Genomic DNA, 226,747 nt, shown 5'->3' on the forward strand with positions numbered 1-226,747 from the left:
CCGGCGGACGGCTTAGTCTTTTCGGATGGTCACCGTCGTTCTGCCCTGGCGTCCCCAGCCCTCCCGCCTCGAGGCCTTCGAGGCCGTCAGCGCGTGGTACCGCGAGGCGCTGCCCGACGCCGAGGTCGTGACGGTCGACTCCGACGACGACGTCTTCAACCTGGCGCGCTGCCGCAACCTGGGGATCCGGCGGATCGACGACCCGTCGGAGGTCGTGGTCATCGGCGACGCCGACACCGTGCCCCAGCGCGCGGCCCTCGTCGAGGCGATCGACGCGGCCCGCGACTCCGACCTGGTGCACCTGCCGTACACGCGGTACCACTGGCTCGGCCGGGAGGGCACGGCGTCCTACCTCGCCGGGGTCGCCCCGGAGGAGTGCGCGTACGAGCTCGTCCGCGGCGCCTGCTCGGGCGTCTACGTGACGACTCCCCGCACCTGGTGGAAGCACGGCGGCCAGGACGAGCGCTTCCGAGGCTGGGGCTTCGAGGACGCCGCCTGGTACGTCGCCCACGAGACGCTGCTCGGCGAGCCGCCGAGGCGCCACGAGGGGATCGTCTTCGCGCTCCACCACGAGACGCAGCTCCGCGAGGGGCCGCAGTACGACGCGAACGCCGCGCTGATGCAGCGCTACCGCGACGCGTCGGTCGACCGCGACGCCATGGAACGCTTCGTGTTCGGCGACGACTCAGCGGCGCGGAACGACGTCACCGCCTCGTAGGCGCGCTCCCGGCCCGGGACCCTCCGTAACGACTCCCCCAGGGCGTCGAGCCGACGGGTCGACTCCGGGTCGCGGTCGAGCACGCGCCGGAGGGCGTCGGCGAGGTCGTCGACGGTCGCCTCGTTCGGCGCGAGGGCGATGCCCGTGCCCGCGCTCTCGAGCGCCGCGGCTCCGGCGAACTGGTCGGTCGAGAACGGCAGGACGACGACGGGCACTCCGTACGTCGTCGCCTCGGTGACGCTGTTGTTGCCGCCGTGGGTGACCGCGGCTGCGGCGGAGCCGAGCAGGCGCACCTGCGGCAGGAACTCCCGCACGAGCCACGACTCCGGGATCTCGCCCAGGTCGGCGCGGTCGGCGGAGCCCGAGGCGATGGCGGCGCGCACGCCCACGAGGCGCAGGGCTTCCACGACCTTCGCCACGACGTCGGAGCGGACGGACAGGAAGCTGCCGAAGCTGACGTAGACGAACGGGGCGTCGGACGACCGGAGCCAGGCGTCGACCTCGGGGTCGGCGGGCTCGTCGCGCGCGGCCGAGCCGAGGAAGGCGTGCGGCGGGAGCAGCGCGACCCGGGCCGGGTCGGCGAGCTCCCCGGGGTAGTTGAGCAGGAGGAGGTCGCCGTGCTCCTCGAACGCGGACGTCGACGGCGGGGCATCGGGCGCCAGCTCGGCGAGCGCCGCGTTCCACTCGGCCGTGAAGGACGCGCTCACCCGGTCGCAGAGCTCGCGGAGGGCGTCGAGCTCGGCGGGATCGGGACGGAAGGCCTCGGGCCACGCCGGCGGGTAGCCGTAGACCTCGTCGCCCACGGGCAGCGCCGTCGGGTGCCCGAGGACCACGTCGGCGTAGGGGATGCGGGCGGCGGTGAGCGCGAGCCGGGCGCTGAAGGCGAGGTGGTCGACGATCACGTGGTCGGCCCCGACCTCCTCCACGACCCGGAGGACGGCCCGCGCGGTCTCGACCGGCTGCCACATCAGGTCGGTGAGCCGCTCGGCCGCCTGGTAGGCGAGCGTCGGCACCATCCCGCGCCGGGTCGCGTCGAAGAAGCCGCGCAGCGAGTCGTCCTCCCCCTCGGGCTGCTCCTCGGCGCGGATGACGCCGGGGTTCGACCCTCGGGCGAGCTGCAGGTGCGCCCGCTCGAAGCCGAACGAGCGGACGATCGAGTCGGTCGCCTCGCCCGTGGCCACGACCACGCGCTCCCCGCGGTCGCGCCAGGCCGTGCCCAGGGTGGCGAGCGGCAGGAGGTGCGAGGCGTAGTCCGGGCTGATGATGAGCAGCGTCATCGCTGGGCCACGCTCCGGTCGAGGTGCTCGACCTCGTCGCGGTGGACGCCCGCGTAGACGCCGGCCAGGGCCCCCGCCATCGCCTGGATCGTGAAGCTGCGCTCGACGGTGGCGCGGGAGCGTGCGGCACGGTCGTCGGACTCCTCCGACTGGGCCCGGTCGAACGCCTCCGCCATGGCGTCGCGCAGGGACTCGAGATCCCAGGTGCGCGTGGTGAAGCCGGTGTCGCCGTTCTCGACGTAGGTGGCCGGGCCGCCGCCGTCGGGGGCGACCACGATGAGCCCGGTGCCCATCGCCTCGAGGAGCGCGATGCCGAACTCCTCCTTGAGGCTGCCGCAGACGTAGATCCCGCGCGGGGCGTTGAGCCCCGGCATGCCGAAGCGGGCCGCTGCGACCCAGCGGGCGACGGTGTCGTTGGGCCGGTGGCCGGGCAGCAGGAGCCCCGCCTCGCGCTGTCCCGTCGCCCCGACGACCTCGGCCATCAGGTCGAGCTGCTCGCGCTCGTCGGTCGACGGGTGCCGGAGGTTGCCGCCGATCAGGAGGAGGTTCGCGCGGTCGCGGAGCGGGCCGCGGCCCCAGGCCTCGACGATGGTCGCCATGCCCTTCACGCGGTGGAACCGGCCGACGCTGACCACGAGCGGCAGCGACCGACGCTCCGCGGGGAGGGTCTCGAGCATCCTGCGGAGTTCGTCGAGGGGCTCGGTCGCCGGCCGGCCCGCCGCGTGGTCGGCCGCTTCGGTGACGGATCGGTCGACGACGCCGAGGTCGATCCCCTCGGGGACGATCGAGTGCCGTTCCGGGTGGGCCGTGATGTCGATGCCGACGAGCTCGCGCATGTCGGTCTCGAGGGTCGGGCGCGGGAACAGCACCGTGTGGGACGCGTTCGAGGCGAGCTGCTGCACCAGACGGGAGCGGAACCAGAAGTGCTCCTGCTCGTCGGTCTCGCCGAAGTTCCAGCGGGTGAGACGGCCCGAGAGGTCGAGGGACTGGATGACGGCGTGGGGGTCCGGAGCGACGGTGAAGACGACGGGGATGTCGAGCTCGCGCGCGACGTCGGCCGCGGCGAGGCTCCCGACGTCGGCCATGCGCAGGTGCAGGAGGTCGACGCCTCCGGCCGCCCGGAGCATCCGGCGGATGCCGCGGCGCGCCGCGACGCGGAGCGGCCAGGCGTTGGCGGACTGGACGGGCTCCGAGAGGAGCGGGATGCGGCCGTAGACGTGGCCGGCGTCGGCGGAGGCGATCTCCGCGACGCTCTCGAGCGCGCCCGCGACCGACCCGCGCGACATCGTGATGACCCGCTGGACGGTCGCGCCGTCGACGCCGGGCGTCCGCGCGAGCGCGTCGCCGAGGCGGACGAGGAGGGTGGCGATGCCGCCGTTGTCGCCCGATCCCGCCTGCGAGAGCTCCGCGTCGATGTCGGCGTGGAGGAAGAGCTGGGCGATCGTGAGGGCGTCCCCGCGGCGGACCGGGATGTCCTGCCGGGCCGAGAGGTCGACCACGGCGAGGCGGGCCACGTCGGCGAGGTGCGAGTCGCCCGCGGCGAGCTGCTCGAGGACCGCTGCGATCTCGGCGTCGCCCCGCCGCTGGCCGAGCGCCGAGACGGCGGCGATGCGGACCCGCTCGTCCTCCGCGCGGTCGCGGGCCACGGCGAGGAGCGGCCGGGTGGCGATCGCGCTGCGGACGAGACCGAGCGTCTCGACCAGGCGGTAGCGCGCGTCCGGGTCGAGGATCCCGAGGAGGGCCCCCTCGATGCCGACGGCGACGTGGCCGGGAGCGGAAGCCGACCACTGCTCGAGGGTGCGCTGGGCGACCATCGAGGCGAAGCCGCCGCTCGAGACGAGACCGATGAGGCGTCCCATCGTGTCGAAGCGCGGGAGCCGGGCGCCGAGCGCCTCGGCGGCGTGCTCGCGGAGGAACCCGCGGTCGCTGGAGAGCAGGTCGGAGAGCGCGACGTCGGCCTGGACGTCGAAGACCTCCGCGAGCGCGTGGGTGGCGGCGATGGCGGAGAGCTGGTCGTCGCCGGCGAACGCGGACTTGAGGACCCGGATCGTGCGCGCGCCGCCGTTCCGCCCCGCGTCGAAGGCGAGGTCGTCGGCGAGGCGCATCGAATCGACGAGACGATCGGCCTGCTGGACCGCATCGAGAGAGGTCTGGATTCCCATGGCGAGCGCCTTTCCGAACGGCCCGAAACGAGGCCTCGACGAAGCGCTCGGCCTCCGACTATAACCGGCCCCGGTGTCGACCGGCAGGGACGCCGGATCCGGTGTTCATCGGGGGTCTCCCGGGTCGGCTAACGTCGAGTGGTCCGGCGGAGCGTCGGCTCCATCCCACCCTCCCGGAGACCCCTGTGCGCGTAGTGACCATCGGCGACGTCGGCGTGCTCGACGACATGATCCACATCGGCGACGAAGCCATGTTCGAGGAGTTCGTCCGGCAGGTCCGCGAGCGCGGAGCGACCGCCGTCACGGGCGTCTCCGCGAACCCCGGGGAGACCGCCCGGCGCTACGGGATCGACGCGGTCCCGACCATCGGTTTCGCCCCGAAGCCGCTCGGCGATCGTCCCGGCCAGGAGGACCGGCTGCGCCGCGTCCTCGACGCGGCGGCCGGCGACCGCACGCGGCTCGGAGACGACGACCCGGCCTGGCGGGTCATCGACGCGATCCGCGACGCCGACGCGGTCGCCGTCTCGGGCGGCGGCAACATGGCTTCCAACTGGTCCCTCCACATCTTCGAGCGCGCGGCGATCGGCGCTCTGGCGTCTCTCTTCGGAAAGCCCCTCGTCGTCAGCGGCCAGACCATCGGCCCCGAGCTGTCGAGCGAGGACCGCGTCCTCGTCGGCGGCCTCCTCCGATCGGCGGCGCTCGTCGGCGTGCGCGAGCGCGCCTCGCTGGCCCTCGTGCAGGGTCTCGGCATCGACGCCGAGCGTCTGAGCGCGACCATCGACGACGCGAGCTTCCTGGGGCAGGAGCCGGCGGGCGCGGCCCGAGACGAGCATCCTGCGCGCCCCTACTGCGCCGTGTCGCTCTCCACGCACGTCGGCGACGCCGACCGCGACGCCTACGTCACGGGGGTCGCCGCCCTGCTCGACGCGATCGTCCGGGAGACCGGGCTCGAGATCGTCTTCCACGCGCACTTCGCCTCGCTCGACGCCTCGCTCGAACGCGGCGACTCCGTGATCCACCGCGACGTCGCGAGCAGGATGCAGAGCGCGGCCCCGCGCGTCGCCCCCACGTCGACGTCGCACGACTCCGCCCGGCTGGCGAAGAACGCCGACCTCGTCGTGTCGAGCCGCTACCACCCGGCCGTCTTCGCCGTCGCCGCCGGCGTCCCCACCGTCGGCATCGCCGTCGACGAGTACACGACCGTGAAACTCACCGGCGCTCTCGGCAACCTCGGCCAGAGCGGGGTGGTGTCGGGGGCCCAGGTCGTCGACGGTTCGGCGATCGTCCCGGCCCTCGCGGTGTGGCGGGAGCACGACGGCATCCGCGGGAGCCACGCGGCCGCGATCGACGGCATCCGCGCGGCCTCCGACGCGTGGTGGGGCCGCGTCGGGGCGGCGCTCCGGGGCTGACCCGAGCCGCCCGGCGTCAGCCGTTCTTCTTGGAGCAGGTCTGCTGCGCGGCCGTCTGACCCGTCACCGACGGCGGCAGCGTCGCCGTGGGCGCGCTGCCGGTGGTGGCCGGCGTCGTGGGAGCACCGGACGACGGGGTGGCCGGACTCGTCGCCGGAGTCGCGGGGGTCGTGGCGGGGGTCGACGGTGAGGCATCCTGCGCGCCGTCGCCGGTCGTCCCCGTGAGCTGCAGCGGCGTGTCCTGCACGAGGGCCTGGTTGAGCTGCTGCGCGGCGTAGGTGTTCGGGACGACCCGGTTGACGTTCTCGGGATCGGTGCCGACCGGGTACTGGAGGAACACCATGTTGGACAGGCCCACCGTCTGGACCGCCTGGAACATGCCGAGGAGCGACTGGGCGTTCAGCGTGTCGGACGTCGTCATGTTCTCGGTCGCGGCCTTGGCGATCCCGTAGAGCTTGAAGGGGTTGGCGAGGGTCTTCGACGAGACGAGCTGACGAGCCAGCGACGACATGAAGACCTGCTGGTTGCTGATCCGGCCGAGGTCGCTGCCGTCGCCGACGCCGTGGCGGCTCCGCAGGAACGAGAGCGCCGTCGGGCCGACCAGGGTCTGCTCCCCGGCCTGGAGGTCGAGGGCCGGGATGACGTTGTCGTCGACGATCGGGGTCGCCAGGCAGACGGTGACGCCGCCGACCGCGGTCGAGATCGCCGAGGTGCCGGAGAAGGTCACGGCGGCGGCGTAGGGGATTGTGAGGCCGGTGAGCTGCTCGATCGTCAGGACCGCGCAGGAGAGGCCGTGCGCCTCGTCGCCGCCGCGGCTGAGGGCCGTGTTGAGCATCGCCTTGCTGCTGGAGTACGACTGCCCGCCGGAGGCGGTGGGGCACGACGGGATCGGGATCTCGAGGTCGCGCGGGAAGCTCACGACCGAGATGCTCTTATGGTCGCGCGAGATGTGGAGCAGGATGTTGACGTCGTTGTTGCCGGAGCCCGCGCTCGCGGCGGTCTCGCCCGGGTTCGCGTAGACGCCCTGGCCGCTCCGGGTGTCGGTGCCGATGACGAGCATGTTGACCTCGCCGACCGACTGGCCCTCCGGGGCCTTGGGGACCGGGACGGCCGTGCGACCGGGCAGGACCGCGAGGTGGACCTGCGGCTTCGAGCTCGCGAGGACGTCGGCCGTGGCGTAGGCGCCCACGCACGCGGTGCTGAGGACGCCGACGGCGACCACGACGCCGACGAGGCGGAGGAAGGCGGCGACCGGGTGCGACTTCTTGAGTCGACCGTGCCGCACCTGGGCGGACCGCCCGCTGACCCTGCTACCGCCGTCTGTCATCGAGTCTCCCCGGAAGTCGTGAACATACTTCTTCTCACACTACGGGGTCGGCTGCGCAGGATGCGGTCGATCACGCCCCCGGTTCGGGGGTCGCGGCCGGGTCACGGCCGGGTCGCGGCCGGGTCGCGGCCGGGTCACGGCCGGGTCGCGGCCGGGCCGCAGCCCGGCCGGCAACCCGGCCGCAGCCCGGCCGGCGCCGCTCAGTGGCAGCCGGGCATCGTGCGCTGCACCGTGTCTCCGCAGACGGTGCCGCCGGAGGGCGCCGAGTCGACGACCCGCGTCGTGACGGACGTCGACTCCATCGCCGTGCCGACGGGCAGCTCCGCCGCCGCCGCGTCGGTGACGATCGTCCGCTCGCCGATGAGGAGGCCCGTCGACGGGTCGACGATGATCTCCTGCCGCGTCCCGTTGTTCTCGGCGCGGCCGATGGCCACGCCGGTCCGGCCGTCGAGGTTCGCCTGCCCCTCGGTCAGGGTCACCCCGGGGATCATCGCCGCCGCCCGGTAGAGCGCCGCCCGCAGATCGGCGGGGACGATCCCGGAGCGGAGGGTGTCCGCGATGTACACCAGGGCCTCGCCGTCCGGCGAGTTGCCGGAGCCCAGCGTCGTCCGGTAGATCCTGTTCAGCAGGAGCCGCGGGTCGCGCGGCAGCGCTGCGAGACCTTCCGGCGAGACCGCCGCGGGGCTGTCGTAGAAGGCGCCCGCCGGAGCGCGCAGCGTCGTCGGGCCCGGATCCGTCTCCGCGAGCGAGGCCGCCCTCGCCGAGAGCGCACCGAAGGTCTTGTCGACGCGCGACGGCCCCCGCACCCACACCCAGTCGTCAGCGGTGTCGGCCGGCACGTAGAGGGTGTCGTCCGCGGCCGCGAGATAGACGCCGTGCTGCCCGCCTCCGGCGTCGGCGTCGGCGCTGTTCACGGACCGCGTGGAGATCTCGAGGTACTGCCCCGGGCCGACGACGGGATCGCTGTTCGAGATCGACGCTCGGGCGGCCTCGTCCAGGGTGGCCGCCGCCGCGGCGTCGGCGCCGCCGCGCCAGCCGGCGAGGCCGACGACGTTGCCGACGACCAGCAGGGTCACCAGCCCGGCCGCGACCACCGAGCCGCCGGTGATCCAGCCGGCCGTGCGGATCCTGCGGGCGACCGGCCTCGTCGTTGTCCGGGCCTCGATCTCCGCGAGCAGGACGCGGCGGCGGGCCGCCTGCTCGACGGCGTCGAACTCCTCCACGTCGTCACGGATAGTTCGGAGCGATGTCAGTTCGTCCATGGTCCACCTCCTCGGCCGGAAACCGGCCAGCCGCGATGCGCAGCGTGCGCCGCGCTCGATTCAAGCGTGAGCGGACGGTCCCGACGGGAACGCCCAGAGCGACCGCGACGCCCTCGTAGTCGAGGTCGCCCCAGGCGTAGAGGAGGAGGGCGTCGCGATCCCCCGCCGCCATCCCCCGCAGCGCACCGCGGAGCCGGGCGACGACGAGCGCGGCCTCGAGCGAGTCGTCGCCCGGCTGGTCGACCGCCTCCCGGGTCCGCGACGACAGGCCAGCGCGCCACTCGCGCGCCTCGAGTCGCCGGTGCTTCTTGAGAAGCGTGGTGACGATGCCGTACAGCCAGGGCAGGGCGTCCTCGCGGGACTCGTCGAACGTCCTCCGGCGCTCGAACGCCACCAGGAAGGTCTCCGACACCAGGTCGTCGGCCACCTGCGTGGTGAGACGGCGGGCGACGAACCGGTGGATCGCCTTCGCGTGCCGGTCGTACAGCTCGGCGAAGACCGCGGGGTTCTCCCGCGACCTCCGGATGACGTCTCTATCGGTGCTCACACTGGCTATTGCGCAATCGAAGCAGTTAAGTTCGAAATCCGCCACGGCGACCACGTCTCGCCGACGGTGGGAGCGTCAGCCGGTGGGCGTCAGACGACCGGCGATGCGCCCGGCGCCGAGCCGGATCTCGGGCGAGGCCACCGTCTCCCAGAGCGCGCCCTTCAGGGCGGCACCGACCGTGAAGACGCGGTCGGACGAGCGCCCGGAGGCGTCGAGCAGCGCGCCGTCCGCGTCGGCGTCGATGCCCAGCCCGGTCGGATCGGCGCGCAGGATGCCCCGGCCGATCAGCGCGTCGACGAGAGGGCTCCAGCCTTCGGAGGCGACCGCGTGCGGCCCCGTGCAGAGGACGGCCACGTCGAAGGCGGCGTGATCGACCCGGGCTTCGAGCGTCAGGGTGCCGGCGTCGAGGAGGCCGGAGAGCTCGTCGGCCACGGGGACGGCCATCCGGTGCCGGGCGACGTCCCAGGGGCGGGCGACGTGGACGAGGAAACGCTGCCGGTCGGCGAGGGAGAGGCGCCGCCAGAGGGTCTGGACCTGCGGGCGGACGCCGTCGAGGACGCCCTGCCACGGGGCTCCTGCGCGGGAGGCCGCGCGGAGCTGATCGCGGAACGCCCGCATCATGGCGGGGAGGGTCTGCGGATCGTCGCCGAGCCCCGGCCCGCGCTCGGCGGGGGTCGCAGGATGCACGGCCGGCAGCAGCAGGTGACGGCTCGTCGCCACCATCCGGATGCCCGGGTGCCGGCGCGCCAGGGAGGTCGCGACGTCGACCATGGTGAGCCCGGTGCCCACGAGGAGCACGCGGTCCGACTCGTCGATCGCGTCGAGGGCCCCCGCGGCCCACGGGTCGACGACGACCCGCTCGGCGGCGCTCGGGACCTCGACGGGCGGCGGGTTCCCGAGTGCGAGGACCACCGCGCTCGCCTCCAGCGTCTCGCCGGTGGCGAGGGTGACCGCGACGGGCGCCGTGTCGGGGACGACGATGTCGGGGACGTCGATGTCGACGACCTCCCCCTGCCGGAACGCCACGCGCCCGTCGCTGCCGGCGACGAGGTCGCCGAAGGACTCGGCCAGGTAGTCACCGAAGACCACGCGGGGGGCGAACGACCAGGCCCGCGGCTCCTGCCCGTCCGTGTCTCGCCAGCCGCTCTCGCCGAGCCAGCGGACGAAGCCGTCGGGGTCTCCGGCGGACACGCTCATCGACCCGGCCGGGCTGTTCAGCCGGTGGTGCGCCTCGGCGGCGCCGTAGGCGAGGCCGCGACCGACGTCGGGGCGATCACCGACCACGACGACGCGGGGTGCAGGATGCCCGGCCGACCGCGCCTCGTCGACGAGGGCCCGCACGACGAACACCGCCGCCGCTCCCCCGCCGACGACGACGACGGGGGCGTCGATCCCCGTCACGCGCGAGCCGCGATCTTCGTGGAGCAGGCCTCGAGCGCGACCCACGAGAGCATGGCGCACTTCACGCGCATGACGAACTTCGAGACGCCCTGGAAGACGACGGCGTCGCCGAGGACCTCCTCGTCGGGCTCGCCCTGCCCCTTCGAGCGCATCATGGCGCGGAACGTCTCCGTCACCTCGCCCATCTCCGCGAGCGTGCGACCCGTGGCGAGGTCGGTCAGGACGGACGCCGACGCCATCGAGATGCTGCAGCCGTCGCCCTCCCAGGCGAGCGCCTCGATCCGGTCGGAGCCGGAGGCGAGCCGGATGCGGACCGTGATCTCGTCCCCGCAGGTGGGGTTGCGCTCGAAGTGCTCGGCGGCGGCGTCCGGGAGCGGCCCCTCGCCGGTGCGGGCGCGCGAGTGGTCGAGGATGACCTGCTGGTACAGGCCGGCGAGAGCGTCGGGCATCAGGCGACTCCGAAGTAGGGGCGGACGCCGGCGACGCCCGCGAGCAGGCGGTCGATCTCGTCGTCGGTCGTGTAGAGGTAGGTGGAGGCGCGCGTCGTCGCCGTGACGCCGAGGCGGCGATGGAGCGGCTGCGCGCAGTGGTGGCCGACGCGGACGGCGATGCCCTCGGCGTCGAGGAACTGCCCGACGTCGTGCGCGTGCACCCCGTCGACGACGAAGCTCGCGAGGCCCGATCGGGCCACTCCGGTGGGCGGCCCCACCACGCGGATCCCCGGGAGGCGCCGCAGGCCCTCGACGAGGCGCTCGGCGAGGCGCTCCTCGTGCTGCTGGACCCAGGGCATGCCCGCCGCCTCGAGATAGCGGACCGCCTCGGCGAGGGCGACCGCCTGGGAGACGGGCTGCGTTCCCGCCTCGAATCGCTGGGGAGAGGGGAGGAACTCGGCGCTCTCCATCGTGACCGTGGTGATCACGGAGCCGCCCGTGCGGAACGGAGGAAGGGCGTCGAGCAGTTCCCGGCGCCCCCACAGCACGCCGATCCCCGTCGAGCCGAGCATCTTGTGCGCGGAGAACGCCGCGAAGTCGACGTCCAGGGCCGTGAGGTCGAGGGGCCGGTGCGGGGCGGACTGGCACGCGTCGAGCACGACGAGGGCACCCACCCGGTGCGCGAGCTCGACGAGGTCGGCCACGGGAGCGATGAGGCCCGTCACGTTCGACACGTGGGCGAAGGCCAGGATGCGGGTGCGCTCGGTGATGACGGCGGCCGCGTCGTCGACGGTCCAGGTGCCGTCGTCGCGCACCGGGACGTAGCGGAACGTCGCCCCCGTGCGGGCCGCGAGCTCTTGCCAGGGCACGATGTTCGCGTGGTGCTCGGCCTCCGTGACGACGATCTCGTCGCCCGGCGCCAGGGCGAACCGCGCGGCCTCTGGGCCACCGCGACCGAGGGTCGCAGTGCCGATGCCGTAGGCCACGAGGTTGAGGGCGTCGGTCGCGTTGGAGGTCCAGACGATCTCCTCGACCGAGGCCGCCCCCACGAAGCGGGCGACGGTCTCGCGCGCCCCCTCGTACTCCTCGGTCGCCAGGGCGGCCAGCGTGTGGGCACCGCGGTGGACGGCCGCGTTGGAGGTCTCGAGGAAGCGCCGCTCGGCGTCGAGCACCTGGACGGGCCGCTGAGAGGTGGCCCCGGAGTCGAGGTAGGCGAGCGGGTGACCGTTCACCTCCTGAGCGAGCCCGGGGAAGTCGGCGCGGAGCGAAGTCGTGGTGATCACGACGACAACGAAACCACAGTCACCTGATTTGTCGAGGCGAACGGGACGGGGTGACGCGCGGAAGGCACGACGTCGAACTACCTCGCGGCCCCGGCGGACTCCAGCCGGCGCGACTCGGCGGCCTCGGCCGATCGGGCGTCGTCGGCGGCTTCGGAGCGTGCGACCGGCTTCGACCACTCGGCCGGCTCGAAGCGCTTCTTGATCTTCAGGAACGGACGCTCGATGGCGAAGTGGCTGCCGATGGCCACGGCCGTCGAGGCGGCCACGAGGAGGAGGTTGCCGGCGAGGCCGGAGACGAACGGCTCGAGCAGAGTGACGACGAGCATGTGCCAGAGGTAGAGCGAGTACGAGACGTTGCGTCCGAACCACGCCAGCGGGGCGAGCGACAGGAAGCGGCTGAGGAGGGTCACGCGCGAGGAGATCCCGGCGATCATGAGCGCCGTCGCGAGACCGACCGCGGGCAGGACGATGCCGAAGAAGTGCGCCTCCTGCTTCCAGTCGGACCCGATCGAGAACATGATCGCGAAGATGCCGGCGAAGCCGACCCACGACGACACGGCCCCGACCCGGCCGGCGAACAGCTTCTTCGCCCTCTCGTGCGTGAGCGCCAGGGCGACGACGCACCCCATGAGGAGCGGCGCGATGCTCGACACCGGGCTGAAGTAGATGTCGGGTGTCCCGGCGCCGGTGGACGGCGTGAAGAGGACGGCCGCGAGGACGGCGGAGGCGACGATCAGGCCGCCGAGCATCCAGGCCACGATCTTGCGGCGGAAGCCGATCGCGAGGAGGAGAAGCAGGAGCGGCGGCCAGACGGCATAGAACTGCTCCTCCATGGCGAGGCTCCAGCTCGGAGCGAAGACGCCCTGCGAGACGTGGCCGTAGGCGCGGAAGAAGTTGCCGGTGTAGGTGAGGGCGATCAGGGCCGCTCCACCGGCGGAGAGGTCCTTCGTGGTCCCGACGTCGCCGACGAGGAACCACAGGCCAGCGCCGACCGCCACGACGGCGATGAGCGTCGGGTAGAGACGCAGGACGCGGCGCACCCAGAACCGACCGAGCTTAATCGTCGCGGTCTGCTGGTGCTCCTTCAGCAGGAGCGACGTGATGAGGTAGCCGGACAGGACGAAGAACACGTTGACGCCGACGAAACCGCCCTGGAAGTGCGGGATGTGCACGTGATAGAGCACGACGGCGATGATCGCGATCGCGCGGATCCCGTCGAGAGGGAGGACGCGACCGGCGGTTTTCCGGGTCGTGACCTGGTCGTTTCGAGTCGAGGCCATTCGAGCAGTCAACTCTCCGACCCTTGGATTTTCCGCAACGGGGTCGGATTGCGCAGTCCGGAGGCGTTCTCCCGGCGGATGCCGAGGCTCAGAGCGGCTGCGCGGGAACCCCCACCACGGTCGTCCCGGGAGCGACGTCGTGCGTCACGACCGCATTGGCGCCGACCTGCGCGCCGTCGCCCACCGTGACGGCCCCGAGCACCTTCGCCCCGGCGCCCACGAGCACGCCGTCGCCGAGGTGCGGGTGGCGCCGGCCGGCCTGGCCGGTCCCCCGACCTCCGAGAGTGACGCCGTGGTAGATCAGGACGTCGTCGCCGATCACGGCGGTCTCGCCGATGACGACGCCCATGCCGTGGTCGATGAACAGACGCCGACCGATGCGGGCTCCGGGGTGGATCTCGACCCCCGTCAACCAGCGCACGAGCTGCGACACGAACCGGGCGGCGAAACGCGCCCCCGGGAAGGGGCGCGTCCGCCAGAGTCGGCTGGTGAGACGGTAGGCCCAGACGGCGTGGAGCCCGGAGTACACGAGGACGATCTCGAGGGTGCCGCGGGCGGCCGGGTCGCTGCGGCGGACCGCCGCGACATCGTCTCGCAGGCGCGCGAGGAGTGGCACCTCTTAGTCGAGGAGGTCGTTGAAGAGCACCGTCGAGAGGTACCGCTCACCGGTGTCGCAGACGATGGCGACGATGCGCTTGCCCGCCATCTCCGGACGCTTCCCGATCTCGAGGGCCGCGTGGATGATCGCGCCGGTCGAGATGCCGCTCAGGATGCCCTCGTCGGTCGCGAGCGCCCGGGCGACGCGGAGTGCGTCGTCGAGCTCGACCGGGAAGACCTCGTCGTAGACGGTCGTGTCGAGGATGTCGGGGACGAAGTTCGCGCCGATGCCCTGGATCTTGTGCGGGCCGGCCTTGCCCTCGGAGAGGAGCGGCGAGTCGGCGGGCTCGACGGCGACGATGTGGACGCCGGGAACCTCCTCCTTCAGCACCTGGCCCACGCCGGTGATCGTGCCACCCGTGCCGACGCCGGCGATGAACACGTCGACCTTCCCGTCGGTGTCGCGCAGGATCTCGCGGGCCGTCGTCGCCCGGTGCACCTCGGCGTTGGCCTCGTTCTCGAACTGCTTGGCCCAGATGGCGCCGGGGGTCTCCTCGACGAGGGACTTCGCTCGCTCGACGGCGCCGCGCATGCCCTCGCTGCCCGGGGTGAGGACGATCTCGGCCCCGTAGGCGCGGATGACGGCGCGGCGCTCGACGCTCATCGTCTCGGGCATCGTCAGGATGACGCGGTAGCCGCGGGCCGCCCCGACGAAGGCCAGCGCGATGCCGGTGTTGCCGCTCGTCCCCTCGACGATCGTGCCGCCCGGGAGCAGGGCGCCGGACTTCTCGGCGGCGTCGATGATCGCGATGCCGAGGCGGTCCTTGACACTGGCGGCCGGGTTGTAGAACTCGAGCTTCGCCAGGATCTCCGCCGTGCCCTCCTCGGGCAGGGTCGTGAGCCTCACCAGGGGCGTGTTGCCGAACGCCTCGGTGATGTTGCCGTAGATGTGGCCGGGGATCTCGCGCACGGCCGGGGTGCCCAGGGTTTCGCTCATTCGATCTTCTCGTTCCGTCGTCGTCGAGGTGCGATGTGCCCGATGTCGGTCTCGGGGTCGAGCGGGATGCGCTCGGCGAGGTCGATTCTAGGCGGCTGTCCCGGCGAGGACGCCGCGTGTTACGGCTCCTCCCGGCCAACTCCTGGTCGACGGGGAGGGTGAGTCACGGGCCGGACCGATCCACCCCCTTCGGGGGATTCCGGCGGTCGGGCGGGGCCTCTAGAGTGACGTCCGGTCGCCGCTCCTCGGGGGATGACGGCACCGGACCACAAGGGGGATTCCATGAGACCGCGCAGGATGCTCGCCTATCTGCTCCTCGTCGGGGCGGCCGTCGCGCTGACCGCCGACGGGATCCGACGCCTCGTGGTGGCGGACTACCTCGGCTGGACCATCGAGATCGTCGCCGCCGTCGCACTGGGTGTGCTCGCGTACCGCGTGCGACGCGGTCGCGACGACCGGTCCGAGGCCTGAGCGGGCCGATCCGCGAGCACCGGCCCGATCCACGAGCATCGGCCGGGCCTGTGCGACCCGTCGGGGGCGAGGGTCAGAGGACCGCGAGCGACGCGATCTGGATGTCGAGGTCGATGACGAGCGAGAGCTGACGGCCCTCCACGAGGGTCCGGAACTCGTACTGCCGGTCGCCGATCTCCTGCGGCTCGCTCCATGCCAGGGCGAGGCGGCTGCGGTGGTCGAGGCCCGAGTGGATGGCGAGCCAGCGGATGATCGCGGCGCGCTCGTCGCGGATGGCCCGGCTTCGGATCGATCGCCGACGGCTCACCAGAGCCGCGACGACGACGAACGCCAGACCGACGGCCACGGCGACGGCCTTCAGGCTGCCCTCGAGGGGCAGGAGGGCTGCGATGACGACGGACTGCACCGCGGTGATGAGGAGGGTCGAGTCGATCATCGAGTGGCGGCGCACCGGCACTCCTCGACCGTTGCCGCTCCGGAGGGCGAAGCACGGCAATTCGATCTCGCGCAGCGCGTCGGTCGACGGATTGGCAATGGTCACGATGAGACTCCCCTGGCCCGCCCGTCGGGCCTTCCACCATGCTGGCCGCTGCTCCGGTGGCCCGGGAGGCCCCCGTCCGGGGCAGGGGTACCCCAGTTCGCGGGGTGGAGGGGACGAACCACGACCGTGGGGCTCATGCGTCGAGCCTACGACGTGCCGGGGAGCGGGGGCGACCGCGGTGGAGGGCGACGGTGCGGGCCCGGTCGACCCGGGCATCCTGCGCTCGGCCCGGCTTGATAGCCTTCCGCGATGGCTACCCCCGACTTCGTCCTGGCCCTGCGCGAGAAGATCGGCCACGACCCGCTGTGGCTGGCCGGTGTGACGGCCGTGGTCGTCCGCGCAGGAGCCGCGGGAGACGAACTCCTGCTGGTGCGCCGGGCCGACAACGGCGCGTGGACGCCCGTGACGGGGATCATCGACCCCGGCGAGGAGCCCGCGGTGGCCGCCGCCCGCGAGGTCGCGGAGGAGGCGGACGTGACCGCCGTGCCGGAGCGGCTCGCGCGGGTCGGCGTCACCGCCGTGGCCGTCTACCCGAACGGCGACCGTTCGCAGTACCTCGACCTCACGTTCCGCTTCCGCTACGTCTCGGGAGAGCCGTTCCCCGCGGACGGCGAGAACACCGAGGCCGCGTGGTTCGCCCTCGACACGCTCCCGCCCCTCTCGGACGACATGCGGGAGCGCATCGACGCGGCCCTCGACGAGCGCCCCGAGGCGCGATTCGCCGTCTGATCGGGCGTCGCCCCTCAGCCTCGCGCGCCGGCCGGCGCACGCGCGGGGGACGATGCGATCGGGTCGGTCTCGAAGAGCATCCGGTGGACGAGGCCGGCCGCGATGCCACCGAGAGTCGGTGCCAGGAGGAAGACCCACACCTGGGCGATCCAGTCGCCACCGGCGAAGAGCGCCGTCGCCAGGGAGCGGGCCGGGTTGAGAGAGGCGTTGTCGACCGGGATCGTGACGAGGAGGAGGACGGTCAGGGTCGCCCCGATCGCGAGCGGCGCGAAGCCCTGCGCCGCCCGAGCGTGCGTGACCCCGAGGATGACGGTGACGAAGATCGCGGTCGCGACGACCTCCACGGCGAGTGCGGAACCGAGCCCGAAGCCCGAGGGCGACAGATCGCCGAAGCCGTTCGACACGAATCCGCCCTCGACGGCGCCGGCGTGGGACTCCGGGCTCCCGCCGCGCGAGACCAGGAAGACGGTCGCGGCGCCGGCCGCCGCCCCGACCAGCTGCGCGACGACGTACGGGACCACGTCCCGCCCCGCGAAGCGCCCCGCCGCGGCGAGGCCCAGCGAGACGGCCGGGTTGAAGTGACCGCCGGAGATCGGACCGAAGGCGTACGCACCGATCATGACGGCGGCACCGAGAGCGATGGCGACGCCCAGCAGACCGACGCCGAGAGGGTTCCCCGCGTCGTCGCCCGGGAAGGCGGCGGTGAACGTCGCGGTCCCCACGACGGCGAACACGAGGAGGAACGTGCCTGCCGCCTCCGCGGTGAGGCGCCCCCTCAGGGTGGGCAGGCTCGGGCTCGGGGGCGCTGTGGATGACATGGTCGTGCTCCTCTTGGTACGGTGGGATCGAAACCGATACGTGACATACCGGTACAGATCACACTAGGTATCGCTACCTGGGAGAGACGTCCGAGAGGTGGTGGATCGGATCGTGCACGAAGTAGAGCGCGAGCGTCTCGACCGTGAAGACGCTCCCGTCGGAGCGCGACCCCGCCCGGTCGAGCTGCGAGACGTCGACCGCCGCGAACGCGTCGGCGACCGACTCCGCCGAGGCGACGAGCTCGCGGGCGACGACGCGCGGATCCTGCGAGCCGTAGTCGTCCTCGACGGCCGTGGCGTCCTGATCCCAGTTCGCGAAGCGCGGGGCGTCCTCGGCGAGCATCAGCGCGAGCCGCCCCTCGAAGACGCGGAAGACGTCGCGGACGTGGGCGCCGTACTCGAGCGGGGACCACGTCGAGTCGTCCGGGCGGTCGTCGGCTCCGGGCTCCTGCAGCCTCTCGGCGAAGGCGCGGGCCGTCGTGCGGACGAGGTCGGGCACCTCCCGGAAGGCGACCCGGGAGGCGTCGAAGAGGCACTCGGGGCACGGAGCCTCGAGGACGAAGGTCCAGTTCTTGGTGTCGGGCACGATCGGCATGCTCGACGGTACGACGGAGCCCCCGCCCGGCGCCGCGCGCGCGACTGCCAGACGGGGGCTCGGAACCGCCAGATCAGGGCTTGGCGGGGAGGACGGTGTTCGCGTCCCCCGTCAGCTTCTGGTCGTGGTGGAACATCGGCCAGGCGCCCTTCTTGTTGACGTTGGCGCCGCTCACGCCGGCTCCGGAGAGCTGGTAATGCAGGATGATGCCGCTGTTCCGCGCGTTGTAGCCGGCGACCGTGATGCCGATCGAGCCGTTCGGGTCGTTCGTGATGAGCGCCGAGTTCTGGAACCCGTAGCCCTGGCCGAGGCGCGCGATCTGGTGCCCCGTCTTGCCGTCCAGGACGAAGACGCCGCCCGGCGTCGGCACGACGACGTCCTGGTAGCCCTTGCCGGTCAGGTCGGCGGTGACGATGCCGCCGTAGACGCCGCCGGCGATCGCCGTCTGCCAGATGACGTGGCCGTTCGACCCGTCGACCGAGTAGACGCGCCCGGACGAGGCGTTGATGAGCGTTCCCTGCACGATCGTCGGGTGGCCGTTGCCGCGGGTGTCCGCGAGGGCCGGGCTCGACTGCGTGCTTCCCGAGAGCGAGGCCTTCCAGGCGAGCTTGCAGTTCTGGTCGATCGCGATGAGCTTGTTGGTGTCGGAGGCGCCCTTCCAGAAGGTGCCGGTGCCGACGACGGCCGCCCAGGCGTTCTTGCTGAGGACGTTCCCGACGGCGGGCGACGACTGGACGACCTGCGTGGTGTTGTACTGGCACTTGAGGCCGCCCGAGGGGCTGCCCGAGCCGTTGTTGCCGGTGCGGTAGAGCAGGCGGATGTGGCCGCCGTTGGCGTAGCGGGTGCCGAACGCGACGCCCGCCGTGGAGTCGCCGCCCTCGATGATGATGTCGTGGTCGGACTTCCCCGACGTGTCGGCGACGGCCGGCGTGCTGAAGTTCGAGTCGGCCTGGAACCAGGGGAACCCGACACCGGTGCGGCCGGTCTGCGCGTTCATGACGTGCTGCATCTGACCCATCGAGCCGCCGACGACGTCGTTGGCCGACTGCAGGGTCCCGATGGCCAGCGACGACATGACGCCGCGGGTGGCCGAGCCGGTCGGCTGCGCCTTGGGCTTGACGCTCCAGACGGTCTTGCCCGAGGAGCTGATCGAGCGGTAGCCGCCCGCGGCGGGCGCGCCGCTCGTGCCCTCGCCGAAGAAGAGCCGCGCGGAGGTGCCCGACCCGAGGACGGACGCGGTCGAGTCGACGGCGACGCCACCGGTGCTCGATTTGAAGACGACCGAGCCGTCGCTCAGGTGGAAGGCCGTCTCGTAGCCGCTGCGGTCGCCGATGACGACGGACGACCCCTTGCCGTCGAGCGTCGCGACCATCGGCGACGAGAGGGCGACCGGCTTGCCGGGCGACCCGAGCTCGTGCTGCCACTTGAGGGTGGCGGTGAAGGGGCTCGCCGCCTGGGCCGGAGCCGGGGTGGCGAGCGGGGCGGCGACGACGCCGCCCACGGCGATCAGCGAGCAGGCGACGAGGATGCCCCCGGCTCGCGTGCGATTCTTGACAGAGATGTTCTGTGAACTCATGGATCCCGACCCTTACGTTGTCCCGAATACGAGCACGCGCCCGAAATACGCGTCCCCCGACCCTGTGCCTGTCCCCCGGCTCGGGTAACCGTACGTGGTCGACAGCCCAGATTCCACCCCCTGATTGAGGTGTCGGTCGAAAGGGGGACACGTTCGGAGACGCGTCGCGAGAGGCGGGATCACCCTGCTCCGGCCGTCGCGATAGCCTCGTCGAGGGAGAGGTCGGCTTCGTCCACGCGGCCTCCGGAAACGCGAGAGGGAGGCATCAGACCTGTGAAATCGAAGCCGAAGCCCGTGCCCCTCACCCCCGAGACCGTCGACCCGGAGATCGTCCGACCGGCGGTCGTCGACGGCCTCCTCATCGCCCGCTCGGCGGCGAGCATCGGCGTCGCCAACCGCATCATCGTCCGCGCCCTGCGCGAGCACGCGGCCTTCGACCACGACGAGACGGCCGACGATGTGCGAAGCGAACTGCGGCACCTCGCCGACGAGCAGCGGGCCCTCGCGGAGCGCATGGTCACGACCCGGACGCGCGCCCTCAAGTCGCGCGGACGCTCCCGGCACCAGTTCGACTACCGGCCCGACGACAACGAGGCCCTGGCCCTCCGCGAGGCGATCTACACCACCATCGCCGACGAGCTCGCCCTCCTCGGCGACGACCCCGACTACGTGGACGCGATCGTGCTGAGCGCCCGCGACCGCGCCTGGAACGACATCGGCTCGGCCATCGTCAACCAGGTCCGCTCCGTCGTCGTCGAGGACGCCGACTACGCCGACGCCCGCGACGACCGCCTCCGACAGCTGGTCGAGGTCGACCTCGAGGGGCTCCGCACGGCCCGCTGACACGCGCTCCGCCGGCAGGATGCCCGTCCCGCCGACACGCGGGAGCGACCCCGCCGCACCACCCGGTCATGGGCGGTGCGACGGGGTCGCGGTCGTGCGAGGCGTCAGGCCTGGGCGAGCGTCTCCGCCTCGGCGGCGACGGCCGACGGGACGTGCTGCGAGGCCACCTCGACACCGTGGTAGGTGGCGAGGATGTGGAGGGTGTTCTCGATCTCCGCGTCGCGGGTCTCGTCGCTCCAGCCGAGCGAGGTCTGGAGGACCCCGGCCAGCTCGGTGAGCAGCTCGATGGTGACGCCGCCGACGAAGGCGATGTTCGTGCGGCGGAGCACGACGTCGACGAGGTGGACGGCGTCTTCGCGCTCGGCGAAGTAGGCGATCTCGGCGGTGGTGAAGGTCGGGTCGCTCTGGAGCGCCTCGGAGGGCTGGTCGATCAGCGTCTGGATGACGCTGTCGGCGCGGGTTCCGTAGCGGGTGAGGAGGCGGTCGACCTGGTCGCGCTCGAGGCCGTTCAGGTGCTCGGTGATCCAGCGGGCGCGGTCGCCGGGCAGCGTCGGGAAGTCCTTGCCGCCGCCGATCGCGAGCCCGGTCGTGTCGACCGTGCGCTGGACGCCGAGGCGCGTGGTGGCCTCGGTGGACAGGTGCGCGGCGAGGGCGCGGAACGTCGTCCACTTGCCACCGACGAGCGAGAGGACCTTGGACGACCCGAGGGCCGGGACCTGCGTCTCGACGATGCGGTAGTCGCGGGAGACGAAGCCGGCGGCGAGGTCGTCGTGCTTCGGCAGCGGGCGGACGCCCGAGTAGCGGTAGACGATGTGCTCGCGAGTCACCGTGATCGTCGGGAAGACGTGCTTGACGAGGTCGAAGAAGTAGTCGACCTCCTCCTCCGTGCAGATCGCGGGCTGCGACATGTCGGCCTCGAGGTCGGTCGTGCCGATGAGCACGCGCCCCTTCAGCGGGTAGATCAGGACGATGCGGCCGTCGTTGTTCTCGAAGAACAGCTCGCGACCGTTGGTGGCCTTGAGCAGCTCGGGACTGTCGACCACGATGTGCGAGCCCTTGGTGCCGCCCATGTACTGCGACTTCGAGCCGAAGGCCTCGTTGGTGAGGTCGGTCCACGGCCCGGAGGCGTTGATGACGACGTCGGCCTTCACGACGAACTCGGTGCCGGAGACGACGTCGCGGAGGAGCACCCCGCCGTCGCGCGAGCCGATCGCCTCGACGTAGTTGGCCGAGCGGGCGGTGCCCTTGTCGGCTCCTGCGGCCAGGCCGTCCTTCAGGACGTCGAGGGCGAGGCGCTCGGGCTCGTGAACTGAGGCGTCGTAGTAGGTGCCGGTGTACTTGAGGCTCTTGTTGAGCGACGGCATGTCGCGGAGAGCGGCCTTGCGCGTGAGGAAGCGGTGGCGCGGGACCGTGCCGCCGTCGCGCGAGAAGGAGTCGTACAGGGTCATGCCCACCTTGATCAGGACCGCACCGCGCTCCTTGGTGGAGCGCTGCTTGTGGGTGAGCATGCGGAGCGGCGCGTTCATCAGACCGGAGAACGTCGAGAAGATCGGCATCGTGGTCTGGAGCGGCTTGACGTAGTGGGGGGCGATCTTGAGGAGGCCGTTGCGCTCCTCGACCGACTCGCGGACGAGACGGAACTCGCCGTTCTCGAGGTAGCGGATGCCACCGTGGATCATGTGCGACGAGGCGGCGGAGGCCCCGGAGCCGTAGTCGTTCCGCTCGACGAGCACGACGTCGACGCCCTGCAGGGCGAGGTCGCGGAACGTGGCGATCCCGTTGATGCCACCACCGACGATGAGGACCTGAGCGCTCGGGCGCCCCTGGATCTTCTCGACGTTGGCGCGCATGTCGCTTGTCTTCTTCGACGTAGTCACTGGCTTGTCGCTTTCACTGCTCGGGGTGGATGCCGATGCGGAAGCCCCGGCCAACCGTTCACGGGTGGCGTGCTTCCGACGACACAGCCATACTTGACCCGTGCGCGCATACGGTCAAGTGCTGTGCACATATGTGCAGCAGCTTCCCGGCAGGAGACGGAACAGTGACGTTCGAGCAGACCCAGAACGACAAGACGCAGGATGCCCTGCGAGCGTCGCACCTCTACTACCTGCAGGACCTCACGATGGAGGCGATCGCCCGCGAGCTGGGCACCTCGCGCTCGTCCGTGTCGCGCCTGCTGAGTTTCGCGCGCGAAACCGGCCTCGTCGACATCCAGATCCGCTCGCCCCTCGACCAGGCCACCGTCACCGGCGAGGCGCTCCACCGCCGGTTCAACGTCGTGGCGCACGTCGTGCCCGTGCCCGACCAGACCACCGACGTCGACCGCCTCGACCGGGTGGCCCTCTCGGCTGCACGAATTCTCACGTCGTTCGTCGACTCGAACATGGTCATGGGCATCGCCTGGGGCTCGACGATGAGCGCCATCAGCCGGTACCTGGTGCCGAAGGCGACGCACAACAGCGTCATCGTCCAGCTCAACGGGGCCGCGAACCCGCGCACGACCGGCATCGTCTACGCGAGCGAGATCCTGCGGAGGTTCGGCGACGCGTTCGGCGCGACGGTGCAGCAGTTCCCGGTGCCGGCGTTCTTCGACGACCCGGAGACGAAGACGGCGCTCTGGCGGGAACGCAGCACGCGGCGCGTCCTCGAGCTGCAGGGGTCGATGGACCTCGTGCTGTTCGGGGTCGGCGCCCCGAACGCGCTCGTGCCGAGCCACGTCTACGCGGGCGGTTACCTCGAGGAGGCGGACTACGACGGGCTCGACCGCGACGGCGTGGTCGGCGACGTCGCGACCGTGTTCTTCCGGGCCGACGGCTCCTCCACCGACGTGGCTCTCAACGAGAGGTCGTCCGGCCCGTCGCTGTCGACCATCCGGCGCGCACCCCGGCGCATCTGCGTCGTCGCCGGCGACTCCAAGACGGAGAGCCTCCGCGGGGCCCTGGCCGCAGGCCTCATCACCGACCTCATCCTCGACGAGAGCACGGCCAGGGCGCTGCTGGCCGGCTGAGGACCGTCGGGCCCGGACGCTACAGGACGTGCCCGAGCGGGTCGGGTGCTCGGCGGTCCTCGAGGCTCTCGCCGCCGATCGGCTCGCCCATCCAGCTCTCGACCCGCCAGCCCGACTCCGGGGTGCCGACCACGACGATGAGCCCCGTGTTGTCGAGGCTGTGGCTCGAGGTGAACGCCGGATCGAGGTTCGTCGTGCGCCCCCCGATCCAGACCCGGATCGATCCGGCGTGACTCACGATCCCGACGGTCGACGCCTCGCCGTGGCGGGCCGCCACCTCGGCGACGGACCGGTCGAACCGCGACAGGAAGTGCTCCCCGTCGAAGGCCCCCGGCACGCGGGCACCGAGGTCGCCGGCGCCCCACTTCAGCACGGGGGTCAGATAAGCGCGGAGCGACTCCTCGTCGGCCGTGCCCTCGAGGTCGCCGGCCTCGATCTCGTGCACGCCGTCCAGGAGACCCAGCTCGAGGCCCCGCTCCCGGGCGAGGGGCGCGGCGGTCTGGTGTGTGCGGGCCAGGGTCGACGCGTAGAGGGCGTCCAGGGGCTCCTGCCGGAGCGCCTCGGCGAGGGCCTCGGCCTGCTCGCGGCCGAGGTCGGTGAGGTCGGGCCCGGGAGCCGCGGTCGACAGCTCCCCCGAGGCGTTGGCGTGGCTCTGGGCGTGACGGATGAGTAGGAGTCGCACGGCGACAGGGTACGCCCGACCCGGTGTCAGTCCACCGGGATCCACACGCGCATCGAGCCCGCCCCGCGGTTGGCCCAGGCGTAGTACGGCACGAGCGTCAGAGGCACCGGCGCAGGAGCCTCGGGGGCGCGTTCCGGATCCGCCCCGGCGTAGCCCACCCCCTCGTCCGTCCGCACCGCCGCCGCGTCGCCCGCCCGGACCCGGCGGTACGGCCACGCCGTCTCGGCGTGCGCCGACGGTACCCGTCCGGCGGCCTCGAGGGTGACGATCCCGTCCAGGAGGTCGGGGCGCTCCGTCTCGGTGATGGCTCCCGCCAGATCGATCGTTGCGTCGTCGATCGTGACGCCGGGCGAGTCGTGGGACTCGAGCGCGTAGACGAGCGGCCCGCGCTCGACGGCGACCGCACCGCGCGATGCGTCGATGCGGGCGTCGGCCGCGTAGACGCGCGGCGTCAGATCGAGGTCGAGCCGGATGATGTCGCCGACCCGGAAGTCGCGCGTGATCCGGGCGTACGTGCCCGGTGCGGCGTCGACCGCCTCGCCGTTCACGGCGAGGCGCGTCTCGTCCGACCAGGCGGGGATCCGCAGGTCGAGACTCCAGGCGCCCTCCGACCGCGTCACCTCGATGCCGACGGAGCCGCTCCACGGATAGTCGGTCTCGACCCGGACCGCGCCGCCCGCGAAGTCGAAGGTCCCCGGCGCGAACTGGTGCAGCTGGAGGCCGCCCTCGCGCGTCGTCGCGAGGTACGCGTCGAGGCTCGCGAAGGTCCGCATGATGTTGGGCGGGCAGCAGGCGCAGTCGAACCAGCCGCGGCGCCCGTGCGCGGGCGACCGGTTCTCGTCGGCGTGGGCTCCCTCGCGCAGCTGGAGCGGGTTGACGTAGAAGTACTCCGTGCCGCGCAGCGAGACTCCTGGGAGGAACGCGTTGAAGAGGAAGCGCTCGATCGCGTCGGCGTACACCGGCTTCCCGGTCGCCAGCAGGAGCCGCCAGGCCCACTGCACCCCGCCGATGGCCGCGCACGACTCGGCGTAGCCCCGGTCGCCCGGCAGCTCGTACGGGTCGCCGAACGCCTCGAAGTCCCAGCGGGCACCGAGACCGCCCGTGATGAACGCCTTCGACGACATCATCGCGGCGAACTGACCCTCGACGGCGCCCAGCAGGTCGGCGTCGCCCCGCTCGATCGCGACGTCCGTGGCTCCTGCGCCCAGGTAGACGGCGCGGACGGCGTGCCCCTCGACGGTCACGGCCTCGCGCACCGGGACACGATCGGAGAAGTACGTGGACTCCTTGCCGAGACCGGCCGTGTAGCCGCGTCCGCGCGCCTCGACGAAGTGCGCGGCGAGGTCTAGGTAGCGGCGCTCACCGGTCTCGCGGGCGAGCTCGACGAGGCCCATCTCGACGACGGGGTGACCGTCGACGTCCTGGCGCTTGCCCGGGCCGAACGTCGCGTCGAGGTGATCGGCCAGCCGGACGGCGACGTCGAGGAGCGCCGTGTCGGACGTGGCGCGGACCTGGGCGACGGCGGCCTGGAACAGGTGGCCCGCGCAGTACATCTCGTGGCTCCACGGCAGGTCGGTGTAGCGGCCCTCGACCCCGCCGAGGATCTGCTGCACGGAGTCGAGATAGCCGTCGTCGGCCTGTGCCCGGGCGACCAGGTCGGTCACCTCGCGCTGCAGGCGGAGGAGGTCGTCGGCGGGCACCCTGCCGTACTCGAACGCGACGGCCTCGAGCCACTTGTAGATGTCGGAGTCCATGAAGATCGGGCCGCGCGCCTGCCCCTCCTCGAGGCCGGCGGCGATGCGCAGATTGGCGAAGTTGCCGGCCTTCTCGAGCAGGTCGTAGGCCTCGCGGACGGCCGCGGCGCCGTTGCGCTCCTGGCGCAGCGCCCAGAAACCGCCGTCGATGCGGGCCGCTCCCGCGTCGAGGGGTCTGAGCGCGGTACGGGCGGTCCCGGTCGGGACGACCGGCTGAGCCCTGCGGGGCTCGCCCGGCGCGAGGATGGGGGCGGACGACGACGACGTGGTCAAGGCGACTCCTGAGCGACGGTGCGGGTGGAGGGCCGGCGGAAAGCCGGAATACGTTTTCTGTTGGTCAGAGTAGACCGTGGCTCCTGCGTCCGCAATGTCTTTCACCGGAGGCACTATCGGTGGCCCTACCATCGGGAGACAGCCAGAAAGGAGCTTGCCGTGACCGCAGAGCAGAACCCGCCGTCCGTCGTCAGGATCACCGACGTCGCCGCGCTGGCCGGCGTGTCGATCGGCACCGCCTCGAAGGCCCTGAACGACACCGGCCAGCTCCGCGACGAGACGCGGGCCCGGGTGCGGGCGGCGGCCGAGAAGCTCGGATTCGTCATGGACGCCCGGGGCCGCGCCCTCTCCTCCGGCCGGAGCTTCACCGTCGGGATGATCACCACGGACTCCTTCGGCCGCTTCAGCATCCCCGTGATGCTCGGGGCCGAGGACGTCCTGAGCGCCGGGCAGATGGCCGTCTTCCTCTGCGACACCCGCGACGACCCCGTGCGGGAGCACCACTACGTCCGGTCGCTGTCGTCGCGGCGGGTCGACGGCATCATCGTCACGGGAAGGAGCTCCGACCCACGGCCGCCGATCGACGTCGGGATCCCGGTCGTCTACGCCTTCACCCCCTCGACCGACGACTCGGACGTCTCGATGGTCCTCGACGACGCGCGCGGGGCGGAGATCCTGGCCGAGCACGTCCTGTCGCTCGGCCGACGGCGGGTCGCCTACGTCTCCGGGCCGGTGCGGCACGCGGCCGCGTCGCGCCGGGCCCTCGCCGCTGCGGCGCGCTTCGGCGGAGCCCTCGTCGCCGAGCCGCTCTACGGCGAGTGGTCGGAGCAGTGGGGGCGCCAGGCGGTCGACCTCCTCCTGCGGACGCACCCCGACCTCGACGCGATCGCCTGCGGGAGCGACCAGATCGCCCGCGGGGTCTGCGACCGCCTCCGCGAGGTCGGGCGGGCGGTGCCGACCGATGTCGCCGTGACGGGCTTCGACGACTGGGACGTCATGGCGCTCGCCAGCCGGCCGCCCCTCACCACGGTCGACCTCCGCCTCGAGGATCTGGGGCGGCTCGCCGGGCGGGCGCTTCTCGAGCTCATCGCCGGGCAGACGCCCGCGTCGGCCTCGCTCGAGCCGACGCTCGTCATCCGCGCGTCGACGATCGGCGACTGAGGCGCGGGCGGGCGCGGCCCGCGGGCGCCGCCCGCATGTGCCGCCCGCAGGTGCCGCCCGCGCGTGCCGTCCGCGGATACCGCCCACGGATACCGGCCCAGCATCACACCGCCTCCCGGCCCTTGCTCCCCCTCCTTCCCACCTTCCCTCCCCCGCCGGCAACTCAGGAGTTCTGTCGCCGGGCAGCGCGCGGAGGCGCTCGGCGCCGCCCGCGCGCGACAGAACGCCTGATGTGCCGACGCGGCGCGACCCACCGAGCCGACCCGGCAGGCGCGCCAGCCCGAATAGGCCGGCGGGCGCCGCCCGCACCTCCCCTCGCCTCCCCCGCCGGCAACTCAGGGGTTCTGTCGCCGGGCAGGCGCGAAGGCGCTCGACGCCGCCCGCGCGCGACAGAACGCCTGATGTGCCGACGCGGCGCGACCCACCGAGCCCACCCGGCAGGCGCGCCAGCCCGAACAGGCCGGCGGGCGCTGCCCGCGGGCAACTCAGGGGTTCTGTCGCCGGGCAGCGAGCGGAGGCGCTCGGCGCCGCCCGCGCGCGACAGGACGCATGACTTGCCGACACCGGGTGAAGGTAGTCGGGTCGGGCGGGGCAGGGTGTGGGCGGGGCCTGGGGCTGGGCGGCATGGCCGACGGGGCGACTGGCTCAGCGGGCGGGGCGGCGGCGAGTGGGGCGGGGCGGTTGGCTCAGCGGGGCGGCGGGGGCGAGTGGCGCGGGGCGGGCGGGGCCGCCGGGCGGCTCAGCGTGAGGCGGGCGGGGCCGCGCGCTTCCAGCGCGACCCCGACCGGCGGAGCGAGACGCGAGTGCGATCGGCGCGGAAGAAGTCGTGCGAGAACTCGAGCGGCCTGTCGCCGGCGTCGACGGTCACGCGCCAGATCTCGAAGAGCGGCGCCCCCTCGTCCACCCCGAGGATCGCCGCCTGCTCCGCCGTCGCCGCCGTCACGTCGATCGTCTCGTCGGCGTGGGCCGTCTCGAGGCGGTACTCCTCGGCCAGGAGCCGGTAGATCGACCCGGCGTGGTCGTGCCGCTCGAATCCCGGCACGAGTCGCATCGGCAGCACCATCGTGTCGAGCGACAGCGGGATGCCCGCGGCGTCGCGCCGTCTCCGCAGGCGGAACACGCTCTCGCCGTCGGCGAGCCCCAGATTCCTCTGCTCCGACGCCGTCGCGAGCCCGAGCTCCTCGTCGAGGACGACGGTCTCCGAGACGTAGCCCTGCTGACGCAGCATGTCGGGCACGCCCGTCACCGTGTTCAGCTGCCGCTCGATCTTGCCGTCGGCCACGAAGACGCCGCCCGTGCGGCCCATGGTCCGGCGGATCTCGTCGCGCGACTCCAGCTCCTCGAGCGCTTCGCGGAGGGCCGACCTCGGCACGTCGAGCTGCTCGGCCATACCGCGCTCCGAACCGATCCGGTCGCCGACGCGCAGCTCGGAGCGGGCGATGACTCGCCGGATTCGCTCGACGAGTTCGGAGGGGTCTCGGGCCACGGGTCCTCACTGCTTCGGGGGTCCCGCCATGCTACCGAGCGGACGGCGGCGGCCTACGCGCGAGACGCCTGCAGCAGGGCCCAGAGCTCGGCCCGCCCGGCGAACGTCTCCAGGTCGAGCCCGAGGAGCGTGCCGACGCGGCCGATCCGCGCCTTGAGCGTGTGGCGGTGGAGGCCCGCCTCCCGCGCCGCCGACTCCCAGTGGCCGTTGTGGTCGAGCCACAGGCGCGAGCACGCGACCAGGTCGCCCGTCTCGCCGTCGAGGGCGGCGAGCCTCCGTCGGGCGAGGCTCTCGGCCGCGGGTGACCAGAGATCGTCGAGGAGACCCCCGTCGGCGCCGCCGAACGCGCGCAGCCCGGGCTCGCGCGACTGCGAGAGCACGCGCGTCGCCTGCGCCAGCCCGGCACCGGCCTCCGACGGGGCCAGGGGCGCTGAGACGCCGACGCTCACGCCCTCGAGGACGGGGGCCGCGTCGACGAGCTCTCGCAGGCGGTCCGTGCCGGACGCCGCCAGGACGAGCACGAGCGTCTCGCCCCGGTCGTCGACGAAGGCCAGCCGGTCGCGGGTCACTGCGTCGACGAGGCGCGCGCGGTCCGTCGACGACAGGCCGTCGGGCAGGATCGCCAGCCCCACGCGGATCGTGTCGGGCAGCGGCACCGAGAACTCCTCGGCGAGCGCCGCGGCCGAGCGCACCTCCGACGCGAGGAGCAGCCGCACGATCACGCCGCCGAGCCGCTGCTCCAGGTGCCGCTCCGAGTCGCCGTACCCGAGGAGCACCTCCGCGATGGCGATCGCGCCGGTGACCACGGCCTGCGTGGCCACGTCGTGCGCTCCTTCGCCCACCACCCCGATGGCGCCGCGGAGCGACCCGCGCTGGCCCAGGGTCTGCACCGTGGCGAAGCCCGGCCAGGTGGGGAGGGCCACGTCGAGGCTGGCGCGCGACCCGCGGGCGAGCATCCTGCGCGCCTCGACCTCGAGCGGGGCGACGTCGACCGGCTCGGCGCTCTCGAGGAGCACCACGTCGCCGGTCGCGGAGAGCACCACGACGGCGCCGCGGACCTGCTCGGCCAGGGCTCGGGCGACGCTCGACAGGGTCCCGTGCGTCAGGGCGGCGATGGAGACGGCGCGCTGGGCGCGGAGGGTCCAGGAGTCGCGCTCCCGCTCGCGCGCGGAGATGCGGTCGGCGACCCAGCGGATGAGGGCGATGAAGGGGATCTCGTAGGGGACTTCCACGAGCGTGATCCCGCGCTCGGCGCAGGCCTCGACGAGCGGTGCGGGTGTCCCCTCGCGGATCACCTCGAGGCCGAATCCGACAGCGATGACTCCGGCGGCGGCGAGGCGGTCGACGTAGGCGGCGTAGTAGCCGTCGTCGTCGTCCTCGGCCGGGAACTGGGTCCCGGTGGTCAGCAGCATCGAGCCGCCGGTGAGGAACGGCGACGGGTCGTGGAGGTCGGAGCTGTGCACCCAGTCGATGGGCCGGGCGAGGCTCGCGCCGGTGAGGCGGGGCCGGAGCCGCAGGGCCGATTCGGCCAGCAGGCCGCCGACGGTGGGCGGTGACGTGGTCTGCACTCCCGAAGGCTATCCGGATCCTGCCGCTTCGGACAGCCGCCTCGGGTGAATTGCCGGAACGGCATCACCGCGGAGTCAGGCACTGCCTACATTGGCGGGTAACCGATCACGCAGCCCGTGACGAGACCCCAGGGAGGGCAACCGATGACCATCGTCGAATCGAACGCCACAGGACGCGCCGTCGGCGGGCCCGGCCTGCCGCAGCGCCGCCACCTCGTGACGGAGATCCCGGGGCCGAAGTCCCGCGCCCTCCTCGAGCGCAAGTCGAGCGCCGTGGCCCGCGGTGTGGGCATCACCCTGCCCGTCTTCACCGACGTCGCCGGGGGTGGCGTGCTGGTCGACGTGGACGGCAACAGCTTCATCGACTTCGGCACGGGCATCGCCGTCACGGGCATCGGCAACGCCGCGCCCGCCGTGGTCGCCGCCGTGCAGGAGCAGGTCGAGCGCTTCACGCACACCTGCTTCATGATCACCGGCTACGACTCCTACGTCGGCGTGGCGGAGGCCCTGAACCGTCTGACGCCCGGTGACCACGACAAGCGCACCGCCCTCTTCAACACCGGCGCCGAGGCCGTCGAGAACGCGGTCAAGATCGCGCGCTCCTACACGGGCCGCCAGGCCGTCATCGCGTTCGACCACGCCTACCACGGTCGCACGAACCTCACTATGGCCCTCACGGCCAAGGCCATGCCCTACAAGTCGGGCTTCGGGCCGTTCGCGCCCGAGATCTACCGCGCTCCCCTCTCCTACCCGTTCCGCGACGGACTCGACGGCCCCGCGGCCGCCAAGAAGGCCATCGCCGTGATCGAGAAGCAGGTCGGGGCCTCGTCGACGGCCGCGATCATCATCGAGCCGATCCAGGGCGAGGGCGGCTTCATCGTCCCCGCGCCTGGCTTCCTCACGACCCTGCAGGAGTGGGCGACCGCGAACGGCGTCGTGTTCATCGCCGACGAGGTGCAGACCGGCTTCGCGCGGACGGGGCGCATGTTCGCCTCCGAGCACGAGGGCCTCGTTCCCGACCTCGTCGTCACGGCGAAGGGCATCGCGGGCGGTCTCCCCCTCTCCGCGGTCACCGGCCGCGCCGAGATCATGGACGCCCCGCACGTCGGCGGACTCGGCGGCACCTACGGCGGCAACCCGCTCGCCTGCGCCGCCGCCCTCGCGGCCATCGACTCGTATGAGAACGACGGTCTGCTGGAGCGCGCCCGCGAGATCGAGACGCTCATGCTCTCCCGTCTCCGCGAGCTCCAGGCGTCCGACCCGCGCATCGGCGACGTCCGCGGGCGCGGCGCCATGATCGCCGTCGAGATCGTCGACCCGGTCACCGGCGAGCCCGACGCCGCCCTCACCTCGAAGATCGCCGCGGGCAGCCACGCGAACGGCGTCATCCTTCTCACCTGCGGCACCTACGGGAACGTCATCCGCTTCCTGCCGCCGCTCTCGATCAGCGACGACCTGCTCCACGACGGGCTCGACGTCGTGCGACAGGCTCTGGAGGCCGCATGACCGTCACCGCATCCCGCGAGCAGGAGCTGCTCGCCGACGTCCCGACGGGCCTCCTGATCGGCGACTCCTGGCGCGCGTCCTCGTCCTCGGCCACCTTCGCCGTGATCGACCCCGCCACGGGCGTCGAGCTCGCGCAGATCGCCGACGGCACGCCCGAGGACGGCATCAGCGCCCTCGACGCGGCCGTGGCGGCGGGCGACGAGTGGGCGGCGACCGCGCCGCGCGTGCGGGGCGAGATCCTGCGCCGCGCCTTCGACCTGGCCGTCGAGCACCGGGAGGATCTGGCGCTCCTCATGACCATGGAGATGGGGAAGTCCCTGCAGGAGGCCCGGGGCGAGGTCACCTACGGGGCCGAGTTCCTCCGCTGGTTCTCCGAGGAGGCCGTCCGGATCTCGGGTCGCTACGGCGCCAACCCCGAGGGCACCGGCACGACGATCGTGTCGCACCGCCCCGTTGGCCCGTGCCTGCTCATCACGCCCTGGAACTTCCCGCTGGCGATGGCCACCCGCAAGATCGCGCCGGCCCTGGCGGCGGGATGCACGATCGTGCTCAAGCCCGCGGAGCTCACGCCCCTGACGAGCCTCTACTTCGTCGAGCTGCTCCGCGAGGCCGGAGTGCCCGACGGCGTCGTCAACGTCGTGACGACGACCGACGCCAAGGGCTTCTCCTCGAAGGTCATGGCCGATCCCCGCCTCCGCAAGGTGAGCTTCACCGGATCCACCCCGGTCGGGCAGACGCTCCTCAAGCAGGCCGCCGAGAACGTGCTGCGGACCTCGATGGAACTCGGCGGGAACGCCCCGTTCCTGGTCTTCGAGGACGCCGACGTCGACGCCGCGGTGACGGGGGCCATGCTGGCCAAGTTCCGGAATATCGGCGAGGCCTGCACCGCGGCCAACCGCTTCTTCGTCCACTCCGCCGTCGCCGAGGAGTTCGGCCGCAAGCTGACCGAGAAGGTCCGGGAGCTCCGCGTGGGCCGCGGCACCGAGGACGGCGTGGCCATCGGCCCGCTGATCAACGCGGCCGCCGTCGACAAGAGCGCCGATCTCGTCGGCGACGCCCTCGAGCGCGGCGCGTCCGTCCTCACCGGCGGCTCGGCGATCGACGGGCCGGGCACGTTCTTCGAACCGACCGTCCTGACCGGGATCACGGCGGGGACGCGGCTCCTGCGGGAGGAGATCTTCGGACCGGTCGCCGCGATCGCGACCTTCGACACGGAGGACGAGGCCGTCGCCCTGGCGAACGACACGGAGTTCGGGCTGGTCGCCTACGCGTTCACGACCGATCTCGCTCGCGGCCACCGCCTCATGAACCGCCTGAAGTCGGGCATGCTGGGGCTGAACACGGGTGTCGTCTCGAACGCCTCGGCCCCCTTCGGCGGCGTGAAGTCGTCGGGCCTCGGCCGCGAGGGCGGTTCCGAGGGCATCCACGAGTACCTCGACACCATGTACACCCTGATCCCGGCGAGCTAGCCACCCCCACCGCACCCGGCCCCGCGCCGGCCCACCGAGGAGAGTTCGATGCCGAACCCGACCCTGAACAACTACATCGACGGGGAGTTCGTGCCCGCCCACGGCACCGGCACCCTCGACGTCGTCGACCCTCGCACGGAGCGGATCGTCGCGGTGTCCCCGGTGTCGGACGCCGCCGACGTCGACGCCGCCATGGCGGCGGCCGAGCGCGCCTTCCCGGCCTGGAAGCGCGCCACGCCCGGCGAGCGGCAGAAGGCGCTCCTCGCCCTCGCCGACGCGCTCGAGGCGGCGTCCGACCAGCTCGTCGAGGCGCAGCACCGCAACACCGGCCAGCCGATGGCGACCATCGCCTCCGAGGAGGTGGCTGTCGGCGCCGACCAGATCCGATTCTTCGCAGGAGCAGCCCGCCGCCTCGACGGGATCGCCTCCGGCGAGTACCTCGGGGGCCTCACGTCGAGCGTCCGCCGCGAGCCGATCGGGGTCGTCGCCCAGGTGACGCCGTGGAACTACCCGCTGATGATGGCCCTCTGGAAGATCGGCCCCGCACTCGCCGCGGGCAACACCATCGTGCTGAAGCCGAGCGACACGACACCCGAGTCGACGCTCGTCCTGGCGGAGGTGACCCGGGGCATCCTGCCCGACGGCGTCTTCAACGTGGTGCTCGGCGACGCGTCGACCGGCGCGCTGCTCACCGAGCACCCGGTGCCGGGTCTCGTCGCGATCACCGGCAGCGTCCGCGCCGGTCGTGCCGTGGCGCAGTCGGGGGCGAACGGCCTGAAGCGCGTCCACCTCGAGCTCGGCGGGAAGGCGCCCGTCGTCGTCTTCCCCGACGTCGACATCGACGCGACGGCCGCGGCCATCGCGGAGGCGGGCTTCTTCAACGCCGGCCAGGACTGCACTGCGGCGACGCGGGTCATCGTGCACGAGTCGATCCACGACGCCTTCGTCGACGCCCTGGTGAAGGCCGCCGAGGCGACGGTCACCGGTGACGTCGACGGCGCCTTCTACGGCCCCCTCAACAACGCCCGCCACTTCGCGGCGGTCACCGCCGCCGTCGAGGCGCTGCCGGAGCACGCCACGATCCGCACCGGCGGTTTCCGCGTGGGCGACAGCGGCTTCTACTACGCGCCGACCGTGATCGCCGACGTGCGCCAGGACGACCCGATCGTGCAGGACGAGGTCTTCGGGCCGGTCCTGACCGTCCAGTCGTTCTCGACCGCCGACGAGGCGCTCGAGCTCGCCAACGGGGTGCGCTACGCGCTCGCCTCGAGCGTCTGGACCGACAGCCACACGACGGCGGAGCGGTTCGCGCGCGACCTCGACTTCGGCTGCGTGTGGATCAACACGCACATCCCGCTCGCCGCCGAGATGCCCCACGGCGGCTTCAAGCAGTCCGGCTACGGCAAGGACCTCTCGGCCTACTCGATCGACGACTACACGCGTGTGAAGCACGTCATGAGCGCCCACGGGCGCTCATGACCAGCAAGCACCGATGAGCGCCCCCCTGAGCGCCTCCTCCCTCCCCCACCGCACCCCCCGAAGCAAAGGCTCGCACCCCATGTCCGAAACACTCACCGCCGACGTCGTCGTCATCGGCGCCGGCGCGACGGGTCTCACCGCCGCGTCCGACCTCGTCAAGGCCGGCCACTCCGTGATCGTCCTCGAGGCGCGCGACCGCGTCGGGGGGCGCCTCTGGACCAACGCCATCGAGGGTCAGATGTACGAGATCGGCGGCCAGTGGGTCTCGCCCGATCAGACGGCTCTGATCGCCACGCTCGACGAGCTGGGCCTCGAGACGTACTCGCGCTTCCGCGACGGCGAGAGCGTCTACGTCGGTCGCGACGGCGTCGCGAAGCGTTTCACGGGCGACATCTTCCCGGCGTCGAAGGAGACCGAGTCGGAGATCGAGCGGCTCATCGCCGTCATGGACGGACTCACGGCGGAGATCGACCCGGACGCACCCTGGAACCACCCGCGCGCCCAGGAGCTCGACGCGGTGTCGTTCAAGGAGTGGCTCGCCCGCGAGTCGGACGACGAGGAGGCCCGCGACAACATCGCCCTCTTCATCGCCGACGCGATGCTGACGAAGCCCGCCCACGCCTTCTCCACCCTCCAGGCTCTCCTCATGTCGGCGAGCGCCGGCAGCTTCTCGAACCTCGTGGAGGCCGACTTCATCCTCGACAAGCGCGTCGTCGGCGGCCTCCAGGGCGTCCCGGTGGCTCTCGCGGCGCAGCTCGGCGACCGCGTGCGTCTCGAGCAGGTCGTGCACACTCTCGCCTGGTCGGACGAGGGCGTCGTCGCCACCACGGACACCCTGCGGGTCGAGGCCAAGCGCGCGCTCGTCGCCGTGCCGCCGAACCTCTACGGCCGGATCACCTACGAGCCGCCGCTGCCCCGCAAGCGCCACCAGCTCCAGCAGCACCTGTCGCTCGGGCTCGTCATCAAGGTCCACGCGACCTACGAGACGCCGTTCTGGCGCGACAAGGGCCTGTCGGGGACGGCGTTCAGCCCGTACCAGCTCGTCCACGAGTCCTACGACAACAGCAACTTCGGCGAGTCCCGGGGCACGCTCGTCGGCTTCGTGTCGGACGAGAAGGCCGACCGCCTCCTCGCGCTCGACCCCGCGGAGCGGAAGGCGCGCATCCTGGCGTCGCTGGCGACGTACTACGGGGCCGAGGCCGAGCATCCTGCGGTCTACTACGAGAGCGACTGGGCCGCCGAGGAGTGGACGCAGGGCGCGTACGCGGCGAGCTACGACGTCGGCGGTCTGAGCCGCTACGGCGCCGATCAGAATCTGCCGGTCGGGGCGGTGCGGTTCGGCTCCAGCGACCTCGCGGGGCTGGGCTACCAGCACGTCGACGGGGCCATCCGCGTCGGGCACCGCATCGGCGCCGAGATCCTCACCGAGCTGATGGCGATGACTGTAACCGCGCCGTAACGCGACCCTGGGCTAACCTGCCGAGACCTGCACCGAATCCCCCTGATCGCTTCCCCGAAAGAGGCTCGGAATTCCATGGCACTCGACATCGACACCCCCCACCTCGCCCCGGCGGCTACGGAGAGCAGCAAGCTCAAACGCCACTTCGGACGCTTCGACATCCTGTTCTTCCTGATCTGCACGATCGTGGGGGTCGACACGATCTCCACGGTCGCGGCAGCCGGGGGCCAGGCATTCACCTTCATGGTGATCCTGGCGGTCGTCTTCTTCATCCCCCAGGCCCTGCTCTTCTCCGAGCTCGGCACCGCCTTCCCCCAGGAGGGCGGGCCGTACATCTGGACGCGCATGGCCTTCGGCCACCTCGCGGGAGCCGTCAACAACTTCCTCTACTGGGTCACGAACCCGGTGTGGCTGGGCGGCACCCTGGCCTTCTCGGGGGCCTACGCCCTGCAGGTCTTCTTCAACGACGGCAAGGCGTTCTCGACCCTGGTCTTCTACCTGATCACGATCCCGTTCATCTGGGTCGCCGTCCTGGCCGCGGTCCTCTCGTTCCGGATCGGCAAGTGGATCACGACCGTCGGGGCGTTCGCCCGATTCGTGCTCCTCGGGGTCTTCGTCGTCACGGTGGCGGTGTACGGCCTTCAGAACGGCGTGCACGGGCTGGGGGCCTCGTCGTTCACGCCGACGATCGGCGGGTTCGTCGCGCTGGTCGGCGTGCTCCTGTTCAACTACGTGGGCTTCGAACTGCCGAACAGCGCCGGCGAGGAGATGAAGGACTCCACCCGCGACGTGCCGTTCGCCATCGCCCGGTCGGCGGTCTTCTCGTTCCTCCTCTACGCCGTCCCGATCCTGGGCATCCTGCTGGTGCTCCCGACCGACGCCGTGACGAACTTCGGCGGCCTCGTCGACGCGATCAAGCAGGTCTTCGGCGTCTACGGCGGGCTCGCCCCGGTGATGGGCGGCCTCGCCGGCATCGTCTTCGTGCTCTGCGTGCTCACCTCGGGCGTCACCTGGATCATGGGCTCCGACCGGGCCCTCGCCGTCTCCGGCTACGACGGCGCGGCCCCGCGCTCGCTCGGCGTGATCAACGCGAAGCTCGGCACGCCCGTCCGGGTGAACATCTTCAGCGGCGTCGTCTCGACGATCGTCCTGGTGCTGGCGTACACGATCACCGAGGGCAGCGCGGCGAAGTTCTTCATCGCCGTCCTCGGCGTCACGATCTCGACGACGCTGATCAGCTACCTGCTGATCTTCCCGTCGCTCTGGAAGCTCCGCAGGAGCCACCCCGACGTCGCCCGGCCCTTCCGCATGCCCGCCTACCGCGTCCTCACGGTGGTGCTGATGCTCCTGCTCGCGTTCACGGTCGTGCAGCTCGTGGCGCCCGGCGCGTTCTTCGACTGGTTCGGCAGCGACTTCCGGCCCGACGGGTGGGACGCCTCGGAGAGCGTGACGTACCTCCTCACGGAGCTGGTCCCCGTCGTGGTGTTCATGCTGATCGGAGTCCTGTTCTGGGCTCTCGGCACGAAGACCCGGAGAGAGAACGCCGCCCTCGCCCGCGAGCTCGACGAAGCCGCCGCCTCGACGAGCGGACGATAGCGATCCCGGCGGGCGCGGCGCGGCCCGGGCGGCGACTGGACGAGGTCGCCCCCGGGGTCCTCGTCGCGACCGGTCGGCACGACGTCACCACGAGCACCGTCGTGCGCGCGGCCGCCGGCTCCGACCGGGTGCTGCTCGTCGACCCGGCGTGGGAGGTCGACGAGCTGGAGTCGCTGGCGGACGCCCTCGACGAGCGCTCGCTCCGGCCCGTCGCCGGCTTCTCCACGCACGCGCACCACGACCACCTGCTCTGGCACCCGCGGTTCGGCGACGTCCCGCGCTGGTCGTCGGCGGAGACGGCCCGCCTGGCCGCCGGGGAGCGGGCGGCGCTCCTGACGATGCTCGGGCCGTGGCCCGACGACCTCGTCCCCCTCGTCGGAGCCGTGACCGCGGTGGACGGCGACCTGATCCCCTGGGCGGGGCAGGAGGCCCGGCTGGTGGTGCACGACGCGCACGTGCCGGGCCACACGGCGGTCTGGCTGCCCGGGCCGCGGATCCTGCTGGCCGGCGACCTGCTCAGCGACGTCGAGCTCCCGCTGCCGGACGAGCCGCCGGGAGCCCTCGAGCGGTACGCCCTCGGCCTCGACGCGCTGGCCCCCTTCGTCGCCCGGGCGAGGCTCGTCGTGCCGGGGCACGGCTCCCCCGGTACCGACGCCCGGGCGCGGCTGGACCGGGACCGGCGGTACCTCGACGCGGTCTCGCGCGGCCTCGAACCCGACGACGAGCGTCTGGCCGACGAGGCGATGCGCCTGACGCACGCGGAGACCGTGCGGCTGCACGGCCGAGGCGCGGGCCGGACCCCCGCCTCGGACGACTAGAGAGCCGGCTGCTGCTGCGTGATGCAGTGGATGCCGCCGCCCCGGGCGAAGATCGCCCGGGCGTCGACCGTCACCACGCGCCGACCGGGGTAGACGTCGGCGAGGATCGACGCCGCCCGCTCGTCGGAGGCAGGATCGTCGAACCCGCACGCGATCACGCCGCCGTTCACGACGAGGTGGTTCACGTAGCTGTGGTCGACGAAGCCGACCTCGTCGCGCAGGGCGGACGGCGCCGGGAGGTCCACGATGCGCCACTCGCGTCCGGCGGCGTCGCGCGTCCCGGCGAGGAACTCCCTCAGCCCGCGGCTCACCTCGAAGTCGGGGTGCGCGGGGTCGGTCTGCGCATGCAGGAGCAGGACGCCGGGCGACGGGATGGACGCCACCATGTCGACGTGGCCGCGGGTGCCGAACTCCTCGTAGTCGCGCGTCAGCCCGCGCGGCAGCCAGATCACGTGCCGGGCCCCGATCGTGCGGGCCAGCTCCGCCTCGACCCGCGCGCGGTCGGCGTGCGGGTTGCGGCCGGCGTCGAGCTGCACCGTCTCCGTGACGAGGACCGTCCCCTCGCCGTCCACGTGGATCGCCCCGCCCTCGTTGACGAGGAGTGAGGGGACGACTTCCGCGCCGGCGCTCGTCGCCACGAAGCGCCCGATCTCCAGGTCGGCCTCCCACGACGCCCACTCCTGCGCGCCCCAGCCGTTGAAGATCCAGTCGACGGCGCCGAGGCGCGGCACGGGGCCGCTCCGGTCGACGACGAAGGTGGGGCCCGAGTCGCGGATCCAGGAGTCGTCGAGCGGCGCCTCGACGACGTCCACCGCCCCGCCGAGGTAGTCGGCCGCCTCCTGCCTCGCCGTCGGGTCGACCACCATCGTGACGGGTTCGAACTCGGCGGTCGCCCGGGCGACGGCCGACCAGGCCGAGCGCGCCTCGTGCGCCGAGGCGGCGTCGTCGCCGAGCGTGTAGCCGTCGCGCGGGAAGGCCATCCAGGTGCGCTCGTGCGGGGCCGTCTCCGACGGCATCAGCCAGGTCACGACAGCGACTCCGCGATCGCCTCGAACGCGCCGTAGGAGTCCCGCTCCCGGTCGACCGGCTCGACGAGCGACCCGTAGAGGTCGGGGCGCCTCGTCACGTAGAAGGGGAACAGCTTCAGCCACTCCTCCCGCTGCGCCAGGTCGAGATCGGCCACGAGGACAGCCGAGGCGTCGCGCGGGGCCTCCACGAGGATCCTGCCGAACGGGTCGGAGATGAACGACGAGCCGTAGAAGGTGATCGCCCCCTCGTCGCCCCAGCGGTTGGGGACCACCAGGAAGAGGCCGCTCGTGATCCCGTTCGCGACGATGACGTGCCGCCAGATGTCGCGGGTGTCGAAGTCGGGGAAGGTCGGTTCGGAGCCGATCGCGGTCGGGTAGGCGAGTATCTCCGCCCCGGCGAGGCCGTAGGCGCGGGCCAGCTCGGGGAACCACTCGTCCCAGCAGGTGGGGAGCCCGACGCGCGCCCCGAGGCCCGCGGGCGCGTAGACCGGATGGGCGTCCCCGGCCGGGCCGGGGCGGAAGAAGGTGTCCTCGTAGTAGCCGGCGCTGATCGGGATGTGCGTCTTGCGGGTCCGCCCGACGAGCTCTCCCTCGGGGCTCACGAGGATCGCGGTGTTGTAGCCGCGGGGGTCGTCGGGGGCGTCGTCCGCGGCCGGCCGCTCGAAGAGCGACGCGTGCACGAAGACGCCGTGCCGCCGGGCCGCCTCGCGGGCGAAGGTCGTCGTGGGGCCCGTCTCGAGATCCTCGGCGGTGTCCTTCACGCGGCCCGCCGCCGGGGTGTCGCCGGGGTAGCGGCCGAGCGTCAGCTCGGGGAGGAACACCACGCCGGCGCCGGCCTCGGCCGCGAGGCGCACGCCCTCGTCGAGCTCCGCTCGGTGGCGAGCAGGATCCTCGTGCCAGCGCATCTGGACCAGCGCGACGCGCACCGGCTCCCGTGTCGCGGGCGTGACCCGGAGCGGAGCGGTGGCGGCGGGAGCGACCAGGACCTGCATGACTGCCTCCTCGGCGTCGAGTTTTGTTGATCATACGATCAACGAGCGTCGAAAACCACCTACACTCGGCGCATGAGCACCGAGAGACCCCGCGCCGCCCGCAAGGCGCCCGCCGAGCGCCGCACCGAGATCGGCCTCGCCGCCCGGAACCTCGCCCTCGACGAGGGGCTCGGCGCGCTGACCCTGCGGGGCGTGGCCGCGAGGGTCGGCGTCGCCTCCGGGCTCGTGGCCCACTACGAACCGTCGATGGAGGTGCTCGTGGCGCGCACGTTCTCCGAGCTCGTGCACGCCGAGTTCGACGATGTCCGGGCCGCGGTCGGGGAGTCGGCCTCTCCGACGTCGCGCCTCACCGCACTCGTCGCGACGCTCCTCGACGGGACCCGCGACGACGTCTCCAGCCTCTGGGCCGACGCCTGGAGCCTCGGCCGATCGCTCCCGCTCCTCGCGGCGGCGGCCCGGGAGCACATGGACGAGTGGCACGCGTTCGCGGCGGGCATCCTGCGGGACGGCGTCGCCCGGGGCGAGTTCCGCGCGCCGGAGCCGGATGTCGTGGCGCTGCAGCTCTTCGCCCTCGTCGACAGCACGGCCGCCTACTCGCTCGTCGACTACCGCACCGGTCGGGAGCGCACGCACCTCGTCCGGCAGTCGCTCGAGTCGTCGCTCGCTCTCCCTCCGGGCCGCCTCACCCCCTGACCCCGCCCCTCCCCGCACCTCCCCCGTCCCCCGCCCCGCCCCGTCCCCCGCACCTCCCCCACCCCTCCCCCGTTTCCCCGAGTGGACAGCTGTCGACGCCGAGGGGCCGTTTTCCGTCGAGAAGTGTCCACTCACCGGCCCGGGTCGGCGTGCGAGCGGGCGTGCTCGAGCGCGAGGTCGAAGTCGTCGAAGAGGTGGTTCCGGTGCCGGAGCGCCGCGACGACGCCGACGCGGGTGGCGAGCCGGAGGTGCCGCGGCTGGATGCCCTTGAGGAGCACGGTGACACCCCGGCGCTCCAGGGTCGTGACCATCTCGCTGATGACCCGGGCGCCGGTGGCGTCGAGCACCTCCAGCTGCGAGAGGCGGACGATCACCACGGTGACGCCGGTGATGCGCGTGACGCGGTCGAGCATCCGGTCGGCCGCCCCGAAGATGAGCGCCCCGTCGAGACGGAACACGGCGATGTGGTCGTCTCCCTCGTGCGCTTCTCCGGGGATCTCCTCGCGGTGGACACCGCCCGACGACGCGAGCTGCCGGAGCGCGAAGAACGCGGCGACGGCGATGCCGACCCCGACCGCCACGATGAGGTCGAACGACACGGTCACGACGGCCGTGATGACGAACACCGCGGCATCGGAGCGGCTGGAGCCGGCGACGCTCCTCACGGTGGCGACGGAGATCATGCGCGCCGCGGTGACCATGAGCACCCCGGAGAGCGCTGCGAGCGGCACCTGCGAGACCACGGTCGCCGCGAGGGAGACGACCCCGAGGAGCACGGCCGCGTGGACGATCGCGGAGATCCGCGAGCGGCCGCCAGCCCGGACGTTGACGGCGGTCCGCGCGATGGCTCCGGTGGCCGGCATCCCCCCGAAGAGACCGGACGCGACGGATGCCAGCCCCTGCCCGACGAGCTCGCGGTCGGCGTCGTAGGGGCCGGTGTCGGCGAGCGACGACGCGACGCGCGCCGACAGCAGCGACTCGATCGCGGCGAGCGCGGCGACCGTGAGTGCGGGCCCGACGAGCTCCGAGACCGTGGCGACCGAGAACACCGGGAGCGACGGCGCCGGCAGGTGGCCGGGCAGGGCTCCGATCCGGGGGAGGTGGAGCCCGGTGAGCGCGACCACCGCCGACACGACGACGATCGCGAGGAGCGAGCCGGGCAGGTTCCGGTGGATCCGCGGCGCGACGAGCATGACCACGGCCACCGCCACGACCGCGACGAGGGGCCCGATGACGCTCGCGGGGGTCGTGGTCAGCGCGGCCTGCACGGCCGACACGACCGCGTTGCTGCTCGGTCCCGGCGACGTGCCGATCGCCGCGGGGACCTGCTGCAGGAAGATGATGACCGCGATGCCGAGGGTGAACCCCTCGATGACCGGCCACGGGATGAACGAGACGATCCTGCCGAGCCGCAGCGCGCCTCCTGCGAGCACCACCAGCCCCGCCATGACGCTGACGAGCGCGACGACACCCGGCCCGCGGGCGGCGACGATCGGACCGAGGACCACGACCATGGCCCCGGTCGGCCCCGAGACCTGCACGTTCGAGCCGCCGAAGACCGCCGCCACGACACCGGCGACGATGGCGGTGACGATGCCGCTCTCGGCGCCGGCCCCGGAGCTCACCCCGAAGGCCAGGGCGAGCGGGAGAGCGACGATCCCGACGGTGACACCCGCCACGACGTCGCCGCGCCAGGTGCGGCGGGCCGACCCGTAGTCGCGCCAGGAGGGCAGGAGCGACCGGAGACCCGCGAGGCGCGTCACGCGGTCACGGGAGAGGACGTGGCTCCTAGGTTCACTGCCGTGCCTCCCATCTGTCAACTTTACCTTTTCATCATATGCTCATGTCACCCTCGTCTCCCGAACGCCCGGCGAGTGGACAGGCATCGACATCAGGGGCGCGATTTCCGTCGAGAAGCGTCCATTCGAGGCCGGGCGGGCGGGGATACGACGTGTTACGAACGTGAAACATGTGACGGGTGGGACTCGTTCGGGGGGTGTACATCGACTCACCCGGTGATTAGCCTCATCAGGTCTGGCCGGGCGTACTAGGGGTGCGTCGGGGCTATCTCAGGGAGACCCATGACCTCACTCATCCGTTCGTCCATCGGCGCCGGGGCCACTCTGGCCCTCGTCGCCGGTCTGACCGTCGGCGTCGCGTCGGGTGCCGCACCGGCCGAGGCCGCGAGCGCCTCGCCGACGGCCACCGCGACGCCCACCGCACCCGCGACTCCTGCGGACTCCGCGACGGCCTCACCGACCGCCGCGCCCGCACCGACCACCGCGCCGGCACCGACCACCACCGGCACGCCGACCCCCGCCGCCAAGGCGCCCGCCGCCGCGAGCGCCGCGGGGTCGACGTCGGTCGCGACCGACCCGTCGCTCGCCGCCATGAACGCGAGCGGCAACCACTCGATGGGATCGACGATCCCCGATGCGGCGGCGGCCGCGGCCGCTCCCAAGAGCAGGATGCTCCTCCAGGCCCAGGCGGCGAGCACCGGCCCCGCGGGCCTCAAGGGGCTCGACGTCAGCGCTTACCAGCCGTCGGTGAACTGGCAGGCCGTCTACAACCAGGGCGCCCGCTTCGCGTACATCAAGTCGACCGAGGGCACCGGCTACAAGAGCTCGACGTTCGCCTCGCAGTACGCGGGCTCCTTCACCGTCGGCATGAGCCACGGCGCCTACCACTTCGCCACGCCCAACACGTCGTCCGGTGCCACCCAGGCCCGCTTCTTCGTCGCGAACGGCGGCGGCTGGAAGGCGGACGGCCGCACGCTCCCGCCGCTCCTCGACATCGAGTACGGCTACAACGGCACCTGCTGGGGGCTCAGCCAGCCGGCGATGGTCTCCTGGATCCGCGACTTCACCTCGACGGTCAAGGGCCTGACCGGCATCCAGCCCGCGATCTACACCACGACCGACTGGTGGACCCGCTGCACCGGCAACAGCAACGCGTTCTCCGCCAACCCGCTCTTCGTGGCCCGCTACACGGCCAATGCGACGCCGGGCACCCTCGGGGCGAGCTGGCGCACCTACAACTTCTGGCAGTGGTCGAGCACCGGCCCGTTCCCGGGCGACTCCGACGTCTTCAACGGGACCGCGGCCACGCTGCAGGCCCTGACGCTCGGCGGCCTCGGCACCCCGCTGAACACGCAGCCCGCGACTCCCGCGGCGATGGTCCGCGCAGGAGCCACGCTCAAGTCGGGCGCGACCGTCACGTCGTCGAACAAGCAGTACACCCTGACGCTCCAGACGGACGGGAACATGGTGCTCCGCGGCAACGGACGCATCCTGTGGCAGTCGAAGACGTCGCGGAACCCGGGAGCCTGGTTCAGCATGCAGACCGACGGCAACGCCGTGCTCTACTCGGCCGCGAACAAGCCGATCTGGAACACCGGCACCTCCGGGACCGGCTCGGCCGGCTCCTTCGTCGTCCAGTCGAACGGCGACCTGGCCCTGACCAACTCGTCGGGAGTCACCTGGAAGGCCCCGGTCACCGGGTTCGACCTGCTGATGCCGAACTCCACCCTCAAGGGCGGGCAGCTGCTCCACGACGTCTCCGGCCAGGTGCAGGCGATCATGCAGGGCGACGGCAACTTCGTCCTCTACATCGGCGGCCGCGCCCGCTGGAGCACCAAGACGTCGGGCTTCCCCGGGTCGGTCCTGAAGCTCCAGACCGACGGCAACCTCGTGGTCTACGACACCGCCGGCAAGGCCCGCTGGAACAGCCGCACCCCGAAGGTCGGAAACGGCACGCACCTCATCATGAGGGCCGACGGCAAGCTGGTCCTGTACAAGGGCGCCACGGGCGTCTGGGACAGCGGCACGTCGCTGACGCGCTAGGCGCGAGCGCAGCGCAGGAGATACGAGGAGGCCGGGCCGGCTACGGCCCGGCCTCTTCTCGCGTCAGGAGGCGGCGACCACCTCGAGGCGGTTCGCCCAGGGGTCGTCGAAGCCGAGGATCCGGCCGTCGTGGCGGGTCGCGACACCGAAGTGGTCGAGGCGCTCGGACAGGGCGCCGAGGTCGTCCGCCGTCGGGACCTCGATGCGGACGAGGCCGAGCCCGAGCGCGAGTCGGCGGCGACCGGCTCCGGCGCTGTTCCAGGTGTTCATCGCCATGTGGTGGTGGTAGCCGCCCGCGCTGACGAAGAGCGCCGACGGGCCGAAGTTCGCGGTCGCCTCGAAGCCGAGCCGGTCGACGTAGAAGCTGCGGGCGGTGGCGACGTCGCCCACGCTGAGGTGCACGTGACCGACCGTCGCGTTCGTCGAAGCGGCCCCGGCGACGGCGGCCTCGTCGAGGTTCTGCCGGAGGAAGTCGTTGGGGTCGAGCGCCAGGGTCGCCATCTCGACCTGGCCGTGGGCCCAGCTCCAGGCCGTGCGATCGCGGTCCCAGTAGAGCTCGATGCCGTTGCCCTCCGGGTCGGAGAAGTAGAAGGCCTTCGACACGAGGTGGTCGGCGCTCCCGGTGAACGAGGAGGGGTCCCGGCGCGCCACGGACCAGACGGCGGTGGCGAGGTCGGCCTCGGTCTCGAAGAGGATGGCCGTGTGGAAGAGGCCGGCCGCGCGGGGGGCCGCGTGCTTCAGCTCGGGGGCGTGCTCGAGGATCACGATCGGGGTCGCGCCCCGGCCGAGGATGCTGCGGCCCGGTTCCTGCGCCAGGAGGCTCAGAGTGACGGCGTCGCGGTAGTACGCGGTCATGCCGTCGAGGTCTCCGACGCGGAGCGTCACGGCTCCCATGTGCGTGTCGGCGGCGAGCAGGTCGCCCGGGGTGGTGGTCATGGGGCGAGCGTATCAGCCAATAGTTGTAGCGACAACCATTTCGCGCCCGGCGGAATTCGAGCGATCGGGAACGACGGCCGGGTGGGAGGCGTTAGGTGAAGTGTCCGCCAGACGCGCGGACGAGAGAAGGGACACCCCCACATGACTACAGAAGCCCTCCCGGCCCAGGCGGCCGGCACCTTCGCCCTCGGCGGCGACCTGACCGTCAATCGCCTCGGCTACGGGAGCATGCAGCTCACCGGCCCCGGGGTCTGGGGCCCGCCGAAGGACGAGCAGGAGGCCATCCGCGTCCTCCGCCGCTCCATCGAGCTCGGCGTCAACTTCATCGACACGGCCGACTCCTACGGCCCGGCCGTCGCCGAGCCCCTCATCGCCAAGGCCCTGAAGCCCTACGCCGACGACCTCGTCATCGCCACCAAGGGCGGTCTCACCCGCACCGGCCCGAACGAGTGGCCGCCGGTCGGACGCCCCGAGTACCTCCGCCAGGAGGCCGAGATGAGCCTCCGCTGGCTCGGCCTCGAGACCATCGACCTCTACCAGCTGCACCGCGTCGACCCGCAGGTGCCGCTGGAGGACCAGGTCGGCGAGCTCAAGAAGCTCCAGGACGAGGGCAAGATCCGCCACATCGGTCTGAGCGAGGTCACCATCCAGCAGGTCCAGCAGGCCCAGAAGGTCGCCGAGATCGTCTCCGTGCAGAATCTCTTCAACCTCACCGACCGCTCCGCCGAGAAGCTCCTCGACTGGTCGACCGAGCAGGGCATCGCGTTCATCCCGTGGTTCCCGCTCGCCACCGGCTCGCTCGCCAAGGAGGGCAGCCCGCTGACGGAGCTCTCGAAGAAGCACGACGCGACTCCGGCTCAGCTCGCCCTCGCGTGGCTCCTCAAGCGCTCGCCCGTCATGCTGCCGATCCCGGGCACGTCGACCGTCGCGCACCTCGAGGACAACATGCACGGTGCCGAGATCGAGCTGACCGACGCGGAGTTCGCCGACCTCTCGGCCATCGCGTAGTCGAGGCCTCTGATCACCGGGGGTTCCGGTCGCTCGCCTTCTCTAGACTGAGCGGCGAGCGATTGGAACCACCCGTGACAGACATGAGCCTCCGACTCCCGACGACGCGATTCCAGGCGGTGCTGGACCTCGGCCCGAAGAACGCCGCGGCCGTCCCGCCGCCCGCGAGCCTCGGGCACCCCGACCTCTACGCCGACTTCGACGACGAGACCGGTCAGTCGAGCCTGGCCGTCGAGTTCGCGAGCGGGCAGATCCACCTCGAGACCGTCGACGACGGGATCGACTACCACTTCCACCGCGGCAACGGCAGCGACACCGACAGGAGCCCCTGGCCGGCGTCGACGACGGACCCCGTCGTGACCTGGGCCTCGACCCTCCTGGCCGACTTCCACCTCCGGATGCCCGACCTCCTCGAAGACCTGGAGGACGCCGCCGCCTGGCACGACGAGGGCTACGACCTCTACATCTGCGAGGTCGAGGAGCCCACGAAGCTCGACCTCCTCACCGTCGACATCGAGGGCGAGCTGCTCACGCTGCCCTGGCTCGGCAGCGGCCACGTCGACCACGCGCACATCGACGGCGACAACCACCCCATCGCCCTGCTCTGGACCGCAGGAGACGGCGAACCCGACCTCCCCATCGCCGAGGCGCGCCTCGACCCGGTCACCGAACTCCCCGTCACCAGCGCCCTCCCGGGCATCGACTGGACCGCGGTGGGGCTGCCCGCCAACGAGGTCGTGTCGTGGCTGGAGGGCATCTACCTCAACCACCACGTCCTGCCGGACGCCGTGGGCACGCTCCTGACCGCCGTCCTGGAGCGACTCGGCGGGCTCGAGCCCGCCGAGTCGGTCTAGCGCCGGAGGGATCTACTGCTGCGCCGGCGGGGGCGTCTGCGGGTAGCCGCCACCGAGGGCGCCGCGCTTGCGATCGCGGACCGCGCGGAAGTACTCGGAGGAGGGGCGGAGGAACATGAGGATCGTCGCGACGACTCCCGCGATGACGCCGACGGCACCGACGCCGTAGCTTCCCGCGATGCCGAAGAGCGACAGGACCGTCAGGACCAGCAGGACGATGCGCGCCCAATTGGCACCTCGTCGCATGAACAGGTCGAAGATCACGAACGCGATCAGCGACACGACGCCGATGACGACGGCGAGGATGACTCCGGCTTGGACGACCGTGTCGATCTGCGACGCGCTGAGGGCGGAGCCGCCCTGGGACTCGGCCGCGCGCTTCGCCTGCTCGGTCGCCGCCGGAATGGACGCGATCGTGACGAAGATCCCCACGAGGTGCGTCAACGCGACAAGCAGGAACAGGTAGAACGCGTTGTTCACGAAGCGGGGCGGCGTGGTCGGCCCGCCACCGGTGTAGCCGGGCGGGTTCTGGCCGGGGCTCTGGGGGTAGGGCTCGGAATACGTCATGGTGATCCTCCTTCGGCGGGGGCGGTCCGCGCCACCGTGTGTGAGCACCTCTCCCCCTGTCGCGAGCGTACTGACGACCCGCCGGATTGTCCGTCGGACGCGCTAGGCGTGACGCTCGCACCGTGCCAAACTGTCCGCGGACGACTCCCCGCAGGGCGGGGCGACGACCCGGACCACAGCCGTTCCGTCCTCCTCCTTCTCTCCACCTCCGAAGGGATCCCCAGGCTCCGTGTCCCCTGACGCTCTTCGAGACGCCACGCGTCTCTCGTCGCTCCGTGCCCTGCTGTTCGACCTCGACGGAGTCCTGACTCCGACCGCCGAGGTGCACATGCGGGCCTGGTCGCGCCTCTTCACCGACTACCTGACCTCGCGCGACGCGGAGCCCTACTCGGAGGCCGACTACTTCCGGTACGTCGACGGCAAGCCGCGCTACGACGGGGTCCGCGACCTCCTCGCCTCGCGGGGGATCACGATCCCCGAGGGCACGCCCGACGACTCCCCCGACCTCGAGACCGTCTGCGGCCTCGGCAACCGGAAGAACAGCGTCTTCGCGGCGGAGCTCCGGGAGAACGGCGTCACCGCCTACCCCGGTTCGGTCGCGTTCCTCGAGCGGGCCGTCGAGGCGGGCATCCTGGTGGCCGTCGTGTCGAGCTCGCGCAACGCCGTTCCCGTCCTGGAGGCGGCCGGGCTCCGCGACCGCTTCGAGGTGATCGTCGACGGCGTGGTCGCCGCCGCCGAGCACCTGACCGGCAAGCCCGCGCCGGACACCTACATCGAGGGCGCGCGCCGCCTCGGGCTGACCCCCGCGGAGTGCGTCGTCGTCGAGGACGCCCAGTCCGGCGTCGAGGCCGGTCGACGGGGGGCGTTCGGCCTCGTCGTCGGCGTCGACCGCGGCGTCGGCCCCCAGGCCCTTCTCGACTTCGGGGCGGACTTCGTCGTCGACGATCTCGGCGACCTCGTCGGCTCCCTCCCCACCACCCCGTCTTCCCCCACCCCGGAGCTCGACTCATGACCGTCATCACCTCGGACCCCCTCGACCGGAACCGCTTCCCCGTCGACGAGTGGGCGCTCGTCGAGACCGAGTTCGCCCCCGACGACCAGGGCATGGCGGAGACGATCTTCGCGGTCGGGAACGGCTACCTCGGGATGCGCGGCAACCTCGACGAGGGCCGCGGCGGTGCCGCGTACGGCACGTTCATCAACGGCTTCCACGAGACCTGGCCGATCCGTCACGCCGAGGAGGCCTTCGGCTTCGCCCGCGTCGGCCAGACGATCGTCAACGTGCCCGACGCGAAGGTCATCCGCCTCTACATCGACGACGAGCCGTTCGTGGTGGCCGAGGCCGACATCCTCCGCTACTCGCGCCGCGTCGACTTCCGCGACGGCGTCCTCGTCCGCGAGCTGGAGTGGCGCACGCCCTCCGGCAAGCGCGTGCTCATCCGCAGCCGCCGCCTGGTCTCGTTCACCGACCGGCACCTCGCCGTCGTGGAGTACGAGGTGACCATGCTCGACGCCGACGCGTCCGTGCTCATCTCCAGCCAGATCCTGAACCGCCAGGACCTCGGCGACGAGTACCACGCGGGCATGCGCGCCGCGGCGACCTTCGACCCGCGCAAGGCGGAGTCGTTCGCCGACCGGGTGCTCCAGCCGGCCCTCAAGCGGGCCCACGGGACGCGCTACGTCCTCGGCTACCAGACCACCAACTCCGGCATGACGATCGCCGTGGGCGCCGAGCACGACCTCGAGACCGACAACGAGTGGCAGCAGTCCTCGCAGATCGAGGACGATCTCGCCAAGCACGTCTACCGCATTCAGGCGAAGGCGGGGCGCCGGATCCGGGTGGTCAAGACGATCACGTACCACACGTCCCGCGGCGTCCCCCCGCGCGAGCTCGCGGACCGCTGCGACCGCACGCTCGACCGCGCCCTCGAGATGGCGCCGGAGGAGATCTTCGACACCCAGCGCGACTGGCTCGACGACTTCTGGGAGCGCAGCGACGTCGAGCTGCCGGGGCACCCGATCCTGCAGCAGGCCATCCGCTGGAACATCTTCCAGCTCGCGCAGGCGACGGCCCGCACCGACGGCCAGGGCGTCGCGGCCAAGGGCGTCACCGGCTCGGGCTATGGCGGGCACTACTTCTGGGACACCGAGATCTACGTGCTCCCGTTCCTCTCGTACACGGCGCCCAACGTCGCCCGGAACGCCCTGCGCTTCCGCCAGGGCATGCTCGACGCCGCCCGCGAGCGCGCGACCGAGCTGAACCAGCGCGGCGCGCTCTTCCCGTGGCGCACCATCAACGGCCTGGAGTCGTCGGCCTACTACGCCGCCGGCACGGCGCAGTACCACATCGACGCCGACATCACCCACGCCCTGATGCAGTACGTCGCGGCCACCGGCGACGAGGACTTCCTCGCCCGCGGCGCGATCGACATCCTCGTCGAGACCGCGCGCCTCTGGGCCGACCTCGGATTCTGGCGCTCGAACGGCGACCAGAAGTTCCACATCGACGGCGTCACCGGCCCCGACGAATACACGACCGTCGTCGACGACAACCTCTACACGAACGTCATGGCGCGCGCGAACCTCTGGTCGGCCGTCCGGATGTGCGAAGAGCTCATGGTGAAGAACCCCACGGCCTACGCCCGGATGGTGACGCGCCTCGGCCTCGAGGAGCACGAGCTCCGCGGCTGGACCGCCGCCGCCGACGCGATGGAGATCCCCTTCGACGCGCACCGCGGGATCCACCCGCAGGACGCCCAGTTCCTCGACAAGGAGCTGTGGGACCTCGACTCGACGCCGGAGTCGAAGCGCCCGCTCCTGCTGCACTACCACCCGCTGGTGATCTACCGCTTCCAGGTGCTGAAGCAGGCCGACGTCGTGCTGGCGCTGTTCCTCCAGGGCGCCGAGTTCACGCCCGCCGAGAAGCGCCGCAACTTCGAGTACTACGACGCTCTGACGACCGGCGACTCCACGCTCTCCGCGGTGGTCCAGTCGATCATCGCGGCCGAGGTGGGCCACCACCGCCTGGCGCGGAGCTACTTCCTGTCGTCGCTCTTCGTCGACCTCGCCGACCTCCACCACAACACCGCCGACGGCGTGCACGTGGCGTCGACCGGCGGCATCTGGAGCTCGCTCGTCTCGGGCTTCGGCGGCATGCGCGACCACGACGGCCGCATCACGTTCAACCCGCGCCTCCCGGAGGACTGGGAGAAGCTCGTCTTCCGCATGACGATCAAGGGGTCGCGCGTCCGGGTCACGGTCGAGCAGGAGTCGATCACGTTCACCATCGAGGAGGGCGAGGGCGTGACCGTCCACGTCGGCCACGAGAAGTACGAGGTCGCCCGGAGCGCCCCCGTGGTCGTGCCGCTCTCGGATCAGGGTCCGCGGATCGAGACCCCGCCGCCCACGACGAGCGACCTGCGAGGGATGCTGCGGGCCGACGGCTCCGTCGTGACGGCGTCGATCCCGATGATCTCGCTCGATCGCACCGAGATCGACGTCGACGTGCAGGCGTAGCGCGGGGCCTCGTCGTCGGAGGCGCGGCGCGGGGGGTCAGCCCTCGGGCCCCGCGAACACCCCGGTGGTGAGCTTGCGACCCTGGGAGCCCTGGAGCCCGACGCTGTCGGGCACTCCATCCGCCACCAGCGCCGCGAACATGTCCTGGACGCCCACCGCCGCGGCGGCCGAGTCCTCCTGCGGGTTCTCGTCGACCGCGCAGCTCGTGGCGAGTCCGCCGTCATTCGCGACCACGAGGCACGCGTGCCCCCTCGTGTCCACGCCGACCCAGATCTTCGCCGCGCGGTAGGCACCGGCGTAGCGCACGGTCGAGGTGACGATCTGCGTGCCGGTGGATGCGTCCTCATCGAGTGACTTCGGCGGCGCATCCTGCGCAGTGCGGTCGCGCCGGAGGATCGCGAAGTCGGAGTACGGTTTCGCCCTGGGGAAGGCGGCCGGGTCGGAGAACGTGCTGCGCGCTACCGGCGCGGCTTTCGCCGACGTGTGCGGCTGGAGCCAGACGTTGGGGGCGATCTGCCGGTAGCCGGCCGGCACCGCACCGACTGCGGGGGTACCATCGGCCACGATCGCGAATCCGGCCTCGCCGAGCGCACCGTCGCCGATCGCGCTCCCGGGGGCCGCGCTCGTGACGCCGGAGCACAGCGATGCCGAACCTGTCTTGCCGGGCCCGATGGAGAGGATGCAGACCTCGTTCGTCGCGTCGACGGCGATCCAGAGGCCGTCCCCGCCGATCGTGCCCAGGCGGCGGGCCGACTCGGGCACGAGGCGCGTGTCGACCGAGAGGAACCCGGCGGGCAGCACGTCGTCCGACATCCGCTGCTGCCGCAGGACCGCCAGCTGCGAGTAGGGGAACCCCGACGGCGTGATGGGCTCGAGGACCGGCACCGGATGCGCCGCCTCCACCTCCGCCTGCCTCGGCCCGAAGAGCAGGATGCCCGTCACCGCGAGCACCCCGACGGCGATCGCCGCCCCCGCCACACGTTCGATCCTCACGGCTCCCCCTTCGTCGTCGAGCCGATCCTAGGGGCTCCGGCGCAACCGGCGCTCGCCCCCTCTCGGGTGACCGTCGGGTCGCGGCGCCGCGCGTCGACCCGGCAGAAAGTCTCTCGAATTGTCGGACAATCTGCTAGATTGCCGGTCAATGTCACTTCCTCTCGCGACCAGCAGCGGTGCCGAGATCTCGCGCGCCCCCGCCGAGGTCGCCCAGGTGCTGCGCGCCGACGTCGTGTCGGTCCGCATCGGCCCGGGCGAGGCCGTCACCGAGGCCGCCGTGGCGAGCCGCTTCGGGGTGTCGCGCTCGACCGCGCGGCTCGCCATCGACCAGCTCGTCGGGGCGGGGCTCCTGCGGCGCGAAGCGAACCGCGGTGCGCGGGTGCCGATCCTGAGCCGCGCCGACATCGTCGACCTCTACGACAATCGCGCCCTCGTCGAGGCCGCCGCCCTCCGGGCGCTGGCCGAGCGGGGCTCCGTCCCGCCCGACGCGGTGCGTCACAACCGCTCTCTCGCCACCGCGCCCGACTCCGCACCCTTCGCCGCCGACGACATCGCCTTCCACCGCGCCCTCGTCGCCAGCCAGTCGAGCCCGCGCCTGACGCGGATGCACGAGAGCCTCCTCGGCGAGATCGAGCTGTGCATCGGTCAGGTCGACGCGAACGCCCTCTGGCGCCCCGCCGACATCGCCCGGCAGCACGCCCATGTGCTCGACGCCGTCGTCGCCGCCGACGCCGACCTCGCCGCGCGCCTCGTCCGCGAGCACATCGTCACCTCGCGCGACCGGCTCCTCGAGCACGTCGACGCGGCCCGCCCCACGACTTCCACCCCCCGACCCCACCAGGAGACACAGCGATGACGCAGCGTCAGTTCCCCAAGCCGGCCGAGCTCCTCGAGTACATGCAGTTCAAGAAGCCGCAGCTCGACGGAAAGAAGCGGCGTCTCGACGCGGCGCTCACGATCGACGACCTCCGTTCGATCGCGAAGCGACGCACCCCGAAGGCCGCCTTCGACTACACCGACGGCTCGGCCGAGGGCGAGATCTCGATCACGAGGGCCCGCCAGGCCTTCCAGGACGTCGAGTTCCACCCGCAGGTGCTCCGCGACGTGGCGAACGTCGACACGACCGCGACCGTGTTCGGCGGCACGTCGGCGCTGCCGTTCGGCATCGCCCCGACGGGCTTCACTCGCCTGATGCAGACCGAGGGCGAGATCGCGGGGGCAGGAGCCGCCCGCGCGGCCGGCATCCCCTTCTCGCTCTCCACCCTCGGCACGACCTCCATCGAGGACGTCGCCCGGGCCAACTCCGGCGGCCGCAACTGGTTCCAGCTCTACGTCATGCGCGACCGCGAGGTCTCCTACGGCCTCGTGGAGCGGGCTGCTAAGGCCGGCTTCGACACGCTCCTCTTCACGGTCGACACCCCCGTGGCCGGAGCCCGGCTCCGCGACAAGCGCAACGGGTTCTCGATCCCGCCGCAGCTCACTCCGGGCACCGTGCTCAACGCGATCCCGCGACCGTGGTGGTGGATCGACTTCCTCACGACGCCCAAGCTCGAGTTCGCCTCGCTGGCCTCGACCGGCGGGACGGTGGGCGACCTCCTCGACTCGGCCATGGACCCGACCATCAGCTTCGACGACCTGCGGGTGATCCGCGACATGTGGCCGGGCAAGCTCGTCATCAAGGGCGTGCAGAACGTCGACGACGCCCGGAAGTTCGCCGACTTCGGGGTCGACGGCATCGTCCTGTCCAACCACGGCGGCCGCCAGCTCGACCGCGCGCCCATCCCGTTCCACCTGCTGCCGGAGGTCGTGCGCGAGGTCGGCTCCGACCTCGACGTCGTCGTCGACACGGGCATCATGAACGGCGCCGACATCGTCGCGTCGATCGCGCTCGGCGCGAGCTTCACCCTGGTCGGGCGCGCGTACCTCTACGGCCTCATGGCCGGCGGACGCGAGGGGGTCGACCGGATGATCGCGATCCTCTCCGACCAGATCGTCCGCACGATGAAGCTGCTCGGGGCGCACTCCCTCGAGGAGCTGACGCCCGCGCACGTGACGCAGCTCGAGCGCATGGCGCCGCGCGCTCGCTCGCGCAGCTAGCGCCGGGCGGGCGTCGCCCGCGGCTCGTACACGACGGGCGGGTGAGCCGCCCGGACGAGCGCGCGGAGCGACTCCAGGCTCCCCCGCACGAGGCCGGCGGCCCGCGCCTGCACGAGCACGTTCCCGATGGCCGTCGCCTCGACGGGGCCGGCGAGGACCGTGCGGCCGGAGCGGTCGGCCGTGAGGCGGCAGAGCAGCTCGTTGAGCGAGCCGCCGCCGACGACGTGGACCGTCGTGATCCGCCGTCCCGACAGCCGCTCGGCGGTGTCGAGCGTCGAGGCGTACGCGGCGGCCAGCGACTCCAGGATGCTGCGCACGACCTCGGCGCGCGTCTCGGGGGGCCGGACCGAGTGCTCGACGCACCACTCCCGGATCCTGCCGGGGATGTCGCCCGGGGGCGTGAACCGGTCGTCGGCCGCGTCGAAGACCGCCACGGGCCCGGCGACCTCGGCGGCGGCGGCCAGGAGCGAGGCGAGGTCGCTGCTGCGCGCGGAGTCGTTCGTCGCGGCGTCGTCCCAGAAGCGCATCGACTCGCTCAGGAGCCACAGCCCGGAGATGTTCTTGAGGAACCGCACGCGCCCGTCGACCCCGCCCTCGTTGGTGAAGTTCGCCGCCCGGGCGTCCTCCGTCACGATCGGGGCGTCGAGTTCGACGCCGACCAGCGACCAGGTGCCGCTCGAGATGTAAGCGGAGCCCTCGTCGACCAGCGGGACGCCGACGACCGCCGAGGCCGTGTCGTGCGACCCGACGGTCGTGACGGGGACGGCCCGGGCGACGCCGATCCTGCGTCCGAGCTCCGGCAGGAGTCCGCCGATCGTCGTCCCGGGGTCGACGAGCGGCGCGAAGAGGCTCGTGGGCAGGCCGAGTCGCTCGAACAGCACCGGGTCCCAGTCCCGCGTTACGGCCGACAGCAGCCCCGTGGTCGAGGCGTTCGTGCGCTCGGTCGCGTCGACGCCGGTCAGCCAGCGGCCGAGGAGATCCGGCACGAGGAGGGCGCGGTCGGCCAGCCCGAGGGTGCCCGCCTCCCGGTCGGCGACGAGCTGGAAGAGCGTGTTGAACGGCAGGTGCGCGAGCCCCGTCCGGCGGTACGCTTCCTTCGCCGACAGCGACTCCTGCGCGGCCCGCACGCCGAGGGCCGTCCGCTCGTCGCGGTAGTGGTACGGCATCCCGACGAGCCGCCCCGACCGCAGGAGCCCGTAGTCCACCGCCCACGAGTCGATCCCGATCGAGGCGAGCGCAGGAGCCGCCCGCACGGCCTCGCCGAGCCCGTCGCCGATCGCGGTCCACAGCCCGAGGAGGTCCCAGTGCAGCCCGAGGCGCCCGTCCTCCTCCGGCACCGCCACCGGGCGGTTCGGGAACCGGGCCACGTGCTGCAGCCGGAGCTCGTCCCGGCCGACGTGCCCGACGACGACCCGGCCGCTCGTGGCTCCGAGGTCGACGGCCGCGACGGATCCCGACGACCCGGGAGAGCGCGCGGTCACCGCAGGAAGGCCGCTGCGACCCCCGCGTCGACCGGGATGTGGAGCCCGGTCGTGTGCGACAGGTCGCCGGCGGTGAGGACGAAGACGGCGTTGGCGACGTTCTCGGGCAGCACCTCGCGCTTCAGCAGCGTGCGCTGCGCGTAGTAGGCGCCGAGCTCCTCCTCCGGCACCCCGTAGACGGCCGCGCGCTTGGCGCCCCAGCCGCCGGCGAAGATGCCGGAGCCGCGGACGACGCCGTCGGGGTTGATCCCGTTGACGCGCACGCCGTACTCCCCGAGCTCGGCCGCGAGCAGCCGCACCTGGTGCGCCTGGTCGGCCTTCGTCGCCGAGTAGGCGATGTTGTTGGGCCCGGCGAACACCGAGTTCTTCGACGAGATGTAGACGATGTCGCCGCCGAGGTCCTGATCGATGAGGACGCGCGCGGCGGCGCGGCTCACGAGGAACGACCCCTTCGCCATCACGTCGTGCTGGAGGTCCCAGTCGGCGACCGTCGTCTCGAGGAGCGACTTCGACAGGCTCAGCCCGGCGTTGTTGACGACGAGGTCGAGGCCGCCGAAGGCGAGGAGGGCCTCCTGGATCGCCGCGGCGATGTCGTCCTCGCTCGTCACGTTCGCTCTCACGCCGATCGCGACGTCCGAGGAGCCGAGCTCCGCAGCGGCGGCCCGCGCCTTCTCGAGGTCGAGGTCGGCGATGACGACGCAGGCGCCCTCCGCCGCGAGCCGGGTCGCGATGGCCTTGCCGATGCCCGAGGCGGCGCCCGTGACGAGGGCGATGCGCGTGGCGAGCGGCTTCGGCGCAGGACGCCGGGCGAGCTTCGCCTCCTCCAGAGCCCAGTACTCGATGCGGAACTTCTCGCTCTCGTCGATCGGTGCGTACGAGGAGATCGCCTCCGCACCGCGCATGACGTTGATGGCGTTGAGGTAGAACTCCCCCGCCACGCGCGCGGTCTGCTTGTCCGCCCCGTAGGAGAACATCCCCACGCCCGGGACGAGCACGATCGCGGGGTCGCCGCCGCGGATCGCGGGCGACTCGGGCGTCGCGTGCCGGTCGTAGTAGGCCTGGTAGTCGGCGCGGTACTCGCCGTGGAGCTCCCGGAGCCGAGCGATCGACTCCTCGACGGTGGCCGTCGGCGGCAGGTCGAGCAGGAGCGGCTTCACCTTCGTCCGCAGGAAGTGGTCGGGGCAGCTCGTCCCCAGGGCCGCGAGACGCGGGTGCTCGGCGCTCGACAGGAACTCGAGGACCTCGGGGGCGTCGGAGAAGTGCCCGACCTGAGCCCTGTCCGTGGAGACGAGGCCGCGCATCGCGGGGGCGAGGGCCGCCGCCCGCTCGCGCCGTGACTCCTGCGGGAGCGCGGCGAAGCCGTCGAGGGCCGGGCCGAACGGCTCCGGTCGACCGTGCTTCTCGATGTAGGCGGCGGCCGCGGCGATGATGGAGAGGGAGTTGGCCTCCGCCTCGTCGGAGGTGTCGCCCCAGGCGGTGATGCCGTGCCCGCCGAGGATCGTCCCGATCGCCTGCGGGTTCGCGGCCCGGATCGCGGCGATGTCCTCGCCGAGCTGCCAGCCGGGGCGCCGCCACGGCACCCAGACGACGCGGTCGCCGAAGATCGTCGACGTCAGCGCCTCCCCGTCGGCGCTCGTCGCGAGGGCGATGCCGGAGTCGGGGTGCAGGTGGTCGACGTGGCGCGCGTCGACGAGGCCGTGCATGGCCGTGTCGATCGACGGGGCCGCGCCTCCGGCGCCGTGGAGGACGTAGTCGAAAGCCGCGACCATCTCGTCCTCGCGCTCGACGCCGGGGTAGACGTCGCGGAGCGCGCGGAGGCGGTCGAGCCGCAGGACGGCCAGCCCCTTCTCGGTCAGCGTGCCGAGGTCGCCGCCGGAGCCCTTGACCCAGAGCAGCTCGACCTCCTCGCCGGTCACCGGGTCGATCCCCGGGCCCTTGGCGGACGTGTTGCCGCCGGCGTAGTTCGTGGTGCGCGGATCCGCGCCGAGGCGATTGGAGCGGGCGATCAGGTCGGCGCTGGCGGTGGTCGTGGTGGTGTCCGTCATCGCTCAGGCGCTCCAGCTCAGCTGCTTGCCACCGACGCGCTCCTCGGCCAGCTTCCGCTGGTGGCCCGAGGCGAGATAGGCGGCCATGGGGTCCGCGGGGAGGCCGCGGGCGGCACGCCACTCCGCGAGCGCCGGCCGGACGTCGGTGTAGAAGGCGTCCATCAGGATGCCGTTGGCGCCGAGGACGTCGTGCTGCTCCTGCGCGGCCGTCAGCGCGACCCGGTCGACGAGGAGCGCGCGGGCCGTCATCTCCTGCACGTTGAGGACCGAGCGGATCTGACCGGGGATCTTGTCCTCGACGTTGTGGCACTGGTCGAGCATGAAGGCGACCGGCGAGTCGGGATCGAGGCCGCCGCCGTTGACGACCTCGAACAGGATGCGGAAGAGCTGGAACGGGTCCGCCGCCCCCACGATGAGGTCGTCGTCGGCGTAGAAGCGCGAGTTGAAGTCGAACGAGCCGAGTTTGCCGAGGCGCAGGAGCTGCATGACGATGAACTCGATGTTGGTGCCCGGAGCGTGGTGACCGGTGTCGAGGCAGGTGTACGCCTTGGGGCCGAGGGCCGAGACCTGGGCAAAGCTCGTCCCCCAGTCGGGGACGTCGGTGTGATAGAACGCCGGCTCGAAGAACTTGTACTCGAGAACGAGTCGCTGGTCGTCGCCGAGGCGGTCGTAGATCGCGGCGAGGGACTCCGCGAGGTGGTCCTGCCTCGAGCGGAGCGAATCCTGCCCCGGGTAGTTCGAGCCGTCGGCCAGCCAGATCTTGAGGTCGCGGGAGCCCGTGGCGTCCATGACGTCGATGCAGCGGAAGTGGTGGTCGATCGCCTCCTGCCGGACGCTCCGGTCGGAATGCGCCAGGCTGCCGAACTTGTACCGGTCGTCCTGGAAGGTGTTGCTGTTGATCGTCCCGAGGCTGACGCCGAGGCCCTCCGCGTGGGAGCGGAGCTCCGAGAAGTCGTCGACCAGGTCCCACGGGATGTGGAGCGCGACCGACGGCGCGAGCCCGGTGTAGTCGTTCACGGTGGCGGCGTCGGCGATCTTCTCCTCCGCGGTGCGGGGCGTGCCCGCCGTGCCGAAGACCTTGAAGCGGGTCCCGGAGTTGCCGAAGGCCCAGCTGGGCAGCTCGATGGCCTGTCGCTCCAGCACGGGGGCGATGTCGGCGAAGGTGGTCATGCCTGGTTCTCCTCACAACTCTGTGATCGGCTCGTGTGTCGGTCGTCGTGGAACTGTTCCGTGAGCGGTGCTGATGAACAGCGCGCGTGAATCGTTTCAATGCGACGTGAGATCACAGTAGGGGCTGCGGGCGGGGCGCGCAAGCGACCCCGGCGCCGTCGGCGACTCTGGCATGATCGGCGTGGGTGGTCCGGGTCGGACGACCCGTGCCCCGGAGAGGAGCCGGCCGTGTCCACCATCAGCGTGCGCGACGTGGCGGCCCTCGCGGGCGTCTCGGTCGGGACCGTCTCCAACGTCCTCAACCGCCCCGACAAGGTGTCCGAGGGTACGGTCCGTCGCGTGCAGGACGCCATCGACTCGCTCGGCTTCATCCGCAACGACGCCGCGCGCCAGCTCCGTGCCGGCCGGAGCCACAGCTTCGGCCTCATCGTCCTCGACGCCGGCAACCCGTTCTTCTCCGATCTGGCGCGCGGCGCCGAGGATCGCGCCGCCGAGGAGGGCCTGAGCGTCCTCCTCGGGAACAGCGGCGACGACCTCGACCGCGAGGCCGCCTACATCGACCTGTTCGAGCAGCAGCGCGTCAGCGGCGTCCTCCTCTCCCCGATCGGCGACCGGGTCGGCCGACTGGAGCGGCTCCGCAGCCGCGGGATCGCGGCCGTCCTCGTCGACCGCGCCGTCGACGGGTCGGCGTTCTCGTCCGTGTCGGTCGACGACGTCGCGGGCGGCCGGATCGCCGCGACGCACCTCCTCGACATCGGCCGCCGCCGGCTGGCCTTCGTCGGCGGCCCGAGCACGACCGCCCAGGTCGCCGACCGGCTCGACGGCGCGCAGGATGCGGTGGGCCGCGTGACCGGGGCGACCCTCGAGATCCTGCCCACCGCCGCCCTCACCGTGCTCGAGGGCCGAAGCGCCGGAGAGGCGATCGCGGCCCGCCCCCGGTCCGACCGGCCCGACGCGATCTTCTGCGCCAACGACCTCGTGGCGGTGGGCGTGCTGCAGGGCCTCGGGATCCTCGGCGGCGTCGAGGTGCCGGGCGAGATCGCCCTGATCGGCTACGACGACATCGCCTTCGCGCAGGCGACGGTCGTGCCGCTGTCGTCGGTGCGGCAGCCGGCCGAGCTGATCGGTCGGACGGGGCTGGAGCTCCTGCTGGCCGAATCGGTCGAGGGGTGGGCGGGCGAGCCGCAGCGGGTGGTGTACCAGCCGGAGCTGGTCGTGCGGGGGTCGACCGTGTCCGACGCCGGGCGCTGACGCCCGTCGGGGGCTGTCCGCGGCCGCACGCGGCAGCCCGAGACTCCACGTTCGGCCACGTTTCCCGAAAGTGAGTGGCGTGTCGTGGAGTCTCGCCCGGGCGTGGCGCAACAGCGCCCGCGAGACTCCACGATTGGCCACGTTTCCCGAAAGTGAGTGGCGTGTTGTGGAGTCTCGCGGGGCGAGAGGCCGGGCCGGGCCGGGCCGGGCTACGGGAGCTGGTGACCCGCGGCGGTGAAGAGGCGGTACCACTCCGGGCGGGTCAGGGGCACGTCGGAGCCCGCCGCCGACGCCCGGAGGTGGTCGACGTTCGTGGTGCCGAGCACGACCTGCATGTTCGCGGGGTGGCGCGTGATCCACGCGACGGCGATGGCCGCCGGCTCGACGTCGTACTTCGCCGCGAGCTCGTCGAGCGCCGTGTTGAGGGCGCCGTAGTTCTCGCGGTCGCCGAGGAACACGCCGTCGAAGAAGCCCTTCTGGAACGGCGACCACGCCTGCAGCACGATGTCGTTGATCCGGGCGTACTCGACGAGCTGGTTGTCGCGGTCGATCGACTGGTCGAGACCGGCCATGTTCGCGGCGACGCCCTGCGCGAGGATCGGCGCGTGCGTGATGCTGAGCTGCACCTGGTTCACGATGAGCGGCTGTCGCACGGAGCGCTTCAGCAGCTCGACCTGGAGCGGCATCTGGTTGGAGACGCCGAAGTTCTTCACCTTGCCGGCCGATTCGAGGGCGTCGAACGCCGCGGCGACCTCGTCGGGCTCGACCAGGATGTCGGGGCGGTGGAGCAGCAGGATGTCGAGGTGGTCGGTCTTCAGCGCCTTCAGCGACTCGTCGACCGACTCCAGGATGTGCTCGGTCGAGAAGTCCCAGTAGCCGTCGCGGATCCCGACCTTCGACTGCAGAACGACGTCGTCGCGCTCGGACGACGTCAGGGTCACGGCGTCGCCGAAGCGGCGCTCGCACTCGTGCGGCGTGTCGCCGTAGACGTCGGCGTGGTCGAAGAAGTTGATCCCGAGGTCGCGGGCGCTCCCCCAGAGGGCGCGGATCTGGTCGTCCGTCAGCGGCGCGATGCGCATCAGGCCCAGGATGATGTTCGAGGAGTCGTGGGTGGAATTCGGCAACGTCATCGTCTTCATCCCCCAAGTCTGCTCCCTGTAGCGTGAGCGGTGTGACGGTCAACGGTGCGGTGTCGTTCTGGTTCCGGGGTGGCGGGCTGCCCGCCCAGCGCCCTCCGCTCGACGGCGACGAGACCTGCGATGTGGCGATCGTCGGAGCCGGGTTCACCGGCCTGTGGACCGCCTACTACCTGAGTGCGCTCGACCCGGCCCTGCGGATCCTGCTGCTCGAGAGCCGCTTCGCCGGCTACGGGGCGTCGGGCCGCAACGGCGGCTGGCTCACCAACAGCATCACGGGCGGGCGGGAGCACTACCTCCGCGAGCACGGCCGCGAGGCCGTCGGGCGCTTCCAGCTCGCGGCCAACGAGACGGTCGACGAGGTGATCCGGGTCGCCGCCGCCGAGGGGATCGACGCCGACATCGTCAAGGGCGGTGAGCTCACCGTGGCGCGGACCCCGGCGCAGCTCGCCCGGCTCCGCGCCTTCGCCGCGGCGGAGGCCGCCTGGCCGGAGGCGGGTGCGACGCTCCTCTCGGCCGACGAGTCGGCGAGCAGGATCCGCATCGCCGGCACCCTGGGCGGCCTCCACCACCCGCACGCCGCTCGCATCCAGCCGGCCAAGCTCGTCCGCGGTCTGGCCGAGGCCGTCGAGCGCCGCGGCGTCCGCATCGTCGAGGGCACGACGGTGCGCGAGATCCGGCCCGGAGCGGCGGTGACGGACAGGGGGACGGTCACGGCCCGCCACATCCTGCGCGCCACCGAGGGCTTCACGGCCGACCTCCGGGGGCACCACCGCGACTGGGTCCCGCTCAACTCGTCGATGATCGTGACCGAGCCGCTCCCCGCGAGTGCCTGGGCGGAGCTCGGCTGGCAGGGCCGCGACGTCGTCGGCGACCTGGCTCACGTCTACATGTACGCGCAGCGCACCGCGGACGACCGCATCGCGCTCGGCGGCCGCGGCGTGCCCTACCGCTTCGGGTCGCGGGTCGACGTCGACGGGGCGACGGCTCCGGCGACCGTCGACGCGCTCCGCAGGATTCTCGCCGAGATGTTCCCCGCCGCGAGCGCGGCCCGCATCGACCACGCCTGGTCGGGCGTGCTCGGCGTCCCCCGCGACTGGCGGGCGACCGTGACCCTCGATGCCCGGACCGGCCTCGGCTGGGCGGGTGGCTACGTCGGGACCGGCGTCACGTCGACGAACCTGGCGGGCCGGACGCTCGCCGACCTCGTCCTCGGCCGCGACACCGAGCTGACGCGCCTGCCCTGGGTCGGTCACCGCGTGAGGCCCTGGGAGGTCGAGCCGCTCCGCTTCGCCGGCGTCCGTGGCCTCTACGCGGCCTACCGGCTGGCCGATCGGCAGGAGGATCGGGGCGTCTCCGCCCGGACCTCGCCCCTCGCCCTCCTCGCCGATCGCGTGTCGGGCCACTGATGCGGAGCGCGACGCCAAGGCGCGCCGTGTAGCGTTCTCGACATGCTCTGGGCCGTCCTCCTCGTCGTCGTCGGGCTCGTCGCGCTCGTGACGGGCATGGTCGGCCTGCTGGTCGTCCAGGGGCGCCGCAAGTCGGAGGACCTCACCGTGCGGTTCCGCTACGCGGCGCTCGGCGGCGTGCTCGTCGGCCTGATCGGTCTCGGGATCTTCGCCGCGACCGGCGGTTTCACCGGGTCCTAGCTCGGCACGGGGCTCGACAGCGTCCCGCGCATGATCGACGCGCCCGAGTGCGTCGGATCGCCGTCGTCCGGCTCGGCCGAGACGTCCACGAGCGGGAAGCGCCGCACGTCGACGCCGACGGGGACCGTGAAGGTCCCGTGCGTGCCGTCCATCAGGCCCACGCTCACGAGCCCCGACAGGTCGGAGCGCATCAGCCAGACCTCCCGGAGCGGCTCGCCCGCGGGGGCGGTCCCGGTGCCGGGTCGCATGTCGACGACGAGGGTCAGAGCGCCGTCACGGGCCCTCTCGAGGGTCGCGGTGCCCTTCGCGCCCGGCCATCCGGGGAGGGCCTCGAGGCGGGCCTCGGAGACGACCTTCTGCCCGGGTGTGCCGACGGCGTCGCGCAGGAGCCCCGATCCGGCGATCCCGCCCAGAACGCCGAGCACGGCCGCCGCCGCCGTGATCGGCAGCCAGAGCGCCAGGCGGAGCGACCGGCGCCGTGGACGCAGCGCGGCGGCGCGCTCGGGCGCGGCGGGCAGCTCGGGCGCGGCGGCGCGCTCGGGCGCGGCGGGCAGCTCGGCGACCCCAGCAGTCTCGGCGGCGACGGGCGTCGTCGCGACGGGCTCGAAGCCGAGCTCGTCGCGGATCCTGCCCCAGACCTCGGGGCCGGGACGGTCGAGATCGACTCCGCGGGACGACCGTCCGAGCGCGACCGTGCGGCGCAGCTCGTCCAGATCGGCGGAGCACGTGGGGCAGGAGGACAGGTGCTCGCGCTGGGCGGGCAGAGCCGCCGCGTCGTCGAGCGCGACGATCGCGAGGGTCTCCTCGTCGATGTGTGTCATTCGGTCACCTCCAGTCGTGTTCGGAGCCGAGCCAGACTTCGACGGATGTGACTTTTCACGGTGCCGAGGGGCAAACCGAGAGTATCCGCGATCTGGGTGTGGGTGAGGTCGTCATAGAAGGCCAGGTGCATGACCCGGCGGGGCACCTCGTCGAGGCGGTCGAGCTCCGAGGCCACCATGAGGCGCTCGGCGACGTCGAGCCCGACGTCGGGGGCGGGGGGCGGCTCCTGCGCGACGGCCTCCTCGAGGCGGAGTCTCCTCGCCCGCTCGGCGTGGACGTCGGCGATGCAGTTCCTGGTGATCCCGACGAGCCAGGCCGACAGCGGACCTCGGTCGGCGTCGAACGTCGCCCGTCCGCGCCAGGCCCGGACGAAGACCTTCTGCGTGACGTCCTCCGCCTCGCCCACGTCGGCGAGGGCGCGGAGAGCGAGGGTGTAGACGAGGGGCGACCACCGCGTGTACGCCTCTTCCAGAGCGCGCTCGTCGCCGTCGCCGAAGGCGTCGAACAGGCGATTGTCGTCCGGGGAGGTCGTGGTCACGTCGTCGTGGGGCCTTTCCACGGCCGGTCGGGGCCGATCGATCGATGGTAGTGCGCGCACCGTCGTCACCGCTGGTCACACCGGGCTGGCCGTGATGACGAGGTTGCTCAGGTAGTGGTGCGTCCGGTAGTCGAACTCGCCGCCGCAGGTGACGAGGACGAGCCGCCGTGCCCCCGAGGTGTCGAAGATCGACTTCCACGGCACCGCCGTCTTCGTGATCATCGTCGCGGAGTCGACGGCGAAGACCTTCCGGGAGCCGTCGGTGTCCGTCAGCGTGATGCGCGTCCCCTTCGGCACGTCGACGAGGTGCGAGAACGGACCGATGCCGTAGCCGACGGCGTCGACGTGGGCCCCGAGGACGGTCGTGCCCGATGGGGCCGACGGTGCCGCGCTGAAGCGGTACCAGCCGGCGATCTTCGGATCGGCGGGAAGGTCCATCTCCCCCCTGGCGTCGACGCCCTTGGCCTCGACCGGCACGTCGATGCCGGCCCAGTCGACCGCGAGTCGCGCGGGCGACGCCGGTGCGGGGGCGATCGGGGGCACCGTCGCCACGACCTGCGGGATCTCCGGGTCGGTGGTGCCGCTCGAGGGGGTCGCCGTCGGGGAGGGCGTCGGCGTGGCCGACGGGACGGGGGCGGGAGCCACGGCGGCGGGCTGCGAGGTCACCGCCGTGCATCCTGCGAGCAGCACCAGGGCCGCCGCCGAGGCCGCGAGGCCCCGGGCGACGGCCGCGGTGAGGCGGGGCATGGTCAGCGCTTCTCCTCGAGCACCGACTCCTGCCGGAGGGCGGTGCGGCGACGCACCGTCAGGACGCCCGCGGCGCCGAGGGCGAGGAGCGCGGCGAGCGCGCCCGCGATCCACGGGGTGTCGGTCGGACGGTTCGTGGCGACGAGGCCCTCGTTACCCGCGGGCACACCGTTCGGGCCGGTGCCGAGGCCGCCGATCGTCTGCGTGGCGAGAGCGAGGGTCTTGTCGTTCAGGCTGCCCCACGCGTAGACGATCGTGTCGGCGCCTTCGGCCACCTTCACGTCGGCCGGGCCGATGACCGGCGCCGTCGTGCCGGCGGCGGCCACGGAGGCCGAGACCGTCCCGGCGGGAAGGGTGAGCGCCTTCTCGTTCGGGTTCGTGAGACCCGAGATCACGGCCTTGCCGCCCGCGAGGACGTCGACGGCCGGAGCCGCGGCGACGTGGCGGACGATCAGGCGACCCTGACCGGCCGGGATCGTCGAGGTGTCGTTCGTGAAGAGCGTGGCGGTCGGGCTCCCGTCGGTCTTGTCGTGGGCGACGGCGGTGTAGTTTCCGCCGGCCGCGAGGTCGACCGTGATGGGTCCGATGATCGGCTTCGAGGCGTCGGTGGCGTCGCCGGCCGTGATGGCGATCTCGTGGGATCCCGCGGGGACGTCGAGCGGGCCGGCCATCATTCCGGGCGTGAAGTCGTCGATGGCGCGCTTGCCGTCGAGGTAGACGTCGACGGTGACCTTCGGGACCGCGTGCAGCACGGTCAGGGTGGCGTCTCCGGTGGCCGCCGAGGCGGGAACGGCGCTCGCCAGCGCGACGAGTGCGCCGGCGGCGAGGCCGGCGATGAGGGTCTTTCGCATGGTGGGAATCCTCCTGATGGCCCGAGGGCCGGACGAGTGATGCGGCTGCCGGCTCTGGCAGTCGTGTGTACTACTCGTCGGAGGGTGCTCCCGGATGCACCCGGCCCGAAAAAAGTTCCGGAGCGGGTGCGGACGCCGCGATTCAGACCGGCACGGCCCGGAGCTCGCGCTGGATCGCGAGCGCGAAGTCGCGCAGGAGCCGCAGGTCGACCGAGTCGGCGTCCCGCGGCTCCCGGTCGAAGACGCAGAGGGCCCCGACCCGCGTGCCGTCAGCCGCCTCGACCGGGTACCCGGCGTAGAAGTGCCAGTCGGAGTCGAGGTGCGCGGCTCGCGGGTCGCTCCGGGCGTCGCCGACGACGAACGGCTCCGCGCGCGACACCGTCGTCGCGCAGAACGACCGGTCGAGCGGCACCTCCCGGATGTCCACTCCGGCGACGGCCTTGTTCCACTGGCGGTCCTCGTCGATCACGCTGAAAGCGGCTCCGCCGGTGCCGAAGAGCGTCCTGGCGCGCCCGACGATCTCGTCGAAGCGCCGCTCGGCCGGGGTGTCGACGAGCCGGAGCTCCCAGAGGGTGGCGAGCCGTCGCTCCTCGGCCTGCGGCCGGTTGCGGGCCGCTCGGGCGAGGCGGTCGCCCTCGGCGACGTCGTCGAGGAGCGGGGCCAGAGAGGTCGCCACGACGACACCCCACTCGAAGAAGCGGTGCGACGCGAGGGAGGCCTCGACCTCGACCGGCGGTGCGACGTAGCGGGCCCGGGCGTCGAGAGAGCAGATCCGGCGCGTCACCGCGTTGAGGCGCTCCGCCCAGGTGTCCGAGAGGGCGGCGGCGCGGGTCCGGTAGGCCGGGAGCGAGGACGGCGGCTGGATCCCGACGACGACGACGGGCGTGTGCGGCGCGGAGAGGCGGGAGACCCGGGCGAGGAGGCGGCGGAGCGACGCGGCCCAGCGCTGCTCGGGCAGGAACCGGAAGGCGTCGCTCCCGCCGACGGCGATCACGACGGCGTCGTAACCGCGGAGGTCGCGCTCCCCGAGGTGGCGCGCCACGGCGTCGATGTCCCAGGACGGGTCCGCGAGCACGTCGACGTCGGCACCCCGTGACGTCCGGCCGCTGACCGCTCGCGCGAGATGGCCGGCGACGGCGAGGTCCTGGCAGGTGACCCCGGCTCCGACGGCCGGATCTCCCCCGCCGATGACGAGCACCCGGTCGGGGTCGATCCCGGGTGCATGGGCCCGCGACGCCCCCGAGGGGTGAGGCGCGCGCGCGAGCGACGTCTCGATGAGGCGCGCGTGCTGCCGCCGGGGCAGCCGCAGGAGGGCAGGGAGGAGCGACGTCATGGTGATCTCCGAGTGGTGGGTTCGGCGCACCGGCGAGGTCGTGCAGCGTCGTCCTGATCCGTGGACGACCGACCGCGCAGTGCCTGATGCACCCACCCTAGGTGGGGCATTAGGAGGACACCACCCTCCCGAAGAGGGGCCGCGATCGGCCGCGGCGGCGGCCCGCCTAGAGCTCGATGCCCGTGCTGAAGACGCGCGTGACGGGCGGCTTCGCGAGGATCTGGCCGAGGCGGTTCGCGCCCTCCGGCGTGGCGCGCCAGGCGACGTAGGCGTCGTGCGCGGCCGTCGTCTCCCAGGTCTCGATGACGACGAGGCTCGTCGGGTCGGCGTCGTCGCGGACCACCCGGAGGGCCTCGCAGCCGTCGAACTCGATGGTCTGGGCGAGGGTCTCGCGGACGATCTCGTCGACTCCCTCGGCGTCGTCTTTCAGGGTGGTCTCGAGGAACACGATCGTCGACATGGTCGGCCTTTCGTCGGGGGGGGTGGTGGTGGGGTGCAGGATGCCCGGGGCGATGCCCCTCGCGTCAGCGCGCGAACAGCTCGGCGAGCCGGGCGAGGTCGTCCTCGTCGGAGAACTCGCCGCCGCCCTCGTGCCCGTTGTACGGCCAGACGCGGATGCTCTTCTCGCCCGCGTAGGCGTTGAACGCGCCGAACACGGTGGACGGCGGGCACACCGAATCCATCAGGGCCGTCGTGAACCACGCCGGGGCGGTGGCGCGTCGCGCGAAGTTGACCCCGTCGAAGTACGCCAGGGTCTCGTGCACTCTGTCCGCCTTGCCCCGGTGGACGGCGAGGTAGCGGCCGATCTCCTTGTAGGGGTCGCTGTCGGTGATGACCGTGGCGCGCGGGAAATCGCAGAGGAACGGCACCCGGGGGAAGACCCCGGCGAGCCCCTCGACGAGACCGGCCACGGCCAGCGAGATGCCGCCGCCCTGGCTTCCCCCGAGTACGGCGATGCGGCCTCCGTCGACGACGTCGAGCGAGCGCGCGAGGTCGACGGCGCGCACGGCGTCAGTGAACACGCGGCGGTAGTAGTAGGTGTCGCGGTCGTCGATGCCGCGGGTCATGAAGCCGGGGCCCTGGGGGCCGCTGCCGGCAGGATCCGGAGTGTCGCCACCGCCCCAGACCGAGCCCTGGCCGCGGGTGTCGACGAGCAGGTGGGCGTAGCCGGCCGAGGCCCAGAGGAGGTCGCTGATCGCTCGGCCTCGCCCGCCGCCGTAGCCCTGGTACTGGACGACCGTCGGCAGCGGTCCGGTGGCCCCGTGCGGGACCCGGAGCCAGGCGCGGACCCGGTCGCCGCGGTAGCCGGAGAACGTCACGTCGTGGACGTCGATCGTGGTGAGGCCGGTGTCGACGAGGACGATCTCGGGGTCGAGGTCGAATCCCCGGCTCTCGTCGAGGGTGGTCCGCCAGAACGAGTCGAAGTCGGCGGGATCGGTCTGCGAGCTCCGGTACGCACGGAGATCTTCTTCGGCCAGGTCGACGAACATGGTCCGAGCTTAGGAGCTAGCGGCCCGCACCGCCCGCGCGTCGCCGCGCCTGGGCCCACCCGGATCCGGCCCCCATGTGCTCGATGCCCGAGAGGTGGTCGAAGACGATGTTGGTCTGGGTCGACGCGACCGAGGTGTCCATGCTGAGCTGCTGCGCCACGAAGTCGCGGAGCTGCGCCGTCGACGAGCACGCGACGTGGATGAAGAAGTCGTCGGCCCCGCCGAGGAAGAAGACGTTGAGCACGTTCGGCAGTGTGATGACGCGCTGCGCGTAGGTCTCGATCTCGCCACGGGCCTGCGCCCGCAGGCGGACCGCGACGATCGCCTCGACCGAGAGCCCGAGGGCGGCCCAGTCGGGATGCGCGTGGTACGACCGGATGACCCGCGACTCCTGCAGGGCCCGGACTCGGACGAGGCAGGTCGACGGGGCGAGGCCGACCCGGTCGGCGAGCTCCTTGTTGCTGAGGCGGGCGTTGCGCGTCAGCTCCCAGACGATGCGCTCGTCGACGTCGTCGAGGGTGATCTCCACTGGTGCTCCCGGGGTCGAAGGACGTTCGACGGGCGCGCCTCCCTTAGGAGTCGACTCGAACGACGATGGTGATTTTCGGCCTCGTGCCGAATTCTCTTCGGATTTTACCCGTCGGAGACACATTCCCAGCACGATAGGGCTCATTCGACGTCGATTCGTCGAGACCAGTCCAGCAGCGAAGACGAGGAGAGCCGCCGTGATCGTCGGGGTACCGAAAGAGACCAAGAACCACGAGAACCGGGTCGGACTGACGCCGTCCGGCGTCTTCGAGCTCACCCGCCGCGGACACACCGTCCGCGTCGAGCGCGGTGCCGGCCTCGGGGCGGCCGTGCCCGACGAAGAGTATGTCCGGGCAGGAGCCGAGCTCGTCGACGTCGAGGCGGCCTGGGGCGCCGAGATGGTCGTCAAGGTCAAGGAGCCGGTCGCCTCGGAGTACCGCCACCTTCGACCCGGCCTCACCCTCTTCACCTATCTCCACCTCGCGGCCGACCGCGCGCTGACCGAGGCGCTCGTCGCCTCCGGCACCACGTCGATCGCCTACGAGACGGTCCAGCTCGCGGACGGCTCGCTGCCGCTCCTCGCTCCGATGAGCGAGGTCGCCGGGCGCATGTCCGTCATGGTGGGCAGCTACCACCTGATGGGCGCTCACGGCGGTCGAGGCGTCCTGCTCGGAGGCGTCCCCGGGGTGCGCCCCGCGAAGGTGACCATCATCGGTGCGGGCCAGGCCGGCACGAACGCTCTCGGGCAGGCCTACGCCTCGGGCGCCGACGTGACGATCCTCGACCTGTCGATCCCGCGGCTCCGGCACCTCGACGAGGTCTACGGCGGCAAGGTCAAGACCGTGGTCTCGAACGCCTTCGAGATCGAGCGGAGCGTGCTCGAGGCCGACCTGGTCATCGGCGCGGTGCTCCTGCCCGGCAAGAAGGCCCCGAAGCTCGTCTCTCACGACCTCGTCTCGCGGATGAAGCCGGGCTCCGTGCTGGTCGACATCGCGATCGACCAGGGCGGCTGCTTCGAGGACAGCCGGCCGACGACGCACGACGACCCCACCTACCCGGTCGAGCGGTCGACGTTCTACTGCGTGGCGAACATGCCGGGCGGCTTCGCGTCGACGTCGACGCTGGCGCTCACCAACGCGACGCTCCCCTACGTGGTCGAGCTGGCCGACCGCGGCTGGCAGGAGGCGGTCCGACGGACGCCGGCGCTCCTCCCCGCCGTTTCGAGCGTCGCGGGTCGCCTGACCCACGCAGGCACGGCGGAGGCGTTCCCGGACATCCCGTTCGCCCCGGCGCCCCTCCTGCCCTAGCCCCCTCACCCCTCCCCCACCCGCTAAACCCTCGCGCTCGGCTGCCGCACCCCGCCTAGGACCACCGCGACAGCCGAACACGAGGGTGCGACGTGGGGCTGCCAGACAACGGCGACCGACTGCCAGGGCGCCCCGCGGAGCCGCGGCTCCTGCCAGACTCGCGCCATGACCGCACGCCTCGTCGACCTCAGCCACCGGATCCGCGCCGGGCTCGTCACCTACCCGGGACTGCCCGCCCCCGTCATCACGCCGCACCTGACGCGCGAGGACTCCCGCGAGCGCTACGCCCCCGGCACCGAGTTCGCGATGGACGTCATCACGATGATCGGCAATACGGGCACCTACCTCGACAGCCCCTTCCACCGGTACGCGGACGGCGGCGATCTCGCCTCGCTGCCGCTCGAGGTGCTCGTCGGCCTGCCTGCGGAGGTGTTCAGCCTCACGGGTCTCTCGGAGCGGGGCATCCCCGCGTCGGCGCTGTCCGGGCGATCGCTCGAGGGCACGGCCGTCCTCCTGCACACCGGCTGGGACGCCCGGTTCGGGCAGGAGTCCTACGCGCACGGGGCGCCGTTCCTCACCGAGGAGGGCGTCCGCTTCCTGGTCGACGCCGGAGTCGCCCTGGTCGGGATCGACTCGCTCAACATCGACGACACCGAATCGGGCGGGGCCCGGCCGGCGCACTCGCTCCTGCTCGCCGCCGGGATCCCGGTGGTCGAGCACCTGACGCGGCTCGGAGACGTTCCCGCCTCGGGGGCGCGGTTCACCGCGGTTCCGCCCGCCGTCGAGGGGTTCGGCACCTTCCCCGTCCGCGCCTTCGCCGAGCTCCCCGGGGCTCCCGCCCCCACCCGCGCCGCCCCCGCGCCACCCTCGCGGCCCGCTAGACCCTCGCGCTCGGCTCCTGCACCCCACCTAGGACCACCGCGGCAGCCGAACACGCGGGTGCAGCGGACCGCCTGACGCAAAGAACGTGCGCCGTCACGCGCATTCTTTGCGTCTTCACACCGCCGAAACCTCCCGAGACGAAAGGATCGCTACTTTAGGCCTGACGGAATCCTCACGGAATCCTCACGCCGCCCGACCCGGGCGACGCTCCCCGCGACGACCTGATCGGAGGCTGCCATGTCCGACATCACCCAGACGAAGACCATCATCGGCGAACCCGAGGTCGTCGAGGACGTCGCGTCCTCGCCCGAGTGGCTCGACCTGAAGTCCGCGGCCGTCGAGCTGCAGGGGCTCCAGGCCCAGGACGGCAGGATCCCGGAGCCGGCCGACCACGCGCGCGCCGGCGAGCTGACGGCCCGGCTGGCCGCGAGCATCCTGCGGTTCCGCGCGGTGTTCCCGCACGACGCCGACTACCTGACCGCTCTGGCCCGGGACTTCGACCGCTGGGCCGCCGAGGGCTTCGGTGTGCCGGACTTCCTCGACTCGCTCACGGCCTTCCAGCCGCAGCGCGACCGCGTGGACGGGCTCGGCCACCTCGTCGTCTTCCCGATGTACACCCAGAACGGCAGCACCTCGCGACTCGTCGAGGCCGTCCTCGTCGAGGTCATCTGGCCGGAGTTCATCGCCGAGCTCGAGGCCGGGCCCTACTCGAACGCGCTCTTCGTGCCCATCCGCTTCGTGGACTTCACGCCCGGCTACGACACGAACTCGGCGGTGCTCTTCCCGGAGTCCGTGGCCATGCGGGCCGTCCCGACGTTCACCTGGGGCGCGATCTTCGCCGACCGCGAGGCCGCCCGGTTCCGGCGGGTGCTCCGCGCGGCCGCGGGCATCACGAAGCTCGACCTGCCGAGCGGCGCCGAGCGCCTCCTCGACGACCAGCGCCTGGCCGAGGAGACGTTCGTCCTCTGGGACCTCATCCACGACCGCACCCACATGCGCGGCGACCTCCCCTTCGACCCGTTCATGATCAAGCAGCGGATGCCGTTCTTCCTGTACAGCCTGGAGGAGCTGCGCTGCGACCTCACGGCCTACCGGGAGGCCGTCCGCCTGACCCGAGACGTCGAGACGGACGACGTCACCCGCGAGCGCGCGCAGCTCGTGCAGTACGCGGTGCTCTTCGATCGCATCTTCCGCTTCGCGATCACGGGCTCGCGCGTGCGCAACTACGACGGGCTCGGCGGGCAGCTCCTCTTCGCCTGGCTGCACCAGCACCACGTGCTCCACTGGACCGACACCTCCCTCGCGATCGACTGGGACGAGGTGCCCGACGTCGTGATCGCGCTGGGCCACGAGATCGACGACCTCTACTGGCGCTCGATCGACCGGCCCAAGGTCGCGCACTGGCTCGCCGCCTACGACCTCGTGTCGTCGACCCTCACGCCGCACCCCGCCTCGCGCTGGGCGGCTCGCGACCTGCCGCTCGCCGGGCCGCCGAAGGGCTACACCGACGCCGTCCTCGACGACGAGTTCCCGCTCTCGATGTTCTACGAGGCTCTCGCGAAGAAGATGGCGGCCGTGATCGAGTCGACGGCCGGCATCACCGGGACGACGCCCGACGTCGTCGACGCCCGCTGATGGGCGGCCCGCAGGAGCAGGCGCGATGAGCCGCGTGGTCGTCGTCACCGGCGCCACCGGTGTCGCGGGCCGTGCGGTCTGCACGGCACTCCGCGGCACGGGGGCGACGGTGGTCGCCGTCGGCACCGACGCCGGACGACTCGCCGGGGTCGACGCGGACGTGCGGCTCGTGGCCGACCTGGGCGACGCCGACGCGACCCGGGCGCTGGCCGAGACGGTCACGACGAACGTCGGACCCGTCGATTCGCTCGTCCACCTCGTGGGCGGCTGGCGCGGCGGCCGCGACGACGACGACTTCGCCTGGTTGGAGCGGCAGGTCCTCACGACCCTGCGGAACGCCTCCCGGGCGTTCCACGACGACCTGACGTCGTCGGCCTCCGGGCGCCTCGTCATCGTCAGCGCGGTCGCCGCCGGGAAGCCCACCTGGAGCAACGCGAACTACGCCACCCTCAAGGCCGCGGCGGAGACCTGGGTCTCGGCCGTCGCCTCCTCCTGGCGGAAGGCCGGTCGGGCGGCGGCCGTCTCCCTGGTCGTCTCGTCCATCGGCGAGGGCGGCACCGATCCGGCCCGCATCGCGGACGCCGTGCTGGAGGTCGAGCGGGGCGACCCGGCGACGCTCAACGGCGCGCGGATCGACCTGGTGGCTCCTGCCGCCGACATTCCCCCGGCGACACCTGGAAGACTGGACCCATGACACGTCTGCACGACCCCTCCTGGCGCGGTTTCGCCTCCGACAACTACGCCGGCACCCACCCCGAGATCCTCGAGGCGCTGGCCGAGGCCAACGGCGGCCACCAGGTCGCCTACGGCGAGGACGCCTACACGGCCCGCCTCCAGGAGGTGATGAGGGTGCACTTCGGCGATCAGGCCGAGGCGTTCCCCGTCTTCAACGGCACGGGCGCCAACGTGACGGCCCTCACAGCGATGCTGCCGCGGTGGGGCGCCGTCGTCGCGACGTCGACCGCGCACATCCACACCGACGAGAACGGTGCTCCGGAGCGGATCAGCGGGCTGAAGCTCCTGACGGTGCCCACCGACGACGGCAAGCTCACCCCCGACCTCATCGACGTGGAGGCCTGGGGGTGGGGCGACGAGCACCGGGCCCAGCCGCTCGCGGTGAGCATCACGCAGAGCACCGAGCTCGGCACCGTCTACACGGTCGACGAGGTCCGCGCCATCGCCGACCACGTGCACGCGAAGGGCATGACCCTCCACATGGACGGTGCCCGGATCGCCAACGCGGCCGCCTCGCTCGGCGTGCCCCTCCGCGACTTCACCACCGACGCCGGCGTCGACGTCCTGAGCTTCGGCGGCACGAAGAACGGGCTCCTCTACGGCGAGGCCGTGGTCGCCCTCACCCCGTCCGCCGTCGACGGCCTCGTCTTCCTGCGCAAGCTCAACATGCAGCTCGCCTCCAAGATGCGCTTCGTGTCCGCGCAGCTCATCGCGCTGCTCGAGGGCGACCTCTGGCTGCGCTCGGCGTCGCACGCCAACGCGATGGCCGCGCGCCTCCGCTCGCGCCTCGAGGAGGCGTCGCTCGACGGGCTCCGCTTCGGCTATCCGACCGACGCCAACGCCGTGTTCGGCATCATCGAGAACGACGTCGCCGACCGGATCCGGGAGCGCGTGCGCTTCTACGACTGGGATCGCGCCGCCGGATCGGTCCGCTGGATGGCCGCGTTCGACACGACCGAAGCCGATGTCGACCGCTTCGTGGAGGTCATCCGGGAGGAGCTCGCGCGGTGACCCCCGAGGAGCGTGCCCGAGCCCGGGAGGCGGATCGGCGTGCCGCGTGGCGGCGACGCCCCGTCGAGCCCGACACGGTCCTCTATGAGTCGTTCAACGGCAACGGCGCGCTCTGCAACCCGGAGGCGATCTTCCGCGGGCTCGTCGCCGACCCGCGATTCGCCCGCCTGACGCACGTCTGGTCGCTCTCCGACGAGAACGACAACACCGCGTTCCGCGACGAGTGGAGCGGCGACCGGCGGGTCCGCTTCGTCGAGCCGCTCTCGCCCGAGTACGACCGAGCCCTCCACACGGCGAAGTGGTTGATCAGCAACGCCACATTCGACCGCCAGTTCACGAAGCGCCCCGACCAGGTCCTCGTGAACACCTGGCACGGCACCCCGCTCAAGAAGATGGGCTTCGACATCGGCGACCCCGCTTCGCGCGTCGCCAACGTGCTGCGGAACTTCCTCCAGGCCGACGTCCTCCTCTCCCCCAATCCGTTCACCACCGACACGCTCTTCCTCGACGCGCACCGGCTCCACGGGCTCTTCGAGGGCAGGATCCTCGAGACCGGCTACCCGAGGATCGACCGCCAGCTCGGCGGCCCCGAGGTCGGGGCACGGGCCCGGGCGCTCCTCGCCGCGCGCGGGCTCGACGCGGGCGACCGGCGGATCGTGCTCTGGGCGCCGACCTGGAAGGGCACCTCGTTCGCGAAGCCGGAGGACGACGCCGAGAGCCTCTTCGCGGCCACCCGCGACCTGCAGCGGCTCCTCGATCCGGAGCGCCACCTCGTCCTCCTCAAGACCCATCAGGTCGTCCACCGGTTCGCCCTCGCGGCGAGCGGGCCGGCCGACGACGTCCGCTCGTTCCTCGTGCCGAACGACATTCCCGCCAACGTCGTCCTCGCGGCCTCCGACGCCCTCGTCACCGACTACTCGTCGATCTTCGTCGACTACCTCTCGCTCGACCGACCGATCGTGTTCTTCGCGCCCGACATCGACGACTACGCCGGCTATCGCGGCCTCTACCTCGAGCCGGGCGTGTGGCCCGGGCCTGTGACCCGCGACGTCGAGGCGACGGCTCGGGAGATCCTGCGACTCGGGGAGACCGACGACCTCGGCGACGCCTTCCGCGCGTTCCGCGCGCGCATGGCACCCCTCGACGACGGTCGGGCGACCGAGCGGGTGATCGAGGCCGTCTTCGCCGGTGGCGAGGCGGGGGCCGGCGACGGGGCCGGCCGGATCGGCGAGGTGCCGCGCGATCGGACGCCGCGCCCGCGCCTCCTGCTGGCAGTGCCCGCCGCCGCGACGCCCGAGCGCTTCGAGGAGGCGATGGCCCTGGCCAACGCCCTCGACCTCGACGCCCTCGACGTGTCGGTCGTCCTCTCCGATTCCCAGCGCCGCGCCTACCGGAGCGCGCAGGCGGGCTTCGACCGGCGCATCCGGCAGTTCGTGCGCCAGGGCGAGCTCGAGCGGCCGCGAGCCGCGCGGTTCGTCGAACGCCTCGACGCCCGACTCCGACGCACGAGCGACCACCGCGCGTCGGGGCCGCTCCGGCGGATGTGGGACCACGAGTGGCGTCGCGTCGTCGGGGGCGCCCGGTTCGACCTCGTCGTCGACCTGGTCGGCACGGAGCCGTTCTGGCTGACGCTGCTCCTCCACTCCGGCACGCGGACGGCCGTGTGGTGCCCGGCCGACGACTCCACGGCGCCGTCGACGCCGAAGCGCGTCCTCGCCCGAGCGCTGAGGGAGCAGACCGACGTTCGCTTCCCGGCCAGCCCCGCGCTCGATACGGCCCGCGCCCTGGAACGCGTCGGTATCCTTTCCTAGCCCTGCCGTTTCGGGGCGGAAGTGGGACGACCGGCAATGAACCTCAAGAGACTCGTGACGATCCCGCGACGCGCGGCGCGCTACGAGGTGCTGGCCTTCTGGCGGTCCCGACCCATCCGTCGCGACACCGTCTTCTACGAGGCCTTCGCAGGATCCGGCGTGCTCGACAACCCGGAGGCGATCTTCCGCGAGCTCCTCGCGGCCGGCGACCTGGCGCACCTGCGGCACGTCTGGGTCGTGAACGACCCCGACCCCGAGCATCCTGCGCGGGTCGAATTCCGGGGCGACGACCGGGTGACCTTCGTGCGCCGCGGCACCGTGGAGTACTACCGGGCCCTCGCGACGAGCGGCTACCTCGTCAACAACGCCACCTTCCCGCCCGAGTTCGGCAAGCGCCCGGGCCAGGTCTACCTCAACACGTGGCACGGCACTCCCCTCAAGACCATGGGCTACGACATGCCGAACGGCGGGCTCGAGGCGGGTAACACGCTCCGGAACTTCGTGTCGGCCGACTTCCTCCTGTCGCAGAACTCCTTCATGACCGAGCAGATGTACGGGCGGGCCTACAAGCTCGACGGGCATTTCCGCGGCGCCATCGTCGAGGAGGGCTACCCGCGGGTCGACCGCCAGAGCGTGTCGGCTCGCGAGCGCGCCGACGTCGTGAGGCGGCTGGAGGCGCGGGGGGCGACGATCGGCGACCGCTCGATCGTCCTCTACGCGCCCACCTGGAAGGGAACGACGTTCAACGACCCGAGCGACGACGTCGAGGCCCTCGGCCGGGACGTCGCCCGGCTGCAGCACCTCGTCGGGCCGGAGCACGTGGTCCTGCTGAAGACGCACCAGATCGTCGAGCGGTTCAGCCGCGACGATCCGGCGCTCCGCTCGGTCCTCGTGCCCAACGACCTCCCGACGAACGTCGTCCTCGGCCTGGCGGGGTCGCTCGTCACCGACTACTCGTCGATCTTCTTCGACTTCCTCGCGACCGGTCGGCCGATCGCCTTCTACACGCCCGACAAAGACGACTACGCCGCGAACCGCGGCACCTACTTCGGCGACGACGACCTCCCCGGCGTCGTCAGCGGCGACCTCGACGTGATCGCCCGGGCCCTCGTCGCGCCCGGCGAACTGCCCGACGCCGAGCGGCACGCGGCCGTCCGGGACGCCTGGCAGAAGCGCTTCGCCTCCGACGCGATCGACGACAGCTCGCGCCGCGTCGTCGACATCGTGTTCCGGGCGAAGCGCGAGGGCTACCGCGTCCTCGACCTGTCGCGGTCGGAGCGCACGAGCATCCTGATCCACCTGGGCGCCCTCTGGTCGAACGGGATCACGTCGTCCGCGCTCAACCTGCTGGAGGCGATCCCGAGCGACCGGTTCGACGTGTCCGTGGTCTTCAACCGCACCCGCTCCGAGCAGCTCCGGGTGAATCAGGCCCGGATCGCCCCGACCGTGCGGCAGTTCCCCCGCGACGGCGGCATGAACGGCAGCAAGGTCCTGACCCTCCGGCGTCGCCTCCACGACCGGCGCGGGCGAGCGGTCGCCCACCGTGAGAGCGCGCTGCAGGAGCAGCTCTGGGACGACGAGTGGACTCGCGTCTTCGGCGACTCGACCTTCGACCACGTGATCGACTTCAGCGGCTACAGCCCCTTCTGGGCCACCCTCCTCCTGCACGCCCCCGGCGCGCGCACCGCCATGTGGCTGCACAACGACCTGGTCAGCGAGGTCAACCGGGTCGTGAACGGCAAGCGCCGGATGCGCTTCTCGATGCCGGCGGTCTTCGCCCACTACGACCAGTACGACTCCCTCGTCGCGGTGTCCAGGAGCCTCGCGGAGATCAACCGCCGCCGCCTCGTCGAGTACACCGGTCGGCCGCTGGAGGTGGGCTACGCCCGCAACCTCCTCGATCCCGCCCGCGACGCGGAACGCGCCGCCGTCGACCTGCTCGACGTTCCCTTCCCCGTCACCGCCGCCGACCGCGAGGAGGGTCTCGACCGGCCACCGGTCGTCCCCGCGTGGGCACGGGAGCTCGCCGACAAGGGCGACTCGATCTGGTTCGTGACGGTCGGGCGCTTCTCCGAGGAGAAGAACCAGGCTCGCCTCCTGCGCGCGTTCGCCCGCGTGCACGCCGAGGACGCCCGCACGCGGCTGCTCCTGATCGGCCACGGCGCCCTCCGCAGCGAGCTGGAGGCGCAGGTCGACGAGCTGGGGCTCGCCGACGTCGCGCACGTCGTCGGCCCGCTCGAGAACCCGCTCCCGGCGGTCCGAGCCTCCGACTGCTTCGTGCTGTCCAGCCTCTACGAGGGGCAGCCGATGGTGCTCCTGGAGGCCGCGGCGCTCGATCTGCCGATCGTGTCGGTCGAGTTCGAGTCGGTGCGCGACGCGCTCCCCGCGGGCAGCATCCACGTCGTCGCGCAGGAGGACGACGCCCTCGCCGACGGGATGCGCGCCTTCCTCCGCGGCGAGGTGCCGCCCGCGCACCTCGACGAGGCCGCGTACAACGTCGAGGCGCTCGGAGAGTTCTTCCGGGCCACCGGCATCGCCGCCCCCTCCCCGGCCGCGGGGGAGTCCGACCGGTGACCGTCCGCCGCATCGCGCCCCTCGTCGGCGCCTTCGCCACGATCCTGTCGATGGTGGGCTCCTGGATCCCGTCGCTCTGGGGAGACGAGGCCGCCAGCGTCATGTCGGCGCAGCGCTCGATCCCGAGCCTGCTGACGATGCTCACGCACGTCGACGCCGTCCACGGCTCCTACTACCTCGGCCTCCACGCCTGGATCGACCTCTACGGAGCCTCCCCGTTCGTGGTGCGGATCCCGCCGGCGATCGCCGTGGGCGTCGCGGTCGCCGGGGTCGTGATGCTCGTGGGCGAGCTCGCGACGACGCGCCTGGCCGTCATCGCGGGGCTCGTGACGAGCATCCTGCCCCGCGTCACCTACATGGGCGAGGAGACCCGGGCGTACGCGTTCAGCGCCGCGTTCGTCGTCTGGGCGACCTGGCTGCTCGTGCGGCTGCTGCGTGCCGAGAGGCCCGGGCGGCGCTGGTGGATCGCCTACGCCGCGGTGTTCCTCCTGGGTGTCTACAGCTTCCTCTACGTCGGCCTCTTCGTCGTCGTGCACGGCGTCGTCGTCCTGACGACGCGGCGAGACGGACGGTTCGTCCGGCGCTGGGCGGCCGCCATCGTCGCCGTCGTCGTGCTGGCGTCGCCGCTCCTCGTCCTCGGCTATCTGGAGCGGGCGCAGATCGCCTTCCTCGAGCAGCAGGACAACATCACGTTCCAGTCGATGACCGTGGGCCTCTGGTTCGGCAACGCCTGGTTCGCCGCCCTGGCGTGGCTGCTCATCGTGGTGGCGGTGGTCGCCGCGGTCGTCCGCGTGCGCCGCGACGGGTGGCCCCGACGCGAGGAGCGTCCGTCGCTGACGTTCGTCGCCCTCCTGTGGCTGCTCGTGCCGGCCGTGATCCTCGTCGTCGCCTCGCTCGTGAAGGCGTCGTTCACCAGCCGCTACATGTCGTACTCGGCTCCGGCCGCGGGCATCCTGATGGCGATCGGCATCGAGACGCTGGCGCGGGCCGGCTGGCGCAGGATGCTCGGCGCGGTCGTCCTCGTCGCGGCCGCCGTCGCCCCCATCTACGTCTCGCAGCGCACCCCCTACTCGAAGAACGAGAGCGACTGGGCGGTCATCAGCTCGACGGTCGCCGCTCACGCGAAGCCGGGAGACGCCATCGTCTTCGACGACGACGCGCGGCCCTCGCGACGCCCCCGGCTCGCGCTCCACACCTATCCGGCCGGATTCGCGGGGCTGGACGACGTCACCCTGAAGACGCCGTTCACGCGCTCGGACACCTGGTACGACCGCACCTACTCGGTGGAGACGGCGCTCGCGCAGGGGAAGTTCGACGGCCACGACCGCGTCTTCGTCGTCGAGTACGTCCGCGGCGGCACCGTCGACACCTACGGCCTCGCCGACCTGAAGGCGGCCGGCTACGCCGTGCGCGCGACCTATCCGACCCACAGCAGCCGCATCCTGGAGCTGGTCCGCTCGGGGTCCTGACGCCGCGGGCTCCCGCCGCCCGCGTCCGCGCCCCGCTCAGGCGGGGAGGACGACGACCTTGCCGGCGACCGACCCCGCCGCAGCCTCCGCGTGAAGCGCCGGCAGCTCGCCGAGCGGGATGCGGCGCGAGACCTCGACGATGAGGGCACCGCTGTCGACGAGGGACACGATCTCGGCGAGGCGGGCGCGATTCGGGCGGACGAAGACGGTCGACGCGCTCACGCCGCGGGCCTCGTCGCCGGGGGTCGCCATGTAGGCCGTCGTGCTGACGACCCGGCCGCCGTCGCGGACGAGCACCACGAGGGCGGCGAAGCGCTCCGCCTCGAGCGGCGCGAGGTTCAGCAGGACGTCGACCGGGGCGGTCACGGCCGTCAGCAGGTCGGACCGGGTGTGGTCGACGATCTCGTCGGCACCGGCGGTCCGCACGGCCTCGAGGCTGCGCGGGCTCGCGGTCGCGACGACATGGGCACCCACCCGCTTCGCCAGCTGGATCGCGTACTTGCCGACGACGCCACCCGCTCCGACGACGAGGACCGTCTGACCCGCCTCGAGCCGGCCCTCGTCGAAGAGCGCCTGCCACGCCGTCAGCGCGACCGAGGGCAACGCCGCGGCGTCGGCCAGCGGAACGCTCGTCGGGGTCGCGACCACGGCCTCGGCCGGAACGACCACGTAGTCCGCCGCTCCCCCGTCGCGATCCATCGGCAGGAAGCCGACGACCCGGTCGCCCACGGAGAGACCCTCGACCGCTTCGCCGAGAGCGTCCACGGTGCCCGAGACGTCGTAGCCGGGGACGTGCGGCAGCACCACCGGGATCGGCAGGAGCCCCTGGCGCATCCCGTTGTCGGCGGCATTGAAGGCCGAGGCTGCCACGCGGAGCCGCACCTGGCCCGCGGACGGCGTCGGCACGTCGATCTCCTCGATCCGGAGCACCTCGGGACCGCCGACCTCGTGGTACCGCACTGCCTTCATGATGTTTCCCTTCGTCAAGAGCTTCGAATTCGAAGCAACTGACGCAACCGTAGCACTGCTTTGAATTCGAAGCAACGCTAGGATGGATCCATGACGGATGCGCCGACACCCCTGTCCTCGAAGCAGCTCGAGGCCTACTTCGCGCTCACCGAGGTCAGCAGCCTCCTGCGTCACTCCGTCGAGAAGCAGCTCCGCGACGACGGCGGGCTCAGCTACGTCCAGTTCCACGTCCTCGCACGCCTGGGTGATGACCCCGATGGACGGCAGCGCATGACCGACCTCGCCGATGGTGTGGTCTACAGCCGCAGCGGGCTGACGTACCAGGCGCAGGTGCTCGACGAGCGCGGCCTCGTCACCCGCGCGCCCTCCCCGGACGACGAACGGAGCACGATCGTCACGATCACCGATGCCGGCCGCGCCGTCCTCGCGACCGTCTTCCCCGGTCACGTCGAGGTCGTTCGGAGCCACCTGTTCGCGGCTCTGTCGGACGACGACGTCGACGATCTCGTGCGCATCCTCGGCCGGGCGGCGGGTCGCCTCCGCGCCGCTCCGCCGCGCTCGGCCGCAGGCCGTCGGCGAGTCTGACGCCCGCAGGAGTCGCGGGCCGAGCCGCCCCTACAGCTTCACCGTCACGAGGAACGCCCGCCCGACCCCGGCGATGAGCTCGCCCGTCCACGGCACCTCGAGGTGCCCGTCGTCGTGTTCGTCGAATCCGCGCAACGCAGCGCCCCCGGGGACGCGGGCGATAGGGAGCGACGACCCGTCGTCGAACACGGCGGCGAGGTCGGTGACTCTTCCGCGAGCGCGCGTCTCGACAGGCGTCTCGTGGAACGCCTCCAGGAGCCGTATCCGCCCGTCCGAATCCTGCCACCGGGTGCACGGGAGGTCGACGAGCTGACTGAGCTCGATGGCGTCACCGCAGCACTGGTGCTCCCCGACGTCGATCTCGACGACGACCTTCACGACGCGCTCCCCTCGGATCCTGCTCGCTCCCGCGGCCCCGACGCGTCCCGGAGGGAACGCCCGCCACCATCTTGGCCGAATCTCAGATCGGGCACGCGACCCTCGGGGCATGACCCGCCTCTCCCCCGCGACCGCGCGCGCCGCCGTCGGAACCGTCAGCACCGTGCCCGAGGTCACCGCCCTGTTCTGGATCGTCAAGGTCCTCACGACCGGCACGGGCGAGACGACGAGCGACTTCCTCGTGACCCACGTCGATCCGGTGGCCGGTGTCGGCCTGGGCTTCGTCGGATTCGTCGTCGCCATGGTGCTCCAGTTCCGCGCCCGACGGTACGTCCCGGCGGTCTACTGGTTCGCGGTCGTGATGGTCAGCGTCTTCGGCACCATGTGCGCCGACGTCCTGCACGTCGTGATCGGCGTGCCCTACGTCGCGTCGGCCGTCGGGTTCGCGGTCGTCCTCGCCGCGGTCTTCCTCGTCTGGCGCCGCACGGAGGGCACGCTCGCGATCCACAGCATCACGACGAGGCGCCGCGAGGTCTTCTACTGGCTCACCGTCCTGTCGACGTTCGCCCTCGGGACCGCGGTCGGCGATCTGACGGCGACGAGCCTCCATCTCGGCTACCTGGCGTCGGGCCTCCTGTTCGCCGTCGTCATGGCGATTCCCGCGGCTCTCCACCGGGGCAGGATGCTCGGGCCGATCGCCGCCTTCTGGTTCGCGTACGTCGTCACGCGGCCCCTCGGCGCGTCGTTCGCCGACTGGATGGGCGTCTCGCACGCGCGCGGCGGTCTCGCGTGGGGCACGGGCCCGGTGAGCCTGGCGCTCCTCGCCGTCATCGTCGTGCTCGTCGCCGTCCTCGCTCGCCGGGAGCGCAGCGTTCCGGGGCCGTCCGCCGTAGAGTGAGAGCGGTCGTCGACAGCGGAGTCGACGGCGAGGGATGCGGCGCAGAGAGGCGACGACGACCATGGATCACGACACGAGACGTTTCATTCGCGAGGCGCGACGCGAGAGCCGCCTGCTCATCGAGCAGTGCTCGTGGATCGACGAGCCGGCTCCGGGAGCCGACGGATGCGAGAAGAGCTCCGAGGAGCCCGAGGCCTTCGACAACGAGGTCGAGGTGATCATGCGTTCCAGCATGGGCGGCAGCGCGAACCTCGCCTTCTTCATCCCCTTCCTCTGGCGCCACCGCCGCTGACGAGGACGGCTCCGCACGCACGAAAGGCCCCGGCCGAGACGCTCCACGGTGCGGTGGTGCGCCCGGCCGGGGCCCTCGGGGCCCGACTACGCCGGGAGCTGCAGGACCTGACCCGGGAAGATCAGGTTCGGGTCGCTGACGGTCGACGTGTTGGCGTCGGCCAGCTTCTCCCACCCACCCGAGACGCCGAGCTTGCCGGCGATGGTGGCGAGCGTGTCGCCCGAGGCGACGGTGTAGGTCTTGCCGCTCGTCGCGACGGGCGCGGCACGACGGGCCGTCGGGGCCGGGGCGGCCTGCTGCCGCGCGGGTGCGGCCTGCGGCGCGGGCGCCGCGGGGGCAGCGGGCGCAGGAGCAGCGGGCGCGGCTCCTGCGGTCCCGCTGAGTCCCAGCTTGGCCGAGCACGCCGGCCAGGCGCCCCAGCCCTGCGAGGCGAGGACGCGCTCGGCGACGCTGATCTGCGTCGCGCGGCTGGCGGCCGCAGGCGAGCCGGTCCCGCCGTTGGCGGCCCAGGTGCTCTGCGTGAACTGGAGGCCGCCGGAGAAACCGTTGCCGGTGTCGATGGCCCAGTTGCCGCCGCTCTCGCACTGGGCGAGGGCGTCCCAGGTGGAGGCGGGAGCAGCGTTGGCGGGTGCCGCCGCGAGGGTGAGCCCTCCGGCGGTCAGGGCGACGAGAGCGGCGCCTCCGAAGAGGGCGCGCGAACGGGTGAATGACTTCATTGCGATGAATGCTCCACGGGGTCGCCAAAGCGACCCGGAGACGGGTCGCGATACGGCTGCCCACCCCTGCCGATAGAGGTCAGGTCGGCGTCTGCAGGCTGGGCAGCCGGAGGCGATGTGCAGCGCCGTGCATGCTGGTCCGCCTTCTGGCGGACACCGTCGTCCCCTCGGGGAGCGACTCGACCACGGTAGACACGTCTCGGCCGAGCCGCAAATCGTGCCGCTGGCAATCGTCCCGACGCCGAGCTGCCAGGATTCTCTCAGCCGCCGACGGAACATCGTGACGCCCTCGACCGTTGGCCCTCCCATGACAACAATCGGAATCATCGGAGCAGGCTTCATCGGAACCGCCGTCGCGAAGGCGGCCATCGCGAGCGGCTACGACGTCGTGATCAGCAATTCGCGCGGACCGGAGACGCTCGCCGACCTCATCGAGGAGCTCGGCCCCAAGGCCACCGCCGCCACCGCCGCGGGAGCCGCCGACGCCGGCGAGTTCGCCGTCGTCACCGTGCCGCTCAAGGCCGTCGACGCCGTCCCCGTCGAGCCCCTCGCCGGCAAGATCGTGATCGACACCAACAACTACTACTTCGAGCGCGACGGCCACATCCAGGCCCTCGACGACGGCCAGGACACGACGTCGGAGATGCTCCAGCGCCACCTGCCCACGAGCCGCGTCGCCAAGGGCTTCAACCACATCATGGCCGCCCAGATCCTCACCGACGGCAAGCCCGCCGGCACCGAGGGTCGTCGCGCCCTCGCCACGTCGAGCGACTTCGACGACGCCGCCCAGCTCGTCACGAAGCTCTACGACGAGTTCGGCTTCGACACCGTCAACGTCGGCCCGCTCCGCGACAGCTGGCGCGTCGAGCGCGACCAGCCGGCCTACGTCGTCCCGCAGACGAAGCAGGAGCTGATCGACAACCTGGCGAAGGCCGTCCGGGCGACCCCCGCATCCTGACCCACCCCGCGCCCTGACGAGAGTCGGGGCGAGCCGCGGCCGACGAGAGCGCTACGCCTCGTCGGCCGCTGTCAGGCCGCGGGCCAGTTCGACCAGGAGGCTCGGCTTGTCGTCCCGGGGCACGATCACCTCGACGAACACCAGCCGCTCCGTGACCGAGGAGGCCAGCGCCAGGGCGCCGCGCAGCTCCGCGACGGTCCGGACGGTGACGGTCTCCGACGGCACGTTCGGCGCGAGCGTCGCCGGGATCGCGGTCCAGTTCCACGTCGCGATGTCCTGGTAGGGCGCGTCCGGGCTCTGGATGGCCCGCTCGACCGTGTAGCCCTCGTTGTTGACGAGGAACACGATCGGTGCGAGGCCGCGCTGCAGCACCGTCCCCAGCTCCTGGATCGTGAGCTGGGCCGACCCATCGCCGATGAAGAGCACGGCGCGCTTGTCCGGAGCCGCGATCGCCGCCCCGAGCATCGCCGGCAGCGTGAATCCGATCGACGACCACACCGGCTGGCCGAGCAGGTCGCTGCCGTCCGGCATCGAGAGCTCGAGCGCCCCGTAGAAGGGCGTGCCGGCCTCGGCGATGGCGAGCGTGTCGCGCGGGAGCCAGGCCTGGATCTCGGCCCAAAAGGCGTCCTGCGAGAGCGGGCTCAGCGGATCCTGCCCCTCGACGCGAGGGACGCCGGAGACGACCTCCGCGTTCGGCGCCGCCTCGAGGGCCAGTTCGCGGGCGACGCGCTCGACGGCCGCCAGCGAGTCGGCCATCGTGACGCCGTAGTAGCTCGCGCCGCGGATCCGGGCCGTCGTGAAGTCGAGGTCGATCGAGTCGTCCGGGTCGAAGCCGTGCGAGAAGAAGCCGGTCAGGAAGTCGCTCATGACGACCCCGGCGAGGACGAGCGGCGTCGCGCCGTCGACGGCCTCCCGTGTTCCCGGCGTCTTCGTCATGGCGCCGTTGTACATGCCGAGGCTGCTCCGGTGCGACTCGTCGATGATCGCGCGCGACCCGGCCTGCGAGGCGATGCGCACTCCCGAGACCTCCGCGAGCGAGCGGATCGACGACTCGAGGTTCTTGCGGTGGACCCGCGGGCCCGCGAGCACCGTCAGGTCGGTCGCCCCGGCCAGAGCGACCCGGAGATCGGCCTCGAACGCGGCCAGGGAGTCCGGGTCGCTCCGACGGGGCCGGAGCGGCGTCGCCAGGCTGCCGGCCGGGATCCGGGCGACCGCCACGTCGGCCGGGATCGACAGGTAGCCCGGCTTCGACGCCTCCAGCGCGGCGACGAGAACGCGGTCGATCTCCTGGCCGGCGTTCTGACGGCGGAGCGTCGCGGAGGCCGTGGTGACCTCGTCGTAGGCGCGCGAGAAGTGGCCGTAGTCGCCGTCGATGAGCGTGTGGTGGACCTTGGCGCCGGCGGCGGCGACCGCCGTGCGCGGTGCCCCGGTGATCTGGATGACCGGGACGTCCTCGGCGAACGAGCCCGCGACGCCGTTGATGGCGGAGAGCTCGCCGACGCCGTACGTCGTCACGAGCGCCCCAATCCGGCGCGAAATCCGGGCGAAGCCGTCGGCCGCGTAGGCCGCGTTCAGCTCGTTGGTCGACCCGACCCAGTGGAAGGTCGGAACGGTCAGCATCTCGTCGAGGAGGCTGAGGTTGTAGTCGCCCGGCAGGCCGAACACGTGGGTCGCGCCCAGCTGGCCGAGGCGGGTGGCGAGGTACTGGCCGACGGTGACCGTCGCGGGTGTCGTCGAGGGGGCAGTCATGCGGAAATGAGATCATCGACTCGGTCGCCTGCACAAGCGACCTGTCGTGCACTGTGCAGAATGATCAACGAATCCGCCCGCTCACACCCGGGAGTCACCAGAGTGACCGACTACGACCTGACCGACCAGCGGCTCCTGACCGCGCTCGACGACCACCCGCGGAGGCCGGTCGCGCTGCTCGCCGAGCGCCTCGCGATGGCCCGCGGCACCGTCCAGTCGCGCCTCGCCCGGCTCCGGGAGGACGGGCGGCTCCGGCTCCACTCGACGAGGATCCGGCCGGGGTCGCTGGGCTACGGCACGCGCGCCTTCGTCATGGCCTCGGTGGAGCAGAACTCCTTCGAGCGGTCGATGAGCGCCCTGGTCGATCTGCCCGAGGTGATCGAGTGCGTCGCCGTCTCCGGCGCGGAGGACATCGTCTGCCAGGTCATCGCGCGCGACAACGCCCACCTCTTCGAGGTGACGCAGCACATGATGCGGATCCCGGGGATCCTGCGGACTTCGACGTCCATCGTGCTCCAGGAGTACATCGAGCTGCGGATGGCGCAGCTGCTGGCGCGCGACGAGCCGCGGCGGCCCTGAGCGTCGAGGGCACGACGAACACGATTCGTCCAGGTGGACCGTGGAATTCTGAGATCCAGAATGTTTCATACGAAACGATGAAAGGATCCCCATGCATTCCAGAACCCTCGTCCTCCGTGGCTCCGTCACCGCCTGTGTCGGTCTCGCGGCACTCCTCGGATCGGGGACGGCGGCATCCGCCGCCCCGACCCCGACCGTGAGCACGATGGGGTCGCCGTCCACGGTCGCCCCCGTCGACTCCCTGCACATCGCCCCCGACGGCAGGCTCGCCGGTCGCGGTCTCACCGGCGCCCTCGTCACGGTCACCGATCGCGACGGCCTCAGCGCCACCGCCTCGGTCGGGGCGAGCGGCTTCTGGTTCGTCCCCGTCGAGGATCTCCGTCCCACCCTGAGCGTCTCGCAGTCCGTCGACGGCCGCGACTCCCAAGCGGTGACCTGGGGCGATGCCGACGGCTCGGTCGTCGCTCCCGTGACGGACCTCCACATCGCGCCCGACGGCCGACTCGGTGGTCGCGGGACCCAGGGCGCCGTCGTGCGAGTGACCGACGCGACCGGCACATCCCGGTCCGCTGCCGTCTCCAGCGGGTTCTGGTTCGTCGCGGTGAGCGACCTGCGGCCGGGCTTCAGCGTCATCCAGTCGAAGAACGGACAGACGTCGGAGCCGGTGACCTTCGGCGGATCGGAAAGAGCCGGCTCTCCCGTCACGTCGGCGGCGTCCGCCTTCACGGTGACCTCCGGCGACCACTACGTCCCCGGAGAGAGCCCGACGATCACGGGGACGGGCACGCCCGGGGAGTCGGTCCTCGTCTCGATCGCGGGCCGACCTCTCTTCCTCAACACCACCGTGAGCACGGCGGGCACCTGGTCCGTGACCAGCCCGACCGCGTTCACCAGCGGGAACTACGTCGGCAACGTCGCCATCCAGGAGGGCGACCGCCGGAGAGTGAGCTTCGACCTCCTGCGAGGTGCCGATCCGGTCTACGCCGAGCCCGCAGCCCTGAGCGTGACGTCGCCCACGCACCTCGTAGCAGGATCACGCCCGGTCTTCACGGGAACGGGTACGGCCGGTGACAGCGTGACGGTGGCGGTACCCGGCCTCCCCGAGTACCTGACCACCACGGTCGGCACCGACGGACGATGGGCTGTCGAGTCCGCACGCGCGTATCCGCGCGGGTCGTTCACCGTGCTCGCCACTCAGAACGGCGATCGCCAGAGAGTCGAGACGAGCCTCACCGTCCGGTGACGCCGGGTCGTGCCGGGTGGGAAGACCTCCCGGCACGGCACCGCGCCTTCGTGGTCGAGGCCTAGTCGTTGCGGTAGGTGACCCGCGGCTGGGACGGGCGACGCGAGCGCACGGCCAGGACGACCAGCGTGACCACGAGGGCGACGAGGGCGACCGCCATGGCCCCGGCGACGATGGCGAGGAAGACCGCGAAGAGACTCATGGCTCGATTCTAGCCGTCTCGGATCGGCGGCCCTCAGGCGGCCAGGTAGGCCTTCGCCCGCCCGAGCAGGCGGTTCAGCCACTCGGGGCGGGTGGATCGGACGGCCTCCGCGCGGGAGCGGATGTCGATGCGTTTGAGGCCGCGTGCGAGATCGTGCAGGTTGTTGCGCTTCGTGCCGTCCCAGTTGGCGTAGAGGTAGGGTCCGCCGAGAGAGGGCACGGCGCGAACGCGCGCTCGGACGTAGGAGTCGGGGCCCGCGTAGTAGAGCGCCTCGCCGCGGGCGATCTGCTCGGTCGCGAACTGCGCGTCGACCACCCCGTGGGAGGTGACGACGGCGGCGACGGCTCCGGAACGGTCGCGGACGACGAATTCGATCTTCAGATCGGGCATGGACATGCTCGGCCCCTTCTTGACGCAGGGCCACTGTTCGGACTTCGGACAGTGACGGAAGGGGACGGATCGCCCGGAGCGGGGCTGGGTGCAACCTCGCTCGACCGGCACCTTTACCGCTTCCGTCTCGATTCTAAGAGTCGTCTGTGCGGTTATCCAGGGGGTGAGGGCCCGATTTTCCTTCGGATGTGCACACCGTGCAGCCTTCGGGGTACAGGAGCCGCGTCCACCACGTCGGCGCCCCCGCATGGATCACCCGGGCGGCGCGGTCGAGGTCGTCGACCTCGCCCGACCGGAGCCAGATCTCGATGGCGCCGACCGTACCGGCGGCCGCGTGCTCGGCGAGCATCGCGACGGTGAGCGCGTCGAGTTGCGACGCCGGGAGCGGCACCATCTCGGGATAGAGGGCCAGAAGCACCTCGGAGCTCTGCCTGAGGAACGCCGTCAGCATGACCTTGACCGACGCCGAGTTGCGGCTCCCCAGAGCCGTCGTGTAGACGGCGGCCCGGTCGGCCGCGTGACGGAGGAGGTCCCTCTCGGCGCGCCTCAGCGACTCCGCGAGCGTGGTCCGGTCGGAGAGCGAGTCGCTGTAGGGAGCCGCGAGCGCCTCGAGCTCCAGGGCGAGAGCCTCCGCCACGAGATCGGGGACGGTCGCCGCGTGCCGGTAGAACGTGTCGCGCGTGAGCCCGGCGGACCGAGAGAGCTCGGAGACGCTGACGTCGTCGATGCGCCCCGCGGCGGCGAACTCGAGTGCGGCGCTGTGGAGACGTTGACGACTCCGTCGCACCCTGGGGTCCATCGAATCACCGTACTGCGACGACACGACCGACCCCGAAAGGTTTCGTTAAACGGACAGACAAAAAAAGGGAGGGATCGACCTGCCCATCGCGGCCGACCCCTCCGCAGACGGCACTCTCGCGCTCGTCTTCCCCACGACCCTGATCCTGTCGTGGGCATGCTTAAAGTATCAAACAATTGTCAGCCAGGCCATGCCCGAACCGTCACGTTCTGAAAAATGCTCGATCATCGCAGGATCCCCGAGCCAGCGCGGCTGGCACGATCGGCCCCGCATCGCCAGACTGGGAGTGTGACCGACGACGAAGCGACTCCCGACCGCTCGTCCACCACCGGGCCCCACGACGCGCTCCTCGTCGGCGGCAACATGAACGTCGTCCGCCGCGAGGGCGACACCGTGACCCGGACCGCGGGCCCGTGGACGCCCACGATCCACCGCTACCTCGATTACCTCCGGCTGGCGGGTGTCGACTGGGCGCCGCGGCCGCTGGGCGTCGAGGGCGATCGGGAGCGCCTGTCCTTCCTCGACGGCGACGTGCCGGTCTATCCGCTCCCGGCGTGGATCTGGAGCGACGAGATCCTCGTCGAGGGCGCCCGGCGGCTCCGGCAGCTCCACGACGCCAGCATCGGGTTTGCCCTCGACGGCGCGGTCTGGCAGTCGCCGGCCAAGGTCCCGTCCGAGGTCGTCTGCCACAACGACTTCTCGCCGCACAACCTCGCCTTCGTGGACGGGGAGTTCCTCGGGGCCATCGACTTCGACATGGCGTCGCCCGGCCCACGGCTCTGGGACCTCGCCTACTACGCCACCCGCATCGTGCCGCTGACCGACGACACCCCCGACGAGGCACCGGGCATGGACGACGCGCGGCGGCGCGTCGGGCTCCTGCTCGACGCCTACGGGTCCGACGAGACGTTCGAGGCGGTGCTGCGCGTGGCGATCATCCGTCTGCACGACCTGGCCGTCCTGTCGGACGACAAGGCGGACGAGCTCGGCAAGCCGGAGCTCCACGACCACGCCTCGATGTACCGGCGCGAAGCGGAGTACCTCGCGAGGCTCGCCGTCTGACTCGTTCCGCCGTCAGCGCGGCGAGAAGCCGAAGAAGAGCCCGCCGACGAGCTTCGTCGCGACGTTGTAGCAGATCGCGGCGACGGCGCCGACGACGCTGATGACCACGACGTCGAGGACGGCGAGGACCACGGCGACCTGCATCGCCCGGCCGAGCGTCAGGATCGACGCGACGTTCGTCTTGCCGCTGCCGATCTGGTCGGAGGCGAGGAGGGCGTCGATCTGGTCGAAGATGCCGGAGCCGTGCAGCGTCTGCCAGAGGAGGTAGACGACCACGATCGTGATGATGCCGACGATGACGCCGATGAGGAACGCGAGCTTCGTGGTGGTCCACACGCCGAGGTGCACGACCCGGAGACGGATCTGAGCGGCCGTCTGCGGCTCGGTCTGCGACTTGGCGCGGAGCCGGTCGGTGATGGCGGTCACGTGGTCACCTCCTGGGCGGGACCCGCGCGTGCTGCGCAGGCGTGGCCTCAGCCTAGCGGCACGCCCGAGCGCCTGCGCTCCCGCGCTCCCGCGCTCCCGCGCTCCCGCGCCCGCGCTCCCGCGCTCCCGCGAGACTCCACGACTCGCCACTCACTTTCGCAGAAATGCCCCAATCGTGGAGTCACGAGCGCCGACCGCAGCCGACCCCGGCCGGGCGCCGCCGATCCGACCCGACCCGACCCGGCTACTCCCCCGCGGGGACCGCCGTCACCGGCCCGGTCGCCGGTGAACCCGACGCCACCCGCGACCGGGGCATCGCGAGCACGGCGCCGACGAGCAGCAGCGTCACGACGACGACCGCCGCGAACACCGCGCTCGACGCGTGCACGATGACCGACGGCACCTGGTCGCCGTTCACGGTGCCCGCGTAGATCGCGTTGGCGACCGCGCCGAAGACGGCGACGCCGAGAGCGCTGCCGACCGACCGGGAGAAGAGGTTGGTCCCGGTCACGACACCGCGCTCGTTCCACTCGACGCTCGACTGTGCGGCGATGAGGCTGGGCGTCGCGACGAGCCCGAGGCCCAGTCCGACGACGAAGCACGCCGCCCCGACGAGCACGACGTTGGGCGATGAGGCGATGAGGGCGAGCAACCCGGCTCCTGCGACCGCGAGCGCCACGCCGATCAGCACCGTCGAGCGGAACCCGATCCGGAGGTAGAGCTTCCCCGACTGGGAGGCGCTGATCGGCCAGCCGAGCGTGAGAGCGGCGAGCGCGAGACCGGCGAAGATCGGCGAGACGCCGATGGACCCCTCGAGGTAGGTCGGCACGTACGACGTGAGTCCCAGGATCACGGCGCCGACCCCGAACGAGATGAGCGAGGTCGTGAGCAGGAGGCGCCGGGAGAACACCCACGGCGGCAGCACGGGTTCCTCCGCGCGCCGTTCGACGGCGAGGAACACCAGCAGAAGGATCCCGCCGATCGCGAACGCCCCGATGCTCTGCGGCGAGTTCCACGCCCAGGCCTGGCCGCCCTCGAGCACCGCCAGGATGAGCAGCGACAGCGACACCGTCAGGAGCCCCGCCCCGAGGTAGTCGACGCGGTGGCGCGTCTTCTCGATCTTCTCGTGGAAGGTCCGCAGGAGCATCCACGCCGCGAGGAGGCAGAGCGGCACGTTGACGAAGAAGATGCCGCGCCAGATGCCGAGCGTCGAGAAAACGCCGCCGAGCGTCGGGCCGACGACCGACGAGATCGCCCAGACGCTGGCCAGGTAGCCCTGCGCCTTGGCGCGCTCCTTGAGCGTGTAGATGTCGCCCGCGATGGTGATGGCCATCGGTTGGACGGCGCCTGCGCCGAGCCCCTGGACGACCCGGAACAGGATCAGCGCGGGCATGCTCCACGCCACGCCGCAGAGGATCGAGCCGACGAGGAAGAGCCCGATACCGAGCAGGATGATCGGCTTCCGCCCGACGGTGTCGGCGAGCTTCGCGTAGATGGGCACCGACACGGCCTGCGCGAGGAGGTAGATCGAGAACACCCACGGGAACGACGAGAACCCGCCGATGTCGTGGACGATCGACGGGACGGCCGTCGCGACGATCGTGGAGTCGATGGCGACGAGGCCCGTCGTCAGCATCAGGGCGATGAGGATGGGGCCTCGGTCGGAACGGAATCCGACGCCGTCGGCGGTGCTTGTCACGCGGTCTCTTCTCCGATGTCTCAGGTGGCTCGAGTGCCGGGCGTACGACGCCCACGACTGCAACCCAGCTTCCTCCCGGATTAGTCCCGGCGGCCGCCCCGTCAGCCCGCGAGCGGTCCCGAGGCGCGACGCTCCCAGCCGAGATCGGCCGAGGCCGCGTCGGCCGCGCGCCTCACCGCGGGCAGCAGCGCGAGCACGCCGTCGTGGTCGAGCGACACGGTCGGCACGGACACGGACACCGCGGCGACGGCGGCGCCCGTGCCGTCGCGCACGGGCACGGCCACGCAGTTGATGAACGACTCGTGCTCCTCGTGGTCGACGGCGAAGCCCGACTCCTGCGCCCGGTCGAGCTCGCGCTCGAACTCCTCGGCGTCCGTGATCGTGCGCGCGGTGAAGCGCTCCAACCCGAGGGCGGCCACGCTCTCGCGCCGCGCGGCGGGCGGGAGCGCCGCGAGCAGCACCTTGCCGACTGCCGTGCAGTGGACGGGCGCACGCAGGCCGATGCGCGACGCCATCCGGACGCCCTGCGGAGCATCGATCTTGTCGACGTAGACGATCTCCCCGCCCTCGAGCGTCGCCAGGTGCACCGTCTGCGACGTCTCGGCGCTCAGCCGCTCGAGGTGCCCCCGAGCGGCTGCGCGGACGTCGCGCTGGTCGAGCGCCGCGGCGGCGAGCGCGAAGAGGCCGCTGCCGAGCGAGTAGCGGTGCTGCTCGTCGTGGCGGACGAAGCGGTCGTCCTCCAGGGTCCGGAGGAGGCGCAGCACGGTCGTCTTGTGGACGTCGTCGACGGCCGCCAGCTCGTCGAGCGTCCGGGGGCCGTCCTCCAGGGCGCGCAGGAGTCGCAGCGCCCGCGCCAGGCTCTGGCTCACGGCGCGAGCGCGGTCGAGGTGGCGCCCACGTGGTCGCCGTCCGACGAGAGCGCGATGACGGCGAGGCGGTGCGCCGCCTCGAGCGCCCGGCGCACGACGTCGTCGCCCCGGTCGGTGACCAGCGCCGCTAGGAAGCCCGCCGCGAACGCGTCGCCCGCGCCGATCGCCTCGACCACCTCGACCCGCAGCGCCGGCACGTCGACCCGCTCGTCGCCGTCGAAGGCCGTGGCGGCGTTGCCGTCGTTCTTGACCACCAGGATCCGCGGATCCGGCAGGAGAGCGCGGAGCTCCCCCGGGTCGGCGGTCCCGAAAACGACCTGCGCCTCGGTGGCGCCGAGGAGGACGACGTCGCTTCGCCGGGCGAGGTCCGTGACGATCGCGACCCCCTCCTCCTCGCGGCCCGTCCAGAGCGCCGGACGCCAGTTGACGTCGAAGCTCACCAGGCGGCCCGCCCGCGGTGCGCGGACGAGCGCCCGGCAGAACTCGAGGGCTCCGTCGGAGAGCGCCGGGGTGATCCCGGTGGTGTGCACGAGGGCGGCTCCGTCGAGGAGGGCGCGCACCCCGGGGCGCTCGAGGAGCGCGGGATCGAGGGCGCTGCCGGCGGACCCGGCGCGGTAGTAGTGCATCCTGCTGGCCCCTGCAGCGAGATCGGAGGGGTGCGCCGAGCCGCTGCCGACCTCCTTGAGGTAGACGCCGGTGCTCCGCACGGGGTCGGTCTCGACCGCGGACACGTCGACGCCGTGCCGTGCCGCCTCGCGCAGGATGTTCCGGCCGAAGCCGTCGTCGCCGACCCGCGTCAGGACGGCCGCGGGGACCCCGAGCGAGGCGAGCCCGATCGCTACGTTGAGCTCTGCGCCACCGACGGAGCGGCGGAACGTCTCCGCCTCCTCGAGCGGCCCGGGGACGGTCGGGACGAGCACGGTGAGGGCTTCGCCGACGCAGACGACCTTTGCGGTGTTCACACCCGCGAGGGTAGCCTGCAGGAACACGCGACGCAACGGGCGTTGCACCATATGCAACGGAGAAGCAGTGACCGCCTCCTCGCTCGACGTCATCGGTCGCGATCGCGCCGTCGTCGTCATCCGCGCCGACACCATCCCCGACACCGCGGCCCTCGTGCACGCTCTCGTCGAGGGCGGGATCCACGGCATCGAGTTCACCTTCACGACGCCCGACGTCGAACGGCACGTCCGGGCGGCGGTCGCGGCGGAGCCCCTCGCGGTGATCGGCGTGGGCACGGTCCTGCGGCGGGAGCAGGCGCTGACGGCGGTGGAGGCCGGGGCGCGGTTCCTCGTCACCCCGGGCATCCTGCCGGAGATCGGACGCGCGGCCGACGAGGCCGGGGTCGCCCTCGCGATGGGCGCTTTCACCCCGTCCGAGGTGATGCAGGCGCTCGAGCACGGCGCCGAGGCGGTCAAGATCTTCCCCGCCGAGAGCGCCGGGCCCCGGTTCTTCTCGCACCTGCGAGGCCCCCTGCCCGGCGTGAAGCTAATCGCGTCGGGCGGCATCGACGAGGGCAACGCGCGGGCCTTCCTCGACGCCGGCGCCTACGCCGTGACCGCAGGATCCAGCGTGGTCACCCCCGCGCTCATCGACGCGCGCGACTGGTCGGGCATCACCCGGCGCGCTCGCTCCTTCGTCGCCGCGCTCTCCGCCTGACGGGCCGAAGGCAGCCGACCGTCAGGCGGCGAGCTCCGCGGGGGTCGGCGGGTTGGCGCCGGCGCGCGACACCGTGACCCGGGCGCTCGCCAGCGCGGTGGCGGCGACGGCCCGCAGGTCGTCCTCGCCGAGGACGCCCTCGCGGAGCGGCCCGTCGAGCCCGCGCGACAGGATCGCGAAGAGGAGTCCCGACATGAACGCGTCGCCGGCGCCGATGGTGTCCACCACGTCGACCGGCAGCGAGGGCAGCGTCAGGCGCACCTCGCGCGTCGCGATGCTGCAGCCCTCGCCCCCGCGGGTGATGGCCGCGACGACCGCGCCGAGGCCCAGGTAGCGGTCGAGCACCTCGTCGAGCGAGACTCCCGGGTGGAGCCACTCCGCGTCCTCGTCGCTCATCTTGACGACGTGGGCGAGCGAGGCGAGGGCGTCCACGGTCGTGAGGACGTCGTCGCGCGACGGCGTGATGCTGGGGCGGACGTTCGGGTCGAAGCTGAGCAGGGCGCTGCCGCGGTTCGCCTCGAAGAGGGCGAGGACGGCCGCGGATCCGGGGGCCAGCGCCGAGGCGATCGAGCCGGTGTGCACGAGGCGGACTCCGGCGGGCACCTCGATCGCGCCCGGGTCCCAGGCGATGTCGAAGTCGTAGCGCGCAGTGCGGTCGGCCTGGATCGTGGCGACGGCCGTCGACGTCGAACCGTCGTGGAAGGTGGCCGGGTCGAGGTGGACGCCGGCTCCGGCCAGGTGCTCCTCGATGGCGCGACCCCGGGCATCCTGCCCCAGCTGCGCGCGGAGCGCCGTGTCGACACCGAGTCGCGCCAGACCGTAGGCGACGTTCATGGGGCTGCCGCCCGCGTGTTCGCGATGCTCGTCGCCGTCCACGACGATGTCGACGAGGGCCTCTCCGACGACGAAGGCGGTGGGGGTGGTGCTCGTCATCTCTGACTCTTCTCGGCTGCGGGGCTACCAGGGGGCACGCCTGACTGTAGCGGCCCCGGCGTCCCCGAGGGGATGCCGGGGCCGACTCGTCGACGGGACCGCTAGGCGACGACCGCAGGATGCCCGACCGAGGCCGCGAGGCCCTCGCCGTGCACCGCCACCGTGACGCGGTCCCCGGGGTGGAGCTCCTCCGCAACCAGGAGCTCGGCGATCCGGTCGTCGACCTCCCGCTGGATCAGCCGGCGGAGCGGTCGCGCCCCGTACTCGGGCTCGTAGCCGTGCTCGGCGAGCCAGTCGACCGCGCTCGCGTCGGCGGTGAAGTCGATGTCCTGCACGCCCAGGCGGGTCGCGGTGTCGAGCAGCAGCAGCGACACGATGTCATGGAGCTGCTCGCGGTCGAGCTTGCGGAACAGCACGATCTCGTCGATCCGGTTGAGGAACTCCGGCCGCATGGCCTCCCGGACCTTGCCGAGGACACGGTCGCGGAGCGCCTTCTCCGAGCCGAAGCCGTTGCCGGCGTCGCTCTCCGAGCCGACGGGCCCGCCGGGGGTGAACCCGAGGGCGCCGCTCTTCGACGCGAGGAACTCGGAGCCGAGGTTCGACGTCATGATGATCACCGTGCTGCGGAAGTCGACGGTGCGGCCCTGGCCGTCCGTGAGCCGGCCGTCGTCGAGCACCTGCAGCAGCAGGTTGAAGACGTCCGGGTGGGCCTTCTCGATCTCGTCGAGCAGGATCACGGAGTACGGGTTGCGACGGACGCGCTCGGTCAGCTGACCGGCCTCGTCGTAGCCGACGTAGCCGGGAGGGGCACCGACGAGCCGCGAGACCGTGTGGCGCTCCCCGAACTCGCTCATGTCGAAGCGGAGGAGCGCCCCCTCGTCGCCGAAGAGCGACGAGGCGAGGGCCTTCGCGAGCTCCGTCTTGCCGACGCCCGTCGGGCCGAGGAACAGGAAGCTCCCCGTGGGCCGGCTCGCGTCGCCGAGGCCGGTGCGGCTCCTGCGGACGGCCTTCGCGATGGCCGTGACGGCGGCGTACTGACCGACCACTCGTTCGTGGAGGTCGTGCTCCAGCGCCGCGAGCCGGGAGCGGTCGCTCTGAGTGAGGCGTGCCGCCGGGATGCCCGTGCTGCGGGAGATCATCTCGGCGATGTCCTCCTCCCCCACGATCGAGTCGACGGATACCGGGACCGTGGGCGTCGAGATCGCCGCGTCGAGACGCGCCTGGACCTCGACGAGCCGGTCGCGGAGCGACGAGGCGTCCTCGTAGCGTTCGGCGGCGACGGCCTGGTCCTTCGCGGACTCGAGGTCGGCGAGCTCCGTCCGCAGCGCAGCCGTGTCGACGGTCCCGCCGAGACGGAGTCGACGACGAGCGCCGGCCTGGTCGATCAGGTCGATCGCCTTGTCGGGCAGGAAGCGGTCGGCGACGTAGCGGTGCGACATCTCGACCGCGGCCCGGAGAGCCTCGTCGGAGTAGGTGACCGAGTGGTGCTCGGCGTACCGGGGCGCCAGACCGGCGAGGATCGCGACGGCGTCCTCGACGCTCGGCTCGGGCACCTGGACCGGCTGGAACCGGCGCTCGAGGGCGGCGTCCTTCTCGACGCGACGGTACTCCGCGAGGGTCGTCGCGCCGACGAGGTGCAGCTCGCCGCGGGCGAGGCGGGGCTTCAGGATGTTGCCGGCGTCCATGCCGCCCTCGCCCGAGCCTCCTGCGCCGACGAGCGTGTGGAGCTCGTCGACGAAGACGATCAGCTCGTCGCTGTGCGCGGCGATCTCGTCGACGACCTTCGTCAGGCGCTCCTCGAAGTCGCCGCGGTAGCGGGTGCCCGCGACCATGGCCGCGAGGTCGAGGGCCACGACGCGCTTGCCGCGGAGCGACTCCGGCACGTCGCCGTCGGCGATCGCCTGCGCGAGCCCCTCGACGACGGCGGTCTTGCCGACGCCGGGCTCGCCGATGAGGACGGGGTTGTTCTTGGTTCGGCGGAGAAGGATCTCGACGGTCTGCTCGATCTCGGACGCCCGCCCGATGACCGGGTCGATGCCGCCCTCGCGAGCACGCGCCGTCAGGTCGGTGCCGTACGTGTCGAGCGTGGGGGTGGACGACGCGGACGCCTCGGCGCCCTCCCCGATCGTCGCCTCCGGAGACCGACCCTCGGCCGCCTGGCGGGCGAACTCCTGCATGGCCTCGGGGGTCACTCCGGCGGCGCGGAGCAGCTGGCCGGCGACGGTGCCGTCGGAGACGACCAGGGCGAAGACGACGTGCTCGGGGTCGACGTAGGTCGATCCGAAGGCGCGAGCCGCCTGGGCGGCCTCCAGCAGGAGTCGCTGCGCGGCGGGCGACAGTCCCGGACGCTCGGGCGCGTCGAACGAGGGCCCGGGGAGGCGCCCGTCGACCGCGACGACGAGGGCCCCCGGGTCGGCTCCGGCGAAGCGGACCAGGTCGGTGGCCGGCGAGTGCGCGAGGGCGCTGCGCAGGATGTGCAGGGCGTCGACCTCGGCGTGGCCGTGCGACGCGGCGAACCGGGCGGCCTCCGCGACGAGTTCGTGGGTGCGGCGGCTGAGGAGCCGGGTGATGTCGGGCATGAGACCTCCTGGGAAAACGTGAGTGCCTTCGACTCAGGTCAACGCAGGAGGCCCGGGATCATTCCCGCCCGGACCGAGAAGTTGAGCGTCCTCGACTCAACTCTCGGAACCACCCTTACTTGTAGACGATCTCCGCGAGCATCTGGCTCGCGCGAGCGGCGAACTCGCCGCGCACGATGAGCTCGTACCGACCGGCCTCCATCGTCTTGACCGACGAGAAGTCCCGCTGACCGCGCGTCGCCGCGTGGCCGACGAAGCCGAAGAGGGCACCCCAGAGCGCACCGAACGAGATGCCCGCGATGATGACGCCGAGGCCGTTGATGCCCGGCACGAAGATCGACAGGAGGAGTCCGGCGAACAGACCGAACCAGGCACCGCTGGCCATGCCGCGAACCGCCGCCTTGCCCTTCGTCAAGCGACCGGAGACGTTCTCGACGGTCCGGATGTCGTGCCCCACGATCGAGACGTTCTGCACCGGGAAGCCGTTGTCGGAGAGGGCGTCGACGGCCCGCTGGGCGTCCTCGTACTTCGTGTAGGAGGCCACGACCTGCGGCTGATCGCCGCCGACGAAGGCGCCGACACCGCCGGCGGACTCGGCCGCGGATCCCGTGGTGGAGACGGTGGGCTGCGAGGCCTGCGGCGGCGGCGTGGCCCCGGGAGGCGCGTACTCGCCGTAGGCGGGACGGTCGGGGCGCTGCCCCGGAATGTTCGGGTCGTTCGTCATGACTGCTCCTCGGCTGAAGGTTTCCTCCTCCTAGCCTGGACGTTCAACCTGGCGAACCTCCTGGGAATCGGCTCCGGCGCCGCGTTTTCCGGATACTTTTTCGACCCGGGACGGGGACGGACGTAGGTTCGGCACACCACCATGACTGACATCGACGGCGACAGCCACTACCACTCGCTCCCCGGGATCCGGGCGGCGAGGATCGTCACGTATCCGAAGCGGCGGGCGTCGCGCGGGGCGCGGCCGACGTCGACCGACGCAGGCCGGAGCATCCTGCCCGGACGCGCCGACGAGCCGCACTACGAGGACTTCCTGGTGACGAAGGCGGACGAGCAGGAAGTCGGCTGACCCGGGCCGTCGGAAGGCCGATGGGTAGCAGATCGGCCGATCTTTGGGAACCCCTGGTGGAATCGTCCGTCGGCTGGGATTATCGCGGCGATGAACTCGGACCTCCCGCCCCTGCGCACCGCCGAGCAGCGAGGCAGCGACCTCGACGAGGCGCGCGCGATGTACGAGGCCGGATACAACGGCGACGACTTCGTCACGGAGCTCACGGACTCGCCGTTCGAGTACCGCTACACCGTCCGCGGGAACGACGAGATGACGCTCCGGACCTCGACGTTCCTCGGCTCCATCGCCGGAGGGATCCAGCCGAAGGACGAGTACGTCGTGTCCTGGCTCACCGTCGGCGAGGGCCTCCTCGACGTCGGCCAGGACGAAGCTCCGATGGTCGTCGGGCGCCCCTTCATGTTCCCGACCGGGCGACGATTCCGCTTCGAGATGGCCGACTACCGGCAGAGTCTCGTGCACTTCGACGCGCGGTTCCTGGAGCGGATCGCGGCCGAGCACGACGGGACGGTCGTGGGCCCCGTCCACTTCGACCACTCCGCGATCCCCGACGTCGACCGGCTCCGGCGCTGGAAGTCCACGATCACGGCCGTCGCGAAGACGGTCCTCGGCGACGACGACGGCCCCCTCCTGCGCGCCGAGGTGAATCGCACCGCGGCGATCGCCCTCCTCGAGACGTTCCCCCACTCCGGCCCCACACGGCCCGACGCCGCGCTCCTCGCGAGCAACGCCCGTCTCGGCGCCGCCGTGGAGTTCGTCCACGCCGAAGCGCACCGTCCGCTCTCGGCGACCGACATCGCCGTCGCGGCCGGCCTGAGCCTCCGCGGACTGCAGCAGTCGTTCCAACAGCTCCTCGCCGTGACGCCGATGGAGTACCTGCGGGGAGTCCGCCTCGACCGCGTGCGGGCCGAGCTGCTGGAGCTCTCCCCGCGGGAGGCGCGGGTCTCGGACGTCGCGAAGAAGTGGGGCTTCGCGCATCCCAGCCGGTTCGCCGCCGCCTACGTGACGCGTTTCCACGAGTACCCGACGGACACCCTGCGCCGCTCGCGCTGACGGCGAGAGCGGCGACGCGGCTCCTGCGGACCCCTCGGGGTGGACTACGGCTTGGCGGGAGCCCCGCCCTTGTTGTTGCCGTTTCCGTTGCCGTTGCCGTTGCCCGGGCCCGTGCCCGTGCCGCCCACGGTCGTCCCCGGCCCGGTCGTCGGCACGCCGGCGCCGCCCGGAACGGTCTTCACCGGCTTGGGCTTGACGGCGCCGATCATGGACGCCGGAGGCAGGGGGAACGGATCTCCGCCGTAGGCCTGGTCGAGGGCCTGCAGGATCGTCTTGTCCATCAGGAACTTGAGGTTGTAGCCGTACACGCCGTTGACGTAGGTCCGGTAGAACCCGGCGCTGCCCTGGACGTTGCCGACCCAGGTCGCCTGGGCGATCTTCGTCGTTGAGGTGACGAGCCAGTTCTGCACGGCGGCGTCGGTGGTGCCCGTCTTCGCCAGGGTCGGGATGCCGTCGCCCGGGTTGGCGAGCGCTCCCGTACCGCCCGCCTTGAGGACCGGCTGAAGCGCGTAGGCGAGGCCGGCCGCGACGTCGGACGGCATGCCCTGCGTGCAGCTCGTCTTCGTCGGGGCGATCGCCTTGCCGCCGGCGCCGATGATGCGGTCGATGGCGATCGGCGTGCAGACGACTCCGTGGTTGGCGATGCCGGCGTACGCCGTCGCCATGGTCAGCGGCGAGATGTAGTTGGTGCCGAGGATCATCGACGGGACGATGTGGAAGTTGGTCGCCTTCGTGCCCTCGGCGGGGTGGATGCCCATGCCGAACGCGGAGTCGGCGATGCCGCACAGGTCGAGCTTGGTGCCCATGTCGGCGAACGCCGTGTTGACGGACTCGGCCGTCGCCGCCATCACCGACATGCTCGCCGGGGCCGGATCGGCGTTCGAGACATCCCAGACGTCGTTGCCGAGCCCGCTGCAGGTGTCGGTGAACTCGGAGAACGGCAGCTTGTGCTGGGTCGTCGACACGGTCTCGTTGAGCGTGTGCCCCGCCTCGAGCCAGGCGGCCAGGGTGAAGGGCTTGAACGAGGAGCCGGTCTGGAAGCCCTGCGAGTTGCCGTAGGCGTGGTCGGTGTTGTAGTTGACGGACGTCGCTCCGGCCGCCGCCGTGCTGGTCTCGTCGAACGTCGTGTTCTGGACCATCGTGACGATTCGCCCGGTGCCGGGCTCCACGGCGACGTTGGCCGCACCAAGGGAGAGTCCGGGGACGGTCGTCGGCATGTAGGCGCTGAGGGCCGCCTGCGAGGTCCTCTGCAGGTCGAGGTTCAAGGTCGTGTAGATCTTGAGGCCGCCCTCGGTCAGCTTCTGGACTCGCGCCTGCGACGTCGATCCGAACGCGGGATCCGTCAGGACCGACTGCTGGACGTAGCTGCAGAAGTAGGCGGCGTCGTAGGCGACCGCAGCGCTGCAGCCGTTCGACTGCGGGGTGATCTTCGGCTGGATGGGGAGCGAGGCGTAGTGGAGGTACTGCCGCTCGGTGATGTCCTTCGCGACGGCCATGCGCTTCAGCACGTAATTGCGGCGAGTCAGAGTGAGCGCGTAGTGGTTCTTCGCCCCGTTGTCGGCGTTCGTCGGCCTGTCGATGCGGAGGTTCGCCGGGTTGTTGATGATCGCGGTGAGGGTCGCCGCCTGGACGATCGAGAGGCTCCTGGCCGGCACGCCGAAGTAGTACTCCGAGGCGGCCTGGACGCCGTAGACGGTGCCGCCGAAGCCGACGATGTTGAGGTAGCCGCGGAGGATGTCGTCCTTCGAGTAGCGCTTCTCGATGCCGATCGCGTAGCGCATCTCCCGGAGCTTGCGGGCCGGCGTCGTCGCCGTGACCTGCGAGTAGCACTTGTCGGCGGCGGCGAGGGCCTCCTTCGTCGTGCCCTGGCTGCTGCCCTGCTGGGCGCAGCGCTGGACGAGGACGTTCTTGACGTACTGCTGCGTGATGGAGGAGCCGCCCTGCACGTTGTGCCCGAGACCGGTCGCGAGCGCACCGCGAATGGTCCCCTGCACGTCGATCGCGCCCTCCTTGTAGAACCGGGGGTCCTCGGTGTCGATGGTCGACTGCTTGACGACCTCGGCGATCTGGTTCGACGCGACGTCCGTGCGGTTCTGGACGTAGAACGACGCGATCTTGACGTCCTTGCCGCCCTGTTTCGCGTAGACGGCGGACGCCTGCGCGGGCTGCTCGATCTGCAGGTAGCTGGGAAGCGAGTTGAACGTGTCGACGCCCGTCACGACCCCCTCGCCCGCCACCGCGAGGGAGGGCACGAAGACGAGCCCGACGAGGAGACCGGCGACGGCGGACAGGCCGACGAAGCCGATCAGGGAGCCGAGGACCTTCGGGGCACGAGAGAGAGACACGCGTCAACGGTAAGCGTCGCCCCGCGATTGCGGAACACCGCGCCGACGTGTCGTGCCGAGATCGTTGCAGAGGATGAACGGATGATCAGCCTCGCGGAGGATGCGGAGGAGCCGGGAGCCGCGGCTCCTGCTGATCAGCCGATGAACGACATCACGTGCTTGATGCGGGTGTAGTCCTCGAAGCCGTACGACGAGAGGTCCTTCCCGTAGCCCGAGTGCTTGAACCCGCCGTGCGGCATCTCGGCGACGATCGGGATGTGCGTGTTGATCCAGACGCAGCCGAAGTCGAGGCGCTTCGCGAACCGCAGGGCGCGGGCGTGGTCGGTCGTCCAGACGCTCGAGGCGAGCCCGTAGCGGACGCTGTTCGCGAGGCGGAGGGCCTCGCCCTCGTCGGAGAAACGCTGCACGGTGATGACCGGGCCGAAGATCTCGTTCTGCACGGCCTCGTCGTCCTGGGCGAGACCCGAGACCACCGTGGCCTCGTGGAAGTAGCCGACGTCGCCCTGCCGGCTCCCGCCCACCTCGATCGTCGCCGAGTCGGGCAGCCGCTCGAGGAACCCCTGCACCTGCGCGAGCTGGTTCGCGTTGTTGACCGGTCCGAAGAGGACGCCCTCGTCGCGGGGCGCCCCGGTGCGGGCGCTGCTCCGCACGCGGGCAGCGAGGGCCGCCACGAACTCGTCGTGGATCCCGCTCTGGACCAGGAGCCGCGTGGCCGCCGTGCAGTCCTGACCGGCGTTGAAGAACCCCGCGGCGACGATCCCCTCGACCGCCCTCTCGACGTCGACGTCGTCGAAGACGATGACGGGCGCCTTGCCGCCCAGCTCGAGGTGGACGCGCTTGAGGTCGTCGGCGGCCGAGCGGGCGACGGCCATCCCGGCGCGGACGGAGCCCGTGATCGAGACCATCTGCGGGGTCGGGTGGGCGATCATCGCGGCGCCGGTCGTCCGGTCGCCGGTGATCACGTTCAGCACGCCCTTCGGCAGGAACTCCGCGGCGACCTCGGCGAGCAGGAGGGTCGAGAGCGGCGTGGTGTCGCTGGGCTTCAGCACCGTGGTGTTGCCGGCGGCGAGCGCGGGCGCGAACTTCCAGACGGCCATGTTGAGCGGGTAGTTCCAGGGCGTCACCTGCCCGATGACGCCGATGGGCTCGCGCCGCACGAACGAGGTGTGGTCCGGCATGTACTCGCCGGCCGACATGCCGGAGAGGTGCCTGGCCTCGCCCGCGAAGAAGCGGATCTGGTCGACGGACAGCAGGATCTCGTCCTCCACGAGCGAGTGCCGCGGTTTGCCGGTGTCCTGCGACTCGAGGTCGGCGAACTCCTCTGCTCTGGCCTCCATCGCGTCGGCGATCCGGAACAGCGCGAGCTGCCGCTCCGCCGGCGTCGTCTCGCCCCACGTCTCGAAGGCCCGCTCGGCCGCGTCGAAGGCCCGGTCGACGACGGACGCGTCGGAGACCGGCGAGACGCCGTAGACCTCTTCCGTCGCCGGATCGACGAGGTCGAACGTCGAAGGGCCGTGCGCCTCGACGTACTCGCCGTCGATGAAGTTGCGGAGGGGTGAGGTCGTCATGCGGCCATCCTGGCAGTCGACCGGGGCCGCGGCCCACGCTCCGAACCGTCAGCCGGTACGGCCTTTTCTGACAGTTCGTCCATTTCGGGTCGCCCCGTCACCGGGCACCATGTGGAGATGACGACCACCGCGAATGTCCAGGCCGAGCCCTCCGTCTCCTTCTCCCCCCTGCAGGCGGCCGGGCGCGACCACCTCTGGATGCACTTCTCGCGGATGGCGCCGTTCCAGCAGCGGCCGATGCGCATCATCGATCACGCCGACGGGGTGAACCTCTTCGACGACCGCGGCCAGCGCATCCTGGACGGCCTCTCCGGGCTCTTCGTCGTCCAGGTCGGCCACGGCCGCGACGAGCTGGCGGAGGCGGCGGCCAAGCAGGCCAAGAAGCTCGCCTACTTCCCCGCGTGGGGTATCGCGACCGAGCCCGTGATCGAACTGGCGGATCGCCTGGCGGCCGCGGCTCCCGGCTCCCTCAACCGCGTCTTCTTCACCTCGGGCGGCGGCGAGGCCGTCGAGACCGCGTGGAAGGTCGCCAAGCAGTACTTCAAACTCACCGGCAAGCCGATGAAGCACAAGGTCATCAGCCGCACGGCGGCGTACCACGGCACCACCCAGGGAGCCCTGGCGATCACGGGCCTCCCCGCCATGAAGCAGGCCTTCGAACCGCTCACGCCCGGCGGGTTCCGGGCCGCGAACACCGACTTCTTCCGCGCCCCCGAGCACGGCGACGACCTCGTCGCGTTCGGCCTCTGGGCCGCGAACCGGATCGAGGAGGCCATCCTGCAGGAGGGGCCGGACACCGTCGCGGCCGTCGTCCTCGAGCCGGTGCAGAACTCCGGCGGCTGCTTCGTGCCGCCGCCCGGCTACTTCCAGCGCGTCCGCGAGATCTGCGACAAATACGACGTCCTCCTCGTCTCGGACGAGGTCATCTGCGCCTTCGGCCGTCACGGCACGACGTTCGCCTGCGAGAAGTTCGGCTACGAGCCGGACATCATCACCTGCGCCAAGGGCATGTCGAGCGGCTACGGCCCCATCGGCGCGATGATCGCCAACGAGCGGATCATGGAGCCGTTCCTCCAGGGCACCAACTTCTTCCCCCACGGCTACACCTTCGGCGGACACCCGGTGTCGGCCGCCGTGAGCCTGGTCAACCTCGACATCTTCGAGCGCGAGGGGCTCAACCAGCGGGTGCTCGACAACGAGGCGGCCTTCGGCTCCACCCTGTCGAAGCTCCTCGACCTCCCGATCGTCGGGGACGTGCGCGGCGACGGCTACTTCTGGGGCATCGAGCTCGTGAAGGACAAAGCGTCCAAGCAGTCGTTCGACGCCGCCGAGCGCGAGTTCCTCATCAAGCAGTACCTCCCCGGCGCCCTGATGGACAACGGTCTCTACTGCCGCCCCGACGACCGGGTCAACCCGGTGATCCAGCTCGCACCGCCGCTCATCTCCGGGCAGGCCGAGTTCGACGAGATCGAGCAGATCGTCCGGGCGACGCTGCAGGACGTCCAGGCGCTGCTCTGAGGCTCCTGCGGGAGCTGCCGGCTCCTGCGGTCGCGAAGGGCAGGAGTCGCCTGCCGAGCGGCTACGCGGAGTCGCCGGGCCGCGAAGACGTGCCGAGCTGACGGAGCAGCTCGATGAGCTCGGCGCGCTGCGCCTGCGTGAGCGGCTCCAGCTGCTTCTCCTCGTGTCCGACGAGAGCGATCATGGCGCGATCGACGAGCTCGCGCCCCTGCTCCGTCATCGAGACGAGGACACCTCGGCCGTCGACGGGGTTGGGGTGGCGCTCGATGAGCGCGCGCTCGCTGAGCAGGTCGAGCCGGTTGCTCAGCGTGCCGCTGGTCACCATGGTCGCCTTGACCAGCTGGGCCGGACTCAGCTGGAACGGCTCGCCCGCTCGCCGGAGGGCTGCGAGGACGTCGAACTCCCAGATGGCGAGGTCGGCGCTCTTGAACGCCTCGGCGCGGAGCGTGTTCAGGCGGTGGGCGACCCGGCGAAGCCGCGACATGACGTCGAGCGGCGAGAAATCGATCTCGGGAAGCTGACCGGCCCACGCGTCGATAAGCAGATCGACTTCGTCGACTTCCCTCACAGGTACCTCCTCGGCATGTCCCCGAGAGTAGCCCAGGTCGCCGGAGGTCGCCCGTGAGCGGCCGTGTCGTCGTCGGCTGGAACGGCTCTCCCCCGCCGCCGACGCCGACCGCGACTGGGCGGTCGAGTGGACGCGAAAGACCGACCGCGCACCAGTCGCCGTCCTCTGCGCAGAGAGGAACACCGACGTCGACTGCCTCGAGGGGCGCCCCGGGAGGCGCCCTGCCCGCATCCGGCTGACCGAACCCCGACTCGACCTCGACGGCGAGGTCGTCCACCGCGGCGCGGACCGCCACCACGGGACCGACACGCGCTGGCGCCGGGCCTTCGACAGGATGATCGTGGTCGGCTCGATCGTTCCGGCCCTGCTCTGGGGCGTCGCATTCGCGAACATCGTGCGCGGTGTCCCCCTCGACGTGCACCACACCTACACCGGCGGCTTCTTCGATCTGCTCAACCCGTACGCGCTCCTCGGGGGTGTCACGACGCTCCTGCTCTTCCTCACGCACGGCGCGGTCTTCCTGACCGTGACGACCGAGGGCGAGGTCCGGAGCAGGGCGCGCCGACTCGCCCTCTGGAGCGGGGCCGCGACGATCGTCGCCGCGGCGTCCTTCCTCCTCTGGACGGGCCTCGTCCACGGCAACCCCGTCTACTGGCTGCTGGCCGCCGCGGCCGCCGTCCTCCTGATCGGCTCCGTGCTCGCGAACCTGTTCGGGTTCGAACGCCGCGCCTTCGCCCTTACGGCTCTCACGGTCCTGTTCGCCGTCGCGAGTCTCTTCGCCGCCCTGGCGCCGGACGTGATGCCGGCGAGCAACGACCCGGCGAACAGCCTCACGATCGCCAACGCCTCCAGCACTCCCTACACGCTCACCGCGATGAGCTGGACCTCCCCGTCGTCCTCGCCTACCAGGCGTGGACGTACTGGGTGTTCCGCAAGCGGATCGGCCGCGCGGCCATCACGGGCGTTCCGGACGGCGGCGACGGCGACGGCACCGGCGGCGCCAGCACCGGCGGCGCCTCCTCGCCGCGTCAGCGGAAGATCTCGCGAGCCTCCCGCGCGGCGTAGAAGACGATCACGAGACCCGCGACGGGGTCGGCCCACCACCATCCCAGCGCGAGGTCGAGGGCGACCCCGAGCAGGACGGCCGCCGCGAGCAGCGCGTCGATCCGCGTGACCCGGCCCTCGGTCAGGAGGACCCGGTTGCCGAGGGCGCGACCCGTCGACGTCTTGAGGACCGACAGCACCAGCATCACGACCGCGGTGAGGCCCGTCCACACCAGGGCGGGCCACGACGGCGTCGCCCGGTGCCCCGTCGCGAGCGCGAACCCGGATTGCACCAGCAGGTACGCCGCCAGGAGCACGAACGCGACGCCGATCAGCCGCAGCGCGCGCTCCTGCCGAGCCGCTCCGCTTCCGGACAGCTCCCAGAGCACCACGGTCGACGCGCCGATCTCGATCAGGCTGTCCAACCCGAAGCCGGCCAGGGCGACCGACGACGTGGTCAGCGCCAGGACGGCCAGCACGCCGACGCCGACCACGTTCCATGCGAGCGTGACGCCCTCGAGCACGACCCCGCGGCGGAGCAGCAGACGGTGGTCGGAGGGGCTGCCTGCGGAACGGGTCACGACACGAGTGTGCCCCACGGGGCGCCGCCGGCGTCGTCACGCACGCTCGCGCTCAGGCGCGCCCGTTCGTGCTCAGGCGCGCGCGGAGGGCACGACGAGAATCGGCCGCTCCTGGTGGTGCGCCAGGTGCGTCGCGACGGACCCGGTGAAGAACGCGTGCATCCCGGAGCGGAAGGAGGTGTCGCTCGTGCCGACGACGAGCAGTGCAGCATCGCGCCGCTTCGCGAGATCGGCCAGGGCCTCCGGCACCCCGCCCGCCAGGAGATGCGCCTCGGCGGCGACCCCCGTCGTCTCGGAGGCCCAGCGGGCCCGCTCCGTGACATGGGCGAGCAGGATGCCCGACCCCTCGTCCTCGCCGTCGGGGTCGACCGGGGCCGACACGACCCGCCCGCTCTCGTCGACGTCGACCGTGTAGCGCGACTCGTCCACGATGGCCACCAGCAGGGCGGCGTCCTCCCGGGCTCGCGCCGCAAGGGGCTTCCGCCCCGCCGACCCGCGTCAGGCCTGCGGCACCCGCACCGTCAGTGCGCCCGGCTCGATCCAGGTCGTGAAGCCGGTGGCCTGCCCGAAGCCGTCGCCGTCGATCTCGATGTCCTCGGGGTCGCGGAGGGTCGCCTCCATCTTCGCGACCTTGCGGTAGCGGATGGACTCGACCTCCTTCGTCGCCAGGCGCTCGCCCCGGGGCAGGCGACGGACGATGCCGTTCTCCCAGAACACCTTCACGAGCACCTCGATCCAGCCGCGGAGGCCGTCCGGACGCATGAGGAGGACGTCGAAGACGCCGTCGTCGATGGCGGCGTCCGGCAGCAGGACGATATTGGCGGGCAGCGCCCCGCAGTTGCCCACGATCACGGTGTGCGCGCGGATCGACTTCATCTCGCCGTCGTCGAAGCGGTAGCGGAAGCGGAGCTGGTTCTTGTCGCGGAGGGTCTCGACGATCGCCTTGACGTAGGCCAGCCAGCCGACGCGCTTCTTCAGGTCGTCGTCGGTGTTGGCGAGCATCTTCGCGTCGATGCCGAGCCCGGCCATGACGACGAACGAGTGCTTCGACGTCTCGCCGTCCTCGCGCGAGATCTCGATGCGGCCCAGGTCGATCGCCCGGTCGTCGCCGGAGAAGGCGACGTGGAGGGAGTTGTCGAGGTCGTCGAGGGTGAGCTTGAGGTTCCGCGCGAGCAGGTTGCCGGTCCCCGACGGCAGGAGCCCCAGCGACGCGTCGCTCTCCGCCACGACCTCCGCGACCGCGCGCACGGTGCCGTCGCCGCCCGCGGCGATCACCATGTCGACGCCCGTGTCGAGCGCCTTCTGCGCAGCGCCCTGGCCCGGGTCCTCCTTCGAGGTCTCGAACCACGACGTCTCGAGCCAGCCCGCCTCCTGCTCGGCCTTCGCGACGGCCGCGCGGACCTTCTCGAGGTCGATCTTGATCGGGTTGTAGACGACCGCGGCTCGGCGGGTCGGTGTTGCGGTGGTGTCGGTCATCGAGTTCCTTTGCGTCCCAGGCTGCGAACACTATCGGCTCCGGCGCGCCCGCGAACGTTCAGCCGTGCGGCGCCCGCGTCACGCGCGCTTTCCGGATACCAGCCGGTACCCGATCCCGATCGCGACGACGAGGACCCCGCCGACGATCGACGCCGGGGGCAGGGCGATGACGAGGACCGCGCATCCTGCGATGCCCGCGATCGGGAGCACCCTCGGATACCGCCGATCGCGCGGCCCCTGCGTCAGGGCCGACGCGTTGGCGACGAGGTAGTAGAGGAGCACGCCGAACGACGAGAAGCCGATCGCGCCGCGGAGGTCGACCGTGAGCACCAGCACCGACGCGGCGACGGCCACGGCGATCTCGGCGTGGTGCGGGACCCGGTGCACGGGGTGGACCGGACCGAGCCAGCCGGGGAGGTCACGGTTCCTGGCCATCGCGAGGGTCGTCCGGGAGACGCCCGCGAGGAGGGCGAGCAGGGCACCGAGGGCGGCGAGCGCGGCGCCCGCGCGGACGATCGGGGCGAGCGCTGCGAAGCGACCGGCGGCCACGGCGTCGACGAGGGGCGTGGCCGTGTGAGCGATGCCGTCGGCGCCGACGACGACCAGCAGCACGACGCCGACCACCCCGTAGACGACCACCGTGATCGCGAGCGCCAGCAGGATCGCGCGCGGGATCGTCCGGCGGGGGTCGATCACCTCCTCGCCGAGCGTCGCGACACGCGCATAGCCGGCGAACGCGAAGAAGAGGAATCCGGCGGCTTGCAGGATGCCCGGGACCGATCCCGCAGCGGACGACCCGCCCGCCCCGCCCGCGCCCCACCCCCGGTGCTGACCCGCGAGCGCGGCGACGACCGCCACGCCGAGGACGACCAGCACCACGACCACGATCACGCGGGTGAGCCTCGCGGTGCGGGTGATGCCGAACCAGTTGAGCGCCGCCATCGAGAGGAGGGCGAGCACCGCGACGGGCTTCTGCCACGCGGCGGGGACGAGCGCCGCGGCGACGGTGAGCGCCATGGCGGCGCAGCTCGCGGTCTTCCCGATCACGAAGCTCCAGCCGGCGACGAAGCCCGGCCACTCCCCGAGGCGCTCCCGCCCGTACACGTACGTCCCGCCGGACGTCGGGTAGCGGGCCGCGAGCTGCGCGGACGACGTGGCATTGCAGTAGGCGACGAAGGCGGCGACGACGAGACCGACGAGCAGGAGCGGACCGGCGGCGCGGGCGGCGGGGGTGAAAGCCGCGAAGACACCGGCTCCGATCATGGAGCCGAGGCCGATCGCGGTGGCGTCGCCGAGGGTCAGTCGGCGCGCGAGGAGCCCTCCGCGCGTGGTCACGGCGCGCACTCTACCGACACCGGGTTGCGCGTCGGGGATAGGGTGAGGCGCTCCCGGCGCACCGCTCGGGGTCACACAACGACGAAAGGTACGGCTCATGAGCATCGGCGGAGGCATCTTCCTCATCGTGGTCGGCGCCATCCTGGCGTTCGCGGTCAACTTCACCGTGGCCGGGGTCGACATCCACCTCATCGGCTACATCCTCATGGCCGCCGGAGTCCTGGGGCTCATCCTCGGCATCGCGCTCCTGGCGCGTCGCCGCAGCGTCACCTCCACCTCCCGCACCGGCATCGACCCCGTCTCCGGCGAGCGCGTCACCCGTCGCTCCACGGAGGGCGACGGCCCGGTCCTCTGACCGGCCCGGACGACAGCGGCGTGGACGACACCGCACCCGCTGCGGGCGGCGCCCGACCCGAGCTCCCCGTCACTCTCGCCGGGCGGTACCGCCTCGAGGAGGTCCTCGGGTCGGGCGGCATGTCGACCGTGTACCGGGGCGTGGACGAGACGCTGGGCAGGCGCGTCGCCGTCAAGGTCCTCTCGGCCGGATCCACCGACCCGACCACACCCCAGCGCGAACGCTCCGAGATCCGCCTGCTCGCGTCGCTCGCTCACGCGGGACTGGTCACCCTCTACGACGCCGACACGGCCCGCTTCGGCGATTCCGACCGGACCTACCTCGTGATGGAGCTGGTCGACGGGCCGAGCCTCGGTGAGCGGCTGCGGGGCGGCGCCCTCTCGGAAGCCGACGCGCGGCTCCTGCTGACCGATCTCGCGGAGGCGCTGGCGTTCGTGCACGCGCGCGGCATCGTCCACCGCGACATCAAGCCCGCGAACGTCCTGCTCGCGCCGTCGGGGCGACCCGGGCGGCCGTTCTCCGCGCGGCTTGCCGACTTCGGGATCGCCTCCCTCCTCGACTCGACGCGGATCACGCAGACGGGAACCGTCGTCGGGACGGCCGCCTACCTCAGCCCGGAGCAGGCCGCCGGTCGACCGGCCGGGACCGCCTCCGACATCTACGCGACGGGGCTCGTGCTGATCGAGTCCCTGACGGGCGAACGGGTCTTCCCGGGAACGCTCGTCGAGACCCTCGGGGCGCGGCTGGCGCGCGATCCCGAGGTACCGGGACACCTGGGTTACCGGTGGAAGTCGCTGCTCGGCGCCATGACGCTGCGCGATCCGGAGGCTCGTCCCACGGCCGTCGAGGTGCTCGACCGGCTCCAGGGCCTCGAGCGCGACGGCGCCGGGGCGACGGCGGCGCTCACCCTCCCGGGCCTCCCCGCTGAGGCCCCCTCGGACGCGACCGCGGCGACGCGCGCGCTCCCGGACGACGGCCTCGCCGAGACGCGACGCCTCCCTGCCTCTCCGGCTCCCGTCGTCCCGAAGTCCCGCCGACGCCGGCGACCGCTCGTCTGGCTCGCGGTCGTCGGAGCCGTCGCGGCCGTCGCCCTGGTGGTCGGGACGTCGATGGCCCTGCAGGATGCCGGGCGCGAGGCCGCACCGGCACCCTCGCCCTCGCGCTCGGCGTCGACGGCCCCCGTGGCGACGACCCCCGCGTCGACCGCGCCGTCTCCCGAGACCGTGGGGACGACTCCTGCGCCCTCGACGCCGGTGCCCTCCACGCCCGTCGCTCCGACCGTGGGCGGCGGGGACACCCCGGGGACGGGCCCGGCACCCGGGACCGGCGCCGGGAACGGCCCGGGTAACGGCAACGGCAAGGGTCCCGGGAACGGCAAGGGCAACGGCAACGGCAACGGCAAGAACAAGTAGACCGCGCATCGTGCCGAATCTCGACGGTGTGAGGGTTCGAGCGACGCATCGCGGCTATCGGCCGACCTCCGGCTGACGCTTCGGATAATCTTGGCGGGTTCTTGGCTCCTGACCGTTGGGATCGTCCCTCATGACCACTTCGACGACTTCCCGCGCGTCCGGGAGGCGCTTCCGCGACAAATTCGTCGTCGAGGAGCGCCACCTCCCCCGGGCGACCCGCCGCCGCCTCTTCGCCACCGCGGCCGCCCTCATCCTGCTCGGCGCCGTTTTCTTCACCGGGCTGCTCGTCGGCGTCCTGACGCACACCGGGTTCGAGCGGTTCGACCGCCCCGTCGAGCTGTGGTTCAACGAGCAGCGCTCCGGCGGCATGACCGGGGTGATGGCGTTCCTCGCCGTCGTCTTCGGGCCGGTGGGGATGCCGATCATCGTGCTCGTCGTCACGGTCGTCTGGCTGGTCGCGGCGAAGCACGCCTGGCGCCCGCTCGTCCTCGCGGTCGGCATGGCCACCGGCGTCGTCCTCGCGCAGGTCCTCGCCCCGATCGTCCGGCACCCGCGCCCGCCGATCGGACTGATGCTCGTGGGTCCCGACCACTCGTTCTCGTTCCCGTCCGGGCACGTGCTCGGCGTCTGCGACTTCTTCCTGATCACGGCGTTCCTCCTCGCCAGCCGCGTCCAGAGCCGCCGCTTCGCGATCGGCGCCTTCGTCGTCGCGATCGCGATGATCCTGATCCAGATGGCCAGCCGCCTCTACCTCGGCTACCACTGGATCAGCGACACCACCGCCTCCCTGACGCTCTCGATGATGATCCTCGGGGTCGTCATCGCGGTCGACACGGCGCGCACCACCCTCGAGCCCGGCGAACCCGTCACGGGTCCGCACTCGCAACCGCAACAGGACGGAACCTGATGACCGCCGACGTACGACAGGCCGCCGGCCGAGCCGGGAACAGCCGAGCCCTCACCGTCCTCGCCCGCGCGGGTTTCGCCGCCAGCGGGATCGTGCACCTCCTGCTCGGTGCCGTCTCGATCGGCGTGGCGTTCCACCGCGCCGGCGAGACCGACCAGTCCGGTGCCCTCTCGCAGCTCACGAAGGTCCCCGGCGGCACGTTCCTCCTCTGGTTCACCGTCGTCGCGTTCGCGGCGCTCGGCCTCTGGCTCCTGATCCAGGCGCTCCTCGGGGTCGGCTCGTCGTCGAAGAAGCGCTGGGTCAGGAGCCTCGTCTCGGCCGGCAAGGCCCTGGCCTATCTCGCGCTGGCCGCGACGGCGCTGTCGTTCGCACGCGGTGCCGGCAGGTCGGGCGACTCGAAGGGGTCGTCGACGAAGGCCAGCGCCGACATCCTCGCCCTCCCCGGCGGCCAGGTGCTCCTCACGATCGTCGGCCTGGCCGCGGCCGGCATCGGTGTCTACCTGATCGCGAAGGGCGTCCGGCAGAAGTTCCGCGAGGACATCGCGATCCCGTCCGGGCCGGCAGAGCGCCCCGTCGTCGTCCTGGGAGTCGTCGGCTACGTCGCGAAGGGCATCGCCATCGTCGTCGTCGGGATCCTCTTCGTGGTGGCGGCCGTCACGACCGACGCCGCGAAGGGCTCGGGGCTCGACGGTGCGCTCAAGTCGCTCGCGACGCTGCCGTTCGGGCAGGCCATCCTGACCGCCGTCGGCATCGGGCTCATCGCCTACGGCGTCTACAGCTTCGCCCGCGCGCGCCTGGCCCGCCTCTAGCGCGCGACCGCGTTCGAAAGCTCTCACGGAGCGTCCCGGAAGACCGGAAACCCCAGGTCAGGGCAGCCTATCCAAGCTAGCGGAGCACCCATTCCGGTGTCACAGTTGCTCCCATGACCGTTTCCGCAGAGATCCCGCAGACCCACAAGGGCGAGGCGCACGCCTCCAACCTGTCCGGGCGCCTGAACTGGCTGCGCGCCGGCGTGCTCGGTGCGAACGACGGCATCGTCTCCGTCGCCGCCATCGTGGTCGGTGTCGCAGGCGCCTCCACCAACTCCGGAGCCATCGCCACGGCAGGCGCCGCGGGTCTCGTCGGCGGGGCGATCTCCATGGCCCTCGGCGAGTACGTCTCCGTCTCCAGCCAGAGCGACAGCCAGAAGGCCCTCATCGAGAAGGAGCGCCGCGAGCTCGCCGAAGATCCCGAGGCCGAGCTCGAGGAGCTGACGCAGCTCTACGAGGCCCGCGGCCTCTCGCGCGAGACGGCCGCCACGGTGGCCGCGGAGCTCACGCAGAAGGACGCCCTCGGGGCCCACCTCGCGATGGAGCTCAACATCGACGAGGACGACGTCGTGAGCCCCTGGCACGCCGCCGGAGCCTCGGCCCTCGCCTTCACCCTCGGCGCCGTGCTGCCCCTACTCGCGATCCTCCTGCCGCCCGCGTCCATGCGCGTCCCCGTCACGTTCGCCGTCGTGCTGATCGCGCTCGCCCTCACCGGCGCCCTCGGCGCCCGGATCGGCGGGGGCTCCATCGCCCGCGCGACAGTGCGCGTCGTCATCGGCGGTGCCGTCGCCCTGGCGGCCACATTCCTCATCGGTATGCTGCTCCACACCAGCGGGGCGGTCGCCTGAGCCGGCTGATCGAGCGCTCCAGGAGGCATGATGGCCAGCATCCTCGTCGTCGAGGACGACCCCGAGATGGGAACCCTGCTCCAGCGCGGTCTCACGGGTGAGGGTCACGACGTGACCCTGGTCGCGAACGGGATCGACGCCCTGATCGCCACCGGGTCGAAGGACTTCGACGCGGCCGCCATCGACGTCATGCTGCCCGAGATGAGCGGTTTCGAGATCTGCCGCCGCCTCCGCCAGATGGGCAGGATGATGCCCGTCATCCTCGTGACGGCGCGCGACGCCGTCGACGACCGCATCTTCGGCCTCGACTCGGGCGCGGACGACTACCTCATCAAGCCGTTCGCGATCGCGGAGCTCAACGCCCGCATCCGCGCCCAGCTCCGCCGCCAGGCGTCGGGAGCCAGCACGATCGTCGAGGCGGGGGTCATCCGTCTCGACACCCTCACCGTCCGGGCGCAGGCACGGGGCCGCGACTTCCCGCTCAGCGTCAAGGAGTTCTCGCTCCTGCGCTTCCTCATCCAGGGCGCACCCGACACGCAGTCGCGCACCGACATCCTGCGCGAGGTGTGGGGGTCGGCCGAGAACTTCGACCCGACCATCGTCGACCAGTACGTCAGCTACGTCCGCAAAAAATTGGGCGCCGTCTCCGCCGACGTCTCCATCGTCACCGTGCGAGGTGTGGGCTACCGCCTGGAGATCGCGGCTGGAGCCTCGGGGGGCTCTCCCGCGTGAAGCGGCTCCGCTCGCTGTCGATCCAGGCCCGCATCACCCTCGGGAGTCTCGTCGTGGGCGCCGTGGTCCTCGTCACGGTCGCTCTCATCCTGCACTTCCAGATCCGCGCCGTGACGATGCGCTCGGAGGAGACGCTCGCCAGCAGCGACCTGGCGCCGTTCGCGACCGACCTGATGAAGAATCCCGACGAGCATCCCGATCCCCCGTCCTCCGGGGTCCTGGTGGCCCTGCGCACGGCCGACGGCGAGACCCTGATCGACACGTTCCCCGAGGCCCTCCGCGAGCGGATCGGCGATCTCGCCCCGGCCGACACGACGTTCCGCGCGGCGGCCGAGGGCACGACCTTCACGATCGTCGGCAAGACGGTCGCCACCCCCGACGGCAGAGCCGGGGTCTGGGCGGCCCGGAGCAACGCCGCCGGCGATCTCACGATCCTGGCGGTCGACCGCTCCCTCGTGATCGGCACCCTCCTCGCCCTCCTCGCCTTCTCCGGCGCCGCGTGGCTCCTGGCCCGCCTCGCCCTCCGACCCGTGACGCGGATGCGACGCACCGCGGAAGACCTCAGCCGGGGCACCAGCGAGGGCGACCTCCCCGTCGGCGGATCCGGCGACGAGCTCGACGCCCTCGCCTCCACGCTGAACGCGTTCATCCGGCGTCTCCGCGACAGCGCGGCGCACGAGCGGCGGATGGTCTCCGACGCGAGCCACGAGCTGCGGACACCGCTCGCCGTCCTCACCAGCCGCCTGGAGCTGGCGCACCGCTCTTTCGGCGACGCGCCGGCCCTCGAGCGCGAGCTGCTCGCGGCCGAGACGTCCGTGGCGCGGCTGACGCAGCTCGCGGCGACGCTGCTCGAACTGTCGCGGCTCGACGAAGCCGACCCCGATGCTCCTGCGACCGAGCGCACCCCGGCCGCCGACCTCGTGACCGAGTTCTACAGCGCCGTCGACCGGGGGCGCAGCGCCGCCGGATCCGCGGTGGGCGTCGACTACGACATCGAGCTGCTCGCCGTCGTCCCCGCCGTCTACGCGCTGACGCCGGCCGCCTTCGGCCGCGTCGTCGACAATCTCGTCATCAACGCCGTGACCTTCAGCCCGGAGAGCAGTGTCGTCCGCCTCGACCTCCGGCAGACGCCCGACGGCGCCCTCAGGCTCACCGTCGCCGACGAGGGCCCCGGCCTCCCCGAGTCCTTCCTGCCGATCGCGTTCGATCGCTTCTCGCGGGCGGACGAGTCGCGGAGACGCGTGCGCGGCGGCAGCGGCCTGGGCCTCGCGCTCGTGCGAGCCATCGCCGAGCGGGCGGGCGGCGTCGCCACGATCCGGAATCGCGAAGACGGGCCCGGAGCCGCGGCCCTCGTCGTCCTGCCCCGCGTCTGACCCTCGGCCCGGCACGCCGTCCCGGCCCGGCCCGGTCGCCTCCGCCCGACGCGGCCACCTCCGCGCGTGTGAGCCTTCGAACCGGATGTGAGCATTCGAGTCGTCCTCGAGTCGTGGGCATAGGAATCCCATAGGTGATCCACTCAGTCTGGGGATCGATACCGGACGAGAGGCACAACCCGATGACACACACGACAGAGACGGTGCGCACGGCGCCCGTGCTGCGCAGTGCTCCGGCGGAGTCCCTCCAGAGCGCCGCCCGCCGTCGACGGCGCGATCGTCGACGCCGCGAGGCCACCGTCGACGGCCTCGGCATCCTCTGCTGGCTCTCCGCGGCCGTCGCCGTCGCCCTCTACCTCGCCTCCCCCGGATCCCACACGATCGCGGGAGTCTCCGGCTGGGTCACCGCCGTCGGCATCGTCGCCGGGCTCGTCGCCACCGACCTCGTGCTCGTGATGCTCGTGCTGGCGGCGCGCGTCCCCCTCGTCGACCGGGTCTTCGGGACCGACTGCGCGATCGCCGTGCACCGCTCGCTGGGCAAGCCCGTCCTCTACCTCCTGCTCGCCCACGGACTCCTGCTCACCATCGGCTACGGGCTCGCCGACCGGACGAATCCCGTCGGCGAGACGATCACGCTGTTCACGACCGTCTCCGACATGCCGCTCGCCTACCTCGCCCTCGGGCTCTTCCTCGTCGTCGTGGTGACGTCTCTCGTCTCCATCCGGCGGAAGTTCCCCTACGAGCTCTGGCACCTCGTCCACCTCGCCAGCTACGGCGCGGTCCTCGTCGCCGTGCCGCACCAGCTCAGCGTGGGCACCGTCATGGTCTCGGGCACCTGGCAGCGCGTCTACTGGATCGCGCTCTACGTCCTCGCCCTGGGTCTCATCGCCGTCTACCGGTTCCTGCTGCCCCTCGTCGTGACGTTCCGGCACCGGATCCGCGTGCTCGACATCGAGGAGATCGCCCCGGGCGTCGTCTCCATCCACCTCTCGGGGCGCGACCTGGACCGCCTCGGGGTGCAGGGCGGCCAGTACGGCGTCTGGCGCTTCTGGACGTTCCGGACCTGGTGGCACGCCCACCCGGTGTCCTTCTCGGCCGTCCCCGGGCAGGACCGCGCCCGCATCACCGTGCGCGATCTCGGCGCAGGATCCGCGCGGCTGGGCCGGATCCGCCGCGGCGCCTTCGTCTCCCTCGAGGGACCGTACGGCCTGTTCACGGCGAAGGCCCGCACCGCCCGCTATCTCGCGCTCGTCGCCTCCGGCATCGGGATCACCCCCGTGCGCTCCCTGCTCGAGGACGCCGACCTCCGACCGGGCGAGGCCACGATCCTCCTGCGCGGCTCCGACGACGTGCAGCGCTACCTCTGGAACGAGGTCGCGGAACTCGGCAGGAGCACCGGTTCCACCGTCTACGCGATGGTCGGCCCGCGCGCCCGCACCGCCGAGACCTGGCTGTCCGAGGAATCGTACCAGCGGCGCGTGACGCTGACCTCGGCCTTCCCGCACCTCCTGCAGTCCGACCTCTACGTCTGCGGCCCGCAGGCGTGGTCGGACCTCGTGGTCCGCGACGCGCGCCTCGCGGGCATCCCGGAGCACCAGATCCACCAGGAGAGGTTCGACTCGTGAGATTCCGCATCGTCGCCGGAGGCGTCGTGTCGTCCGCCGCCGTCCTCGTCGTCGGCTGGCACCTGGGCTCCGAGCAGGTGCTCGCGTCGCAGGTCCCCCTGACCGCACCGCTCACTCCGGCCACGACTCCTGCGACCAGCCCCGCGACGACGCCGTCGGCCTCTCCGAGCCCGTCCGCGTCGGCGCAGGCGACGCCGTCCGCGACGCCGTCGGCAGGAGCCGCGGCGCCCGCTCCGTCCGCCACTCCGGCGCCCGCCCCGACCAAGGCCACCGTCAGCGGGACCTTCCAGGGCGGCACGGCCCAGACGCAGTTCGGGCCCGTGCAGGTCGAGATCGTCGTGTCGAACAGCACGATCACCGACGTGAAGGCGCTGCAGCTGACGAACATGGGCGGCCGGAGCGTGCAGATCAGCAACTACGCGGCACCGCTCCTCCGGACGGAGGCGCTGAGCGCCCAGTCGGCGAACATCCAGTCGATCTCGGGCGCCACCTACACCAGCATGGGTTACCAGCAGTCGCTCCAGTCCGCCATCGACGCGGCGCACCTGTGACGGTCCACGTCTTCGAGACGATGGGCACGGTCGCGAGTCTCCGGATCGACGAGGGCACGGTGCCCGACAGCGCGATCGCTCGGATCGAGGCCGTGTTCGGCGAGTACGACCGGACATTCAGCCTCTACGACGCGGCGTCACCGCTGAGCCGGGTGGCACGGGGGGAGTCGACGCTGGCGGACGCCGGGCCGGGCATCCTGCGGGCCTACGAGGTCGCGATCGACTGGCGGAACAGGACCGCAGGAGCCTTCACGCCCCACCGTCCCGACGGCGTCGTCGATCTCTCCGGCGTCGTCAAGGCGTTCGCCATCCGCGACGCCGGGGCCGTCCTCGACGAGCACTCCGACTCCTGGCTGCTCACCGTCGGCGGCGACGTGCTCGCGCGCGGGGACGTCCGCCCCGCACCCTGGCGGGTCGGCGTCGTCGACCCCGACGACCGGGAACGCGTGGCCGCTCTCGTCACCCTCGGGAGCGGCCGCCGGGCCGTCGCCACCTCCGGGACCGCGGAGCGCGGCGAGCACATCTGGACCCGGGGCGAGGACGCGCCCTTCGTCCAGGCCACCGTCGCGGCGGCGGACATCGTGACCGCCGACGTCCTGGCCACGGCCGTCATGGCCGGCTCGCACGCCGACCTCGATCGCATCACCTCGGAGTGGGACGTGGACGTGCTGGCCTTCGACGGAACCGGTGGCGGACGAGCGACTCCCGGTGCCAGGGCCTGGCTCGAGAACTCCGCCTGAGCGACCCTTGGACCGACCCGCATGTACTGGTATTCTCGTGCGCAGCACTCCTCATATCGGATGACCCCTCGAGAAAGCCGCAACCCGTGCCCGTCCCCCAGCTCCTGCCCCCGGCCGAACGCACCCTGCTCCGCACGACCGTCCGCGAGAAGATCCGCACCGCGATCCTCGACGGCACGCTCCTGCCGGGCGAGCGCCTCCACGACGACGAGCTGACCGCGTGGCTCGGCGTCTCCCGCACCCCGGTGCGAGAGGCCCTGAACGACCTCACGCGGGCCGGCCTCGTCGAGATGGCCCCCAACCGCTACACCCGAGTCGCCCTCCCCACCGTCGGCGACATCGTCAACGCCACGCAGACGCTGGGCGTCCTCTTCGGGGGCGCGGTGCGACTGGCCGTGCCACTGCTCGACGACGCCACGAAGAAGGTCGTCTACGGTCTCATCGACGCCGCCATCGACGACGTGCGCCGGAGCGACGCCGCCGCCCTGAACTTCGACACGGTCCGCCTCTACGACACCTACGTCGAGAACTGCGGCAACCCGCTCCTGATCGACGTGTGCCGCAGCACGACCGACGGCCTCGCGTTCAAGCTCCGCGTGCCGGAGATCCAGGAGATGCTCGACTGGGCCCACTACGAGTCCTGGTTCACCGACCTCCGAGCCGCCACCGAGAAGGGCGACGGCATCGCCGCCGAGCTCGCGACCGAAGCGCTGCACGGCCTCCCGGGCGCGCGCACTCCGGCCGCGAGCTAGCGACTCCGGTCGGGAGCCGCGGCGCGCGTCACGACGAGGCGCAGGTGCCCGTCGTCGGCGCCGTCGGGGCGCCGCTGGCCTGAGGCGCAGCGCCTTCCTTCGGGGTGGTGCCGGCCTTCGGCGCGGTTCCGGCCTTCGGCGCGTCACCCTTCGGCGCGGCCGGCTTCGGGGCGTCGCCCTTCGGGGCTGCCTGCTTCGCGCGCTTCTCCCCCGCGGCCGGGCCGCCGGTCGGAGGCGTCGGAGCGGTTCCCTCGGTGGGCGCCTTCGGCGCACCCGTGGCCTTGGGCGCCTCACCGGCGGCCGGGGCCTTCGGGGCCGTGCCGTCGGCCGGGGCCTTCGGGGCGGGTCCGTCCTTCCCGGGGGCCTTCGGGGCCGTTCCGTCGGCCGGGGGCTTCGGAGCTCCGTCCTTCCCGGCCTTCGGGGCCGTTCCGTCGGCCGGCGCCGCGGGAGCGGCACCCTTCTCACCGGGCGCCGTCGGCGCGGTGCCCTCGCCCGGCGCCGTCGGCCCCGCCGTCGAGGTCGGCGCAGGAGCCGCGGCGCAGGCCGTCCCGGTCGGCGTCGGTGCGGCGGTCGAACCGGCCCCGCTGCCGCCGTTCCCTCCGGACGACGAGACGGAGGACGTCCCGTCGCTGGAGCCGTTGGAGCCCGCGGCGACCGCGGCCGTGACTCCTGCGAGCCCCAGGCCGAGGACGGCCACGGCCGCGCCGATGGCGACTCGTTTGCCGAAGCGCGGACGATCGGTCGTCGTCGTGGCCGTCGCGGCTGAAGGCGCCCCGGTCGGGTCTGCGCCGTCGAGCCCGGGGGCGCCCTGAGGGGCGGGAGCGTGCGCCCAGGAGGGCTCGCCGATCGGCGTCGTGGGAAGAGAGCGCGTCGCTGCGTCGTCGGCGTCGTTCCTCGAGGTGTCGGGCTCGTCGCCGGGCTTGCGGAACGGGTCGAAGCGGTTGTCGTCGTCGTGGGTCATGGTGTCTCCGTCTCGGAATCCGGCGGATCAGCCGGTCCGATCAGAGTCGAAGTCGAATCTGAAGCATCACTTAAGGACAGCTTCCGCGCAGCCGTTTCATAGGCGCGCCCGGCTCGGCGCCCGTACCGTGGCCGACATGCTCAGCCCAGCCCGCATCCTCCTCGTGGACGACGACGAGACCATCCGCACCGCCGTCGCGACGGCCCTCGACGCCGAGGGCTTCAGCGTGCGCGAGGAACACGACGGCCGGGAGCTCGCCTCCGCCCTGCAGTCGTTCGTGCCCGACCTCGTGATCCTCGACTGGATGCTGCCGGGGCCCTCCGGCATTCAGCTGGCCACGGCGGTCCGCACGTCGAGCGACGCCGGCGTCGTCATGATGACGGCGCGCGACGAGGTCGACGACCGACTCCGCGGATTCTCCGAGGGAGCCGACGACTACGTGGTGAAGCCGTTCGCCATGGCGGAGCTCGTCGCGAGGGTCACGGCCGTGCTGCGGCGGCGCGGCCGCGTGCCGGCCGTCGTCGAGGTGGGCGACCTCCTCGTGGACCCCGACGCCTCCCTGGCCCGTCGGGCCGGAGCCACGCTCGACCTGACGGCGACGGAGTTCCGGCTGCTGGCCTTCCTCGCGTCGAGCCGGGGCCGGACGCTGTCGAAGGGCCAGATCCTGACCCAGGTCTGGGGCTACGACGACTACGACCCGAACCTCGTCGAGGTCCACCTCAGCTCCCTGCGGAAGAAGATGGAGGCTCACGGACCGAGGCTGATCCACACCGTCCGCGGCCTCGGCTACCGGATGGCGGTCTCCCGATGAGGCCCGCGGGCGCGGGCCTGCGCACCGGGTCCCTCCGGGTGCGGACCGTCGTCGCGATCCTCGCCCTCCTCGTGGTCCTGCTGGGCGCCCTCGCGATCACCGTCGAGGCCACGCTCGGCGGCCGGCTGCGCGCCCAGATCGAGGACCGCCTGCACGATCGGGCCTCCGCCGCCGCCGCGCTCGTCGGCACGGTCGACTCCGCGGACCTCGCCGACCGCCTCTCCGCACAGGGCCTCTCCGTGCTGATCCGCGACGCCGACGGCCAGGCGACCGTCGCGGGGCCGTCACCCGAGCAGCTCCGGAAGGGCCCCAAGGGTCTCGGGCCGGTGGACGGACCGGGAGCGACGAAGCCCTCCGCCTCCAGCGGCTCCGCCGGCACGGGGGCCAGCACGAGCGGCTCCACACCGGCGACCCCGGGAGCCAAGGCCGCGAGCGTCACGATCACGTCGTCCAGGATCGTCGCCGACGAGCAGATCATCACGCTCGACTCCGTCCTCAGCGACGGCTCCACGATCGTGCTCACCGCCGACGCGAGCTCCGTCGGGCAGACGCTCACGCAGCTCCGCTGGGTCATGCTCGCGGCCTCCGGGGGGTTCCTCCTGGTCGCCGCCCTCGGGCTCGTCCTGGTGGTCCGCGCAGCCCTCCGGCCGCTCGACCGGATGACGCGCGTGGCCCGCTCGATCGCGGGCGGCGACCGCGGCAGGCGACTCCGGCCCACCCGGGACCGCACGGAGATCGGGCGCGTCGCCCTCGCGTTCGACGAGATGCTCGACGCCGTCGAGGGCGCCGAGCGGAAAGCGCTCGAGGCGGAGGCGCGGGTCCGGGCGTTCGTCTCGGATGCGGCGCACGAGCTCCGGACGCCCGTGGCCGGGATGCGGGCCGCCGCGGACACCCTGGTGCGGGTCCCCTCCGGCCCCGCCGAGCGCGAACGGCTCGCGTCGCACGTCGCGCGGGAGGCCGGAAGGGCGTCTCGCCTGATCGACGACATGCTGATGATGGCGCGCGTCGACCGCGGCCTGGAACTCGACCTCACGTCGGTCGACCTGGGACGCCTCGTCACGGCCGAGGCTGAGCGCCACCGTCTCCGGCACCCGTCGCTCGACCTCGTGATCACGCTGCCCGAGGGTCCCGTCGTCGTGGACGCCGACCAGGATCGACTCGCCCAGGTGGTGGGCAACCTCGTCGACAACGCGTCCCGGGCCACCGGTGGCCGCGGCGCCGTCGAACTCCGGGTCACGACCTCCTCCGCGTCGGACGGCGGCCGCCTCGCGCGGCTCACCGTCACGGACGACGGGCCGGGCGTGCCCGCCGAGGAGCGCGAGCGCATCTTCGACCGCCTCGTGCGCCTCGACGCGGGTCGCGAGTGGTCCGGCGGGGGCGCCGGCCTCGGTCTGCCGATCGCCCGCGGCATCGCCCGCGCCCACGGCGGCGACCTCGTCTGCGAGGTCGTTCCGAGCGGGACCGCAGGAGCCGCGTTCCTCGTGACCCTCCCCGCGCGCGTGATCCCGAGTGGTCCCGACGCACGCCGACCCGTTCCGCGGGCCGGCCGCGCGGACAGGGCCGAGGCCGTCCGGGCCTGACAGCCGGAGGGAGGACGACGGGGGCGCCTTCTTGCCTCCGGACGCGTCGGCGCAGTGAAAATGCCTGATCACGCCTGGAGTCGTCTCATCTGACGCGCGCTGCGCAGTGACCCGTTCGGTCACGAATCGGTAACGGGGCCACCCCGGACCAAACCCTCCCCCGCCCCGCGGCGAACACATCACATCGGGTCAACACCCCGGAAACACCGGCCCCACACACCGGAAACACCGGGGCAACACCCACACAACCGTCACGTTCCACACAACGTAAGGACACACCATGCGCAAGACCACCAAGACCGGACTCAGCTTCGCCGCCGCCGGGATCCTCGTCGCCGGCATCACCGGCGCCAGCCTCACCGCCGCCCAGGCCGCCCCCACCGTGCACCTCGCCGCGTCGTCGTCGTCCTCCATCCCCGCCCCCGCCGCAGCCGTCCCCGCCCTCCTCGGCGGCGACACCTCCGTCGCCCTCGACTCCGGCTTCCTCGGCGCCCTGAAGACCCTCGGCCTCACCCCCTCCACCGCCGGCACCGCGAAGCTCGCCGGCAGCGACATCTCCTTCCCCATCACCGGCGGAAGCGTCGTCTACTGGAACCCGAAGGACAACTACCGCCCCTACGTCCAGGGCATCGTCGAGCACGACGGATCCGGCCTGAACCTCACCGCCGGCAGCACCACCGTCACCCTCTCCAACTTCACCATCAACCCCGGCAACTCGATCCTCTACGGCGACGTCTCCGTCAACGGCAAGGTCGCCGTCGTCCAGGCCGACCTCTTCAACCTCTACGGCGGCACCCTCAAGCCCCTCCAGGTCGAAGGCAACAACGCCGTCCTCACCGGCACCACCGTCCACGTCTCCGCCGACGCCGCCAAGCTCCTGAACTCCACGTTCAAGACCGACGCCGTCAAGAGCCAGCTCCTCGTCGGCGTCGCCACCATCACCGCCCAGATCAAGTAACAACACCCCACCACACGCACCACCCAGCACCACGCACCACCCGAGGGCCCGCCGCACACCGCGACGGGCCCTCGGCCGTACCCCCGACACGTGGCCCGGCGGAGTCATCGACCCCGCGGATCCTGCGAGACCTCCCGCTACGGCCCGCCCAGCCAGTGGTCGATCCGGTGGTGATCGGGCGTGAAGCCGTGAGCGACGCCCCAGAGGACCGCCTGCGTTCGGCTCGCGGCCCCGATCTTGCGGTACACGGAACGGATGTACGACTTCACCGTGTTCGGGCTGAGGTAGGTCAGGGTCGCGACCTCGGCGTTGCTCTTCCCCTGCGTGATCAGCGCCAGGATCTCCGACTCGCGGTCGGTGATCCCCTCGGCCTTGCCCGGCCAGTCCAGGCTCGGCGAGCGCGACGCCCGGGGCGACGGCTCGCTCACGACCTTCTCGCCGGCGTGCACCGCCTCGAGCGCCTCGACCAGTTCGCGCGCGGACAGCGTCTTCGAGAGGTAGCCGTGCACGCCCTGCCCGAGGGCGCCCGCGACGAGGTCGGGGTGGAAGTTCCAGGTGTAGACGACGACCTTCCGGGCCCGCGGGTTCGCCACGAGGCCTGCGAGCTCCTGCTGGTCGGATTCCGGCTGGGCGAAGGAGTCGTAGAGGACGATGTCGATCTCGTCGTCGAGGGTCGCGTTGGCGTCGATCTCCGAGATGAGGATGCGGTCGCGGTACTCGTCGAAGAGGTGCGCGAGCCCCATCAGAACGACGTCGTAGTCGTCGACGAGCGTCACGAGGAGGGGGCGCGTGCGGGTCGTCGAGGAGGTCATGACCCCACCATCCCACCCCGAGGGGTGTGACGGCACACCTCCAGGGGTGGTTGAGTCGTATCCGTGCCCGAACCCGGGTGCGAACGGCACCCACCCCGGTGCGCAACGAAAAGAGATCACACCATGCTCGGATTCATCATCGGCCTCATCATCGTCGGCCTCATCGCCGGCGCCGTCGCGCGCCTCGTCATCCCCGGCCGCCAGAACATCTCCATCCCCATGACGATCCTCCTCGGGATCATCGGCTCGTTCGTCGGCGGCTTCCTCGGCTTCCTCATCTTCCACACCGACCCCGCGAGCGGCTTCCTCCAGCCGGCCGGCATCATCGGCTCCATCATCGGCGCGATCATCGTCCTCTTCCTCTGGACCCGCTTCGCCGGCCGCAGCGCCCGCAGCTGATCCGACCGGCAGCGAAACAGCAGGATGCCCGTCCGGAGAGGGAGCACGAAGTGACCGACGACGTCGCCCCCGCCCCCGGGGTGCTCCACTGGAGCAGCTCGACGGAGGGCCACTGGGAGGCCTCGATCGACACGACCGTCGTCGGGACGATCGACCGCTTCGGCTCCTTCATCGCCTCGAACGCCTACGGGCGGGTCGTCGGCACGTTCCACGACCTGGCCGACGCGAAGCGAGCGATCGAGGCCCCCGGACGCACCTTCCTGGCGCGCCGGCGGGAAGCCCTCCGTGACGCCCGCGTCGACACCGTCCTGCGCCGTGTCGCCACGGTCGTGGGGGCCCTCGCGGCCCTCGCGATCGTGGGCGCCGCGGTCGTGATGGGCGCCGGCGGCCGCTGACCGGTCGCCGGCGATCCGTCGCCGACGATCCGTCGCCGGCCCCGACCCGGCCCGGCGCGCTGCACTCCGGCTACGCTTCAGGGATGCGCGATCTGCAGTCCCGAATCATCGCCGAACTCGACGTCCGGCCCGTCATCGATCCGGCGGAGGAGGTCGAGCGGCGCGTGTCGTTCCTCGTCGACTACCTCGAGGCGACCGGAGCGGCGGGGCTCGTCCTCGGCATCAGCGGCGGGCAGGACAGCTCGCTCGCCGGGCGCCTCTGCCAGCTCGCGGTCGAGAGGCTCGCCGCCTCCGGCCGCGCCGCCCGCTTCATCGCCGTCCGGTTGCCGTACGCCGTGCAGGCCGACGAGGAGGACGCCCAGCTGGCGCTCTCCTTCATCCGGCCCGCCGAGACGGTCGTCTTCGACATCAAGCGCTCCGTGGACGGCTTCCAGGCCGAGTACCAGGACGCCACCGGGACCCCGATCTCCGACTTCACCAAGGGCAACGTCAAGGCCCGGAGCCGCATGGTCGCCCAGTTCGCCCTCGCCGGGCAGAACGGCCTGCTCGTGGTCGGCACCGACCACGCCGCCGAGGCCGTGACCGGGTTCTTCACGAAGTTCGGCGACGGGGCGGCCGACGTCATCCCGCTCACGGGGCTGTCGAAGCGGCAGGGGAAGCGCCTCCTGCAGCACCTTAAGGCGCCCGAGCGCCTCTACCTCAAGGACCCCACGGCAGATCTCCTCGACGAGAACCCCGGGCAGACCGACGAGGCCAACCTCGGGCTCACGTACGCCGACATCGACGCCTATCTGGAGGGTGAGGACGTCGCCGACGACGTGGCCGAAGCCCTCGAAGCGCGCTTCCTCGCAACGCGTCACAAGCGCGCCACCCCGGTCACGCCCTCCGACACCTGGTGGCGCTGAGCGAGAGGCCCGCGTCGGCGCGACCGCGTCAGAGCGGGTAGGCCCCGAGCGGGTCGAACGCGAAGGCGGCCCGGTCGCCGGGCTCCAGGTCGAGATCGGCCGCCCGCTCGGGTGACACGTCCGCCGACACGATCGGCCCCCGCACGCGCACGATGTCGCCGCGCGGCTCCAGGTCGAGCACGACCTGCTCCAGCACGGTGGCACCGGTCTCGCCGATCGACACGTCCGCGGGTCTCACGACCGCTCCGAGGCGGGTCCCGACCGGGTGCGACCCGACCCCGAGGGTGCTGATCCGGGCGCCGTCGTCGGTCACGAATCCGCGCTCCGTCGCCGTGCCGGTCAGCAGGATCAGCCCCGCCAGCCCCGCCGTGAAGGCCGTCCGCGGCCTCGCGAACACCTCCCGGGTCGGCCCCTCCTCGACGACGCGGCCGCCCTCGACGACGAGCACGCGATCCGCGAGCAGCAGCGCGTCGAGGGCTTCGTGGGTGACGATCACGGCGGTGCGGTCCGCGAGCACGCGGCGGAGCATCCTGCGGAGAGCCGGTGCCGCGGCGACGTCGAGCGCCGCCATCGGCTCGTCGAGCAGCAGGAGCCGCGGCTCCGCCGCCAGCGCCCGGGCCACCGCCACCCGCTGCGACTGCCCCCCGGAGAGAGCGGCCGGCCGCCGGCCCCCGAGGTCGGCCGCCTCGACCTCGGCCAGCCAGCGCTCGGCGGTGCGACGCGCCTCGGCGCGGCTCCTGCCGGCGCTCCGCGGACCGAAGGCGACGTTGTCGAGGGCGGTGAGGTGCGGGAAGAGCAGGGCGTCCTGGGCGAGGAGCGCGACCTCCCGCGTGTGCGGGGCCGCGAACGCCCGACGCCCGGGGCCGACGTCGAAGAGCGTGGTGCCGTCGAGGGTGGCGCGGCCCTCGTCGGGGCGGAGGAGGCCGGCGAGCAGGGCGAGGAGCGTCGACTTGCCGGCGCCGTTCGGTCCGACGAGCGCCACGGTCTCCCCCGGGGCGATACGGAATGCGACGTCGAGACCCCGCGCCGCGACCCGGGCGTCGAACTCGACGGTCACTGAGTGCTCCTCGTCGCCGAGCTCGACCGGTACGCCAGCCCGACGACGAACACCGCCACCGCGACGAGCACGAGAGCCAGGGCGACGGCCGCGTCGGGGTTCGTCTCGAGCTGGAGGTAGATCTCGAGGGGCAGGGTGCGCGTGGTCCCCTGCAGACTGCCGGCGAAGGTCAGCGTGGCCCCGAACTCGCCGAGGGCGCGCGCGAACGAGAGGATGGCGCCGGAGACGAGCGCCGGCCCGAGCAGCGGCAGCGTGACCCGGCGGAGGACCGTCGTCGGACGCGCCCCGAGCGTCGACGCGACCGCCTCGTAGCGCGACCCCGCGGTCCGCACGGCGCCCTCCACGCTCAGGACGAGGAACGGGATCGCGACGAACGTCTGGGCCAGCACCACGGCCGTCGTCGAGAAGGCGATGTCGATGCCGAGGAACTGCATCGTCGACCCGAGCAGCCCGCGCCGCCCGAAGGTGTAGAGCAGGGCGATGCCCCCGACGACCGGCGGCAGCACGAGCGGCAGGAGCACGAGCGACCGCAGGATGCGCTGCCCCGGGAACGAGGCGCGCGCCAGCACCAGCGCGATCGGCACGCCCAGCGCGACGCAGAGGGCGGTCGAGGCGAGCGAGGTGCGCAGACTGAGGAGGAGAGCCGCGATCGACGAGTCGGACGAGATCAGCGGAACGAGGTGCGCCCAGTCGACGCGCGCCACGACGGCCACGAGGGGCAGCAGGATGAAGGCCGCTCCGACGAGCGCGACGCCCACGACCCAGCGAGGAACGCCCCCGAGGCCGCGATTCCCGGTCACCGCGTCACGGTGCGCCGAAGCCCTTGCCGGCGAGCACCTTCTGCCCGGACGCGCCCGTGACGAAGGCGACGAACGCCCGCGCGACAGCGGTGTTCGGGGCGCCCTTCAGCGTCGCGATGGGATACGTGTTGACGGCCTCGGAGCTGTCGGCGAAGGGCACGCCGTCGACCTTACCGGCCGCGCCCTTCACATCGGTGACGTAGACGAGCCCGGCGTCGGCCTGGCCGGTGGCGACCTTGCTGAGCACGCCGGTCACGGCGGTCTCCTCGCTGACCGGCCGGAGAGCGACCCCGGTCGCCTTCTCCACCTTCAGCGCGGCGGCGCCGCACGGGACGGCTGCGGCGCAGACGACGGTCTTCACGCCGGACTTCGCGAGGTCCCGGAACGACGCGATCCTCTTCGGGTTGCCGACCGGGACGGCGATCTCCAGCGTGTTGGTCGCGAAGTCGACCGGCGACCCCGCGACGAGGCCGGCCTGCTGGAGCTTCGTCATGTTCTTCGTGTCCGCGGACGCGAAGACATCGGCCGGGGCTCCCGCCTCGAGCTGCGTCACGAGGACGGACGACCCGTTGAAGGTGGTCTTCACGGTGACGCCGGGGTTCGCCTTCTCGAAGTCGGCGGCGAGTTCGGTGAACGCCGACGTGAGCGAGGCCGCGCCGTAGACGATGATCGACCCGGAGAGCGTCGCGGACGCAGCGCCCGAGGACGACGCCGGAGCGGGCGCTGCGGCCCCGCCGGAGCAGCCGGCGAGTGCGACGGTGGCGACGAGACCGAGGGTCAGGAGTGCGGCGGTGCGGAACGGGGACCTCATGGGACGCCTCTCGTGGGAATCGAGTCGGGGACGAGCACGCATCCGAGGATGCGGCGCACTTTCCAGTCTAGAGACGAATCTGCGGGTCTACGCCACGGAATGACGGGCTCCGCACGGAAGGGGCACGATGGATGGCATGCCTTTCACGCCTCCCAGCCCCGACCGCACCCGCCCCGTCCTCCGCGGACGCTTCGGAATGGCGGCCTCGACGCACTGGCTCGCGACCGGCACGGCGCAGTCCGTCCTGGAGCGCGGCGGGAACGCGTTCGACGCCTCCGTGGCGGCCGCGTTCGTCCTCCACGTCGTCGAGCCCCACCTCAACGGTCCTGGCGGTGACCTCTCCCTGATCTTCGCGACGGCGGACGACTCGACGCCGCGCGTCGTCTCCGGCCAGGGCGCGACGCCGCGGGGCGCCACGCCGGAGCACTTCCGCGCCGAGGGGCTCGACCTCGTGCCCGGCGCCGGAGCCCTCGCGGCGACGGTTCCGGGGGCCGTGCCGTCGTGGCTGATGCTGCTCGAGGAGCGCGGCACCTGGGAGCTCGACGACGTGCTCGCCTACGCGATCTCGGCCGCCCGGGACGGCGTGCCGCTGCTGCCGTCCGCGGCGCGGACCATCGCGACCGTGCGCGAGCTGTTCCAGGAGCACTGGCCGACCTCGTCGCGCCGCTGGCTCCCCGACGGCGAGCTGCCCGAGGCCGACTCGATCGTGGTCAACGAGGCCTACGCGTCGACCCTGGAGCGGCTCCTGCGCGACGGTCGCGAGGCGGCGGGCAGCGCAGGATCGAGGGAGTCGCGCATCCGTGGAGCCGTCGAGGCGTGGCGCTCGGGTTTCGTCGCTCGGGCCATCGACGAGGCGATGGAGTCGACGCACCGCCACTCCACCGGGTCGGACCACGCCGGGGTCCTCCGCGGAAGCGACCTGCGCGACTGGGAGCCGGCGATCGAGGACGCGGTGACCGCGACGTTCCGCGGCGTGACGATCGCCAAGACGGGTGCGTGGGGGCAGGGGCCGGTGCTCCTGCAGGCCCTGGCGATCCTCGACACCTTCGACGACGTCCACCTCGACCCGTCGACCGAGCTCGGGGTCCACACCATCACGGAGGCGCTGAAGCTCGCGCTGGCCGACCGGGACGCGTACTACGGCGACCCGGCACCCGACGAGGACGAGGTCCCGCTGGGCATCCTGCTCTCCGCCCCCTACGCCCGGGAGCGGGCCGCGCTGATCGGCGAGCGCGCCTCGACGGAGTTCCGGCCGGGCGTCGTGCCCGGGCGGACCCCGTACGTGCCGCCGCTCGCCGTCGACCGCGACGTCGCTCCGGCCGCGGGAACCGGCGAGCCGACGGTGCGCGTCACCGGCGAGACCCGGGGCGACACCTGTCACCTCGACGTCGTCGACCGGTTCGGCAACATCGTCGCCGCGACACCCTCCGGCGGCTGGCTGCAGTCGTCGCCGACGATCGAGTCGCTCGGGTTCTGCCTGGGCACGCGCCTGCAGATGTCGTGGCTCGACGAGACGTCGCCCTCGCGGCTCCGGCCCGGTCGACGGCCGCGGACGACGCTGAGCCCGACCCTGCTCCTCCGCGACGGCGCCCCCGTCGCCGCCCTCGGCACGCCGGGCGGCGACCAGCAGGACCAGTGGCAGCTGCTCTACCTGCTCCGCACGCTCGTCGGCGGGTACGACCCGCAGCAGGCGATCGACGCGCCGGCGTTCCACACGACGCACCTCGCCGGATCGTTCTGGCCGCGGCTCTGGGAGCCGGCGGGACTCGTCGTCGAGGACCGCCTCGGGGACGACGTCGTCTCAGGCCTCGAACAGCGCGGACACGTGATCACGCGCGCGGGCGACTGGTCGCTCGGCAGGCTGTCGATGGTCGGGGTCGACCGGTCGACGGGGTTCCTCGAGGCGGCGGCGAACCCCCGCGGCTCGCAGGGGTACGCGGCCGGGCGCTGAGAGCGCCGGGCGGGGCTCAGCCCTCGTCGTAGCGCGTGCCCTTCATGGCCAGCTGGCTCGTCGCTGCACCGGCCAGGTAGAGCAGGAGCCCGAGCGAGAAGCGGAGCCCCTCGTCGGCGCTGTTCGTCGGCAGGAAGTTCCAGAAGTTGTCGATGTTGCCCGACGCGGCGCCGTACAGCCACAGGGTGAAGAGGGCCGAGCCCGCGCCGAAGAGGTAGAGCGTGGACGGGAGGCTCTTGCCCGCGGCTCCCAGGCCGGCGAGCCCGAGCAGGATGAAGACGACGTTCATCAGCACCGAGGTCTGGAACACGCCGAGCAGGAGGGCGTTCGATCCGGGGCCGGCGAAGGCGAGGCCGCCGAGGTCTTTCGTGACGCCGGGGACGAAGCCGCCGATCCCGAGGAGGAGGAACGAGATGCCCGCGACGACGGCGGCTCCCTGCGCGGGGCCGAGCCCCCAGCCGTAGCGACGGGGACGGGTCTCCTCAGCGGCTCTGGACGGTGTCTCTGCGTGGGTGCTGCTCATGCGCGCGGGTCCTTTCTGGGTCGGCCACCCGGCCGGCCCCTCCAGTATCCCGCGCCGGGAGCAGACTCGGACACATGACAGTTCCGACACCGACCGGACCGCGGGTCGGCACGCCCGCCGCGGGGCGTCTCCGAGCGATCGAGGTCGGCGCGGGGATCCTGCTCGCCCTGGAGGCCGTCTTGGTGGCGGTCGCTCTCGGTGACTTGGGGTCGCGCCTGTCGCTGCCGATCGTGGCCGGGTTCCCGACGGCTCCCGGTGCGGTGGCGGACCGGGTCGTCGTGGCCGCACTCGACCCCGGGATCGCGGCCCTCGTACTGCTCGTCCTGGGCGCCGTGAGCCGGCTGGCCGTGGTGCCCCGTCGAGCGTTCGAACGACACACGGCCGCCCTCGGTGCGGGACGTCGAGGGCGCCGACTCCTCGAGTACGGCTTCGCCTCCGCGATCACCCTGTTCGTCGTGGCTCGCCTCAACGGCATCGCCGACGTCACGTCGCTCGTGCCGCTCTACGCGATCACCAACGGTGTGGTGCTCCTCGCCCTCCTGCCGCAGCGAGGAGAGCCGGGGGTGGGGCGCTCCCGGTCGCCCCTGATGGTGGCAGCTGCCCTGGGGATCGTCCCCTGGGGCGTCGTGGCGTTCCAGGAGGTCGGCGGGATGATCGCAGGATCCGCGGCGCCGCCCCTCGTGGTCGCCCTCACGCTGGCCACGCTCGCGGCGGCGCTCACGACGGCGGTGCTCCACTGGCGCGAGGTGGGCGCGGGCGTCGCCCCCGTCGACGATGCCGCCGGCGGTGGTGGCCGCGCCGCGGCCGGTGTCGCCGGACAACGCCGCTACGTCGTCGTCACGACGGTCGCCACGTCGGTCTTCGCCTGGCTGATCGTGGCGCTGGTCGCCGCCGCCTGACCAGCAGGCCCCGGCCGAGGCGCCTCAGGCGACGTCGAGATCCCACACGGCGGGGGCGTAGGCCCGGGACCAACCGTCGCGCAGCCGTGTGACCCCCCGCTCGTACGCGTCGAGGAGGTCCATCGTGGGCCGCACCATCGACTGGAGCTGGAGGCCCTCGTAGAGCGCGATCAGCTGTTCCGCTCCGCGCGCCGGCAGCATCGTGTCGGGTTCTCGGCCCGCCGTGACGTCGACGGCGAGCTGCCGGATGACGAACGCGTGGAAGTGGTGCCACTGATCCTGCAGGTAGGGGGCCATCGGGTGCCCGGGCGTCGCGGCGATGTTCACCGTGGCCGAGAGCACGCGCATGAGCGACGGATCCTCGATGTTGGCCTGCACGATGCTCCGCAGGAACGCCACCGCCCCGAAGCGCTGGGCGATCGGGAACAGCGGTCGCATGCGCCGGCCGTTCCACACGTCGATCGTCGCCACCAGCAGATCGTGCCAGGTGGGGAAGAGGAGACGGATCTCCTCGCCGGAGACACCGGCCTCGTGCGCCACGACGTCGAGGTCGACCTCGTGGAAGGCCCGCCGTCGGAGGACGGCGATGGCCGCGTCGGCGAGGTGGAGGCGGCGGTCGCGGTTGGCAGCGAGCTGGGGCGGGGTCGGAGCGGGGTCGGTCGTGGCTGCCACATCAGTCATCCCCACACCGTAGGGGCCGGGCTCCGGGGCACAGAAGTCCCCGTTCGGGTGAGCCGACGAGGGCGACGCCGGCACGCCCCCGGCCGGCGTGCGTCGCCGCGGCTCCGATCGCAAGGGGCGCCGGACGGTGTCAGGTCGGGCTTGCCTGGAGCACGCAGAACTCGTTGCCCTCGGGGTCGGCGAGGACGGTCCACGGGACATCGCCCTGACCGACGTCGGCCCGGCGCGCACCGAGAGCCAGCAGTCGCGTCACCTCGGCGTCCTGATCGTCAGGACGGAAGTCCAGGTGCAGCCTGCTCGGGGTGCGCCGGCGCTCTTCGACGCGGACGAAATCGATCCCGGGCATCCGATCGGGATCCTGTCGGATCTCGAACTCGTCGGCCGTCGAGTACACCGCGACCCAGCCGAGAGCCTCGGCCCACCAGGTGCCGAGCGCCGCGGGATCCTGCGCGTGGACGATGACCTGTTCCCACTCCAACCCCATGGGCCGGCCCTACGACCCGTCGGCGACCGGGGCGGAGCCGCGGAGCTGTTCGAGCGCCTTGTCGAGGCGCCTCTGCCGGGTCTCCGCCGTCTTCGCCTGCGCGAGGGGATCGACGAGGGCGCGACGCCGGCTCGACGACAGCGCGTCGAACGACCGTCGGAGCGACGGCTCGGCCTCCAGGGCGGCGGTGAACTCCGCCGGCTCGACCGCCTCGCGCGCCTCGGTGTCGCGTTCCAGGTGGACGTCGACCTCGTCGCCCGCGCTCAGACCCGATGCCGATCGGTGCTCGGCGGAGAGGGGGATCAGGAACCGTCCGCCCATGACGCCGACGGTGCTCCGATAGGAATACTGACCGATCGTGACGATGACGGCCGGTCGCTTCCCTGCGTCGAGGGCGTCGATCGCCTCCGGCGGAACCGGGATGCCCGTGGCGTTCTGTCGGGCCTGTTCGATGACGGTGCGGAAGGTCGGCATGCGGCGATGCTACTCCCGGACGAAACGCGGTCCGCGATAGCCGTCGCGATGGATTTCGGCGGTGAAATCGGCCTGCGACCGCACCCAGGTCCCCCGCTCGCCGTACAGCGCGCGGTAGACGACGACCCGCTCCTCCGTCTCGGTGTCACGAGCGACGAGGAGCACCTCGTACGCGCCGCCCTTGAAGTGGCGGTAGCGGCCGGGCGGCACGTCGACGCTCATCGGACCGCCACCCAGACGGCCCGCCCCGCGGCGAGGACGAGCGAGGCGTCCCCCGCCGCGAGCGCGGCGATGGTCGCGTCGAGGCCGTCGAGATCGGCCCGCGGGAGCACGTCCGCGACGACGTCGCGGTTCCGGGTCAGCTGGAGTTCGAGGTAGCGGGCGCCCGCGTCGGTCTCCGACGACGCGGTGAACGACGTCTCGCGCCGGTCGACCCGGGCGAAACCGGCCGCCTCGAGAGCCTCCGACCACTCGCCCGTGACGGGGTATCCCTCGCCGGCGAGCGCCGCCACGAGGCGCTCTCCGAGACCGTCGATCCCGGTTCCCAGGTCGGCGGGCGAGAAGACCGTCGAGCGGGTCATCTCGATCACGACCAGCACTCCGCCCGGCCTCAGGACTCCGAGAGCCTGACGGAGGACCTCGGCGGGATCGGTGACGTGGTGCAGCGAGAGCGCCGCCCAGGCGAGGTCGATGCCACCGGGCAGGACTGCGGGCCAGTCGCCGTCGAGGTCGACGAGGCGGGGCGTGACGCGGTCTCCGAGACCCCGCTCCGCCGCTCCTGCCGCGAGGAGTTCGAGCATGCGGGGAGAGGCGTCGAGGCTGTGGACGACGGCGTCGGGGAAGCGTCGGGCGACGGCGAACGTGCCGGTGCCGGTGCCGGCCCCCAGGTCGGCCACTGCCAGCGGCGGTCGCCCCAGCGCCTCGGCGGCGGCGTCGAGCGCCGCGTCGAGGACGGGCGCCCCCAGTGCGGCATCGAGGTCGAGGAGCTCCGCGAGCCCCGTGTCGTGGTCGGCGGCGGGACCGTGTCCCGGGCGGGCGCTGTCGGAACGGCCGTGGCCGGAGTGGCCGTCACCGTCACCGTCGCCGTGGCCGTGGCTCACTCGACGGCGTCCTTCGAGCCGTCGACCTCGGCCTGGAGGCGCTTCAGCTGCGCCTGCTTCTCGTAGAACTCGATCTCACGGTCGAGGTCGGCGAGCTCCTGCTCGGTGGTCCGGGCCCGGGCGGCGGCGTACTCCACGTGCGTCGTCGCCAGCGGCATCGTGTTGCCCCGGCGGGGCGCCGCGCCACCGAAGCGGCCGATCGGCGACCCGTGCTCGCGCCCGACGACGAACCAGATCACGCTGCCGACGAGGGGCAGGAACACCACCAGCAGGATCCAGACGATCTTCGGCAGATGCTGCACCTGCGACTCGTCGCGCGTGATGATGTCGACGAGCGCGACGACGAGCAGCATGAAGGAGACGACCGACACGACGAGGTACATGGCACCGATCCTAGGGACTTCCTGAGTTTCGAGCATCCCCCACTTTCGGGTCGCTCCGGCGTCAGGCGCCCTGCCGTGCGAGCGCGTCGAGGGCGACGGGGCCGAGGCGCGCCGCGGGCGAGAACACCGGGGCAGGATGCCCGTCCTCGACCTCGAACAGCACCAGCTCGTTGACCCCCGCCAGCGTGGCCGGACCGGGCACGTAGAGCGTCTGCTGCGGACCGACCCTCCAGTACCGACCGAGCGGGAAGCCGTTGACGAACGCCACGCCCTTGCCGCAGCCCTCCGTGTCGAGGAAGAGGTCGGCGGGTTCCGCCAGGTCGAACGCGAACCGCACCACGGCGGGGCCGGACGGCTCGGCGACGGCGTCCGCACCGGTGGCAGCAGCGGGAACCGCGGCGCCCGAGCCGACGAGCGCCAGCAGTCCCTCGACCTCGAGCGGGAGCGCCGACCAGGCGACGGCGTCGCCGTCGATCGTGACCGGTCCGACGAGCCCCTTGCGCTCTCCGATCCGCCGGTCGTAGTTCACCCGACCCATGTCCTCGAGGAGGATCACCAGGTCGCGGCCGGCCGGAAGGGCGAGCGCGCGGTCGCCGTTCATGCGCTCCAGGGTGCCGACGCGCACGCCGTCGAGGAAGACGCTCGCGCGATCCCGCACCTCGGCCGCGGCGAGCTCTCCCCCGGCGAAGGCGGCACCGAGGTCGGCGCGCAGCACGAGGTAGCCGCGGTAGTGCCCGAGATCGTCGAAGAGGGGAGGGTCGCCCTCCGGCGACGTCTGCCAGGAGCCGAGCCGGTCGAGCGCGGGCAGGAGCGACGCGGCTCCTGCGACCCGCAGCTCCGGCGTCGGCACGGGCTGCTCGGAGCGCTCGAGCGTCAGCGGCGGGACGTCGGCGTACTTCGCGAAGACCTCCCGGAAGGCGAAGAACTTCTCGGTGGGGTTCCCGGCCTCGTCGAGAGGCGCGTCGTAGTCGTAGCTCGTGACCGTCGGCTCGTAGACGCCCTTGTCGTTGGCGCCGTTCGTGAAGCCGAAGTTCGTCCCGCCGTGGAGCATGTAGAGGTTGACGCTGGCGCCGAGGGCCAGGAGCTCGTCGAGGTCGCGCGCCTGCTCCGCCGCCGGCGTCGTGTGGTGCTCGTCGCCCCAGTGGTCGAACCAGCCGTTCCAGTACTCGGAGCACATCAGCGGCCCGGTCCTCTGGTGCTGCCTCAGGGTGGCGAGACGCTCGCGGCTGCGCGACCCGAACGAGCCGGTCCGCAGGAGCCCCGGCAGGCTGCCGTTCTCGAGCATCCGGTCCTCCGGCTGGTCGACCGTGGTCAGCGGGACGGTGACGCCCGCGTCGAGGGTGAGGGCGACGAGCGCTTCGAGGTAGGCCCGGTCGTCGGAGTAGGCGCCGTACTCGTTCTCGATCTGCACGAGGACGACGGGTCCGCCGCGGTCGATCTGCCGCGGCACGACGATCTCGTAGACGCGTCGGAGGTAGCTCCCGACCGCGTCGAGGAAGCGGGGCTCCGACCGCCGGATGCCCGTGGTCGGGTCCGAGAACAGCCAGGCCGGCAGCCCGCCGTTGTCGTACTCCGCGCAGATGTAGGGCCCGGGGCGGACGATGGCGTGGAGGCCCGCCTCGGCGACGAGGTCGAGGAACCGCGCGAGGTCGAGGATCCCCGCGTCGACCCAGGTGCCCTGTACGGGCTCGTGGTCGTTCCAGGGGACGTAGGTCTCGATGGTGTTGAGGCCCAGCTGCTTCGCCTTCTCGATCCGGTCCGCCCAGTGGTCGGGGTGGACGCGGAAGTAGTGCAGGGCGCCGGACAGGACGCGGTGGGGCCGCCCGTCGAGCAGGAAGTCGTCGTCGCCGACGGTGAAGCGGCTGGTCATGGTGTCTCGTTTCGTGGGGGGACGTGCGGACGGGTGCGGCCGTCGTCGACCGCACCCGTCCGTCGTGGTGGAGCTACTTGCTGCTGACCGTGAAGCCCTGCTCGTTGCCGTACTTCACGATGGCAGCCTGCCAGGCCTTGAGGCCCGAGTTCAGGTCGCCGGCGTTCTGGTACGACTGGCCGACGGTGTCGGCGTAGATGCTGTTCGCGTAGACCTGGAACGGGAGGTAGTTCCAGCCGGACGCCACCGAGTCGGACGAGCCCTGGAGCACCTCGTTGATCGCCTGACCGCCGAAGTAGTCGGGCTTGGTGGCGAGGAACGACGACGACGTGAGGGTCGCCGTGGTCGACGGGAAGCCGCCGGAGGCGAGGAACGTGTCGACGCTGCCGGAGCTCGAGTTGAGCCACTTCACGAAGCCGGCCGCGAGGGCCTGGTTCTTGCTCTGCTTCATGACGACCTGAGCCCCGCCGCCGTTCTCGGCGGTGACGGCGGTCTTGCCGTCGTAGGTCGGGATCGGGGCGACGCGCCAGTTGCCGCTGCCGCCCTTCGCGCCGGACTCGAGCACGCCGGGCATCCAGGCACCCGAGATCTGGGTTGCGATCTGTCCACCGGCGAGCTGCTTGTACCAGTCGTCGGTGAAGCCGGGCGTCTGGGCGAGGAGCTTGCCGTCGACGAGCTCGTTCCAGGTGTCGGCCCACTTCTTGGTGCCCTCGTCCTGGAGGTTGACGGTCAGCTTGGTGCCGTCGACCGAGAAGGGACGGCCGCCGGCCTGCCAGATCATGCTCGTCGTGAAGCCGGCGTCGCCGGTGTCGGAGGTGATGTAGGCGGAGGGGTCGGCGGTGTGCAGCTTCTTCGCGGCCGCGATGTACTCGTCCCACGTCTTCGGCACGGCGATGCCGTACTTGTCGAACAGGGTCTTGTTGTAGAACATCGCCATGGGGCCGGAGTCCTGGGGCAGGCCGTACAGCTTGCCGTCCAGGTCGACCGAGCCCCAGGTGCCGGAGGTGTACTTGCTCTTCAGCGAGTCGAATCCGAACTGCGTGAGGTCGGTGAGCGAGTCGGCGAGGGCGAACTGCGGGAGGGCGAAGTACTCGACCTGCGCGACGTCGGGAGCGCCGGATCCGGCCTTCACGGCGTTCTGGAGCTTCGTGTACTCGTCGTTGCCGGTGCCGGCGTTGACGAGCTTGACCTTCACCTTGGGGTAGGCCTTCTCGAACGCGGCGACCTGCGCGGCGCCGGACGGAGTCCACGACCAGTAGGTGAGCGTCCCGCCCTTCTTCAGAGCCTCGTCGACCTGTGCGGCGTTGCCGCCGGAGCCTCCGGAGGTCGAGCCTCCGCTGGAGCAGCCGGCCAGGGCCGCGGTGACGGCGATCGTGGCGACGGCCGCCGCCGCGATGGTCCTCAAGCGCTTGTGCATGAGGTGTCCTTTCACTTCGTTGTGTGTGCTGGGGAGTTGGGGGCAGGACGCCCGGGTGGGAGAGGAAGCGCTACTGCTTCACGCCTCCGGCGCCGAGTCCCGACTGCCAGTAGCGCTGCAGCAGGAGGAAGACGACGACGATGGGGACGATCGTGATCAGCGAGCCGGTCACGACGAGGTTGTAGATCGGGTCGGCGGAGACGCCCTGGGCCTGGGCGCTCCACTGGTTGAGGCCGACCGTGAGCGGGTACCACCGGGGGTCGCTCAGCATGATGAGCGGCAGGAAGTAGTTGTTCCAGGTGGCGACGACGGAGAAGAGCAGGACGGTGACGATGCCGGGCGTGAGCAGCTTGACCGCGATGGTGAAGAAGATCCGCACCTCGCTGGCGCCGTCCATCCGGGCCGCCTCGAGCAGTTCGGTCGGGATCGCGTCGACCGCATAGGTCCAGACCAGGTAGAGCCCGAACGGGCTCACGAGCGACGGCAGGATGATCGCCCAGGGCGTGTTCGTCAGGCCGATCTTGCTGAAGAGGAGGAACGTCGGCACGGCGAGCGCGGTGCCGGGGATCGCGATCGAGCCGAGCACGACGGCGAAGACGAGACGTCGACCGACGAAGCGGAACTTCGCGAGGCCGTAGCCGGCGATCGTGGCCAGGAACGTCGCGCCTCCGGCGCCGACCACCACGTACAGCAGCGTGTTGCCGAACCACTGGAGGAAGATGCCGCCGTCGTAGGTGAAGACGTCGTGGACGTTCGCGAAGAGGTCGAACCCGCCCGCGAACCAGAGGCCGAACGACGACAGGAGGTTCGCCTGCGACTTCGTCGAGTTCACGACGAGGTAGAAGAGGGGAACGAGCGAGTAGACGAGGAAGATCACCATGACGGCGGTCAGCGGGAGCGACTTCTTGCCCTGGACGCCGGAGAACGGGCGGCGACGCTTCGACGCGGGGCGCGGGGCTCCGGCCGGAGTCGCGGTGCGGCTGGTGAGCGTGGTCATCGGTTCTCCGATCGGGTTCCGCGGACCTGCACGACGTAGGCGATCACGGCGGTGATGACGCCCATCACGATGGCGACGGTGGCGGAGTAGTTGAACTGCTGGCCCGCGAACGAGAGGTTGTAGGCGTACATGTTCGGGGTGAAGTAGGAGCCGATCACGTTGGGGGCGAGCGACTTGAGGAGGTTGGGCTCGTTGAAGAGCTGGAAGCTGCCGATGATCGAGAAGATCGTCGCGATCACGATGGCGCCGCGGAGAGCGGGGAGCTTGATCGAGAGCATCGTGCGGAAGGCTCCCGCGCCGTCGAGCGCCGCGGCCTCGTAGAGCTCGGTCGGCACGACGCGGAGGGCCGCGAAGAAGATGATCATGTTGTAGCCCAGGAACTCCCAGGTCACGATGTTGCCGATCGAGGTGAGGATCCAGCCCGAGGTGAACGGCCGGAGCAGGTCGCTGCCGAGGGCCTGGTTGAAGGCGCCCGTCAGGCCGAACTGCGGGCCGTAGATGAAGCCCCAGATGAGGGCGGCGACGACACCGGGAACGGCGTAGGGCAGGAAGATCGCGATGCGGAAGAACCCGGCGAAGTGGACCCTCGCGCTGTCGAGGGCGAGCGCCGCGGCGAGGGCCAGGAGCAGCATCACCGGAACCTGGATCACGAGGAAGACGAGGACCCGCAGGAAGCTCTCCCAGAACTTCGTGTCCTGGAACAGCTGCAGGTAGTTGGCGAGGCCGACGAACTGGTTGCCGCCGATCAGGCGGTCCTGGAACAGGCTGAGGTAGAGGGCGTAGCCGATCGGGACGATCAGCATCGCGACCAGCACGACCATGAACGGGCCGACGAAGATCCAGCCGGCGACGCCGGTCCGGCCGCTGCGCTTCCGGGGGCGTCGCCCGCCGGGGGTCGAGGTGGCCGCGCCTCGGGTGGCGTTCAGGCCGGGTAGTGCGTTCGAACTCATCGAAACTTCCTTGTCTCCGTCGATGTTGACGTCAACATCTCGGGAGGGACGCTAGCATGTCAACGTCAACATCGTCCAGCCGAGCGGAGAGAAGATGGTCGAGAACGTCCTCGGCACGCCCCACCGGGCCGTCTCCGCCTCCGACGTCGCCCGCGCGGCCGGCGTCTCCATGCAGACCGTCTCCCGGGTGGTCCGCGGACTCGACAACGTCCAGCCCGACACCGCGGCGCGCGTCCGCGACGCGATGGCGACGCTCGGCTACCGCCCCAACCGCGCCGCCCGCGCCCTCCGCTCCGGCCGCTTCCACACCATCGGCGTGATCATGTTCTCGCTGTCGTCGTACGGGAACACGCGTACCCTCGAGGCGATCGCCGGAGCCGCGGCCGAGGCCGACTTCACCGTCACGCTCCTCCCGGTCCGCCGCTGGACCCAGGGCGACGTCAGCACCGCGTTCGACCGCCTCAGCGAGCAGGCCGTCGACGGAATCGTCATCGTCATCGAGTCGCACATCGTCGACGAGAGCGAGGTCGTGCTCCCCTCGGACATCCCCGTCGTCGTGCTCGACTCGACGGGCGCGGCGAACCGCCCCGTGGTCGACACCGACCAGGCGCAGGGCGCCCGCCTCGCCACCGAATACCTGCTCGACCTCGGTCACGAGACCGTCTGGCACGTCACCGGGCCGCAGGGCTCCTACTCGGCGCAGCGTCGCGAGACGAGTTGGAGACAGACTCTCGAGGCCGCTGGTCGACGTGTGCCCCCGACGTTCCCGGGAGACTGGTCGACGGAGACCGGGTACCGCGTCGGCCTGGAGATCGCCCGCCGGAGCGACATCACGGCGGTCTTCGCCGCGAACGACCAGACCGCCCTGGGCATCCTGCGGGCCTGTCACGAACTGGGCCGCGAGGTCCCCCGCACCCTCAGCGTCGTCGGCTTCGACGACATGGCCGAGAGCGACTCGTTCTGGCCGCCGCTCACGACGGTCCACCAGTCGTTCGACGAGGTCGGCCGCGACTCGATCACGGTGCTGCTCGAGGAGATCGCCGGGCGCGAGGCGCCCCGGTCGACGCTCATCCCGACGCGTCTCGTCGTGCGCGACAGCGCGGCGGCTCCCCCGGCCTGACGTTCGGGTGGCCGGCTCTCGGGCGGCCGGTGCTCGGGCGACCGGTGCTCAGGCGGCCGGTGCTCAGGCGGGCCAGGCGAGCGAGATGACGGTGCCGAGGCCGGGCGACGACTGCACGTCGGCCTCTCCGCCCGCGTTCCGGAGGCGCGCCTGGATCGAGACGCGGACCCCGAGGCGCCCCTCGGTCATGGTGTCGAGGTCGAAGCCCGCGCCCTCGTCGCCCACCTCCACGAGGATCCCGCCGGCCCGCGCGTAGAGCGCGATCCAGCGCGGAACCTCCGGTCCGCCCGCGTGCTGGAAGCTGTTCACGAGCGCCTGGACCGTCGCCGAGTGGATCGACTCGGCCGCGTCCACGGGGATCTCCGTCGCAGGGAGGGAGCCGGGGTCGTACCGCAGCTCCACGTCCATCTGCTCCGCCACGAGGAGGAGACGCTCGCGGAGCGACGAGAGCGTCGCCGGGCCCGCCGACGGCGCCTGCCCGATCGACTCGTCGAGCTGCGCCATCGTGTTGGTCGCCATCACCGTGGCGAGAACCCGCTGCCGGGGCGTCTCCGCGCGCCAGGCGGAGAGCAGGGAGGTGAGGACGCTGTCGTGCACGATCGAGTCGACCTGCAGGCGCTCCACCTCGATGGCGTGCTCGCGGACGGCGCTCGCGTAGCGCTCCACCGCCGCGTTCTGGGCGCCGTCGACCTCCGTGGCCGCCCGACGCAGCAGGGTCACCAGGATGAGGACGCCGCCACCGAGGAGGAGCACGTAGAGGCTGCCGAGCGCGGCGTCCCCGAGCGAGACTCCCCCGCCGACGGCCGTCGTGCGGATCAGGGCGTAGAACGCGGGGACCGCGACGAGCAGCGCCGTCGCGACGGGTCGGGAGTACGCGACGGCGGCCACGGCGAGGACGAGGTTGCAGACGTACCAGAGCCACGGGGTGTCGTGACCCAGGGCATCCTGCGAGCGGACGGCCAGGGGCCAGGTCATGAGGGCGGCGAGATAGACGATCGGGACGAGGCGACCGACGAGACCCACCGAACGGCCGAGGAGACCGAGTGCGGCCGTGGCGACGAAGCCGCCGTAGAGGAGGACGATCGTGCCCCACGACCACAGGGGCACGGTGACCGGGACCTGCATGAGGGCGAAGGGGATGCCCTGCGCCCCGAAGACGACGCACATCACCGCGATGGAGCGCGCCAGGATGCGTTCCATGCCGACGCTGCTGAAGCGCTGCGCCGCGCCGCCGGTGCTGAGGGTGGTGGAGCTCAGGAGCCCTCTCCCTCGGCGCGGACGTCGCCGGGGGCGGTCGTCAGGATCGTCTCGAGGGAGCCGGCGATGAGTCGGAGGGCGCGGGCGATCGCGACGTGGTCCGACGCGGGCAGGGCGTCCACGAAGGCGGCGCGGTAGGTCTGGGTGACGAAGTCGACGGCCTCGCGCCCGAGGTCGGTGAGCTCGAGCGTCACGCTCCGGCGATCGGTGGGATGCGGTCTCCGCTCCAGGAGGCCGGCCCGGTCGACCCGGTCGATGAGGCTCGTCGTCGCCCCCGTCGTCAGCTCGAGCGAGTCCGCGAGCTGCTTCGGCGTCAGGTGGACGTTCCAGGCGGCGTACATGAGGGCGCGCAGGTCGGTGGGCCCGATCGAGAAGTGCTCGGCCGCCATCGTTGTAATGCGGACGTTCTGCCGCTGCAGCGCGGAGTACGCCGCGACGAGGGCGTCGAGGTCGGGGGTGGCACCGTCCGTGGTCTGCACGTTCTTCATCTTTCCGAGGTGGTCGGGTCGGAGCGGCAGGACGGCATCCGTGCCGGTGTCCCGCCAGGACGATCTTCCCGCACCCGCGGCGTCCGGAGGGGGATTCGCCCCCTCACTGGGGCCGAGCGCTGTCCGGAAAGCGCACGGATCGCGCACGGATAGCGCGCGGCCGCCGCGATCGAGCGACCTCCCCCGCGACCCGTCCGGGGCGAGCCCCGCCGACGCGGGAAGATGGGGGCATGACCCCGGCGCACCCGATCCTCGTGCTCGACTTCGACGGGACCGTCTGCCTCGGCGACGGCCCCGTCCTCGCCTACGCGGAGCTCCTCGACGCGGCCCTCGCCCGCGAGGGCCGCGCGAACGGTGTCGGCCGGACCCTGCGCTGGTTCCTCGGCGAGACCGACGCCATCCCGGACGACGTCCTCGTGGCGGCCGTCGACGGCTCCGCCGACGGCTACGCGGCCGCCGAGCGGGCGGCTCGCGCCCTGGGCGTCACCGACGCCGACCTGTCCGCCGCCTACGCGGGCAGCCGCGACGCCCTCGCCGCGGGGGCCGTCCCGACCTGGGCGCCGCCCGGCCTCGCCGACCTGCTGGCGTCGTTGCCCGGCGACGTCGAGGTCGTGCTGGTGACCAACGCCCCGGAGACCGGGGTCCGCGAGCAGCTCGCGCACCTCGGACTCGACGGCGTGATCCTCCGCGTCGTCGCGTCGGCGGGGAAGCCCGCCGGCATGGGGCCGATCCTCGAGGGCCTCCGGGCCGAGCAAGAGCCGCCCGCCCGCCCCGAGCGACTCCTCAGCGTCGGCGACATCTGGCGCAACGACCTCGAGCCCGCGTTCGCGCAGGGCTCCGTCACCGCCCTGATCGAGCGGTTCGCGGCTCCTGCGGGCGCGACGCCCACGTTCCGGGCGCCGACGATCGAGGGCCTCTACCCGGCGATCGCCTCCTGGGCCGGGGTGACGCGGAACGCGTGACCCCGGTGGTCCTCGGACAGGTGCGGGCCGGGCCTCTCGAGCATCTGCTCGCGGAGCGATCCGGTCGCGGCCTCCGCGGGCATCCTGCCGCGGCGACGGAGCTCGGGGACGACCAGCGTGGCGAAGTCCTCAAGGTCGGCCGTGCCGAACAGGGGCTCGAGCAGGAATCCGTCGAGATCGGTCTCGTCGACGAGGTGCTCCAGGGCGTCGGCCACCTCGGTGGTGCTGCCGGTCAGCTGCAGACCGCGGGTGCCCTTGCCCCGGAGATCGTCCAGGATCTCGCGCACGGTCGGAGCGGCGCTGCCGTCCTTTGGCAGGAACCGCTCGATGTTGGTCTGACCCATCTGACCCACCGGGCCGCCGTCGTCCTGGAGCTGCGTCAGGTCGCGGTCCGGGTCGAGCGCGAGCAGGTCGATGCCGGTGTTGCCGGCGTAGAGGACCGAGACGACCTCGTCGGTCTGCAGGTCGTCGAACGACTTCCGGAGGGCCTGGGCCTCCTCCGAGGTGGGAGCGACGACCACCGTCAGCCCCACGAGGATCTTGATCGACTGCGGGTCGCGGCCGTTCTCGGCGGCCTTGGCGCGGATGTCGGCGACGTTCGCCTTCGTGTGCGGGATGGTCGTCCCCTGCACGAAGACGCACTCCGCGTTCCGGGCGGCGTAGGCGCGGCCGCGGGCCGAGGTCCCCGCCTGGAAGAGGACGGGGGTGCGCTGCTTGGACGGGGTGACGGTGAAGTAGCCGGAGGAGCGGAAGTGCTCGCCCTCGAACTCGACGCGGTGGATCTTGTCGCGATCGGCCAGTACGCCGGCCTCGCGGTCGCCGCGGAAAGCGTCGTCCTCCCAGGAGCCCTCCCAGAAGGTCATGGCCAGGTCGACGTACTCGTCGGCCTGGTCGTAGCGCGCGTCGTGGCTGCGCATCGTCCCGTGCCCGAAGAGCTCGGCGATCGTGTTCTGCGACGCTCCCGTGACGATGTTCCAGCCGATCCGGCCGTCCGTCAGGTGGTCGAGGGTCGCGAACCGCCGCGCCGTCTGGAGCGGGTGGTCGAGCCCGGTGGAGGACGTCACGACGAAGCCGAGCCGCTCGGTCTCGCGCGCCAGCGTCGGGATCATGACGGCCGGGTCGATGCCCGGGAAGTTGATGCCGCCGCGCGCCGCCATCTCGGGCAGGTCGCCCGCGATCGTCGGATAGCCGAAGCCGTCCGCGAAGAACAGGAAGTCGAATCCCGCCCGGTCGAGGAGCTTGGCCATCCCGATCCAAAGATCGAGCTCGTGGTAGCGGAGGGAGTCGCTGCGGGGGTGGGACCAGCTCAACGTGCCGCCCACCTGGGGACCGGCGACCTCGAAGACGCCGAAGTGAATCTGCTTCATGGCCTCAGTGAACCAAATGGTTCACTCGTCGACCAGGCGCGAAACAGACTCTTAACACAGCCGTTCCCTAGTCGACTCGGGCGCGCTCCACGATCGACCGCAGCGCGTCGTCCGCGACCCGGCCGACGACTCCTGCGTCTCCGCCGGTGAGGAGCGTCGCCTGGAACCCGCGCCACATCGCGACCGTCTCGTGGGCCAGCAGGAGCGAACGCTCCGGCCCGACTCCCGAGACGCGGAACGCGGTGGCGACCGCGTCGACCCACTCGGAGCCGATCAGGCCCAGCAGCGTCGAGAAGCGCTCCCGCTCGAACCCCGCCAGCCCGAAGATCTCGAAGAAGAGACGGTGGAAGGGCAGATTCGCAGGATCCGAGACCACCCGCCAGACGCGGTCGAGGCGGTCCCCGAGGGGCACGGCCCGGTCGTCGAGCCCCACGAAGAGCGACGCCATCCCGGGGAACCGCGTCTCGGCACCGTGCAGCGCCTCGACCACGAGCTCCTCGCGGCTGCCGAAGTAGTAGAGCAGCATGCGGTTGTTCGACCCGACGGCCGTCGCCAGACTCCGGAGGGTGAGCTGAGCGATCCCGTTCTCCAGCACGTAGTCGACGATCTGCTCGAGGAGGCGCTCGCGACGGTCGACGGTGTCGGCCGGAACTGTTCGCGTCATGCGCTCGACGGTAACGGGTCGGACGGCCATGCGCTGAAGGCAACACCCCCGAAATGTGGGGGTAACAATCGCGGTCTAGTTTTGCGGGCATCACAGTCCACGGATGACCTGGCGAAACGCTCTCTCGTTCACCGCCGTCGTCCGCCTCCCCCACCCGATCCCACCTGGAGTGTCCATGAGCGCGTTCTCCGCCCCGCCCGTGTTGAAGAAAGACCTCGACCGCCGCGCCTTCTTCCGCCTCGGCGGAACCGTCGGCCTCGTCGCCGGCACCACGGCGCTCCTCGCCGCCTGCAGCGACTCCGCCGCCACCGGCGGTTCGTCGAGCGCCGCCGCCTCCGGCCCCGCGGCCGCGGGCAGCCTCGGCACGATCGCCCTGCAGCTCTCCTGGATCAAGAACATCGAGTTCGCCGGCGAGTACTTCGCCACCGAGAAGGGCTACTACACCAAGGCGGGCTTCAAGGAGGTCACCCTCCTCGCCGGCGGCGGCCAGACCGGTGCCGAGGAGGCCCTCCTCGCGGGCCAGGCGCTCGTCGGCCTCTCGTCGCCCTCCATCACGGCCCCGTCGATCGCCCAGGGCGCCGCCCTGAAGATCATCGGCACGACCTTCCAGAAGAACCCGTTCTGCCTCCTCTCCCTCAAGGAGAAGACGCCGATCAGCTCGGTCGCCGACCTCAAGGGCAAGCGCATCGGCGTCCAGTCCGGCGGCAACCAGACGATCCTCGCCGGCTTCCTGAAGGCGAACGGCCTCTCCGCGAGCGACGTCACCCTCGTCGCGACGCAGTACGACATCGCGCCCCTGGAGGCCGGGAAGTACGATGCGCACGTGTCGTACATCACCAACGAGCCGATCCTCGCGAAGAAGGACGGCTTCACGCCCGTCGTCCTCGGGTTCGCCGACAACGGCCTCCCGTTCGTGGCGGAGACCTTCACGGTCACCCAGGACTCCATCGACAACAAGCGCGACGTGCTCAAGGCCTTCCTCAAGGCCGAGATCCAGGGCTGGTCGGACGCCGTCAAGAGCCCCGAGCAGTCCGCCGAGTACGCCGTGTCGAAGTACGGCAAGGACCAGGACCTCGACAAGTCCGAGCAGGTCGCCGAGGCCACCGCGCAGAACACGCTGATCCTCACGGACGACGTGAACAAGAACGGTCTCTTCACGATGACCGACGCCCTCATCGCCGAGAACATCTCCTCCCTCAAGGCGATGGGCACGACCATCACGGCCGACAAGCTCTTCGACATGAGCATCATCGAAGAGGTCTACAAGGAGAACCCCGACCTCATCACCACCTTCACGATCCCGACGGCCTGACACCATGACACCCTCGCCCAGCACGATCCTCACGACAGCGACGAGCAGCCCGGCCTCCCAGCCGGAGCTCGCCACCGGCATCAACATCCAGGGGCTCACAAAGACCTTCCAGTTGGGACGCAAGTCGGTCCAGGCCCTGTCCGAGATCAACCTGGGCACCAAGAAGGACTCCTTCTTGACCCTCCTGGGCCCGTCGGGATGCGGGAAGTCCACGATCCTCCGCATCCTGGCGGGCCTCGAGAACCCGAGCTCCGGAACCGTCGTCGTCAACGGCAAGTCGGCCGCCGACGTGCAGCGCGGCCACGAGACCGGCATCGCGTTCCAGGACTCCGCGCTCCTGCCCTGGCGGAGCGTCGCCAAGAACATCCGCCTGCCGCTCGAGGTGGCCGGCATCACCCCGCCCGCGGGGCTCATCGACGACCTGATCGACCTCGTCGGCCTCAAGGGCTTCGAGAACGCCAAGCCGGCGCAGCTCTCCGGCGGCATGCGCCAGCGCGTCTCGATCGCCCGGTGCCTCGCGGTGCAGCCGACGATCATGCTCCTCGACGAGCCGTTCGGCGCCCTCGACGACATGACCCGTCAGCGCATGAACGTCGAGCTCCTGCGCATCTGGGGTGAGAAGCCCGCGACGACGCTCATGGTCACGCACGGGATCTCCGAGGCCGTCTTCCTCTCCGACGTCGTCGCCGTCATGTCGTCGCGACCCGGCCGCATCGCCGAGGTCGTCGAGATCGACCTCCCCCGACCCCGCCTGCCCGAGCTGACGCGCACGCCCGAGTTCCACGCCTACGTCGACCGCATCTCGGAGATCCTCTTCGGGGCTCACGGGACGGCGACCGATGACTGACCTCCGCAGCGAGACCGAGCGCGAGCTGGGCGAGAGCATCGCGCTCGACGCCGAGACCGCGCGGGGGCCGGCGAGGCGCTCGTTCCTCGGCAGCCTCCACGCCATGCCCGCCTGGGCGGGGGCCCTGCTCGGCATCGTCGTCATCCTCGTCGCCTGGCAGATCGTCGCGGTGACGTTCTTCCGGGTCACCGGCTCCGTGCCACCGCCCCTCGACGTCTTCGTCCAGCTCGCGCACGACCTCAACGACCTCGTGTACTGGCGCGCCATCGGCGTGACGGGCATGTCGGCGGTCTGGGGCTACCTCTGGGGCAACCTGATCGCGTTCTTCCTCGCCTTCCTCGTGCTGCTGCTGCCGTGGTTCGAGGGCATGTCGACCCAGCTCGCGGTCGTCTGCTCCTGCATCCCGCTCACCGCCATCGCGCCCATCGTGACCCTCATGTCGCCCGCCGGCAGCCGCAGCACCTCCATCTTCCTGGCCGCCCTCAGCGTCATCTTCACGACCGTCATCGGCACGCTGCTCGGGCTGAACGCGGCCAGCGAGACGCAGCTCGACGTGATCCGCGCCTACGGCGGCTCGCGGCTGACCCAGCTCATCAAGGTCCGCTTCGTCGCGGCGCTCCCGAGCATCCTGGCCGCCCTCAAGCTCGCGGCTCCGGCAGCGTTCCTCGGGGCCGTGCTCGGCGAGTACTTCCTCCTCGGGGTGGACTCGGGTCTCGGCATCCTGCTGCAGGCCGCCCAGGCGACCGCCTCGTCGGTGAAGCTCTGGGCGCTAGCCCTGATCTGCGGCGGCGTGGCCGGGATCGCCTACTTCGTCATCGGCCGCATCGCACGGCTCGTCACCCCGTGGTCGGCCGGCGACAGCCGCGCCGGGGAAGGCTTCTGATGGCCACCACCGCCCCCGTCTCCCGCCCCCGCAGCGCGGCCCCCGCGGTCAGCACGTCGGCGCGCTCGACCGCGAAGTACATCGGCCGTCGCATCCTGACCTCGCTCGTGACGATCGCCATCTCGGTCGTCGTGCTGGTGATCCTCTGGAACCTCGCCATCGTCGTGCTCCACGCGAACGCCTTCATCGCGAAGACGCCGCTCGACGTCTACCGGTGGTTCTTCGTGCAGAACCCGCTGAGCCTCACGACGCCCGCGCAGAACCGCACCCTGATCTTCGGCCTCCTGGGCGTGACCCTCGGGCACGCCGCCATCGGCTTCGTCTTCGGCGTCGGGTCGTCGATCGTCATCTCGGTCGTCTTCACCCTGATCCGGCCGATCGAGTTCATGTTCATGCCGATCGCCATGCTGATGCGCACGGTGCCGCTGCTCGCGATGGCTCCCGTCATCTATCTCGTCTTCGGCAACGGCCTCGTGACGGCCGGCTTCATCGGCGGCGTCGTCGTGTTCTTCCCGCTGCTCGTGAACCTCACCCTCGGCTTCCGGTCCGTCAGCGCTCAGTCGGTCGACCTCATCCGCGTCTACGGCGGGAGCCGCTGGACGATCATGCGCAAGGTCGCCATCCCGACCGCGCTGCCCTACTTCTTCGCGTCGATGCGGATCGCCGTGCCCGGCGCCATCACCGGAGCGATGCTCTACGAGTGGCTCTTCACCTACCAGGGCCTCGGCGCCGCCATCACGACGGCGAAGTCGCAGTCGCAGTACGGGCAGATCTGGGCCATCGTCGTGCTCATCACCCTGGTGTCGATCCTGCTCTACACGGTGACGACGTTCATCGAGGCGGCCGTCCTGGCCAAGTGGGGGCCGAACGCGGGCAAGGCCGCGGCGAAGTGACCCGCAGGATCCTCGTCGACACCGACACCGGGATCGACGACGCGCTGGCCCTGCTCTACCTGGCCGCCCAGCCCGACGTCGAGCTCGTCGGCATCACGGCCGTCTACGGCAACTGCGTGATCGACGACGCCCTGAAGAACATCGGTCACGTGCTCCGCCTCACCGGTCGCGCCTCCGTGCCCGTCGCGCGCGGCGCCTCCGGACCGCTCGAGTCCGAGGCCCACATCGCGCACTACGTCCACGGTCACGACGGCCTCGGCGACGTGATCGACGACCGCAGGATGCCCGACCACCTGCTCGACGAGACCGCCGCCGACCACCTCGTCCGCGTCGCCCGCACGCACCCCGGCGAGATCGACCTCCTCACCCTCGGCCCCCTCACCAACGTGGCCACGGCCCTCAGGATCGAACCGCGCCTCCTGACCCTCTTCCGCTCGATCACCGTCATGGGCGGCTCCGGCCCCTTCCCCCGGCCCGGGCTCACCGACATGATCGACGCCAACATCCAGAACGACGGGCCCGCGGCGCGCGAGGTGTTCGCTGCGGAGGCGACCAGGAGGCTCATGGTCGGCGTGAACGCCACGGCGACGGCCATCACCGACGAGAGTGCCGTCGAGGCCCTGACGTCGTCCGGGACGCCGACCGGCGAGTTCGCCGCGCGCATCCTGGCGACCTACCACGACTTCTACCAGCTCGCGTGGGGCCGACGCATCAGCCCCGTCCACGACGGTCTCGCCGCGGCCCTGATGCTCCACCCCGAGTGGATCGCCGCGAGCGTCACCGGCCCCGTGAACATCACCCACGACGGGTTCGCGACCCGAGCGCGCGTCATGCGCACCGCCTCCGGCGACCCGGTCGCGTGGCCGATCGACGAGACCCCGGACACGATCGCCGTGACGGCGGTCGACACCGCGCGCTTCCTCCCCGCCTTCCTCGACAGCCTGATCCAAGGAGCCCCCGCTTGACCACCGGCACAGAGACCGACACGGTCGTCCGCGACCTCACCGCCCTCCCCAAGGCGCACCTCCACCTCCACATGGAGGCGGCGATCCGGCCCGAGACCCTCACGGCCATGGGCGACGAGCTCGGCATCGTCGTACCGATGATCAAGGACTTCGACGACTTCACGCAGTTCAGCGACACCTACCGCGGGATGCTCGCCGTCCTCGCCCGGGAGGAGAACCTCTACCGGCTCATCGACGAGTCGCTGGAGGACTGCGCCCGCGAGGGCGTCGTCTACGTGGAGTTCGGGGCGAGCCCGCAGTTCTACACGGAGACCTTCGGGTCCGCCGAGAAGGCCCTGGAGGCGATGATCGACCGCTGCCGGACCACGGGCGACCGCCTCGGGGTCGAGGTCGGCCTCATGATCACCGTCGACCGCACCGAGAGCGTCGCCGACGCGAACGAGCTCGCCCGCCTCGCCGCCGCCTTCGCCGGCCGCGGGGTCGTCTCCCTCGGACTCGCGAACGACGAGCGCGGCAACCCGGCCGAGCGCTACGAGGAGGCGTTCCGGATCGCGAGGGACGCCGGCCTCCTCTCGACGCCCCACGCCGGGGAGCTCGCCGGGCCCGACCAGATCGAGGCGGCCCTCGACGCGCTCGGCGCCGACCGGATCCTGCACGGCGTCACGGCCGTCCAGAGCGCCGAGCTGATGGCGCGCCTCGCGCGCGACGGGATCTGCCTCGACGTCTGCCCGACCTCGAACCTCCTGCTCTCGGTGATCGACGAGATCGACGCCCACCCGCTGCGCCAGCTGCTCGACGCGGGGGTGCGGTGCTCGATCAACGCCGACGACCCGATCCTCTTCGGCCCGAACATCCTGGCCGAGTACCAGCTCGCCCGCGACGTCCTCGCCCTCACCGACGAGGAGCTCGCCGCCTGCGCGTGGAGCTCCGTCGAATGCGGCGGCGGTTCGGCGGCGCTCAAGGAGCGCGCGAAGTCGGACATCGCGGCGTGGCTCGCGTGAGCGGAGACGGGTTCGCCGGAGTCGACAAGTCCGCCGTCGGCCTGGGCGAGCGCCAGTACCATATCGGCGTCGCCCCGGGCGAGGTGTCGACCGTGGCGCTGCTGCCGGGCGACCCGTTCCGGGTGCCGCTCGTCGCGGAGTTCCTCACCGACGTGACGGAGGTGGCGCACCAGCGCGAGCACCGCACCCTCGTCGGCACCTACAAGGGCCGACGGATCACCGCGACCTCCACCGGCATGGGCTGCCCGTCGACCGCGATCGCGGCGGAGGAGCTGATCCGCGTCGGCGTCACCTCGCTCATCCGGGTCGGCTCGTCGGCCGGGCTCCAGGAGGGCGTCGAACCCGGCGACCTGCTCGTCTCCGAAGGGACGCTCCGCAACGACGGGACGACCGCGGCCTACGTGCACCCGGGCTACCCCGCCGTCCCCGACCTGCGCATCACCATGTCGCTCGACACGATCGCCCGCGCGATGGCGGAAGGAGCCGACTGGTCGGTCCACTCGGGTCTCAACGCCAGCGACGACGCGTTCTACGCCGAAGGCCCGGAGTGGATCGGAGAGCTCAACCGCCTCGGGATCCTCAACGTGGAGATGGAGAGCAGCGCCCTCTACGTCGTCGCCCGGCAGCGCGGCGTCCGCGCCGGCATGATCTGCGCCGCGTCGAGCAACCTCGTCACCGGAGCCAGTGTCTACGGCGACACGAAGAAGAAGCTCCAGGAGGGCTGGATGCGCTCCATCGAGGTCGCGCTCGAGACCGCCGTCGCCCTGGAGCTGTGATGCGGCGCCTGGTCGTCGAGGGGGCGTACGTCGCGACCGTCGACCGGTCCTCCCGCGAGTTCGACGGCGGACACGTCGTCGTCGACGACTCGCGCATCGTCGCGGTGGGCGACGGGCCGGCACCGGCCTGGGCCGTGGAGGGCAGGATGCCCGGGGGCGGCTCCGGCTCCGGCTCCGTCTCCGGTTCCGTCTCCGTCGAGCGGGTCGACGCCCGCGGCCACCTGCTGACGCCCGGCCTGATCAACACCCACCACCACCTCTACCAGTGGCTCACCCGCGGGATCGCGCAGGACAGCATCCTGTTCGACTGGCTCGTCGCCCTCTACCCGACCTGGGCGCGCATCGACGAGCCCCTCGTGGAGGCCGGCGCCGCCGCCGCCCTCGCGGTCCTGGCCCGCTCGGGGTGCACGACCGTCGGCGACCACCACTACGTCTTCCCGCAGGGCTCCGGCGACATCCTCGCCGGCATCGTCCGGGCGGCAGGAGCCGTCGGCGTCCGCCTCCACGCCACCCGCGGCTCCATGGACCTCGGCTCCTCGCAGGGCGGCCTGCCGCCGGACTTCGCCGTCGAGACCACCGATGCCGCCCTCCTCGCCTCCGCCGACGCCGTCGAGCGCTTCCACGACCCGTCGGCCGACGCCCGCGTGCAGATCGCGATCGCCCCGTGCTCGCCGTTCTCCGTGACGTCGGACCTCCTGCGGGAGGCCGCCGTCCTCGGTCGCTCGCTCGGCGTGCGACTCCACACGCACGGCTCGGAGACCGTCGAGGAGGACGCCTTCTGCCTCGAACGGTTCGGCAGGACGCCCACCCAGTACCTCGAGGATCTCGGCTGGCTCGGCGACGACGTCTGGATGGCCCACTGCGTGCACCTCGACGACCACGCCATCTCCCGATTCGCCGCCACGGGCACGGGCGTCGCCCACTGCCCGTCGTCGAACGCGCGACTCGCGGCCGGGATCGCGCCGGTGCCGCAGCTCCTGCGAGCCGGTGTCCCGGTCGGTCTCGGCGTCGACGGGTCCGCCTCGAACGAGTCGGGGCAGCTCGGCAGCGAGATCCGGCAGGCCGTTCTCCTCAACCGGCTGCGCGCCGGAGCCGACGGTTTCTCCGTCCGCGACGGCCTCGGCCTCGCGACCATCGGGGGCGCGCGCGTGCTCGGTCGCGAGCGCGACCTCGGCTCGATCGAGGTCGGCAAGCTCGCCGACCTGGCCCTGTGGCGGATCGACGGCGTCGAGTTCGCCGGCATCGCCGACCCCGTGGCCGCTCTCGGGCTCGGTGCGCTGCCGCCGGTCGCGCGGCTCTGGGTCGGCGGCGAGACGGTGGTCGACGGGGGTGCGCTCGCCGGCGCCGACGAGGGGTTGCTCGCCGAGGCCGCCGCGCGCGCGTCACGGGAGCTGGCGGCGAGGGTCTAGCCGCAGGGTCTGCCGCAGGGTCTAGCCCCTCGGGCTCGACTCTCCTAGGGTGAAGCGGACCGCAGTGCTGCGGTGCTGCGCCTCCGCAGTTCCCCCTCTCGACCAGGAGTGGCCTTGACCGACGTCGTCCTCTTCCACCACGCCCTCGGGCTCACCCCCGGCGTGATCGCCTTCGCCGATGAGCTGCGCCTCGCCGGGCACCTCGTGCGCACCCCCGACCTCTTCGAGGGCCGCACCTTCGACTCGATCGACGAGGGCCTCGCCTACGTCGACGGCATCGGATTCTCGACGGTCATCGATCGAGCCGCGGAGCTCGTCGACGACCTGCCCGTCGACGTCGTCTACGCCGGCTTCTCGCTCGGGGTCGTGCCCGCGCAGTACCTGGCGCAGACGCGGGCCGGGGCATCCGGCGCCCTCTTCTACTACTCGTGCGTCCCCGTGACGGAGTTCGGCGACTCCTGGCCCGCCGCGGTGCCGGTCCAGGTGCACGGGATGGACAGGGACCCCTTCTTCGCCGAGGAGGGCGACATCGACGCCGCGCGCGACCTCGTCGCCCAGGCCGAGGACGGCGAGCTCTTCGTCTACGAGGGCGACCAGCACTACTTCGCCGACCGGACGCTCCCGTCATACCGCGAGGAGGCGGCGACGCTGCTCCTCGCGCGGTCGCTGGACTTCCTGGCGCGACGGTAGCGGGCGGTCGGGCTCTCGCGGGCCGGTCTCCGCGGTCGCGCCCTGCTCGAGCGGGTTCCGGGGCGGGCGGCCAGCGGGGCCGTGGTTGGCTGGAGGTATGACAGACCCGACCCTCCCCACCGTGCTGATCGCAGGATGCGGCGACCTCGGCATCGAGACCGGCCGCCGGTTCGCCGCGCTCGGGCACCGGGTCGTCGGCCTCCGCCGCGACGCGTCGAAGATCCCCGCTCCGCTCCACGGGGTCTCGATCGACCTGCGTCGGGAGATCCCCGAGGTGACGCCCGACGTCGGCATCGTCGTCGTCGCGGTGGCGGCGGGCGAGCGGAGCGCCGAGGCCTATCGGGCGACGTACCTCGACGGGCTCCGGAACGTGCTCGACGGGGTGGAGCGCGCGGGGGTGAGCCCGCGGATCCTGCTGGTGTCGTCGACCGCCGTCTACGACGTCGACGACGGGAGCGTCGTCGACGAGTCGACGCCCGCGACCTCCGCGGCACCGACCGCGACCGTGCTGCGCGAGACGGAGGAGCTGCTCGCCGAGCGCGCCCCCGGCGGCGTGATCCTCCGGCTGGGCGGAATCTACGGACCCGGTCGCGACCGCACCTTCACGCAGGTGCGCGAGGGGCGGGCGCGCATCCCGGCCGTCCCGCGTCACCTCAACCACCTGCACCGCGACGACGCGGCCGAGGCGATCGTGCACCTGACGACGCGGGTCGAGGATCCTGCGCCCCTGTACCTCGGGGTCGACGACGACCCCGCCGACGTCGGCGAGACGCTGGCCTTCATCGCCCGGGAGCTCGACCTGCCCGAGCCGTTCCGCGAGTCGGCGGCGGAGGGCGGGCGTGCCGGTGGTCCCGGTGACAAGCGGTGCAGCAACGCGCTCCTCCGGTCGACGGGGTTCATGTTCGCCTATCCGAGCTACCGCGAGGGGTATCCGCCGCTGCTGCGGGGCGAGTAGGGCGGCTCGTCTGCGAGGTTCCGCGGCGCCTCGTCGGGGCCTCCCCCGGCTTCGTGATCGAGGCGGTGGACGGGTCGGCTTCTGGCATCGGTGCTATCGTTCGGAGCGCTCACGAAGGGCACGACGAGGGACCCAAAAGCGCGCAGCTCAGCAGCCGTTCCGTCGGGTTCGTCCGGAGGCGTCGCTGAGGGCTGATCAGCGAGTCATCCGGACGACGGCGAGACGGGCTGGTCCGATCAATTCGTCTTTGACTTCGCCGTCGCGTTCGAAACCGTTCCGGCGGTAGAACGCTTCCGCACGAGGATTGTCCGCAGCCATCCACAGATAGGCGGCGGCGTTCCCGACCGCCGCATCCAGGAGTTGCTGCCCCGCACCTGAACCGTAAGCGGAAGCCACTACGTAAATACCCTCGAGTTCGCGCGTGCGTACGGCGTCCCGATCCCGTCCCGGACCTGCGGATGCCCAGCCGATGATCCTCGTTCCATCCAACGCGACGAACACCTCTGTGACCCCATCGGCAATGATCGTGGCCCACCCGGACTCGCGTCGCTGAACATCGAGCGACGCGAGGAAGTCTCCAGGCAGAAGGTGTGCGTATGCCTCACGCCACGCCTGCACGTGGACGGCGGCGATCCCGGCGGCGTCAGCGGCACGCGCCGGACGGACGAGAGTGTGTCCCATCGGAAAAGGGTAGTCCCGGCCGAGACTTCCTTACTCGTGCGCGTCGGGTCCGCTGAACGATCAATCGTTTGTCACATGGTGGAGGCGGTTTCCGTGGCGGCCAGGTGGCGAACCATGATGAGTGTCGGCCCCGGCCAGTCCAGACCATGGTGTTCTCGGCATGCGCATCATGAACCCCAAGGGCGACGTCAGGTCTCTTGCGTGTCAGCAGAGAGCATTGCTTGATTGCACACCGCCCGCGGCCGATCGAGGTACATCGACGATGTGAATGATCTCGCCGACTGCTAGCTCGGGGTAGGTCCCCAGGAATCGGCCTCCGGATGTGAGTTGCCACCAGCGGACATGGAGGCGGTTGCACACCGCACCGGCTGTGTCTCCGCTCGCGACCAGGTACTGGACTGGAATGCCTTCTGCATTCGTGGTGACTCGGCCGTTCGCGCCTTCTGCGGGCCCGGTGTCCTTTGCCACGTTCCAGGCCGGAACCGACGTCGATGTCGCGGCGGGAGCGGTTTTCGGTGGGTTCACCGCAGCGGTTGACGTGACCGGGGATGACTCCTGGTTCGGGGTCGTCCTGCTCGATGTCGGAGTCGATGTTGTCGTCTCGGAGGTGCAGCCCGCGACGCCCAAGGACAGAATCACCGCGATAATTACAACTGTTTGCGAAGAGTTGAGGTGCCGTTTCATGGTCCCCCATCAGATGGTTGTGTCGAAACAATGCAATGCCGGAACGCTCGGCCGAGACGGACGGGGAACCCGACATAGTTACCCACTCTTCCGACGAAATACCTTGAGACTTCCACATCTCGACAGCGCGACCCTCCTTCGAGAGGATGATTCCGACACCATCTCGCCTCAGCGCCCTACTCTCTATCCGTCGAGTTCTACGGACACGCGCACCGTCCGAGGTGATGACCCGCAAGCCGGACCTCTACCAGGCGACAACGCTCGACGATTGATCGAGGGCAACCGCCGGGCAACACTATTCGGCGGAGTCGTCGAGGTCCTCACGGTAATCAGGCCGAATGACGACGCCGCCAAGCTTTCGTTGAATTCCTCGAAGGGCTGTGATGGTCTCGCCATCCGTGAAGCCGGTGATCGTCGACCACTCGACTCCGGCTCCGATCACGTCACTCGCGAAGAGCACTTCAAGCGACAGGAGGGCCCGAGTCCAATCGGACCTGGTCAACGGCAAACCCTGGGAGACCGACCGAGATAGTCGCCGTCCGTCGACGAGAAGAGAGCTTGCGCTCTCGAAGCCGAATGCTCGCGCTATCGCGTCATTGCCCCGAGCAGTCCCGTTCCATTCGTCACAGCCGCGAGAAAGCACACCGCGTTCAAGTACCGTCAACTCGAGGTCGATCGGTTCACGAGACATGGCCCGATGATGGCAGACCCCGAGAACAGCGCCACATCGGCGCTCCAGCGAGGGTGGACAACTGGAGAGATCGTCAGCGCACTTGGTTCCGTGGTTCGTAGTCCTCGATATCCACTAAGGCCGGTACTTCTCGGGTTCCTCGTAGAGCTTCCGGGCCGACGGATCCTGGGAGTGCCCGCCGTTTCCCCCACCGAGTTGCGTGAGCGCGTCAGCCACGAGCCGCATCCCCCAGGCAAACGCCTTGCCGATCCTTGTCGCCATGATCTGCTCCTCCGATACCGCGCAGGCTACGCCTCCTGACCATCGATCCGCGAGTCATCTGCCGGGTCGCGGAGGCCGGACTCTCACCGTGTGGCTCGCCGCGTCATCGGGGCGACTGATCGCACGGTCGTGTGACACCCTGTCGCCAACAGTCGCATCGTCCGACGCCCCGACTCCCCCGTGGAATGCCCGCCGCCCCGGCGAGGTTGCAGCGGAGGACGAGGGAGGCTCTGGTGAACGTGATCCGGTGGCTGTTCGACGCGCAGCTCGTGATCGGTGATCAGACGATCCTGTGGCGCGAGATAGTCGGCAACGTGTTCGGCCTCGCGAGCGCGCTGGGCGGCATGCGCCGACGCGTCTGGGGTTGGCCGGTCGGCATCGTCGGCAACGCTCTTCTTTTCACCGTGTTCCTCGGCGCCGTGTTCGAAACGCCTCACCCCGTCAACCTGCTCGGCCAGGCCGGCCGGCAGATCATGTTCATCGTCGTGTCGATCTACGGCTGGTGGCGCTGGCGGCAGAGCCGGACCGACGACGGGACCGCGATCGAGCCGCGCTGGGCCGGAGCGCGCTCTCGCATCCTGCTCGCCGTCGCCCTCGTCGGCGGCACCGCTGCGCTGACCCCGCTGTTCCGGGCCCTCGGTTCGTACGAGCCGGTCTGGGCGGACGCCTGGATCTTCACCGGCTCGCTCCTCGCCACCTACGGGATGGCGAAGGGCTGGGTCGAGTTCTGGCTGATCTGGGTGGCGGTCGACATCGTCGGCGTGCCGCTGCTGTTCGGCGCTGGGTACTACGCGTCCGGCCTGATGTACATCGTCTACGGGGCGTTCACCCTCACGGGGTTCGTCGTCTGGGCCCGGGGACGCTCCCGCCGCCGGATCCAGCCCGCCGCAGCCGACCTCGGTCTCATCCCGCGCTGACGGGTCCGCGGCCTCAGCCGCCCCCCTCTCGACGCGGACGCATCCTGACCCGAACGCGGAGTGGCCCGCCGCCTCACGGACGACGGGCCACGGACGCGCGTTCCCTACGGGCCGGAGACGAGACTGACCGGCGTGCCGACGGCCTGCGTGGTGGCCGGAGCCCCGGTGTCGTTCACGACGTGGTCGAGCGTGCCCGCACCGAGGTTCACGGTGAGGAGGTCGTGGAGCTGGACCCCCGGAGTCACCGGCACCTCGAACCCGTGCGTCGCGTGGATCGTCGGATCGACGTTCGTGAAGATGTACGACCCTCCGCCCCAGAGCGTGTGGGTCTTCACCCGGTCGGAGACCTTGTAGCCCGCGTAGCCGAGGATCCCGTCGTGCTGCCACGCCGCCTGGTTCGGGGCGTCGTAGGGCAGCTCGTTCTGGAAGAAGATCGTGATGCCGCGCTCCCCGTTCCAGACGACGTTGTCCTTCTGGTAGTGCTCCACGAACAGGCCGGTCGCGGTGACGTCGTCGCCGTTCACGACGACTCCCGTGTCGGCCGTGTTGACCGTCCAGCCGACGCCGTTGCCGTGGTCCGCCCGCCAGGCCCAGATGTCGTCGAGGATCACGTGGCTGCTGTTGACGACGAGGCTCGTCGTGGCCTTGCCGACGTGCGGGCCGCCGATGCGGAAGAAGACGTCCTGCAGGGCGGTCGGGTTCGACGCGCTGCTCGAGTGGTCGTCGTGTCCGCGGCCGTCGCTGCCCTTCTTCCCGTGGTCGTCACGGCCGTGGTCGTCACGACCCCGGTCGGAACCGACCTGGAGGAGCGAGCGCGAGTTGACGGATCCTGCGTCGATCATGATCCCCGCGATGTCGACGCCGGGCACGTTGCCGACGACGATCGGCGTGGAACCGCGCTCGGCCGTCAGCGTCGCGAGGCCGAGGCCCAGGACGACGGTGTTCGCCCGATCGATCCGGATGCTGCGGTCGATCGAGTAGACACCGGGCGTCAGCAGCAGGTTCTTGCCGCGGGCGACCTGGCGGCCGATGGTCGAGGCGCTGTCCGTCGGCTTCGCGACGTAGAAGGAGTCGAGCGAGAGCGAGCGACCGGGGGTCTGGCCCGCCGCCCAGGTCGTGCCCGACGAGTTGGTGCGAGCGGTCGGCACGAAGACGCGCCAGGCGCCCTTCTGGTCGAGATAGAGGTACGGCTTCTCCTTGCTCGCAGGAGTCGCGGCGAGCGTCGTGTACGGCGGCGTCGGGAACGACTGGGCCGGCGCCCCGACGACACCCGAGAAGACCTGGTTCCAGACGCCGTTCGACCAGCTGCCGACCTGGCTGTCCCGCGTGAGGAACTGCTGCTGAGAACCGTTGGTCACGGCTCCTGCGCGCGAATCGGCGAAGAAACCACCGCTCGCGTACTGCGGGCCCGCGGTGCAGTAGTCCATGAACGTGAGCGGACCCCCGACGATGTCGACGCGCCGCAGGGGCGAGGCCTGCGAGACGGCCCAGAACTCGGTATTGGCACGGCAGCCCGTGCCTCCTGCCGGGGCGATCGTCAGGTTCGACATCGAGCGCCAGAAGTTGTCCAGAGCGATGCAGTTGTCGGCCGTCAGGCAGCGGTTGAAGACGTCGACCTGGCCGTTGATCGTGACGTCCTTCGGCGACTGACCGAGGCCGGCGACCTCGGTGTAGTAGCCGACCTGGAACACGAGCGGATTCGTCGGCGTGCCGTAGACGCCCGGCTCGAAGAGGAGCGCGTAGCGGCCGGTGCCCTCCTCGCTGTCGACCTGCTGCGCCGCGATGGCGTCGACGCGGGCCTGGATGTCGGCGATCGGCATGCTCGGGTCGAAGACGACGACGTTGGGGCCGAGGTCCTGTCGACGCGGGTCGCTCACCGGGTGCTGCTTCGTGGACGCCGCGGGTGCGGCCGAGGTAGGTGCGGCTGAGGTGGGATGGGCGGCGGTGGGTGCAGCGGAGGCGGCGGACGCCAGCCCCGTGACCGACGTCACCCCGAGAGCGAAGGCCGCGAGCACGACGACCGCGCGGCGAGAACGGATCGACTTCATCGTCGGAACCTGATTTCTGTGATCGGAGTCGGCCCCGATGCCGACGTGGGGAGCGTACGCCCTCGCGCGGGTGCGCGTCACGCCGTGGCTCGTACCCGTTTCGTGGCTCCTGCGTGGCGGCGCGGGGCGGGAGCCGCCGGTCACACGGAGGCGAGACTCCACGAAGTGCGACGTTTCACGAAAGTGAGCGGCGTGTTGTGGAGTCACACGCCGCGCGGGGCCGGAGCCGCCGCACGCACGCGCACGAGACTCCACGAAGTGCGACGTTTCACGAAAGTGAGCGGCGTGTTGTGGAGTCTCGCGCAGCGCGGAGCAGCGCGGAGCAGCGCGGCGCGACGCGGCGCAGCGCAGAGCGGAGCGGAGCAGCGCAGCGCGCGGGCGAACCCGCGTCAGCGCGCGGGGCCGAGCAGCACAGCGAAGAGCGCGACGGCGCCGCCGACGATGTAGAGCAGCGTGCCGAGCTGCATGGTGCGCGTCTTGTTGCGGTCGGCGATCGGCACGGAGACCTCGAGGACCGGGCATCCCGACCACCCGATCAACCCGATGCTGAGGGCGACGAGGAACGAGCCGATCCACCACACGATCTGCAGCCCACCCGCGAGCACGGCCGGACGCCACCCCGACGAAAGAAGCAGCCCCAGCACGATCGCGACGGTTCCCACGGCCGCCCCGAACCAGAGCGTGCCAGTCCACATGATGCGTTGGAGGTTCTTCTCGGGGGTCATCAGATCGTGAGTCACGAGAACATCATTCTCCTGTCCGGGCACGTTCGCGAATCGGCCGGAGGCGCCTCTTCCTCCGGCGATCCGGAAGTCGTAGTGTGAGGCGACACGAAGGCACCGCAGGGGGTTCCCATGAGCGCGAACAAGTACGGCCCGGAAGCACCGCACCGACCCACCACCAACTACGGCACGGGGCTGCCCTACGAGGCTCCGGAGGTTCCTCGGCACTATCACGACGACGACGCTCGACCGCAGGATGCCCGGGGCCGCGTCACCCGCCTCGCGCTCGCCCTCGTCCTCGCCGTCCTGGGTGTCCTCGCCGTCGTGCAGCTCGTGGCGACCATCGTCGCCGTGGCCGCCCAGTCGTCCCAGCCCGCCGTCGACGGCGCGGGGAGCCAGGCCCTGGTCGGCATCGTCGGGTCGGCTCTCGTGGCGGCGCTGTTCCTGGCGTACCCCGTGGTCGTCGCCGTGCGGCTCGTCCGCGCCCGACGCGCCCGCGCCTAGCCCGAGCCGCTCGCGCTCCGGCTCCACCCCGCGAGACTCCACGACACGCCGCTCACGTTCGGTGGGCGTGGCGAAACGTGGAGTCTCGCACCGGCGACGCCGCGCGGCCGCCGCGTCAGCGCAGACCGACGGGCGACACGACCAGCTCGTCGATGCGCACGTGCGGCGGTGACTCCAGCACGAACTGCACGGTCCGCGCGACGTCGTCGGCGGTGAGCATCGCCAGCCGCTGCGACGCGTCGGGGACGCTCGGTCGCTGCGACAGGAAGTCCGTGTCGACGTCGCCCGGGCAGAGGTGGCAGGCGCGCACGCCGGAGGCGGCGCCCTGGTCGTTGAGGCTGCGGCAGAGTGACCCCAGGGCGGTCTTGCTCGCCGAGTAGGCGACTCCTGCGCCCGGTTGGAACGACCACGCGGCGAACGACGACACGACGACGACCGTGCCGCCGCCGGCCGCGCGCATGCCCGGCAGCACCGCGTCGACGAAGCGCGCCGTGGCCACGAGGTTGGTGTCGACGATGGCGGTGAAGTCGGCCAGGCTCTGGTCGGCCCAGGTGCGCGCCGGGGCGTTGAGCCCGGCGGCGAGCACCAGATCGGTGACCGGGCCGCGGGAGGCGCGGAGCGACTCCGCCGCCTCCTCGACCGCCCCGTCGACGGTCACGTCGACCGGGAGGACCGTGGCGCTCCCGCCCGCCTCCGTCACGAGCCGCGCCGTCTCGTCGAGCGCCTCGCGGCGCCGACCGCTGAGGGCCACGTCGTAGCCGGCGGCCGCGGCGCGCACCGCGGCGGCCCGGCCGATCCCGCTTCCCGCTCCGGAGATCCACACCAGCCGGTCGCTCACGAGGTCGCCGCCCTGTCGTAGGCCTTCGAGGGGATCTGCGTGGCGAGTTTCCCGCCGCTCACGTCGACGAGCGTTCCGGTGATGTACCCGGCGGAGTCGCTCGCCAGGAAACGCACGAGATCGGCCACGTGCGACGGCGACCCCCACTCGCGCAGGGTGAGGGTGTCGAGGAGGACGTCCTGGGCATCCTGCGCCATCTCGGCGAAGCCGTTGATCGAGGTGGGGATCATGCCGGGCGCGTAGGCGTTCACCGTGACTCCTGCGGGGCCGAGCTCCCCGGCGAGAGACCTGGTGAGCTGCACCACGGCGGCCTTGGAGGCGGCGTAGACACCGCCGCCGACGCTCGGGACGATGGCCGCGAACGACGCGGCGTTGATGATGCGACCGCTCCCGCGCTCACGGAGGTGCGGCGCCACGGCCTGGACGACCCGGATGATGCCGCCCACGTTCACGTCGAAGCAGCGTTTCCACGCCGCCTCGGGAACCTCCTCGACGTAGCCCTCCGCGTTGATGCCCGCGTTGTTGACGACGACGTCGATGCGTCCGTGGCGACGCAGGATGCCCGACACGGCGTCGTCGACGGCCGTCCCGTCGGTCACGTCGCACTCCGCGGTGTCCGCTCGGCCCGCGGCTCCCGACGTCGCTGCGAACGACTCCAGCTCGGCGCTCGGCAGATCGAGGGCCACCACGGTCGCGCCGTCCCCGAGGAAAGCCTCCGCGATCACCCGCCCGATGCCGCGCGCGGCGCCCGTGACGACGACCACCCGCCCGGTGAAGTCGATGCGGATGGAGGCGTCGTCGTCGACTGGCTGCATGACCCCATGCTGGCACGCCGACCGCGCGGGGCGCTCGGGTGGGCGTGCGCCGGGCTCAGAGCCGCGCGATCTCCGCGTCCGCCAGACCCAGCGACCGCAGGTACCCGGCGACGGAGCCGAAGCGCCGCTCGACCTCGCGGACGAGGTGCTGCGCCGTCTCCGGCACGCACCGGTGCATGCGCCGCGTGTACGCGAGATCGTCCGACTCGGCGAGCTCGCGCCGGAAACGGTCCGCGAGCGCCGGCCCCGTGCGCGCGTAGTCGACGCCGATCACGTCGAGGTCGGCGCCCCAGAGTCGCGCGAGGAGGGCGCTCACGACCCCGGTGCGGTCCTTTCCCGCCGAGCAGCAGACGACGACGTCGCCGTCGGTCTCGGCCAGCGCGTGGAAGACGAGGGCGATGGTGCGACGGTGCCGGTCGATCCAGTCGTCGTACTGGCCTTCGAGCTCGAGGTCGGTCGGCCCTTCGACGGACTGCGCGGGGTCGAAGAACGGCACCGCACGGTAGCCCGCCCGGTCGCGGAGCGGATGGGGCAGGACGTCGATCTCGTCCTGTCGCCGCAGGTCGACGACGTGCGCGACCGTGGACGGATAGGCGCCCGGATCGACGTCGCCGGTGTTCGACCGGAACACGGTGCGGCGCCGCCCGCGCTGCAGGTCGGGGTCTCCGACGGGGCGGAGGTTGGCGAGGGTCGACTCCTGCGTCATACCGCGAGCCAACCACGGCTTCATGCCCGTGCGAACTCCGGCAGCTCGGCGAGTCGCTCGCGGAAGACGGCGAGCGCCCCGTCGTGGAACGCCTCCATCTCGTCCGCCGCAGCGTCGGCGTCCCGCCGGGCGGCGGCCTCGACGACGGCCGCGAACGAGGCGTCCACGAGGTCGACGGGGAGGAGGTGCGCGTGGATCCCGCTCATGCGCTCCAGGTGCGGGGTCAGACGGTCGAGCGTCCGCTCGAGCGGCACGTTGTCGGCGGCCCGGACGAAGACGCGCAGGAACCCGCCCGCGAACGCGCCCGAGAAGATGGCCTCGCCGTCGACTGAACGGCGGCCGTGACCGAGCTTCGTCGCCCACCGTCGGAGCGCGGCGATCTCGTCGTCGCGGAGCTTGGGCGTGGCCGAGCGCACGGCGAACATGTACAGGGCCCGCGCCACCTCCTGCGTGTCGAGGTAGCGGTCGAGATCGAGCGGTGTCACGCGCGTGAAGCGGTTCGGCACCGACTCCACGAGGCCGAGGTGGCGGAGCCGCAGCAGCGCCGTGCGGACGGTGCCGCGCGAGAAGCCCAGCCGGGCGGCGAGTTCCTGGTCGTGGAGGCGCTCCCCAGGGGCGAGTCGGCCGCGCACGATGTCGTCGCGGAGGAGGTCGAACACGTGGTCGCTGCGAAGGTCGCGCGTCGGGATCGCCGGTGATTCACGCGTCGGGACGGGCATCCTGCAGCCTTCCGCTCGGGACGACCGCGTCCTCCGACGCCGTCCCCTCCGCCGGGTCGTCCAGGGCGGACATCCAGGCGCGCATCGGACCCGACGTGAACGCGCGGAGCCCCGTCGCGAAGCCGTCGACGTCGTGATCGCGACACCGCCGAATCACGTCGGTGAAGAACGCGTGCACGGCCGCGGTGTCCATCGCCGCTTTGAACCGGTTGACGCCGAGGGCCAGCACGGGGTCGTGCACGCGGATGCTCTCGAGCAGCACCTCGTTCGGGCAGTGCTCGAGGATCGCCGCGACGAAGCGGTCGATCACGGTCGGCCCGGGTGGGAAGTCGCGGGGGTCGGTCACCGCGAGCTCGGCGTTCATCGCCTCGAGGTCGCCGATCCGGTCGACGGGGAACCGCAGGATGCCCCGCTGCATGCCCCGGGCGACGAGCGCCGCCCAGACCGCTGCGCTGTCCACGTACAGACGCGGCGAGACGCTGGCGACCCGCGTGAACCGCTTCGGCGAGAGCTCGACGAGGCCGAGGTCGGAGAGCCGATCGATGGCCTCGCGGATCGGGGCGCGACTCACGCCGAGCCACTCGGTGAGCTCGTCGTCGCGGAGCCGCGTTCCGGGGGCCAGCGTCCCGTCCAGGATCGCCGAGGTCAGGCGGGAGAGGACGCTCTCGCGCAAGAAGGTGCGGGAGCCCTCGTCGTCGCCCATCGCCACCCCTCCGAAGCGTTCCCGACCGACGGCGGTCGGCCGCGGGTCGAGGGAACGATACCGCGCCCGGGTGGGAGGCGATGGGCGACGAGGGTGTCAGTTGACGTCGGCGTCGACCCAGTCGAACGTCTTCGTGACGGCCTTCTTCCAGTTGCGGAGCTGGCGGTCGACCTCGGCCTGGTCCATGGACGGGGTCCAGCGGCTGTCCTCCTGCCAGTTGGAGCGCAGCTCGCCGAGGTCGCTCCAGAAGCCCACCGCGAGGCCGGCCGCGTAGGCGGCACCGAGCGCGGTCGTCTCCGCGACGACGGGACGCACGACGGGCACGCCGAGGATGTCGGCCTGGAACTGCATCAGCGTGTTGTTGGCGATCATGCCGCCGTCCACCTTCAGCTCGGTCAGGTCGACGCCGGAGTCGGCGTTCACCGCGTCGAGGACCTCGCGGGTCTGGAACGCGGTCGCCTCGAGCGCGGCACGGGCGATGTGCCCCTTGTTGACGTAGCGGGTCATGCCGACGAGGGCGCCCCGGGCGTCGGAGCGCCAGTACGGCGCGAACAGGCCGGAGAACGCGGGCACGAAGTACACGCCGCCGTTGTCGTCGACGGTCTTGGCGAGCGTCTCCACCTCGGGGGCGGACTTGATGATGCCGAGGTTGTCGCGGAGCCACTGGATCAGCGAACCCGTGACGGCGATCGAGCCCTCGAGCGCGTAGTGCGGTGCCGCGTCGCCGAGCTTGTAGCCGAGCGTCGTGAGGAGCCCGTTCTTCGAGTGGACGATCTCCTCGCCCGTGTTGAAGATGAGGAAGTTGCCGGTGCCGTAGGTGTTCTTCGACTCGCCCTGGTCGAACGCCGCCTGCCCGAACGTGGCGGCCTGCTGGTCGCCGAGGATGCCGGCGATCGGCACCTCGCGGAGGAGGCTCGAGTCGGAGACGTGGCCGTAGACCTCGGAGGACGACTTGATGGCGGGGAGCATCGAGCGGGGCACGTCGAAGGCCTCGAGGATGTCGTCGCGCCAGTCGAGCGTCTCGAGGTCCATGAACAGGGTCCGGGAGGCGTTCGTGACGTCGGTGACGTGCACGCCGCCGTTCACGCCGCCGGTGAGGTTCCAGAGGACCCAGGTGTCGGTCGTGCCGAAGAGCAGGTCGCCGGCGTCCGCCTTGGCGCGCGCGCCCTCGACGTTCTCCAGGATCCAGACGATCTTCGTGCCGGCGAAGTAGGTCGCGAGGGGCAGGCCCACGGTCGGCTTGAAGCGCTCGACGCCGCCGTCGGCCGCGAGACGGTCGACGATGGACTGCGTGCGGGTGTCCTGCCAGACGATGGCGTTGTAGACGGGCTTGCCGGTGTTCTTGTCCCAGACGACGGCGGTCTCGCGCTGGTTCGTGATGCCGACGGCCTTGATGTCGTGCCGCGTGATGTTCGCCTTGGACAGGGCCTGGCCGATGACCTCGCGGGTGTTGTTCCAGATCTCCAGCGGGTCGTGCTCGACCCAACCGGCCTTCGGGAAGATCTGCTCGTGCTCGAGCTGACCCGTGGAGACGATCGAGCCGGCGTGATCGAAGATGATCGCGCGCGTGCTGGTGGTGCCCTGGTCGATTGCGATGACGTAGTCGCTCACTGAATGAACTCCATTGTTGACGTGAGGGCGAGCAGCGACCGGGTGTCGCTCCCGCTGGCGCGGCCTCTTCGAGACCGGCCACTCGGAATGTAGCGGCATCTGCACCTCCTCCAGATGTGAATGCACGTATGTGCACCGTCTGAGCCCGCACGGGTCCCCCGCGAGGGCTGCGCCGGGGCACAGGCGTGCACAAACGTTCACGTTCACTCGTTCGCGTTCACTCGTTCCCGCTGCCTGCCTCCGGCGGTCGTTAGTGTTCTCGTCAGGGTCGCGTCGACGTGTCGCGATCGGCGTCCGGCAGGAGGAGACGACGTGCAGCACGACATTCACCTGGACGGCTTCGGCATCCGCCTCGAGCCCGTCACCGCCGACCACGCGTCGGACCTCTGGGCCCTCACCGACGACGAGCTCTGGGCCGGCATGACGACACCGCGCCCGACCGATCCCGCGGACTACGCCCGGCACATCGTCACGCAGCAGGAGACCCCCGGGATGCTGGCGTTCGCCGTGATCGACGACACCGACGGCAGGATCCTCGGCTCGACCTCCCTCTACGACCTCTCGATCCCCCAGCGCCGCGTCGAGATCGGCAGCACGTGGTACGGCCGGGCGTCCTGGGGCGGTCGCACCAACCCGGCGGCGAAGTACCTCCTGTTCCGGCACGCGTTCGAGACGCTCGGGCTCGCCCGGGTCGCTCTGCGGTGCGACGCGCGGAACACGCGGAGCGCTGCGGCGATCCGGCGGCTGGGGGCCGTTCCGGAGGGCATCCTGCGGGCGCATCGCGTGGCCGCCGACGGGAGTCGCGGCGACACGGCGTACTTCTCGGTCGTCGAGGAGGAGTGGCCGGCCGTCGCCGCCGGGCTGTTGGCCCGCCTTGCTGCGGCTGGCTGAGGCCGCCTGGGACTCCACGTTTCGCCACGCCGGCGGAAAGTGAGCGGCGAGTCGTGGAGTCTCGCCGGGCGCGAGCCGGGCGCGCTTCACAGCGGCCGCGAGACTCCACGTTTTGCCACGCCGGCAGAAAGTGAGCGGCAAGTCGTGGAGTCTCGCCGGGCGCGCGCCGGGGCGCGCCCCACAACGGCCGCGAGACTCCACGTTTGGCCACACCGGCAGAAAGTGAGCGGCGAGTCGTGGAGTCTCGCCGGGCGGGAGCCGGGGCGCGCTGCACAGCGGCCGCGAGACTCAACGTTTTGCCACGCCGGCAGAAAGTGAGCGGCAAGTCGTGGAGTCTCGCCGGGCGCGCGCCGGGGCGAGCCAGCGCGCGCCGGGGCGCGCCGGCGCGCGCCGCACAGGGTCCAGGAGACTCCACGTTTGGCCACGCCGGCAGAAAGTGAGCGGCGAGTCGTGGAGTCTCGCTAGGCGACCGTCTCGGCCGCCGTCACGTGCCGCTCGTCGGGCCCCGAGTACACGCTCAGCGGTCGGATGAGCGCGTTCGACCCCGCCTGCTCCAGGATGTGCGCCGTCCAGCCGGTCACGCGACTCGCCACGAACAACGGCGTGAACATCTCCGTGTCGAAGCCCATCAGGTGGTACGCGGGGCCCGACGGGTAGTCGAGGTTCGGCTTGATGTTCTTGCGCGACTGCATGGCTCCGTCGAGCGCCTCGTACAGCGCCGCGAGATCGTGCGCCCCGTACTCCTCGACGAGGGTGTCGAGGGCGGCCTTCATCGTCGGCACGCGCGAGTCACCGTTCTTGTAGACCCGGTGGCCGAAGCCCATGATCTTGCGCTTCTCCGCGAGCGCTCCGTCGAGCCAGGCCTCGGCGCGGTCGGCCGTCCCGATCTCGTCGAACACGTGCATGACGGCCTCGTTCGCCCCGCCGTGCAGGGGCCCCTTGAGGGCGCCGATCGCGGCGACCACGGCCGAGTAGAGGTCGCTCATCGTCGAGGTGACGACGCGGGCGGTGAACGTCGAGGCGTTGAAGGAGTGCTCCGCGTAGAGCACCATCGACACGTCGAACGCGTCGACGACGACCTCGCTGGGGAGCTCGCCGAAGGTCATGAAGAGGAAGTTCGCCGAGAATCCCAGGTCGTCTCGCGGCTCCACCGGCGGCAGGTCGCGGCGACGGCGCTGGTCGTAGGCGATCACGGCGGGAAGGGCGGCCAGGAGTCGCTGCGCCTTGTCGAGGTCGGCCTCGGCTCCGGTGGCCGCCGCCGTCGGGTCGGACGCGCCCAGGACGCTGACCGCGGTGCGGAGGACGTCCATCGGGTGAGCCGTGACCGGCAGTTCGTCGACCACGCGCTTGACGACGGGAGACAGCGCGCGGCCCGAGCGCTCGCGCGTCTCGAACGCGGCGAGCTGCTGGGCGTCGGGGAGCTCACCGAACCACAGGAGGTAGGCCACCTCCTCGAAGCTGCAGTTCGCGGCGAGCTCCTGGACCGGGTAGCCCCGGTAGAGGAGCGAGTTGGTCTCGGGGTTCACCTTCGACACCGCCGTGTAGTCGACGGCGACGCCGGCCAGGCCCTTGTGGATCTGCGGATCGGTCATGCTGCACTCCTTCGTGCTCGGGTGGTCGGACGACGGAGGGCCGTCAGAGGGTGAAATCGTAGAGGGTGGTGTCGAACGAGTTGTACGCCTCGTAGTCGAGGAGCTCGTACAGCCGGGCCCGCGTCTGCATCTCGGGCACCCGGGAGGTCAGCGAGCCCTCGGCGACGATGGTGTCGAGGCCGCGCTCGGCCGCCCCCATCGCGAGCCGCAGGAGGCTCACCGGGAAGATGACGAGGTTCACGCCGACGGCCTCGAGCTGGTCGACCGTGAACAGGTCGCTCTTGCCGAACTCGGTCATGTTCGCCAGGATCGGCACGTCGACAGCGGCGCGCACGGCCTCGAACTCGGCGAGGTCGCGCATCGCCTCCGGGAAGATCGCGTCGGCTCCCGCATCGACGAGGGCCCTGGCGCGGTCGAGGGAGGCGTCGAGCCCGTCGATCGCACGGATGTCCGTTCGCGCCATGATCACGAGATTCGGGTCGCGACGGGCGTCGACGGCCGCTTTGATGCGCGTCACCGCCGTGTTCTCGTCGACGACGGCCTTGCCGTCGAGGTGTCCGCAGCGCTTGGGGTTCACCTGGTCTTCGATGTGGAGACCCGCGACGCCGGCGTCTTCGAGGGTCTGCACGCTCCGCGCCACGTTCATCGGCTCGCCCCAGCCGGTGTCGGCGTCGACGAGCGTCGGGAGGTCGGTCATGCGGGCGATCTGCTGCGCCCGCGCCGCGACCTCGGTGAGCGTCGTGAGCCCGATGTCGGGAAGGCCCAGGTCGGCCGCGATCACGGCGCCCGAGACGTAGACGCCCTCGAAGCCCTTCTCCTGGATGAGCGCGGCGCTGAGCGGGTTGAAGGCCCCGGGGACCCGCAGGATGCGCCCGGAGGCGAGCCCGGATCGGAAGGCGACGCGCTTGTCGGCGGCGCTGGTGGTGGCGTAGAGCACGGTGCCTCCTAGAAGAGCCCGGCCGGCGCCAGGACGACGTCAGGGGCGATGACGGTGAGGCCTGCGAGCTCGTCGGCCGTGAGCTCGGGGAGCCGCTGGGCGGTCTCGAGGAAGCGCTCGATCTCGTCGGGGGCGAGGACGCCCTCGGCGAGGCCGCGGAACTTCGCGACGTAGTGGTCGCGGGCGAACGGTCGGGCGCCGAGCGGGTGCGCGTCGGCGACGGCGATCTCGTCGACGATGCGGGTCCCGTCGGCGAGGTCGATCTCGACCCGGCCGCCGAAGGCCTTCTCGGCGGGGTCGAGCGAGTGGTAGCGCCTCGTCCATTCGGCGTCCTCCGCCGTCGTCACCCGGTTCCAGAGGGCCACGGTGTCGGGACGGGATGCCCGCTCGGGCGCGTAGGACCGCTCGTGATCCCACTCGCCGTCCTGCAGGGCCACCGCGAAGATATACGGGATGGAGTGGTCGAGCGTCTCGCGGCTGGCTGTCGGATCGTACTTCTGCGGGTCATTCGCCCCCGAGCCGATCACGTAGTGCGTGTGGTGGCTGGTGTGCAGCACGACCCGCTCGACGGCGGCGGGGTCGCGGAGCGCAGGATGCTCGTGGCCGAGTCGCCGGGCCAGGTCGATCCACGCCTGCGCCTGGTACTCCGCGGAGTGCTCCTTCGTGTAGCTGTCGAGGATCGCCGTCAGCGGCTCCCCCGCCTCGGGCAGCGGCACGCTGTAGCGCGCGTCGGCGCCGCCGAGCAGCCAGGCGATGACGCCGTCCTCGCCCTCGTAGATCGGGGTGGGGCTGGTCTGGCCGCGGAGGGCCCGGTCGACGGCCTCGACCGCCATCTTGCCGGCGAACGCGGGCGCGTACGCCTTCCAGGAGGAGATCTCGCCCTTCCGCGACTGCCGGGTCGCCGTCGTCGTGTGGAGGGCCTGGCCGATCGCCTGGAAGATCGTGGCCTGGTCGAGCCCGAGGAGCGTGCCGATGCCCGCCGCGGCGCTCGGGCCGAGGTGCGCCACATGGTCGATCTTGTGCTCGTGGAGGCTGATCGCCTTGACGAGATCGATCTGGATCTCGTACCCCGTCACGATGCCGCGGAGGAGCTCGGCGCCGGTGCGCCCGGTGTGCTGGGCGACGGCGAGGATCGGCGGGATGTTGTCGCCGGGGTGGGAGTACTCCGCCGCGAGGAAGGTGTCGTGGTAGTCGAGCTCCCGGACGGCGACCCCGTTGGCCCAGGCGGCCCACTCGACCCCGAAGCGGCCGGGGATGCCCGTGACGGTCGACCCGCCGGCTCCTGCGACGGGGTGGGCCTCGGCCTGGCCCCGAGCCGCGACGACGGGTGCTCGCGACAGCGACGCCGTGGCCACGGCCGCGTTGTCGATGACGCGGTTGATCACCATGTCGGTGACCTCCGCCGTCGGCTCCGGCGCCTCGCTCGCGACGCGGGCGAGCGACCAGGCGAGTTGGCCCTCCCGCGGGAGGTTCTCGTCGCTGCGGTGGACGCGGACGTCGTGGAGCTTCATCGGGGTGTCCGTTCTCCGGCGGTGACCGCCGGGTTCGAGGCCGGGGGGACCGGCGAGGGAGGAGCGGGCTGGAGGACGGCCGCGGTGGGCGCGGCGGTGTCGTCGATCCCCCGGAGGAGGGAGTGGAGGCTCCTGCGGAGGTGGACGCGCGTGGCGTCGGCCGCGAGTCGCGCGTCGCCGTCGAGGATGGCCTCGACGACGAGGAGGTGCTCGCGGGCGGCTTCGAGCAGCCGCGCCGGCCGGTCGTGCGAGTGGCGTCGGATGCGCGAGACCCGCAGGCGGACGTTCTGGAGCGCCGCCGAGAGGAACGCGTTGCCCGCCGCCTCGTCGACGGCCGCGTCGAAGCGGGCGACGAGCTCGTAGTAGGCGGTCTGCGCAGGATCCGCCTCCCCGAGCAACGAGGAGACGTCGCGCAGCTCGTCGGCGAGCCGGGCGAACACGGCCGGTGTCCGTCGCTCGGCGGCGAGGGCCGCGGCCTGCCGCTCGAGCGGTTCGCGCAGCTCGAAGAGACCGAGGACGTCGGCCCGCGAGAGCGGCGCGACGACGAGGCCGCGCCCTCCGACCGGCTCCGCCAGCCCGTCGGCGACGAGTCGCGCGAGCGCCTCCCGGACCGGAGTGCGGGACAGCCCGAGGCGGGCGGAGAGATCGACCTCGGCCAGCAGGGCGCCGGGAGCCAGGGTCCAGTCGAGGATGTCGCGGCGCAGCGTGGCGTACGCGATGTCTCCCGCCTTCGCCATGCCCGCCTCCTCGATCCCGTCTTCGGACGCCATCAGTCACACAGCCGTCCGCCCACACGGCCGTCCGCTCAGACAGCCGTTCGTCTGAGCAACCGTCCGTCCGAACAGCCGTCCGTATACACAGCCGACCGATTCCGCAGGATCGGCCGCCGATTCAGGCCCCAATGTATACCCCGCCACCGACACGCACTACCGTCGTGCCATGAGGTTCCTCATCGCCCCCGACTCGTTCAAGGGAAGCCTGACCGCCCGCGAGGTGGCGGAGTCGATCGGCCGCGGCATCGGCTCCGAGCACGACGTCGTGCTCCTGCCGCTGGCCGACGGCGGAGAGGGCACGGTCGACGCCCTGCTCGCGGCCGGCTTCTCCCCCGGCTCCGCCCGCGCGCAGGATGCCCGGGGCGACCTGCACGCGACCACCTTCGCGCTCAGGGGCGACACGGCCGTCGTCGAACTCGCCGACGCCTGCGGCCTCGCGGCGCTCGGGGGCGACCTGCGCCCGCTGTCGTCCTCGACCCGCGGCCTCGGCGAGGCGTTCCTCGCCGCCCGGGCCGCCGGCGCGCGCCGCATCGTCCTCGCGCTCGGCGGCAGCGCGAGCACCGACGGCGGCACCGGGTTCCTGGCGGCCCTGGGGGTGCGGTTCCTCGACGCGCGAGGCGCGGAGCTCGAGCCGTCCGGAGAGACCGTGCCGAGCATCCGGCGCGTCGACGCCTCCGGGATGATCGACCTCGACGGCCTCGAGCTCGTCGCGGCGACCGACGTGGACAGCGTCCTTACCGGGTTCACGGGGGCGGCGCACGTCTTCGGACCTCAGAAGGGTCTCCTGCCGCACGACGTCGAACGTCTCGACGCCGCTCTCGCGGCCCTCGTCGACGCCTGCGTCGCGGGCGGCCTCCTCGCGGCTCCCGACGCCGCGGCGACCCCGGGCGCCGGCGCGGCGGGGGGCACTGGCTTCGCGGCGCTCCTCCTCGGGGCGACGATCGTCTCGGGCGCCGACTTCGTCCTGGATCTCGTCGGCTTCGACGGTCGCGCAGCGGACGCCGACGTCGTCGTGACAGGCGAGGGCTCGCTGGATGCGCAGACCGCCTCCGGCAAGCTCGTCCAGGTCGTCGCGCGGCGGGCCGGCCGCACGCCCGTCGTCGCGGTCGTCGGGCGCTCCACCGTGGCCGCCCGAGAGGCGGCGGCCCTGGGCCTCGCGGGGGTGACGGCGATCGCGGGCCTCACGACCGACGACCCCGCGCGGGATCCTGCGCTCAGCCGCCGTCTGCTCGAGCGGGTCGGTCGCGACCTCGCGGCCACCGCGACGAAGGGCTAGCACCGACAGCGCCGCCCGCCGCCTCAGAGGGACGCGTCGAACGGTTCCGTCTCGGCCAGCGCATGGTGCACGGGGATGGACCCGCTCGACTCGCTCCGGCGGCGGCTCTCCTGGCGGAGTTCGAGCTGGGAGATTACGAGCGCTCCGAGGTCGCGGAGGTTCTCGAGCTGCTGGCGCGTCGCCGTGCCCGGCCGGACGTCGAGGACGGACAGGGTGCCGATGAGCTCCCCGTCGCGTCTCGTCAGGGGGATCCCCACGTAGAAGCGCACGCCGAGCGGACCGGTGACGAACCAGCTGTCGACGGCGCGCGGGTCGGCGAGGGCGTCCTCGAGGACCACCGTCCCCGGCTGCCTCACGATGGCTCGGGAGAGATCGACCGCCCGGACCTCGGCCGACACGGACTCGTCGTAGTGAGCCTGGAACCAGGGGCGATCACGGTCGGCGATGCTGACGACGGCGATGGGCGCCGAGAAGAGGCGCGCTGCCATCGCGGTCGCGTGCTTCAGGGCCTGGCCGGGAAGGGTGTCGAGGACGTCGGCGTCCTCGGGGAGGCGGCGATCCTCGCCCTCCAGCGTGAAGACGGCGTCGCGGTGGCGGCTGCTCTCCGCGATGACGATGTGGCGGAGCAGGGCGACGAGTTCGGCGCGGCCGGGACGGTCCCGGGGCTCCTGCGCCGTCATGGCCCGCAGCAGGTCGACCCAGTGCGGCGCCAGCGCCTCGGGGACGGCGGGATCGCGCGAGAGCCGGGCCACGGCGGACTCCACGAGCGAACCCGGGAACTCCCGTCGGCGGGTGAAGCACTGCAGGAGCACGAGTCCGAGCGAGTAGACGTCGCTCGCGGGCCCGACCTCGGCACCGCGGGCCTGCTCGGGGCTGAGGTAGGCGGCCGTGCCGGTGGTGACGCCCTCGGCGGTGAGTCGTTCGACATCCTCCGCCAGGGCGATCCCGAAGTCGGTCAGCTTGGCGCGCGCCCGAGGGGCCCGGGAGCCGTAGTCGACGAGCAGGATGTTGGACGGCTTGATGTCGCGGTGGACGACACCGTGCGCGTGGATGTAGTCGAGCGCCTCGGCCATGTCGTAGCCGATCTCGGCGATGTGACGCGGCGCGATCGGTGCGGAGCGCAGCCGGTCGTCGAGGTTCTGGCCGGTCACGAGCGCCATGACGAGGTAGCGGTCGAGCCCGCGGGGGCCCTCGTCGACGCCCGCGTCGAACAGGTTCACGAGAGCGTGGTGGTCGAGACTCGCCAGCACGCCGAGCTCCGCCTCCTGGCGGGCGGGATCGACGGCTCCGGCGTGGAAGATCTTGATCGCGACGGCGCGGTTGAGCGACTCGTCGTGCGCGCGCCAGACCACGGCCATGCCACCCCGGCCGATCACGTCGACCAGCCGGTAGCGGCCCCCCAGGATCCGGTCGCCCGCGTCGTGCTGTGTGGACACGGCCAACCTCTCTCTTCCTCTGGATTATGCCGGTCAGGACCCTGATCGGTTATTCGAGAGCGCGAAGAGAGCGCTTTGCGGATAGTGGAGGGCCGGAACGACTACTCCTTCTCGACGATGTGACGGAAGCGGTCGCGCTTCGAGTGCAGATCCCAGAGGTGCTCCGCCATCGTCTCGGGCGACTTCTCGGGGTCGTCGGCGTTGATCCCACCGCGGATGACGAGCTGCGCGACGTGGATCCCCTCGTCGGCGAGGGCCTCGTGCAGGAGCTGCGCGTAGGCGGTCTCGCCGGCGAACGCGATCGAGGTGCCGGTCAGCTTCACGCCCGGGGTGATCGAGGATCCGCCGTTCACGAACAGGATCGACGGCTTGCCGCCGCCGGGGATGAAGCGCATGCCCTGGAGCACCTGGTGCACGGCCGCGACCGGGCCGTAGACGGAGAACTCGATCGGGCCGACGAGGTCGGCGACGGTCGTCTCGAGGACGGGCCGCATGAAGTCCTTCTGCGGCAGCGGGCTGTACTGCAGCACCTCGACCTGGCCGAGGGTCTCGGCGACCTGCTCGAGGGCCCCGGCGAGCGAGGCGGGGTCGCGCACGTCGGCCTGGAAGCCGCGGGCGTCGATGCCCTCGGCGCGCAGCTCCTCGGCGAGCGCGTCGACGCTCTCCTGGCGGCGGCTGAGGAGGCCGACGCTGAAGCCCTCCCGGCCGAAGCGGCGGGCGACCGCCTTGCCGAGTCCGTGTCCGGCGCCGACGATGGCAATGGATGTCATGGGTGTCTCCTGATTTCGGGAACGGGGATGCCCCCCAGCATGCCGCGCACGCTCCGGTCGCGCTCAGCTTCGGCGGTCGCCCGACACCGCCTGCGGGGCCGATGCCGCGACGACGCGGGCTTCCCAGGGCGCCAGGCGGGAGCCGACGGCGCCGGGGTGCGTGCCGATGAGCAGCTCCCCCGAGGCCCACGGCGCGTCTTCGAGCAGCGGCACGTCGAGCCTGTCGCCGGAGACGTTGCCGACGACGAGGATCCGGTCGTCGCCGAGCGTGCGCGTGAACGCGTAGAGCGCAGGATGCTCGGGCTCCAGCATCTCGAACCGCCCGAGCGCCACGACCTCCGAGGAGTGCCGCAGGGCGATCAGTGCCCGGTAGTGCTGGAGGATCGAGCCGGGCTCCGACCGGGCGGCGTCGACGTTGATCGTGTCGTGGTTGGGCGTGACGGCGATCCACGGCGTGCCGGTCGTGAAGCCGGCCGAGGCTCCTGCGGTCCACTGCACGGGCGTCCGCGCGTTGTCGCGCGACCGGATACGGAGGGCCTCGAGCAGCTCGGCCTCCGGGCGACCGAGGGCGCGCTGCTCGGCGAACCAGTTGATCGACTCGATGTCGCGGTACTGGTCGATCGACGTGAACCCCGCGTTCGTCATGCCGATCTCGTCGCCCTGGTAGACGTAGGGCGTGCCGCGGTGGAGGTGCAGGAGCGTCGCCCAGAGCTTGGCCGACTCCACGCGGAAGCCGGCGTCGTCGCCGAAGCGCGACACGGACCGCGGCTGGTCGTGGTTGGCCAGGTAGAGGCTGTTCCAGCCGGCGTCGGCCAGCCCCTCCTGCCACCGCGCGAGCGACCGCTTGAGGTCGCGCAGGTCGAGCGCGGTGTTGTCGAACTTGGACGCGGGACCGTGGTCGAGGTCGACGTGCTCGAACTGGAACACCATGTCGAGCTCGCGCCGCGCGCGATCGGTGAACAGCCGGGCGTCGTCGACGGTGACACCGGGCATCTCGCCCACCGTGATCAGCTCGGCGTCTCTCCCCGCGAACACGCGCTCGTGCATCTCGCGCAGGTGGTCGTGGATCTGCGGCCCCGTCGTGAACGCCTCGCTGTCGCCGCGGAGGTCGCCCTGGACCTTGGCGATGAAGTTGATGACGTCCATCCGGAACCCGTCGACGCCGCGGTCGAGCCACCAGGTCATCATCTCGAAGACGGCGTCGCGGACCTCCGGGTTCTCCCAGTTGAGGTCGGGCTGTTTGGCCGCGAACAGGTGGAGGTAGTACTCGTCGGACGAGGGGGTGCGACTCCAGGCGGGACCGGAGAAGGCGCTCCGCCAGAGGTTGGGCTCGCCCGGAGCGCCGGGCCCGCGGTCGACGCCGTCGCGCCAGACGTACCAGTCGCGCTTCGGGCTGGCGGGCGACGACGACGCCTCGACGAACCAGGCGTGCTCGTCGCTCGTGTGGTTGACGACGAGATCCATGACCAGCTTGATGCCGCGCTCGTGGAGCTCGGCCAGCAGCGCGTCGAACTCGTCGAGCGTGCCGAACAGCGGGTCGATGGCGCGGTAGTCGCTGATGTCGTAGCCGTTGTCGGCCTGGGGCGAGCGGTAGATCGGCGACAGCCAGACGACGTCGACGCCGAGGTCGACGAAGTGGTCGATCTTCTGTCGGATGCCGCCGAGGTCGCCCACGCCGTCGCCGTTCGAGTCGGCGAAACTGCGCGGGTACACCTGGTAGACGACCGCGGTGGTCCACCAGGCGGGGGCGTCGGGGACGGGGTTCGTGTCTGCGTCGGTCACGGACAGAGCCTTCCACGACCCGCCGACATCCACGAATCACGGATTCCCCAGGTGGCGGTGCCACGGTGTTGCCACCCAGCCCGCCGACAGGAAGGCACCCCGTGCCCAGTCAGAAGAATCTCGAGAAGAACGCCGACAAGGCCTACAAGAAGGCGAAGGAGGCCGTCGAGGAGGCTCGGAAGGCCGCAAAGAAGGTCGACCGCAAGGCGCGAACGAAGGCGAAGGCTCTCGGGAAGGAGCTCGAGAAGACGTCCGCCAAGACGAAGGCCACGACCCGGAAGCGCCCCGACGCCCTCTACACGCCCCCGCTCCCGCACGCGATCACGACCGAGGTGACCTCCGACTCCGGGTCGACGACCGAGGTCGATCTGGGCGAGCTGACGACGATCCAGCTCCGGGCCATCGCGAAGTCGCGCCGCCTGACCGGCTACACCCGTCTGTCGAAGGCCGCGCTCGTGGAGCGGCTCAGGAGCGGCGAGCCGACTCGCTGACGTCCGTGCCGGAGGCGTCCCCGTCCGGGCTCGCCGCCTCGCGACGGCGCGACACCAGGACCTCGACGACGATCGGGACGAGCGACACCACGACGATCGCGATCGCGATGATGTCGACGTGGTTGGCGACGAACGGGATGCCGCCGAGGAAGTAGCCGGCCAGCACCGCGACGAGGACCCAGGCGACCGCACCGATGACGTTCCAGACGAGGAACTTCCGGTAGGGCAGCTTCGACATGCCGACGATCGGCGGGACGTAGGTGCGCACGACGGGCACGAAGCGCGCCAGGACGAGGGCGCGCGGCCCGTAGCGGACGAAGAACGCGTCGGCGCGGTCGAGGTGCTTGGTCTTGAGCACGCGCGCGTCGTCGCGGAAGAGCCGTCGGCCGAAGCGGTTCCCGAGGAAGTAGCCCACCTGGTCGCCGGCGATCGCGGCGGCCGCGGCGACGACGATGATCAGCCAGATCGGGAGGCCGAGGCGCCCCGCGAGGAGCGCCGCCGTGAAGAGGAGGCTGTCGCCCGGGAGGAACGGGAACAGCACGCCCGACTCGATGAAGACGAAGAGCGCGATCACCCCGAGCACCCACGGGCCGGCGCCGGTGAGGAGGGTGGAGGGATCCAGCAGGCTGCTGATCGAGAAAGCGGCGGCGAGAGTCGTCATGGTCTTCCTGAGAGTGGTGGTCGGTGGATCGAGTGAACTCCGCGCTCTCCCAGAGGACGCCAAGAAGGGCATCCTGCGCTCCGATGTTCAGGCCGTTCTCAGCGGTTGCACGATTCCGACAACGGGAGGGGCCGGCCCGTGCCGATTCGTCGTGGCCGATCCACGAGCGGTTTCGGATGCGTGCCGAGCGGATCTACCGTGGCCGTCGACACCCCTTCGAGTGGAGAGAATCAGCGACGATGACACGCCTCGACGACCGACCCCGCCAGAACGCCCGCGCCTCCGCGGCGGCGAGCGCAGCCACCGCGCCCGCGACCTCGGCGACCCGCGACGCGCCCGCCTCGCCGTCCGCGCCGGGCGGTTCCGGCCGGATCGACGTGGAGGCCCTCGGCACCCTCCTCCTCGGTCGCTGGGCCGAGGCCCGGCTCCACTCGCGCGAGCTGCTCCGCGACCCGGCCCTGCACTTCCAGGGCGGGCTGTCGCTGCAGGAGCACCGGGCCCGCGTCTTCGGTCAGCTCGGGGTGCTCGTCGAGAAGAAGTCCGTGCACCGGGCGTTCCCCGCTTCCCTCGGCGGCGACGACGACCACGGCGGCAACATCGCGTCGTTCGAGGAGCTCGTCATCGGCGACCCGTCGCTCCAGATCAAGGCCGGCGTGCAGTGGGGGCTCTTCGGTGCCGCCGTGCTCCACCTCGGCACCGATTACCACCACCGCACCTTCCTGCCCGACATCATGAGCCTGGCCGTCCCGGGCGCTTTCGCCATGACGGAGACGGGGCACGGCTCCGACGTCGCGGCCATCGGCACGACGGCCACCTTCGACGAGGCTTCGGGCGAGTTCGTCCTCGACACCCCGTTCCGCGCCGCGTGGAAGGACTACCTCGGCAACGCGGCGAAGGACGGCCGCGCGGCCGTCGTCTTCGCTCAGCTGGTGACGAAGGGCGTGAACCACGGCGTGCACGCGTTCTACGTGCCGATCCGCGACGACGACGGGTTCCTCGACGGCATCGGCGGCGAGGACGACGGCCTGAAGGGCGGCCTGAACGGGATCGACAACGGTCGACTCCACTTCTCCGGCGTTCGCGTGCCGCGCACGAACCTGCTCAACCGCTACGGCGACGTCGCCGCGGACGGCACCTACTCCTCCCCCATCGCGAGCCCCGGACGCCGCTTCTTCACGATGCTCGGGACCCTCGTGCAGGGCCGCGTCTCCCTCGACGGCGCGAGCGTCGTCACGTCGAAGATGGCGCTGCAGATCGCGATCACCTACGGCTCCGAGCGTCGCCAGTTCGCCTCCGCGGAGCCCGAGCGCGAGATGGTGCTGCTCGACTACCAGCGTCACCAGCGCCGGATCCTGCCCCGCCTCGCCACCACGTACGCCCTGTCGTTCGCCCACGAGAACCTCCTCGAGGCGTTCGACGGCGTCTTCTCCGGCGAACGCGCGAGCGACGACGACCGGCAGGATCTCGAGACCCTCGCGGCCGCCCTCAAACCGCTGAGCACCTGGAACGCGCTCGACATCCTGCAGGAGGCGCGCGAGGCCTGCGGTGGTGTCGGCTTCCTCGCCGAGAACCGCCTGACGCAGCTGCGCGCCGACCTCGACGTCTACGCCACGTTCGAGGGCGACAACACGGTGCTGCTGCAGCTCGTCGCCAAGCGCCTCCTCACCGACTACTCGAAGCGGTTCCGCGGGGCGGATGCGCGGGTGCTGGCCGGCTACGTCGCCGGGCAGGTCTCGCACGTGTCCGTCGACCGCTCCGGCCTGCGGCGCCTCGCGCAGAACGTCACCGACCTCGGCTCCACGGGCCGCTCGGTCGGGCACGTGCGCGACGAGGAGTCGCAGCGCCAGCTCCTGACGGTCCGCGTCGAGAGCATGGTCGCGGAGGTGGCCGGGCGTCTCCGTCCCGCCGCGAAGCTCCCCGCCGCGGCCGCGGCCGACCTCTTCAACGCGAACCAGAACGAGCTCATCGAGGCGGCCCGCGCGCACGGCGAGCTGCTCCAGTGGGAGGCGTTCACGCGGGCGCTCCCGACGATCGACGACGAGCCGACGCGAACGGTGCTGACCTGGCTGCGCGACCTGTTCGGCCTGACGCTGATCGAGAAGAACCTGGCCTGGTACCTCATGAACGGGCGCCTCTCGGCGAAGCGCGCGCAGAGCGTCACCGACTACATCGACGACCGGCTCCTGCCCCGGATCCGCCCGCACGCCCTCGACCTCGTCGAGGCGTTCGGCCTGGCGCCGGAGCACCTCCGCGCTCCGATCGCCACCGGCGCGGAGGCTCACCGCCAGGACGAGGCGGCCGCCTACTACCGCGAGCAGCGCGCCGGAGGCACCGCCCCTGTCCCGGAGAAGCGCGCCTAGCGCACGCTGAACCAGAGGGTCGCGGACACCGGCTCCGGCAGGAGCCGGTACGCCGGCAGGACCGCCGGACCGCACGCGGCCGTGCCGAGACCGTGGCGCACGAGGTCGACGGTCACGTGCGTGGCGCCGTCGGGCACGAGCTCGTCGGCGTGCGCGGCGGCGTCCAGGGCCTCGTCCGACCAGGGCCGCACGGCGAACGCGAAGTCCGCGCCCTCGACCACGAGGCTCCTGCCGTCTCCCGCGGGGACCGCGAGCGACGTCGTGCCCCCGCGCGAACCGTTCTCCTGCGGCCTGACATGGTCGACCTGGAGCCCGGCGACCGTCGACTCGAACCGGCCGGCCCTCGCGGCGAGGCGTGCGTCCGGGTAGGAGGGGCCGGGGCCGTGGCCGGTCCAGGTCACGAGGTCGTCGGCCGGGGCGCCGGGAAGGGCGAATCGCAGGCCGATCCGCGGCAGCGGCGTCTTCCACGTCCCGCGCGGCGTCACCGTCACGTCGAGGCGGAGGCGGTCGCCGTCGGGGCGCCAGCGGGTGAGGACGTCCAGCGAGCGGTCGCTCGAGAGGACACCCCAGCGGTGCAGGGCCGTGACGTCGTCGCCGTCCCGCTCCACCGACACCACGCGGCTTTCGAGCCGCTGCAGCCCGCTGTCGCGCCACATCTGGGCCTGCGTGCGCTCCTCGGTGTCGCCCTCGCGCTCCCAGAGGGAACCGTTGTCGTTGTCGGTGACGGCGCGCCAGAACGTCGCCTCGAACTCGTCGAGGCCGACGTCGGCGAGGGAGGTGAGGGTCCCTGCGTCGTCGAACCGGGCCTCCTGCGCGCTCGGGCCCCGCGGGGCGACCTCGGCGGCGGGGCGGGCTGCGGCAGGAGCCGGGACCCACTGCCCCCAGGCCACCTCGTGTCCGCGCGCAGCCCACGGCCGATCGCCGGCCAGCAGGAGGGAGACGGTCGCCACGACGGGCTTCTCGCCCGCTGCGCGCACGGCGTCCCGGAGCGGTCCGGCGTCGAGGTCGCCCGTCTCGCCGGCGGCCACGGCGGCGCTCTCGAGGGTGCCCGAGGCTGCGACCGCACCGTCGACGCTCACCGACCAGACGACGTCGAGACCGGAGGTGTCGAGGACGTGCTGCCGGTTGCGGAGCGTCACGCGCGAGAGGTCGTCCGCGATCGTGACGACGACCGGGGCGTAGGCGGCCTTGAGCTCGTCGAGCCCCGGTCGCGGTTCGCGGTCGGACGACACCAGACCGTCGACCACGAAGACGCCGTCGTGCACGCGCTCGCCGAAATCGCCGCCGTAGGCGAGCCGGACGGTGCCGTCGGGAAGCGTCTGGCGGAGCGAGTGCTCCAGCCACTCCCAGACGAAGCCTCCGATGACGCGGTCGGACGACTCGAACGCCGCGATGTACTCGGCGAGGCCGCCGGGGCCGGCGCCCATCGCGTGCGCGTACTCGCAGAGCATGAACGGGGCGGCGCGTCGACGGGCGTCGAGCTCGGGATCGTCGAGCGGCGGCTCCTCGCGGCGCCCGATCGCGAGGACGTCGTCCGGGTGCGTGTACATGGCCGACCACACGTCCACGGAGTCGAGCTCGTGGTCGCCCTCGTAGTGCACGGGGCGCGAGGCGTCGCGCTCGTGCACCCAGGCGGCCATGCTCCGGAAGTTCCGCCCGTATCCGGCCTCGTTGCCGAGCGACCACATCACGACGGAGGCGTGGTTCTTGTCGCGCTCGACGGTGCGGCGGACACGGTCGACGTACGCCTCCTCCCAGCGCGGGTCGTCGGAGGGGTTCCCGACCCAGTCGGTCAGGTGGAACCCGTGCGTCTCGAGGTCGCACTCGAGCACGATCACCAGGCCGAGCTCGTCCGCGAGGTCGAGGACGCGCGGGTCGGGCGGGTAGTGCGAGGTGCGGACGGCGTCGATGTTGTGGCGCTTCATCAGCAGGAGCTCGTCCCGCGCGGTCTCGAGCGGCACCGCGCGGCCGAGGTCGGGGTGGTGCTCGTGCCGGTTCACGCCGTGGAAGACGAGCGGACGGCCGTTGAGCAGGAGCCGGCCGCCCGCGATCTCGACGCGCCGGAACCCGATGCGCAGCGCGACGCGCTCACCGTCGTCGACGCCGTCGGCACCGGGGGCCACGCGCACCACGGCGTCGTAGAGGCGCGGCGTCTCGCCCGTCCACGGCTCGACGGACGCGACGGTGACGGTCTCGTCCGCGGCGAGGCCCGTGATGCCCAGCTCGGGCACGTCGACGAGGACGGGCCCGTCGGCGACCGCGTCGACGCGCAGGATGCCCGCCCCCGACTCCGCGTCGAAATCGGCCCGCACGAACACGTCCTCCACGGCCCGCTCGGGCCGGACCTCGAGGGTCACGCGCCGAAAGATCCCCGGCAGCCACCACATGTCCTGATCCTCGAGGTAGCTGGAGGCGGCCCACCGGCTCACCTGCACCACGAGGACGTTCTCGCCCGGGAGCACGAGGCCGTCCACGTCGAACACCGTCGCGAGGCGACTGCCCCGCGTCCCGCCGAGGTGCACGCCGTTCAGCCACACCGTTCCCGCGGCGTCGACGCCGTCGAAGCGGAGGCGGGCGCGCGGGATGTCCCGGCCGACGTCGAAGCGGAGCACGTGCACGGCCGTCGGGTTGAGGTCGGGGGTCGCGGGCACGTCGATGGGGAACGGGTACTGGACGTTCGTGTAGGCGGGCGCCGAGTCGCCGCCGAGGGTGTGGCCCTGGAGCGGCCAGTTGCCGGGGACGACGATGTCGGACCAGTCGCCGGCGCGATCGGGCCACCCGGCGCCGTCGCCTGCGGGCGCCGCCTCGGAGACGCGGGCGACCAGATCCTGCGGGACGTCGCCCGGTCGCGACCAGAGCCGGAAGCGCCAGGTGCCGGAGAGATCGACGGTGTCCTCGCGCGGGAGGGCGGCGGCCGCGGGGAGCGCGCCCGGTGCCGGCCGGAGGTCGTCGAGGGGGTGGACGGTGGCGGGTCGGTCGGCCGCGGAGGGCGCAGGGGTGGTGCTGGGCATGACGGAGTCCTTCGTTCGCGGCACTGGTCGTGAACGTGAACGTACCCGAAAAGACGGGGATGTGCGAACCTAGCCGAGGCCCGCTGCGACTCGGGTCAGGCGGCCGCGCGGACTCCGGCCAGCTGCCGTGCGGGACGGAGGCTCACGCGGTAGAGGCGCGACGGGACCTCGGCTCCGGCGGGCAGGAGCACCCGGCCGTCGTGCGGGTCGCGCAGCTCGAGATCGCCCGAGAGGAAGGGCACGGTGGTGTAGCCGGCCTCTTTCTCGCGCTGGATCACGCGGGGCAGGGCGACCTGGCACAGGGGCAGGGTCGCGATGCCGACCGCGAGGACGAGCGCCGGACCGGTGGCCGCGTCGAAGGAGACGAGGCTGCGCGCGGCGACGGCGAAGAGGACGCCGACGAGGGCCACGAGCCCGACGAGCGTGAGGGCCGCTGCGAGCACGGTGGCCAGGGCCCAGGCGTAGGCCGGGACTCCGGGGACGAGGCGTGGGGAGCGGATCACGGGGGCGGCCTCCGGTTCGATGCACGGGCACGACGCGTTCGTGCGCCTGATTCAGCGTAGGGACGGCGACCCGCCTCCCGCGCCTCCACCTTCTGGGGCCACCCGTTCGGGGCCGCCGCCGCTCCTGGGACTTCCTCCGCGACGGGTTAGGGTAGGCTTACCTAAGCACCACGCACGAGACCACCGCCGTCATCACCCGGAAGGCCCGCCATGCCCACTCGCCCCCTGTTCCGCCGTCTCACGGCGCTGGCCGTCGCCGCCGGCCTGGCCGTGTCGCTCGCCGCCTGCAGCACGTCGTCGCCCGAGGCCGCCGCACCGAGCGGCTCGTCCGACGGCGCCTTCCCGGTCACCATCGAGAGCTCGCTCGGCTCGGTCACGATCCCGAGCAAGCCGAAGCGCGTGGTGACGATCGGCTGGGGGTCGGCCGACACGGTCGTGGCCCTCGGGACGACCCCGGTCGGCATCGAGGAGGTCACCTTCGGCGGCGACAGCAGCAAGGACTACCCGTGGGTCACCGCGGCCATCGAGAAGCGCGGCGACGCCCTGCCCAAGACGTTCGCCGTCTACCCCGACATCGACGTCAGCGCGCTGGCAGCCCTCGACCCCGACGTGATCATCGCGCCTCAGTCCGGGATCACGGCCGCCCAGTACAAGACGCTCAGCGCGCTCGCGCCGACCGTCGCCTACCCCGGCAAGGCCTGGACCACCCCGTGGCAGGAGCAGATCGGCATCATCGGCAAGGCCCTCGGCGAATCCGCGAAGGCCGCGACGCTCGTGACCGACCTCACTACCACGATGGCCGACGCCGCCGCCGCCAATCCGGAGTTCTCGAAGCTGTCGTTCTCCTACGTCTACGCCGCCGAGCCGGGCTCGCTGTCGATCTACCAGAAGGGCGACCCGCGGATCGACCTCCTGACCGGGCTCGGGCTCACGGAGGACCCGACGATCGCGGCCCTCCCGAAGGCCTCCGGCACGTCGTTCACCGACCTCGGCCTCGAGAAGGCCGACCTCCTCGACAAGACCGACGTCGTGTTCACCTGGTTCAACGACGAGGCGAACGAGAAGCAGATCGAGGCGCAGCCGCTCTTCGCGCGGATCCCGGCCGTCGAACGCGGCTCCTACGTCCCCGTCGTCGATCAGAAGCTGGCCATGGCATCGACCGTCATCACGCCGCTCAGCGTGCCCTACGCCCTCGAGCGCTACGTCGCCCTGATCGAGAAGGCCGCGGCCAAGGTCGACTGACCCGATTACGCTGGCACCGAGACGAGGCGCAGGAGGCTCGGGCTCGGGAGGAGACAGCGTGACGGCGGGTGGCGGCAAGCCCACGATCGTCGACGTCGCCCGCGTCGCGGGCGTCTCCCGGTCCGCCGTGTCGAAGGTCATCCGCGACGCGTACGGGGTCAGCGACGGGATGCGCGAGCGAGTCACCCGGGCCATCGACGAGCTCGACTACCGTCCCAACGTCACGGCGAGGTCCCTCCGAGGGGCGGGCTTCACGCTCGGCATCGAGATGCCGGGGATGAGCAACCCGTTCTTCTCGATGATCATCGCCGGTGCCGCGGAAGCCCTCGCGGCGTCGAAGTACCAGCTCATCGTCGCCCCGGTGATGCAGGAGGTGGAGCACGACTACACCGCCCTCGAGGTCCTGGCCGACCGCCAGGTCGACGGGCTGATCGCCATCTCCCCCCTGGCCGATCTCGACTGGCTCGAGCGCTTCGGCCGCCGCACCCCCCTCGTCATGCTCGGTCGTCACGACGACTCCGTCTCGTACGACACCGTGACGGGCGACGACGCCCTGGGGACGGATCTCGTGATGGACCACCTGCTCGACCTCGGCCACCGGCGGATCATGCACCTGACCCGCACCGACGTCGTGACGGATCCGCGCACCGGCACCCCGCACGCGGTGCGCTACGCGCGCTACCGGGAGCGGATGGCCTCGGCCGGCCTCGGCCACCTGGAGCAGGTGGCCCGCACCGGCGGCTCGGAGGACGAGGCGTACGCCGACACCGTCGAGATCCTCCGCTCGTCGGCGCGGCCGACGGCGATCTTCGCGGGCAACGACGAGATCGCCCTCGGCACGCAGCGCGCGGTGATCGACGAGGGCCTGACCCCGGCCGAGGTGTCGATCGTCGGGTACGACGACGTGGCCGTGGCCTCGCATCCTGCGATCTCGCTCACCACAGTGAACCAGTCGGGCGAGGAGATGGGGTCGCGGTCCGTGCGGCTCCTCCTGGAGCGGCTCGGCGGGCGGGTCGGGGCCGAGCACGTCCAGGTGGTGCCGACCCTCTCCGCTCGACGCTCGAGCGCGCCGCCTTCCGCGCCCTGACGGGGCGGGACGGGCGGCGCGCTCGGGTGGCGCCGATCAGTGCGAGCCGACCTCCGCGGCGACGCCGACCTCGGCGCTCGCGACGTGGCGGCCGGATCCGACCCGCTCGTCGCTGCGGCCGGGGAGCCGGAGCACCGCGTCGGCCCCCTCGGGGATCTCCGCCGTGACCGTGAGCGTGCCGTCGACCAGCTCCCAGTCGACGCTCGCGCGGCCGTGAGGCGTGACGAGGCTCGTGGAGGCCGAGGTGATGCCGCCGCCGGGCTGGGGGGCGACCAGGACGGACGCGTAGCCGGGGGTCAGCGCCGAGAGCCCGCCGACGACGCGGTGGAGCCAGTCGGCGACGGCGCCGAGCGCGTAGTGGTTGAACGACGTCATCTCGCCGGGGTTGATGCTGCCGTCGGGGAGCATGGAGTCCCAGCGCTCCCAGACGGTGGTCGCACCCATCGTCACGGGGTAGAGCCACGACGGGCACTCGCGCTCCAGCAGGAGCCGGTACGCGTCGTCGAGGTGGCCCGTCCTCGTGAGCGCGTCGGTGATGAACGGCGTGCCCGCGAAGCCCGTGGAGATCCGGTAGCCGCTCTGCTCGACCAGCTCCGACAGGCGCTCGCCCGCGAGCGTCTCGCGCGCCTCGTCGAGCAGGCCGAAGACGATGGCGAGGCTGTAGACCGTCGTGCAGTCGCTCTCCACGCGGCCGTCCGCGTCGACGTAGGCGTCGAGGAACGCCCGGCGCAGGTCGTCGGCGAGGCCCTGGAACTCGGCCGCCTCGGCGTCGCGGCCCAGGATGCGCGCGGAGCGGGCGACGAGGTCGGCGCTCCGGTAGGCGCAGGCCGTCGCGACGACGCCCTTGTCGGCCTTCGCGAGAGCAGGATCCTCGGGCGGCGCGTCCGGGTCCAGCCAGTCGCCGAACTGGAAGCCGGTGTCCCAGAGGCCCGACGGCGACAGGAGCGAGCGGACGCGACGCACGTGTGCGGTCATCGACTCCCACTGGTCCTCGAGGACCGAGTCGTCGCCGTAGGCCTCGTAGAGCGTCCAGGGCACCCAGACCCCGGCGTCGCTCCAGACGGCTGTGGAGTCGGGGTCGGGGAAGTCCGCGACGGCCGGTCCCAGCTTGAGGACGTCCGGCACGACGAAGGGGATGATGCCGTCGGCGTGCGACTGCTCGGCCCAGACGTTCTTCAGCCACTCGCGGAGGAAGCTCTGCGCGTCGAACAGGAACGACGCGGTCGGGGTGAACGCGGCGATGTCGCCGGTCCAGCCGAGGCGCTCGTCGCGCTGCGGGCAGTCGGTCGGGACGTCGACGAAGTTGCCGCGCATCCCCCAGACGACGTTCTCGTGGAACTGGTTGACGAGGGGGTCGGAGCTCGTGAAGGTGCCGATGCGCTCGAGGTCGGACGACACGACCACGGCGGTGACGGCGGTCCGGGCCTCCTGCGCGAGGTCTCCCGGCCAGCCGTCGATCTCGGCGTAGCGGAACCCGTGCAGGGTCAGGGTGGGTGCGAACTCGTCGTCGCCGCCCGAGAGCGTGAACCGGTCGGTCGCCTTCGCCGAGCGGAGCGGGCGGACGCCGAGCTCCCCGTGCTCGAGGACCTCCGCGTGACGGGCCGTGATCACCGCCCCCACCTCGCCGCGCACCCGCAGGCGCAGCCAGCCGACGAGGTTCTGCCCGAAGTCGAGCACCGTCTTCCCGCTCGGGGTCGTGATCACCTCGACGACCTCGCGCTCGTCGACCCGGCGGACGGCGGGACCGATGTAGGGCTCCAGCTTCGCCGTGTCGAAGTCGAGCGTGTGCACGCCGACCCAGCCGTCGCCCTCGAAGCCCGGCAGGAGCCACGAGCCGTCGTACCGGCGGGCGTCGATGCTCTGCCCGTCGTAGAGGTCGTTCGCCGTCGTCGCACTCGGGCCGGCCGTCCAGGAGTCGTCGGTGACGATGCGTTGGACGTGCCCGTCGGAGAAGGCGATCTCGAGCTCGGCGAACGCGCCGAGCTGGTCTCCGTAGAGGGCGCCGTGCCCGAACCAGGCGAGACGGCCCCGGTACCAGCCGTTGCCGAGGGCGATGCCGAGGACGGAGGTCCCGCCGACGAGCGCGGTCACGTCGTAGCGGGCGAACCGCTGGCGCCACTCGTAGCTCGACCAGCCCGGCGCGAGCAGGTCGTCGGACACGGGCTTCCCGCCGAGATGGGCCTCGAGGACCCCGTACGCGCTGACGACGAGGGTGGCGGTGGCGACGTCTCCGTGGCCGTCGTCGAGGGTGAACTCGCGGCGGAGCAGCGGTGCTCCGTCGAAGTCCTGGTCGGGCGAGATCATCTGTGCGTGCCAGGTCATAGCGGTGGTCGATCCAATCGATGGGGAGGTCACGGGGTCAGCCTTTGATCGCGCCGCTGGTCATGCCGGCGACGATCTGGCGGTTGAAGAAGATGTAGAGGATGAGCGGCGGGATCGTGATGAGGAGCACGTCCATGAACAGCAGGTTGTACTGGCTCAGCGTCTGGCTCTGGAAGTTGTAGAGGGTGAGCTGCACGGTCGAGTTGTCCGCTCCGGGCAGGAAGTAGAGCGGCCCGGCGAAGTCGTTGAACACCGCGACCGACTGCACCAGGATCACCGTGATCACGACGGGGCGGAGCAGCGGCAGCACGACGGTGAAGAACAGCCGGATCGGGCCCGAGCCGTCGAGCACGGCGGCCTCGTCCAGCTCGCGCGGGATCGTCGCGACGAAGGCGCGGAACAGCAGGATGCAGAACGACAGGCCGAAGGTCGCCTCGATCAGGATCATGCCCGGGAGCGTCTTGAAGAGCCCGATGCCCTGCAGCACCCAGATCGTGGGGACGACCGCCGGAGGCACGATGAGCCCCGCGAGGACGAAGAAGTTGATCAGGGGGTTCAGCCGACCGGGCTTCCGCTGCAGCACGTAGCCGACCATCGCCGCGATGACGACCATGACGGCCACGCTCGCGACGGTGAGGATCCCGCTGTTGATGAACGAGCGGACGACCTGGCCGTCGTTCGACTGGAGCACGTCGACGAGGTTCTGCCAGATGACCCACTTGGTCGGGAGCGAGAACGAGAGGTCGGCCGCCTCGGCGGGGTCCTTCGCGGCCTGCAGGATGATGAAGACGAACGGCACGAGGAACACGACGAACGAGACGACGATGGCCACGGTGCCGATGACCCAGCGCTGAGCGGTGCGGTTCACAGGTCCTTCCCCTTCCGGTTGAGGAAGGCCGAGAGCGGCACCATGATCGCCGTCACGACGACGAACAGGACCACGTTCCCGGCGGTGGACAGCCCGTAGAAGCCGGACTGGTACTGCTTGTAGATGACCGACGCGATCACGTCGCTGGTGAAGCCCGGTCCGCCGCCCGTCATCGCCCAGATGAGGTCGAACGAGCGGAGGCCGCCGATGAGCGACAGGATGATGACCGTGCCCATCGCGGGCCGCGAGAGCGGCAGGGTGACCGAGGTGAACACCTTCCAGGAGCCCGCGCCGTCGACCTTGGCGGCCTCGACGTACTCCTGGGGGATGGCCACGATGCCGGCGATGAAGATGAGCGTCGCGATGCCGACGCCTTTCCAGATGTCGACGGCCGCGACCGACCAGAGCGCGAGGTTCGGGTCGGTCAGCCAGCCCGGCTGCGGGAGGCCGACGAGCCCGAGCGCCCCGTTGACGATGCCGTGGAACGGGTCGAGCAGCGCCTTGAAGGTGATGCCGATGCCGATGGTCGACACGAGCACCGGGAAGAACACGACGGCCCGCAGGTAGCCGCGCCCGAGGATGGGCGAGGTGAGCAGGAGCGCCAGCGCCAGCCCGATGACGACCTTGGCCGCGGACGTGACGAAGCCGTACTCGAAGGTGTGGATGAAGCCCTGGGTGAGCTGCGGATCCTGGAAGAACTGGACGAAGTTCTGGAAGCCGATAAACGTGACGTCGAAGAGGGTCCAGCGGGTGAGCGCGAAGTAGAACGAGGCGAACGTCGGCACCGCGAACAGCACCACGTAGAGGGCCGAGGCCGGGATGTAGAACCACGACGGGTAGAACGAGGCACGACTGCGCCGGCCGCGCTTGAACTGCTCCTTCGGGGTGCGGGTCGGGGGGACCGCCCTCGTGAGTGTGGCTGTCATCAACGCTCCTTTGCGCAGGATCCGGGGCGGCGGCGGTCTCGCCGCCGCCCCGCTGGGGATAAGTGTCGGGCTACGGCCGGCTCACCAGCCGGGGATGCCGAGCTGCTGGGCCTGCTGCTTCACGTCCTGGTCGTAGAGCTTCGCCCCCGCGGACGCCGACGAGATGCCGGAGCCGACCTGGACGGTGATCTTCTCGAGGTTCGGTCCCTTGATGGGCGACAGGAACTCGAGCGCCGGGGCGACCTTCTTGTCGTCGATGTACTTCTGCAGGTCTCCGATGAGCGGCGGAACGGTGCTCGGGAGGGTGCAGTCGCTCGTCGCGTACGGGCCGGCCGGCGTCAGCTCGGCGTTCTGCACGGCGCAGCCGTCCTTGCTGTTGGCGAAGGCGACGAGCTTCTCGGCCGCGGCCAGCTTGTTGCCGGTCGTCGACTTCGGGATGTAGAGGGCGTTCGGCTCCCAGATCGTGAGCTGGGTGTCGCTGGCGTTGTCGGCGGGGATCGCGAAGACGCCGATGTCCTTCACCTTGTCCGGGTAGTTCTGCTGGATCGTCGCGATGGTGCTCGTGAGCATCGGGTACTGGGCACCCGTGCCCTCGGCGAGCATCTTGAGGCCAGCGACGTTGGTGGCGGAGGCGAAGTCCTTGTTCATCAGGCCCTTCGAGTAGACCTCGGCCTGGTGGTCGAAGGAGTCGACGGCGGGAGCCGAGGTGTACTTCTCCTTGTTCGCCGTGTAGCTCGTGGCCCAGTCGGGCTGCTGCGCGAGGACGTTGGCGAAGTCGCCGAGGACGAAGAGCTGGCTGGTCCAGGTGTCGCCGAACGTCTGGATGACGGGGGCGATGCCGGCGGCCTTGATCTTCTCGCTGTTGCTGATGAACTCGGACCAGCTGGTCGGGACGCTCAGGCCGAGCTTCGCGTAGACGGCCTTGTTGTACATGACGGCGCCACCGAACGAGGTGCCCCAGGGGGCACCGTAGAGACCTTTGTCGGTGCTCACGACGGTCGTGAACTCCTTCGTCAGGCTCCCGGTCCAGCTCTGGCCCTTCAGGTCGACGAGCGTGCTGTCGGGGTGGAGCGCCTGGAGGAGCGAGCCGGAGTTGTAGAGGAAGACGTCGTCCATGTCGCCGGTGGAGAGGCGCGTCTTGATCAGGTTGTCGCCGTCGGTGCCGCCCGGGCGGGTGCCGAGCTTGACGGTGATCTTCGGGTTGGCCTTCTCGAAGGCCGTGATCAGCGCCTTCCCGGAGGCGAGGCTGGCGGGGCTGTTGTCGACGGTGAACGTGATCGAGGCGCCGCTGCCGTCGCCGGAGCCGCCACCGGATCCGCCCGACGAGCACGCGCTCAGTGCGACCAGGAGGACGGCGGCCGTGCCGACGCCCGCGATCCTGGTCACGAGGGGACGAGAGAACATTCTTACCTCCTTGTAAGAGCCCGTCGACGCGCTGCCTTCGGGTTTTTGAAACGTATCAACTTGACGCGTGTAGATCGTTCCATCATTGTGGCGACCCCGTCAACTCTTTTCGCGTAACGATTTTCGCGAGTGCCGTCCGACGGGCGGCGAAGCTACGACCAGGCGACGACCAGGTCGGCGCGGGAGCGGGTCGAGGCCACGAGCCGGGCGTTCGCCGCGTCGGGGCCGTCCGTCCACTCCTCGGCGGCCCGGCGGGTCCTTCCGAACGTGACGTGGCGCTCGACCAACCGCTCCCGCCGGAGGCTTTCGGGGACGTCGACGAACCAGACCTCGTCGAGGAGGCCCCGCACCTCGCCCCAGCGGCCGACGTCGGCGAGCAGGTAGTTCCCTTCGGTGAGGACGACCGGCACCGCTCGCGGCACGGCGATCGACGCGGCCACCGGCTCCTCGATGCTGCGACGGAACGTCGGCGCGTAGACGACGTCCTCGTCGGCGAGTCGGAGGCGGCGGAGGAGCGCGACGTAGCCGCCGACGTCGAACGTGTCGGGAGCGCCCTTCCGGGCGGCGAGCTCCGTGCCGTCGAGGATCGACTGGCCGAGGTGGAAGCCGTCCATCGGCACGACGACGGCAAGCCCCTCGGGGAGGAGCGCCGCCACCGCCTCGGTCAGCGTCGACTTGCCCGCGCCCGGCGCTCCGACGACGCCCACGAGCATCCTGCCCGTCGTGGTCGACGCGCGGTCGACGATGCGGCGCGCGAGGCTCTCCGCGGTGGCGGCGGCGAGGGCTCCGAGGGCATCGTGTTCGATCACCGCCCCAGGGTACGGCCGGGCGGAGCTCGCAGGAGCCGGGGAGCACGATGGCAGGACCGACCCGATCCCCGGGTCCGATGAAAGGGACCGCCCGTGTCGACCTCCTCCATCTCCGTCCACGACCGCGTCTCGTGGGGCACCTCGCAGGGCAGGACGCACGGCGTCGTGACCAAGCGCCACACGTCCGACTTCGAGTTCGACGGGCAGAAGTTCACGGCGTCGAGCGACGAGCCGGCCTTCATCGTCGAGTCCGAGAAGACCGGCGCGAAAGCGGCCCACAAGGGCTCCGCCCTCACGAAGCTCAAGCCGAAGGACTGACGGGACCGCTCAGTCGCCGGCGCGTCCCTCGGCGAGCCAGGCGAGACGCCGTAGCGCCTCGGTGTTGCGGACGTTCAGCATCGCGACCATGAGGGGCGCCGGGACGACCGTGCCGGGCCCGGCGGAGGCGTACTCCTCCATCCGGACGACGCAGCCGCCCTTCCGCGCCTTGGCCGCGAGGATCACGTGGGCCTCACCCAGCGGCCACCCGCGGGCGACGAACTCCGCCCTTCGCGGAGCGTCCCACTCGATCACGGAGGTCGTGTCGTCGATGACGGCCGGCCAGACCCCGAACGAGTGGTGGATCTTCGAGTCGACGGCGGGCCAGTCCTCGCCCACGTCGCGGATCCGGGACGCGCCCACGACCCAGCTCGGGAAGAGCCACCCGTCGGCCAGCACGTCGAACACCCTCTCGGGCGACGCCTCGATGAAGCGGTGTCGGACGGACATGGCGGGTTCCTCTCGGTGGCGGTGACGGTGACGGTGACGGTGGTACTCGCTCCGGTCTCGGGCCACGGGTGTCAGCCCCGACGACGGAGCCGGGCGGCCAGCAGCCCCACCCCGACGACGACCGAGCCGATCGCGGCCGTGGCCGCGGCTCCCCGGTTCTGGGTGTACCAGATCTGCGGGCTCGTCTCCTTGGCGACGTCGCTGAAGATGCCCCGCGAGCCCTGGTCGCCGCCGACCGGTTCGTACAGGTTGGAGGGGAGCATCGGGTCGGTCTTGTCGGGCGCCTGCTGCCCCGAGTACCCGGTCTTCGCCAGGTAGACGTCCAGGAACCGCGACACGAACCGGTTGCCCAGCACCGTCATGACGGTCGGCTCCCCGATCCAGCTCCGCCTGCGCGGGTGGTCGGCCACGTCGGCGACGGCCCGGGCGCAGGTCTCCGGCTGGAAGATCGTGGGCACGGGCTGCGGGTGGTGCGGCAGCTGCGACTTGACCCAGTTGAACTGGATCGTGTTCATGGCCGGCATGTCGACCTGCGACAGACGGACGGCGCTCCGGTTGTGGATCAGCTCGGTCGTCACCGACTCCGTGAACCCCGTGATGGCGTGCTTCGACGCGCAGTACGCCGCCTGCAGCGGGATCCCCCGGTGTGCCAGCGCCGAGCCGATCTGGATGACGTGGCCGCTGTCGCGGGGGACCATGCGCTTGAGGGCGGCACGGGTCCCGTTGACGAACCCGAGGTAGTTCACCCGGGTGGCGCGGTCGAAGTCGTGGGGGTCGGTCGTGAGGAACTCCCCGAACACCCCGACCATCGCGTCGTTCACCCAGAGGTCGATGGGCCCCAGCTCCGCCTCGATGCGCGTCGCCGCCGCCTCGACCTGGTCGTTGTCCGCCACGTCGGTCGACACGGCGAGCGCCCGCTGACCGAGCTCCTCCACGTCGCGCACGGTGCCGGCCAGACCGTCGGCGCCGCGCGCCAGGATCGCGACGTCCCACCCTCGCGACGCGAGCTCCCGGACGATGGCCCGGCCGAGACCCGCGGTCCCTCCGGTGACGACGGCGATCCTGCTGCTCATGGGAGTCCTTGCGAGAGGGGGCGGTGGATGGTCGATGGTAGCCGCGGGGTACACCGCCGGGCCAGGCCGGACCGCAGGATGCCCCGCTCAGCGCGGCGCCGCCTCCCCCGGCTCCCCCTCCACCGCGACGTCGCCCGGCTCCTTGTCGGTCCGCCAGCCGCGCCACGACGGCTGCCGCAGCCGCCCTGACGCGGTCCACTCGGCGAACGACACCTCGCCCACGCGCGACGGGGTGATCCACTGCGCGTCGCGCGCGTCCGCCGCGGGCACGTCGGTGAACGGCGATGTCTTCCGGCTCGAGCGCCGGAACGCGCCGAGCAGGTCGTCGAGGGCCCGGTCCGTGAACCCGGTGCCGACCCGCCCGACGTACCGGAGGCCGCCCTCCTCCGGCACCCCCATCAGGAGCGACCCGACCGACCCCTCGCGGCGGCCCGACCCCGGTCGCCACCCGCCGATGACGACCTCCTGGGTGCGCTGGTGCTTGAGCTTCAGCCAGGCCCTGCTGCGCCTCCCCGAGGCGTAGGTCGAGTCGCGGCGCTTCGCCACGACGCCCTCGAGCCCGAGGGTCCGCGAGAGGTCGAGCGCCTCCTCGAGTCCACCGTCGTCGCCGGCCTCGCCCGCGGTGGCCGGGGGCACGTCGATGACGGCGCTCCGCTCGATCGCGCCCTCGAGCGCCGCGCGCCGGGCGTCGTAGGTCTCGTCGAGGAGCGACCGCCCGTCGAGCTCCAGGGCGTCGAAGAGCAGGAGCCGCACGGGCGCGCTCGTCCTCAACCGCGCGAGGTCGCGGGGCCGGGTCGCCTTCATCCGCTGCTGCAGCAGGCCGAAGTCGGGTCGCCCGCCGGCGTCGACGGCGACGATCTCGCCGTCGAGGACCGCATCCTCCGCCCCTCGGAGCCGCGCCGCGAGCTCCTGGAGTTCCGGGTACGACGCCGTCAGGTCGTGCCCGTTGCGGCTCGCGAGCGACACGTGCCCGTCGTGGACCGTCGCGACCGCCCGGAGGCCGTCCCACTTCATCTCGTACGACCACGCCTCCGAGGGGTCCGGGGTGCCCGAGGTGGCCAGCATGGGGGCGACGGGGTCGCCCTTCATCCGGTGCAGGAGCCACGTGCCGGCGCCCCGACCGGACGACGCCCCGCTGCCTCGAGCGGTGTGGAGGAGCGCCAGGCGCCTCGTCCCGCGCTTCGTCCCGTGGAGCACGACGATGATCTCCTCGCCGTCCCGCCACTTCTCGAGGTCGTACGAGCCCTCGTCCCAGATGCTGACCGTGCCGGCGCCGTACTCGCCCCGGGCGATGGTGCCCTCGAAGGTGCCGTACTCGAGCGGGTGATCCTCGGTCTGCACGGCGAGGTGGTTGGTCCGGGCATCCTGCGGTTCGCCCTTCGGGAGGGCCCAGGAGACGAGGACGCCGTCGTGCTCGAGGCGGAAGTCCCAGTGGAGGGCGCGCGCGTGATGCTCCTGGATGACGAACGAGTGACCGTCGGTCCGGCGGGGCCGCTCGTCGGGGACCGGTTCGCTCGTCTTCGTCGCGTCGCGCTTCGATCGGTACGTGGCGAGGCGGTCGGGCCGTGCGCCGTCGGACGTCCCGGCCAGGGGGTCGCCCCGGCGCTTCAGGGCGCGGAGGACCTCGGGGTACTCCAGTTGCCGGAGCGATCTCGAGGCGAGCTCGCGCCAGGTGCGGGGCGCCGCGACGGTGGGACGGGATCGGCCCCGGAGCGAGTAGGGCGCGATCGTCGTCTTGTTCGCGCTGTTCTGCGACCAGTCGAGGAAGACCTTGCCCCGTCGATCCTGCTTCCCCATCGTGCTGAGGACGAGGTCGGGGTGGTCGGCCTCCATCGCCCGGGCGAGCTCGTGGGCGACCGCGCTCACCTCGTCGGACGTCTGCCGCCCGTCGAGGGCCGCGTAGAGGTGGATGCCCTTGCTCCCGCTCGTCACCGGCACGACCTCGAGGCCCATGCCGGTCACCACCTCCCGGAGCTGCTGGGCGACGAAGACGCACTCCGCCAGACCCACCCCCTCCCCCGGGTCGAGGTCGAGCACGAGGCGGTCGGGGTTCAGGGGCTCGCCGTCCGTCCCGAACCGCCACTGAGGGACGTGGATCTCGAGAGCGGCCACCTGACCGAGCCAGGTCAGCGTCGCGAGATCGTCGACGAGCGGGTAGTCGTTACCGTGGTCGCGGTGCTCGACGCGTCGCCGCGCGACCCGGTCGGGCGCGGAGTCGGGCAGGTTCTTCTCGAAGAAGACCGGGCCGTCGACGCCGTCGACCCAGCGTTTCCGCGTCGCGGGGCGCCCCTCGACGTGCGGCAGGAGGAACGCCGCCACGGCCGCGTAATAGGCCAGGACGTCCCGCTTCGTCGTCCCGGTCTCGGGATAGAGCACCTTGTCGAGGTTCGACAGCCGGAGCACGTGACCGCCCACCGTGACGTTCTCGCTGCGCCGCTGCGTCGCCATGTCGAACCTCCCGGTCGTGTCCCTTCCCGCCCCATGCAACGCCGTCCGGGCGGCGGACGTACCCCACAGGTCCCGCCGCGGAACAATGGGCCATGCGATCCATCTGGAAAGGCGCCATCACGTTCGGCCTGGTCAACGTGCCGGTCAAGGTCTACAGCGCGACGGAGGACCACGACATCGCGCTCCACCAGGTCCACGACAAGGACGGCGGCAGGATCCGCTACCAGCGTCGCTGCGAGGTCTGCCACAGGGTCGTCGACTACGAGCACATCGACCGCGCCTACGACGACGGCGAGCGCACGGTCGTCCTGACGGAGGACGACCTGAAGACGCTTCCGGAGGAGCGGAGCCGCGAGATCGACGTCCTGGAGTTCGTGCCGAGCGACCAGCTCGATCCGATCATGTTCGACCGGAGCTACTTCCTCGAGCCGGACGGGTCCTCCGCGAAGGCCTACGTGCTGCTGCGGCGGACCCTGGAGGCGACCGAGAGGACGGCGATCGTCCACTTCTCGCTCCGCCAGAAGACGCGGCTCGGGGCCCTCCGCGTGCGCGGGAAGACGCTCATGCTCCAGTCGTTGCTCTGGGACGACGAGGTGCGGGAGGCCGACTTCCCGGCGCTGAAGGCGGGCATCCGGGTCACCGAGAAGGAGCTGTCCCTGTCGGCGAATCTCGTCGAGAGCCTTTCCGAGGACTTCGCCCCCGCGGACTTCGGCGACGACTACCAGCGCGAGCTCCAGACCCTCATCGACGCCAAGCTGAAGGAGGGCGAGTCGGTCGACACGGATGCGACCTTCGGCGACGACGACTCCGACGCCGGTTCCGGGAAGGGCGAGGGCGAGGTCATCGACCTGATGGACGCGCTGCGGCAGAGCGTCGATCGCACCCGCGCCGCGAAGACAAAGAAGAAGGCCTAGAGCCGCCTAGTTGAGGCGCGACTCCCAGACGGCGCGGGCGCCCGACTCCCCGATGAGGAAGACCTGGACGCAGGCGCCGACGGCGGCGACCACCACGAGCACGGTGATCACGATGCGGATCACCAGGCGTGCCCGCTCCGACGTCACGCGCCCCGCCAGCGCTCCCTCGCCGGTGGCGTATCGGAACCAGCCCCACTGCAGGAGGGCCCCCAGGAAGAGGAGGCCGGCCCAAGGCAGGAGGTCCTCGCCCCTGTGCGTGTGCATCCGGCTCAGCGACGTCTCCGTGATCTGCTCCTGCAGGGCCTCGCCGGCCTGCGTCGCGATCGGCACGCTGATCAGGGCGACGAGCGCCAGGATCGGCGCCACGATGCCGATCCGACGCCGCGCCGCGGGCCAGAACGCCGCGAGGACGGCGACGAGGGCGGTCAGCGGCACGACGATGACGACGAAGTGGACCACGAGGACGTGGATCGGGAGACCGTTGAAAGTCCAGCTCATGCGGGGGCCTGTCTGCTCGGAACGACCGGGTGATCGGGGATGTGCCCAGTGAACCCGCACGGCGGCGATCGGGCCCGCCGACAGGCCGCCTACGTCGCCGGGCTGCGGGTCTGATCCGACGCCGCGGCCGTCGCGCGATGGCCGCTGTCGGTGCGATCGGCGCGGACGAACGTCCGGCCGGTCACCTGCTCGACGTCGATCCGGACCATGGCGCGACGCTCGCCGGGGATCCACGGGACGAGGTCGAGCGAGTCGGCGACCTCCAGCTCGACGGCGCTCCGGAGGTACCGCGCCGTCCCCTTCGCGACGACGCTCCAGGCGCCCGTGTCGTCGAAGCCGTCGATCTCGACGACGACCCACGGGTTGATGCTCATCATGGTGAGCTTCGACCCCGGTGACGTGCGGAAGAAGAGCGAGCGGCCGTCGCACCGGAAGGTGATCGGGAAGATCTCCAGCTCGCGCCCGATGCCCGTCGCCAGCCGGCCGATCTCCGCCGACCGGAGGCGCGTCCAGCACTCCTCCCGGGCCAGCTCCGTCACGGCGTCGTCTCGTGCGTACATGCGTCTCCCTCTCCTGCCGCCTCAGCATCGGCCCGCAGGAGCCCCGTGCCGAGTGCCGAAGGTCCCGCCAGGCGCCGACCCGCCGACGTCGCGCCGCGCGGGACTCCACGATGTGCGGCCTTCTACGAAAGTGAGTGGCGAGTCGTGGAGTCTCGCGGGGGCGGGGCGGGGGCGGACGGGGGCGGGGGCGGGCGGGGGCGGGCGGGACGTTGGGCCCTGGCGGAGGCGGGGGCGGCGGGGGATGCTCGGGGCATGACCTCAGACACCTCCCCCACCGCGCGCGTCGTCGTGGGCTTCGACGGCTCGGACGCCGCCCTGGAAGCGCTCGGCAGCGCCGCCCGGATGGCATCGCTCCTGAAGGCGAAGCTCGAGGTCGTCCAGGCGTGGCACTATCCGACCTCGTACGGCGGCTTCCCGATCGGCGCCAGCTGGGCACCCGACGAGGACGCGACGCTGACCCTCCGGGCCGGCCTCCACCGCTGCTTCGGCCGCGAGATCCCGTCGTGGGTCGAGGCCAGAATCGCGGAGGGGCAACCGGCGCGGGTGCTGCTCCGGGCGAGCCGCGGCGCCGAGATGCTCGTCGTCGGGAGCCGCGGTCACGGTGGTTTCGCGGGACTCCTCCTCGGGTCCGTCAGCTCGGCCTGCGCCGAGCACGCGACCTGCCCGGTCCTCGTCGTCCACTCGGACGCGCACGACGCCGAGGCACGCGCCGCGACCGCGCACGACGACGACCACGCCGAGCCGCAGCGCGTCGACCTCGAGGCCACCGTCCCGCTCTGAGCGCGACCCCTCGGGGCTCCCGTCCCCGGCCGCCCGAGACGCGACCACGTCCGAGCGGACCCGACGGCCCTCTCGCCCCCCAGAAGGAGATCGCCATGAATCGAGTCGACGAGTCCCCGCATCGGCGCACCTCGGACGAGCAGATGGTCCACGACCTCCGCACCGCTCGACGGGAGAGCGTCCTCGTCGCCTACGACGGGTCGCCCACGTCGGTGGCCGCTCTCGACTGGGCGGTCGCTCGGGCTCGTCGATCGGCGTGGGGCACGAGCCGGTTGACACTCGTGCGCGTCGAACGCGACGGCCGCGAGACCCCCCGCACCGACGAACGACTCCACGACCTCCTGACCACGGCGCGCACGAAACAGGACGAACTCCCCGGCATCCCGATCACGGCGCGGGTCGTCACCGGCCGCGTCGACCAGGCCCTCCGGTCGGCCGCCGGTGACGACGACGTCGTCGTCGTCGGGTCCGGCCTCCAACCGCACCTCCTTCGCCGCACCCTCGGCGAGCGACTCTGGCTCCTCGGCGTCGGCTGCACCCTCGTGGTGCCCCCTCTCGTCGTGGACGGCGACGTCACCCTCCTGGTCGACGACGGCGAACCGTCGCAGGCCGCCCTCGCCGTCGCGTGCACCGAGGCCTCTCTGCGGTCGCTGCCCCTCGACCTCGTCGCCGTGCTGGACGACGACGCCAAAGCGGACGAGCGCGAGGACCTGCAGGAGTCGCTGCTCCGGGGCCGTGCCGCGGCCACCTCGCGCGCGCCCGGTCTCGCCGTGCGGACCCGGCTCCTGCGAGGCCCCCTCGTCGAGACGGCGCGACGCGTCAGCGCCACCTCGGCCCTGGTCGTGATCGAGGGAGACAGCACGCGCCCCGACCGGGGGCACCGCCTGCGCGAGGGCCTGCTGATGGACGTGCTCGCCCCCACCGCCCTCGTCGACGGGCACTCCGCGACGACCGCCTGACGGTCTCCGGGCCGTTCGCGCGGAGTCCGCGAGAGTGGTCAGCGCGCGAGCGAGATGAGCTCGGCGCGGCTCTCGGCGCCGGTCTTCCGGAGCAGGTTCGAGACGTGGAACTTCACGGTGTTCTCGCTGATACCGAGCGCCGTCGCCATGGCGTGGTTGCGCGCCCCTTCGACGAGGAGCGCGAGCACCTCCCGCTCCCGCGGGCTGAAGTCGACGACGTCGACGAGCGGCGTCGGAGGAGCGGGCGGATCGAGCGGGATCGTCACCGAGAGCTCGGACCCCCATCCCGCCGTCGACTCGACGCCGAACGTGCCCTTGAGCGCCGTGACCCGCTGGGCGATGGGCGCGAGGGAGTCGTCGTGCCCGGTCAGCTCGCCCTCGCCGTCGTCGCGGATGCTGATCAGGAGGTTGAGGCCGTCACAGTCCCACTGGATCCGCACCCGGCGACTGCTGCCCTGGTCGACGAAGGCCAGCACGGCGCTGCGGACGATCGCGCGCGCCGCGTGGGCGACCTCGCCGGGGAGCGCGCGGCCGGACACGGGCGGCTCCACGAACTGCACGTCGAGGTCGCCGAACCGCACCAGCGGCCGGAGGTCGCTCCGGAGCCGCGCGAAGGCCCCGACGACCGGCTCCAGGAGCGCGTCGTTCTCCAGGTCGGTCCGCTCCCGGAGCCCTACGAGCGAGGAGGTGGCGAGGTCGCGCGCGATCGTGCGCGCGGCGCGATCGTCGAGCTGAGGCGACCGGAGCACCGCGAGCAGCGACTCCAGCGTGAGGGCCTGCGAGTCCGTCGTCATCACCCCAACCTACCCTCCCCACCCACCTCCCCTTTCGGGTAGGTCGAACCATCGGATCGGGGAGCGTCCGGGCCCGCGCGGAGCGAGCAGGCTGAAGCTATGACCGACGCCGCCGCCCGCACCGCCGACTCCCTCGCCCGGATCGCCGGCGAGATCGCCATGGCCACCGAGGCCGTCGTCCGCGACGCCCACCTCGACGCCGCTCTGGACGCCCTCGACCGGGCCGAGCGCGTGTTCGTCCTCGGCGCCGGCCGCTCCGGCCTCGCGCTCCGCATGACCGCGATGCGCCTGATGCACCTGGGGCTGCGCGTCCACGTCGTCGGCGAGGTCACGACCCCGGCGATCGCCTCGGGCGACCTCCTGCTGACGGCCAGCGGGTCGGGGACGACCTCGAGCATCCTGCGCGCCGCCGAGACCGCGCGCTCCGTCGGCGCCCGCGTCGCCGCCCTGACGACCGACGCCGACTCCCCACTCGCGGAGGCGGCCGACACGGTGGTGCTCCTGCCCGCCGCGGCGAAGCTCGACCGCTCGGGGACGGCCAGCGCCCAGTACGCCGGCGGCCTCTTCGAGCAGCTCGTCGTCCTCACCGGCGACGCCCTCTTCGACGCGCTCTGGCGCCGCTCCGGCCGCTCCGCCGACGACCTGTGGCCGTCGCACTCCAATCTCGAATGACCCTCCCCCACGCTACGAAAGGCACCCTCATGAAGCTCCAGTTCGCCATGGACACCCTGACCACCGAGGCCGCCCTCGAACTCGCCGCCGCGGCCGCCCCGCACGTCGACATCCTCGAGCTCGGCACGCCGCTCATCAAGAGCGCCGGCCTCTCCGCCGTGACGGCCATCAAGGACGCCCACCCCGACAAGATCGTCTTCGCCGACCTCAAGACCATGGACGCCGGCGAGCTCGAGGCCGACATCGCGTTCAGCGCCGGAGCCGACCTCGTGACGGTCCTCGGCGTCGCCGGGGACAGCACCATCGTCGGAGCCGTGAAGGCTGCGAAGAAGCACGGCAAGGGCGTCGTCGCCGACCTGATCGGCGTCGCCGACAAGGTCGCGCGCGCCAAGGAGGTCACCGCCCTCGGCGTCCAGTTCGTCGAGATGCACGCCGGCCTCGACGAGCAGGCGGAGGACGGCTTCACGTTCGACACGCTGCTCGACGACGGCAAGGCGTCCGGCGTCGCGTTCTCTGTGGCCGGCGGGATCTCCGTCTCCACCATCGAGGCCGTCCAGGCCTCCGGAGCCGAGGTCGCCGTCGCCGGCGGCGCCATCTACGGCGCTCCCGACGTGGGCGCCGCCGCCGCCGCGCTCCGCGCCGCCATCGTCTGACAGGGAGACGTCCGATCCTCCCCGGGGGTCGTCCGACGAGGCCGTCGCAGCGCAGGCTGCGGCGGCCTTCCCGTGCCGCTAGTGTTCCCGGCATGACCGACACGAGGAGCGCACCGGGAGCCGTGCTGCGCTCCCTCCGCGAGGCGAGCGCTCGCCCGAGGCTCCTGCTCGCCCTGAAGACCGCGCTGGCCGTCGGGATCGCCTGGTTCATCGCCCCGCACATGCCCGGGGTGACCGAGAAGTACCCGTACTACGCGCCGCTCGGAGCGCTCGTCAGCATGTCGTCCACGCTCATGGGATCCGCGAAGACGGGCCTGCAGACGCTCCTGGGCCTCGTGGCGGGCATCCTCCTGGCAGCGCTCGTCGTGGTGACGGTCGGGCCCACCTGGTGGAGCATCCCGCTCGTCGTCGGAGTCGGCGTGGTGCTGTCGGGCACGGGTTGGTTCGGGGCCGGGAGCTCGTACGTCTCCACGGCGGCACTGTTCGTCCTCATCATCGGCGGCCGGAACGCCGAGGGCTACTCCGTCGGCTACCTCGTGCAGATGGGGGTCGGCGTCGTCGTCGGCCTCGCCGTCAACTTCCTCGTGGCCCCCGCCATCACGACGCTCTCCGCCGCCGCCCGGGTCGACGCCTTCCAGAAGCAGCTCGCGGCGCACCTCCACGACATCGGCTACGCGCTCGAGGAGACCTGGCCACCGCAGCACGCCGAGTGGTCGCGCAACGCGGAGTCCCTGGCCGAGACGGCGACGGCGGTCCGGCAGACTCTGGCCGAGGGTGACGAGAGCCGCAAGGGAAACCCGCGGACCCTCTTCCAGAAGCACGACGTCGAGAAGGACTTCCGGCGGCTGGAGATGCTCGACACCGTCGTCTTCCACCTCCGCGACATCTCCGGCGGACTGGCCGACAACATCTGGGGCCGGCCCGGAGCCTTCACCTTCGACGCGGCGCTCGTCACGCCCCTCAGCGCCGCCTGCCACCGCGTCGCCGACGTCCTCGAACTCCAGGATCCCGCGGCCGCGGAGGCGCACCGCGCCCTGGGCCTCGCCGCCCGAGCGGTGCGCGAGCTGGTGGTCGTCGTCGACGCGCGCACCCTCGACGACGGCACGGCGATGGGGCCGGGCGTGCTGTGCGCCATGCACCTCCGGCGGATCCTGATGTACCTGCAGGAGCAGGTCGGGGCGCAGGCGGAGCGGGCGGCCGGCTGAGCCGGGCGTGCGGGCCAGCGGCGGAGCGGGCAGGGGGGCGAGGGGTCGGGAGGCATCAGACCCCGGGCGCGGACCTCACCACGGGGCTCCTGCCAGAAGCACCGCCCGCCCGAGGGCTGCTTCGTCGCGCTCGGCGTGGTGCTGCCGGACGTAGAGCTCCAGGTCGGCCACCCGCTCGGCGTGCGCGACGTCGGTGACGAGGGGCGAGGGGCCGAGGGCGTGGGCGGCGCTCCGGAGGACCTCCTCCGCGGCTCCGGCCACCGTGGCGCGGACCCGGGCCGCGAGGAGCTCCCCGGCCGCGCCGACCGCTCTGCCGCCGTCGACGTCGGCGGCGGCCGCGACGAGCACCGTCCGGGCCTCGTGGAGACGGGCGTCGACGCGGCCGACGTGCATCCGGAGGATCGGGTCGGCGGCGCCGCGAGCCCGCGCGGCCGCGAGCAGCGTCCTCCCGATGCCCGTCGCCCCGCCGAACCAGCAGGCCGCGACGCTGATGCCGCCCCACGCGAACCCGGGCCGGCGGAGGTACCAGCCCGGCTCGCCGACGGGCAGGGCCCGGACACCCGCGAACGAGACCGGGCCGCTCGGGACGTCGGTCAGGCCGAGCGCCGTCCAGCCGGGATCGACGACGACGTCGGGGTCGCGGAGCGCGACGGCGAAGAGCCGCCGCTCGTCGCCGACCCACGCGGTCACGAGGGCGTGCGACACGTCGCCCGCGAGCGAGCACCAGGGCTTCACCCCGTCGAGCAGCCAGGCGTCACCGTCGGGCGCCGCCGTGAGCCGCATCCCGGCGCCCTCGGCCGCGAAGACCCCCCAGGTGCTGCCCGCAGGATGCGCGAGCCCGGCCTGCTCGAGGATCGTCACGGCGTCGAGATGCGGCTCCAGCGCCCTGGCGAGCGACAGGTCCGCGGCGCCGAGCGTCGCGAGCGCCTCCCACACGTCGAGCGTCGCCCCCTCGCCGACGAAGGGCCGGGTCGCCTCGAGCGCGGGGGCGAGGGACAGGATGTCGGCGACCGACGTCGGCCGGGCCTCCTGCACCGCCGTCGTGAGGGGGCCTGGAGCCGCGGCGAGCGCGGCGCGAATCGGCGGGTCAACCGGGGCGGAACAGGGCTCTGTCATGCTCTGCAACCTAGCGCGCGGAGCCGACCGGCGCGTGGTCGACCGCCCGTTGAGCCGGCCCCGGCTGGGTGGACGGCCGACCCGGATCGGGGAGGTCGGCCGCCCACCTCGCGAGATCCGAGCCCCGAAGCCCGTCCGCGAGACACCGCGCCCGGGTGTGCCGACTCACGATGGGGGAAACGGGGCACCTTCACGGGGCGGCCCCTGGTATCGCGGGACGAGCATCGCCGTGGGAGGCGCTGTCGTGCGTCTCCATCCTGCACCAGAATCCAGACATATGTCTATCTGCTAATTATCTCAATTACGACTCCGGCATGGAGCCGCCGTGGTGCCGTCGCGCCTCCTGACGAGTTGATGGGCGTCGACGGCCGTGCGAGGCTGAGCAGATGCACGATTCCGACGGCGCCCGACGCCCGCTGAACGAGATCAAGGCCAACCTCTTCAAGGGCCTCTCGCACCCGGCGCGCGTCCGGATCCTGGAGCTCCTCGTCGCGTCGACCGAGCTGTCCGTGGCCGAGGTGATCGAATCGACCGGGCTCGAAGCCTCGCTCGTCTCCCAGCACCTCTCGGTGCTGCGCCGCCACAACCTGGTGCAGTCGGAACGCCGGGGCACCCGCGTCGTCTACCGACTCGCCTACCCCGAGGTCGCCGACCTCCTCGTCGTCGCCCGCGCCCTCCTCGTCAAGATCCTCGAGACCACCACCAGTCAGCTCTCGTCGACGATCGCCCTCGCCGACTGACGGCCACCGACGGAACGAGCCCCCTCCCCATGACCCGCACCGTCCTCGTCGCCGGCGCCACCGGCGATCTCGGCCACCGCATCGTCCGCGAGCTGCGGCTCCACGACGTCCACGTCCGCGTCCTCACCCGCCCCGGGAACGAAGCGGCCGCCACCCTCTTCGACGGCGACGAGGGTGTCGACGTCGTCACAGCCGGCTACTCCGACCCCGATGCCCTGGCCGGCGCCGTCTCGGGGGCCGACGTCGTCGTCTCGGCCCTCAGCGGGACGCGGCCCGTCATCCTCGACGCCCAGCGGGCGCTCCTCCGGGCGACGGTCGCCGCCGGGGTGCCCCGGTTCGTCCCCTCCGACTACTCGGCCGACTACCGCCGGATCCGCCCCGGCAGCAACCGCAACTTCGAGCTCCGACGCGACTTCGCCGCCGACGTGGACGCCGCCGACGTCCGGGCGACCTCGATCCTCAACGGCATGTTCACGGATCTGCTCACCGACGAGGCGCCGCTGATCCTGTTCGACCGCCGACGCGTCCTCTTCTGGTCGTCCGCCGATCAGCTCCTCGACTTCACCACGAAGGACGACGTCGCCCGCATCACCGCCCTCGTGGCGCTCGACGACACCAGCCCCCGGGTCGTCGAGATCGCAGGATCCCGGGTGTCGGCGCGCGACGTCGCCCAAATCATGACCGAGCTCACGGGCACCCGTTTCGCGCTCCAGTGGGCCGGCACGACGGGCACCCTCTCGGCGATGAGCACTATCGGCAGGCGCCTGTCGAAGAACGCCGAGGCGACCTTCCCGGCCTGGCAGGGCATGCAGTACTTCGTCAGCATGTTCAGCGGCGAGGCCCGGCTCCGGCACGTCGACAACGACCGGTACGGCGAGCTGACCTGGACGAGCGTGCGGGACGTCCTCGACGCGCACCTCGCGACGTCGACTCCGAAGGGTCCGGCCGCCCCGTCACCGCGTCGGCGAGGGTGACTCGAGCTCCTGCAGGCCCGTGACCCGCAGCAGGTCGAGGCGCGCCTCGTCGTCGGAGCCCGGGGCGGCCGTGTAGACGACGATCCGCAGATCGCTGCCGGGAGCGGTGAGGACGTCGCAGTCGACGGTGATCGGCCCGACCGGCGTCGACGTGACGGTCTTGCGGCTCGACCGGTGCTCGGCGATCTTGGCCTCGGCCCAGCGGCGCTCGAACTCGGGCGACGACGCCCGGAGCCGCGCCACGAGGTGCGTGAGCGAGGCTTCGCGGGGGTAGCGCCCGACGGCGGCCCGCAGGTCGGCGGCCAGGTCGCTGGCGAAGTCCTCCTCGTGCTGCGCGTCGAACTCGGTGCCCGCGTGCCCCGAGGTGAAGTGCCGCCAGACGAGGTTCCGTTCGAGGCCGACGAACCGCGACGGATCGCCGTTGATCGCGGCCCAGAGCGGATTCCAGAGCAGGATGTCGTGGGTCGCCGTGAACACGGCGAGCGGCACGTCGCCGAGACGGTCGACGATGCGCTGCACGCCCGGGCCGACGTGCCGCGGGACGATGCCCGCCGACGGCGGCGCGGCTCCTGCCGACCGGTAGAGGTGGTCGCGTTCGTCGTCGCTGAGACGGAGCGCCACCGACAGCGCCCGGAGCATCTGTGGCGACGGATTCGACGCCCGCCCCTGCTCGAGGCGGACGACGTAGTCGACGCTCACGCCCGCGAGGGCGGCGAGCTCCTCCCGCCGGAGGCCCCGCGCGCGGCGCCCGGAACCGGCGGGAAGACCCACCTCGGCCGGGGTCACCCGGTCACGCCACGACCTCAGGACGCTCGCGAACTCGCTCATGCGTCCATCCTCCCTCCCCGGGGCTCCGCGACGGTGGTACCCGGAGTACCCCCGTCGGACGGGGCCTGGGTGACGGGGCCAGGGCGGGCGCAGGATGGGGCCATGACCACCACACTCATCACCGGGGCCAACAAGAGCCTCGGCCTCGAGACCGCCCGCCGCCTCCTCGACGCCGGCCACACCGTCTACGCCGGGATGCGCGACCTGGACGCGGGCGATGCCGTCCGAGCCCTCGGTGCGCACGCCGTGCAGCTCGACGTCACCGACCCCGCGAGCGTCGACGCCACCGTGGCCTCGCTCCCCGAGCTCGACGTCCTCGTCAACAACGCCGGGATCCTCGGCACGTCGTTCGGCGTCGACGATCTCACCCCCGAGAAGCTCCAGGACGTCTTCGACGTCAACGTCGTCGGGATCGTCCGCGTGACCCAGGCGGCGCTCCCCCTGCTGCGGCGGTCCCCTCGGCCAGTGATCGTCAACGTCGCCTCCGGAGTCGGCTGGCCGCGCTGGCTCAGCACCGAGGGCCACGACGAGTACCCGGTGGCCGCTGTGCCGTACGCCGCGTCGAAGGCGGCCGTCATCGCCCTCACCGTCCAGTACGCCAAGAACCTCCCCGCGTTCCGCGTCAACGTGAGCGACCCCGGTTACACGGCCACCGACTTCAACGGCCACGGCGGCCACCAGACGGTGACCGAGGGGACCGACGCGACGGTCGCGCTGGCTCTCGTCGGGCCCGACGGGCCGACCGGCGAGTTCCACGATCGGCGGGGGCGGATCGACTACTGAGGAGACCGGCGGCGCGTCGGCCGCGGGCGTCGCACACTCCAGAGGTCCGATCTCACGCCGATCGAACCGGAACGACGCTCCCGTCCTACTGACCGAGGGCGGAGCAGGCGTCACCGTCGACGCCGAGACCGACGGATGCGGTGAGGGTCTGGGTCTCGATCCCGCCGAGGGGGCGGTCGGTCGCCAGGGCGAAGTCGGTGGCGTAGCCCGCCCTCGCCCCGTCGGCGAGAGTCATTTTCGTGATGACCCTGGCGAACGAGTGCGGGGCGAGGGTGAGGGTGAGGGGAGCGTCGAGAGAGACGGGGGTGCTCTTCGCGACCTCGTCGGCGGGCACGCCGACCGCGGCTTCGACCCGGTAGTTCTCGGACTCGTCCGCGTCCGCCCCCACCGACACGGTCACGCCGGCGGACCGGAGCCCCACGAGCTTGGTCGCGTGAAGTCCCCTGAGCGTCACGGGCGACCCCGACGTGTTCTTGATGACGAAGCTCGCCGCCATCGAGTACGGGGAGGTCAGCGGTCTGACCTGAGGCCACCCGCACACGCCGACGCTGGAACCCTGGATCGGCTCGGAAGTATGCAGCTGGAACGCGAATCCCACGGCCCCGACCAGCGCCAGCGCCGTCGACACCCCCATCACGATCCGCCCCGCGTTCATGGTGCGAGCGTATCGGCCGCACCCGGTGTCTCTCTCGCCCCCGAACGGTGGTCGCCGCTCCCCTGTCCTCGTGGTCTGAGGGGATCTCAGGGCTCTCCCGCGGGCCCGTCGTCGAGGGAGGCCAGGTAGTCGGCGTTGCCCCGCAGCGCCGGCCTGTACCTGTCAAGTTCGGGCGCCTCCACGTGGTCGGCCACGAGGGTGAGGAGCCGCGCCAGAGCGGTGTTCGCCTGTCCGCCCGCGTGGAGCGTCAGGGATTCGAAGGCTCCGAGCGCCACGGACTCGGGGAACTCCGCCCGTGCCCGCGCGAAGACCTCCAGCGAATCCCGGATCCTGCCGAGGTTCCGGAGGGTGCTTCCGTACTGGAGGAAGCAGCGGCGGCGGAGATCCCCCGCCAGGCCGCGCTCCATGGCCCGCTCGTAGTAGCCGAGCGCCGTCGCTTCGTCACCCGCGGTGTCGTAGGCGCCGCCGAGTTCGTAGAGGACTCTCGGATGCTCGGGGTGCGCGGCGTGGAGCGGCAGCAGAGCGTCGATGGTCGGGCCCATGTCGTCCCGGTCGCGAGCGGCGAAGATGCCGTCCAGCTGGGCGTCGAGATCATCGGCCATGGTCGTGTCCTCCTCGGCGGATCGTGGGGACGGCGACGGCCCCGGTACAAAGCAGAAGCCCCGCACCTTGCGATGCGGGGCCTCTACCTTCCACCTGGGTGGCGTTCACTGTCTCAACCAGTGTGCGCTCGAAGGGACTCGAACCCCCAACCTTCTGATCCGTAGTCAGATGCTCTATCCGTTGAGCTACGAGCGCAGGTCTTCCAGCCGCGAACGGCCAGAGGAAACATTACACGAGCGGAGGGCCGGCCGCGAATCGAGGTGCCGGGCCGCGACGCGGATCCCGCGCATCCTGCGGTCCCCTGTGATCTGACAGGGAGTTCGCTCACCGGGCATTGCCGGGCGGGACTGAGCCACTTGTCAGGGGGTGTGCGCTTGGATTGACGGGTGCCCGCAACCACTGTCTCCGCGTCGACGGCTGTCCGCCGTCAGGTGCCGGCCCGGTGGGTACTCGCGGGAGTCGCGTCGATCGTCGCCCTCGGCGGGGTCTACCTCCTCGCGGTGCTGACGAAGCCGGGGCAGGAGATCGAGGACAGCATCCTGCGGTCCGTCGACGGTGGCACTCTGCTCAAGTCGGGCCGCGCCCTCGACGCGATCTCGATGCCCGCGATCCTCGTGGTGGTCGCGGTCGTGGTCGTCATCGCGTTCATCCGACGTCGTCCCGGCGCCGCGGTCCAGGCCGGTGCGCTCATCGTGGGAGCCATCGCCACGACGCAGGTCATCAAGGCCGTCGCCCCGCGGCCGGAGTTGACCACCCTCACCCTCAGCAACAGCTTCCCGAGCGGGCACGTGACCATCGCCATCGCCGGGGTCCTCGCGCTCTCGACCGCCTTCGGGCGGCACCTGCGCCCGCTCGTCATGGTCCTCGGCACGGTGTTCGCCGCGCTCGTCGCCGAACAGACCGTCGCCTACGGGTGGCACCGCGTGAGCGACGTCTGCGGGGCCTGCGCCGTCACGTTTCTCTGGCTCGCGATCGTCCGCGGGGCCGCAGCGCTCTGGTCGAAGGACCCCCGCGACACCGTCGGTCGCAAGGCCCACGGCTTCACCTCCGCCGTGCTGGGGCTGGCCATGGTGGCGACCCTCGCCGCGGCCGGGGCCGTCTTCGCCATCGGCATCGGCGCCGACATGTCGATCACGATGTCGACGGGCCCCGGCGTCCTGACCGGGGCACGCCTCCTGTCGGCCGGCGTAGTGTTCGCGGCCGGCTGGCTCGCCTGGAAGCTCGACCGTAGCTTCTGACACCGCGGCCGCCCGCCGTTGACATCGCGATCCCCGTCAGGTCGGCACGACGGCGAGTGCGGAGCGCAGGATCCCCGACTAGCCCGCCTCGACGCCGAAGAGGAGCCCCAGCCCGTACGTGACCGCCGCGGCACCGAAGCCGATGGCGAGCTGGCGGAGCGCGCGGCGGAGCGGCGACGTCCCCGAGAGGAGTCCGACGATCGCGCCGGTGCCGAGGAGGGCGATCCCGACCAGCACAGACGAGAGGACGATGGCCGTCAGCCCGGTCGCCCGGAAGAACAGCGGGATGAGCGGGATGATCGCGCCGGAGGCGAAGAAGAAGAAGCTCGAGACGGCGGCCCCGATGCCGCTGCCGATGGCCTCGTGGTCGTCGGCGGGCGCGTCGGCCGCGGAGGCGGAGAGCGGGGCGGCGCCGACGGGAGCGGCGAGGGCGGCCCGGGCCTCCTGCACGGGAACGGACCCGGTGCGCACCTGCAGTGCGGCGAGCACCTCGCGGGCGTGCGCCTCCGCCTCGGCGGCGTCCATGCCGCGGGCGCGGTAGACGAGCTCGAGCTCGTTCGCGTCCACGTCGAGGTTGGGCAGGACGGTCGAGGCGGTCGGGTCGGGGACGGACGCCGCGAGGAGTTCCCGCTGCGACGTGACCGAGACGTACTCGCCCGCTCCCATCGACAGGGCGCCCGCCAGGAGGCCGGAGACGCCGGAGATGAGGACGACGGCCGGAGCCGCGCCGCTGGCGCTGACACCGAGGATCAGCGCGAGGTTCGACACGAGGCCGTCGTTCGCGCCGAACACGGCGGCGCGGAACGTGCCGGAGAGACGCGAGCGGCCACGCTCGGCGAGACCGCGGACGACCTCCCCGTGGATCCGCTCGTCGGCCGCCATCGCGTCGGTGGCGTCGTCGTCGTCCGCGTAGGGCGAGCGCCCCTCGGCGCTCTGCACGAGGGCGAGCACGAAGATCGAGCCGAAGCGGCGGGCCAGCAGCCCCAGGATGCGCGTGCGCAGGTCGGTCCCGGCCGGTCGCCCGACGCGGTCGCCGAGCAGGTCGCGCCAGTGCTGCTCGTGGCGACCCTCGGCGTCGGCGAGCGCGAGCAGGATGTCGCGCTCCTCACCCGATCGGCGGGCGGCGAGGTCGCGGTAGACGGCGGCTTCGGCTCGTTCGTCGGCGAGGTAGCGACGCCACCGGCGGAGGTCCGCGGCACTCGGCTCGCGCGGGGGAAGGGTGTCGGTCATCGCATCTCCTGAAGGCAAGGCTCCAGGGTACCGGAGCCCCCGAAAGGGCTCGGCCGGAGGCCGCAGAAGTCGTTTTCCGGCTACGCGTGCACGGAACGCATCTTTCTTGGTACGTTCTCCACGCATCGGTCGCCATCCGGTGCATCTGGGGGGTGTGGTCCTCTCGCCGCGGAGCTGCGGCGGAGCGCGCTGATCAGATCGGCTACCGAAAAAGGATCACATCCGTGCTGAAATCCACCCGGGGCAGGGCTCTCGCCGTCCCCACCGTCCTCTCCCTCGCGCTCGGCGGTGCGCTTCTCGCGGCGGTTCCCGCCAGCGCCGCGCCGAACGCGTTCTCCGTGACGAACCCGGTCGCCGGGTCGACGGTCGACAACACGGCCGCGCCGACGAAGGTCACCTTCGACGGTCAGGGTCTCCCCGCCGCCGACCACCTCGTCGTCACCTACGACAACGGCTCGGGTACGGCGGAGACCGCCACGATCACCGCCCCCGTCACCGACGGCACCGGCGCCTGGACGACCGACGCCACGTTGTCGAACCTCGACGCCGGAGTCACCAGCGTCGCGGCGACCGTCACCCCGCTCGACGCGTCGAACGCCGTCGACCCGGCCGCCACCGCCGTCACTCGCACCTTCTCGCTGAAGGTCGCCCCGACTCCCGCCCCGGTGGTCTCGCAGCCCTTCTCCGTCGCGACGCCCAGCCAGACCGTCGCCTCGCCGACCGCCACCCCGGCCTTCACCGGCACGGGCACCGCGGGCGACACCGTCACGGTCACCTACACCGGCACCGCCGGCAGCACCGAGACCGCAGGATCCGCGACCGTCGACAACACGGGCGCCTTCACCATCGCGACCACGGACTTCTCGAAGCTCCCGCAGGGCGTCTCCTCGATCCTCGTGCACGTCACCGAGACCGGCACCGCGCCGGCCACCGCCGTGCGCCGGCTCGTCTTCGCGGCGGCCCCCGTCAAGGGAGAGGCGCAGGTCACCCTGACCCCCGTCATCCAGAGCGTGCAGTACGGCTCGACCGTCGGCATCGCGGTCGACGCGTCCGGCTTCGCGGGCGGCGAGCAGGTCGCCATCACGGTCGAGAACGAGGACGGCTCCGGCTCGCCCTTCGCCATCGACCCCTCGAGCCTCACGACCGACGACTCGGGCAACCTCGTCGCGACGATCACCTTCCCCAAGAGCAAGCCCGGCGGGCTCTACGCCGTCACCATCACCGGCGCGACCAGCAAGACGATCGCCAGCGGCGTCGGCGTCCTCATCGCCGACCCGACGATCACGTCGCCGACCCAGGGCGAGGCGCTCACCGGCTCGACGATCACGTTCGCCGGTCGCGGCACCCCGGGCAGCAACATCGTCCTCGTCTACGGCGACCCGAAGGAGATCTCGCAGATCCTCGCCGACACGGTCGCCGCGATGAAGACGCCGGCCACGGGTGCGCGCGTCGCCCCCAAGGCCTCGTCGCCCTCGGCTCCTGCCGACCAGGCAGCACCGATCGTCGTCGGTCAGGACGGGACCTGGAGCGTCACGTACAAGGCCGCTCCGGGCGCCTACAGCGTCCTCGCGCAGGGCGTCCTCCTCGACCCGAACGGCGTGCCCGCGGCCGACGAGAACGGCAACCTGATCGAGACCGGCATCGCCGGCCCCGTGTCGTTCACGCTCGCCGCGACCGTCACGACGGCCGCCGACGGCTCGCCCACGACGCTCGCCTTCACGGGCTCGAACGACGGCCCGTACCTCGCCGCCGGCGGGCTCCTGCTCGTCGTCGGTGCCGGCCTCGTCGTCGCCTCGCGTCGCCGCCGGACGCTCGCCGAGTAACGCGGCAGCACCGCACACAGCACCACCGGAAAGCCCGTCCGCGCCTCTCGCGCGGGCGGGCTTTTCCGCGCCCGGAAGCCGGGGTGTTAGGGAACCGTAAGGGATCCGTTCGCACCCGTATGGAAGTCGTGAGGGGACCGTTCGGAGAGCCCCGGCAGGTGTCTACTCATCTGCTGTGCCCCCGCGGGCACCCGAGCCCCACCGGCTCGGCCCCGGAATCTCCGAATGGAGTCGAAGTGCTCGACATCGTCTACCTGCTCGTGGTGGCGGCCGTCTTCGCGGTCATCGCCCTCGTCGCGACGGGGGTGGAGAAGCTGTGATCGTCTTCACCGTCATCGCGGCCCTCCTCGCAGCGGCGAGCCTCGTCTACCTGATCTACGCCCTCGTGAAGCCGGAGAAGTTCTGATGCCCGACGCCCTCGCCGGGATCCTCCAGATCCTGACCCTCGCCGTCGTCCTGGTGCTGCTCTACCGGCCCCTCGGCGACTACATGGCCCACATCTACTCGACGAAGAAGGACCTCAGGGTCGAGCGGGTCTTCTACCGCCTCATCGGCGTCGACCCGCTGTCCGAGCAGACCTGGCGCGCGTACCTCCGCGGCGTCCTCGTCTTCTCCGTCGTGGGTCTGATCTTCGTCTACGTCATCCAGCGCATGCAGGCCGTCCTGCCCTACTCGCTCGGGTTCCCCGCGATCCCCGAGGGGCTCGCGTTCAACACCGCCGCGTCGTTCGTGACCAACACGAACTGGCAGTCGTACTCCCCCGACGTCACCATGGGCTACGCGGTCCAGCTCGGCGGGCTCGTCGTGCAGAACTTCGTGTCGGCCGCGGTCGGCATCGCCGTCGCCGTGGCGCTCATCCGCGGGCTCGCCCGCATCAGGTCGGGCACGCTCGGCAACTTCTGGGTGGACCTCACCCGGGGCATCCTGCGCCTGCTCCTCCCGATGGCGATCGTCGCGGCCGTCGTCCTGATCGTGGGCGGCGTGATCCAGAACTTCAACGGGTTCACCGACGTGCAGACGATCACGGGCGGAACGGCCAGCATCCCCGGCGGCCCGGTGGCCTCGCAGGAGGCGATCAAGGAGCTCGGCACCAACGGCGGCGGCTTCTTCAACGCCAACTCGTCGCACCCCTTCGAGAACCCGACGGCCTGGACGAACCTCTTCGAGATCGCCCTCATGCTGATGATCCCGTTCTCGCTCCCCCGCACCTTCGGCCGCCTCGTCGGCGACAAGCGCCAGGGCAACGCGATCGTCGCCGTCATGGTGACCATCTACGCCGTCTCGCTCACCGCGATGACGTTCTTCGAGCTGAACGGCGCCGGAACGGCGACCAAGCTCGCAGGAGCCGCGATGGAGGGCAAGGAGGACCGCTTCGGCGTCTGGGCCTCCACCCTGTTCGCGACGTCGACGACCCTCACCTCGACCGGTGCGATCGACTCGGCGCACGACTCCTTCACGTCGCTCGGCGGGATGATGGCGCTGATCAACATGATGCTCGGCGAGGTCGCCCCGGGCGGCACCGGCTCCGGCCTCTACGGCATGCTCATCCTGGCGATCATCACCGTGTTCATCGCGGGCCTCCTCGTCGGACGCACGCCCGAGTACCTCGGCAAGAAGATCGGGCCGCGCGAGATCAAGCTCGCCTCGATCTACATCCTGATCACCCCGACGCTCGTCCTGGCCGGCACCGCGCTCAGCTTCGCGATCCCCGCCGTCCGCGACAACGTCGAGAAGGTCTCGATCTGGAACCCGGGCCTCCACGGCTTCACCGAGGTGCTCTACGCGTTCACCTCCGCCGCGAACAACAACGGCTCCGCCTTCGCGGGGATCACGGCGAACACGCCCTGGATGAACACGGCGCTCGGCGTCGTCATGATCCTCGGCCGGTTCCTGCCGATCGTGTTCGTCCTCGCCCTCGCCGGCTCGCTGGCGGCTCAGGACAGGGTGCCCGCCACCGCGGGAACGCTGCCCACCCACCGACCGCAGTTCGTCGGCCTCCTCATCGGCGTGTCCGTCATCGTGACCGCGCTCACCTACTTCCCCGTGCTCGCACTGGGACCGCTCGCTGAAGGGCTCAAGTAAGCCATGTCCACTCTCACCGAAACGCCGACGCAGGAGCCTCGCCCCACGTCGCAGAAGAAGAAGAGCGCCTTCTCCGGCGCCCAGCTTCTCGAGGCCCTCCCCGGCGCACTCCGGAAGCTCGACCCCCGGGACATGTGGCACAACCCGGTCATGTTCATCGTCGAGATCGGCGCCGCGCTGACCACCGCGATCGCGATCGCGGAGCCGTTCCTCGGCGGGGCCGGCACATCGGGCGGCTCCACCGTGCCCGGTTCGTTCACCTGGGGCATCGCCATCTGGCTCTGGCTGACGGTCGTCTTCGCGAACCTCGCGGAGTCGGTCGCCGAGGGCCGGGGCAAGGCGCAGGCCGAGACCCTCCGCGCCACCCGCACGTCGACGTCGGCCACGAAGGTCGCGCGCTACGACGCCACCGGCGACCCCTCCGCCGATCGGGCGGAGACGGTCACCGTGTCGTCCGCCGACCTCACGCTCGGCGACACCGTCGTCGTGACCGCGGGCGACCTGATCCCCGGTGACGGCGACATCGTCTGGGGCATCGCCTCGGTCGACGAGTCGGCCATCACCGGCGAGTCCGCCCCCGTGATCCGCGAGTCCGGCGGCGACCGGTCGGCGGTCACGGGCGGCACGCGCGTCCTCTCCGACCGCATCGTCGTCACCATCACGTCGAAGCCCGGCGAGACCTTCGTCGACCGCATGATCCGCCTGGTCGAGGGGGCGTCGCGGCAGAAGACGCCGAACGAGATCGCCCTGAACATCCTGCTGGCCAGCCTCACGATCGTCTTCGTGGTCGTCGCGCTCACGCTCAACCCGGTCGCGTCGTACTCCAACGCCGCCGTCAGCATCGCGGTGCTCGTCGCCCTGCTGGTCTGCCTCATCCCGACCACGATCGGCGCGCTCCTCTCCGCGATCGGCATCGCCGGCATGGACCGACTGGTGCAGCGCAACGTGCTCGCCATGTCGGGTCGCGCGGTCGAGGCGGCCGGCGACGTCACGACGCTCCTGCTCGACAAGACCGGCACCATCACCTACGGGAACCGGCAGGCGGCGGAGTTCACCCCTCTCGGCGGCATCACCGTCACCGAGCTCATGGGCGCCGCGGCGACGTCGTCGCTCAGCGACCCCACGCCCGAGGGCAAGTCGATCGTCGACCTCGCCGAGCAGCGCGGCTGGGTCCGCACCGAGTCGACCGGCGAGATCGTGCCGTTCACCGCTCAGACCCGCATGAGCGGCCTCGACCTCCCCGACGGATCGCAGATCCGCAAGGGTGCAGGATCCAGCGTCATCGGTTGGATCGAGGAGAGCCGGCCCGTCGACGGCCGCGAGCGCGACGAACTCGACGACCGCGTCACGGAGATCTCGAACGCCGGAGGCACGCCTCTCGTCGTCGCGACGAAGACGGCCGACGGGACCGCCCGCATCCTGGGAGTCGTCTACCTCAAGGACATCGTCAAGGCGGGCCTCTCGGAGCGCTTCGCGGAGCTGCGCATGATGGGCATCCGCACGGTCATGATCACGGGCGACAACCCGCTGACCGCCCGCGCCATCGCCGCCGAGGCCGGAGTCGACGACTTCCTGGCCGAGGCCACCCCCGAGGACAAGCTGGCCCTGATCCGCAAGGAGCAGGAGGGCGGCAACCTCGTCGCGATGACCGGTGACGGCACGAACGACGCCCCGGCGCTCGCGCAGGCAGACGTCGGCGTGGCGATGAACACGGGCACCTCGGCCGCGAAGGAGGCCGGCAACATGGTCGACCTCGACTCCGACCCGACGAAGCTCATCGACGTCGTCCGGATCGGCAAGCAGCTGCTCATCACGCGCGGCGCGTTGACGACGTTCTCCATCGCCAACGACGTCGCGAAGTACTTCGCCATCATCCCGGCCATGTTCGCGGGCATCTTCCCGGGGCTCGGGCTGCTCAACATCATGCAGCTCCACTCCCCGGCCTCCGCGATCCTGTCGGCGATCATCTTCAACGCGATCATCATCGTCGTGCTGATCCCGCTGGCGCTCCGCGGCGTCAAGTACCGGGCGGCGTCGGCGTCGAGCATCCTGAACCGCAACCTGCTCGTCTACGGCCTGGGCGGCATCATCGCGCCCTTCATCGGCATCAAGATCGTCGACCTCGTCGTCAGTCTCCTCCCCGGCTTCTAGCCCACGACGGCAAAGGAAGAACCTCATGAACACACGAACCCTGGCCCGTCAGTACTGGGTCGCCATCCGCGCCATGCTCGTCTTCACGGTCGTGCTCGGCATCGCCTACACGGCGCTGATCACGGGGATCGGCCAGCTCGCCGCCCCCGCGCAGGCGAACGGGTCGCCGGTGCGGGTCGACGGGAAGACCGTCGGCAGCTCGCTCATCGGGCAGTCGTTCACCGACAAGAAGGGGAACGCGCTGCCGGAGTGGTTCCAGTCGCGGCCCTCCGCGGCCGGCGACGGCTACGACGCCACGGCGTCGAGCGCCAGCAACTACGGCCCCGAGAACGCCGACCTCATCAAGGCCGTCGAGGACCGCAAGGCGGCCATCGCGAAGCTCGACGGCGTCTCGCCCTCGAGCGTCCCGGCCGACGCCGTCACCGCCTCCGCCTCCGGCCTCGACCCGCACATCAGCCCCGAGTACGCGCTGCTGCAGGTCGACCGGGTCGCCACGGTCCGCGGGCTCCCCGCTGCGAGCGTGAAGAAGCTCGTCGAGTCGACGATCCAGGGCCGCGATGCCGGTTACCTTGGTGAGAAGACGGTCAACGTGCTCGAGCTCAATATCGCTCTGGCCACACTGAAGGGCTGAAAGCCATGAAACGAGGGCGGCTCCGCGTTCTTCTCGGCGCCGCCCCCGGCGTGGGCAAGACCTACACGATGCTGGAGGAGGGCGCCCGACTGGGCGCCGAGGGCAAGGACGTCGTCGTCGCCGTGGTCGAGACGCACGGCCGGGCGGCGACGGCGTCGATGCTCCAGGGCCTCGAGCTCGTCCCCCGGCTCACCAGCGTGCACCGCGGCGTCGAGCTCACCGAGATGGATCTCGACGGCGTGATCGCGCGGCACCCCGACATCGCCCTCGTCGACGAGCTGGCCCACACGAACGCCCCCGGCAGCGCGAACGAGAAGCGCTGGCAGGACGTCCAGGCGATCCTCGACAGCGGGATCGACGTGATCTCCACCGTCAACGTCCAGCACATCGAGTCGCTCAGCGACGTCGTCGAGCAGATCACGGGCGCACCGCAGCGGGAGACCATCCCCGACGGCGTGCTCCGCGCGGCCGACCAGATCGAGGTCGTCGACCTGGCACCGCAGGCGCTCCGCGATCGGCTCGCCGAGGGGAACGTCTACCCGGCGGCCCGCATCGACGCCGCCCTCTCCAACTACTTCCGCCTCGGGAACCTGACGGCCCTCCGCGAGCTGGCGCTGCTCTGGCTCGCCGACGAGGTCGAGTCCGCGCTCAAGGCCTACCGGGCCGAGCAGGGCATCGACAGCAAGTGGGAGGCACGCGAGCGCGTCGTCGTCGCCCTGACCGGCGGCCCCGAGGGCGAGACGCTCATCAAGCGCGGGGCCCGGATCGCGGCGCGGGCGGCCGGAGGCGACCTCGTCGTCGTCCACGTCAGCCGCCAGGACGGCCTGGCCGAGTCGTTCCCCGGCGCCCTCGCGGCGCAGCGGGCCCTCGCCGAGAAGCTCGGCGGCTCCTACCACCAGGTGATCGGCGACGACATCCCGCGCACCCTGGTCGACTTCGCCAAGTCCATGAACGCCACGCAGCTCGTCATCGGCGTGAGCCGCCGGAGCCGCATCGCCGCCGCCCTCACCGGCCCCGGCATCGGCGCGACGGTCATCCGGGAGTCCGGCGTCATCGACGTGCACATCGTCACGCACTCGAACGCCGGCGGCCACTTCACCCTGCCGCGCGCGAGCGGCGCGCTGACCCTCAAGCGCAGGATCGTCGGGCTCGCCCTGACCGTGGCGCTCGGCCCCCTCGTGACCTGGCTCCTGGTCACCTTCCGGAGCAACGACACGCTCACGAGCGACGTCCTCGTCTACCAGCTCCTCGTGGTCGTCGTCGCCCTCGTGGGCGGGATCTGGCCGGCGCTCATCGCCGCCGTCCTGTCCGGGGTCACCCTCGACTTCTTCTTCGTCGAACCGTTCCAGAGCATCACGATCGCCCGCCCGCTCCACTTCCTGGCCCTCACCCTCTACGTCGTCAACGGCCTCCTGGTCAGCTACGTCGTCGACCAGGCGGCCCGTCGCTCACGCTCGGCCGCCCGCGCCCTGGCGGAGTCGGAGCTCCTCGCGACGATCGCCGGCAGCGTCCTCCGCGGGCAGGACGCCCTCCAGGCCCTCATCTCGCGGACGCGCGAGGTGTTCCAGCTCCGCAGCGTCCGCGTCCTGAACGACGGCGAGGTCGTCACCGAGACGGGACAGGCCGATGACCGCGACCACCTCACGAGGGTGCCCGCCGGGGAGCACGGCACGATCGAGCTCTACGGCCCCGAGCTCGCCGTGTCCGAGCGGCGCCTCCTCAACGTCATCGCCGCCCAGGTGGACGCCGCCCTCGAGCACAACGCTCTGAGCAAGACGGCGCGGGAGGTCGCGCCACTGGCGCAGGCCGACCAGATGCGGACGGCCCTCCTCGCCGCCGTCGGGCACGATCTCCGTCGGCCGCTCGCCGCCGCGACGGCCGCCGTCAGCGGGCTCCGCTCCCAGGGCGTCGTCTGGTCGGACGCCGACCGGACGGAGCTCCTCGACACCGCGCAGGAGAGCCTCGACTCGCTCGCCACGCTCGTCACGAACCTGCTCGACGTGAGCCGGGTTCAGGCCGGTGTCCTGGCCGTCTCGATCGCGAACGTC

At 71.7% G+C, this 226,747-nt stretch carries 216 protein-coding genes, 1 tRNA gene and 1 pseudogene (1 of these 218 only partly in view); 101 read left to right on the top strand and 117 right to left on the bottom strand.

The genetic code is table 11. The annotated features are described in order from the left end of the window. Nucleotides 1-25: 25 nt before the first annotated feature. Complete coding sequence (locus AS850_RS11865) at nt 26-718, top strand: hypothetical protein (protein WP_119869312.1); 693 nt, start codon at nt 26-28, stop codon at nt 716-718. Here the strand turns inward: AS850_RS11865 and AS850_RS11870 are convergent. Next, nucleotides 628-1,995, bottom strand: coding sequence for a nucleotide disphospho-sugar-binding domain-containing protein (locus AS850_RS11870; RefSeq protein WP_119869313.1), 1,368 nt, complete (start codon nt 1,993-1,995; stop codon nt 628-630). The genes AS850_RS11865 and AS850_RS11870 overlap by 91 nt on opposite strands. Next, complete coding sequence (locus tag AS850_RS11875; protein WP_119869314.1) at nt 1,992-4,157, bottom strand: glycosyltransferase; 2,166 nt, start codon at nt 4,155-4,157, stop codon at nt 1,992-1,994. Before AS850_RS11875 ends, AS850_RS11870 begins: the two co-directional genes overlap by 4 nt. 185 nt (nt 4,158-4,342) lie before the next feature. On the opposite strand from AS850_RS11875, the gene AS850_RS11880 reads away from it, so the two are divergent. Beyond that, the gene (locus AS850_RS11880; RefSeq protein WP_123955498.1) at nt 4,343-5,566 is read left to right on the top strand and encodes a polysaccharide pyruvyl transferase family protein; all 1,224 of its coding nucleotides are present in this window, start codon (nt 4,343-4,345) and stop codon (nt 5,564-5,566) included. 16 nt (nt 5,567-5,582) lie between these two features. Here the strand turns inward: AS850_RS11880 and AS850_RS11885 are convergent, their stop codons facing one another. The 9 genes from AS850_RS11885 to cysK form a co-directional block, all read right to left on the bottom strand. Continuing rightward, complete coding sequence (locus tag AS850_RS11885) at nt 5,583-6,893, bottom strand: LCP family protein (RefSeq protein WP_119869316.1); 1,311 nt, start codon at nt 6,891-6,893, stop codon at nt 5,583-5,585. Nucleotides 6,894-7,093: 200 nt separating this feature from the next. Further along, nucleotides 7,094-8,155, bottom strand: a complete 1,062-nt coding sequence (locus AS850_RS11890; protein ID WP_123955499.1) for a CU044_5270 family protein — start codon at nt 8,153-8,155, stop codon at nt 7,094-7,096. After that, entirely contained in the window at nt 8,121-8,702 is a 582-nt protein-coding gene (locus tag AS850_RS11895) for an RNA polymerase sigma factor (protein WP_236940701.1), read from the bottom strand. Before AS850_RS11895 ends, AS850_RS11890 begins: the two co-directional genes overlap by 35 nt. A gap of 75 nt (nt 8,703-8,777) precedes the next feature. Continuing rightward, a complete protein-coding gene (locus AS850_RS11900) occupies nt 8,778-10,103 on the bottom strand; it encodes an FAD/NAD(P)-binding protein (protein ID WP_164088445.1) in 1,326 nt (441 codons plus the stop codon). Continuing rightward, nucleotides 10,100-10,552 carry a Fe-S cluster assembly sulfur transfer protein SufU gene (gene sufU, locus AS850_RS11905; protein ID WP_119869319.1) on the bottom strand — a complete coding sequence of 151 codons (453 nt, stop codon included), beginning with the start codon at nt 10,550-10,552 and terminating at the stop codon, nt 10,100-10,102. Before sufU ends, AS850_RS11900 begins: the two co-directional genes overlap by 4 nt. Beyond that, entirely contained in the window at nt 10,552-11,817 is a 1,266-nt protein-coding gene (locus tag AS850_RS11910) for an aminotransferase class V-fold PLP-dependent enzyme (protein ID WP_119869320.1), read from the bottom strand. The genes sufU and AS850_RS11910 overlap by 1 nt, the downstream gene beginning before the upstream one ends. 77 nt (nt 11,818-11,894) lie before the next feature. Next, the gene (locus AS850_RS11915; RefSeq protein ID WP_119869321.1) at nt 11,895-13,097 is read right to left on the bottom strand and encodes an acyltransferase family protein; all 1,203 of its coding nucleotides are present in this window, start codon (nt 13,095-13,097) and stop codon (nt 11,895-11,897) included. Nucleotides 13,098-13,185: 88 nt separating this feature from the next. Further along, on the bottom strand, nt 13,186-13,713 hold the full coding sequence (gene cysE, locus AS850_RS11920) for a serine O-acetyltransferase (RefSeq protein WP_119869322.1): 528 nt from the start codon (nt 13,711-13,713) through the stop codon (nt 13,186-13,188). 3 nt (nt 13,714-13,716) lie between these two features. Then, nucleotides 13,717-14,691 carry a cysteine synthase A gene (cysK, locus tag AS850_RS11925; protein ID WP_119869323.1) on the bottom strand — a complete coding sequence of 325 codons (975 nt, stop codon included), beginning with the start codon at nt 14,689-14,691 and terminating at the stop codon, nt 13,717-13,719. A gap of 282 nt (nt 14,692-14,973) precedes the next feature. Between cysK and AS850_RS16305 the strand changes: the two genes are divergently transcribed. Further along, complete coding sequence (locus AS850_RS16305) at nt 14,974-15,162, top strand: hypothetical protein (protein ID WP_123955500.1); 189 nt, start codon at nt 14,974-14,976, stop codon at nt 15,160-15,162. Nucleotides 15,163-15,235: 73 nt separating this feature from the next. Here AS850_RS16305 and AS850_RS11930 read toward each other — a convergent pair whose 3' ends face one another. Further along, nucleotides 15,236-15,703, bottom strand: coding sequence for a hypothetical protein (locus tag AS850_RS11930; RefSeq protein WP_119869324.1), 468 nt, complete (start codon nt 15,701-15,703; stop codon nt 15,236-15,238). 249 nt (nt 15,704-15,952) lie between these two features. Here AS850_RS11930 and AS850_RS11935 point away from each other — a divergent pair, with 249 nt between their 5' ends. Then, nucleotides 15,953-16,432: an NUDIX hydrolase gene (locus AS850_RS11935; RefSeq protein WP_119869325.1), complete on the top strand. Its 480-nt coding sequence runs from the start codon at nt 15,953-15,955 to the stop codon at nt 16,430-16,432. A 14-nt stretch (nt 16,433-16,446) separates the two neighbouring features. On the opposite strand, the gene AS850_RS11940 is transcribed toward AS850_RS11935, so the two are convergent. From AS850_RS11940 to AS850_RS11950, 3 genes are all read right to left on the bottom strand, one after another. Next, nucleotides 16,447-17,250, bottom strand: coding sequence for an aquaporin (locus AS850_RS11940; protein ID WP_119869326.1), 804 nt, complete (start codon nt 17,248-17,250; stop codon nt 16,447-16,449). 73 nt (nt 17,251-17,323) lie between these two features. Further along, a complete protein-coding gene (locus AS850_RS11945) occupies nt 17,324-17,845 on the bottom strand; it encodes a DinB family protein (protein ID WP_119869327.1) in 522 nt (173 codons plus the stop codon). 73 nt (nt 17,846-17,918) lie between these two features. Then, complete coding sequence (locus tag AS850_RS11950; protein WP_119869328.1) at nt 17,919-19,421, bottom strand: outer membrane protein assembly factor BamB family protein; 1,503 nt, start codon at nt 19,419-19,421, stop codon at nt 17,919-17,921. A gap of 294 nt (nt 19,422-19,715) precedes the next feature. On the opposite strand from AS850_RS11950, the gene AS850_RS11955 reads away from it, so the two are divergent. Continuing rightward, a complete protein-coding gene (locus AS850_RS11955) occupies nt 19,716-20,264 on the top strand; it encodes a hypothetical protein (RefSeq protein WP_123955501.1) in 549 nt (182 codons plus the stop codon). Between the two features lie 104 nt (nt 20,265-20,368). Here AS850_RS11955 and AS850_RS11960 read toward each other — a convergent pair whose 3' ends face one another. Further along, complete coding sequence (locus AS850_RS11960; RefSeq protein ID WP_173795195.1) at nt 20,369-22,114, bottom strand: glycerol-3-phosphate dehydrogenase/oxidase; 1,746 nt, start codon at nt 22,112-22,114, stop codon at nt 20,369-20,371. Nucleotides 22,115-22,386: 272 nt separating this feature from the next. Here AS850_RS11960 and AS850_RS11965 point away from each other — a divergent pair, with 272 nt between their 5' ends. Then, nucleotides 22,387-23,271 (top strand): sugar-binding transcriptional regulator, encoded by an 885-nt coding sequence (locus AS850_RS11965; RefSeq protein WP_236940931.1) that lies wholly within the window; start codon nt 22,387-22,389, stop codon nt 23,269-23,271. Between the two features lie 19 nt (nt 23,272-23,290). Here AS850_RS11965 and AS850_RS11970 read toward each other — a convergent pair whose 3' ends face one another. Together AS850_RS11970 and AS850_RS11975 are read right to left on the bottom strand one after the other, a co-directional pair. After that, entirely contained in the window at nt 23,291-23,953 is a 663-nt protein-coding gene (locus AS850_RS11970) for a histidine phosphatase family protein (protein ID WP_119869332.1), read from the bottom strand. Between the two features lie 26 nt (nt 23,954-23,979). Further along, nucleotides 23,980-25,980, bottom strand: coding sequence for a glycoside hydrolase family 127 protein (locus AS850_RS11975; protein WP_236940702.1), 2,001 nt, complete (start codon nt 25,978-25,980; stop codon nt 23,980-23,982). Between the two features lie 159 nt (nt 25,981-26,139). Here AS850_RS11975 and AS850_RS11980 point away from each other — a divergent pair, with 159 nt between their 5' ends. Further along, the gene (locus tag AS850_RS11980; RefSeq protein WP_119869334.1) at nt 26,140-27,141 is read left to right on the top strand and encodes a LacI family DNA-binding transcriptional regulator; all 1,002 of its coding nucleotides are present in this window, start codon (nt 26,140-26,142) and stop codon (nt 27,139-27,141) included. Nucleotides 27,142-27,880: 739 nt separating this feature from the next. Here the strand turns inward: AS850_RS11980 and AS850_RS11985 are convergent. Both AS850_RS11985 and AS850_RS11990 read right to left on the bottom strand, forming a co-directional pair. Continuing rightward, nucleotides 27,881-28,627, bottom strand: a complete 747-nt coding sequence (locus tag AS850_RS11985) for a GntR family transcriptional regulator (RefSeq protein WP_119869335.1) — start codon at nt 28,625-28,627, stop codon at nt 27,881-27,883. 53 nt (nt 28,628-28,680) lie between these two features. Continuing rightward, nucleotides 28,681-30,195, bottom strand: a complete 1,515-nt coding sequence (locus tag AS850_RS11990; RefSeq protein WP_119869336.1) for a PucR family transcriptional regulator — start codon at nt 30,193-30,195, stop codon at nt 28,681-28,683. Nucleotides 30,196-30,339: 144 nt separating this feature from the next. Between AS850_RS11990 and gabT the strand changes: the two genes are divergently transcribed. The 6 genes from gabT (at nt 30,340) to AS850_RS12020 (ending at nt 38,522) form a co-directional block, all read left to right on the top strand. Continuing rightward, nucleotides 30,340-31,701, top strand: a complete 1,362-nt coding sequence (gene gabT / locus AS850_RS11995; protein WP_119869337.1) for a 4-aminobutyrate--2-oxoglutarate transaminase — start codon at nt 30,340-30,342, stop codon at nt 31,699-31,701. Further along, entirely contained in the window at nt 31,698-33,170 is a 1,473-nt protein-coding gene (locus tag AS850_RS12000) for an NAD-dependent succinate-semialdehyde dehydrogenase (RefSeq protein ID WP_119869338.1), read from the top strand. Before gabT ends, AS850_RS12000 begins: the two co-directional genes overlap by 4 nt. A 48-nt stretch (nt 33,171-33,218) precedes the next feature. Continuing rightward, nucleotides 33,219-34,649, top strand: coding sequence for an aminobutyraldehyde dehydrogenase (locus AS850_RS12005; protein WP_119869339.1), 1,431 nt, complete (start codon nt 33,219-33,221; stop codon nt 34,647-34,649). Nucleotides 34,650-34,728: 79 nt separating this feature from the next. Then, a complete protein-coding gene (locus tag AS850_RS12010; RefSeq protein ID WP_119869340.1) occupies nt 34,729-36,108 on the top strand; it encodes a flavin monoamine oxidase family protein in 1,380 nt (459 codons plus the stop codon). Nucleotides 36,109-36,183: 75 nt separating this feature from the next. Next, nucleotides 36,184-37,704, top strand: coding sequence for an APC family permease (locus tag AS850_RS12015; protein ID WP_119869341.1), 1,521 nt, complete (start codon nt 36,184-36,186; stop codon nt 37,702-37,704). 101 nt (nt 37,705-37,805) lie between these two features. Continuing rightward, complete coding sequence (locus AS850_RS12020) at nt 37,806-38,522, top strand: MBL fold metallo-hydrolase (protein ID WP_236940703.1); 717 nt, start codon at nt 37,806-37,808, stop codon at nt 38,520-38,522. Here AS850_RS12020 and AS850_RS12025 read toward each other — a convergent pair. Both AS850_RS12025 and AS850_RS12030 read right to left on the bottom strand, forming a co-directional pair. Continuing rightward, a complete protein-coding gene (locus tag AS850_RS12025; RefSeq protein WP_119869342.1) occupies nt 38,519-39,550 on the bottom strand; it encodes an agmatine deiminase family protein in 1,032 nt (343 codons plus the stop codon). The two genes, AS850_RS12020 and AS850_RS12025, sit on opposite strands and share 4 nt — an antisense overlap. After that, a complete protein-coding gene (locus AS850_RS12030; RefSeq protein ID WP_119869343.1) occupies nt 39,547-40,542 on the bottom strand; it encodes a nitrilase-related carbon-nitrogen hydrolase in 996 nt (331 codons plus the stop codon). Before AS850_RS12030 ends, AS850_RS12025 begins: the two co-directional genes overlap by 4 nt. Nucleotides 40,543-40,614: 72 nt before the next feature. Here AS850_RS12030 and AS850_RS12035 point away from each other — a divergent pair, with 72 nt between their 5' ends. Continuing rightward, nucleotides 40,615-41,235 carry a TetR family transcriptional regulator C-terminal domain-containing protein gene (locus AS850_RS12035; protein ID WP_119869344.1) on the top strand — a complete coding sequence of 207 codons (621 nt, stop codon included), beginning with the start codon at nt 40,615-40,617 and terminating at the stop codon, nt 41,233-41,235. Between the two features lie 131 nt (nt 41,236-41,366). Here AS850_RS12035 and AS850_RS12040 read toward each other — a convergent pair whose 3' ends face one another. Then, nucleotides 41,367-42,998 carry a SulP family inorganic anion transporter gene (locus tag AS850_RS12040; protein ID WP_173795196.1) on the bottom strand — a complete coding sequence of 544 codons (1,632 nt, stop codon included), beginning with the start codon at nt 42,996-42,998 and terminating at the stop codon, nt 41,367-41,369. A gap of 318 nt (nt 42,999-43,316) precedes the next feature. Here AS850_RS12040 and AS850_RS12045 point away from each other — a divergent pair, with 318 nt between their 5' ends. Next, nucleotides 43,317-45,077 carry a GH25 family lysozyme gene (locus tag AS850_RS12045; RefSeq protein ID WP_119869346.1) on the top strand — a complete coding sequence of 587 codons (1,761 nt, stop codon included), beginning with the start codon at nt 43,317-43,319 and terminating at the stop codon, nt 45,075-45,077. A gap of 63 nt (nt 45,078-45,140) precedes the next feature. On the opposite strand, the gene AS850_RS12050 is transcribed toward AS850_RS12045, so the two are convergent. Beyond that, nucleotides 45,141-46,013, bottom strand: coding sequence for a VOC family protein (locus tag AS850_RS12050; protein ID WP_119869347.1), 873 nt, complete (start codon nt 46,011-46,013; stop codon nt 45,141-45,143). Nucleotides 46,014-46,154: 141 nt separating this feature from the next. On the opposite strand from AS850_RS12050, the gene AS850_RS12055 reads away from it, so the two are divergent. Both AS850_RS12055 and AS850_RS12060 read left to right on the top strand, forming a co-directional pair. Next, on the top strand, nt 46,155-47,021 hold the full coding sequence (locus tag AS850_RS12055) for an aldo/keto reductase (protein WP_119869348.1): 867 nt from the start codon (nt 46,155-46,157) through the stop codon (nt 47,019-47,021). 74 nt (nt 47,022-47,095) lie between these two features. Next, nucleotides 47,096-47,875, top strand: coding sequence for a hypothetical protein (locus AS850_RS12060; RefSeq protein ID WP_123955502.1), 780 nt, complete (start codon nt 47,096-47,098; stop codon nt 47,873-47,875). Nucleotides 47,876-47,887: 12 nt separating this feature from the next. Here the strand turns inward: AS850_RS12060 and AS850_RS12065 are convergent, their stop codons facing one another. Further along, complete coding sequence (locus tag AS850_RS12065; RefSeq protein WP_119869350.1) at nt 47,888-48,442, bottom strand: hypothetical protein; 555 nt, start codon at nt 48,440-48,442, stop codon at nt 47,888-47,890. A gap of 229 nt (nt 48,443-48,671) precedes the next feature. Here AS850_RS12065 and AS850_RS12070 point away from each other — a divergent pair, with 229 nt between their 5' ends. After that, entirely contained in the window at nt 48,672-49,454 is a 783-nt protein-coding gene (locus AS850_RS12070; RefSeq protein ID WP_119869351.1) for an HAD family hydrolase, read from the top strand. Further along, nucleotides 49,451-51,958, top strand: a complete 2,508-nt coding sequence (locus tag AS850_RS12075) for a glycoside hydrolase family 65 protein (protein WP_119869352.1) — start codon at nt 49,451-49,453, stop codon at nt 51,956-51,958. Before AS850_RS12070 ends, AS850_RS12075 begins: the two co-directional genes overlap by 4 nt. Before the next feature lie 36 nt (nt 51,959-51,994). Here AS850_RS12075 and AS850_RS12080 read toward each other — a convergent pair whose 3' ends face one another. Further along, nucleotides 51,995-52,951, bottom strand: a complete 957-nt coding sequence (locus AS850_RS12080) for a hypothetical protein (RefSeq protein WP_123955503.1) — start codon at nt 52,949-52,951, stop codon at nt 51,995-51,997. A 148-nt stretch (nt 52,952-53,099) separates the two neighbouring features. Here AS850_RS12080 and AS850_RS12085 point away from each other — a divergent pair, with 148 nt between their 5' ends. Continuing rightward, nucleotides 53,100-53,807 carry a GntR family transcriptional regulator gene (locus AS850_RS12085; protein ID WP_119869354.1) on the top strand — a complete coding sequence of 236 codons (708 nt, stop codon included), beginning with the start codon at nt 53,100-53,102 and terminating at the stop codon, nt 53,805-53,807. Beyond that, nucleotides 53,804-55,048 (top strand): alpha-hydroxy acid oxidase, encoded by a 1,245-nt coding sequence (locus tag AS850_RS12090; RefSeq protein ID WP_119869355.1) that lies wholly within the window; start codon nt 53,804-53,806, stop codon nt 55,046-55,048. The genes AS850_RS12085 and AS850_RS12090 overlap by 4 nt, the downstream gene beginning before the upstream one ends. Here the strand turns inward: AS850_RS12090 and AS850_RS12095 are convergent. Genes AS850_RS12095 through rhaI form a run of 3 tightly spaced genes read right to left on the bottom strand, consistent with a single transcriptional unit; the run spans nt 55,045 to nt 59,744 of the window. After that, complete coding sequence (locus AS850_RS12095) at nt 55,045-56,529, bottom strand: rhamnulokinase (RefSeq protein ID WP_119869356.1); 1,485 nt, start codon at nt 56,527-56,529, stop codon at nt 55,045-55,047. The genes AS850_RS12090 and AS850_RS12095 overlap by 4 nt on opposite strands. Further along, nucleotides 56,526-58,574 carry a bifunctional aldolase/short-chain dehydrogenase gene (locus tag AS850_RS12100; protein ID WP_119869357.1) on the bottom strand — a complete coding sequence of 683 codons (2,049 nt, stop codon included), beginning with the start codon at nt 58,572-58,574 and terminating at the stop codon, nt 56,526-56,528. Before AS850_RS12100 ends, AS850_RS12095 begins: the two co-directional genes overlap by 4 nt. 3 nt (nt 58,575-58,577) lie before the next feature. Further along, nucleotides 58,578-59,744 carry an L-rhamnose isomerase gene (gene rhaI, locus AS850_RS12105; RefSeq protein WP_119869358.1) on the bottom strand — a complete coding sequence of 389 codons (1,167 nt, stop codon included), beginning with the start codon at nt 59,742-59,744 and terminating at the stop codon, nt 58,578-58,580. Nucleotides 59,745-59,972: 228 nt separating this feature from the next. On the opposite strand from rhaI, the gene AS850_RS12110 reads away from it, so the two are divergent. Continuing rightward, nucleotides 59,973-60,995, top strand: coding sequence for a LacI family DNA-binding transcriptional regulator (locus tag AS850_RS12110; RefSeq protein ID WP_236940704.1), 1,023 nt, complete (start codon nt 59,973-59,975; stop codon nt 60,993-60,995). A gap of 209 nt (nt 60,996-61,204) precedes the next feature. Here the strand turns inward: AS850_RS12110 and AS850_RS12115 are convergent, their stop codons facing one another. Continuing rightward, on the bottom strand, nt 61,205-62,134 hold the full coding sequence (locus tag AS850_RS12115) for an aldo/keto reductase (protein WP_119869360.1): 930 nt from the start codon (nt 62,132-62,134) through the stop codon (nt 61,205-61,207). A gap of 32 nt (nt 62,135-62,166) precedes the next feature. Here AS850_RS12115 and AS850_RS12120 point away from each other — a divergent pair, with 32 nt between their 5' ends. Both AS850_RS12120 and AS850_RS12125 read left to right on the top strand, forming a co-directional pair. Continuing rightward, nucleotides 62,167-63,540, top strand: coding sequence for an NAD(P)/FAD-dependent oxidoreductase (locus AS850_RS12120; protein ID WP_119870287.1), 1,374 nt, complete (start codon nt 62,167-62,169; stop codon nt 63,538-63,540). 42 nt (nt 63,541-63,582) lie between these two features. After that, on the top strand, nt 63,583-63,780 hold the full coding sequence (locus AS850_RS12125; protein WP_119869361.1) for a hypothetical protein: 198 nt from the start codon (nt 63,583-63,585) through the stop codon (nt 63,778-63,780). On the opposite strand, the gene AS850_RS12130 is transcribed toward AS850_RS12125, so the two are convergent. The 8 genes from AS850_RS12130 to AS850_RS12165 form a co-directional block, all read right to left on the bottom strand. Next, nucleotides 63,777-64,601, bottom strand: coding sequence for an anti-sigma factor (locus tag AS850_RS12130; RefSeq protein ID WP_119869362.1), 825 nt, complete (start codon nt 64,599-64,601; stop codon nt 63,777-63,779). The two genes, AS850_RS12125 and AS850_RS12130, sit on opposite strands and share 4 nt — an antisense overlap. After that, nucleotides 64,598-65,140, bottom strand: a complete 543-nt coding sequence (locus AS850_RS12135) for an RNA polymerase sigma factor (RefSeq protein WP_119869363.1) — start codon at nt 65,138-65,140, stop codon at nt 64,598-64,600. The genes AS850_RS12130 and AS850_RS12135 overlap by 4 nt, the downstream gene beginning before the upstream one ends. 75 nt (nt 65,141-65,215) lie before the next feature. After that, a complete protein-coding gene (locus tag AS850_RS12140) occupies nt 65,216-65,887 on the bottom strand; it encodes a class F sortase (RefSeq protein WP_119869364.1) in 672 nt (223 codons plus the stop codon). Nucleotides 65,888-65,889: 2 nt separating this feature from the next. Next, on the bottom strand, nt 65,890-66,738 hold the full coding sequence (locus AS850_RS12145) for a DUF4397 domain-containing protein (protein WP_119869365.1): 849 nt from the start codon (nt 66,736-66,738) through the stop codon (nt 65,890-65,892). 142 nt (nt 66,739-66,880) lie between these two features. Further along, nucleotides 66,881-68,071, bottom strand: coding sequence for a GDSL-type esterase/lipase family protein (locus AS850_RS12150; protein ID WP_123955504.1), 1,191 nt, complete (start codon nt 68,069-68,071; stop codon nt 66,881-66,883). 166 nt (nt 68,072-68,237) lie between these two features. Continuing rightward, on the bottom strand, nt 68,238-68,531 hold the full coding sequence (locus AS850_RS12155; protein WP_119869367.1) for a putative quinol monooxygenase: 294 nt from the start codon (nt 68,529-68,531) through the stop codon (nt 68,238-68,240). 64 nt (nt 68,532-68,595) lie between these two features. Continuing rightward, entirely contained in the window at nt 68,596-69,561 is a 966-nt protein-coding gene (locus AS850_RS12160) for an acetylxylan esterase (RefSeq protein WP_119869368.1), read from the bottom strand. A gap of 16 nt (nt 69,562-69,577) precedes the next feature. After that, nucleotides 69,578-70,090 (bottom strand): Lrp/AsnC family transcriptional regulator, encoded by a 513-nt coding sequence (locus tag AS850_RS12165; RefSeq protein ID WP_236940705.1) that lies wholly within the window; start codon nt 70,088-70,090, stop codon nt 69,578-69,580. Nucleotides 70,091-70,286: 196 nt separating this feature from the next. On the opposite strand from AS850_RS12165, the gene ald reads away from it, so the two are divergent. The 8 genes from ald to AS850_RS12205 all read left to right on the top strand — a co-directional run bounded on the left by ald (nt 70,287) and on the right by AS850_RS12205 (nt 81,513). Next, nucleotides 70,287-71,396, top strand: coding sequence for an alanine dehydrogenase (gene ald / locus AS850_RS12170; protein ID WP_119869370.1), 1,110 nt, complete (start codon nt 70,287-70,289; stop codon nt 71,394-71,396). 165 nt (nt 71,397-71,561) lie between these two features. Continuing rightward, nucleotides 71,562-72,353, top strand: a complete 792-nt coding sequence (locus AS850_RS12175; RefSeq protein ID WP_119869371.1) for a cyclase family protein — start codon at nt 71,562-71,564, stop codon at nt 72,351-72,353. 162 nt (nt 72,354-72,515) lie between these two features. Further along, on the top strand, nt 72,516-73,913 hold the full coding sequence (locus AS850_RS12180) for a DUF6421 family protein (protein ID WP_119869372.1): 1,398 nt from the start codon (nt 72,516-72,518) through the stop codon (nt 73,911-73,913). A 25-nt stretch (nt 73,914-73,938) separates the two neighbouring features. Beyond that, on the top strand, nt 73,939-74,607 hold the full coding sequence (locus AS850_RS12185) for an SDR family NAD(P)-dependent oxidoreductase (RefSeq protein WP_119869373.1): 669 nt from the start codon (nt 73,939-73,941) through the stop codon (nt 74,605-74,607). After that, nucleotides 74,604-75,659, top strand: coding sequence for a threonine aldolase family protein (locus tag AS850_RS12190; protein ID WP_119869374.1), 1,056 nt, complete (start codon nt 74,604-74,606; stop codon nt 75,657-75,659). Before AS850_RS12185 ends, AS850_RS12190 begins: the two co-directional genes overlap by 4 nt. Next, a complete protein-coding gene (locus AS850_RS12195) occupies nt 75,656-77,470 on the top strand; it encodes a CDP-glycerol glycerophosphotransferase family protein (RefSeq protein ID WP_164088446.1) in 1,815 nt (604 codons plus the stop codon). The genes AS850_RS12190 and AS850_RS12195 overlap by 4 nt, the downstream gene beginning before the upstream one ends. Before the next feature lie 36 nt (nt 77,471-77,506). Further along, entirely contained in the window at nt 77,507-80,044 is a 2,538-nt protein-coding gene (locus AS850_RS12200; RefSeq protein WP_119869375.1) for a glycosyltransferase, read from the top strand. Further along, entirely contained in the window at nt 80,041-81,513 is a 1,473-nt protein-coding gene (locus AS850_RS12205) for a glycosyltransferase family 39 protein (RefSeq protein WP_119869376.1), read from the top strand. Before AS850_RS12200 ends, AS850_RS12205 begins: the two co-directional genes overlap by 4 nt. Before the next feature lie 36 nt (nt 81,514-81,549). Here AS850_RS12205 and AS850_RS12210 read toward each other — a convergent pair whose 3' ends face one another. After that, the gene (locus AS850_RS12210) at nt 81,550-82,482 is read right to left on the bottom strand and encodes an NADP-dependent oxidoreductase (RefSeq protein WP_119869377.1); all 933 of its coding nucleotides are present in this window, start codon (nt 82,480-82,482) and stop codon (nt 81,550-81,552) included. A 90-nt stretch (nt 82,483-82,572) separates the two neighbouring features. Between AS850_RS12210 and AS850_RS12215 the strand changes: the two genes are divergently transcribed. Further along, on the top strand, nt 82,573-83,067 hold the full coding sequence (locus AS850_RS12215) for a MarR family winged helix-turn-helix transcriptional regulator (protein WP_119869378.1): 495 nt from the start codon (nt 82,573-82,575) through the stop codon (nt 83,065-83,067). Between the two features lie 30 nt (nt 83,068-83,097). Here the strand turns inward: AS850_RS12215 and AS850_RS12220 are convergent, their stop codons facing one another. Further along, a complete protein-coding gene (locus AS850_RS12220; protein WP_119869379.1) occupies nt 83,098-83,445 on the bottom strand; it encodes a hypothetical protein in 348 nt (115 codons plus the stop codon). A 109-nt stretch (nt 83,446-83,554) separates the two neighbouring features. Between AS850_RS12220 and AS850_RS12225 the strand changes: the two genes are divergently transcribed. Both AS850_RS12225 and AS850_RS12230 read left to right on the top strand, forming a co-directional pair. Next, entirely contained in the window at nt 83,555-84,343 is a 789-nt protein-coding gene (locus tag AS850_RS12225; protein WP_119869380.1) for a COG4705 family protein, read from the top strand. Between the two features lie 61 nt (nt 84,344-84,404). Continuing rightward, nucleotides 84,405-84,635, top strand: a complete 231-nt coding sequence (locus AS850_RS12230) for a hypothetical protein (RefSeq protein WP_123955506.1) — start codon at nt 84,405-84,407, stop codon at nt 84,633-84,635. A gap of 86 nt (nt 84,636-84,721) precedes the next feature. On the opposite strand, the gene AS850_RS12235 is transcribed toward AS850_RS12230, so the two are convergent. Beyond that, nucleotides 84,722-85,351, bottom strand: coding sequence for a LysM peptidoglycan-binding domain-containing protein (locus tag AS850_RS12235; protein ID WP_119869382.1), 630 nt, complete (start codon nt 85,349-85,351; stop codon nt 84,722-84,724). Nucleotides 85,352-85,658: 307 nt separating this feature from the next. Between AS850_RS12235 and AS850_RS12240 the strand changes: the two genes are divergently transcribed. After that, complete coding sequence (locus tag AS850_RS12240; protein ID WP_119869383.1) at nt 85,659-86,309, top strand: NADPH-dependent F420 reductase; 651 nt, start codon at nt 85,659-85,661, stop codon at nt 86,307-86,309. Between the two features lie 51 nt (nt 86,310-86,360). Here the strand turns inward: AS850_RS12240 and AS850_RS12245 are convergent, their stop codons facing one another. Beyond that, nucleotides 86,361-88,058: an alpha-keto acid decarboxylase family protein gene (locus tag AS850_RS12245; RefSeq protein WP_119869384.1), complete on the bottom strand. Its 1,698-nt coding sequence runs from the start codon at nt 88,056-88,058 to the stop codon at nt 86,361-86,363. A 102-nt stretch (nt 88,059-88,160) separates the two neighbouring features. Between AS850_RS12245 and AS850_RS12250 the strand changes: the two genes are divergently transcribed. Further along, nucleotides 88,161-88,637 (top strand): Lrp/AsnC family transcriptional regulator, encoded by a 477-nt coding sequence (locus tag AS850_RS12250; protein WP_216819742.1) that lies wholly within the window; start codon nt 88,161-88,163, stop codon nt 88,635-88,637. 91 nt (nt 88,638-88,728) lie between these two features. Next, nucleotides 88,729-89,880 (top strand): hypothetical protein, encoded by a 1,152-nt coding sequence (locus AS850_RS12255; RefSeq protein ID WP_119869386.1) that lies wholly within the window; start codon nt 88,729-88,731, stop codon nt 89,878-89,880. A 61-nt stretch (nt 89,881-89,941) separates the two neighbouring features. Here AS850_RS12255 and AS850_RS16550 read toward each other — a convergent pair whose 3' ends face one another. From AS850_RS16550 to AS850_RS12265, 3 genes are all read right to left on the bottom strand, one after another. Continuing rightward, the gene (locus AS850_RS16550) at nt 89,942-90,082 is read right to left on the bottom strand and encodes a hypothetical protein (protein ID WP_164088447.1); all 141 of its coding nucleotides are present in this window, start codon (nt 90,080-90,082) and stop codon (nt 89,942-89,944) included. Nucleotides 90,083-90,115: 33 nt separating this feature from the next. Then, nucleotides 90,116-90,478, bottom strand: coding sequence for a hypothetical protein (locus AS850_RS12260; RefSeq protein WP_119869387.1), 363 nt, complete (start codon nt 90,476-90,478; stop codon nt 90,116-90,118). A 127-nt stretch (nt 90,479-90,605) separates the two neighbouring features. Beyond that, nucleotides 90,606-91,271 (bottom strand): TetR/AcrR family transcriptional regulator, encoded by a 666-nt coding sequence (locus tag AS850_RS12265; protein ID WP_123955507.1) that lies wholly within the window; start codon nt 91,269-91,271, stop codon nt 90,606-90,608. Between the two features lie 288 nt (nt 91,272-91,559). Between AS850_RS12265 and AS850_RS12270 the strand changes: the two genes are divergently transcribed. After that, on the top strand, nt 91,560-92,333 hold the full coding sequence (locus tag AS850_RS12270) for a phosphotransferase (protein ID WP_236940706.1): 774 nt from the start codon (nt 91,560-91,562) through the stop codon (nt 92,331-92,333). Nucleotides 92,334-92,345: 12 nt separating this feature from the next. Here the strand turns inward: AS850_RS12270 and AS850_RS12275 are convergent, their stop codons facing one another. From AS850_RS12275 to AS850_RS12290, 4 genes are all read right to left on the bottom strand, one after another. Further along, the gene (locus tag AS850_RS12275) at nt 92,346-92,759 is read right to left on the bottom strand and encodes a DUF3566 domain-containing protein (RefSeq protein WP_164088448.1); all 414 of its coding nucleotides are present in this window, start codon (nt 92,757-92,759) and stop codon (nt 92,346-92,348) included. A gap of 244 nt (nt 92,760-93,003) precedes the next feature. Beyond that, nucleotides 93,004-94,395, bottom strand: a complete 1,392-nt coding sequence (locus tag AS850_RS12280; RefSeq protein WP_119870290.1) for an MFS transporter — start codon at nt 94,393-94,395, stop codon at nt 93,004-93,006. A gap of 164 nt (nt 94,396-94,559) precedes the next feature. Further along, nucleotides 94,560-95,327 carry an IclR family transcriptional regulator gene (locus AS850_RS12285; RefSeq protein ID WP_119869390.1) on the bottom strand — a complete coding sequence of 256 codons (768 nt, stop codon included), beginning with the start codon at nt 95,325-95,327 and terminating at the stop codon, nt 94,560-94,562. After that, nucleotides 95,324-96,289 carry a sugar kinase gene (locus AS850_RS12290; protein WP_236940707.1) on the bottom strand — a complete coding sequence of 322 codons (966 nt, stop codon included), beginning with the start codon at nt 96,287-96,289 and terminating at the stop codon, nt 95,324-95,326. The genes AS850_RS12285 and AS850_RS12290 overlap by 4 nt, the downstream gene beginning before the upstream one ends. Nucleotides 96,290-96,356: 67 nt before the next feature. Here AS850_RS12290 and AS850_RS12295 point away from each other — a divergent pair, with 67 nt between their 5' ends. Next, nucleotides 96,357-96,986 carry a bifunctional 4-hydroxy-2-oxoglutarate aldolase/2-dehydro-3-deoxy-phosphogluconate aldolase gene (locus AS850_RS12295; protein WP_119869392.1) on the top strand — a complete coding sequence of 210 codons (630 nt, stop codon included), beginning with the start codon at nt 96,357-96,359 and terminating at the stop codon, nt 96,984-96,986. Nucleotides 96,987-97,007: 21 nt separating this feature from the next. Here AS850_RS12295 and AS850_RS12300 read toward each other — a convergent pair whose 3' ends face one another. The 3 genes from AS850_RS12300 to AS850_RS12310 all read right to left on the bottom strand — a co-directional run bounded on the left by AS850_RS12300 (nt 97,008) and on the right by AS850_RS12310 (nt 101,222). After that, the gene (locus AS850_RS12300; RefSeq protein WP_119869393.1) at nt 97,008-97,919 is read right to left on the bottom strand and encodes a carbohydrate kinase family protein; all 912 of its coding nucleotides are present in this window, start codon (nt 97,917-97,919) and stop codon (nt 97,008-97,010) included. Between the two features lie 101 nt (nt 97,920-98,020). Further along, nucleotides 98,021-100,498, bottom strand: a complete 2,478-nt coding sequence (locus AS850_RS12305) for an ATP-dependent Clp protease ATP-binding subunit (protein ID WP_119869394.1) — start codon at nt 100,496-100,498, stop codon at nt 98,021-98,023. A 115-nt stretch (nt 100,499-100,613) separates the two neighbouring features. Further along, on the bottom strand, nt 100,614-101,222 hold the full coding sequence (locus AS850_RS12310; protein ID WP_236940708.1) for a general stress protein: 609 nt from the start codon (nt 101,220-101,222) through the stop codon (nt 100,614-100,616). A gap of 141 nt (nt 101,223-101,363) precedes the next feature. Here AS850_RS12310 and AS850_RS12315 point away from each other — a divergent pair, with 141 nt between their 5' ends. Both AS850_RS12315 and AS850_RS12320 read left to right on the top strand, forming a co-directional pair. Then, complete coding sequence (locus AS850_RS12315; RefSeq protein WP_119869395.1) at nt 101,364-101,570, top strand: hypothetical protein; 207 nt, start codon at nt 101,364-101,366, stop codon at nt 101,568-101,570. Between the two features lie 90 nt (nt 101,571-101,660). Further along, a complete protein-coding gene (locus AS850_RS12320; RefSeq protein WP_119869396.1) occupies nt 101,661-102,623 on the top strand; it encodes an AraC family transcriptional regulator in 963 nt (320 codons plus the stop codon). Nucleotides 102,624-102,667: 44 nt separating this feature from the next. Here AS850_RS12320 and AS850_RS12325 read toward each other — a convergent pair whose 3' ends face one another. Continuing rightward, nucleotides 102,668-104,968 carry a transglycosylase domain-containing protein gene (locus AS850_RS12325; RefSeq protein ID WP_119869397.1) on the bottom strand — a complete coding sequence of 767 codons (2,301 nt, stop codon included), beginning with the start codon at nt 104,966-104,968 and terminating at the stop codon, nt 102,668-102,670. 134 nt (nt 104,969-105,102) lie between these two features. Further along, a complete protein-coding gene (locus AS850_RS12330) occupies nt 105,103-106,536 on the bottom strand; it encodes a gamma-aminobutyraldehyde dehydrogenase (protein ID WP_119869398.1) in 1,434 nt (477 codons plus the stop codon). Between the two features lie 117 nt (nt 106,537-106,653). Here AS850_RS12330 and AS850_RS12335 point away from each other — a divergent pair, with 117 nt between their 5' ends. Further along, nucleotides 106,654-108,054: an aspartate aminotransferase family protein gene (locus AS850_RS12335; protein ID WP_119870292.1), complete on the top strand. Its 1,401-nt coding sequence runs from the start codon at nt 106,654-106,656 to the stop codon at nt 108,052-108,054. Nucleotides 108,055-108,115: 61 nt separating this feature from the next. On the opposite strand, the gene AS850_RS12340 is transcribed toward AS850_RS12335, so the two are convergent. Then, nucleotides 108,116-108,622, bottom strand: coding sequence for a MarR family winged helix-turn-helix transcriptional regulator (locus AS850_RS12340; protein ID WP_236940709.1), 507 nt, complete (start codon nt 108,620-108,622; stop codon nt 108,116-108,118). Nucleotides 108,623-108,956: 334 nt separating this feature from the next. On the opposite strand from AS850_RS12340, the pseudogene AS850_RS12345 reads away from it, so the two are divergent. Further along, nucleotides 108,957-109,451: pseudogene (locus AS850_RS12345) on the top strand (cytochrome d ubiquinol oxidase subunit II); the annotation flags it as partial. A gap of 199 nt (nt 109,452-109,650) precedes the next feature. On the opposite strand, the gene AS850_RS12350 reads toward AS850_RS12345, so the two are convergent. The 4 genes from AS850_RS12350 to AS850_RS12365 form a co-directional block, all read right to left on the bottom strand. After that, nucleotides 109,651-110,247 carry a cation transporter gene (locus AS850_RS12350; RefSeq protein ID WP_119869399.1) on the bottom strand — a complete coding sequence of 199 codons (597 nt, stop codon included), beginning with the start codon at nt 110,245-110,247 and terminating at the stop codon, nt 109,651-109,653. Between the two features lie 72 nt (nt 110,248-110,319). Beyond that, the gene (locus AS850_RS12355; RefSeq protein WP_164088449.1) at nt 110,320-110,685 is read right to left on the bottom strand and encodes a universal stress protein; all 366 of its coding nucleotides are present in this window, start codon (nt 110,683-110,685) and stop codon (nt 110,320-110,322) included. A 60-nt stretch (nt 110,686-110,745) separates the two neighbouring features. After that, nucleotides 110,746-111,723 carry a diacylglycerol/lipid kinase family protein gene (locus AS850_RS12360; RefSeq protein ID WP_119869401.1) on the bottom strand — a complete coding sequence of 326 codons (978 nt, stop codon included), beginning with the start codon at nt 111,721-111,723 and terminating at the stop codon, nt 110,746-110,748. A gap of 78 nt (nt 111,724-111,801) precedes the next feature. Next, the gene (locus AS850_RS12365; protein WP_236940932.1) at nt 111,802-112,986 is read right to left on the bottom strand and encodes an APC family permease; all 1,185 of its coding nucleotides are present in this window, start codon (nt 112,984-112,986) and stop codon (nt 111,802-111,804) included. 169 nt (nt 112,987-113,155) lie between these two features. Between AS850_RS12365 and AS850_RS12370 the strand changes: the two genes are divergently transcribed. From AS850_RS12370 to AS850_RS12420, 11 genes are all read left to right on the top strand, one after another. Next, on the top strand, nt 113,156-113,413 hold the full coding sequence (locus AS850_RS12370) for a DUF6458 family protein (RefSeq protein WP_119869402.1): 258 nt from the start codon (nt 113,156-113,158) through the stop codon (nt 113,411-113,413). Between the two features lie 20 nt (nt 113,414-113,433). Continuing rightward, the gene (locus AS850_RS12375) at nt 113,434-114,825 is read left to right on the top strand and encodes a serine/threonine-protein kinase (RefSeq protein WP_236940710.1); all 1,392 of its coding nucleotides are present in this window, start codon (nt 113,434-113,436) and stop codon (nt 114,823-114,825) included. A gap of 130 nt (nt 114,826-114,955) precedes the next feature. Continuing rightward, the gene (locus tag AS850_RS12380) at nt 114,956-115,732 is read left to right on the top strand and encodes a phosphatase PAP2 family protein (RefSeq protein ID WP_119870296.1); all 777 of its coding nucleotides are present in this window, start codon (nt 114,956-114,958) and stop codon (nt 115,730-115,732) included. Then, on the top strand, nt 115,732-116,541 hold the full coding sequence (locus AS850_RS12385; RefSeq protein ID WP_119869403.1) for a DUF1206 domain-containing protein: 810 nt from the start codon (nt 115,732-115,734) through the stop codon (nt 116,539-116,541). The genes AS850_RS12380 and AS850_RS12385 overlap by 1 nt, the downstream gene beginning before the upstream one ends. Before the next feature lie 113 nt (nt 116,542-116,654). After that, nucleotides 116,655-117,389, top strand: coding sequence for a VIT1/CCC1 transporter family protein (locus AS850_RS12390; protein ID WP_119869404.1), 735 nt, complete (start codon nt 116,655-116,657; stop codon nt 117,387-117,389). Nucleotides 117,390-117,419: 30 nt separating this feature from the next. Beyond that, nucleotides 117,420-118,121 (top strand): response regulator transcription factor, encoded by a 702-nt coding sequence (locus AS850_RS12395; protein ID WP_119870297.1) that lies wholly within the window; start codon nt 117,420-117,422, stop codon nt 118,119-118,121. Next, nucleotides 118,118-119,494, top strand: coding sequence for a sensor histidine kinase (locus AS850_RS12400; RefSeq protein ID WP_119869405.1), 1,377 nt, complete (start codon nt 118,118-118,120; stop codon nt 119,492-119,494). The genes AS850_RS12395 and AS850_RS12400 overlap by 4 nt, the downstream gene beginning before the upstream one ends. A 182-nt stretch (nt 119,495-119,676) precedes the next feature. Then, nucleotides 119,677-121,119 carry a ferredoxin reductase family protein gene (locus tag AS850_RS12405; protein WP_119869406.1) on the top strand — a complete coding sequence of 481 codons (1,443 nt, stop codon included), beginning with the start codon at nt 119,677-119,679 and terminating at the stop codon, nt 121,117-121,119. Continuing rightward, nucleotides 121,116-121,670 carry an FMN-binding protein gene (locus tag AS850_RS12410; protein WP_236940711.1) on the top strand — a complete coding sequence of 185 codons (555 nt, stop codon included), beginning with the start codon at nt 121,116-121,118 and terminating at the stop codon, nt 121,668-121,670. The genes AS850_RS12405 and AS850_RS12410 overlap by 4 nt, the downstream gene beginning before the upstream one ends. Continuing rightward, complete coding sequence (locus AS850_RS12415) at nt 121,667-122,410, top strand: FAD:protein FMN transferase (RefSeq protein ID WP_236940712.1); 744 nt, start codon at nt 121,667-121,669, stop codon at nt 122,408-122,410. Before AS850_RS12410 ends, AS850_RS12415 begins: the two co-directional genes overlap by 4 nt. An 86-nt stretch (nt 122,411-122,496) precedes the next feature. Then, a complete protein-coding gene (locus tag AS850_RS12420) occupies nt 122,497-123,162 on the top strand; it encodes a GntR family transcriptional regulator (protein ID WP_119869407.1) in 666 nt (221 codons plus the stop codon). Nucleotides 123,163-123,190: 28 nt separating this feature from the next. Here AS850_RS12420 and AS850_RS12425 read toward each other — a convergent pair whose 3' ends face one another. Beyond that, on the bottom strand, nt 123,191-124,123 hold the full coding sequence (locus AS850_RS12425; protein WP_119869408.1) for a hypothetical protein: 933 nt from the start codon (nt 124,121-124,123) through the stop codon (nt 123,191-123,193). A gap of 136 nt (nt 124,124-124,259) precedes the next feature. Between AS850_RS12425 and AS850_RS12430 the strand changes: the two genes are divergently transcribed. From AS850_RS12430 to AS850_RS12440, 3 genes are all read left to right on the top strand, one after another. Further along, on the top strand, nt 124,260-124,934 hold the full coding sequence (locus tag AS850_RS12430) for a response regulator transcription factor (RefSeq protein ID WP_119870300.1): 675 nt from the start codon (nt 124,260-124,262) through the stop codon (nt 124,932-124,934). Further along, complete coding sequence (locus AS850_RS12435; RefSeq protein ID WP_119869409.1) at nt 124,931-126,514, top strand: sensor histidine kinase; 1,584 nt, start codon at nt 124,931-124,933, stop codon at nt 126,512-126,514. Before AS850_RS12430 ends, AS850_RS12435 begins: the two co-directional genes overlap by 4 nt. 280 nt (nt 126,515-126,794) lie before the next feature. Beyond that, entirely contained in the window at nt 126,795-127,472 is a 678-nt protein-coding gene (locus tag AS850_RS12440; RefSeq protein ID WP_119869410.1) for a hypothetical protein, read from the top strand. 137 nt (nt 127,473-127,609) lie between these two features. On the opposite strand, the gene AS850_RS12445 is transcribed toward AS850_RS12440, so the two are convergent. Next, nucleotides 127,610-128,284, bottom strand: coding sequence for a response regulator transcription factor (locus AS850_RS12445; RefSeq protein ID WP_119869411.1), 675 nt, complete (start codon nt 128,282-128,284; stop codon nt 127,610-127,612). Between the two features lie 123 nt (nt 128,285-128,407). On the opposite strand from AS850_RS12445, the gene AS850_RS12450 reads away from it, so the two are divergent. From AS850_RS12450 to nadE, 3 genes are all read left to right on the top strand, one after another. Continuing rightward, the gene (locus AS850_RS12450; RefSeq protein WP_119869412.1) at nt 128,408-128,683 is read left to right on the top strand and encodes a GlsB/YeaQ/YmgE family stress response membrane protein; all 276 of its coding nucleotides are present in this window, start codon (nt 128,408-128,410) and stop codon (nt 128,681-128,683) included. A 50-nt stretch (nt 128,684-128,733) separates the two neighbouring features. Further along, entirely contained in the window at nt 128,734-129,078 is a 345-nt protein-coding gene (locus AS850_RS12455; protein ID WP_119869413.1) for a hypothetical protein, read from the top strand. 83 nt (nt 129,079-129,161) lie between these two features. Next, complete coding sequence (nadE, locus tag AS850_RS12460) at nt 129,162-129,983, top strand: ammonia-dependent NAD(+) synthetase (RefSeq protein WP_119869414.1); 822 nt, start codon at nt 129,162-129,164, stop codon at nt 129,981-129,983. Between the two features lie 28 nt (nt 129,984-130,011). Here nadE and AS850_RS12465 read toward each other — a convergent pair whose 3' ends face one another. The 3 genes from AS850_RS12465 to modA are packed head-to-tail and all read right to left on the bottom strand — an operon-like array spanning nt 130,012 to nt 132,651. After that, complete coding sequence (locus tag AS850_RS12465; protein ID WP_119869415.1) at nt 130,012-131,040, bottom strand: sulfate/molybdate ABC transporter ATP-binding protein; 1,029 nt, start codon at nt 131,038-131,040, stop codon at nt 130,012-130,014. Then, nucleotides 131,037-131,840 carry an ABC transporter permease gene (locus tag AS850_RS12470; RefSeq protein ID WP_119869416.1) on the bottom strand — a complete coding sequence of 268 codons (804 nt, stop codon included), beginning with the start codon at nt 131,838-131,840 and terminating at the stop codon, nt 131,037-131,039. The genes AS850_RS12465 and AS850_RS12470 overlap by 4 nt, the downstream gene beginning before the upstream one ends. Nucleotides 131,841-131,844: 4 nt before the next feature. Next, the gene (modA, locus tag AS850_RS12475; protein ID WP_119869417.1) at nt 131,845-132,651 is read right to left on the bottom strand and encodes a molybdate ABC transporter substrate-binding protein; all 807 of its coding nucleotides are present in this window, start codon (nt 132,649-132,651) and stop codon (nt 131,845-131,847) included. A 136-nt stretch (nt 132,652-132,787) separates the two neighbouring features. Here modA and AS850_RS12480 point away from each other — a divergent pair, with 136 nt between their 5' ends. Then, nucleotides 132,788-134,602, top strand: coding sequence for a gamma-glutamyltransferase family protein (locus AS850_RS12480; protein ID WP_119869418.1), 1,815 nt, complete (start codon nt 132,788-132,790; stop codon nt 134,600-134,602). Nucleotides 134,603-134,618: 16 nt separating this feature from the next. On the opposite strand, the gene AS850_RS12485 is transcribed toward AS850_RS12480, so the two are convergent. After that, nucleotides 134,619-135,125: a DUF4383 domain-containing protein gene (locus AS850_RS12485; protein ID WP_119869419.1), complete on the bottom strand. Its 507-nt coding sequence runs from the start codon at nt 135,123-135,125 to the stop codon at nt 134,619-134,621. Between the two features lie 74 nt (nt 135,126-135,199). Here AS850_RS12485 and AS850_RS12490 point away from each other — a divergent pair, with 74 nt between their 5' ends. Continuing rightward, nucleotides 135,200-136,024, top strand: coding sequence for a hypothetical protein (locus AS850_RS12490; protein WP_119869420.1), 825 nt, complete (start codon nt 135,200-135,202; stop codon nt 136,022-136,024). Between the two features lie 24 nt (nt 136,025-136,048). Here the strand turns inward: AS850_RS12490 and AS850_RS12495 are convergent, their stop codons facing one another. The 10 genes from AS850_RS12495 to AS850_RS12540 all read right to left on the bottom strand — a co-directional run bounded on the left by AS850_RS12495 (nt 136,049) and on the right by AS850_RS12540 (nt 144,380). After that, nucleotides 136,049-136,705: a TetR/AcrR family transcriptional regulator gene (locus AS850_RS12495; RefSeq protein ID WP_123955508.1), complete on the bottom strand. Its 657-nt coding sequence runs from the start codon at nt 136,703-136,705 to the stop codon at nt 136,049-136,051. A gap of 130 nt (nt 136,706-136,835) precedes the next feature. After that, nucleotides 136,836-137,189 (bottom strand): VOC family protein, encoded by a 354-nt coding sequence (locus AS850_RS12500; protein WP_119869422.1) that lies wholly within the window; start codon nt 137,187-137,189, stop codon nt 136,836-136,838. Nucleotides 137,190-137,198: 9 nt separating this feature from the next. Next, a complete protein-coding gene (locus tag AS850_RS12505) occupies nt 137,199-137,663 on the bottom strand; it encodes a YdeI/OmpD-associated family protein (RefSeq protein ID WP_119869423.1) in 465 nt (154 codons plus the stop codon). 9 nt (nt 137,664-137,672) lie between these two features. Then, the gene (locus tag AS850_RS12510; RefSeq protein WP_173795197.1) at nt 137,673-137,885 is read right to left on the bottom strand and encodes a DUF1653 domain-containing protein; all 213 of its coding nucleotides are present in this window, start codon (nt 137,883-137,885) and stop codon (nt 137,673-137,675) included. After that, nucleotides 137,882-138,763: a class I SAM-dependent methyltransferase gene (locus AS850_RS12515; protein ID WP_119869424.1), complete on the bottom strand. Its 882-nt coding sequence runs from the start codon at nt 138,761-138,763 to the stop codon at nt 137,882-137,884. The genes AS850_RS12510 and AS850_RS12515 overlap by 4 nt, the downstream gene beginning before the upstream one ends. Further along, a complete protein-coding gene (locus AS850_RS12520; protein WP_164088450.1) occupies nt 138,760-139,146 on the bottom strand; it encodes a PLD nuclease N-terminal domain-containing protein in 387 nt (128 codons plus the stop codon). The genes AS850_RS12515 and AS850_RS12520 overlap by 4 nt, the downstream gene beginning before the upstream one ends. A 61-nt stretch (nt 139,147-139,207) precedes the next feature. Continuing rightward, on the bottom strand, nt 139,208-141,016 hold the full coding sequence (locus AS850_RS12525; RefSeq protein ID WP_119869426.1) for a glycoside hydrolase family 35 protein: 1,809 nt from the start codon (nt 141,014-141,016) through the stop codon (nt 139,208-139,210). 73 nt (nt 141,017-141,089) lie between these two features. Beyond that, on the bottom strand, nt 141,090-142,433 hold the full coding sequence (locus tag AS850_RS12530) for an ABC transporter substrate-binding protein (RefSeq protein WP_119869427.1): 1,344 nt from the start codon (nt 142,431-142,433) through the stop codon (nt 141,090-141,092). Nucleotides 142,434-142,503: 70 nt separating this feature from the next. Continuing rightward, nucleotides 142,504-143,430: a carbohydrate ABC transporter permease gene (locus tag AS850_RS12535; protein WP_119869428.1), complete on the bottom strand. Its 927-nt coding sequence runs from the start codon at nt 143,428-143,430 to the stop codon at nt 142,504-142,506. Next, nucleotides 143,427-144,380: a carbohydrate ABC transporter permease gene (locus AS850_RS12540; RefSeq protein WP_119869429.1), complete on the bottom strand. Its 954-nt coding sequence runs from the start codon at nt 144,378-144,380 to the stop codon at nt 143,427-143,429. The genes AS850_RS12535 and AS850_RS12540 overlap by 4 nt, the downstream gene beginning before the upstream one ends. A gap of 94 nt (nt 144,381-144,474) precedes the next feature. Between AS850_RS12540 and AS850_RS12545 the strand changes: the two genes are divergently transcribed. After that, a complete protein-coding gene (locus tag AS850_RS12545; protein WP_119869430.1) occupies nt 144,475-145,500 on the top strand; it encodes a LacI family DNA-binding transcriptional regulator in 1,026 nt (341 codons plus the stop codon). Nucleotides 145,501-145,563: 63 nt separating this feature from the next. On the opposite strand, the gene AS850_RS12550 is transcribed toward AS850_RS12545, so the two are convergent. After that, entirely contained in the window at nt 145,564-146,700 is a 1,137-nt protein-coding gene (locus tag AS850_RS12550; protein ID WP_123955509.1) for a sensor histidine kinase, read from the bottom strand. A gap of 53 nt (nt 146,701-146,753) precedes the next feature. Continuing rightward, nucleotides 146,754-147,236 (bottom strand): MarR family winged helix-turn-helix transcriptional regulator, encoded by a 483-nt coding sequence (locus tag AS850_RS12555; RefSeq protein WP_164088451.1) that lies wholly within the window; start codon nt 147,234-147,236, stop codon nt 146,754-146,756. Nucleotides 147,237-147,475: 239 nt separating this feature from the next. On the opposite strand from AS850_RS12555, the gene AS850_RS12560 reads away from it, so the two are divergent. After that, nucleotides 147,476-148,207 carry an HAD family hydrolase gene (locus AS850_RS12560; protein WP_119869433.1) on the top strand — a complete coding sequence of 244 codons (732 nt, stop codon included), beginning with the start codon at nt 147,476-147,478 and terminating at the stop codon, nt 148,205-148,207. On the opposite strand, the gene AS850_RS12565 is transcribed toward AS850_RS12560, so the two are convergent. After that, nucleotides 148,162-149,574: an NtaA/DmoA family FMN-dependent monooxygenase gene (locus tag AS850_RS12565; protein WP_119869434.1), complete on the bottom strand. Its 1,413-nt coding sequence runs from the start codon at nt 149,572-149,574 to the stop codon at nt 148,162-148,164. The two genes, AS850_RS12560 and AS850_RS12565, sit on opposite strands and share 46 nt — an antisense overlap. Before the next feature lie 67 nt (nt 149,575-149,641). Then, on the bottom strand, nt 149,642-150,238 hold the full coding sequence (locus tag AS850_RS12570; RefSeq protein ID WP_164088452.1) for a TetR/AcrR family transcriptional regulator: 597 nt from the start codon (nt 150,236-150,238) through the stop codon (nt 149,642-149,644). Between the two features lie 103 nt (nt 150,239-150,341). Between AS850_RS12570 and AS850_RS12575 the strand changes: the two genes are divergently transcribed. The 10 genes from AS850_RS12575 (at nt 150,342) to AS850_RS12620 (ending at nt 159,969) form a co-directional block, all read left to right on the top strand. Further along, nucleotides 150,342-151,550 carry an ABC transporter substrate-binding protein gene (locus tag AS850_RS12575; protein WP_216819744.1) on the top strand — a complete coding sequence of 403 codons (1,209 nt, stop codon included), beginning with the start codon at nt 150,342-150,344 and terminating at the stop codon, nt 151,548-151,550. A 4-nt stretch (nt 151,551-151,554) separates the two neighbouring features. Further along, entirely contained in the window at nt 151,555-152,397 is an 843-nt protein-coding gene (locus tag AS850_RS12580; protein ID WP_119869436.1) for an ABC transporter ATP-binding protein, read from the top strand. Then, nucleotides 152,390-153,280 carry an ABC transporter permease gene (locus AS850_RS12585; RefSeq protein WP_119869437.1) on the top strand — a complete coding sequence of 297 codons (891 nt, stop codon included), beginning with the start codon at nt 152,390-152,392 and terminating at the stop codon, nt 153,278-153,280. Before AS850_RS12580 ends, AS850_RS12585 begins: the two co-directional genes overlap by 8 nt. Further along, entirely contained in the window at nt 153,280-154,173 is an 894-nt protein-coding gene (locus AS850_RS12590; RefSeq protein ID WP_119869438.1) for an ABC transporter permease, read from the top strand. Before AS850_RS12585 ends, AS850_RS12590 begins: the two co-directional genes overlap by 1 nt. After that, complete coding sequence (locus tag AS850_RS12595; RefSeq protein WP_164088453.1) at nt 154,170-155,138, top strand: nucleoside hydrolase; 969 nt, start codon at nt 154,170-154,172, stop codon at nt 155,136-155,138. The genes AS850_RS12590 and AS850_RS12595 overlap by 4 nt, the downstream gene beginning before the upstream one ends. Further along, nucleotides 155,135-156,139, top strand: coding sequence for an adenosine deaminase (gene add / locus AS850_RS12600; protein WP_216819746.1), 1,005 nt, complete (start codon nt 155,135-155,137; stop codon nt 156,137-156,139). The genes AS850_RS12595 and add overlap by 4 nt, the downstream gene beginning before the upstream one ends. Continuing rightward, nucleotides 156,136-156,915: a nucleoside phosphorylase gene (locus AS850_RS12605; RefSeq protein WP_164088454.1), complete on the top strand. Its 780-nt coding sequence runs from the start codon at nt 156,136-156,138 to the stop codon at nt 156,913-156,915. Before add ends, AS850_RS12605 begins: the two co-directional genes overlap by 4 nt. After that, nucleotides 156,915-158,324 carry an 8-oxoguanine deaminase gene (locus AS850_RS12610; RefSeq protein ID WP_119869441.1) on the top strand — a complete coding sequence of 470 codons (1,410 nt, stop codon included), beginning with the start codon at nt 156,915-156,917 and terminating at the stop codon, nt 158,322-158,324. The genes AS850_RS12605 and AS850_RS12610 overlap by 1 nt, the downstream gene beginning before the upstream one ends. Nucleotides 158,325-158,438: 114 nt before the next feature. Further along, nucleotides 158,439-159,014, top strand: a complete 576-nt coding sequence (locus AS850_RS12615) for a dienelactone hydrolase family protein (protein ID WP_119870304.1) — start codon at nt 158,439-158,441, stop codon at nt 159,012-159,014. Between the two features lie 97 nt (nt 159,015-159,111). Beyond that, nucleotides 159,112-159,969, top strand: a complete 858-nt coding sequence (locus tag AS850_RS12620) for an NAD-dependent epimerase/dehydratase family protein (RefSeq protein ID WP_119869442.1) — start codon at nt 159,112-159,114, stop codon at nt 159,967-159,969. 195 nt (nt 159,970-160,164) lie between these two features. Here the strand turns inward: AS850_RS12620 and AS850_RS12625 are convergent, their stop codons facing one another. The 3 genes from AS850_RS12625 to AS850_RS16555 form a co-directional block, all read right to left on the bottom strand. Beyond that, complete coding sequence (locus tag AS850_RS12625; protein WP_119869443.1) at nt 160,165-160,650, bottom strand: GNAT family N-acetyltransferase; 486 nt, start codon at nt 160,648-160,650, stop codon at nt 160,165-160,167. Nucleotides 160,651-161,629: 979 nt separating this feature from the next. Further along, entirely contained in the window at nt 161,630-162,025 is a 396-nt protein-coding gene (locus AS850_RS16310; protein WP_123955511.1) for a hypothetical protein, read from the bottom strand. A gap of 114 nt (nt 162,026-162,139) precedes the next feature. After that, nucleotides 162,140-162,286, bottom strand: coding sequence for a hypothetical protein (locus AS850_RS16555; RefSeq protein ID WP_164088455.1), 147 nt, complete (start codon nt 162,284-162,286; stop codon nt 162,140-162,142). Between the two features lie 233 nt (nt 162,287-162,519). Between AS850_RS16555 and pnuC the strand changes: the two genes are divergently transcribed. Beyond that, complete coding sequence (gene pnuC, locus AS850_RS12630) at nt 162,520-163,203, top strand: nicotinamide riboside transporter PnuC (protein ID WP_119869444.1); 684 nt, start codon at nt 162,520-162,522, stop codon at nt 163,201-163,203. A 104-nt stretch (nt 163,204-163,307) separates the two neighbouring features. Here pnuC and AS850_RS12635 read toward each other — a convergent pair whose 3' ends face one another. Continuing rightward, nucleotides 163,308-165,251 (bottom strand): adenylyl cyclase, encoded by a 1,944-nt coding sequence (locus AS850_RS12635; RefSeq protein ID WP_119870305.1) that lies wholly within the window; start codon nt 165,249-165,251, stop codon nt 163,308-163,310. A 389-nt stretch (nt 165,252-165,640) separates the two neighbouring features. Further along, a complete protein-coding gene (locus tag AS850_RS12640; RefSeq protein WP_123955512.1) occupies nt 165,641-165,991 on the bottom strand; it encodes a hypothetical protein in 351 nt (116 codons plus the stop codon). 114 nt (nt 165,992-166,105) lie between these two features. Between AS850_RS12640 and AS850_RS12645 the strand changes: the two genes are divergently transcribed. Beyond that, on the top strand, nt 166,106-166,477 hold the full coding sequence (locus AS850_RS12645) for a hypothetical protein (RefSeq protein ID WP_119869446.1): 372 nt from the start codon (nt 166,106-166,108) through the stop codon (nt 166,475-166,477). Between the two features lie 115 nt (nt 166,478-166,592). Here the strand turns inward: AS850_RS12645 and AS850_RS12650 are convergent, their stop codons facing one another. The 6 genes from AS850_RS12650 to glpK form a co-directional block, all read right to left on the bottom strand. Then, nucleotides 166,593-167,315: an SDR family oxidoreductase gene (locus AS850_RS12650; protein WP_164088456.1), complete on the bottom strand. Its 723-nt coding sequence runs from the start codon at nt 167,313-167,315 to the stop codon at nt 166,593-166,595. Next, on the bottom strand, nt 167,312-168,130 hold the full coding sequence (locus tag AS850_RS12655) for an SDR family NAD(P)-dependent oxidoreductase (RefSeq protein WP_216819748.1): 819 nt from the start codon (nt 168,128-168,130) through the stop codon (nt 167,312-167,314). Before AS850_RS12655 ends, AS850_RS12650 begins: the two co-directional genes overlap by 4 nt. A 55-nt stretch (nt 168,131-168,185) precedes the next feature. Next, nucleotides 168,186-168,836, bottom strand: coding sequence for a tyrosine-protein phosphatase (locus AS850_RS12660; protein WP_164088457.1), 651 nt, complete (start codon nt 168,834-168,836; stop codon nt 168,186-168,188). A gap of 20 nt (nt 168,837-168,856) precedes the next feature. Further along, complete coding sequence (locus tag AS850_RS12665) at nt 168,857-169,555, bottom strand: GntR family transcriptional regulator (RefSeq protein ID WP_119869448.1); 699 nt, start codon at nt 169,553-169,555, stop codon at nt 168,857-168,859. Continuing rightward, nucleotides 169,536-170,258 carry a GntR family transcriptional regulator gene (locus tag AS850_RS12670; RefSeq protein ID WP_119869449.1) on the bottom strand — a complete coding sequence of 241 codons (723 nt, stop codon included), beginning with the start codon at nt 170,256-170,258 and terminating at the stop codon, nt 169,536-169,538. The genes AS850_RS12665 and AS850_RS12670 overlap by 20 nt, the downstream gene beginning before the upstream one ends. A gap of 96 nt (nt 170,259-170,354) precedes the next feature. After that, on the bottom strand, nt 170,355-171,869 hold the full coding sequence (gene glpK / locus AS850_RS12675; RefSeq protein ID WP_119869450.1) for a glycerol kinase GlpK: 1,515 nt from the start codon (nt 171,867-171,869) through the stop codon (nt 170,355-170,357). A 312-nt stretch (nt 171,870-172,181) separates the two neighbouring features. On the opposite strand from glpK, the gene AS850_RS12680 reads away from it, so the two are divergent. Then, nucleotides 172,182-172,760: a GNAT family N-acetyltransferase gene (locus AS850_RS12680; RefSeq protein WP_119869451.1), complete on the top strand. Its 579-nt coding sequence runs from the start codon at nt 172,182-172,184 to the stop codon at nt 172,758-172,760. Nucleotides 172,761-173,221: 461 nt separating this feature from the next. On the opposite strand, the gene AS850_RS12685 is transcribed toward AS850_RS12680, so the two are convergent. Genes AS850_RS12685 through AS850_RS12700 form a run of 4 tightly spaced genes read right to left on the bottom strand, consistent with a single transcriptional unit; the run spans nt 173,222 to nt 177,570 of the window. Then, entirely contained in the window at nt 173,222-174,352 is a 1,131-nt protein-coding gene (locus AS850_RS12685) for a bifunctional 2-methylcitrate synthase/citrate synthase (RefSeq protein ID WP_119869452.1), read from the bottom strand. A 43-nt stretch (nt 174,353-174,395) separates the two neighbouring features. Continuing rightward, on the bottom strand, nt 174,396-175,289 hold the full coding sequence (gene prpB / locus AS850_RS12690; RefSeq protein WP_119869453.1) for a methylisocitrate lyase: 894 nt from the start codon (nt 175,287-175,289) through the stop codon (nt 174,396-174,398). An 8-nt stretch (nt 175,290-175,297) separates the two neighbouring features. Then, nucleotides 175,298-176,800, bottom strand: a complete 1,503-nt coding sequence (locus AS850_RS12695) for an MmgE/PrpD family protein (RefSeq protein ID WP_119869454.1) — start codon at nt 176,798-176,800, stop codon at nt 175,298-175,300. After that, nucleotides 176,797-177,570, bottom strand: coding sequence for a GntR family transcriptional regulator (locus AS850_RS12700; protein ID WP_119869455.1), 774 nt, complete (start codon nt 177,568-177,570; stop codon nt 176,797-176,799). The genes AS850_RS12695 and AS850_RS12700 overlap by 4 nt, the downstream gene beginning before the upstream one ends. A 169-nt stretch (nt 177,571-177,739) precedes the next feature. Here AS850_RS12700 and AS850_RS12705 point away from each other — a divergent pair, with 169 nt between their 5' ends. Beyond that, on the top strand, nt 177,740-178,849 hold the full coding sequence (locus AS850_RS12705) for a glycerate kinase (protein WP_119869456.1): 1,110 nt from the start codon (nt 177,740-177,742) through the stop codon (nt 178,847-178,849). A 23-nt stretch (nt 178,850-178,872) separates the two neighbouring features. Here AS850_RS12705 and AS850_RS12710 read toward each other — a convergent pair whose 3' ends face one another. The 3 genes from AS850_RS12710 to AS850_RS12720 form a co-directional block, all read right to left on the bottom strand. Continuing rightward, on the bottom strand, nt 178,873-180,285 hold the full coding sequence (locus AS850_RS12710; RefSeq protein WP_119869457.1) for a protein kinase domain-containing protein: 1,413 nt from the start codon (nt 180,283-180,285) through the stop codon (nt 178,873-178,875). 101 nt (nt 180,286-180,386) lie between these two features. Next, nucleotides 180,387-181,055 (bottom strand): SDR family NAD(P)-dependent oxidoreductase, encoded by a 669-nt coding sequence (locus tag AS850_RS12715; RefSeq protein ID WP_119869458.1) that lies wholly within the window; start codon nt 181,053-181,055, stop codon nt 180,387-180,389. Nucleotides 181,056-181,118: 63 nt separating this feature from the next. Beyond that, nucleotides 181,119-182,837, bottom strand: coding sequence for a glycoside hydrolase family 13 protein (locus AS850_RS12720; RefSeq protein WP_119869459.1), 1,719 nt, complete (start codon nt 182,835-182,837; stop codon nt 181,119-181,121). 101 nt (nt 182,838-182,938) lie between these two features. On the opposite strand from AS850_RS12720, the gene AS850_RS12725 reads away from it, so the two are divergent. Next, entirely contained in the window at nt 182,939-183,328 is a 390-nt protein-coding gene (locus tag AS850_RS12725) for a hypothetical protein (protein WP_119869460.1), read from the top strand. Here AS850_RS12725 and AS850_RS12730 read toward each other — a convergent pair. Then, nucleotides 183,303-183,989: a DedA family protein gene (locus tag AS850_RS12730; protein ID WP_173795198.1), complete on the bottom strand. Its 687-nt coding sequence runs from the start codon at nt 183,987-183,989 to the stop codon at nt 183,303-183,305. The two genes, AS850_RS12725 and AS850_RS12730, sit on opposite strands and share 26 nt — an antisense overlap. Nucleotides 183,990-184,228: 239 nt before the next feature. On the opposite strand from AS850_RS12730, the gene AS850_RS12735 reads away from it, so the two are divergent. Beyond that, nucleotides 184,229-186,349 (top strand): acyl-CoA dehydrogenase family protein, encoded by a 2,121-nt coding sequence (locus tag AS850_RS12735; protein ID WP_119869461.1) that lies wholly within the window; start codon nt 184,229-184,231, stop codon nt 186,347-186,349. Here the strand turns inward: AS850_RS12735 and AS850_RS12740 are convergent. Together AS850_RS12740 and AS850_RS12745 are read right to left on the bottom strand one after the other, a co-directional pair. Next, entirely contained in the window at nt 186,346-189,360 is a 3,015-nt protein-coding gene (locus AS850_RS12740; RefSeq protein ID WP_119870309.1) for a glycoside hydrolase family 2 TIM barrel-domain containing protein, read from the bottom strand. The two genes, AS850_RS12735 and AS850_RS12740, sit on opposite strands and share 4 nt — an antisense overlap. A 95-nt stretch (nt 189,361-189,455) precedes the next feature. Then, entirely contained in the window at nt 189,456-189,863 is a 408-nt protein-coding gene (locus tag AS850_RS12745) for a hypothetical protein (RefSeq protein ID WP_119869462.1), read from the bottom strand. A gap of 210 nt (nt 189,864-190,073) precedes the next feature. Here AS850_RS12745 and AS850_RS12750 point away from each other — a divergent pair, with 210 nt between their 5' ends. Continuing rightward, nucleotides 190,074-191,105 (top strand): iron-siderophore ABC transporter substrate-binding protein, encoded by a 1,032-nt coding sequence (locus tag AS850_RS12750; RefSeq protein WP_119869463.1) that lies wholly within the window; start codon nt 190,074-190,076, stop codon nt 191,103-191,105. A 58-nt stretch (nt 191,106-191,163) separates the two neighbouring features. Then, on the top strand, nt 191,164-192,192 hold the full coding sequence (locus AS850_RS12755; protein ID WP_119869464.1) for a LacI family DNA-binding transcriptional regulator: 1,029 nt from the start codon (nt 191,164-191,166) through the stop codon (nt 192,190-192,192). Nucleotides 192,193-192,228: 36 nt separating this feature from the next. On the opposite strand, the gene AS850_RS12760 is transcribed toward AS850_RS12755, so the two are convergent. From AS850_RS12760 to AS850_RS12780, 5 genes are all read right to left on the bottom strand, one after another. Then, a complete protein-coding gene (locus AS850_RS12760; protein ID WP_236940713.1) occupies nt 192,229-194,514 on the bottom strand; it encodes an alpha-L-rhamnosidase in 2,286 nt (761 codons plus the stop codon). Nucleotides 194,515-194,551: 37 nt separating this feature from the next. After that, nucleotides 194,552-195,382 (bottom strand): carbohydrate ABC transporter permease, encoded by an 831-nt coding sequence (locus AS850_RS12765; protein WP_119869465.1) that lies wholly within the window; start codon nt 195,380-195,382, stop codon nt 194,552-194,554. Continuing rightward, a complete protein-coding gene (locus tag AS850_RS12770) occupies nt 195,379-196,308 on the bottom strand; it encodes a carbohydrate ABC transporter permease (RefSeq protein ID WP_119869466.1) in 930 nt (309 codons plus the stop codon). Before AS850_RS12770 ends, AS850_RS12765 begins: the two co-directional genes overlap by 4 nt. 81 nt (nt 196,309-196,389) lie before the next feature. Next, nucleotides 196,390-197,712 (bottom strand): ABC transporter substrate-binding protein, encoded by a 1,323-nt coding sequence (locus tag AS850_RS12775; RefSeq protein WP_119869467.1) that lies wholly within the window; start codon nt 197,710-197,712, stop codon nt 196,390-196,392. Nucleotides 197,713-197,864: 152 nt separating this feature from the next. Further along, nucleotides 197,865-198,521: a nucleoside/nucleotide kinase family protein gene (locus AS850_RS12780; protein WP_236940714.1), complete on the bottom strand. Its 657-nt coding sequence runs from the start codon at nt 198,519-198,521 to the stop codon at nt 197,865-197,867. Between the two features lie 93 nt (nt 198,522-198,614). On the opposite strand from AS850_RS12780, the gene AS850_RS12785 reads away from it, so the two are divergent. Then, entirely contained in the window at nt 198,615-198,839 is a 225-nt protein-coding gene (locus tag AS850_RS12785; protein WP_173795199.1) for a DUF2945 domain-containing protein, read from the top strand. A 9-nt stretch (nt 198,840-198,848) separates the two neighbouring features. Here AS850_RS12785 and AS850_RS12790 read toward each other — a convergent pair whose 3' ends face one another. The 3 genes from AS850_RS12790 to AS850_RS12800 form a co-directional block, all read right to left on the bottom strand. Then, nucleotides 198,849-199,289, bottom strand: coding sequence for an SRPBCC family protein (locus tag AS850_RS12790; protein ID WP_119869468.1), 441 nt, complete (start codon nt 199,287-199,289; stop codon nt 198,849-198,851). A 71-nt stretch (nt 199,290-199,360) separates the two neighbouring features. Further along, nucleotides 199,361-200,362 carry an SDR family oxidoreductase gene (locus AS850_RS12795; RefSeq protein ID WP_119869469.1) on the bottom strand — a complete coding sequence of 334 codons (1,002 nt, stop codon included), beginning with the start codon at nt 200,360-200,362 and terminating at the stop codon, nt 199,361-199,363. A gap of 87 nt (nt 200,363-200,449) precedes the next feature. Then, the gene (locus tag AS850_RS12800; RefSeq protein ID WP_119869470.1) at nt 200,450-202,810 is read right to left on the bottom strand and encodes an ATP-dependent DNA ligase; all 2,361 of its coding nucleotides are present in this window, start codon (nt 202,808-202,810) and stop codon (nt 200,450-200,452) included. Between the two features lie 92 nt (nt 202,811-202,902). Here AS850_RS12800 and ku point away from each other — a divergent pair, with 92 nt between their 5' ends. Then, a complete protein-coding gene (gene ku, locus AS850_RS12805) occupies nt 202,903-203,724 on the top strand; it encodes a non-homologous end joining protein Ku (protein ID WP_119869471.1) in 822 nt (273 codons plus the stop codon). 6 nt (nt 203,725-203,730) lie between these two features. Here ku and AS850_RS12810 read toward each other — a convergent pair whose 3' ends face one another. Together AS850_RS12810 and AS850_RS12815 are read right to left on the bottom strand one after the other, a co-directional pair. Beyond that, complete coding sequence (locus tag AS850_RS12810; RefSeq protein WP_119869472.1) at nt 203,731-204,222, bottom strand: DUF2231 domain-containing protein; 492 nt, start codon at nt 204,220-204,222, stop codon at nt 203,731-203,733. An 89-nt stretch (nt 204,223-204,311) separates the two neighbouring features. Further along, complete coding sequence (locus AS850_RS12815) at nt 204,312-204,782, bottom strand: pyridoxamine 5'-phosphate oxidase family protein (protein ID WP_119869473.1); 471 nt, start codon at nt 204,780-204,782, stop codon at nt 204,312-204,314. 252 nt (nt 204,783-205,034) lie between these two features. On the opposite strand from AS850_RS12815, the gene AS850_RS12820 reads away from it, so the two are divergent. Continuing rightward, nucleotides 205,035-205,562, top strand: coding sequence for a universal stress protein (locus tag AS850_RS12820; protein ID WP_119869474.1), 528 nt, complete (start codon nt 205,035-205,037; stop codon nt 205,560-205,562). Nucleotides 205,563-205,657: 95 nt separating this feature from the next. Next, nucleotides 205,658-206,521, top strand: a complete 864-nt coding sequence (locus AS850_RS12825; protein ID WP_119869475.1) for a universal stress protein — start codon at nt 205,658-205,660, stop codon at nt 206,519-206,521. A gap of 38 nt (nt 206,522-206,559) precedes the next feature. On the opposite strand, the gene AS850_RS12830 is transcribed toward AS850_RS12825, so the two are convergent. After that, nucleotides 206,560-207,315: a helix-turn-helix transcriptional regulator gene (locus tag AS850_RS12830; protein WP_119869476.1), complete on the bottom strand. Its 756-nt coding sequence runs from the start codon at nt 207,313-207,315 to the stop codon at nt 206,560-206,562. 99 nt (nt 207,316-207,414) lie between these two features. Here AS850_RS12830 and hxlB point away from each other — a divergent pair, with 99 nt between their 5' ends. The 3 genes from hxlB to AS850_RS12845 all read left to right on the top strand — a co-directional run bounded on the left by hxlB (nt 207,415) and on the right by AS850_RS12845 (nt 209,845). Next, on the top strand, nt 207,415-207,987 hold the full coding sequence (gene hxlB, locus AS850_RS12835) for a 6-phospho-3-hexuloisomerase (protein WP_119869477.1): 573 nt from the start codon (nt 207,415-207,417) through the stop codon (nt 207,985-207,987). Between the two features lie 29 nt (nt 207,988-208,016). Beyond that, nucleotides 208,017-208,640 (top strand): 3-hexulose-6-phosphate synthase, encoded by a 624-nt coding sequence (hxlA, locus tag AS850_RS12840; protein ID WP_119869478.1) that lies wholly within the window; start codon nt 208,017-208,019, stop codon nt 208,638-208,640. Between the two features lie 92 nt (nt 208,641-208,732). Continuing rightward, nucleotides 208,733-209,845, top strand: coding sequence for an FUSC family protein (locus AS850_RS12845; RefSeq protein WP_119869479.1), 1,113 nt, complete (start codon nt 208,733-208,735; stop codon nt 209,843-209,845). A gap of 75 nt (nt 209,846-209,920) precedes the next feature. Here the strand turns inward: AS850_RS12845 and AS850_RS12850 are convergent, their stop codons facing one another. Beyond that, nucleotides 209,921-210,961 (bottom strand): acyl-CoA dehydrogenase family protein, encoded by a 1,041-nt coding sequence (locus AS850_RS12850; protein WP_123955513.1) that lies wholly within the window; start codon nt 210,959-210,961, stop codon nt 209,921-209,923. 386 nt (nt 210,962-211,347) lie between these two features. Here AS850_RS12850 and AS850_RS12855 point away from each other — a divergent pair, with 386 nt between their 5' ends. Together AS850_RS12855 and AS850_RS12860 are read left to right on the top strand one after the other, a co-directional pair. Then, nucleotides 211,348-211,701, top strand: coding sequence for an ArsR/SmtB family transcription factor (locus tag AS850_RS12855; RefSeq protein WP_119869481.1), 354 nt, complete (start codon nt 211,348-211,350; stop codon nt 211,699-211,701). Nucleotides 211,702-211,730: 29 nt separating this feature from the next. After that, a complete protein-coding gene (locus AS850_RS12860; RefSeq protein WP_119869482.1) occupies nt 211,731-212,675 on the top strand; it encodes an NmrA family NAD(P)-binding protein in 945 nt (314 codons plus the stop codon). Here the strand turns inward: AS850_RS12860 and AS850_RS12865 are convergent. Continuing rightward, entirely contained in the window at nt 212,655-213,503 is an 849-nt protein-coding gene (locus tag AS850_RS12865) for a helix-turn-helix transcriptional regulator (RefSeq protein WP_119869483.1), read from the bottom strand. The two genes, AS850_RS12860 and AS850_RS12865, sit on opposite strands and share 21 nt — an antisense overlap. 102 nt (nt 213,504-213,605) lie before the next feature. Here AS850_RS12865 and AS850_RS12870 point away from each other — a divergent pair, with 102 nt between their 5' ends. Then, nucleotides 213,606-214,286 (top strand): SDR family NAD(P)-dependent oxidoreductase, encoded by a 681-nt coding sequence (locus tag AS850_RS12870; protein ID WP_119869484.1) that lies wholly within the window; start codon nt 213,606-213,608, stop codon nt 214,284-214,286. Nucleotides 214,287-214,371: 85 nt separating this feature from the next. Here AS850_RS12870 and AS850_RS12875 read toward each other — a convergent pair whose 3' ends face one another. From AS850_RS12875 to AS850_RS12885, 3 genes are all read right to left on the bottom strand, one after another. Further along, complete coding sequence (locus AS850_RS12875; protein WP_119869485.1) at nt 214,372-214,941, bottom strand: hypothetical protein; 570 nt, start codon at nt 214,939-214,941, stop codon at nt 214,372-214,374. 86 nt (nt 214,942-215,027) lie between these two features. After that, on the bottom strand, nt 215,028-215,543 hold the full coding sequence (locus AS850_RS12880; protein ID WP_119869486.1) for a tetratricopeptide repeat protein: 516 nt from the start codon (nt 215,541-215,543) through the stop codon (nt 215,028-215,030). Nucleotides 215,544-215,666: 123 nt separating this feature from the next. Next, nucleotides 215,667-215,739, bottom strand: a tRNA-Arg gene (locus AS850_RS12885). A gap of 191 nt (nt 215,740-215,930) precedes the next feature. Here AS850_RS12885 and AS850_RS12890 point away from each other — a divergent pair. After that, nucleotides 215,931-216,782 (top strand): phosphatase PAP2 family protein, encoded by an 852-nt coding sequence (locus AS850_RS12890; protein WP_123955514.1) that lies wholly within the window; start codon nt 215,931-215,933, stop codon nt 216,780-216,782. A gap of 78 nt (nt 216,783-216,860) precedes the next feature. On the opposite strand, the gene AS850_RS12895 is transcribed toward AS850_RS12890, so the two are convergent. Continuing rightward, complete coding sequence (locus tag AS850_RS12895) at nt 216,861-218,012, bottom strand: VIT1/CCC1 transporter family protein (RefSeq protein WP_119869488.1); 1,152 nt, start codon at nt 218,010-218,012, stop codon at nt 216,861-216,863. Nucleotides 218,013-218,236: 224 nt separating this feature from the next. On the opposite strand from AS850_RS12895, the gene AS850_RS12900 reads away from it, so the two are divergent. The 7 genes from AS850_RS12900 to AS850_RS12925 form a co-directional block, all read left to right on the top strand. Then, nucleotides 218,237-219,835 (top strand): LPXTG cell wall anchor domain-containing protein, encoded by a 1,599-nt coding sequence (locus AS850_RS12900; RefSeq protein WP_119869489.1) that lies wholly within the window; start codon nt 218,237-218,239, stop codon nt 219,833-219,835. 158 nt (nt 219,836-219,993) lie between these two features. Next, the gene (locus tag AS850_RS16560) at nt 219,994-220,155 is read left to right on the top strand and encodes a hypothetical protein (RefSeq protein ID WP_164088458.1); all 162 of its coding nucleotides are present in this window, start codon (nt 219,994-219,996) and stop codon (nt 220,153-220,155) included. Next, the gene (locus AS850_RS12905) at nt 220,152-220,241 is read left to right on the top strand and encodes a potassium-transporting ATPase subunit F (protein ID WP_119869490.1); all 90 of its coding nucleotides are present in this window, start codon (nt 220,152-220,154) and stop codon (nt 220,239-220,241) included. Before AS850_RS16560 ends, AS850_RS12905 begins: the two co-directional genes overlap by 4 nt. Continuing rightward, the gene (kdpA, locus tag AS850_RS12910; protein WP_119869491.1) at nt 220,241-221,917 is read left to right on the top strand and encodes a potassium-transporting ATPase subunit KdpA; all 1,677 of its coding nucleotides are present in this window, start codon (nt 220,241-220,243) and stop codon (nt 221,915-221,917) included. Before AS850_RS12905 ends, kdpA begins: the two co-directional genes overlap by 1 nt. A gap of 3 nt (nt 221,918-221,920) precedes the next feature. After that, nucleotides 221,921-224,068: a potassium-transporting ATPase subunit KdpB gene (kdpB, locus tag AS850_RS12915; RefSeq protein WP_119869492.1), complete on the top strand. Its 2,148-nt coding sequence runs from the start codon at nt 221,921-221,923 to the stop codon at nt 224,066-224,068. Between the two features lie 25 nt (nt 224,069-224,093). After that, nucleotides 224,094-224,699, top strand: a complete 606-nt coding sequence (kdpC, locus tag AS850_RS12920) for a potassium-transporting ATPase subunit KdpC (RefSeq protein ID WP_119869493.1) — start codon at nt 224,094-224,096, stop codon at nt 224,697-224,699. Nucleotides 224,700-224,704: 5 nt separating this feature from the next. Beyond that, on the top strand, nt 224,705-226,747 hold the 5' portion of the coding sequence (locus AS850_RS12925; protein WP_119869494.1) for a sensor histidine kinase. 450 nt of this gene lie beyond the right edge of the window; the window shows 2,043 of its 2,493 coding nt (coding positions 1-2,043); it begins with the start codon at nt 224,705-224,707; its stop codon lies off the right edge, out of view.

The sequence above is a fragment of the Frondihabitans sp. 762G35 genome, assembly GCF_002074055.1.
GTDB lineage: Bacteria > Actinomycetota > Actinomycetes > Actinomycetales > Microbacteriaceae > Frondihabitans.

Bases quoted from the DNA above. Each gene is read 5' to 3' on its own strand.
- AS850_RS11865 (WP_119869312.1), top strand. From the start codon at position 26: ATGGTCACCGTCGTTCTGCCCTGGCGTCCCCAGCCCTCCCGCCTCGAG.
- AS850_RS11870 (WP_119869313.1), bottom strand. From the start codon at position 1,995: ATGACGCTGCTCATCATCAGCCCGGACTACGCCTCGCACCTCCTGCCG.
- AS850_RS11875 (WP_119869314.1), bottom strand. From the start codon at position 4,157: ATGGGAATCCAGACCTCTCTCGATGCGGTCCAGCAGGCCGATCGTCTC.
- AS850_RS11885 (WP_119869316.1), bottom strand. From the start codon at position 6,893: ATGACAGACGGCGGTAGCAGGGTCAGCGGGCGGTCCGCCCAGGTGCGG.
- AS850_RS11890 (WP_123955499.1), bottom strand. From the start codon at position 8,155: ATGGACGAACTGACATCGCTCCGAACTATCCGTGACGACGTGGAGGAG.
- sufU (WP_119869319.1), bottom strand. From the start codon at position 10,552: ATGCCCGACGCTCTCGCCGGCCTGTACCAGCAGGTCATCCTCGACCAC.
- AS850_RS11915 (WP_119869321.1), bottom strand. From the start codon at position 13,097: ATGGCCTCGACTCGAAACGACCAGGTCACGACCCGGAAAACCGCCGGT.
- cysK (WP_119869323.1), bottom strand. From the start codon at position 14,691: ATGAGCGAAACCCTGGGCACCCCGGCCGTGCGCGAGATCCCCGGCCAC.
- AS850_RS16305 (WP_123955500.1), top strand. From the start codon at position 14,974: ATGAGACCGCGCAGGATGCTCGCCTATCTGCTCCTCGTCGGGGCGGCC.
- AS850_RS11935 (WP_119869325.1), top strand. From the start codon at position 15,953: ATGGCTACCCCCGACTTCGTCCTGGCCCTGCGCGAGAAGATCGGCCAC.
- AS850_RS11940 (WP_119869326.1), bottom strand. From the start codon at position 17,250: ATGTCATCCACAGCGCCCCCGAGCCCGAGCCTGCCCACCCTGAGGGGG.
- AS850_RS11945 (WP_119869327.1), bottom strand. From the start codon at position 17,845: ATGCCGATCGTGCCCGACACCAAGAACTGGACCTTCGTCCTCGAGGCT.
- AS850_RS11950 (WP_119869328.1), bottom strand. From the start codon at position 19,421: ATGAGTTCACAGAACATCTCTGTCAAGAATCGCACGCGAGCCGGGGGC.
- AS850_RS11960 (WP_173795195.1), bottom strand. From the start codon at position 22,114: ATGCGCGCCAACGTCGAGAAGATCCAGGGGCGCCCGAGCGCTCAGGTC.
- AS850_RS11965 (WP_236940931.1), top strand. From the start codon at position 22,387: ATGGAGGCGATCGCCCGCGAGCTGGGCACCTCGCGCTCGTCCGTGTCG.
- gabT (WP_119869337.1), top strand. From the start codon at position 30,340: ATGACCATCGTCGAATCGAACGCCACAGGACGCGCCGTCGGCGGGCCC.
- AS850_RS12000 (WP_119869338.1), top strand. From the start codon at position 31,698: ATGACCGTCACCGCATCCCGCGAGCAGGAGCTGCTCGCCGACGTCCCG.
- AS850_RS12005 (WP_119869339.1), top strand. From the start codon at position 33,219: ATGCCGAACCCGACCCTGAACAACTACATCGACGGGGAGTTCGTGCCC.
- AS850_RS12010 (WP_119869340.1), top strand. From the start codon at position 34,729: ATGTCCGAAACACTCACCGCCGACGTCGTCGTCATCGGCGCCGGCGCG.
- AS850_RS12015 (WP_119869341.1), top strand. From the start codon at position 36,184: ATGGCACTCGACATCGACACCCCCCACCTCGCCCCGGCGGCTACGGAG.
- AS850_RS12030 (WP_119869343.1), bottom strand. From the start codon at position 40,542: ATGCAGGTCCTGGTCGCTCCCGCCGCCACCGCTCCGCTCCGGGTCACG.
- AS850_RS12035 (WP_119869344.1), top strand. From the start codon at position 40,615: ATGAGCACCGAGAGACCCCGCGCCGCCCGCAAGGCGCCCGCCGAGCGC.
- AS850_RS12045 (WP_119869346.1), top strand. From the start codon at position 43,317: ATGACCTCACTCATCCGTTCGTCCATCGGCGCCGGGGCCACTCTGGCC.
- AS850_RS12050 (WP_119869347.1), bottom strand. From the start codon at position 46,013: ATGACCACCACCCCGGGCGACCTGCTCGCCGCCGACACGCACATGGGA.
- AS850_RS12055 (WP_119869348.1), top strand. From the start codon at position 46,155: ATGACTACAGAAGCCCTCCCGGCCCAGGCGGCCGGCACCTTCGCCCTC.
- AS850_RS12065 (WP_119869350.1), bottom strand. From the start codon at position 48,442: ATGACGTATTCCGAGCCCTACCCCCAGAGCCCCGGCCAGAACCCGCCC.
- AS850_RS12075 (WP_119869352.1), top strand. From the start codon at position 49,451: ATGACCGTCATCACCTCGGACCCCCTCGACCGGAACCGCTTCCCCGTC.
- AS850_RS12085 (WP_119869354.1), top strand. From the start codon at position 53,100: ATGTCACTTCCTCTCGCGACCAGCAGCGGTGCCGAGATCTCGCGCGCC.
- AS850_RS12090 (WP_119869355.1), top strand. From the start codon at position 53,804: ATGACGCAGCGTCAGTTCCCCAAGCCGGCCGAGCTCCTCGAGTACATG.
- AS850_RS12100 (WP_119869357.1), bottom strand. From the start codon at position 58,574: ATGACGGACACCACCACGACCACCGCCAGCGCCGACCTGATCGCCCGC.
- rhaI (WP_119869358.1), bottom strand. From the start codon at position 59,744: ATGACCACCTTCGCCGACATCGCCCCCGTGCTGGAGCGACAGGCCATC.
- AS850_RS12115 (WP_119869360.1), bottom strand. From the start codon at position 62,134: ATGAAGACGATGACGTTGCCGAATTCCACCCACGACTCCTCGAACATC.
- AS850_RS12125 (WP_119869361.1), top strand. From the start codon at position 63,583: ATGCTCTGGGCCGTCCTCCTCGTCGTCGTCGGGCTCGTCGCGCTCGTG.
- AS850_RS12130 (WP_119869362.1), bottom strand. From the start codon at position 64,601: ATGACACACATCGACGAGGAGACCCTCGCGATCGTCGCGCTCGACGAC.
- AS850_RS12140 (WP_119869364.1), bottom strand. From the start codon at position 65,887: ATGCCCCGCCTCACCGCGGCCGTCGCCCGGGGCCTCGCGGCCTCGGCG.
- AS850_RS12145 (WP_119869365.1), bottom strand. From the start codon at position 66,738: ATGCGAAAGACCCTCATCGCCGGCCTCGCCGCCGGCGCACTCGTCGCG.
- AS850_RS12150 (WP_123955504.1), bottom strand. From the start codon at position 68,071: ATGACGTCGCTCCTCCCTGCCCTCCTGCGGCTGCCCCGGCGGCAGCAC.
- AS850_RS12155 (WP_119869367.1), bottom strand. From the start codon at position 68,531: ATGTCGACGATCGTGTTCCTCGAGACCACCCTGAAAGACGACGCCGAG.
- AS850_RS12160 (WP_119869368.1), bottom strand. From the start codon at position 69,561: ATGTTCGTCGACCTGGCCGAAGAAGATCTCCGTGCGTACCGGAGCTCG.
- AS850_RS12175 (WP_119869371.1), top strand. From the start codon at position 71,562: ATGACCGCACGCCTCGTCGACCTCAGCCACCGGATCCGCGCCGGGCTC.
- AS850_RS12180 (WP_119869372.1), top strand. From the start codon at position 72,516: ATGTCCGACATCACCCAGACGAAGACCATCATCGGCGAACCCGAGGTC.
- AS850_RS12185 (WP_119869373.1), top strand. From the start codon at position 73,939: ATGAGCCGCGTGGTCGTCGTCACCGGCGCCACCGGTGTCGCGGGCCGT.
- AS850_RS12190 (WP_119869374.1), top strand. From the start codon at position 74,604: ATGACACGTCTGCACGACCCCTCCTGGCGCGGTTTCGCCTCCGACAAC.
- AS850_RS12200 (WP_119869375.1), top strand. From the start codon at position 77,507: ATGAACCTCAAGAGACTCGTGACGATCCCGCGACGCGCGGCGCGCTAC.
- AS850_RS12210 (WP_119869377.1), bottom strand. From the start codon at position 82,482: ATGAAGGCAGTGCGGTACCACGAGGTCGGCGGTCCCGAGGTGCTCCGG.
- AS850_RS12215 (WP_119869378.1), top strand. From the start codon at position 82,573: ATGACGGATGCGCCGACACCCCTGTCCTCGAAGCAGCTCGAGGCCTAC.
- AS850_RS12225 (WP_119869380.1), top strand. From the start codon at position 83,555: ATGACCCGCCTCTCCCCCGCGACCGCGCGCGCCGCCGTCGGAACCGTC.
- AS850_RS12230 (WP_123955506.1), top strand. From the start codon at position 84,405: ATGGATCACGACACGAGACGTTTCATTCGCGAGGCGCGACGCGAGAGC.
- AS850_RS12235 (WP_119869382.1), bottom strand. From the start codon at position 85,351: ATGAAGTCATTCACCCGTTCGCGCGCCCTCTTCGGAGGCGCCGCTCTC.
- AS850_RS12240 (WP_119869383.1), top strand. From the start codon at position 85,659: ATGACAACAATCGGAATCATCGGAGCAGGCTTCATCGGAACCGCCGTC.
- AS850_RS12245 (WP_119869384.1), bottom strand. From the start codon at position 88,058: ATGACTGCCCCCTCGACGACACCCGCGACGGTCACCGTCGGCCAGTAC.
- AS850_RS12255 (WP_119869386.1), top strand. From the start codon at position 88,729: ATGCATTCCAGAACCCTCGTCCTCCGTGGCTCCGTCACCGCCTGTGTC.
- AS850_RS16550 (WP_164088447.1), bottom strand. From the start codon at position 90,082: ATGAGTCTCTTCGCGGTCTTCCTCGCCATCGTCGCCGGGGCCATGGCG.
- AS850_RS12260 (WP_119869387.1), bottom strand. From the start codon at position 90,478: ATGTCCATGCCCGATCTGAAGATCGAATTCGTCGTCCGCGACCGTTCC.
- AS850_RS12265 (WP_123955507.1), bottom strand. From the start codon at position 91,271: ATGGACCCCAGGGTGCGACGGAGTCGTCAACGTCTCCACAGCGCCGCA.
- AS850_RS12280 (WP_119870290.1), bottom strand. From the start codon at position 94,395: ATGCTGACGACGGGCCTCGTCGCCATCGACTCCACGATCGTCGCGACG.
- AS850_RS12300 (WP_119869393.1), bottom strand. From the start codon at position 97,919: ATGACGAGCACCACCCCCACCGCCTTCGTCGTCGGAGAGGCCCTCGTC.
- AS850_RS12305 (WP_119869394.1), bottom strand. From the start codon at position 100,498: ATGCCCGACATCACCCGGCTCCTCAGCCGCCGCACCCACGAACTCGTC.
- AS850_RS12310 (WP_236940708.1), bottom strand. From the start codon at position 101,222: ATGACGAACGACCCGAACATTCCGGGGCAGCGCCCCGACCGTCCCGCC.
- AS850_RS12315 (WP_119869395.1), top strand. From the start codon at position 101,364: ATGACTGACATCGACGGCGACAGCCACTACCACTCGCTCCCCGGGATC.
- AS850_RS12320 (WP_119869396.1), top strand. From the start codon at position 101,661: ATGAACTCGGACCTCCCGCCCCTGCGCACCGCCGAGCAGCGAGGCAGC.
- AS850_RS12330 (WP_119869398.1), bottom strand. From the start codon at position 106,536: ATGACGACCTCACCCCTCCGCAACTTCATCGACGGCGAGTACGTCGAG.
- AS850_RS12335 (WP_119870292.1), top strand. From the start codon at position 106,654: ATGACGACCACCGCGAATGTCCAGGCCGAGCCCTCCGTCTCCTTCTCC.
- AS850_RS12360 (WP_119869401.1), bottom strand. From the start codon at position 111,723: ATGACCGACACCACCGCAACACCGACCCGCCGAGCCGCGGTCGTCTAC.
- AS850_RS12365 (WP_236940932.1), bottom strand. From the start codon at position 112,986: ATGATCGGAGCCGGTGTCTTCGCGGCTTTCACCCCCGCCGCCCGCGCC.
- AS850_RS12370 (WP_119869402.1), top strand. From the start codon at position 113,156: ATGAGCATCGGCGGAGGCATCTTCCTCATCGTGGTCGGCGCCATCCTG.
- AS850_RS12380 (WP_119870296.1), top strand. From the start codon at position 114,956: ATGACCACTTCGACGACTTCCCGCGCGTCCGGGAGGCGCTTCCGCGAC.
- AS850_RS12385 (WP_119869403.1), top strand. From the start codon at position 115,732: ATGACCGCCGACGTACGACAGGCCGCCGGCCGAGCCGGGAACAGCCGA.
- AS850_RS12390 (WP_119869404.1), top strand. From the start codon at position 116,655: ATGACCGTTTCCGCAGAGATCCCGCAGACCCACAAGGGCGAGGCGCAC.
- AS850_RS12395 (WP_119870297.1), top strand. From the start codon at position 117,420: ATGGCCAGCATCCTCGTCGTCGAGGACGACCCCGAGATGGGAACCCTG.
- AS850_RS12405 (WP_119869406.1), top strand. From the start codon at position 119,677: ATGACACACACGACAGAGACGGTGCGCACGGCGCCCGTGCTGCGCAGT.
- AS850_RS12425 (WP_119869408.1), bottom strand. From the start codon at position 124,123: ATGACCCACGACGACGACAACCGCTTCGACCCGTTCCGCAAGCCCGGC.
- AS850_RS12430 (WP_119870300.1), top strand. From the start codon at position 124,260: ATGCTCAGCCCAGCCCGCATCCTCCTCGTGGACGACGACGAGACCATC.
- AS850_RS12435 (WP_119869409.1), top strand. From the start codon at position 124,931: ATGAGGCCCGCGGGCGCGGGCCTGCGCACCGGGTCCCTCCGGGTGCGG.
- AS850_RS12440 (WP_119869410.1), top strand. From the start codon at position 126,795: ATGCGCAAGACCACCAAGACCGGACTCAGCTTCGCCGCCGCCGGGATC.
- AS850_RS12445 (WP_119869411.1), bottom strand. From the start codon at position 128,284: ATGACCTCCTCGACGACCCGCACGCGCCCCCTCCTCGTGACGCTCGTC.
- AS850_RS12450 (WP_119869412.1), top strand. From the start codon at position 128,408: ATGCTCGGATTCATCATCGGCCTCATCATCGTCGGCCTCATCGCCGGC.
- nadE (WP_119869414.1), top strand. From the start codon at position 129,162: ATGCGCGATCTGCAGTCCCGAATCATCGCCGAACTCGACGTCCGGCCC.
- modA (WP_119869417.1), bottom strand. From the start codon at position 132,651: ATGAGGTCCCCGTTCCGCACCGCCGCACTCCTGACCCTCGGTCTCGTC.
- AS850_RS12480 (WP_119869418.1), top strand. From the start codon at position 132,788: ATGCCTTTCACGCCTCCCAGCCCCGACCGCACCCGCCCCGTCCTCCGC.
- AS850_RS12485 (WP_119869419.1), bottom strand. From the start codon at position 135,125: ATGAGCAGCACCCACGCAGAGACACCGTCCAGAGCCGCTGAGGAGACC.
- AS850_RS12490 (WP_119869420.1), top strand. From the start codon at position 135,200: ATGACAGTTCCGACACCGACCGGACCGCGGGTCGGCACGCCCGCCGCG.
- AS850_RS12495 (WP_123955508.1), bottom strand. From the start codon at position 136,705: ATGACTGATGTGGCAGCCACGACCGACCCCGCTCCGACCCCGCCCCAG.
- AS850_RS12500 (WP_119869422.1), bottom strand. From the start codon at position 137,189: ATGGGGTTGGAGTGGGAACAGGTCATCGTCCACGCGCAGGATCCCGCG.
- AS850_RS12505 (WP_119869423.1), bottom strand. From the start codon at position 137,663: ATGCCGACCTTCCGCACCGTCATCGAACAGGCCCGACAGAACGCCACG.
- AS850_RS12510 (WP_173795197.1), bottom strand. From the start codon at position 137,885: ATGAGCGTCGACGTGCCGCCCGGCCGCTACCGCCACTTCAAGGGCGGC.
- AS850_RS12520 (WP_164088450.1), bottom strand. From the start codon at position 139,146: ATGTACCTCGTCGTGTCGGTCGTCTCCTTCATGCTGCTCGTCGTCGCG.
- AS850_RS12525 (WP_119869426.1), bottom strand. From the start codon at position 141,016: ATGACCAGCCGCTTCACCGTCGGCGACGACGACTTCCTGCTCGACGGG.
- AS850_RS12530 (WP_119869427.1), bottom strand. From the start codon at position 142,433: ATGCACAAGCGCTTGAGGACCATCGCGGCGGCGGCCGTCGCCACGATC.
- AS850_RS12535 (WP_119869428.1), bottom strand. From the start codon at position 143,430: ATGACCACGCTCACCAGCCGCACCGCGACTCCGGCCGGAGCCCCGCGC.
- AS850_RS12540 (WP_119869429.1), bottom strand. From the start codon at position 144,380: ATGAGTTCGAACGCACTACCCGGCCTGAACGCCACCCGAGGCGCGGCC.
- AS850_RS12545 (WP_119869430.1), top strand. From the start codon at position 144,475: ATGGTCGAGAACGTCCTCGGCACGCCCCACCGGGCCGTCTCCGCCTCC.
- AS850_RS12550 (WP_123955509.1), bottom strand. From the start codon at position 146,700: ATGGAACGCATCCTGGCGCGCTCCATCGCGGTGATGTGCGTCGTCTTC.
- AS850_RS12560 (WP_119869433.1), top strand. From the start codon at position 147,476: ATGACCCCGGCGCACCCGATCCTCGTGCTCGACTTCGACGGGACCGTC.
- AS850_RS12565 (WP_119869434.1), bottom strand. From the start codon at position 149,574: ATGAAGCAGATTCACTTCGGCGTCTTCGAGGTCGCCGGTCCCCAGGTG.
- AS850_RS12570 (WP_164088452.1), bottom strand. From the start codon at position 150,238: ATGACGCGAACAGTTCCGGCCGACACCGTCGACCGTCGCGAGCGCCTC.
- AS850_RS12575 (WP_216819744.1), top strand. From the start codon at position 150,342: ATGACCTGGCGAAACGCTCTCTCGTTCACCGCCGTCGTCCGCCTCCCC.
- AS850_RS12580 (WP_119869436.1), top strand. From the start codon at position 151,555: ATGACACCCTCGCCCAGCACGATCCTCACGACAGCGACGAGCAGCCCG.
- AS850_RS12585 (WP_119869437.1), top strand. From the start codon at position 152,390: ATGACTGACCTCCGCAGCGAGACCGAGCGCGAGCTGGGCGAGAGCATC.
- AS850_RS12590 (WP_119869438.1), top strand. From the start codon at position 153,280: ATGGCCACCACCGCCCCCGTCTCCCGCCCCCGCAGCGCGGCCCCCGCG.
- AS850_RS12610 (WP_119869441.1), top strand. From the start codon at position 156,915: ATGCGGCGCCTGGTCGTCGAGGGGGCGTACGTCGCGACCGTCGACCGG.
- AS850_RS12620 (WP_119869442.1), top strand. From the start codon at position 159,112: ATGACAGACCCGACCCTCCCCACCGTGCTGATCGCAGGATGCGGCGAC.
- AS850_RS12625 (WP_119869443.1), bottom strand. From the start codon at position 160,650: ATGGGACACACTCTCGTCCGTCCGGCGCGTGCCGCTGACGCCGCCGGG.
- AS850_RS16310 (WP_123955511.1), bottom strand. From the start codon at position 162,025: ATGTCTCGTGAACCGATCGACCTCGAGTTGACGGTACTTGAACGCGGT.
- AS850_RS16555 (WP_164088455.1), bottom strand. From the start codon at position 162,286: ATGGCGACAAGGATCGGCAAGGCGTTTGCCTGGGGGATGCGGCTCGTG.
- AS850_RS12635 (WP_119870305.1), bottom strand. From the start codon at position 165,251: ATGAAGTCGATCCGTTCTCGCCGCGCGGTCGTCGTGCTCGCGGCCTTC.
- AS850_RS12645 (WP_119869446.1), top strand. From the start codon at position 166,106: ATGAGCGCGAACAAGTACGGCCCGGAAGCACCGCACCGACCCACCACC.
- AS850_RS12655 (WP_216819748.1), bottom strand. From the start codon at position 168,130: ATGCAGCCAGTCGACGACGACGCCTCCATCCGCATCGACTTCACCGGG.
- AS850_RS12660 (WP_164088457.1), bottom strand. From the start codon at position 168,836: ATGACGCAGGAGTCGACCCTCGCCAACCTCCGCCCCGTCGGAGACCCC.
- AS850_RS12665 (WP_119869448.1), bottom strand. From the start codon at position 169,555: ATGCCCGTCCCGACGCGTGAATCACCGGCGATCCCGACGCGCGACCTT.
- AS850_RS12670 (WP_119869449.1), bottom strand. From the start codon at position 170,258: ATGGGCGACGACGAGGGCTCCCGCACCTTCTTGCGCGAGAGCGTCCTC.
- AS850_RS12685 (WP_119869452.1), bottom strand. From the start codon at position 174,352: ATGACCGATCCGCAGATCCACAAGGGCCTGGCCGGCGTCGCCGTCGAC.
- AS850_RS12695 (WP_119869454.1), bottom strand. From the start codon at position 176,800: ATGAAGCTCCACGACGTCCGCGTCCACCGCAGCGACGAGAACCTCCCG.
- AS850_RS12700 (WP_119869455.1), bottom strand. From the start codon at position 177,570: ATGGCGTCCGAAGACGGGATCGAGGAGGCGGGCATGGCGAAGGCGGGA.
- AS850_RS12705 (WP_119869456.1), top strand. From the start codon at position 177,740: ATGAGGTTCCTCATCGCCCCCGACTCGTTCAAGGGAAGCCTGACCGCC.
- AS850_RS12715 (WP_119869458.1), bottom strand. From the start codon at position 181,055: ATGACATCCATTGCCATCGTCGGCGCCGGACACGGACTCGGCAAGGCG.
- AS850_RS12730 (WP_173795198.1), bottom strand. From the start codon at position 183,989: ATGACGACTCTCGCCGCCGCTTTCTCGATCAGCAGCCTGCTGGATCCC.
- AS850_RS12735 (WP_119869461.1), top strand. From the start codon at position 184,229: ATGACACGCCTCGACGACCGACCCCGCCAGAACGCCCGCGCCTCCGCG.
- AS850_RS12740 (WP_119870309.1), bottom strand. From the start codon at position 189,360: ATGCCCAGCACCACCCCTGCGCCCTCCGCGGCCGACCGACCCGCCACC.
- AS850_RS12750 (WP_119869463.1), top strand. From the start codon at position 190,074: ATGCCCACTCGCCCCCTGTTCCGCCGTCTCACGGCGCTGGCCGTCGCC.
- AS850_RS12760 (WP_236940713.1), bottom strand. From the start codon at position 194,514: ATGACCTGGCACGCACAGATGATCTCGCCCGACCAGGACTTCGACGGA.
- AS850_RS12770 (WP_119869466.1), bottom strand. From the start codon at position 196,308: ATGACAGCCACACTCACGAGGGCGGTCCCCCCGACCCGCACCCCGAAG.
- AS850_RS12775 (WP_119869467.1), bottom strand. From the start codon at position 197,712: ATGTTCTCTCGTCCCCTCGTGACCAGGATCGCGGGCGTCGGCACGGCC.
- AS850_RS12790 (WP_119869468.1), bottom strand. From the start codon at position 199,289: ATGTCCGTCCGACACCGCTTCATCGAGGCGTCGCCCGAGAGGGTGTTC.
- AS850_RS12795 (WP_119869469.1), bottom strand. From the start codon at position 200,362: ATGAGCAGCAGGATCGCCGTCGTCACCGGAGGGACCGCGGGTCTCGGC.
- AS850_RS12800 (WP_119869470.1), bottom strand. From the start codon at position 202,810: ATGGCGACGCAGCGGCGCAGCGAGAACGTCACGGTGGGCGGTCACGTG.
- ku (WP_119869471.1), top strand. From the start codon at position 202,903: ATGCGATCCATCTGGAAAGGCGCCATCACGTTCGGCCTGGTCAACGTG.
- AS850_RS12810 (WP_119869472.1), bottom strand. From the start codon at position 204,222: ATGAGCTGGACTTTCAACGGTCTCCCGATCCACGTCCTCGTGGTCCAC.
- AS850_RS12815 (WP_119869473.1), bottom strand. From the start codon at position 204,782: ATGTACGCACGAGACGACGCCGTGACGGAGCTGGCCCGGGAGGAGTGC.
- AS850_RS12820 (WP_119869474.1), top strand. From the start codon at position 205,035: ATGACCTCAGACACCTCCCCCACCGCGCGCGTCGTCGTGGGCTTCGAC.
- AS850_RS12825 (WP_119869475.1), top strand. From the start codon at position 205,658: ATGAATCGAGTCGACGAGTCCCCGCATCGGCGCACCTCGGACGAGCAG.
- AS850_RS12830 (WP_119869476.1), bottom strand. From the start codon at position 207,315: ATGACGACGGACTCGCAGGCCCTCACGCTGGAGTCGCTGCTCGCGGTG.
- hxlB (WP_119869477.1), top strand. From the start codon at position 207,415: ATGACCGACGCCGCCGCCCGCACCGCCGACTCCCTCGCCCGGATCGCC.
- hxlA (WP_119869478.1), top strand. From the start codon at position 208,017: ATGAAGCTCCAGTTCGCCATGGACACCCTGACCACCGAGGCCGCCCTC.
- AS850_RS12845 (WP_119869479.1), top strand. From the start codon at position 208,733: ATGACCGACACGAGGAGCGCACCGGGAGCCGTGCTGCGCTCCCTCCGC.
- AS850_RS12850 (WP_123955513.1), bottom strand. From the start codon at position 210,961: ATGACAGAGCCCTGTTCCGCCCCGGTTGACCCGCCGATTCGCGCCGCG.
- AS850_RS12855 (WP_119869481.1), top strand. From the start codon at position 211,348: ATGCACGATTCCGACGGCGCCCGACGCCCGCTGAACGAGATCAAGGCC.
- AS850_RS12860 (WP_119869482.1), top strand. From the start codon at position 211,731: ATGACCCGCACCGTCCTCGTCGCCGGCGCCACCGGCGATCTCGGCCAC.
- AS850_RS12865 (WP_119869483.1), bottom strand. From the start codon at position 213,503: ATGAGCGAGTTCGCGAGCGTCCTGAGGTCGTGGCGTGACCGGGTGACC.
- AS850_RS12870 (WP_119869484.1), top strand. From the start codon at position 213,606: ATGACCACCACACTCATCACCGGGGCCAACAAGAGCCTCGGCCTCGAG.
- AS850_RS12875 (WP_119869485.1), bottom strand. From the start codon at position 214,941: ATGAACGCGGGGCGGATCGTGATGGGGGTGTCGACGGCGCTGGCGCTG.
- AS850_RS12880 (WP_119869486.1), bottom strand. From the start codon at position 215,543: ATGGCCGATGATCTCGACGCCCAGCTGGACGGCATCTTCGCCGCTCGC.
- AS850_RS12895 (WP_119869488.1), bottom strand. From the start codon at position 218,012: ATGACCGACACCCTTCCCCCGCGCGAGCCGAGTGCCGCGGACCTCCGC.
- kdpA (WP_119869491.1), top strand. From the start codon at position 220,241: ATGCCCGACGCCCTCGCCGGGATCCTCCAGATCCTGACCCTCGCCGTC.
- kdpB (WP_119869492.1), top strand. From the start codon at position 221,921: ATGTCCACTCTCACCGAAACGCCGACGCAGGAGCCTCGCCCCACGTCG.
- kdpC (WP_119869493.1), top strand. From the start codon at position 224,094: ATGAACACACGAACCCTGGCCCGTCAGTACTGGGTCGCCATCCGCGCC.